This is a genomic window from Rhodospirillales bacterium, assembly GCA_016699855.1.
Classification (GTDB): Bacteria; Pseudomonadota; Alphaproteobacteria; order Reyranellales; family Reyranellaceae.
Genome location: CP064988.1, coordinates 511,838 through 737,671 on the forward strand (window position 1 = coordinate 511,838; position 225,834 = coordinate 737,671).

Genomic DNA, 225,834 nt, shown 5'->3' on the forward strand with positions numbered 1-225,834 from the left:
TCGGCGGCATCTTCAACACGGTCAACGACACGGTCTACCAGAACCGTCAGCACCCCAATCCGCGCAAGGCCGCCTACGCGCTGAAGGACATGGCCGACTGGGCGCGCTTCCATGGACTGCGCATCCGCATGCCGCCGACGGTCTTCCCCGTGAACAGCGTGAAGTGCATGCGCGGCGCCTTCCTGGCGATCGAGCGCGGCCGTCTGGTCGAATACGCCTACGCGGCGTTCGACGCCTACTGGGGCGACGACCGCGACATTTCTCGGGACGACGTCATGGCCGGCATCGCGAGCCGCGCCGGGCTCGACGCGGCGGAACTGGCCGAGCGGATCGCCCGGCCGGAATACAAGGAGCGACTGAAGACGACGACCGACGAGGCGATCGCCCGCGGCGCGTTCGGTTCACCGACCATCTTCGTGAACGGCGGGGACATGTACTTCGGCAACGATCGCCTGGTCCTGGTGCGCGAGGCCATCCTCCGGGCCGATCGACGCCCGCCAGCCGGCCCGCAGGGCGCCGACAGAAAATGAGCGCACGCTGCCGATAGTGGTTTCAACCCGTCGCGAAATTGCTATAACCCCCGTCTCGCGACACCTCCCCCTTCTCCCCCCCCCACCGTAAATTCAGAGGTTGATTCGATGACCGTGACGTTTCTCCGCGCCGCCGGCGCCACGGCCGCCGCCGTCGCCCTGCTGGCCGCCTGCCAGCCGACGACGCAGGCCCCCGCCGCCCCCTCGACCGCCTATGCCAAGGTCGCGCCGCCGGCCAGCGGCCCCGTCCGCGGCGCCTGCCTGACGCCCGAGGAGGTGCAGGCCGTGCGCATCGAGATCGCATGGCAGCAGTTCTACAACGCCGCCATCCAGTGCCGCTCCGCCATTCCGGCGTTCCAGCAGGACTACGGCGCTTTCCGCAGCAAGTTCTCGGCGGACAACAATCTGAACAGCGCGCCGCTGCAGCGCACCGTCGGCAAGCGCGGCCTCAACATCAACACGTTCAAGACCGACATCGCGAACCGCGACGGCGGACGCGCCGGCGGCAACCCCGGCTATTGCGCCAACGCGATGGAGGGCTACCGCTGGGCGCTGTCGCAGCAGGTGTCTAACATCACGCAGGTGCCGCCGATGTACGACTTCTCGAGCGACATGGGCCTGCGCGCCTGCGCCGCGGCAGCCGCCGCGCCGGGCGCGGCCCAGCCGAAGAAGAACTGATCGGGCGGCCACCGCCTCCGGACGGAAAAAGGCGCGGTCGTCGACCGCGCCTTTTTCTTGTCGCGCGCCGGGGCGGCGTCGGGTGAAAAAAGAACGGCCGGACTTGCGTCCGGCCGTCCACGTCGAGGTCGCGCAGAAACGTGCTTAATTCAGCACGATCTCGACGCGGCGGTTCTGCGGCTCCTTGACGCCGTCCTTGGTCTGAACGAGCAGCGCGGACTCGCCCTTGCCGCTGATCGCGATCGCGTTGGCGTTCACGCCCTCGCGGACCAGCTGATCCTTGACGGCGTTGGCGCGGCGCAACGACAACGCCATGTTGTAATTGGCGGCGCCCGCGGTATCGGTGTGGCCGGTGACGGCGACACGGGTGTTCTGGCCGGCCTTGGCGGCGGTCGCGGCCTGCGAGATCGTCGCGGCGGCGTTGGCGGTGATGTTCGACCGGTCGAAGTCGAAGAACACGATGAACTGCTTCACCGGCGGCGGCGGCGGCGGTGCGCTCGCGCAGGCGGCGACGAGGCCGAGCGCCAGGAACGCGCCGACGATCTTTTTCAACATGACTATTCCCCCAAAAAATAAGCGACAACGACGATGGACCGACCGTCCGAAGACGCGCGGCCCGACGGCGGAGCGTCGTCGCGGCGCATTCCTCCGTCCCTGCTGATCGACCGCGCCGGAGGCGTCGTCGTCAGCCCAGCCCTCTGTATCGCCACAGTGAGCGATTCATCAGCAGTTTTCCACTATGACGTTACCATGGACGGACCGGCGCCGGAACACGCCCGGGCCCCGTCGGGACGCGACAACGGGGGACAAAATGAAACGGCCGGGTTTCCCCGGCCGTTTCCCGAAACCTCCGTCGGAGGATCGCGCTTAATTCAGCACGATCTCGACGCGGCGGTTCTGCGGCTCGCGGACGCCGTCGGCGGTCTGGACGAGCGGCTGGCTCTCGCCACGGCCGACGACCGCGATATTGGCGGCCGGGATGCCCTCACGGACGAGCGCGTCCTTGACGGCGTTGGCGCGGCGCAGCGACAGGGCCATGTTGTAGGCGTCGTTGCCGGAACGGTCGGCGTGACCGGTGACGCCGATACGGGTCTTCTTACCCGCGGTCGCGGCGGCGGCGGCCTGCTTGATCGTCGTCATCGCCTGCGGCGTGATGTTCGCCCGGTCGAAGTCGAAGAACACGATGTAGCTCGGCGCGACCGGCGGCGGCGGCGGCGGCGGGGAGGCCGTCATCGGCTGGCCGAACTTGTAGCCCAAGGTCAGCATGACGGAGTGGTTCAGCGGATCCTTGCCGCTCACGAACGTGTCGTGCAGCTTGTAGTCGAGCGAGGTGAAGAGGCCGTCGCCGAGGCCGACCTTGACGCCCGCGATGAACTGCATGGCGAACTTGGTCGTCTTGCCGGCCGCCGGGATGCTCAGGTAGTTGACGCCGGCGCCGAGGCCGAGATGCGGCGAGATCACGCTGTCGGCCATGAAATCGTACAGCACGTTCAACATGCCGCCGTACTGGTTGACGCTGGCGCCGCTCACCTTGTTGTAGCGGTAGACGCCCTCGATCTCGACGCGCGGTCCGACGAAGTCGTAGCCGATCACGCCGCCGACCGCGAAGCCAAGCTTCTCGTTGAGGCCGTTGATACGGGTATCGAGAATGTTCAGCCCGCCCTGGGCGCCGATGTAGAAGCCCGGCAGGGCGGCCGACTGCGCCTGAACGGCGACCGGTGCCGCGAGGAGAGCCGCCGCGACGACGACTCCAATTTTCATCTTCATTTGGTATCCCCTCTCAAGAAAACAAAACCGACACGAGAAGTGGCGGGGTTGGGCACGGCACCGACTTCACCAGCGGAATATATACCAACATGCCACCGAAGCAACCGCCTAGGGCCGTTTCCTGCGACGTGTGATCTTCCTGCAACAGAGCGGGCGCCAGAACGCCAAAAAATGTCTTTTCCCAATAGCTTGACGGCGATTTATCAGATGGCGGCCGGGCTTAATCCGCCACTTCGGAAGGCGCCGCCGGGGGCTTTATCTTGTAGGTCAAACCGACCACACCCCCATTATCTCGAGCCGACACATAGGCCGACGGACGGCCGCTCGCGGCGATGCCCAACCGACCAGCGGTAGGCCTCGCCTCATCGTCGAGTCGAGGGACAGGCGCCGCAGCCGCGCCGATCGACAGCCGCAGGGGTCGTGGCGACGCCGACGATTGTCGTGGCGGCGTCACCGGCGCGGTCGCGAACACGCCCAAGGCGACTGCCGCCTCGGTGGCGTCGCCGCGATCCAGCAAGCCCGGTTCCGCGGTTCGCGAGAGATCGATACCCGACCCGACCCCGGCGATCGCACCGCGCCGTCGCCAGCGACGGCGCCGTACGGCATCGTCGCCCCCAACATCGCGATCAGCAGCGCCGGAAAGACGCGGGACATGGATTCAAGCTCCGCTCGTTCAATCCGGAACCGAGGGGAGACCGGAAAGTCGACAATAGTTCATGCATGAATTGCTGCAGCGCAGTGTACATCCCGCCTCGGCGCGGCTCAAGGGCCGTGGCATGGCCGCCCGGCGCGACTGACGCTTGACCCGGCGACGGAATCGGCCAGCATCTGCGCCGCGATATGAATGCGAAGGAGCGCGAGGATGGGCGAGTACAGCAAAGTCGAGAAAGACGGACGGCTCTTGATCGTCACGATCAACCGGCCGGAGGTCTACAACGCGTGCCATCCGATGGCGAACCAGGAGCTGGGCGACATTTTCGACGAGTTCGCGGCCGATCCGGAGCTCTGGGTCGCGATCATCACCGGCGCCGGCGACAAGGCGTTCAGCGCCGGCAACGATCTGAAGTACCACGCGGAGATCCAGGCGAAGACCGGAAAGCGGCCGCACTCGCCGCCGAAGGGTTTCGGCGGTCTCGCCAACCGTTTCGACCTCGACAAGCCCGTGATCGCCGCCGTCAACGGCGTGGCGATGGGCGGCGGCTTCGAGATCGCGCTGGCCTGCGACATCATCATCGCCTCGGAGAACGCGCGCTTCGCCCTCCCGGAGCCGCGCGTCGGCCTGGCGGCGGGCGCCGGCGGCATGCAGCGCCTGTCGCGCCAGATTCCGCTGAAGAAGGCGATGGGCATGATGCTGACGGGCCGCCACGTGCCGGCGCAGGAGGGCTACGAGCTCGGCTTCGTCACCAAGGTCGTGCCGCACGCCGAGCTGATGGCCGAGGCCAAGCGCTGGGCCGCGCAGATCCTCGAGTGCTCGCCGATGTCGATCCGGGCCACCAAGCAGGTGGTGATGCGCTCGCTCGACGTGCCGGGGACCGAGATCTCGATGCGCAACCTCAACTATCCCGCGTTCGTCGCCATGACGCGGAGCGAGGGACACCATCGAGGGGCCCAAGGCCTTCGCCGAGAAGCGCAAGCCGGATTGGAAGGGGCGGTAGCCGACGCGACCGCGGCGGCGGGGCGTCGCCGCCCCGCCACTCAGGCGCCGGTCGAATCCCAGTCCAATTCGAACGCGTCGCCCCGCGCGCGGATGCGCGCGGCGTGCGGCGGTCCGAAATGGGCCGGCATCAGCAGCGCACCGGTTTCCGCGCAATCCGCAAGAAGGTCGTGCCGCGTGCGCCGCGCCTGGTCGGGGTCGAGGCAGAACCGGCTGTTCCAGCGCCACAGCGGCACCTGCACGGGATTGTGCAGCGCGTCGCCCGAGAACACGGCGCGCCGGCCGTCCGACCGCAGGTCGATATGGATGTGGCCGGGCGTGTGGCCGGGCGACGCGCGCACGGTCACGTGGTCGCCGCACTGGTGCCCCGCGCCGACCATGACGGCGGCGCCTTTCTCGACCACCGGTAGCACAGAGTCGTTGTAGACGTTGCGCTCGTACTGGGGCGTGTCCGCGGCCGTGACGGCCGCCGACCAATGCGCGTGGTCGGCGGCGGACATCACGTACTTCGCGTTGGGAAAGGTCGGGACCCAGCGGCCGTCCTCAAGGCGCGTGTTCCAGCCGACGTGGTCGACGTGCAGGTGCGTGCACATCACGAAATCGACCTGCTCCGGCGCGACGCCGGCCGCCTTCAGTCGGTCGAGGTACGGCGTGTCGAGCATGTCGAAGCGCGGCATGCCCGGCCGCGGCTTGTGGTTGCCGTTGCAGGTGTCGATCAGGATCGTGTGCCGGCCGGTGCGCACGAGCCAGCTGTGGATGCTCGAGATCAGCTTGCCGCTGGCCGGATCGAAATAGCGCGGCGCAAGCCAGTGCTCGTGCGCCTTGAACGTCGCGGCGTCGAATTCGGGGAAGAACTGGTCGGCCGGGAATCCCGGACCCATCATCTCCTCGATGCGCGTGACCCGCACCGCGCCGATCATCCTGTCCTGCATGGCGTCCCCTCCCCGCGCGGCATCCCCGCGCCGCTTCGTTCAACCACTATCGGCGCACGCGGCCTCCCGCGCCAGCCAGCGCCGCCGCGAGCGCCGGCGACAGCCCGACGCTCTCCAGCGGCGGCGGCGGTCGGACGCCGGCGCCGCCCGCGGAGGCGCGTACCAGCCCCTCCGCGAAAGCCACGGCGCAGGCGACGCCGTCGAGCACGGGCACGTCGAGGCCGGGCTGTATCCGCACCGCCAGCCCCGCGAGGCCGGCGCCGCCGAGGATGACGACGTCGGCGCCGTCCTCGCGCGCGCAGGCCATGCAACCGTCGCGCAGCATCGCCAGCGAGCCGTCGGGGTCGCGCGCGATGTCCGCGCCGGTCGGCGCCACCGTGCGCACCGATGCGAGGCGGCGCTCCAGCCCGCGCCCGGCGACGAATTCGCGCAGCATCGGCCCCCAGCGCTCGCCGCCGGTGACGATCGAGAAGCGGGCGCCCACGGCGCTGGCGTGGAGGATGGAGGCCTCCGCCATGCCGACAACCGGCACCTCGCAGATCTCCTTGAGCGCGTCGAGGCCGGGATCGCCGAAGCATGCGAGCACGACGGCGTCGCGCGGGCCGGTGTCGGCGCTCAGCGCGTCCAGGGCGGCGTGGCCGGCGACGGCGTAGGCCGCGCGGCTGGCGATGTAGCGGCCGCCGAACGCGCCGGTGGCGGCGCGTAGACGCGTGCCGGGCGCGGCGACGGAGGCGGCGAAAGCCAGCACGAGATCCGTGATCCGCGCGGTGGTGTTCGGATTGATGAGGAGGATGTCCATGCCGCGAGTGTAGCGCGCGCGACGCCGATTCGCGCGCATGACGTGGCCCGGGCGGGCGGCGCGCTGGCATGCCGCTTGCGTTGCACGGCGGCGACGGCCGCGAATCACTGCGCGGCGGATGGGCGCAGCGACAAGGGGAATGGCATGAAATTGAACACGAAGAACTCCGGTCTGCTCGCGATCGCGGCGACGGTGTCCATTTTTTCGGCGGCCGCGGCGCACGCCCAGGGCACGCTGCGCATCGGCATGACCGCCGCCGATATCCCGAAGACCCACGGGCAGCCCGACCAAGGTTTCGAGGGCAACCGGTTCACCGGCATTCCGATGTACGACGGCCTGACCCGCTGGGATCTGTCGTCGGCCGACAAGCCCAGCGTGCTGCTGCCGGCGTTGGCGACGGAGTGGGCGGTCGACGCCGCCGACAAGACCAAGTGGGTGTTCAAGCTGCGCCCCGGCGTGAAGTTCCACGACGGGTCGGCGTTCAACGCCGACACGGTGGTGTGGAACGTCGAAAAGGTGCTTAAGCAGGACGCGATCCAGTTCGACGCCAGCCAAGTCGGCGTCACCGCCTCGCGCATGCCGACGCTTCGCTCGGCGCGCAAGATCGACGATCTGACCGTCGAGCTCACGACGTCTCAGCCCGATTCCTTCCTGCCGATCAATCTCACCAACCTCTTCATGGCGAGCCCGATCTACTGGAAGGCGAAGTTCGACGCGGTGCCGGCGGCCGTCGTCGATCCCAAGGAGCGAGCGAAGCAGGCCTGGGTAGCGTTCGCCGCGGACGCCTCGGGCACCGGACCTTTCAAGATGGACAAGTTCGTCGCCCGCGAACGGCTCGAGCTGGTCAAGAACCCGGCCTACTACGACGCCGCGCGCGCCGCGAAGCTCGACCGCGTCGTGCTCCTGCCGATGCCGGAGCCAAACGCCCGCACCGCCGCGCTGCTGTCGGGCCAGGTCGACTGGGTCGAGGCGCCGGCGCCCGACGCGGTGCCGCAGATCAAGCAGCGCGGCTTCGTCATCACCGCCAACGCCCAGCCGCACGTCTGGCCGTGGCAGTTCTCGTTCGCCGAGGGCTCGCCGTGGCTCGACAAGCGCGTGCGGCAGGCGGCGAACCTGTGCGTCGACCGCCCCGGCATGAAGGAGCTGCTGGGCGGTATGATGGAGCCGGCCGTCGGCACCGTGCCGCCGGGTCATCCGTGGTGGGGCAACCCCTCCTTCGCGATCAAGTACGACCCCGCGGCGCGCGCAAGCTGATGGAGGACGCGGGCTTCTCGAAGGCCAAGCCGCTGACCGTCAAGGTGCAGACCTCGGCGTCGGGCTCCGGCCAGATGCAGCCGCTGCCGATGAACGAGTTCATCCAGCAGAACCTCGCGGACTGCCACTTCAAGGTCGAGATCGACGTCATCGAGTGGAACACGCTGTTCACGAACTGGCGCAAGGGCGCCAAGGACGAATCGGCGCGCGGCGCGAACGCCATCAACGTGACCTACGCGGCGATGGATCCGTTCTTCGCGATGGCCCGGTTCCTCGACAGCAAGATGGCGCCGCCGACATCGAACAACTGGGGTTTCTTCAACAACCCCGAGTTCGACAAGCTGGTCGCCGAGGCGCGCGTGGCGTTCGACGGTCCGGCGCGCGACGCGGCGCTGGCCAAGCTGCACGCCCGCTCGGTCGAGGAAGCCGTGTTCCTGTGGGTGGCGCACGACGTCGGCCCGCGCGCGATGAGCGCCAAGGTCAAGGGCTACGTTCAGCCCAAGAGCTGGTTCATCGACCTCAGCACCGTCTCGATGCAGTAGGCCCATGGTCGGGAGCCGCCCGCCCCGGCGGGCGGCTCGATCCGCGTCCGCCCTCGTCCGATCGGAATTCCCATGTCCACGCTAGGCCGCCGCCAGCTCCTCGTCGCCGGCGCCACGCTTCCCGCGCTCGGCGCCCATCCATCGCTCGCGCAGAGCGGCGGCACCCTGCGGGTGGCGATGACCGCGGCCGACGTGCCGCTGCCCAACGGCCAGACCGACCAGGGCGCCGAGGGACTGCGCTTCATCGGCTACGCGTTGTTCGATTCGCTGGTGCTGTGGGACCTGTCGAGCGCCGACCGCGCGGCCGGCCTCGTTCCCGGCCTCGCGACGTCGTGGACCGTCGACACCGCCGACCCGACGAAGTGGACGTTCAAACTGCGCGAGGGCGTGAAGTTCCACGACGGCTCGGCCTTCGAGGCCGCCGCCGTGGTGTGGAACTTCGACAAGATCCTCAAGCAGGATTCACCGCAGTTCGACCCGCGGCAATCCGGCCAGGGCCGCTCGCGCATCCCCTCGGTCAAGGCCTACCGCGCCGTCGATCCTTCGACCATCGAGTTCACGACCGACGCACCCAACGCGCTGTTCCCGTACGAGATGTCGTGGATCGTGATGTCGAGCCCGGCGCAATGGGAGAAGGTCGGGCGCGACTGGACGAAATTCCTCGCCGCGCCGTCCGGCACCGGGCCGTGGCGGATGGACCGCTATGTGCCGCGCGAGCGCGCCGAGCTCGTGCCCAACAAGGAGTACTGGAACCCCGGCCGAAGGCCGAAGCTCGACCGGCTCGTGCTGATCCCGATGCCCGAGGCCAACACGCGCACGGCGGCGCTTCTCTCGGGGCAGGTCGACTGGGTCGAGGCGCCCTCGTCGGACGCCCTGCCGCAGCTCAAAAGCCGCGGCTTCCAGATCGTCACCAACGTCTATCCGCACAACTGGACCTGGCACTTCAGCCGGATCGACGGCAGCCCGTGGAACGACATCCGCGTGCGCAAGGCGGCCAACCTCGGAATCGACCGCGTGGCGATGGTCCAGCTCGTCGGCGGCCTCATGGTGCCCGGCAAAGGAATGGTGCCGCCCGACAGCCCGTGGTTCGGCAAACCGTCGTTCGACGTGAGGTACGACCCCGGCCAGGCCCGCAAGCTGCTGGCCGAGGCGGGGTTCACGCCGGCCAAGCCGGTCGTGGTCAAGGCGATCATCTCGCCCGGCGGCTCCGGCCAGATGCAGCCGCTGCCGATGAACGAGTTCATCCAGCAGAGCCTCGCGGAGGTCGGGATCAAGGTCGAGTTCGAGGTGATGGAGTGGAACGCGCTCACCTCGTCGTGGCGCGCCGGCGCCAAGGACCAGCTGTCGCGCGGCGCCCACTCCACCAACAGCTCGTATTTCAGCCAGGATCCGTTCACCTGCCTCATCCGGCATCTCGACTCGCGCCTTGTCGCGCCGAAGGGCACGAACTGGGGCTACTACAACGACCCCGCGCTCGACGCGTTGTTCGACCAGATCCGCTCGACCTTCGATCCGGCGAAGCAGCTCGCCGCGATCCAGAAGGCGCACGAGCGGTTCGTCGACGAGGCCCTGTTCCTGTTCGTGGCGCACGACGTCAATCCGAGGGCGCTGGCGCCCAAGGTCAAGGGGTTCGTCCAGGCGCGGAACTGGTACCAGGACCTCACGCCCGTGCGGATCGGCTAGGGCCGGGCGCCGCGACGTGCTCATCTACCTCCTCCGACGCCTGATCTTCGTCCTGCCGATCGCGCTGGCGGTCTGCGTCGTATGTTTCTCGCTGGTGCACATCGCGCCCGGCGACCCGCTGGTCTCGATCCTGCCGCCGGACGCGCCCCAGTCGCTGGTCGAGCAGATGCGCAAGAGCTACGGCTTCGACCGGCCGCTGCCGGTGCAGTTCGCCATATGGCTGGGCAAGGTCGTCACCGGCGACCTCGGCACCTCGATCGCCACATCGCGGCCGGTCGCCGGCGAGATCGCCAAGGCGGTCGGCAACACGCTGATGCTGGCGATGGCCGCCACCATGATCGGCTTCCTCTTCGGCTGCATGTTCGGCTTCGTCGCCGGCTACTTCCGCGACTCGATCGTCGACCGGATCGCGGTGACGATCTCGATCCTCGGCGTCTCGGTGCCGCACTACTGGCTGGGCATGGTGCTGGTGATCTGCTTCTCGGTGCTGCTGCCGTGGCTGCCTGCCACCGGCGCCGGACCCGGCAGCAGCGCCGACTGGGCCTGGAACTGGGACCACATGCGCCACCTCGTGCTGCCGGCGATCACCATGTCGGTGATCCCGATGGGCATCATCACGCGCACCGTGCGGGCGCTGGTCGGCGACATCCTCAGCCAGGAGTTCGTCGACGCGCTGCGCGCCAAGGGCCTGACCGACGGCGGCGTGTTCACCCACGTGGTGAAGAACGCCGCGCCCACGGCGCTGGCCGTCATGGGCCTGCAGCTCGGCTACCTGCTCGGCGGCTCGATCCTGATCGAGACGGTGTTCTCGTGGCCGGGGACGGGCTTCCTGCTCAACTCCGCCATCTTCCAGCGCGACCTGCCGCTGCTGCAGGGGACGATCCTCGTGCTGGCCATGTTCTTCGTCGCGGTCAACCTCGTGGTCGACGTCGTCCAGACGGCGCTCGATCCGCGCATCAAGCGGACCTGACCGATGACGGCGGCCGCCACCATCGACACCGCCACGCAATCGGCCGCGCTCGCCAGCAGCGCCGCGCGGTTACTGGTCGGGGTCGTCCGCAAGCTGGCGCGCGATCCCGTCGCCATGGTCTGCCTCGGCCTCATCCTGCTGCTGATCGCCGCCGCGCTGCTCGCGCCGTGGATCGGCCTCGCGGACCCCTACCGCGGCGCCATCGCCCGCCGGTTGCGCGGGATCTGCTGGCTCGACGGCGCGCTCGACTGCGCCGCGGTGTCGACACCGTGGGGACCGCACGTCTACTGGCTCGGCGGCGACGAGCAAGGCCGCGACATGTTCGCCCGCCTGATCCACGGCGGGCGGCTGTCGTTGTTCATCGGCCTGCTGCCGGTCTTCAACGCGTTCATCATCGGCGCGCTGCTCGGAATCATCGCCGGTTACCGCGGCGGCTGGGTCAATACGCTCATCATGCGCACGATCGACGTGTTCTACGCCTTCCCCTCGGTGCTGCTGGCGATCGCCATCTCCGGCGCGCTGGGTGCCGGCATACTCAACAGCATCGTGTCGCTCACCATCGTCTTCGTGCCGCCCATCGCGCGCGTCGCGGAGAGCGTCACCACGCAGGTGCGGTCGCTCGACTTCGTCGACGCCGCCCGCGCCTCCGGCGCCGGCGCATTCACGATCATCCGCGTGCACGTGCTGGGCAATGTGCTGGGGCCGATCTTCGTCTACGCCACCAGCCTGATCAGCGTGAGCATGATCCTGGCGTCGGGCCTGTCGTTCCTCGGCCTCGGCACCAAGCCGCCCGAACCGGAATGGGGGCTGATGCTCAACACGCTGCGCACGGCGATCTACCAGCAACCGCTGGTCGCGGCCCTGCCCGGCGCGATGATCTTCATGGTGTCGATCTGCTTCAATCTGCTGAGCGACGGCCTGCGGAGCGCGATGGATGTCCGCAACTGAGCCCCCGGCCGCGGCCGAATCCGCACCCGTTCCCGCGCTGCTCTCCGTACGCGGGCTGGTGAAGCACTTCCCGATCACCGGCGGCCTGCTCGGCCGCCGCGTCGGCACCGTCCAAGCGGTCGACGGCGTCGATTTCGACATCGCCGCCGGCGAGACGCTGGGCATCGTGGGCGAATCGGGCTGTGGCAAGTCGACGACGGCGCGGCTGGTCATGCACCTGATCGAGCCGGACGACGGCGACATCGTCTTCGCCGGACGCGTGGTCGGCCCGAGCATGACGCTGCGCGAGCTGCGCCGCGGCGTGCAGATGGTGTTCCAGGATTCGTTCGCCTCCCTCAATCCGCGCCTGACGATCCAGGACTCGATCGTGTTCGGACCGCGGGTCCACGGCCTGCCCGACCGCGACGCGCTGGCGCGCGCGCACGACCTGCTGTCGCGCGTCGGCCTCGATCCGACGTCGTTCGGGCGCCGCTATCCGCACGAGCTGTCCGGTGGCCAGCGCCAGCGCGTCAACATCGCGCGCGCGCTCGCCCTGCAGCCGCGCCTGCTGATCCTCGACGAGGCGGTGTCGGCGCTGGACAAATCGGTCGAGGCGCAGGTCCTCAACCTTCTGGCCGATCTCAAGCGGCAGTTCGACCTCACCTACATGTTCATCTCGCATGATCTCAACGTCGTGCAGTACATGAGCGACAGCGTGATGGTGATGTATCTCGGCCGCGTCGCCGAGATCGGACCGGTCGACCGCATCTACGGCGAGCCCCGGCACCCCTACACGCGCGCGCTGTTGTCGGCCATGCCGAGCATGGACCCCGAGAAGCGCACGACCGAGGCGCCGCTGGCGGGCGACCCGCCGAACCCGATCGACCCGCCGGCGGGCTGCCGATTCCACACCCGCTGCCCCTTCGCCGAGGCGGTATGCGGCGCGACCGTGCCGCCGCTCCGGAAGCTGCCGGACGGCGCCGGGCACGCCGTCGCCTGCCACATGGCCGACGCGGCTTCGGGCCATTCCCTCGCGGGATCGCCGCCATGACCGCGTTGGTACCGATCGTCGACATCCGCGACCTGCGGGTGAAGTTCTCCGGTCAGCGAACCGTGCACGCGCTGAACGGCGTCGACGTCGCGCTGGCCGCCGGCGAGACGCTCGGCATCCTGGGCGAATCCGGCTCGGGCAAGAGCGTGACGCTGAAGGCGCTGCTGCGGCTGCTTCCGCCCCGGCGGACGACGATCACCGGCGCGATCACGGTCGGCGGCGCCGACGTGCTGGCGATGGACGCGGCCGCGCTTGCGGCCTACCGCGGCAAGACCGTCTCCATGATCTTCCAGGAGCCGGCTCTGGCGCTCGATCCGGTCTACTCGGTCGGCCGGCAGATCGAGGAGACGGTGATCCGCCATGAGGGTTGCGACCGCGCGACCGCGCGCAAGCGCGCGCTGGACATGTTCGAGCGCGTGCGCATCCCGTCACCGGCGCGACGCCTCGACGCCTATCCGCACGAGATGTCCGGCGGCATGCGCCAGCGCGCCATGATCGCGCTCGCACTGGCCTGCCGTCCGAAGGTGCTGCTGGCCGACGAGCCGACCACCGCGCTCGACGCCACCGTCCAGATCCAGATCCTGCTGCTGCTGCGCGAACTGCAGCAGGAGATGGGCATGGCCGTGATCTTCGTGACCCACGACATGGGGGTGGCGGTGGAGGTGTCCGACCGCATCGCGGTGATGTATGGCGGACGCATCGTCGAGCAGGGTTCGGCCGCGCGGGTTGTCGGCTCGCCGGTCCATCCCTACACCGCCGGCCTGTTGTCCTCGACCGTGCGCGGCTCGATGCGCGGCACCCGCCTCGAAGCGATTCCCGGCGCGCCGCCGTCGCTGGCGGTTCCACCCGCGGGTTGCTCCTTCGCGCCGCGCTGCGCGCGGGCGTTAGCGGATTGCGCGGACTCCCACCCGCCGATGACGACGGTGGCGGCGGGGCATGTCGCGCGCTGCGTGCTGGCCGAACCGCTCAGAGCTTGAGCCGCTTGAACACCGCCTCCGGCAGGCTCTGGACGGCGCGCATCACCGGCCACCAGAACCACGGCAGGTAGACCACGTTCCGGCCGCGGTCGATGGCGGCGACGATACCGGCCGCGACCTTGTCGGGCCGCGCCCACAGCGGGCCCTTGTCCGGCACGTTCGCGCCCATCGGCGTGTCGACGGGACCGGGCTTGATCGTCAGGACGTGCACGCCCTTGGACGCCAGCCGGTTGCGCAGCCCCTGGAGGAAAGCGCTGATCAGCGCCTTGGACGAGCCGTAGACGTAGTTCTTCCGGCGGCCGCGGTCGCCGGCGACCGAGGAGATCACCGCCAGAGTTCCGCGCCCGCGCGCCTCCATGCGGTTCGCGAGATCGGTCGCCATCGCGACCACCGAGATCCCGTTCGTCGTCAGCGACGCCAGGGTGGCCGAGACGCTCGCCTCGCACGCCTTCTGGTCCGACAGCACGCCGTGCGCGATGAGCGCGATGTCGATGCCGTCAAGCCACGCCGCCGCGGCGTCGAGCGTGGCTGCGTGCCGGTCGAGGTGGTCGGCGTCGAGCACGGCGGTCGCCACCTCGGCGCCGCGCACGCGCAGGTCGGCCGCGACGGCGGCGAGCTTGCCGGCATCGCGCGCCACGAGGAAAAGCCGGGCGCCCCGGGCCGCCCACAGCCGCGCGCAATGCTCGGCGATGAGGCTGGTTGCGCCGATCACGAGGATGTTCGCCATCGTCACCCCGCCTGCGCCGGTCCGGCGAGCCGCCGCCACAGGTCCGACTCGAAACGTGGATCCACATGTGGGCGGAACCGCGCCATCGCGGCGTCGCCGGGGCTCAGACACGCCGCCGGCGCCGAGGCGTCCTTGGCCGCGTAGACGCGACCGCCGGCCTCGCGGCAGATGGCGTGCAGGTCAGCCAGCAACGCGTCGGTCTCCGGACCGGCGTGCGCGAAGTCCAGCGACAGCGTCGCGCCGGCCCTCGGAAACGACATGGGCCCCGGCGACGCCAGCGCGCCGAAGCGCTTGAGGACCGCCAGCGTCGAGGGCCGCCGCGCCCGGCAGGCCCGCCGCAGCAGCGCCGTCACGGCCTCGCGCTCCACCGCCGCGGGGAGGACGCCCTGAAACTGGACGAAGCCGCGCGGTCCGTAGAGCCGGTTCCAGCGTCCGATGCCGTCGAGGGGAAAGAGCCAGCGGCGCGCGTCGACCACCGATTCCCACGCCAGCCGCCGCCGCAGGCGCAGCGCGTTCATCGCGCGCACCGCCGGCGCCGGCACCAGCGACACCGGCGGTCGCAGCGGCACGTCGAGCGCGGCGCGGCGCGGCGGCGGCCGGCGGCGTCCGCCGGCGCGTGGTCGGCGACGCTCAGCACGCCGCGGCCGAAGCCGCCTCCGGTGCAGGCCGCGTCGATCCACGCCACGACGTGCTCGTGGTCGCCGGCCAGCCGTCCGGCGAGCTCGAAGTACGCGTCCAGCCCGTCGAAACGCAGGTCGGTGGCGACCAGCCAGGGTCCTGCGACCCGCGCCAGCCGCAGCTCGATCCACGTGACGAAGCCCGTGAGCCCCATGCCGCCGACGGTCGCCTCGAACAGCGGATCGCAGGGCTGGCATACACGCGCCGGGCCGTCGGACCGCAGCAGCTCGAACCGCGCCACGTGCCGGCCGAAGGTGCCGGAGCGGTGGTGGTTCTTGCCGTGCACGTCGTTGGCCAGCGCGCCGCCCAGCGTCACGTGCCGGGTGCCCGGCACCACCGGCGGGAACCAGCCGTGCGGCAGCGCGATGTCGATCACCTCGCCGAGGGTAACGCCCGACTCGGCGCGCAGAATTCCGGCGTCGCGGTCGAAGGCGATGAAGCGGTCGCGCGGCCGCGATTCGATCATCACGCCGCCGGCGTTGAGGCAGACGTCGCCGTAGCTGCGGCCGAGGCCGAACGGCAGGAACGTCGCGCCGGACGGCGCTGCGCGCAGGGCGGCGGCGATGTCGTCGCGGCCGGAGACGGCGCCGGCCGGCGACGACATCGGCCGGCCGGTCCAGTTCGCGAAACGACGCGCCAGCCGGCTCATCGCAGCAGCGCCCACGCGCAGGCCGCCGCCCACAACGCGCCCGCGGAGACCAGCCATGGATCGGTGAACAGCTCGGCGGCGGGGTTCTCGCCGCCGGCGCGGCGATGGACGAGGAACAGATATCGCAGCAGCCCGAACAGCACGATCGGCACCGTCGGCAGCAGCCAGCCGGCGCCGTGCGCCGCCGCGGAGACGGTGTAGAGCCCGTAGCACAGCAGCGAGCCGATGCCGGCGGCGCCGACGAGCAGGTCGAGCATGCCCGCGTCGTAGCGAGCGAGCACACGCCGCCCGCGCGCCGCGCCGGCGTCGTCGCGCCACTCCGCGCGCCGCTTGGCGAAGCCAAGGAAGGCGGCGATAAATCCACCTGTCAGCAAAAGCCAGCCCGACGGCGGGATTCCGATGCCCCACGTGCCGGCGAGGATGCGGAGCATGAAGCCCAGCGCGATGCACATCACGTCGAGCAGGACGACGTGCTTGAGGCGAAGGGAGTAGGCGACGTTCAGCAGTCCATAGGCCAGCAGGATCAGCGCGACCTTCGGCCCGGCGATCGCGGCGCAGAACGCGGCGGCGGCCATGCACGCGCCCGCGACCCAGACCGCGGCGGCGCCTCCGAGCCGACCGCTGGCCAGCGGCCGCGCACGTTTGACCGGATGGGCGCGGTCGGCGTCGCGGTCGAGCCAGTCGTTGAGCACGTAGACCGCCGAGGCCGCGAGGCAGAACGCCACGAACGCGGCGGCCGCGGCCAGCAAGGCGGCCGGATCGTCGAGCTTCCGGCCGAAGATGAGGCCGGTCAGCACGAAGCCGTTCTTGATCCACTGATCCGGCCGCAGCAGCCGCGCGAGGACCACCACCCGGTTTTCGACGACGGCGTCGGTCGACGACACGGATACCTCCCGGTTCGGCGCGGTCCGGGGCGCGGCGGACGTCAACGGCGCGCGTTCAGGCGCGCGAACTCGATGACGTCGGCGTCGCCGCAGCGTTCGCCGCGCAGCGGGATCTTCATGCGCGGATCGGTGCCCGCCCAGCCGCGTCCACCCGCTTCGCCGCCGCGGCAGACGAAGAGGTCGCCGGTCGCCGGATCGGCGACCAACGCGTAGCCGCCGGCCGGGCAGCCGTCGCGCCGGCACCACGCCCAGGTGACGAGCGTGCCGCGCCGCGCGACGACCTTCTCCGGCCCGCCGACCCGGAACACCTCGGCGGCGGCGGCGCGCCCGAGCGCCTCGGAGGCGGCCTGGCGCACGCCGCGGTGGTCCCACAGGCGCCCGATCTCCTCGACCTGGTCCGACGGCTTGTATCCAACCCACTGGGGCACGGTGGAGAGACGGGTCTCGCGCGGATTCTCCACCTGCGCCGAGGCCGGGCCGGCGCAGAGCGCGACCACCATCCCGAGCATCCATGGCGTCGTCCGCATCGGTCCGCTCCTCCCGGGCGCATGCCGCCTTTTCGCCGCGCAGTGTAGCCCACGGCCGGGCGCGTGTGTAAAGAGCGGCGCGGCGGCGGCGGCGCCGTGCTACGTCAGCCGCATCGCCACGACCACACGGCGCCGCCGCATCGCGCCGAGCAGGAGATCCAACCGCATGTCCGCTGCCGCCGCGCCGACGGGCGCACTCTCCGGCCTCAAGGTGATCGACCTCTCGCGCGTGCTCGGCGGACCCTACTGCGCGCAGATGCTCGCCGACCACGGCGCCGACGTCGTCAAGGTCGAGCCGCCGCTCGGTGACGAGACGCGCGGCTGGGGGCCTCCGTTCGACGCCGAGGGAATCTCCGCCTACTTCGCCGGCATCAACCGCAACAAGCGCAAGATCGCGCTGGATCTGACCAAGCCGGCCGGCCGCGACGTGCTGTTGCGGCTGCTGGCCGACGCCGACGTTCTGATCGAAAACTTCAAGACCGGCACTATGGAGAAATGGGGCATCGGCTTCGACGAGGTGCTGCAGACGCGTTTCCCGCGGCTGATCCACGCCCGCGTCACCGGCTTCGGCGCCGACGGGCCGATGGGCGGCTTCCCCGGCTACGACGCGATGGTGCAGGCCTGGGCCGGCCTTGTCTCGGTCAACGGCGCGCCCGACAGCGGCCCCGTGCGCATCGGCGTGCCGGTCGTCGACCTCGCCACGGGCATGAACGCCTGCATGGGCATCCTGATGGCGCTGTACGAACGGCAGCGATCGGGCAAGGGGCAGTTCGTCGACGCCACGCTCTACGACAGCGCCGTCGCCCTGCACCAGCCGCACGCGCCCAACTATTTCATGGGCGGATTGACGCCGAAGCTCTACGGCAACAGCCACGGCAACCTCGCGCCCTACGCCAACTTCCCGACCAAGGGCCGCAACATCGTCGTCGGCGCCGGCAACGACGCGCAGTTCCGCAAGCTGGTCCAGCTGCTGGGCAAGCCGGAGCTGGCCGACGATCCGCGCTTCCGCACCAACAAGGACCGCGTCGCCAACAAACCGGCGCTCGAGGCGGAGTTGCGCGACCTGACCAAGGACCGCGACGGCGAGAGCTTCGCCACGTCGCTGATGGAGAACGGCGTTCCTTCCGGCGCCGTCCTGCAGGTGCCCGACGTGATGGAGCATCCGCACACGAAGCACCGCGGCATGGTCTGGGAGAAGGACGGCTACCGCAACGTCGGCAACCCGATCAAGCTCTCGCGCACCACGCCCGTCGTGCGCAGCAAGCCGCGCAAGTTCGGCGCCGACACCCGCGCGGTGCTGGCCGAGGCCGGGTACAACGCCGCCGAGATCGATGCCATGCTCGCGGCCGGAACGGCGCTCGACACGGCGAAGAAAGGCTGAACGCGCCGTCGCGCGCGACCGGAGGACGATCATGACACCGACCGACATCGAGGCCGCCGCGGCTGCCCTGCTCGACGCGCGGCGCCGCGGCGCGCAGGTCGCCCCGCCCGGGCCGCCGCCGGCGAGCGACGACGACGCCTACGCCATCCAGGACCGGGTCGCGCGCGACCTGGGCCCGCCCGACGGATGGAAGACCGGCGCCAAGACGCCGGACGCCACGCCGAACTGCGCGCCGATCCTACGCGGCGACGTCGTGCCCGGGCCGGCGGTGTTCGATCCCGCGAAGATGCATATGATCGGCGTCGAGGCCGAGGTGGCGTTCCGCTTCGCACGCGATCTGCCGGCCTCGCCCGCCGCGCCGTCCCAGGACGAGGTGCTCGGCGCGATCGGATCGGCGCACGTCCTCATCGAGGTCGTCGACACCCGCTGGCGCGAGTACAAGTCGCTCGATCCGCTCTGGCCGCTGGCGGACAACGGCATGGACCGGGCGCTCGTGGTCGGGCCGGAGTTCGCCGACTGGCGCACGCGCGACTACGCCAACCAGCCCGTCAAGCTGCTGGTTGACGGCGCGCCGCTGGTCGACCGGATCGGCGGGCTGACCGGTGGATCGCCCCTGCGGCTGGTGACGTGGCTGGCGCGGCACGTCGTCACGCGGCGCGGCGGGCTGCGCGCCGGGCAGGTCGTCACGACCGGGTCCTGGGTCGGACTCCAGTTCACGCGGCCCGGCACGCGGGTCGAGGCGGTGTTTCCCGGCCTCGGCGCGACCAGCGTCTCGTTCCCCACCTGACCGCCCCTCCCATCAGAGGAGACGAAACCGAATGTTCCAGACCGACCTGCTGAAAGGCAAACGCATCCTCGTCACCGGCGGCGGCACCGGGTTGGGCCAGAGCATGGCGCGGCGCTACCTCGAGCTCGGCGCCGAAGTGGCGATCTGCGGCCGGCGCGTCGACGTGCTCGAGAAGACCGCGCAGGAGTTCCGCGACGCCATCCCCGGCGCGGCTGTCGAGACCTATGGCTGCGACGTGCGCGTGCCGTCGGCGGTCGAGGAGATGCTCGACCGGATCTGGGAGAAGCGGTCGCTCGACATCCTCGTCAACAACGCCGCCGGCCAGATCCTGGCGCAGACCCACCGCATGTCGCACCGCGCCGTCGACTCGGTGCTGAACATCGTGCTGCATGGCTCGGCGTACTGCACGTTCGGCGCCGGCCGGCGCTGGATCGAGGCCGGCGAGCGCAACAAGGTCGTGATGTCGATCCTGACGCTGTCGGCGCTCCAAGGGACCGCCTTCACCGTCCCCTCGGCCATGGCCAAGGCCGGCGTGCTGGCGATGACCAAGAGTCTAGCCGTCGAATGGGGACCGAAGGGGATCCGCACCTGCGCCATCGTCCCCGGTCCGTTCCCGACCGAGGGCGCGTGGTCGCGCCTGCGGCCGCAGGGCGCCGGACGCACTCCAGCCGAGGCCGCCATCCCGCTCGGCCGGGTCGGCGAGCACATCGAGTTGGCGAACCTCGCGGCATACCTCGTGTCGGACCAGGCCGGCTACATCAACGGCGAGCATGTCGTGATCGACGGTGGCCGCCAGTACATGAGCGGCGGCGGCTCGAACACCGGCGAGATGCTGCACTGGACCGACGCGCAGTGGGACGCGATCCGGCCGAAGAAATGACCCCCGAGCCAGGCGCGATCACGACGCGCGGCGCCTCATGTCGTACCACCACGTGAACAGGCCGCTGGCGACGATGACGGTCGCGCCGAGCAAGGTCCAACCATCCGGGATGTCGCCGAATACCAGCGCGCCCAGCACCGTCGCCCAGACCAGCAGCGTGTAGCTGTAGGGCTGGACCGACCCCGCCTCTGCGTAGTCCAGCGCCTTGATCAGCGCGAAATGCGCCAGCGCGCCGACCAGCGCGATGCCGGCGAGCAACGCCCAGCCCAGCGGATCGGGCCAGCGCCACTGCCACGGCCCGACCAGCGTCGTCGCGGCGAACGCCACGAAGGCGGACCACACCAGCGTCGTCTCCGGAGCGTCGTCGCGCGCGCTCAGCCGCACGAGGATCTGGTAGGCGCCCCACAGGACGGCGCCGAGCGACGGCAGCAGCAGCGGCCAGTCCAGCGTCTGGAACCCCGGCCGCACGATCAGCAAGACGCCGATGAACCCGGCGCCAACCGCGAGCCAGCGCGCCGCGCCGGCACGCTCACCCAGGAACAGCACGCCGAGCGCGATCACGATCAACGGCGATGTCGCGGCGACGGCGTGCGTGTCGGCCAGCGGCAGATAGGCGAAGGCGAGCACGAAGACCGCGCTCTCCACCACCGCCAGCAGCGCGCGCCCGGCCTGCAGCAACGGCCGCGTCGTCCGGGCCGCGGCACGCAAGCCGGTGCGGCGGACGACGAACCAGGCGAACAGGCAGAAGAACGCGTAGCGGATCCACAGCACCTGGCCGATCGCGTAGTCCGCGACCATCCACTTGCTCATCGCGTCCATGCTGGCGAAGCCGAACATCGACGCGACGGTGAACGCCGCGCCCAGCGCCGGACGCTGCCGGCGGAGCGGCGGCGCGCTCATCGCGGCGTCCCGGTCAAGCGCGCGTGCCGCCCATCCGGGCGACGACATCGTCCGGCACGCGTCGCGCCGCGAAAGCGCCGGGCCGGGCGGGATCGCCCACGACCCAGCACCGCGCCTCGTGGCCATGCGCGACGCGCGAGCCATCCGCGCGGTGGACGGCGTGGACGACGCGGAACGAGCTGTTGCCCCATCTCTCGACCTTGCTCTCGACCACCAGCCGGTCGCCCGGTTGCACGGTCGACTCGAAGGTTCCGGCCGCGTTCAGGATCGGGATGTCGACGCCGCCCAGCTCCTCCCGCATCGCGCGGCGGTCGATTCCCGCCGCCCAGAACAACCGCCACGTTCCCTGATCCCACCATCGGAAATAGGTCGGATAGAAGATGATCCCGGCGGGATCGCTGTCGCCCCACTCGACCGTGACGCGGTGGCGCACCGCCGGCGGCGCGCCGGCCGCCGCGGCGATCGCCTCATAGTCGGCCACATCGTTCATAGCGTCCTCCAGCGCGTCACGGCGCGCGCGTCTCGCGCCGCTCGACGAGCCACCGGGCGGCGCCGTCGAGGTCCGGCTCGACGCCGATACCCCGCGCGGGAGGAAGCGTGAAGGCGCCGTCGACAAGCTCGGGGAACGGCCGGATCAGCGCGGAGCGCAGCGGATTGTCGTTGGCGTCGACCTCCAGCGTCCCGCCGCCGCCCACCGCCAACAACGCGTGCGCGGAGTGCATCAATCCGACGCCACCGCTCAGCCAGTGCGGGCAGTAGCGCTTGCCGGCGGCGACGGCGGCGCGGCCGACCTCGACGCAGCCCGACACGCCGCCCCACTTACCGATGTCGGGCTGGATGACCCGCAGCCAGTCGCCGGCGACGGCGACGTCAAGATCGTCGCCCCGCAGGTTCTCGCCGCCGGCGAGCTCCGCGCCGCACAGCGCCGCGATATCGCGCCACACGTCGATCGGCGTGTCGGCGGCGACCGGTTCCTCGACCCAGTCCAGGTCGAACGGTGCCAACCCCGGCGCCATACGCCGGGCGTCGTCGACCGACCACCCTTGGTTCACGTCGACCATCAGGCGCTCGCCCGGGCGCATCGCCGCGCGCAACTTCCGGAGGTTGGCAAGATCGCCCGCCTCGGCAAACCCGATCTTCTGCTTGAACGCACGGTAGCCCGCCGCGCGCGCCCGCGCCGCCATCTCGGGTCCGTCACCGGGGTTGAGCCCGCTGGCGTAGACCGGCACAGGACGGAGATCGCCGCCCAGCATCCGGCACAGCGGCAGCCCGGCCCGGCGCGCGGCGAGATCCCATACCGCGCAATCGAGCCCGGCCAGAGCGCTCGCCACCGGTCCCGGTTCGCCGCTCTGGATCGCCCAGACATGGGTCTGCGCGGTCAGCCGCCGCCAGAAGGCCGTGGGATCGGTGATCGTGACCCCGACCGCGCGCGCCGCCACGGCGCGGTGCAGCGTCGTCGCGCGGTGCGTCGCGCCGAAAGACGGGAAATTGCTCCAGATCTCGCCCCAGCCGTGGGCGCCATCGCGGTCCTCGACGCGCACCAGCACCGCGACGCGTTCGGAGAACGTGCCGAACGCCGCGACCACGGGCGTGTCGATGGGCACGCGGAAGACAAACGTCTCGACGCGCGCGAGCGTGAACGGGCGGTCGAGCGGACTCATGGGAACACGCGGCGGGCGGTCCGTGGCGCTATTCGGCGGCGCGCGGCAGAGCCGCCCGCGTTCCGATCTCAGCCAGCGTCCGGGCGAGCGCGTCTCCCTCCGGATCGGCCAGCGCCGCGACCCGGGCGCTCGCCACGGCGTCCGCCGCGACGCGCGCCGGAATCGCGCCCGTCAGCGCCGGCGCGACCACCTCGCGCTCGATGCGCGCGTAGTTCTCCGTACCGCGCTTGTGGGTGTCGCCATAGCCCTTGATCAACCGCGCGCATTCCGAGATCTCGCGCGCCAGACCGATGTCCAGAACGGCGGCGCGTCTGACCTGCTCGAGCCAGCGGTCGATCTGCCCCTGCTCCTCGGCGTAGCGATGGGTGCGCGGCCGCCAGCGGCGCAGCTTCGACAGGAGCCATAGGCGAAGGAAACCGAGGATCGACGTGGTCTCCACGCGCATCGACCAGTAGGCGGTGCCAAGCCGACCAGTCCGCTCGCCCCAGCGGATGAAGGCGCGCGCCAGACCCGGCGGCAGGATGGCGGCGATCTCCTCGATCCCCGGCTTGAAATGCTCCGTCACCACAACCGGCTGGCCGTCGCCGGCGCGGACGTCGCGGCGGACACGCGCGAAGCGGTCGGCCGACACCTTGGCCTGCGCCACGCGGATCACGTCCTCGAAAGACATGCGCACGGCGAGGTGGCGCGCCGTCTCCCGTGTCAGCGCGCCGTCGCCACCGGCCGACGCCTCGGCGGCCCGCACGGTCTCGACGCGGTCGAGAAATAGGTCCGCATAGGCGACGCCCTGGTACTGGACCAGCCGGCGCACGCCCTCCTCGACGATCGCCAACGCCGCGTCGAACGGCGCCCGCGCCAGCAGCGCGCGGGCACGCGCCAGCGGCGCCCCGGCGCCGGCATCGGCCGCCGCGCGGCGGGTGGCCTCGCGCGCCAGCTCTTCGAGATCGCCGCGTGCGTGCGCGAGGCCGAACCGGAAACCGGCGAGATTGGCCGCGACCGCCTTGCCCCCCGCCTTCACCGCCGCTTCGAACGCCTCGACCGGAACCGGCGTCCGGCCGGTGCCGGCCAGCGCCCCGAGCAACACGGCGTTGAGCACGCCGCCGCTCTCCTCAGCCGCCTGCTCCATGTCGAACAGCACGCGGTCGTGGCTGAACTCCTTCACCGCGCGCAGGAGCTGGCCGGTGTCGAACCTGCCGTCGCCCATCGCCAGCCGCTCGGACATGGCGAAGACGCGGTGGGTCGAGGCGATCAGCGTGGTGCGGTCGGGCGACATCCAGCCGTTGGCGGCGGCGCGCGCCGCCTCCATCAGCTCGGTCGCCATCATCACGTCGACCTCGCCGAGCGCGGGATTGAGTGCCAGCACCGGCCGCGCGTTGCGGCGCCGGGCGGCGTCGGGCGGCACGATCTCGACATAGTAGGTCGTGGCGCCGGTGCGCTGCGCCACGCCCGGGATCGAGGTCGACTGCACGACGAATCCCGCGCCGGTCGCCGCCGCCACGATCCAGTCGGTGAGCACGCCGCCACCCTCGCCGCCCATCGCGGCGATGAGGATCGCGACCCGGTCCGCCGGCGCGGCGCTCATGCCGTCACTCCGCCGGAACCGTCGCCGGCGCCGCAGGCTTTCCCTGCAGCGCGCCGATCACGGCCGAGCGCAGGCGCCACTTGACCCGGTCCCACCAGGTCGGGTTCTGCACGACGTCGGCGCGGTAGAAACTCGGGCACAGCACGGCGGCGTCGGCGACCTCGCCGCACAGGCCGCAGCCGACACAGCCGTTGTTGACCGACGCGACCGGATCGGTGCGCAGCGGATCGGAGCTCGGCTTGATCGTGAGCGAAGGGCAGCCCGACAGGCGGATGCAGGAATGGTCACCGGTGCAGACCTCGTCGTCGATGCCGTAGCGCGTGCGCACGACGCGCTCGCCGCGCGCCAGCGCCGCGGCCTGCTGCGGCCTTATCCGGCGCTGGCGGGCCAGCTGGCACTCGCCGTCGGCGATGACGACCTTCAATCCCTTCTCGCGCGTCGTGAACGCCTCGGTGAGCGTCCGCATCATCGCGCCTACGCCGTAAGTGCGCTGCGTCCGCAACCATTTCACGCCCACGGCGCGAAGGGTCGCGGCGATGTCCGACGTCTGGGTCTCGTCGCGGCGGTTGCCTTGGCTCGACGGCAGCCACTGGGCGCCGGTCGCCGAGGTGTAGCCGTTCTGCATGATCACCAGCACGCCGTCGGCGCGGTTGAACAACGCCGAGGACACGCCGGACAGCAGCCCGTTGTGCCAGAACCCGCCGTCGCCCATCACCGTCAGCGTCCGCCGCCCCATGAAAGAGCCGACGCCGGCGGCGGCGGCCAGAGACATCCCGTAGCCGAGGATGGAGTTGCCGAGGCTGAACGGCGCGAACGTCGCGAAGGAGTGGCAGCCGATGTCGGTCGAGACGTGCAGCTTGCCGATCCGACGCTCGACCAGCTTGATCGCGGTGAACACCGGGCGTTCGGGGCAGCCCGTGCAGAACCCCGGCGGCCGCAGCGGCAGCGCGCCGACGGCGGCCAGCGCCCGAGCGCGCCGTTCCCGCCCGGCGGCGAACCGCGCCGCGTGCGCCGAGAGGTCGACGTCCGGCCGCGCCTCGGCCAGGAACCGCAGGAGCCCGTCGGTGAGCACCTCGGCGGTGTACTCGCCGGCCATCGGAAACGGATCCTTGCCGCGCACGCGCGTCTGGATGTCGGCCTTGCGCAGGATCGAGTCGATCGCGGTCTCGAGGAAATTGGGACTGCCCTCCTCCACGACGAGGACGTGTCGCTTGCCGGCGCAGAAGCCGGCGATCTGGTCGGGAACGAGCGGATGGACGACGTTGAGGACCAGCGTCGGCACCCGCGTGTCGCCGAACGCGTCCGCCAGGCCGAGTCGCTCCAACGCGCGCAGCGCGACGTTCGTCAAGCCGCCCTGCACGATCAGTCCGACGTCGTCGAGATCGCCCGGAAGGACTTCGTTGAGGCCCTCCTCGACGATGAACCGCCGCGCGGCCGGCATGCGGACCTCGAACTTCACGCGCTCCTGCGCGTAGGTCGACGGCGGATGCGAGAGCTTGGCGTAGTCGTGCGCCGCCGGCTCGGCGAGCAGGTGGTTGCGCGAGATCGCCGGCGCGACGTTACGCCGGGCCGTGAACTCCCCGGTCACGTGGCAGGCGCGGATGCGCAGATCGAGCATGACCGGCGTGCTGGACCGCTCCGACAGCTCGAAGCCCTTCTCCACCAGCTTGACGATGGTCGGCAGGTCGGGGCGGGGATCCATCAGCCAGACGGAGGATTTCAACGCGTAGGCCTGGGTCCGCTCCTGGATGACGGAAGCGCCCTCGCCGTAGTCCTCGCCCACGACGATCAGCGCGCCGCCGACGACGCCCGCCGAAGCGAGGTTCGACAGCGCGTCCGAGGCGACGTTGGTGCCGACGATCGATTTCCACGTGACGCAGCCGCGGATCGGGTAGTTGATCGACGCCGCCAGCAGCGCCGCGGCCGACGCCTCGTTGGCGCAGGTCTCCAGATGGACGCCGAGTTCGTCGAGCAGGTCCTGGGCGTCGACCAGAACGTCCACGAGGTGCGATACCGGCGCGCCCTGATAGCCGCCGACGTAACCCACGCCGGATTGCAGGATCGCCTTGGTGACCGCGAGGATGCCTTCGCCGCGGAACGTCTCGCCGTCGCCGAGCCGTAGCGACTTGACCTCTTCGCTGAACGACCGCTCGGCCATTCCCGTTCCCCGCTCCGCGGGCGCGCCCGTGGCGTTCCCGACATCGTTGGATCGACCTAAGGCGCGGCTCGGGCCGGTGTCAAACGCTTTCCCCGGGCGCCGCCGCGATCACGCGCCGCGCCGCCGCCGTCGTCGGTCCGGCGGTCTCGGCGCGAAGCCCGCGGCGCGGTACTTGCGCAGCAGCAGGCGGAACGGCGCCATCATCGCCTCGACAAGCTCCGGGCGACGTTCGAGCGCGGCCAGCGCCAGAGCGCCCGCCTCCAGCGTCGACACGCTCTCGCGCCGCGGTTCGCGCCGCAGCGCGCCATAGAGCGAGGGCGATTCAGGATTGACAATGAAGCGGCGGCACTTGAGCAGCCAGGCGTTGCGCCACCACAGCGCCTTCGCCTGCGACCAGTTGCCATCGAGCAGGACGATCCCGTCGATGCCTTCGAGCGCCGCCGACTGCTCCGCCATGGGCGCGCCTTCGCCGTCGACGGCGACCAGAGGGCCGAGTCCCCGCGGCGGCGCCTGCTTCGCCGTGCCGAGATAGAGCGCGCCCCAGCGACGGGGATCGGCATCGGCGCCGAGCGCGCGGGACAGGTTCGGCCACGACAGGCCGGTCCGCAGCGTCGCCCGCTCCAGCTGCCTCGTCAGGATGCCCGCGGTGCCCAGTAGCTTGTCCTGCTCCTGCGGGTGCCTCAGCACCAGCACGTGGACGCGGTTGGCGACCGGCGCCATCGCCGCGCAGACGCACAGCGCGGCCGGCTTGCCGCAGCCGGCGCAGTCGGAGTCGCCCGACGGCGGTGTCGGGGCGGTCTCGGGCGCGGTCATACGGGGCGGCATAGCGCCTTTCGACCGGAAGCGCGAGCGGCGCCGGCACGGCAGCCATGCGGCCCGGGCCCGCCGCGCGACGGCGCTTGAATTGACGGCCCGCGTGTTGGATTAATCGCCGCAGCGGGAGCTCCGGGAGGAATCATGGCCATCATCTCCGTCAAATCCGAGATCGCCGGCAAGGTTTGGAAGATCGAGAGCAAGCCGGGCGACCAGATCGAGGAGGAGGGCCAGATCATGATCCTCGAATCGATGAAAATGGAGATTCCCGTGCTGTCGCCGCGCGGTGGCAAGCTCAAGGAGATCCTGGTCGCCGAGGGCGAGGCCGTCGCCGAGGGCCAGCCGGTCGCCACGCTGGAAACCTGACGGTCGGATCGCAGCCGCGCCGGACGCCCGTGCCGCCCATGCGCGCCAGGCCGACCTGATGCCGACCGGATCGTCGACGCTGGCCGCCGCGTCGCGGCTCGCGCCCGGCCTGGCGCTCGCCGCGGTGGCCGGCGCGGCGGCGTTCGCGCTGACGACGATCGACATGGGCGCGCCCATGTCGCCTGTCCTCTACGCGTTCTTCATCGGCCTGGCGCTGCACACGCTCGGCATGCGGCCGACGTTCCGGCCCGGCGTCGAGATGGGCGCGCGCGGCGTGCTGCGGCTCGGCGTCGCGCTGCTCGGCATCCGGCTGACGATGGGACAGTTGTTCGACGTCGGCTGGCTGGCATTGGTCGTGGCCGTCGCGGCGGTCGCGCTGACGATCGTGTTCGGCGGCTGGTGCGCCAAGGCGATGGGCCTGCCGGTGGAATTCGGCGTCCTCACGGGCACCGGCGTCGGCGTGTGCGGCGTCGCCGCGTCGACGGCCGCCGCGGCGGTGCTGCCGAAGCACGCCAACAGCGACCGCGATCTGGCGTTCGCGGCGCTGGGCTGCAACGCCATCAGCACCGTGTGCATGCTGCTCTACGCGCCGCTGGCTGCGCCGCTCGGCCTCGACGACCGGTTGATGGGCATCTTCCTCGGCGGCTCGATCCACGACGTCGCCCAGGTGGTTGGCGCCGGCAAGGCCGCAGGCGAGCGCATCCTCGACATCGCCGTCGTCACCAAGCTGCTGCGGGTGGCCTTGCTGCTGCCGGCGGTGGTCCTGATCGCGTGGTGGGTGCGCCGCCGCGTCGGCGCCGCGTCGGACGCGCGGCCGATGCCGCCATGGTTCCTTTGGGTGTTCCTCGCGCTCGCGGCGCTGGTCAGCACCGGCGCGGTTCCCGTCGAAGCGCAGAGGCAGGTCGCGCTCGCGTCGTCGATCCTCATCACGGTCGCGATCGCCGCGCTGGGCATGAAGACGTCGATCCGGGGCCTGGCGTCCCTCGGCCCCGCCCCCGCCGTTCTCATGCTCGCACAGACGGTGTTCGTCGCGGCGCTCGTCCTCGCGATGGTGGTCGCGGCCCGCTGAGAGGTCAGGCGCGCGCCGACGGCCGCGCCGAGACGGCGGCGTACCAGCGCGAGAGGTTCGCCAGTTCGTCCGGGATCGCCAGTTTGAGCGCCCCGCGCGCCGTCAACAGCCCGACCTGCGCCGTGATGTCGGCGATGGTGTAGCGATCGCCGGCGACGAAGGCGCGGTCCTTGAGCTCGCCGTCCAGCCATTTCATCCGGTCGACGAGCTGGGCGCGACGCTCCTGGCCCCACGCCGCGATCTGTATCCGGCGGCCGACCCAGAAGGGATGCGTGTGCACGAAGGTGTCGATCGCCGGGTGGAGGATCTCCAGCTCCATCCGCCGGTTCCACATCTCCACGACGGCCGCGCCGCGCGGTCCCCTGCCCATCAGCGCCGGCTCCGGGATCATCTCCTCGAAGTACCTGCAGATCGCCACCGACTCCGCGATCACCGTCCCGTCCTCGAGTTCGAGCGCCGGCAACGTGCCGAGGGGGTTCAACGCCAGGAACGCGGGCAGCTTGTGGCCGCGCGTCTCCATGTCGAACTCCTCGAAGGCGAGGTCGGCGCCGAGCCGCAGCCCTTTCTCCGCGAGGAAGATGCGGACGCGGCGCGGATTGACGCCGTTCTTCAACAGATAGAGCTTCATCCCGTCCCCCCTCGTCAGCTTGCTCAGCCGCGCCATCAGTCCGGCTTCGCGCCGCTGATGCGCACGACCTCGGCCCACTTCTCGATCTCGGCCTTGATGAAGGCGCTGTACTCGGCGGGCGTCGTCGGATGCGGAATGCCGCCGAGCTCGATGATGCGCTTGTCGACCTCGGGCACGGCCATCTCGGCCCGCATGTCGGCGCTGATCTTCTCGACGATCTCGCGCGGCGTCTTCGCCGGCGCGAGGATTCCGGACCAGCCCGCCGCGTCGAAGCCCTTCACGGTGTCGCCGATGCTCGGCACGTCCGGCAGCAACGGCGCGCGCTTGGCCGTGGTCACGCCCAGCGGCTTGACGCGGCCCGCCCTGATGTGCGGCAGCGATGAGGTGACGCTGTCCATCATCAACGTGACGTGCCCCGCCAGCAGATCCTGCATCGCCGGACCGCTGCCCTTGTAGGGGACGTGCGCGATATCGGCGCCGGCGCGCGATTTGAACAGCTCCATGCTGAGGTGCTGGGACGAGCCGACGCCGGCCGAGGCGTAGCCCAGCTTCCCCGGCGCAGCCTTGGCGCGCGCGATCAGGTCGGCCACCGAGGTCGCGGGATGCGATGGATGCGCCACGATGATCAGCGGCACGAGGAAGATGTTGGAGCACGGCGCGAAATCGACCAGCGGGTCGTAGGTCATCAGCCCCTTCATGAACGAGGGGTTGATGCCGATGGTGCCGCTGGTGCCGACCGCCAAGGTGTAGCCGTCGGGCGCCGCCTTGGCGACCAGTTCCATCGCCGGGATGCCGGCGCCGCCGCCCTTGTTCTCGACCACGAACTGCTGCTTCCAACGCGCGCCGAGCCGTTCCGCCATCAGGCGGCCGAACGTGTCCGCGGCCTGCCCGGCGGGGAACGGCACGATCAGTCGGATCGGCTTGTCGGGATACGTCCCCTGCGCGCGCAGGATCGACGGCGCGGCGAGCGTCCCGGTCGCGCCGGCGAGCAGCGCGCGGCGGCGGATCATTATTGTCATGCGTTTCCTCCGTTGATTCGATCTCTAGGTCGTGCCGAGCAACCGGTGGGCGAGCCTGAGATGCGGCCGGTCCAGCATCTTGCCGTCGAGCGTGGTCACACCGGTCGCGCCCGCCGCGCCGAAGGCCGCGACCACCTTGCGCGCCCAGTCCAGCTCGGCGTCCGACGGGCTGAAGACGCGGTTGATGACCTCGACCTGCGAGGGATGGATCGCGATCTTGGCGAGGAAGCCCATCCGCTTGGCCGTGACGCACTCCGCCTCCAATCCGGCGGCGTCGCGGATGTCGGGGAACACGGTGTCCAGCGGCGTCACGCCGGCGGCGCTGGCCGCCAGCAGGCAGACCACGCGGGCGTAGCGGAACGTGTCGTCGAGCGCGCCGTCGGGTCCGGCCTTGGCGAGCGCGCCGATATCGGCGGACAGGTCCTCGCCGCCCCATGTCAGCGCCGACAGGCGCGGATGGGCGTATCGGCGCGACGACGCCTCCAGCACGCCGGCCGCGGTCTCCGTGACCAGCACGAGCATGCGCGTGCGACCCGCCTCCAGACCTTCGCGCGCCTCCATGACGTCGAGCATGTGGCCGAGGCGATCGAGCTCGTCCTGCCCCTCGCATTTCGGCAGCAGGATGGCGTCCGGCGCGCCGGCCATCACGGCGGCGACGTCGCCGGCGGTCATGCCGGTCGCGAAGGCGTTGACCCGCACGACCTTGAAGTGGCCGCCGGCGCCGCGCTGGCGCAGATGGTCGCGCACCATCGTCCGGGCCACCGGCTTGCGCGCGGCGGCGACCGCGTCCTCGAGATCGTAGATCAGCGCGTCGGCCGGCGACTCGAGCGATTTCGCGAATTTCCGCGGGTCGTCGCCGGGAACGAAGAGGTAGGAACGGATCATCCGGATATCCATCGGGGGCGCGTCACGCGGCGGAACCGACCATATCGCGCCGCCGGGCGCAACCGCCGTCAGCCCGCGCGGGCGAGGTGCCGGGCGATGTTCAACTGGTGGATCTGGGTCGTGCCCTCGTAGAGCCGGAACAGGCGCACGTCCCTGTAGAAGCGCTCGACAGGGTGGCCGGCGATGAAGCCGGCGCCGCCGAGGATCTGGACGGCGCGGTCGGCGACGCGACCGCACATCTCCGACGCGAACATCTTGCACATCGAGGCCTCCAGCGTGACGTCCTCGCCGCGGTCGCGCTTGCGCGCCGTCTCCAGCACCATGCAGCGCGCCGCGAAAATCTCCGTCGCGCTGTCGGCGATCATCGCCTGCACCAGCTGGAAGCCGCCGATCGGCTGGCCGAACTGGCGCCGCTCGGCGGCGTGCCGGCGCGCCTCGTCGAGCAGCCGGATCGCGGGCCCGGTGCATAGCGCGGCGAGATGGATCCGTTGCTTGTTCAGCACCCGCATCGCCACCCGGAAGCCCTCGCCCGGCTGCCCGAGCATGTTGCCGGCCGGCACGCGGACGCCGTTGAAATGGACCTCCGAGACCGGCGACCCCGCCTGGCCCATCTTGCGATAGGGGGCCCCGGTCGACAGGCCGGCGCTGGTCCGCTCGACAAGGAAGGCGGTCACGCCGCCCGCGCCCTTCACCGACGGATCCGTGCGGGCCATCACAGTGAACAGATCGGCGATCGGCGCGTTGGTGATGTAGCATTTCGCGCCGTCGATGACCCATTCATCGCCGTCGCGCACCGCCGTCGTCCGGAGGGCGGTCGCGTCCGAGCCGGCCTCCGGCTCCGTCAAGGCGAACGATCCGGTCCATTCGCCGCTGGCCAGCCGCGGCAGATACCGGGCGCGCTGCGCCGGAGTGCCGTCGACCACGATCCCCTCGGCGCCGATCCCGGTGTTGGTCCCGACCCGCGCCCGGAACGCCGGCGAGGCCTGCGACAGCTCCATCGCCGCCAGCACCAGCTCCTCGCACGTCATGCCGAGACCGCCGTATTCCTCAGGGATCGAGAACCCGAACAGCCCCAGCGCCCGCATCTCGTCCTCGAGCGCCGGCGGAATCCGGTCCTCGGCCTCGACCCGCGCCTCGTTCGGGACGCAGCGTTCGCGGACGAACCGGCGCAACGTGTCGAGCAACGCTTCGAACGATTCCGGGTCGCGGATCATGCTGGCTACCTTCCGGCGTGGTGGACTTTCACCGGTCGATCATACCGCGGCGGCGCGGGACGTCGCGCTCGCCCGGCGGCGGCCCGCGTGCCATGCTGGCGGACCACCAGCCGGAGCGGCAGATGACCGTGCGCGTCGCGCAGATATCGGACACCCATCTCAGCGAGACGCGGCCGTTCTTCCACGCCAATTTCGAGCGGGTCGCGGCGCATCTGCGGTCCGCCGCTCCCGATCTCGTCGTCAACAGCGGCGACCTCTCGCTCGACGGCGCCGACTCGGACGCCGACCTGCGACGCGCCAAGGAGATGCACGACGCCATCGGCCCGCCGTGGCTGGCGATCCCCGGCAACCACGACATCGGCGACAACCAGCGCGCCGTCGCCCGCCAACCGGTCAGCGACGAGCGGATCGCGCGCTATACCGCCGTGTTCGGCGCCGACCGGTGGACGCGCGACATCCCCGGCTGGCGACTGGTCGGCGTCAACGCACAGCTTCTGGGCGCCGACCTGCCGGCCGCCGCCGCGCAACGCGGCTTCGTGCGCGACGCCGTGGCCGGCGCCGAAGGACGGGCGATCGCCCTGTTCATCCATAAGCCGCTGTTCAACAGATCGGCGGCCGAGACGACCATCGGCGGGCGCTTCCTGCCGCCGGCGCCACGAGCGGAGCTGCTCGAGGCGATCGGCGGCGCCGACCTGCGGCTGGTCGCGTGCGGCCATGTCCACCAGCACCGCGTCACGCACGTCGACGGCGGCGAGCATGTCTGGGCGCCGTCGACGGCCTTCGTGCTGCCCGACTCGGTGCAGCCGGAATACGGCCGCAAGCTGATGGGCTACGTCGAGCACGATTTCCACGCCGACGGGCGGTTCGAGAGCCGCCTGGTCCAGCCCGAGGGGCTCGTGCGTCAAAATCTCGCCGACGTGCCCGCCGCCTACGGGAACATCAGGCCCCGGCAGCCGGCCGCCGGAAGCGCGCCGGCGATCACGCCATGATGCGGCGACGGGTACTTGTCGCCGGCGCCGCGGCGCTGGCGGCATCGCGGAACGCCGCGGTCAAAGCGCGGCCATCCGGCGTGACGATGATCTATGTGAGCGCGTGGGATTGTCCGCCCTGCCACGTCTGGCAACGGAACCATTGGCCCACGTTCCAGGCATCACCGGAGTTCGCGCGCATCGATTGGTACAAGATCGATGCGCCGGCGATCCGGACGGCCTACGAGGACCGCTACTGGCAGGCGCCGAAGGATCGCGACGGCGTCGCGGTCGAACGGGATCTGCGCCGCTTCCGTGACGAGGCCGGCCTGACCCGGGGCGTGCCGCGCTGGGTGATCGTCAAAGACGGCGCAGTCGTGTTGAATGGTAAGCCGGCGTCGGGAAGCGGATTCCTATCGTGGACCGACGACGTGCTTCCGGCGTTGCGCAAGCACCTCGCGGTCGTCTGACGCTCAGATGTGTTGCGCCCCGCGCGGCCGCGCGGCGTCCCGCGGACCGTCCACCAACCGCGACGTCGCCATCCGCAGCACCTCGAGATAGCCGCGCCTGAACTCCATCCTCGGGCCGAAACCACCGGCCAGCAGCGCGCGATGAGCCGCCGGCAGGCGCCAGCACGGCACGAACAGAAAGACGTGGTGTTCGAGGTGGTAATTCACCCAGTACGGCGCCAGCAGCAGACGCAGGACAGGGTTCGCCAGGGTCGTGCGGGTGTTGCGCAGCGGATCGTCGTCGTCCGGCACGACGGCGTGCTCGGCGATGTTCCGGATACGGCTGACGAGCTGGTACCAGGTCGCGAGCGGCAGCAGCCACAGCGCCGGATACAGCCACCAGTGGCCGGCGACGGCGAGCGCGGTCAGCAAGACCGCGTTCGTGACGAAGAAGCCGCGCTCGCGCCGCAACAGGTTAGCCAAGCGCGTGGTCGGCGGCAGGTCGGACGGGCCCATCGACCGGACGATCTGCTCGCCCCTGCGTTGGAACGCGGTGCGGCCGCTGAGATCGCGCAGAACCTTCCGCCACAGGCTGGCGCGCGAGATCGGGAACGGCGCCGACAGGCCCAGGTCGGGGTCTTCCGGCTGCTGCGTGTGGCGGTGGTGCGTCAGATGGTAGGGCCGGTACAGCGCCATGCTGGTGCCGACCGGCGCCGCGCACAGCCATTCGCCGACCCGGTCGTTGACGGCGCGGTTCGCGAACAGCAGACCGTGGGCGGCGTCGTGCATCAGGATCGCCAACCCGAGCTGGCGGGCGCCGATCACCATGGCGGCGGCCACGAAGGTCAACGGATTGGGCCACCAGACGAACAGCGCCATCGACCCCAGGATCAGGCCCCAGGCGTGCAGCACGAGCGCCGCCCCGACGAGATCGGATTTCCCGCGCAGGCGGGCGATCTGGTCGCTGGTCAGGTAGTCGTGCGGGCGAGGTAGCATGGCGCGGTGGTTCCGGGCGGAAATTGGGCGCGCCGCGCCACCCTGTCAACGCGGGCCGCCGGAGGCTATTCTTACGCGATGACCACGCCCCGACATGCCCGTACCGACGTCCTCGACGTCGCCTACGAGGAGCACGGCCCGCCCGACGGCGCTGTCGTGATCCTGCTGCACGGCTTCCCCTACGATCCACGCGCCTTCGACGAGGTGGCGCCGCCGCTCGCCGCCGCCGGGCACCGCGTGATCGTCCCCTACCTGCGCGGCTACGGGCCGACCCGGTTCCTGTCGCCGGCGACGCCGCGATCCGGCCAACAGGCGGCGCTGGGCCACGACCTGCTGCGCTTGATGGACGCGCTGGGCATCGTCAAGGCCACGCTCGGCGGCTACGACTGGGGCGGCCGCGCCGCGTGCATCGTGGCCGCCCTGTGGCCGGAACGCGCGCGCGGCCTGGTGACCTGCGGCGGCTACAACATCCAGGACATCGCCGCCTCGGTCGAACCCGCCCCGGCCGAGCAGGAGCACCGCTTCTGGTACCAGTACTACTTCCACACCGAACGCGGCCGCGCCGGATTGACCAAGGACCGCCGCGACGTCTGCCGGACGCTGTGGCGCCTGTGGTCGCCGGCGTGGCGCTTCGACGAGCCGACGTTCGAACGCAGCGCCGTCTCGTTCGACAACCCCGATTTCGTCGACGTCGTGATCCAGTCCTACCGCCACCGCTTCGCCTACGCGCCGGGCGACCCGGCGCTCGAGGCCATCGAGGCCGCCCTGGCGCGCAAACCCGCGATCGGCGTGCCGACCATCAACCTGCACGGTGGCCACGACGGCGTCGGCCCGGCGGCGCAGTCGGAGCGCCACGACAGGTATTTCACCGGCCGGTACGAGCGGCGCGTGCTGCCAGGCATCGGCCACAACGTGCCGCAGGAGGCGCCGGTGGATTTCGCCGCGGCGATCCGCGATCTCGTGAAGGAGTGAGTCATGGCCAACATCGCGCTGATCGGCGCCACCGGGAACATCGGCGCGCGCGTGCTCGACGAGGCGCTGGCCCGCGGACACCGCGTCACCGCCTTCTCGCGCGACCCGACCCGGATCGCCGCCCGCAAGGGCATGACCACGCGCAAGGGCAACATCGCCGAGGTCGCGACCCTGGCGGCCACGCTGGCCGGGCACGACGCGGTCGTCGTCTCGGTGAAATGGAACGACAACGATGTCGCGAACGCGATCGAAGCGGTGCGCCGTTCGGGCGTCCGCCGGGTCCTGTTCGTGGTCGGCGCCGGCAGCCTGATCCGGGCCGACGGCCGCACGCATTTCGAGCACATGGCCGAGAAGGGCATCCAGCCGCCGACCTCCAAGCCCGCGGCGCTGGCGCTCGAGGCGGTCCGCAAGGTCGCGGACCTTGATTGGACCGCGATCTCGCCGGCGGCCTCGATCCAGCCCGGCGACCGCACCGGCAAGTTCCGCCTCGGCCTCGACCACCTGATCGAGGATTCGGCGGGCGAGAGCCGCATCTCGCGCGAGGATTTCGCCATCGCCATCGTCGACGAGATCGAGACACCGCGCCATATCCGGCGGCGCTTCACGGCGGCGTACTGAGCCCCCGACGCGCCCGGGCCCGCTCAGGCCGGCGGCGCGGCCGCTTTCGGCGCGCCGTCCAACGCGGCGCCATTGAGCCGCGCGAACGCCTCGGCGTAGTCGCGCGACGCGAACTCGTAGATGATCGTCTCCGGCTTCGGTGTCGCGCCGACCGCCGGCGGGTGCGTGATCTCCCACACCACTGGCGCGACCAGCGCCGCGATCAGCACGATCGACGCGACGACGACGCCGGCGCCGAGCCACAGGGCCAGGGCGACCAGCGGCGCCCACAGGCCGTATTTGAGAAGCTTGACCCAGAAATGGTAGCGCCGCAGCCGCCGGGCGCAATCCTCGCTGGCCGGCACGACGATGTGGTCGAGCGTGTTGCCGCCGGCCATCGGACCAAGCAGCGCCATGTCGACCAGCGACGGCGCCCGCGAGTAGCCGACAAAGGACAGCTTGATCGCCTTCCCGGGACCCGCCTCTCCGCCGCATGGACAGCGGTCGGGAAACACCGGCCGGACCGATCGCGGCAGCGTGACGTCGTGGCTCGCGGGCATCGCTGCGAACCGCGGTCGGATCAGTCCAGCGTCTCGAACAACCGCGCCGCGAGGTAGGTGCGCGACATCAGCGACGAGTAGTAGATCTGCTCGAAGGCGGCGTGGGCGCCCTTGCCGTCTGCGCCAAGGCCGTCGAGCGTCGGGATGCCCAGCGCGGCGGTGAAATTGCCGTCGCTGCCGCCGCCGGTCAGCGGCACGTCGTTCAGCTCCTTGCCGATCTCGGCGTAGATCGCGCGCGCCTTCTGGAACAGCGCCTCGATGCCGGCGTCCTTCCGGTAGGGCGGCCGGTTCATGCCGCCCTCGACATGGACCTCGACGTCGGCGCCGATCGCCGTGAGCCCGAGCAGCCGCGCGGTCATCTCGTCCGCCGTCGCCGGGTCGGGCACGCGCAGGTCGATCTCGGCGATGGCCTCGGCCGGCACGACATTGACGCCGCTGCCGCCGTTGACGAGGCCGACGTTGGTGGTGATGCCGCGGGCGTAGTCGGTCATCGCCTCGACCCGCACGATCTGCCGCGCCAGCTCCAGGATGGCGCTGCGGCCGTCCTCGTGGCGGACGCCGGAGTGCGCGGCGCGGCCCTTGACCGTCATCACGAAGCGGCCGACGCCTTTGCGCGACGTCACGACGCGGTCGCCGTCGCGGCCCGGCTCCATCACGAGGCAGTATTTATGGCCGCGGGCGGCGCGCTCGATCTGCGCCCGCGAGGTCGGGCTGCCGACCTCCTCCTCGGGAATGAAGAGGAACGTCACCGGCAGCCGGCTGCGCTTGCCCTGCCGGATGAGGTGGCGCATCGCGTAGTAGGCGATATAGCCGCCGGACTTCATGTCGTAGATGCCCGGCCCGAACACCGCGTCGCCCTCGCGCCGCACCTTCAAATCGCGCTCGATCATGCCGATGGGATGCACGGTGTCGAGATGCGCCAGCACGAGGATGCCCGGCCCCTCGCCCCACGGCGTGCGACATTCGAGAATGTCGCCGAAGCCGTCGCGGCCGGGGGTGCGCTCGACGCGCATGCCCAGACCGGACATCTGGCCCTCGACCTTGTCGACGACGCGGTTGACCGCCGCGGCGTCGTGGCTCGGACTTTCGATCTCGACCCATTCGACGATGCCCGCGAGCACCTCGTCGGGGTCGATCCTGGGTTCGTTCTTCAGCGGCTCGGCGGCCATCTTCGGCGCTCCATGTCGGCCGCCTTCCCGCCTCGGCGGGATGGCGGCGTATTGGTGGTCAGACCGGATCCCAGGTGAAAAGCTCGGGCGAGCGCTTCATGTCGATGAAATGCGGTCGCATCGCCGGAACGGCCGTCTCGGCGATCTTCTCCAGCGTCCAGCCGTCCGACATGTGCACCGAACGGACCGGCCGGTTGGCGCTGAAGAGCATGATCTCGTTCATGCGCACGCCGAAGATCTGCGACGTGACGCCGTCGGCGGCGTCCGACAACAGGAACACAGCCATCGGCGCCACCTTGGCCGGCGTCATCCGCTTGGACCGCTCGAGACGGGCGACCTGCTGCGGCGTGTCGGCCGGGATCGTGCCGATCATGCGCGTGAAGGCGAACGGCGAGATGCAGTTCGAGCGCACGTTGAACGCCGCCATGTCCAACGCTATCGACCGCGACAACCCGATGATGCCCATCTTGGCGGCGGAGTAGTTGGCCTGCCCGAAATTGCCGATCAGGCCGGAGGTCGACGTGAAATGCACGTAGGCGCCGGATTTCTGCTCCTTGAAGTAGTTGGCCGCCGCCCGCGCGACGTTGAACGAGCCGTTCAGGTGCACGTCGATCACCTGCTTCCAGTCCAGGTGGCTCATGCGGTGGAAGATGCGGTCGCGCAGGATGCCGGCGTTGTTGATGACGCCGTCGATCCTCCCGAAAGTATCGACGGCCTGCTTGACCATCGCCTCGGCGGCGCCGGGATCGGACACGCTCCCGAAATTCGGCACCGCCTTGCCGCCGGCAGCCGCGATCTCGTCGCACACCTTCTGCGCCGGGGTCGCGCTGCCGGACCCTTCGCCGTCGACCGCGCCGCCGAGGTCGTTGACCACGACCTTCGCGCCCTCGGCCGCCGCCAGCAGCGCCATCTCGCGGCCGATGCCGCCGCCGGCGCCGGTCACCAGAACCACCTTGTCCTTCAGCATGTTCGCCATGGTCCCCTCCTCCGTGGAACGCCGCCGACCGTGGATCAGATCGGATCCCATGAGAACAGCTCGCCGGACCGCTTCATGTCGATGAAGTGCGGCTTCATCGCCGGGATCGCGGTCTCGGCGATCTTCTCCAGGGTCCAGCCCTCGGAGTTGTGGACGGAGCGCACCGGCCGGTTGGCGCTGAACAGCATGATCTCGTTCATGCGCACGCCGAAGATCTGCGAGGTGATCCCCTCGGCGGCGTCGGACAGCAGGAACACCGCCATCGGCGCGATCTTGTCGGGCGTCATGCGCTTGATCTTGTCGAGGCGGGCGACCTGCTCCGGCGTGTCGGCGGGAATGGTGCCGATCATGCGCGTCCAGGCGAAGGGCGAGATGCAGTTCGAGCGCACGTTGAAGGCGGCCATGTCGAGCGCGATCGACCGCGACAGGCCGACGATGCCCATCTTGGCGGCCGAGTAGTTCGCCTGGCCGAAATTGCCGATGAGGCCGGAGGTCGAGGTGTAGTGCACGTAGGCGCCGGACTTCTGCTCCTTGAAGTAGTTGGCGGCGGCGCGGCTGACGTTGAACGTGCCGTTGAGGTGCACGTCGATCACCTGCTTCCAGTCGAGATGGCTCATGCGGTGGAAGATGCGGTCGCGCAGGATCCCGGCGTTGTTGATGATGCCGTCGATGCGGCCGAAGGAGTCGACCGCCTGCTTGACCATCGCCTCCGCCGCGCCGGGGTCGGTGACGCTGCCGTAGTTGGCGACGGCCTTGCCGCCGGCGGCGATGATCTCGTCGCACACCTTCTGGGCCGGCGTCGCGCTGCCCGATCCCTCGCCGTCGACCGCGCCGCCGAGGTCGTTGACGACGACCTTGGCGCCCTCCTTGGCCGACAGCAGGGCCATCTCGCGGCCGATGCCGCCGCCGGCGCCGGTCACCAGAACCACCTTGTCCTTCAGCATGTTCGCCATGTTTTCCTCCGTTGGATCGATACCACCGGCCCGCGTTCTAGCGCGGGGCGCGGACGCGCGACAACGCGCTACACCTCGAGATCGCCGGAAAGCAGCCGCTGGGCGATGGTTCGGCGCAAAATCTCGTTGGTCCCGTCGGCGACGTTGACGACCCGGACGTCCTGCCAGGCGTGCACCAGGCCCAGCTCGTTGGTGAAGCCCATGCCGCCGTGGGTCTGGATCGCGCGGTCGATGGCGCGGGCGCCGACCTCGACCGCGTAGGCCTTGGTCATCGACAGCTCCTTGATCGCCCGCTCGCCGCGGTCGAGCAGCGACGTGACGTTGAGCCCCATCAGATGGGCGGCGTGCAGCTCCATCGCGACCTCGGCCAGCGGGAACGTGACGCCCTGGTACTCGGCGATCGGTTTGCCGAAGGCCTGGCGCTGCTGGGCGTAGCGCACGGCCATCTCCATCGCCCAGCGCCCGAGACCGACGGCGCGCGCCGTGTTGTAGACCCGCCCGATCGACACGCCGAGCAGGCCGATGCCGAAGCCGTTGTCGAGTTCGCCGACGAGTTGCCACGGCTCGACGCGCACGCCGTCGAGCACGAGCGCGCCCTCGTTGCCGCCGATATGGCCATGCAGCCGCACGACGCTCTCGAGGTGGAAGCCCGGCGTCGCGGTCGGCACGAGGAAGGCGCTGATCCCGCCGGCCTTGCGCGAGGCGCGGTCGGGATCGGTGATGGCGAAGACGATGCAGTAGTCGGCCTGCGGCGCGTTGGTGGTCCACAGCTTCCGGCCGGTGATCCGCCAGCCCGTCCCGTCCGGCTCGGCGCGCGTCTTTAGCATGCTGGCGTCCGAGCCCGCGCCGGGCTCCGACATGCCGAAGCACATCGACGTGCGGCCCTCCATCATGCCCTCGAGGATCTCGCTCCGGGCGCGGTCGGTGACCTTGAGGAGCACCGGGCTGGGACCGAACGCCCAGTGGCTCAGCGTGTACATGCCCAGCCAGTGGTGGCTGCCGCAGAGCCTGAAGATGCGCTCCCACACGACGAAATACGCCAGCATGCCGAGGCCGCCGCCGCCCAGCTCGCGCGGCGTCGACATGGTGTAGTAGCCGGCCTTCGCCGCCGCCATGCGCACGCCGCGCATGTGCGCCACGACCTCCGGGGCGTAGCGGCCGTCCTCGGCGTAGGTCCGCCGCGGGTCGCTCAGCAGCGCGTGGTCGCGCTCGTGGCGCGGAAACACCTCGGCCTTGAGGAAGCGCTCGACGCCGTCGGCCAGCGCCTCGATCTCCTCGGGCACCGGAAATGCGATCGCGCCCATGTCCGTTCCTCCCCGTTCGAGCCCGTCACGCGCCTGGCGCGACCGCCGGCCGCGTCAACCGCGCGCTCAACGCGCAGGCGACCGCGAACGGCATCAACGCAACCACCAGCGGCAGCGGCACCGCGCAGGCGGCCGATGCGCAGCCCAGCGCCGCGCCGAGGCCGGCGACGGTCGACAGCGCCGCCACGACCACCGTTCCCACCGCGCCGATCCCCATCTGCGCGAGGCCGACCAGCGACGACGCCGTCCCCGCCAGCCGCGGATACAGCCCGACCGCGCCGGCGTTGGCGTTCGGCACGATCACGCCCGTCCCGAACGAGCATATCGTGTACGGCAGCATGATCGACCACCACGTCAGGATACCGGCGTAGGCGAAAGCGGCGATTCCGGCCAGCCCGACGATGTGGCAGAGCGAGGCGCCGCGCACCAGCCGGCCCGGCGACAGACGGCCGAGCATGCGGGTGTTGAAGAAGCTGCCGGCCGTGAAGCCGGCCACCGACACGACGACGAGTAGCCCGAACTCGCGCGGCGGGATGCCGAGATTGTCCTGGAGGATGAACGGCGTGCCCGCGAGCATGCCGAACTGGATGCCGAAGGCGAAGCCCATCGGCAGCATGTGGCCGAGGAACCGGCGGTCGCGCAGCATCTGCCCGGCGCCGCGCAGCATCCCCGCCATGCCGGCCGAGGCGCCGCGGTGGCGGTTGGTCTCCGGCAGCCCGATTCCGACGATGAGCAGCATGCCGGCGGAGAACACGGTCAGCAGCCAGAAGGTGACGCGCCAGCCGAACAGGTCGCCGAGGACGCCGCCGACCAGCGGCGCGATGGCCGGCGAGATGTTCACCGCCAGCGAGATCCAGCTCATGATCCGCGGCATCTCCGCGTACTCGTAGGCGTCGCGGGTCAACGCCCGGCCGATCACCGCGCCGGCGGCGGCGCCGGCGCCCTGCAGGAAGCGGACGCCGATCAGCTGGCCGATGCCCGCCGCGAAGGCGCAGCCCGCCGACGTCAGCGTGAAGGCGACCAGACCCGCGAGCAGCACGGGTCGCCGGCCGAAGCGGTCGCTGAGCGGGCCGTAGAAGATCTGCCCGACCGCGAAGCCCAGCATGTATGTCGTCAACGTGAGCTTGACCTCGTCGGCGCTGGCGCCGAGCGAGCCCGCGACCGACGGCATGACCGGCGTGTAGATGCTCATCGACAACGGCCCGAACGACGCCAGCGCGATCAGCAGGACGAGATACGCCGTCGACCGCGGCGCGATCGTCACGGGCCGCCGCCCCGCGCCGTGCGCCAGACGGTCATCCGCGCGACGCCGCCTCGGCCGCAGCCTCCGCCGCGAAATCACCGCCCGCCGGCCGCGCGTCGGCGCTGTCGCCGTGCAGGCGCGGATAGTAGACGCGGAAGGCCGCGCGGATCAGATCGAACGGAATGTCTGCGTAGACCCCGCGGTAGGCGAGATACTCCATGTGCTTGCGCCCTTCGAGGTCGAAGGGGTGGTAGATCGAGTCCGTGCGCCCGTCCCAGTCCAGCGGCTTGAGATTGAACTTCTCGGTCAGTTCGCGGTTGAAGGCCGGCGTCGTCTTGATCCACCTGCCGTCGAGCCACAGGTCCGTGTAGCCGTGGAAATAGAACGTGTCCGTGCCCATCCGCTCCGACAGGCGCTTGGTCGTCATGTGGTTGCGCACGTCGGCGTAGCCCAGCCGCGCCGGGATCCCCTGTGCGCGGGCGACGGCGGCCATCAGACCGGCCTTGTTGACGCAGTAGCCGTGCCTCGCGGCGAGACAGCTGCTCGCGACGTAGGCCTCGCGCCGCATCGGCGTTCCATAGGGGTCGTAGCGGACGTCGTCGCGGATGGCGTAGTACAGGCGCATCGCCTTCTCGACCGGATCGGACGCGCCGCCCGCGATCTCGGCGGCGAACGCCACGACGGCGGGATGGTCGCTGTCGACCACGCTCGCGGGCCTGAGGTGGTCGTCGAACGCGGCGCCGTCCATGACGACGCCCGCCTCCTCGAAGGTGCGCAGATCGGGTTGGCTGGCCATGGATCCTCCGGGCGCAGGCGCGCCGCTACTTCTTCGCCGGGGTCACGAGGAAGTGCAGCTGCGCGGCCGCCACCGGCTTGGAGCGGTCCTCCTGCCACGCCTCGACGGCGACGCTGGCGACGCGGCGCCCGAGCTTCGTGAACGAGGCGCGCGCCAGCGTGTCGACCGGGCGACCGGACCGCAGGTAGTCCACCGTGATGTTGATGATCTTCGGCAGCTCCGCGTTGTCGGTGGTCCAGAGCAGATGGAAGATCGCCGCCGTCTCCAGGAGCGCGCCGATGGTGCCGCCGTGCAGCGCCGGCAGATGCGTGTTGCCGATCAAGTCCGGCGAATAGCGCATGCGCGTCAGTAGCTCGCCGGTCGTGTCCTCCGGCGCCATGCCCATCCAGCGGGCGTAGGGGATCGCCGACGCCAGGCCCGCGAGGTCGCCCGCGGCGCGCGCCGCGAGCAGGCGGTCGGAGATCGTCACGACCCGCCTCCCCGCGCCGCCTTGCCGCCGCCCGGCGCCGCCGCGTTGCCCTTGGTCGCCATCATGAACGTGCCGGCCGAGGCGGCGATGGGGTCCTTCGGATCGCCCTGGTGGGCCACGGCGCGCGTGAACGCGACGTTGCGCGTGATGCGGAAGCACTCCGCCTCGGCGAACACCGGCTGCCGGGGCGTCGCGGGGCGGACGTAGTCGATCCGCAGGTCCAAGGTCGCGAAGGGCTGCGGCCGCGTCAGCCGCGTCGCCACCGACATGCCGCTGCACGAATCGAGCAGCGCGGTGATGGCACCGCCGTGCAGCACCCCGGTCTCCGGGTTGCCGACCAGGTCCTCGCGCCAGTCCAGGCGCATGCGCGCGGCGCCCTGGCGCACGTCCGTGACGATCGTGCCGAGCGCCTTGTTGTGCGGGATCGTGTCCGAGAACCACTTCTGGAAGAATTCGATCCGGCCGCCGGACAGCGACTCGAAGAGGGGTTTGTCGTCCTTCGCCATGATGTCGACGCCTATAGCCCCATCTGGCGGGCCGCTAGATCCTTCATGATCTCGATCGAGCCGCCGCCGATCGACATCACCTTGGTCTCGCGGTAGATCCGCTCCACCTTGGAGCCGCGCAGGTACCCGGCGCCGCCGAGGATCTGCATCGCCTCGTTGGCGACGTACTCCAGCGTGGTGGTCGCGAGGTTCTTGAGCATGCAGATCTCGGCAACCGGCCGCTCGCCCTGACCGAGCCGCCACGCCAGCATCTCGAGGTTCGCCTTCACGGCGTTCACGCGCATCGCCATGTCGACGATCTTGTGGCGGATCACCTGGTTGGCGATCAACGGCTTGCCGAAGGTGTGCCGCTCGCGCGCATAGGCGATGGCCTCGTCGAGACACACCCGGGCGAAGCCGTGCGCGCCGGCCGCCAGGCCGATCCGCTCCTGGTTGAAGTTCAGCATGATGCCGATGAAGCCGCGGTTCTCCTTGCCGATCAGGTTCTCGACCGGCACGCGGACGTCGTCGAAGAACAGCTGGGCGGTGTCGGACGCCCACCAGCCCATCTTGCGCAGCTTGGTCCGCGAGAAGCCCGGACGGTCTCGCTCGATCAGCAGCAGCGACACGCCGCCGGCGCCGGGTCCGCCGGTGCGCACCGCGACCGTGAAGTAGTCGGCCCGCACGCCGGAGGTGATGAACATCTTCTGGCCGTTGACGACGTAGTCGCCGCCGTCGCGGCGCGCCGTGGTCCGGAGGTTGGCGACGTCCGACCCTCCGGACGGCTCGGTGATCGCCAGCGCGCTGATCTTCTCGCCCGAGAGGATCTCGGGAAGCAGCTTGCGCTTCATCCACTCCGGCCCCAATGCAGCGATCGGCGGCGTGCCGATGGAGTGGCTCATCAACGAGGCGTTGACGCCGCCGCTGCCGGCCTTCGACAGCTCCTCGCTGACCACGATGCGGAAGAACACGTCGGTCGGCAGGCCGCCGTACTCCTCCGGATAGCCGAGCTGCAGCAGGCCAATTGCGGCCGCCTTGCGGTACAGTTCGCGCGGGAACTCGCCGGCCTCGTCCCATTCATCGACATAGGGCGCGATCTCCTTGGCGACGAAGCGGCGCAGCTGGTCGCGGAACGCCTCGTGTTCCGCCGTGTAGAACGGGCTCGGCGGCGCCGCGGCCGGTATGTCGATCCTGGCGGCATCCGCCATCGCGCCCTCCCCTAGCGTTTCACCGGCACAATACCCCATCGCGGCCGCCGCGCGACGCGCGCCTCGTCGCGGCATGGCTGCCGTTCGCCGGCCGCGCTGGTGCGATCGACCACTTTGCGCCATCGTCCATGTGTGGTCCAATCCGGCCGCCCGCGACAAGACGCCGGACGACGGCGCGCAGCGGCGGTCGAGGCACGGGGGGAGACGCGACGGTGGACGTGGTCGATGCGGCGGCGGAGGGCGGCGGCGTGCCGCTGCTCGACGTGCGCGGCGTCAGCATCTTCTTCCGCGGCAACGACGGCGAGGCCCAGGCGACGAGCGACATCTCGTTCGCCGTGCGGCGCGGCGAACGGGTCGGCGTCGTCGGCGAGAGCGGCTGTGGCAAGACGGTGACCGGCCTGTCGATCCTCGGCCTGCTGCCGCCCGCCAGCGCCCGCGTCACCGGCGAGATCCTGTTCCACGGCGAGAACCTCCTGAAGGCGCGGCCGGCCCGTCTGCGGCGGGTGCGCGGGCGCCACATCGGAATGATCTTCCAGGAGCCGATGAGCGCGCTCGATCCCGTGTTCACGATCGGCCAGCAGATCGGCGAGACTCTGCGCGTCCATCGCGGCCTGTCGCGCCGCGGCGCGCGCGACGGCGCGATCGAGGCGCTGGCGCGGGTCGGCATCCCGCTGCCGGCGCGCCGCGTCGACGAGTATCCGCACCAGCTCTCGGGCGGCATGCGCCAGCGCGCGATGATCGCGATGGCGCTTGCGTGCGAGCCGGAGCTGCTGATCTGCGACGAGCCGACCACGGCGCTCGACGTCACGATCCAGGCGCAGATCCTCGATCTGCTGCTCGAGCTCGGCGAACGCACCGGCACGGCGCTGCTGTTCATCACCCACGACCTCGGCGTCGTCGCCGAGACCTGCACGCGCGTCGTGACGATGTACGCCGGAGAGGTCGTCGAGGACGCGCCGGTCGACGACGCGCTGACGACGCCGCGGCATCCCTACACGTCGGGCCTCCTGCGCGCGATCCCGCGGCTCAGCGAGCGCAAGAGCCACCTGCCGTCGATCCGCGGCCGCGTGCCGGCGCTCGCCGACATGCCGTCGGGCTGCCGCTTCCGGCCGCGCTGCGACCACGCCGGCATAGGCTGCGTCGATGTCCAGCCGCTGCGGGCCGCCGGCGCCGGCCGCCGGGCGCGCTGCGGACGGTTCGAGGCGCTGGCGCTGCCGGGAGCCGTCGCGTGAGCGGCCCGCGCCCGATCGTCGAGGCCGATGGTCTGAGCGTCCACTTCCCGACCTCGGGCGGGCGCGAGACGGTGAAGGCCGTCGACGGCGTGACCTTCGCGGTGCGGCGCGGCGAGACCTTCGGCGTCATCGGCGAGTCCGGCTCCGGCAAGACCACGCTCGGCCGGGCGATCGTCTGCCTGTTGAAGCCGACCGGTGGCGGACTGCGCCTCGACGCGCTCGACCCGCACGGCGCCGACGCGCGCGCGTTCCACGCGCGGCGCAGCGATTTCCAGATCGTGTTCCAGGATCCGAACGCAGCGCTCAATCCGCGCATGACCATCGGCGCCAGCGTGCGCGAGCCGCTGGACATCGCCGGCGCCGGCACGCGGCGCGACCGCGAGGCCAGGGCGCTGGCGGCGCTGGACCGGGTCGGGCTGCGCGCGGAGTTCGCCGACCGCTATCCGCACGAGTTGTCCGGCGGCCAGAAGCAGCGCGTCAACATCGCGCGCGTGCTCACGCTGCGGCCCAAGCTGATCGTCTGCGACGAGGTGGTCGCGGCGCTCGACGTCTCCATCCGCGGCGACATCCTCAACCTGTTCGCCGACCTCCAGCGCGAATTCGGCCTGACCTACGTTTTCATCACCCACGACCTCGGCGTCGTCTCGCACATCAGCGACCGCGTCGCGGTGATGTATCTCGGCCGCTTCGTCGAGCTCGGACCGGCCGAGGCGCTGGCCGCCGCGCCGCTGCACCCCTACTCCGAGGCGCTGCTGTCGGCCGAGCCCGTGCCGCTGCCGTCGAACCTGCGGACCAACCGGCGCATCATCCTGGAAGGCGAGATTCCGAGCCCGGTCGATCCGCCGTCGGGCTGCCGGTTCCGGACGCGTTGCCGGTTCGCGCGCGACATCTGCGCGGCGGCCGACCCCGAATGGCGGGAACACGAACCGGGACGCGTCGTCGCCTGCCATTTTGCCGGCTCGGCCACGGGCGGCAGGCCGCCGGCCAGAACATGCGATGAGGAGGACGCCATGACGAGAAACGACACCCCGACGACGAGGGCCGCGCTCGCGCGACGCCTGACGCTGCGGCGCCGCGAGTTCGCCGCGCTGGTCGCGGGCGCGACGGCCGCCGCCGGCCTGCCCGCCGGCGCGCAGACGCCGCGGCGCGGCGGAGTCCTGAAGGTGTCGGCGCCGACCAATCCATCGACCCTCGATCCCGCGACCGGCGGTTCCGGCCAGGACCACGCGTTCCTCTATCCGCTCTTCGACACTCTGGTCGAATGGGACTACGCGAGCCTGAAAGCCAGGCCGGGGCTGGCGGAATCCTGGTCCTATCCCGAACCGAAGACGCTGGTGATGAACCTGCGCAAGGGAGTCGTTTTCCACGACGGCGAGGCGTGCGACGCGGAGGCGGTGATGTTCAGCCTCGAGCGCAACCGCACCGACGCGCGGTCCAACATCAAGGGCGATCTCGCCAGCGTCGAGGCGGTCGAGGCGTCCGGCCCGCTGCAGGTGACCCTGCGCCTGAAATCGGCGGACACCGCGCTGCCGCTGATCCTCTCCGACCGCGCCGGCATGATGTGCTCGCCCAGGGCGGTCCGGGAGCTTGGAAAGGACCACGACCGCAAGCCGGTCGGCACCGGCCCGTGGAAGCTCGTGGCCTGGAACGACAACGAGAAGGTTAGCGTGACGCGGAACGAACGCTACTGGAAGCCGGGGCAGCCCCACCTCGACGGCATCGAGTTCGCGATCATAACCGAGATCAACACCGGGCTGCGCTCGGTGGTCGCCGGACAGAACGACTTCGTCTACTTCCTGTCGCCGCAGCAGAAGCAGATCATCGACCGCGCGAAGAACCTGACCGCCGTGTCGGGGCCGACGCTCTACTGCGTGCAGATGTACATCAACTTCGGGCGCGGCCCGATGGCCGACGTGCGTGTCAGGCGCGCGATCAACCACGCCATCGACCGCGAGGCGTTCAGCAAGGCGACCATGGGCGGAATCGCCGAGCCCGCCACGACGGCGCTGCCGTCGGCGCACTGGGCGTTCGACAAGTCGCTGGCCAACTACTACCCGCACGACCCCGACAAGGCGCGCAAGCTGCTCGCCGAGGCCGGTTTCAAGGACGGCCTCGACGTCGCCTGCATGGGATATTCCGACCAGCGCTCGCTGCAGCGCCAGGAGGTGCTGGTCGAGCAGATGCGCAAGGCCGGGCTCCGCGCGAAGTTCACCACCGGCTCGATCCCCGAGATGAGCGCGCAGTACTTCGGCAACGAGAAGAAGGGCGATCTCCTTCTGGCGGCGTGGACGGGCAGACCAGATCCCAGCCTGACGTTCTAGCTGATGTTAGCGCCGGGCTCGTACTACAACGCCGGCCGGACCGAGGCGTCGCCCGAGCTCTCCGCCGCGATCCAGGCGTCGCGGTCGAGCGAGGACATCGCCGTGCGGACAAAGTCCTTCGCCACGGTGCAGCGCCTCGCGCTCGAGCACGCCCTCGCGGTGCCGCTGGTCTTCCAGTACGAGCTCAACGCCCACACGGCGAAGGTCAAGGGCTACAAGCCGAACCTGCTGGGCAAGCCGAAATTCGAGGACGTCTGGCTGGAAAGCTGAGCCGGCCGCCCCGCGATGCGCCTCTCCAAGCGCCAGACCGCGCTGCTCGGCCGCCGGGCCGCGCAGATCGCGCCGGTCGTCGTGCTGGCCACGTTCGTGGTGTTCGGCCTGCTGCAGCTCGTGCCAGGCGACATCGCCGTGACGCTGGCCGGCGACAACGCCACGGACGCGCGGATCGCCGAGATCCGGCGACTCTACGGGCTGGACCGTCCGTTTCTCGTCCAGTACGGCTCCTGGCTGTGGAACGCGCTGCACGGCGATCTGTCGCGGTCGATCCTGTCGGGCGAGCCGGTGCTCGACTCGATCCTCCGCCGGTTTCCGAACACGCTGCTGATCGTCGCCTGCGCGCTGGCCCTCTCGCTTCTGGTCGGCGTGCCGCTGGGCATCGCCGCCGCGACACGGCCCGGCGGTCGCCTCGACGCCTTCGTCACCGGTTTCGCCTCGCTCGGCGTGGCCATCCCGAATTTCTGGTTGGCGATGATCCTCGTGGCCACGTTCGCCCTGACCTGGAACTGGTTCCCCGCGACCGGCGCGGCGCCGGTATCGCAGGACGCCGCGAAGGCGCTGCGCCACGCCGCGCTGCCGGCTTTGGCGCTCGCGGCCGGCGGCATCGCCGAGGTCGCGCGCCAGCTGCGCGGCTCGCTGGTCGAGGTGCTGTCCTCGCAATACGTGCGCACGCTCCACGCCAAGGGGCTGTCGCCGGCGTCGATCCTGTGGAAGCACGGACTCAAGAACGTCAGCGTCAACCTGCTCACCGTCATCGGGCTCCTCGTCAACCGTCTGCTCGGCGCCACCGTCGTGATCGAGGCCGTGTTCGCGATCCCCGGCGTCGGCGGCATGGTCGTCTACGCGGCCATCCACAAGGATTTCCCGGTGATCCAGGGCGTCGTGCTGGCGATGGTGCTGATCGTGATCTCGCTGAACCTGCTGATCGACGTCCTCTACACCGTGCTCGATCCGAGGGTGTCGCACTGATGGCCACGACGACACCGCTCGACGACGCCGACGCGCTGGCCGCGCGCCGCCCGGGGCGCGCGCGGCGCTTCGCGCGCTGGCTGCGGCGCGACATCCGCGGCGCCGCCAGCCTCGGAATCCTCGCCGGCCTGTTCGCGCTGTCGGCGCTGGCGCCTGTCATCGCGCCATTCTCGCCGACGCTGCAGGACGTCAACAACACGCTGTTGCCGCCGGACGCGCGCCACTGGCTCGGCACCGATGACCTCGGGCGCGACGTGCTCAGCCGCCTGATCCACGGCGCGCCGGCCACGCTCTACGCCAGCTTCCTCGCGGTCTCGGTCGCGATCTGCCTCGGCGTGCCGGTCGGCCTCGTCGCCGGCTTCCTCGGCGGCTGGATCGACGACGGCATCAGCCGCGTGATCGACACGCTGCTGTCGTTCCCCGCAATCGTCCTCGCGATCGCGGTGACCGGCGCGCTCGGGATCGGTCTGACCAACGGCATGATCGCCGTCGGCATCGTGTTCTCGCCGCAGCTCGCGCGGCTGGTCCGCGCCCAGACGCTGATCGTGAAGCAGGAGCTCTACGTCGACGCCGCCCGCGTGTTCGGCGCGCCGATGGGGCGGATACTGTGGAAGCACGTGGTGCCCAACGCGATCCAGCCGGTGATCGTGCAGGTGACTCTGCTGCTGGCGGTGGCGCTGTTGGCGGAGGCGAGCCTCAGCTTCCTCGGGCTCGGGGTGCAGCCGCCGACGCCGAGCTGGGGCGCGATGCTGGCGCGCGCCTACCACTACATGGAGATCGCGCCGGAACAGATGTACCCGCCGGGCATCGCGATCCTGCTCACGGCGCTGGCCTTCAACACGCTCGGCGAGTCGCTGCGCGTCGCGCTCGACCCGACGATGCGCCGCCGTTGAAATCCAGGGCGTCGGCGCGACGGATTCGGGTTGACAGCGCGCCGCCGCTCCGGCCTTTATGACTGATCGTTCATACGCGGCAATCGGACGTCAGATCCGGCCTAAGGAAACGGGTGAGGAAGCGGCAGAATGCTGGATTTCATTCAGCAGCTCGTCAGTGGCATCGCGCTGGGCTGCGTCTACGGGCTGATCGCGCTGGGGTTCGTCCTCATCTACAAGGCCACCGAAGTCGTCAATTTCGCGCAGGGCGAGTTGATGATGCTTGGCGGATTCTTCGTATACACGTTCATCGGCCTGCTCGGCATGAACTACTGGATTGGTTTCATGCTGGCCGTGGCCTGCATGGCGCTATTTGGGATGGTCGCGGAGCGCGTCGTGGTGCGCCCGATCCTCGGCTACCCGCAGTTCTCGATCGTGATGGCGACCATCGGCCTAGGCTACCTGCTGCGCTCGGTCGCCGGCATGATCTGGGGCACCGACGACCTCCGGATCGAGACTCCGTTCTCGCCCACCCCGACGTCGGAAGGCCGGCTGAAGCTGGGCGACCTCGTCATCGCCCATGACAAGCTGTCGGTGATCGTGGCAACCATCCTGCTCTGCGCGGTGCTGTACGTCTTTTTCAACAAGACGCGCATGGGCACGGCGATGCGGGCGACGTCCGAGAACATGCTGGCTGCCTACTATATGGGCATTCCGGTGAAGACCGTCGTGTCGCTGATCTGGGCGATCAGCGCCGCCGTGGCTGCCTGCGCCGGCGTGCTGCTGGCGCCGATCACCTTCATCCACTCCAACGTCGGTCTCGCGCTCGGCCTCAAGGCCTTCCCCGCGGCGGTGCTCGGCGGCTTCGGCAGCATCCCCGGCGCGCTGGTCGGCGGCGTCATCATCGGCGTGCTCGAGTCGATGGCCGGCTTCTACCTGCCGCAGGGCTGGAAGGACGTCGTGCCCTACATCGTCCTGCTGCTGGTGCTGCTGCTCAAGCCCGAGGGGCTGTTCGGCCTCAAGCTGCGCAAGACAGTCTGAGGCGGGAGCGCGTCGATGCGTTTCATCTTCAAGACGGACTACGACCAGGACATCCGCATCCTCAGGCACAGCGGGTACTGGTGGTCCTACGGCCTGCTGCTCGCCGGGCTGGTCGCCGCGCCCTACGTGCTCAGCACGTACATGCAGAGCCAGATCGTCTTCGTCTTCATCTACGCCATCGTCGGCGTGGCGCTGATGATCCTGACCGGCTTCACGGGGCAGGCCTCGATCGGCCACGCCGCCTTCCTGGCGATCGGCGCCTACACGGCGGCGTACCTCCAGAAGCTGGGGGTGCCGTTCGTCGTCTACTTCCCCGTCGCGGGAATCCTGACGGGGATCATCGGCGTCATGGTCGGATTCCCGGCGCTGCGGCTGCACGGCATCTACCTCGTCATCGCGACGATCGCCTTCGGGTTCATCGTCGAGGAGATCCTGGCGCGCTGGGAGTCGGTGACCCACGGCAACGAGGGCCTCAAAGTGCGGGCGCTGGACATGTTCGGCGGCGGCACGGTCACCTTTCCGCGCGACGAGCCGTCGTTCTTCTACCTCTGCCTCGGCGTGCTGGTGCTCGTCCTCGTGGCGGCGCTGAACCTGATGCGCTCGCCCACCGGCCGCGCGTTCATCGCGATCCGCGACAGCGAGACGGCGGCCAAGAGCATGGGCGTCGACCTGGCGGGCTACAAGGTCAAGTCGTTCGCCATCAGCGCCGCCATCACCGGCCTCGCGGGCTGTCTGTTCGCGCACAAGATGTCGTTCATAAGCCCGGAGATGTTCACGCTGCTGCTGTCGATCGAGTTCATCATGGTGATCATCATCGGCGGCGCCTTCGGACTGCATGGCGCCGTCCTCGGCGCCATCTTCATGGTGATGCTCGACCCGCTGCTGACCGAGATCAAGGACGCCGCCCAGGGCACGCCGCTGGCCGGCATCGCCGGCGCCGCCGGTCTCAAGGGCGCGATCTACGGCCTGATCATCATGCTGTTCATCCTGTTCGAGCCGCTCGGCCTCTACGGCCGGTGGCTCAAGGTGAAGCTCTTCTTCCAGCTGTTCCCGCTCTACAAGAAGGCGACCTTCAAGCGGCAGAAGACGTACGTGAAGTCGGAGCGCAACCGGTGAGCTACTTCAAGGTCGACGACGTCTCGCTCCAGTTCGGCGGCCTGAAGGCCGTCGACTCGGTCAGCTTCGAGGTCGCGAAGGGCGAGATCTTCACGATCATCGGCCCCAACGGCGCCGGCAAGACGTCGATCTTCAACCTGATCTCGCGCCTCTACAACCCGACCTCCGGCCGGCTGTTCTTCGAGGACAAGGAGATCACCACGCTGCCGCCGCACCGCATCGCGGCCCTGGGCATCGCGCGCACGTTCCAGAACATCGAGCTGTTCGACAACGCCAGCATGCTGGCGAACCTTCTGGTCGGCCGGCACTGCCACCGCACGACCGCGTTGTGGCAGGAGGCGCTGTTCCTGCCGTCTGTCCGCCGCGCCGAGAAGGCCCACCGCCACAAGGTCGAGGAGGTGATCGAGTTCCTCGACCTCCAGGCCTACCGCGACAAGATCATCGCCGGCCTGCCCTACGGAGTCCGCAAGGTCATCGAGCTGGCGCGCGCGCTGTGCTCCGAGCCCAAGCTGATCCTGCTCGACGAGCCGTCGTCCGGCCTGAACGTCGAGGAGACCGACGACATGTCGTTCTGGATCCGCGACATCAAGAACGACCTCGGCGTCACGGTGCTGATGGTCGAGCACGACATGACCCTGGTGAACCGCGTGTCCGACCGCGTGCTGGCGCTGAACTACGGTAAGGTCATCGCGACCGGGACGCCGTCGGAGGTGCAGAGCCATCCCGACGTGATCGCCGCCTACCTCGGCGCCTGAGGAGCCAGCGATGATCGACGCCGACGTCATCCTGAAGGTCAGCAACATCGAGAGCTACTACGGCCCGATCATGGCGATCCGGGGCGTGAGCATCGAGGTCAAACGCGGCCAGATCGTCACCGTGCTGGGGGCCAACGGCGCCGGCAAGACCACGATCCTCAAGACCATCTCGGGCGTGCTCGACCCGGCCAAGGGATCGGTCGAGTTCGAGGGCCGGCCGATCCAGCGCATGGACGCCGACAAGATCGTGCGCCTCGGCCTCGGCCACGTGCCCGAGGGACGCGAGGTCTTCCCGTTCCTGTCGGTCCACGAGAACCTGATGATGGGCGCGTTCCTGCGGCGCGACGCCGACGGCGTGCGCGACGACCTGGAGCGCGTTTACGGCTACTTCCCGCGCCTCAAGGAGCGCCTGCACCAGCCGGCCGGCTCGCTGTCGGGCGGCGAGCAGCAGATGCTGGCGATCAGCCGGGCGCTGATGAACCGTCCGAAGCTGCTGTTGCTGGACGAGCCGTCGCTCGGCCTGTCGCCGCTGCTGGTCAAGGAGATCTTCGCCATCGTGCGGCGCGTCAACGCCGAGCAGGGCGTGTCGATCCTGCTGGTGGAGCAGAACGCCAAGATGGCGCTCGAGACGGCGAACTACGGCTACGTGCTCGAGGTCGGCCGCGTCGTCATGGACGACACCTGCGAGCGGCCGATGGCGAGCAAGGAAATCCAGGAGTGCTACCTCGGCGCCAAGGAAGAGGGCGCCCGGGGCGAGCGGCGCTGGAAGAAGAAGAAGAACTGGCGCGGACCCGACGGGGCGCGACGAGGCGGAGGAGACGACGATGGCCACCGGCGCCACCCTGACCGTGGGCGACACCATCCCCGCGAGCTTCGTGCTCGCGGTGCGCGCGCGCGGAACGAAGACCGCGATCCGCGAGAAGCGCTACGGCGTCTGGAACGCGGTGACATGGGACCAGTGGCTGGAGCGCGCCAAGGAGGTCGCCTACGCGCTCGACGTGATCGGCTTCAAGCCGGGCGACGTGTCCTCGATCCTCAGCAACACCGTGCCGGAATGGCTCTACGCCGACATGGGCGTGCTGTGCGCCGGCGGCGTGTCGTCCGGAATCTACCCGACCGACTCGGCCAAGCAGTGCGAGTACCTGGTCAACGATTCGCGCACGTCGGTGATCTTCGTCGAGGACGACGAGCAGCTCGACAAGGCGCTCGAGATCCGCGGCCGCTGTCCGACGCTACGTAAGATCGTCGTCTTCGACATGGAAGGCCTGCGCGACTTCCAGGACGACATGGTCGTCTCGCTGGACGCCTTCATGGCGTCGGGCAGGGCGCGCATGGCGTCCCATCCGCGCCGCTGGGAGGAGATGGTCGCCAGCCGCGGGCCCGAGGACCTCGCCGTGCTGGTCTACACGTCCGGCACGACCGGACCGCCCAAGGGCGCGATGCACAGCCACAAGGGCATCAGCTTCCAGATGCGGCACGCCGACGGCCTGTTCCCCGTGTCCGACGACGACGAACGGCTGCTGTTCCTGCCCCTGTGCCACGTCGCCGAGCGCGTCGGCGGCTACTACTACTCGCTCGCCACCGGCTCGGTCATGAACTTCGCCGAGAGTCCGGAGACCGTGCCGGACAACATCCGCGAGGTCCAGCCGACGGCCTTCCTCGCCGTCCCGCGCGTGTGGGAGAAGTTCTACTCGGCGATCACCATCGCCCTGAAGGACGCCACCCCGCTCGAGCAATGGGCCTACCGGCAGGCGATCGCCGTCGGCTACAAGGTCGCCGACGCCCGCCTCGAGGGCCGCGCGCCGTCGCTCGGCCTCAAGCTGGCGTTCGAGGCGGCCTACTGGCTCGTCCTGCGCAATATACGCAAGATGCTCGGCATCGACCGGTGCCGCCTGCTGTTCACCGGCGCGGCGCCGATCTCCCCGGACCTGATCCGCTGGTACCTCGCGCTCGGCCTGAACATGTACGAGGTCTACGGCCAGACCGAGAATTGCGGCGTCGCCACCGTCATGCCGGCGGAGCGCATCAAGCTGGGCACCGTCGGCAAGTCGGTGCCGTGGGGCGAGGTCAAGATCGCGCCGACCGGCGAGATCCTGATCAAAGGCGGCTTCCTGTTCATGGGCTACCTGAACCAGCCCGAGAAGACCGCCGAGACCCTGGACAAGGACGGCTGGCTCCACACCGGCGACGTCGGCTCGATGGACAATGAGGGCTTCGTCAAGATCACCGACCGGATGAAGGACATCATCATCACCGCCGGCGGCAAGAACATCACCCCGTCGGAGATCGAGAACCAGCTCAAGTTCTCGCCCTACGTCAGCGACGCCGTCGTGGTCGGCGACAAGCGGGCCTACTTGACCTGCCTGATCATGATCGACCAGGAGAACGTCGAGAAGTTCGCCCAGGATCGGGACATCCCGTTCACGAACTACGCCAGCCTGTGCCGGGCCAAGGAGGTCCGCGACCTCATCTGGGCGGAGATCGAGAAGGTCAACGCGGGCTTCGCGCGGGTCGAGACGATCAAGAGGTTCCACCTGATCGACCGCCAGCTGACCCCGGAGGACGAGGAGCTGACGCCGACGATGAAGCTGAAACGGTCGTTCGTGAACCAGAAGTACGCCGCAGAGATCGACGCCATGTACCGGGCGGCCTGACGGCCGGCCGATCGGCACTTCCGCCGCCCGGCCGGATGCCTATAGTGGCGCCAGCCGGACCGGCCAAATGAACCGCGGGGAGCGTCCAAGGCGCCCGCACCCCGCCAACAAACGCAGGCGCACGACTACGGAGGAGACAGCGATGGGACTCACGGTATTGAAGGCGGCTCTGCTCGGCGCGGTGTTCGCCGTCGCGGCGGCGCCGGCCATGGCGCAGACGAAGGTCACCAACCAGGGCGTCGCGGCGACGGAGATCGTGCTCGGCACCCACCAGGACCTCAGCGGCCCGATCAAGGTGTGGGGCGTGCCCGTCTACAACGGCATGAAGCTGGCGGTCGAGGAGATCAACGGCAAGGGCGGCATCCACGGCCGCAAGCTCCGGCTGATCGCCGAGGACTCGCAGTACGACCCGAAGAAGGCGGTGCTTGCCTCGCAGAAGATGGTCGAGAAGGACAAGATCTTCGCGATGGTCGGCCCGATGGGCTCGCCCACCGTGCTCGCCGCGCAGGACGTCCTGTTCGACGCGGGCGTGCCGCAGCTGTTCCCGCTGACGGCGGCGGAATTCACCTTCAAGTTCGACCCGAAGAAGCCGCAGGAGCGCCTGAAGTTCAACAACCTGCTGCCCTATGTGGAGAGCACGCGGGCGGCGATGAAGTACATGATCGAGTGGAAGAAGCCCAAGGCCACCTGCATCATGTACCAGGACGACGAGTACGGTAAGAACGTGTTCGACGGCTTCACGCAGCAGCTCACGGCGATGGGCCTCAAGGCGGCGTCGGTCACGACCTACAAGCGCGGCGCCTCAGACTTCAGCGCCCAGGCGGCCAAAATGAAGTCCGACGGCTGCGACATGGTGCTGATGGGCACCGTGATCCGCGAGACGATCGGCCTGATGGCGGAATCCAAGAAGATCGGCTTCGCCCCGGTGTGGGTCGGCGCGACGCCGGTCAACGTCCTCGAGATCCCGGCGCTCGGTAAGGAGCTCGTCGAGGGCCTCTACGCCGCGGCCGGCTTCGTGATCCCCTACCGCGACACCGCCACGGGCGAGCTCAAGGCGTGGTGCGAGGCGTACTTCAAGATGTTCGGCGCGGAGCCGAACAGCCAGGCCGTCATCGGCTACAACACCATCAAGACCTTCGCCTTCTACGCCGAGCTCGCGGGCAAGGATCTGACCGGTCAGAAGTTCCTGGACGCGCCCGAGGGCGGCAAGGAGTACATCGACATCTTCGGCTCGCCGCCGACGAAGTTCTCCAAGACCAACCACCTCGCGACCACGATCACCCAGGTCCAGCAGGTCAAGAACGGCCGCTGGGTCCTCGTCAAGGACGGCCTGATGTTCTAGGCGGCCGTTCCGCCACCACCTCGAAGAGGCCCGGGCGGGCGACCGCCCGGGCTTTTTCACGTCCGCCGTCGGTCAGTACGGCCCCGTCGGTTTGGCGGGCGCCGCCGCGCCGCCCCGCATCTCGGCGACGGTCTGCTTCGCCGCGTTCATCAACAGCGCGTTGTCGGCGAGGATCGTCACGAACTGGTAGCCCCAGCCGATCGCCTGCAGGGCGTACGCGGTGGACGAGCAATGGATTCCCGCGCGGATGCCGTGCTTGCGCGCGGCCGCCAGCACCCCCTTGATCCTCTCGACCATGAACGGATCGGTGTGGTCGCCCTTGGGCTCCTTGCCCAGCGACAGGCCGAGATCGGCGGGTCCGACATAGACCCCGTCGAGGCCGGGCACCGACATGATCTCGTCGAGGTTGTCGAGCGCCTTCTTGGTCTCGATCATGGCCATCGTGGCGATCTGGCCGTTGGCCTCCTTCAGGTAGTCGGCGCCGCCCCACCACGCCGCGCGGGTCGGTCCGACGCTGCGGAAGCCGACGGGCGCGTAGCGGCAGGCGCCCACGAAGGCCTCGCATTCGGCGCGGCTGTTGATCATCGGGCAGATCACGCCCATCGCGCCCGCGTCGAGCATCTTCATGATGATGCCGGCCTCGTTCCACGGCACGCGGCACAGCGGCATCGTGGCGGTGGTGCACACCGCCTGCATCATGCCGACACCGGCCTGGTAGTCGACCAGCCCGTGCTGCAGGTCGACGGTGAGCGAGTCCCAGCCCGCCTGCGCCATGTTCTCCGCCGCGACGGAACTCGGGATGCCCAGCCAGCCGTTGACGACGGCGCCGCCCGACGCCCAGATCCTTTTGACGGTGTTCTCGCGCACGTCGCTCCTCCCTTGATGTGTCCGGCGGGCGATCCTCCCCCCCGCCGCGACGGCGAGTCAAACCGGCAGCGGGCACCGGGAGGCAACGCCGCCATGCGCGCGGTCCGGCGCGCGGGCGTTGCGGCGCGTCCGCCCGGCGCTGGTATAGTCGCGCCAACGCAGGGGAAGGAACGGACATGGCGGGACGGGTCGCGGGCAAGGTCGCTTTCGTCACGGGCGGCGCGTCGGGGCTGGGGCTGGCGACGGCGAAGCTGCTGGCACGCGAGGGCGCCAAGGTCGTCATCACCGACATCCAGAAGGACAAGGGGCCGGCTGCGGCGGCCGAGATCGGCGGCGACGCCCTGTTCATCGAGCACGACGTGTCGAGCGAATCGAGCTGGACCGTGGCCATCGACCGCGCGCTTGAGCGCTTCGGCAAGATCAGCGTCATGGTCAACTCGGCCGGCATCGCCTGGCCGGACGGCTCGATCGAGACGGTGTCGCTGAAGGATTTCAAGCGCATGATGGCAGTCAACGCCGAGGGCACCTTCCTCGGCTGCCAGAACGCCGTGCGCGTCATGAAGGGACTGGGCGAGCCCTGCTCGATCGTCAACATCTCGTCGGTCGCCGGCATCGTCAGCGGCTGGCAGATGGCGGCGTACAGCCCGTCCAAGGGCGCCGTGCGGCTGCTGACCAAGAGCGTCGCGCTGCATTGCGCGCGCGCCGGCTACGACATCCGCTGCAACTCCGTGCATCCCGCCTTCATCGACACGCCGATGGTCCAGCAGGGCATCGAGGCCGAGACCGACCGCGACAAGGCGCGCCGCCGCCTGACGCGCATGGTCCCGATGGGCAAGATCGGCGAGCCGGACGACATCGGGTACCTGATCCTCTACCTCGCGTCCGACGAGTCGAAGTTCACGACCGGGGCGGAGATGGTGGTCGACGGCGGCTGCACGGCGATGTGATCCGGCCGCGAGCGGCGGAACTCGGCGAGGTTGGCATGGCGGTGGTCGAGGAACTGATCGGACGGGTGGCGATCGTCACCGGCGGCGCGTCGGGGATCGGCGCCGCCTGCGTCCGGATGCTGGCGAGGGCCGGCGCGTCGGTCGTGGTCGCCGACATCCAGGAGGAGACCGGGCGGCGCCTGGCCGCCGGGATCGGCCCCCGCGCCTGGTTCCAGGCGCTTGATGTCGCGTCCGAGGCGGGCTGGCGCCGGGTCGTCGACGCGACCCTCGAGCGCTTCGAGCGCCTCGACATCCTCGTCAACAACGCCGGGATATCGGGCGGACAGGGAACGGTCGAGGACACCACCGTCGAGGCGTGGGAGCGCGTCCACGCCGTCAACCTGGACGGGGTGTTCCTGGGCTGCAAATTCGCGATCGAGGCGATGCGACGGACCGGCCCCGCCAAGCCGGACGGCGGCGGCGCCATCGTGAACATCTCCTCGATCGCCGGCCTGATCGGCGGCGCCGGGCCCTGCGCCTACACCGCCAGCAAGGGCGCCGTGCGGTTGCTCACCAAGAGCGTCGCCCTGCACTGCGCCGAGAAGCGCCATGGCATCAGGTGCAACTCGGTCCACCCCGGAGGCATCGACACGCCCATCTTCGAGCCGTTCTGGCAGCTCACCGGGCGCGAACAGGGCAAGGCGTTCATCGGCGCGGCCCATCCGATCGGCCACATGGGAGAGCCGGAAGATATCGCCGAGGCGGTCCTCTATCTCGCGTCCGACCGGGCGAAGTTCATCACCGGCGCCGAGCTCGTGGCCGACGGCGGCATCACGTCAGGCATCCAGAGGAGATCGCTCTTTGGCCCGCGTTGAGGGAAAGACGGTCATCGTCAGCGGCGGCGCGTCGGGAATCGGCGCCGCCTCGTGCCGACTCCTGGTCCGCGAGGGAGCGAAGGTCGTGGTGGCGGACCGGGATGCGGCCCGCGGCGACGCGCTGGCGGCCGAACTCGGCGACCGGGCGGCATTCATGGCGCTGGACGTGGTCGACGAGGCGTCGTGGATCAAGGTCGTCGGCGACACCGTCGTCCGCTTCGGTGGCCTGCACGGGCTGGTCAACGGCGCCGGCGTGGGCGTCGCCACCGATGTCGAGACGTCGAGCCTGGGGGATTTCCGCCACGTCTACCGGGTCAACGGACTGGGCGTGTTCCTCGGCTGCAAGCACGCCGTGCTGGCGATGAAGGGCAACGCGGCGCCCGGTTCGATCGTCAACATCTCCTCGGTTCTCGGTCTGCGCGGCATGGGTCGGTCGCCGGCCTACTCGGCCAGCAAGGGCGCCGTCCGCCTGCTGAGCAAGAACGTGGCGCTGCACTGCGGCCAGCGCGGCTACCCCATCCGCTGCAATTCGGTCCATCCCGGCTGGATCGATACGCCGATGATCGCGCCGCGCTTGGAGATGACGGTCGAGAACATGACCGGACGGCAATGGCTCGAGGGGCTCCACCCGATCGGCCGGCTCGGGACCGCCGAGGAGATCGCCAACCTGATCCTGTTCCTGATCTCCGACGAATCGTCGTTCTCGACCGGCGCCGAGTTCGTGGCGGACGGCGGCGTCACGGCCTGAGATCCTGCAAAAAAATGAGGCGGCCAACCCGGGCCGGGGAACCGGGGTTGGCCGCCTGCTCACGGCCTGCCGCGCGATGGCGGCCGACCGTAAGGGCTTTGGAAGCAAGTTTAGGAAGGTTCAAAGATACGACGAAGGACCGCCAAAAACGCTCGCTGCGAGGATCATGAGGCTTGGGGTGAAGCCGCCATCCCCTAGGCACCCGCCCTGGTCCGATCGGGCGGGAAACTCGACTAGACGCCGGTGATGATGCGGACGAACTGGGGGACGAGCATCCAGACGAAGGACACGACGACCCCGACTTCGACGAAGGAGACTTTCTCGGCGATCAGCTCTGTGTCGCCACGGCGCTGGAATCGAAACACGGAAAAATCTCCATGCACTATCACTTGCAAATATCAGCGAGGAAACGACCGTTACGGTCGGAGCAGAACGTCGGGCCCGAGTATGGGGGAAGGGAAATATGGGGTGGGCCCCCCGTCCGTCTCCGGATGCGATAGACACCTGAACCGGCGCGACCACTTCCTCGACAAGGCGGAAGGTAGCGCTGCTAAGAGATCATCTCAATTTCAATTGCTTACGAGTGCGCAAAAAATCCGACTTTTCGCAATGGGTTAATGCATCGAACTAAGAATCGACCATGTTTGACGATTCATTAACGCGGCCATTCTTCAGGTTTCACACGAGCGAATTCCGCCGTCATTTTATGGAATCTAACGTTATAGTTTAAATATATGCGTCAAAATATTGATTTCATTTAATGAATTTACTTCTAAATGATCCGAGGACAGATTATTTCAATTCGGCGCCCGCCAGCGTCAGCTTGAAATGGTCACCCCTGCGTCGGCGATGATGGTCTGGCCGGTGATGAAGGCGCCCGCCTTGGATGCCAGCATGACGGCGATGCCTCCGATGTCGTCCGGGAGCCCGATCCGACGCAGCGGCGCGCTCTGCAGACGCTTGTCGAGATAGGCCGGATCGTCCCACAGCGCCTTGGCGAAATCGGTCTTCACCAGCCCCGGCGCGATCGTGTTGACCCGGATGTTGTCGGGTCCGTATTCGATCGAGAGGTTGCGGGCCAGTTGCATGTCGGCCGCCTTGGAGATCCCGTAGGCCCCGAGAACGGGCGTGCCGCGGACGCCGCCGATCGACGACACGATGATGACGGCCCCGTCCTTTTTGGCGCGCATGTCCGGCAGGCAGTTCGTGATCAGCCAGATATTGGACAGGATGTTGTTCTGCATGATCTTGGTGAACGCCTCGTCGGGCATCTTCTCGGTCGGCCCGTAGTACGGGTTGGTCGCGGCGTTGCAGACGAGGATGTCGATCGGTCCCTGGCGCTTGCGGGTCTCCGCGACCAGGTTCTGGCACTGCGCCTTGTCGGAGATGTTGCAGGTGATGACGGTGGCGTCGCCGCCGGCGGCACGAATCTCATCCGCGGCCTCCTCGCACGCCGGCGCCTTGCGGCTTGAGACCACCACCTTGGCGCCCTGCAGCGCCAGATGCAGGGCGATCGATTTGCCGATGCCCTTGCTGGAGCCGGTGACGATGGCGACCTTGCCGGTGAGATCGAACAGCGGCGATGCCATGGTTTCCTCCGCGATGACGCCCGGCGGGTAAACTGGCGTGCGGGCCGGTGGCGCGCAAGCGCCGGCCCCGGGGCCGGTTCGACTGGCGAACACCGCCTTGTCCGGCCGCCGGCCGCGTGCTGCAGCGGCCGCGATGGCAACCGAGATCTCCGCCTCCCCGCCGCTGCGGCGCGCGCTGTCGTGGCCCTTCGCCCGCCGCTCGTTGGGTGTCGCCGCCGTCGTCGGCACGTTGCTCAACGCCATCAACCAGGGCGACGCCCTCTTTTCCGGCGGCGGGATCGACTGGCTCAAGCTCGGCCTGACGTACTGTGTACCCTTCCTAGTCGCGACGTACGGGGCGTACAGCGCGCTGCGCGCGCTCGACGCCACGCGTCGATAGGGCGCCGCTCAGGCGAACCAGGCGCTCCGCATCGCCACCGTCGTGTCGTCCAGCCGGCGCAGGAGAGCCGACAAATAGCCGGCGCGCGGAACCTCGTAGGCGAAGAAGTACCGGCACACCGCCAGCTTGCCGGCGCGGAAATCGCGCTCCTCCTCCGTGACCGCCGGCGGCAGCTCGCCCGCGCGGACCGCCTGCCACAGCAGCATCCAGCCCATCACCAGCAGGCCGAACAGGTCGAGGAAATGGGCGGCGTTGGCCAGCGCGACCGTGGCGTGGCCGCCGCCCATAGCGCCGAGCAGCGTCGCCCGGGTCTCCTCCACGGTGACGACAAGGGCGGCGAGTTCTTCGGCCGTCGGCCGCAGATCCTCGCGCGCGGACGCGGTGGCGACTATCCGGGCAACCTCCACCTTCACGGCGGTCCAGCCGGCCCCGCCCTTGAGCGCCATTTTGCGGCCCAGCAGGTCGATCGCCTGGATGCCGTCGGTGCCCTCGTGGATCGGGTTGAGACGCTGGTCTCGGTAGAGCTGCTCGACGGGATAGTCGCGGGTGTAGCCGTAGCCGCCCAGGATCTGGATGGCGTGCTCGTTCGACTTCAGGCAGACCTCCGACAGCCAGCCCTTCACCACCGGCGTCAGCGTGTCGAGCAGAAGCTCAAGCCGCGCCTTCGCGGCGTCGTCCGCCTCGAGCGCGATGCGGTCGACCAGCGCGCCGGCGTAGAGGCACAGATGCAGGCCGCCCTCGCTGACCCATTTCTGGTGCAGCAGCATGCGCTTGACGTCGGCATGCTCGATGATCGGCACCATCGGAGAAGCCGGGTCCTTGTTGTCGGGCGCCCTCCCCTGCGGCCGGCCGCGGGCGTAGTCGAGCGAGAACAGATAAGCCGCGTAGGCCAGCATCACCGCGCCCTGGCCGACGCCGATGCGCGCCTCGTTCATCATCTGGAACATGTAGTCCAGGCCGCGGTGGGGCTGGCCCAGCAGGTAGCCCGTGGCGCCGCCCTTCTCGCCGAAATTCAGCACGGTGTTGGTGGTGCCGCGGTAGCCCATCTTGTGGTTAAGGCCGGCGAGACGCACGTCGTTGCGCGCGCCGACGACGCCGTCGGGACCGACGACGCGCTTGGGCACGATGAAGAGCGAGATGCCCTTCACGCCCGGCGGACCGCCGGGAATCTTGGCCAGCACCATGTGGACGATGTTCTCGGACAACTCGTGGTCGCCGCCTGAAATCCACATCTTGTTGCCGATCACGCGGTAGCTGCCGTCCGCCTGCGGCTCCGCGCGGGTTCGGATGTCGGCGAGCGACGAGCCGGCCTGCGGCTCGCTCAGACACATCGTGCCGAAGAAGCGTCCGGCCAGCATCGGCGCCATGTAGAGCGCCTTCTGCTCCTGCGAGCCGAAGCTCTCGATCAGGTTGGCCGCGCCGACCGTGAGGAACGGATACCCGGCGCTCCCGACGTTGGCCGCCTGGAACATGGCGTTGCAGGCCTGGGCGACGGTCAGCGGCAGCTGCATGCCGCCGAGCTCGTAGTCCTTGGTCGCGGCGAAGAAGCCGGCCTCGCGGAACGCAGCCAGCGCGTCGGCGACCTCCGGGATCATGGCCACGGTCTCGCCGTCGAACGTCGGCTCGTTGCGATCCGCCTTGGCGTTGTGCGGCAGGAACTTCTCGAGCGCGATCCGGTGCGCCGTCTCGACCGCGGCGTCGAACGTCTCGCGGCTGTGGTCGGCGTACCGCGCATGCGCCGTCATGGCGGACACGTCGAGCAGGTCGTGGAGCACGAAATCGAGATCGCGGCGGTTGATCAGCGGCGAGGACATCGCGGCGCCTCCGGTGGTGGTGTGCGTCGTGGCGGATCGTCGGCGGCGACCGGCGCGCTACGCCCCCTTGAACCTGGGCTTGCGCTTCTCGACGAAGGCGCGCCGCGCCTCCTTGGCGTCGTCCGAGCCGTTGAGGATGCCGCCGGCGTTGGACGTCAGCACCATGGTGGTCTCGAGCGAGCTGTCGAGTGCCGCGCGCATGACGCGTTTGCCGATCCACTGCGCCAGCGGCGGCACCGCGATCATGCGCTCGCACAGCGCCCGCGTCGTCGCCTCCAGCTCCGCCTCGGCGACGAGGTGGTTGAGCATGCCCCATTCGTAGGCGCGCCGGGCGTCGAGCTCTCCGGTGTAGGCGAACTCCAGGGCGCGGCCGAGTCCGACCATCTTCGGCAGGTAGTAGCAGCCGCCGTTCTCGATGATCTGCCCCGCGTGCTGGTAGCCGACGAAGCGGGTGCGGTCGCAGCCGATGCGGATGTCGCAATGCAGCGCCATGTCCATGCCGGAGCCGACGGCCGGGCCGTTGATCATCGCGATCGTCGGTTTGCGGATCAGGGAGATGTCGCGGTGCAGCTTGGTGAAGCCGTGGAAGAAATGCTGACGCGACGCGTCGAGGCCCTCGTGCGAGCCGCGCGCGCCGGGGAGGTCCTCCCCCGCCACGTCGGGGCCGGGGCCACCCTTGAGGTCGAACCCGGCGCAGAAGGCGCGGCCGACCCCGGTCAGCACGATGACCCGCACGCCGGGATCGTCGTCGGCGGCGCGCATGTACTCGCCGACCTTGGCGACGGTGCCGTTCTCCTCGGAGGTCCCCACCAGCGCGTTAAGCCGGTCCGGCCGGTTGAACTTGATCCAGGCGATGCCGTTGTCCTCCGGCTCGTAGAGCAGATAGTCGACTTTCCTCGGTCCCATGGTCCGACTGCGCCTCCGTGTACCCCGTGCCGCCCGACGGCGGATCGGACGCAGCGTGGCAAGCGGCGGCGCGGCGCGAAAGGGGGGATCGCGCGGCCGGGGTCCGCGCGATTGACGCCCGCGGGGCGGCCCAGTATCAGCCAGCGCGACCGCGATAGCCGCCCCGGGGAGATCGTCCGATGTTGATGGGCCTGATGCAGGACCGCCCGCTGCTCGTATCGCAGCTCATCGAGTTCGCCGCCGAATACCATGGCGACACCGAGATCGTGTCCCGGCGGGTCGAGGGCGACATCCACCGCTACACCTACCGCGACGCCCGTCTGCGGGCGAAGAAGATGGCGGAGGCCCTGCGGGCTCTGGGCGTCGGGCCGGGCGACCGGGTCGGCACGCTGGCGTGGAACGGCTACCGGCATTTCGAGCTGTACTACGCGATCTCCGGCATCGGATCGGTGTGCCACACGATCAATCCCCGGCTGTTCCCCGAGCAGATCGTCTACATCGTGAACCACGCCGAGGACCGCCTGCTGTTCGTCGACATCAACCTGCTGCCGCTGGTCGAGAAACTGGCGCCGCAATTCCAGGGCGTGCGCCATATCGTGGCGATGTGCGACCGCGCGCATCTGCCCGCCGGGCTGAACATCCGCGGCCTGCTGGTCTACGAGGAGCTGATCGACGCCCAGCCGGGGACCCTGGAATGGCCGGAGTTCGACGAGCGGACCGCGTCGTCGCTCTGCTACACGTCGGGCACCACCGGCAACCCCAAGGGCGTTCTCTACCACCACCGCTCGACGCTGCTGCACGCCTACGCCAGCGCCCTGCCCGACAGCATCGGCCTGTCGGCGCGCGACGTCGTGCTGCCGGTCGTGCCGATGTTCCACGTCAACGCCTGGGGCCTGCCCTATTCCGGCTGCCTGTCCGGCGCCAAGCTAGTGTTCCCGGGCCCCGCGCTCGACGGCGCCAGCGTCTACGAGCTGTTCGAGAGCGAGAAGGTGACGGTCACCGCCGGCGTGCCGACGGTGTGGCTCCTGCTGCTCCAGCACCTCCAGTCGAAGAACCTCAAGCTGAGCACGCTGCGGAAATCGGTGATCGGGGGCTCGGCCTGCCCGCCGGCGATGATCGAGACGTTCAAGCGCGACTACGGCGTCGACGTGCTGCACGCCTGGGGCATGACGGAGATGAGCCCGCTCGGCACCGTGAACACCGCCAAGGCGCGGCACGCGGCGCTGTCCGAGGCCGACAAGCTCGCGGTCAAGTGCAAGCAGGGCCGGATCATCTTCGGCGTCGAGATGAAGATCGTGGACGATTCCGGCAAGGCGCTGCCGCACGACGGCAAGGCGTTCGGCGACGTGCTGGTGCGCGGACCGTGGGTCACGTCGGGATACTTCAAGGGCGAGGGCGGCTCGCCGCTCGGCGCCGATGGATGGTTCCCGACCGGCGACGTCGCCACGCTCGACCCGGACGGCTACATGCAGATCACCGACCGGTCGAAGGACGTCATCAAATCCGGCGGCGAGTGGATCAGCTCGATCGACCTCGAGAACGCCGCCATGGCGCACCCCTCGGTGGCCGAGGCCGCCGTGATCGGCGTCGCTCATCCCAAATGGGACGAGCGGCCGCTGATGATCGTCGTGCGCAAGCCCGGCGCCGAGATCGACAAGGACGAAGTGCTGGAGTTCCTCGAGGACAAGATCGCCAAATGGTGGATGCCCGACGATGTGGCCTTCGTCGACGCCCTGCCGCACACCGCCACCGGCAAGATCCTGAAGACCAAGCTGCGCGAGGATTTCCGCGGCTACAAGCTGCCGACCGCCTAGGCGCGGGGCGCCGTCAAAGCTTCGAGCCGCGCCAGTTCTCGTCCGGCGCCTCGGGATGCGACGCGAAGCCGGCGGCGTGGACGCCTGTGATCGCGGCGTACTCGTCGCGCTCCGAGGTGTCGCCGCTGATGCCGACGGCGCCGATGACGGCGCGGCCGGCGCCGAGCGCCAGCACGCCGCCTGGAACCGGCACGAAGCGGCCCTGCGACGCCGCCGCCAGCGCGCCCTGGAAGGCCGGGCGGTTGCCCAGCCGGTCGCGGATAGTCCGGCTTGAGATGCCCATGCCCAGCGCCCCCCACGCCTTGCCGAAGGCGATGTCGAAGCGCAGCAGGCCGCAGCCATCCTCGCGCTTGAACGCCACGAGGTGTCCGCCGGAATCGAGCACCGCAACAGCCAGCGGCAGGAACGCCGCGGCGCGCGCGGCGGCCAGCGCCCCGCGGATCATCTGCTCGGCGTGGGCCAAGGTCAGGCTGGATTGGACGTTCAGAACGTAGTGTTCGCTCATCGCCGCGTCGTCCTCCAATTCCGGTGGCCCGACGGTAGCGTGCGTCGCCTCGCCGTCGACATCACTTCGGAAGCAGCACGATCTGGGTCTGGATGGTCTGCGTCAGCATCTTGCCGGCGGCATCGTACAGCCGGGTCTGCCAGACGCTGGTGCGGCCACCGACATGCAGCGGCGTCGACTCCGCGCGCACCTTGCCCGCGGTGCAACCACGGAAGAAATTCGTCTTGGATTCGAGCGTCGTCGTGCCGGCGCCTGCCGGCAGGTTCAGAACCGCCGCCGTGGCGCCGATCTGATCGGCCACCGCCATCAAAGCGCCGCCATGCAGCGTGCCGCCGACCGTGCACAGATCGGCGCGCCAATCGAATTCCGCCACCACCTTGTCCTTGGCCGCCTCGATCACACGGATGCCCAGGGTGTCGCCGAACAGGCCCTTCATCCGCTCGTTCAGGCTAGCCGCCAACGCTTCGCTCATCCCCGCCTCCGCACGCTCGCTCTGGATCGCCGCGATCATGGCGTCCCCGCCACGCCGTGGCGATTACCCCCGACGTCATGGCCCCACGACGCGAAACGGGGCCCTTGAGGGGCCCCGTCCGCGTCGCCGGCACCGGGCGCCGACTGGTTCAGAACCCGCCGTTCTGCTGCGCGACCATGCAGAACAGCATCGGGATCGACAGCATCGTGTTGACGCGCGAGGTCAGCATAGCCAGCCGCGCCGCCTTCGGCTTCTGATCGGCCGGGCAGTCGACCAGGCCGAGCGCCTTCTGCTGGTTCGGCCAGATGATGAACCAGACGTTGAAGGCCATGATCAGGCCCAGCCACACGCCGATGCCGATGGCGTGCTGGCCCTTGGCCAGCAGCAGGGTGTTGACCAGCTGGTTCTGCATGATCAGCAGCAGCAGGCCCGTCACGACCGTCGCCAGCGCGCCGTAGCGGAACCAGAACAGGACGTTCGGCGCGATATGCTTGCCGATCGCCGGCTTCTGCTCGTCGGGGATCTTCGGCATCGTCGGGATCTGGACGAAGTTCAGATACCAGAGCAGACCGATCCACATCACGCCCGACAGGACGTGCAGCCAGCGCATGAAGAACGTCGACCAAGCGTGGTCGATCTTGACCATCTGGCCGGTGAGCGCGCCCGTCACGACGACGATGACGATGAGCAGCGCGACGCCCGCCGCCAGCGTCCGGCCGAGCGATTGAAGAATGGCACCCATTTGCGGGAACTCCCCTTATTCGTTACCAAAACCGCGACAAGTTACCACAGCTTGGGTCGCGTTCAACAGAACACGAGGCGCGCGCGACGCGTGGCGGCCGCGCATCCAAGGGGGTCACCGCCAGCGCAAAAGCGCGCGGTCGCTCCAGTTCGGCAGGATCGCCGCCTCCGAAGGACCATCGACGGCGCGCCGCGACAGGCGCTCGACGAGGAACAGTGTCGCGCGCGCCGCGGCGCGCAGACGCGGATCCGCCGCCCGCTCCGGCACCGCGCGCGCCGCCGCGAGGAGCTGGCGAACCCGGTCGCCGCCAACCTTGAGCGCGCGCCGGGCGGCGGGGCGTTCGCCCGCGTCGAGGAACGCGCGCGGATCGGCGCCGGCCTGCGAGAACCATTGCCTTGGCAGACCGCAATCGCCGCCGTCGCGCGCCTGGCGACCGGCGTCCTGCAGGCGGCCCGACAAGCCGATTGCGATACACATCGCCTCCATCGGGGCCACGACCACTTCGCGCTCGCCGTGCAGCTCGATCAGGAGCCTGCCGACCGGCGCGGCCGCGAAGCGCAGCCAGTTGTGCATCTCGCTCCAGTCGCGGAACGCCGGCCGGCCGGCGGCCCGGGTCGTCAGCTCCCGGCGGCAGGCCTGCAGCAGCGCCGGGGCGTGCGCCGCGATCCGGGCGTCGGCGAGCGGCGCGTGCAGACCATGCGGCAGCTCGACCAAGGGCCGCCCCGCCGCGGCGTCGGCGACCGCGTGGTCGAGATGGTCGAGGAACGCGATACGGTCGTCGAACGACAGCGTGTCCCGCGCAGCCAACCGGCGCAGGAACAGCGACACGGCGAAGAACCGGTCCACCACGGCGCCGTTCTCCGGCGCCAGACGGGCGCGAAAACAGGCCCAGCTGTGCGCGTCGGCGGGGTCGTCGGGGGCCGCCGCCGGCGAGCTGAACCGGTCGAGTGGCGGCGCGGGCGGGATATCGTTCAAGGCGGCGACGCGGTACGCGGGCGAGGCGGCGCGCCGGTCGCGCCGCCGTCATTCTATCGCACGGCCGCACGGCCGGAAAAACCCCGCCCCTGTGGGCATCGACGGGGCTTGCGCCGGTCTGCGCCCTCGCGTTGTGTTGCGCCGTGGCCGGAACCGTCTCCCCTCCTCCCGCCGCCGCCGTCGAGTCCGAGCTCGTCGCGGCGGTCCGCACCGGCGACCGGGATCGATGGCTCTGCGCGCTGTTCGCCCCGCCGGCGGCGCGCGCCGACCTTTGGACCCTTCTGGCCTTCAATCTCGAGATCGCCCGCGTCCGCGACGTGGTGAGCGAACCCGGCCTCGGCGAGATCCGCCTGCAATGGTGGCGCGACGCCATCGGCGAGGCCTATGCCGGCAAGCCGCGACGGCACCCCGTGGCGGAGGCGCTGGCCACGGCGATCGGCAGGTCGCGGCCGCCGCTGGAGCGGTTCGAGCGTCTGCTTCACGGCCGGACGCACGATCTCTACGACGACCCGATCCCCGACCTCGCCGCGCTCGAGGCCTACGCCGACGCGACCTCCGGCGAGCTGGCCGCCCTGTCGGTCGATGTGCTGGGCGTCCACGAGGACGGCGGCGCCGCGCACCGGGCCGCCCGCGCGATAGGCGTCGCCACGGGGCTGCTGGACGTCGTTCGCGACACGCCGCGTCTGGCGGCACGCCACCGCTGCATGCTGCCACGGGACCTGCTGGCCGCGCATGGCGTCCCGGAGCAGGCGTTGTTCGAGGGAACGCCGGGTCCGGGGCTGCGCGATGTGACCTCCGCGATTTCCGCCCGCGCGGCCGCGCTTCTCGCGCGGGCCAGGACGGAACGCGCCGCCATCCCGAGCGCGGCGCTTCCGGCGCTGCTGCCAGCGCGGCTGCTCGACCGGCGGATCGCGCGCCTCAAGGCCGCCGGGCACGATGTTTACGCGCGACCCGCCGACGCCGCACCTTGGCTGGCGCCGCTGACGCTGTGGTGGGCGCACGCGCGCCGTCGCTTCTAGGTTTGCATCGGACGCCGCCAGGAAGATAGCTTGCGCCCCGACATCGGAAAGGAACCAAGATGCCCGTCGCGCGCGCAAATGGAATCGACATCGCCTACGAGACGTCCGGCGATCCCGCCGATCCCACGATCCTTCTGGTCATGGGGTTGGGTGCGCAGCTCACGCTGTGGAACGAGGCGTTCGTCGAGGCGCTGGCCGGATCCGGCCTCCACGTCGTCCGCTACGACAACCGCGATACCGGTCTGTCGACGGATTTCGCCGCTTGGGGACAGGCCGACCTGCCGGCGGCCATCGGCGCGCTGCAGGCCGGCAGGCCTGTCGCGACGCCCTACACGCTGAACGACATGGCGGCCGACGGGCTGGCGCTGCTCGACCATCTCGGGATCGACCGCGCCCATATGCTCGGCCTGTCGATGGGCGGGATGATCGCGCCGCTGATGGTCGCCGCCCGCCCCGACCGCGCGCGGTCGATGACGGTGATGATGTCGACCAGTTCGCGCCGCGGACTGCCGCCGGGCAAGCCGGAGGCGATGAAGGCGCTGCTGACGCGGCCCGTGACGGAAGACCGCGAGGAGATCGTCCGGCATTCGATAGGGCTGCGCCGGATCATCGGCAGCCCGGGCTATCCAGAGCCGGACGACGCGCTGCGCGCCTTCGTCGAGCGCAATGTCGATCGGCGCTACAATCCCCAGGGCGTCGGCAGGCAGTATCTCGCGGTCATGGCCGGCGGCGACCGCGTCGAGCTGCTCAAGACGCTGCGCGCGCCGACGCTGGTGATCCACGGCGCCGACGATCCGCTGATCCATCCGGATTGCGGTCGCGACGTCGCTGGTCTGGTCCCCGGCGCGCGCTTCGAGCTCATTCCCGGCATGGGCCACGATCTGCCGACCGCGCTGTCGCCGTCGCTGGCCGCGCTCATAGCGACGCATTGCCGCGCCGCAGGATGAGGCGCGGCGCCCGGCCCTTTGACGCAAGTCAAAGCGCCGGGATCGAGGCCCGGCCACCATGCCCCCGATCTTCAGGGAGCGTGGCATGGCGTTCGAACTCACATCCGGCGAGCAGCTGTATCTGGCGATGGTGGTCTTCGCCGCGATCGCTTTCATGGCGGTGACGATTCTCTGCCGCCTCGACTACAGCCGGTGGCGCGATGCCCGCGCGCATGACTCCCGGCCATCCGGCCGTGCCACCGCGGCGCCGGCGGAATAGTCCGCGAGGCCACTCCCCGCGAGGCGTGGCGGCGGTCACCTGCCGGATCGTCGTCTATGTCTCCGACTCGCGCCGGCCCTCCCGCAGGGCCGGCGCGTTTTTGTCCGGTCGGCCGCGTCACGGCCGCATCGCCTCGTCGATCATCGACCGCGACGCCTCGTCGAGCAGCTCGTCGAGCGTCTCGCCACCCATCACCTGGACGCGGCCGATCTCGAGCAGCACCGGCACCGCCAGCGGCGAGATGCGGTCGAGCGCGCGGTGGTCGATCCGACCGCGCGCCCGGCGCAACAGCTCGCCGAGGCGTCGGATGTCCGCGAGCTGCCACGCCGCGTCCTGCCGCGTGGCGCGCAGCAGCACATGGTCCGGCTGGTGGTGCCGCAGCGTGTCGTAGATCAGGTCGGCGCTGAACGTCACCTGCCGCCGCGTCTTTTCCTCGCCGGGATGGCGCCGCTCGATCAGGCCGGCGACGACCGCGACATTGCGGAATGAGCGCCGCAGCATCGAGGACTCGTCCATCCACGCCTCGAGATCGTCGCCCAGCATGTCCTCGTCGAACAGCGCTACCACCTGCCGCGCCGTGGCCGCGCGCAGCCCCCACAGGCCCAGCACGTAGTCCGTCGCGACGAAACCCAGCGGTTTGAGCCCCATGCGCTCCATGCGGCGCGTCAGCAGCATGCCCAGCGTCTGGTGGGCGTTGCGACCCTCGAAGCAATAGGCGACGAGGAAGTGCTTGCCGCCACGCGGAAACCCTTCGACCAGCAGCCGGTCGGCGCGCGGCAGGGTCGACCGCAACGCCTGCATGCGCAGCCATTCGCGGACCTCCTCGGGGAGCTCGGCGTGCCGCCCCGGATCGGCGAGGATGTCGCGCACGCGCCCGGCGAGATGCGTGCTCAGCGGCAACCTGCCGCCGCCATAGGCGGGCACCTTCGGCTCGCCGCCGCCGCGCCCCCGGCTCACCTCGGCGTGCAGCAGCCGGACGCCCTCGAAGCACAGGAGCTGGCCGGCGAAGATGAACGTGTCGCCGGGCACCAGGCCCTGGATGAACGCCTCCTCGACCTCGCCCAGTACCGGCCCGCCGCGCAGCTTCACCTTCATCAACGGCAGCTCGACGATGGTGCCGACGTTGAGGCGGTACTGGCGCACGACGTCCGGCCGCGCGATCTCCCACCTGCCGTCGGACCGCGGGAACAGCCGCCGCCATTTCTCGTACGCCGACAGCGCGTAGCCGCCGTTGGCGACGAACTCGAACGAGTCCTCGTAGTCGCGACGCGGCAGGTCGCGGTACGGCGCCGCACGCCTGACCTCGTCGAAGAGCGCGTCGCGATCCAGCGCCCCGGCGCACGCCAGTCCGAGGATGTGCTGCGCCAGCGCGTCGAGGCAGGGTGGCCTCGGCGCGTCGCCGTCGAGTTCGCCGGCGGCGACCGACTCGCGCGCGGCGAGGCACTCCAGCACCTCGAAGCGGTTACCCGGAGCCAGCAGCGCGCGGCTGGGTTCGTCCATGCGGTGGTTGGCACGGCCCACGCGCTGCAGGAGGCGGCTGACACCTTTCGGCGCGCCGAGCTGGATCACGAGGTCGATGTCGCCCCAGTCGATGCCGAGATCGAGCGAGCTGGTGGCGACGACCGCGCGCAACCTGCCCGCCGCCATCGCCGCCTCGACCTTGCGGCGCTGCTCGACCTCGAGGCTGCCGTGGTGCAGGCCGATCGGCAGATTCTCCTCGTTCAGGCGCCACAGCCCGTCGAAGGTCAGTTCCGCCTGCGCGCGCGTGTTCACGAACACCAGGGTCATGCGGTGGTCGCGGATCGCGTCGTAGACGTCCGGCAGCGTGTGCCGCGCCATGTGGCCGCCCCAGGGCACGCGCGCCGCGGGGTTGAGGATGTCGATCCGGGGCGCGGCGCCGCCGGCGGCGTGGACGGTCTCGACGGGATCGTCGCGGAATCGCAACCAGTCCGCGCTCGCCTCCGGATCGGCGACCGTCGCCGAAAGGCCGACGAAGCGCGCCGCCGGCGCCAGCGCCGCGAGACGCGCGAGGCCGAGCGCCAGGAGATGGCCTCTTTTGGTCGTGGCGATGGCGTGGAGCTCGTCGATCACCACGGCGCGCACATCGGCGAAATAGGTCGCGGCGTCGGGATAGGACAGCAGCAGCGCCAGCGATTCCGGCGTCGTCAACAGCATGTCGGGCGGCGAGGCGCGCTGGCGCGCCCGGCGGTTCTGCGGCGTGTCGCCGGTACGCGACTCGACGCGGATGTCCAGCTTCATCTCGTCGATCGGCGAGCGGAGATTGCGCTGGATGTCCGTCGTCAGCGCCTTGAGCGGGGAGATGTAGAGCGTGTGCAGTCCGCGCCTTGGATCGCGGGCGGCGCCGGTCAGATCGACCAGGCTCGGCAGGAACCCCGCCAAGGTCTTGCCGCCACCGGTCGGGGCGATCAGCAGCGCCGACCTGCCCGCGCGCGCCAGCGCCAGCATCTCGAGCTGGTGCGGCCGCGGCGTCCATCCGCGCGACCCGAACCAGTCGTTGAAAACGGCGGGCAGGCGCGTCGCGACGGTCGTGGCGGCGGCAAACAGCGGCAGCGGAGCCGCCGCCGCCTCCCGCGCGGGCGCCCGGCCACGCCGGCGGCCGACGACCGGGCCCGACGTCGTCCCGCCAACGCGCGATACGCGCTTGCCTATCATGGTCGGACGATAGCACGGCGGCGGGTCGCGGCGACCGTACCGGCCTATACTGCGCGGCCATGGCCCCCGACCCGACCCCCACCGATCCTCGCTCGTGGCTCACGACGACGCCGCGCGGTCTGTATTGCGCGCCCGGCGGGTTCCATATCGACCCCGCCTGGCCGGTCGACCGCGCCGTGATCACCCACGGCCATGGCGACCACGCGCGGCCCGGTCACGGCGCGGCGCTGGCGACGCGCGAGACCATCGAGATCATGAAGGTCCGCTACGGCGCGGATCTCGGCGCCACGCAGGACGCGCCCTACGGCGCGACCACCCGGATCGGCGAGGTCGACGTGCGGCTGGTCCCGGCCGGCCACATCCTCGGCAGCGCGCAGATCGTCCTGGACTGGCGCGGCGCGCGCATCGTGGTGTCGGGCGATTTCAAGCGCCGGCGCGATCCGACGTGCCCGCCCTTCGAGCCGGTGCCGTGCGACGTCTTCGTCACCGAGGCGACCTTCGCGCTCCCGGTGTTCCGCCACCCACCCGATGTCGAGGAGATCGCGCGCCTGCTGCGGTCGGTCGAGACGTTCCCGGAGCGATGCCATGTCGTCGGCGTCTATGCGCTCGGCAAGTGCCAGCGCGTCATCGCGCTGCTGCGCGAGGCCGGCTACGACCGCCGGATCTGGTTGCATGGCGCGCTGGTGCCGTTGTGCGACCTCTACCGCCGGGAGGGCGTCGATCTCGGCGACATCGCGCCGGTCGGCGACGCGGGCCGGAATCCGGCCGACGACCTTTTCGGCCGCGAGACCTTCAAAGGCGGCATCGTGCTTTGCCCGCCGGCGACGCTGGTCGACCGCTGGTCGCGGCGGTTTCCCGACCCGCTCCCTGTCGCGGCGTCCGGCTGGATGCGCGTGCGCGCCCGCGCCCGCCAGCGCGGCGCCGAACTGCCGCTCGTGATCTCCGATCACGCCGACTGGGACGAGTTGGTGGCCACGGTCCGCGACGTCGGGGCGCCTGCGCTGTGGGTCACGCACGGACGCGAGGACGCGTTGGTCCACCAGGCGCGCGCCATGGGCGTGGCCGCCGAGGCGCTGCGCGTCGCCGGGCGCGAGGAAGAAGGCGCCTGAGGGATGCGCCGCTTCGCCGACCTGCTCGATTCGCTGGCGTTCCAGCCGGCGCGCGGCGCAAAACTGCGCCTGATCACCGCCTATCTGCGCGACACGCCCGATCCGGACCGCGGCTACGCGCTGGCGGCGTTGACCGGCGCGCTCGATATGGCCGCCGTGAAGCCGGCGCTGCTGCGCGAATTCGGCACCGCCCGGATGGGTGAAACGCTCTTCGCGCTGTCCTACGACTACGTCGGCGATCTGGCGGAGACCGTGGCGCTGGCATGGGACGCCATTCCGCGCGACCGCACGTCGACGGCGACCGGTCCGGCGCCCAGCCTGTCGACAATCGTCGAGACGCTGTCGCGGTCGTCGAAGCGCGAGGCCGCGCCGCTTCTGGAACGCTGGATGGACGCGCTCGACGCGACCGGCCGCTGGGCGCTGTTGAAGCTGGTGACCGGCGGCCTCCGCGTCGGCGTGTCGGCCCGCCTGGCGAAGCAGGCGGTGGCCGAGCTCGGCGGCGTGCCGATCGACGAGGTCGAGGAGGTCTGGCACGCGCTGGCACCGCCCTACGCCGGGCTGTTCGCATGGCTCGCCGGCGGACCGCGTCCCGATCCCGGCGCCGCGCCGACCTTCAGGCCGTCGATGCTGGCCACGCCACTGGAGGAGGCGGAGCTTCCCGCGCTCGATCCATCGGCCTACCGCGCGGAATGGAAATGGGACGGCGTCCGCGTCCAGCTGGTGGCGACGGCCGGATCGCGACGCCTCTTCACACGATCGGGGGACGACGCGTCGGCGGCCTTTCCCGACGTCCTCGAGGCGATGGCGTTCGACGCCGTTCTGGACGGCGAACTTCTTGTGGCCCGCGCCGGCGGCGAGGGATCGCTCGATGTCGCGCCTTTCTCCGACCTTCAACAGCGCCTGAACCGCAAACAGGCCGGCGCCAAGCTCCTGCGCGATCATCCCGCCCATGTCCGCCTCTACGATGCGCTGTTCCTCGATGGCGAGGACCTGAGGTCGTCGCCATTCGACGTGCGCCGCGCGCGGCTGGAGCGCTGGTACGCCGCGGTCCGGCCGGCGCGTCTCGATCTGTCGCCGCTGATCCCGTTCTCGACATGGGCCGAGCTCGCGGCGCTGCGCGACGGCGCGCGGGTGGCGGCGATCGAGGGGCTGATGCTGAAGCGCGGCGACAGCGCTTACGTCGCCGGCCGTCCCAAAGGACCGTGGTTCAAGTGGAAGCGCGCGGCGCTGACGGCGGATTGCGTTCTGATGTATGCCCAGCGCGGCCACGGCAAGCGGTCGTCGTTCTACTCCGACTACACGTTCGGCTGCTGGCGGACGCACGAGGACGCCGCGCCCGAGCTCGTCCCGGTCGGCAAGGCCTACTCAGGGTTCACCGACGCCGACCTGGCGCGGCTCGACAAGTGGGTCCGCGACCACGCCGTCCAGCGCTTCGGGCCGGTGCTGGAGGTGGCGCCGGGGCTGGTGCTGGAGATCGCCTTTGACGCTGTGCAACGGTCGACGCGCCACAAATCCGGCCTCGCGATGCGCTTTCCGCGGGTCCACCGTATCCGCTGGGACAAGCCGGCCGCCGAGGCCGACGGCGTCGACACGCTGGAACGGCTGATCGCGACGTAGCGGTCTATATCCCCAAACCTTCCCGAACACTGGCGGCGAGTCGGTCCCGCGCGCCCGGCGCGTAGCGCGCGGGCGATCCGAACCCCCAGACCGGCCCCGGCCAGTTCGGGTCGCCCTCCCGCCGGGCGACGACATGGATGTGCAGCTGCGACACGATGTTGCCCAGCATGCCGACATTGACCTTGGTCGTCCCCGGCAGCGCTGCCATCGCCTTCGAGGCCGCCGCGATCTCCTCCATGAGGGCCGCCCGGTCGGGCGCCGGGAGGTCGTGGAATTCACGCAACGCCGGCCGCCGGGGAACGAGGACGATCCAAGGCCAGGCGGCGTTGTCCATCAGCAACACCCGGCAGAGGGGCAGATCGCCCAGTGGCGCCGTGTCGGCCCCCAGCCGGTGATGCAATGCGAATTCGCCCCCATCCATGCCAAATCTCCCAATCAGGACAATCCCGCGCGCAGATTGGGGTCGAAACCACCCCGGTTCAGGCCTACATTACGGAGATGATCGACCCGTTCGGCCGCGCCGTCACCTACCTCCGCGTGTCGGTGACGGATCGTTGCGACTTCCGCTGCGTCTACTGCATGGCGGAGGACATGACCTTCCTGCCGAAGAAGGACGTGCTGTCGCTCGAGGAGCTCGAGCGGCTGTGCGGGGGCGTTCGTGCGTCTCGGGGTCCGAAAGCTGCGCCTGACCGGCGGCGAGCCGCTGGTGCGCAAGAACGTCATGTCGCTGGTACGTGGCCTGTCGCGCCACCTCGGAAACGGCCTCGACGAGCTGACCGTCACCACGAACGGAAGCCAGCTGGCGAAACACGCCGGCGAACTGGCGGCGTGCGGCGTGAAGCGCATCAACGTCTCGCTCGACACGCTCGACCGCGCGAAGTTCACCGAGCTGACGCGCTGGGGCGACCTCGACCAGGTCATGCGCGGCCTCGACGCCGCCCAGGCGGCCGGCCTGCACGTCAAGATCAACGCCGTGGCGCTCAAGGGCGTCAACGAGATGGAGTTCGACGACCTCATCCGCTGGTCTCACGGCCGCGGCATGGACCTGGTGTTCATCGAGGTCATGCCGATGGGCGAGATCGGCGGCGACGCCCGGCTCGACCAGTACCTGCCGCTCTCGCGCGTGCGGGCCGACCTGGCGCGGCGCTGGACGCTGACCGACCTCGACGTGACCACCGGCGGGCCGGCGCGCTACGCGCGGATCGGCGAGACCGGCGGCCGCATCGGCTTCATCACGCCATTGACCCACAATTTCTGCGAATCCTGCAACCGGGTCCGCCTGACCTGCACCGGCAAGCTCTACATGTGCCTCGGGCAGGAGGACGCCGCCGACCTGCGCGCGCCGCTGCGCGCCAGCGAGAGCGACGAATTGCTGATCGAGGCCGTCCACGCCGCGATCGCACGCAAACCCAAGGGCCACGACTTCGTCATCGACCGGCGGCGCGCCGGCCCCGCGGTGCCGCGCCACATGAGCGTCACCGGCGGCTGACCTTTGCGCCGCCGCCCGGCACAACTCCTGTTCCGGGCGTCCGGGCGCTGGAGCCGTAGGCATTCCAAGTCTAGGGTCCGCGCGTCGAAAACGCGGAAGGAACGGGAATGATCCTCGGACTGGGGTGGGGCGAGGTCGCGTTGCTGTTTGGCGCCGGGCTCGTCGGGGCCGCGATCAACGCCGTGGCCGGCGGCGGCACATTCTTCACGTTTCCGGCGTTCCTGTCGACCGGCGTCTCCGCCGTGCTCGCCAACTCCTCGAACGCCGTCGCGATCTGGCCGGGACGCCTGCTCGCCATCGCCGCCTACCGTCGCGAACTGGTGCGCCAGCGCGAGCGGGCGCTGTGGACCGGCGCGGTCTGCCTGGTCGGCGGCCTCGCCGGCGCCTGGCTGCTGCTGCGATCCGGCGACAAGACCTTCCTGCGCACCGTGCCCTGGCTGATCCTGGCCGCGACCCTGCTGTTCCTGTTCGACAAGCAGATTTCGGCGCGGTTCGGGGTACGCGACGGCGGCCAGCGGCCGACGCCGCTGGCCATGGCGGCGATGGCCGTCCCGCTGTTCATCTGCGCGGCGTACGGCGGGTACTTCGGGGGCGGGCTCGGGGTGATGCTGATGCCGGTGCTGTCGCTGACCGGCGTCAAGGACATGCAGGAGCTCAACGGGCTGAAGAACCTCCTGGTGACGGCGATCGCGGGCGTCGCCGTGGTGACCTTCATCGTCTCCGGGGCGGTGTCCTGGCCGGGCACCATCGTGATGATGGCCGGCGCGCTGATCGGCGGCTATGGGGGCGGCGTGCTTGCCCGCCACATACCGGCGCCGATCCTCAAGAAGGTCGTGATCGCCTTCGGATTCGCCCTCACCGCCTACTATTTCTGGGACATTTACGTGCGGCCCTGAGGCGGCGATTGCGCCCTCCTGCCCCCTTGGATATGAAACGGGCCGAGGGAGAATCGCAGGCATGACAGAGAACGTCCTGGACAAGCGCCCGGGCGGGCCGCTCGCCGGCCTCGTCGTCGTCGACATGACGCGCGTGCTCGCAGGCCCGTACTGCACGATGATGCTGAGCGACCTCGGCGCCCGGGTGATCAAGGTGGAGACGCCGGCCGTCGGTGACGATTCCCGCCACATCGGCCCCTTCATCAAGGGCAAGTCGGCCTATTTCTCGTCCCTCAACCGGGCCAAGGAGTCGATCGCGCTCGATCTCAAGAACGAGGCCGACCGCGCGATCTTCGAACGGCTGCTGGCGCGCGCCGACGTGCTGGTCGAAAACTACCGACCGGGCACCATGGAGAAGCTGGGCTACGGCTTCGAGACGCTGCACGCGAAGCACCCCCGCCTGATCTTCGCGCAAGCCTCCGGCTTCGGCGACAGCGGTCCCTACCGCACCCGCGCGGCCTACGACATGGTCGTCCAAGGGATGGGCGGCATCATGAGCGTCACGGGCCATCCCGGCGGTCCCCCGACGCGGGTCGGCAGCTCGGTCGGCGATATCACGGCCGGATTGTTCACCGCCGTCGGCGTCAACGCCGCGCTGTACCACCGCGAGCGCACCGGCGAGGGCATGAAGATCGACGTGTCGATGCTCGACTGCCAGATCGCCATCCTGGAGAACGCCATCGCCCGCTACTTCGCGACCGGCGAGGCGCCCGGCCCGATCGGCGCGCGGCATCCCTCGATCACCCCGTTCGAGGCGCTGGAATGCGCCGACGGGCACATCGTCGTGGCGGCCGGCAACGAGAACCTGTTCGCCAAGCTGGCGGAGGCGATCGACGCGCCGGCGCTGGCGGCCGACGAGCGGTTCCGCACCAACGACCTGCGCACCCGCAACCAGCCGGCGCTCAAGGACGAGCTCGAGCGGCGCCTGCGGACGAAACCCGGCCGGGCGTGGCTGGAGATCCTCGACGCCAAGGGCGTGCCCTGCGGGCCGCTCAACAATGTCGAACAGGCGTTGAACGACGTCCAGGTACGCCACCGCAACATGGTGGTCTCGGTGGACGACAAGGATGTCGGCCAATTCCACATGGCCGGCAACCCGATCAAGCTCTCGGCCTTCGTCGATCCCCCGACGCGCGGCCCGGTCCCGGACCTCGACGGCGACCGCGCGGCGATCCTGGCGTGGCTGGACCGCGCGTGATCCGGCGGCGGTCCCGGCGGCGCCACCCGTCGTGACGCGGCTCGCCCGCGCCGTCGCCCGCTTCGCCGCGAAGGCCGCGCTCGGCCTCGTGGTGTTTCTCGCCACGCTGGCGACCGGCCTCTACTTCCATCTCCGCACCTCGATCCCCGACTACGGTGCCCGCCTGACGCTGGCGGGCCCGTCGGCGCCGGTCGAGATCGTGCGCGACCGCAACGCCATCCCGCACATCTTCGCCAGCTCGCTCGAGGACGCGCTGTTCGGCCTCGGCTTCGCGCACGCGCAGGACAGGCTGTGGCAGATGGAGTCGATGCGCCGGGCCGGCGCCGGCCGCTTGTCGGAGATATTGCCGCCACGATTCGCCGGCGCCGCGATCCTCGACGTCGACCGCACGATGCGCGTCCTCGGCGTGCGGCGGCGCGCCCAGGAAAGCCTCGCCGCGCTGTCGCCGCGCGCCCGCGCGCTGCTCGATTCCTACACCGCCGGCGTCAACGCCCACCTCGCCACGCACAGGGGTTCGTTCGGTCCCGAGTTCACGCTGCTACGGCACGCGCCGGAGCCGTGGACGCCAGCCGACTCGCTGGTGTGGGGCAAGCTCATGGCGCTCTCCCTCGACGGCAACTGGCGCGCCGAGCTGCTGCGCGCCCGCGTCGCCCGCAAGGTCGGCGAGGAGCGCATGCGGGAGATGTTCCCCGCCACCGGCACCGATAAGGACTCGACCCTGGCGATCCTCGGCGACGCGCTGCTCGATCTGCGGCTCGATCGTCTGTTCGGGGCCACCGACGGGCTCCTGACTCGCAAGCGCGAGGCGTCGAACGAATGGGTGCTGGGCGGCGCGCACACGGCGACCGGCAAACCGCTGCTGGCCAACGATCCGCATCTCGGGCTGAGCGCGCCCGGCACTTGGTACCTCGCGCGCCTCGTCGGACCCGACTTCGACATCCGCGGCGCCTCCTCGCCCGGGTCGCCGGCGATCGTGCTGGGGCACAACGGGCGGATCGGCTGGGGCTTCACGACCACCAACCTCGACAGCCAGGACCTGTTCGTCGAGAAGCTGGATCCCACCGACCCCGGAAAGTACGTCACGCCGGACGGCAGCCGCCCGTTCGCCGTGCGCGAGGAAGTCATCAATGTCAGGTTCGGCGAGCCGCTCAAGCTGCAGGTGCGCGAGACCCGCCACGGACCGGTGATCTCCGATGTGCTCGTGGCCAAGGAAGGCGACGTGCCGCAGGCGCACGTGCTGGCGCTGGCCGCGACGGCGCTCGATCCGGCCGACACCTCGGCGGAGGGCTTCCTCGGCATCGGCCTGGCCCGCAACTGGGACGAGTTCCTGGCGGCGACGCGGAAAATCGTCTCGCCGATGCAGAACATGGTCTACGCCGACGTCGACGGGAACATCGGTCTTGTGGCGCCGGCGAAGGTGCCGTTGCGGCGCAAGGGGGATGGCTCGGTTCCGGCGCCGGGCTGGACCGGCGAGTTCGACTGGGCGGGGTTCGCGCCGTTCGAGGAGCTGCCGCGCGCCTTCAATCCGCCGGGCGGCATCATCGTCAACGCCAACGCCCGCCTCGTGCCGGCGACGTTCCGCCACTTCATCTCGCGCGACTGGGCCGAGCCGTACCGGCAGCGCCGCGCGGCGGCGATGCTGAGCGGCGCCGGCCAGCACCGCGTCGGCGACATGATCGCGATCCAGGCCGACAATTTCTCGCCGGACACCGCCGACATGCTGCCGCCGCTGCTGGCGCTGAAGCCGCGCGACGCGCGCCAACGCAAGGCGATAGACATGCTCGGCGCGTGGAACCGCCGGATGCTGGCGGAGCGGCCGGAGCCACTGATCTACGCGGCGTGGATCCGCGAGCTCCACCGCGCGCTCTACGCCGACGAGCTGGGCGACGATCTCTTCGCCGACATGGTCAATCCCTCCGTCACGTTCCTCGCCGCGGCGCTGCGCGACCATCCGAAATGGTGCGACGACACCCGCACGCCGGCCGTGGAGACGTGCGCAGACATCCTGTCGAGAGCGCTCGACGCCGCGCTCGACGCTCTGCAGGCGCGCGGCGGCACGGCTATGGACAACTGGCGCTGGGGCGACATGCATTTCGCCGCCCACCGCCACCAGCTGCTCGACGCCGTTCCGATGCTGCGCGATCTCGCCTCGATCCGCTTTCCGATGGATGGCGGCGTGCATACGCTGAACCGCGCCGGATACAGCGTGCGCGGATCGACGCCGTTCGCGGCGAACCACGGCGCGGGCCTACGGGCGGTGTACGATTTCGACGACCTCGAGAACAGCCGGTTCGCGATTCCGCTGGGGCAGTCCGGCAATTTCCTGTCCCCCTGGTACCGCAACTTCGTCGAACCGTGGCGCGCCTTCGACTACCTGCGCATCACCGGGTCGAAGTTCGGGCTGCGCGCCGAGGGAGTCGGCACGGTCACCGTGATGCCGGCGGCGAAGTGACCGGAGCGGCTTCCGCCTCCTCGACCGCCGCCAGCCAGCCGCGGTAGCGGACCAGCCGGCCGAGAATCGGCATCGTGATCGACACGTCGAAGCGGAAGCGGCCGCGATCGTCGACGCGCTCGTTGGCGACGATGCGCGGCCACAGGAACCGCGGCATCGGAAAGCCGGCCGCCCGGAAGCCGATCAGCGCGAGATCGATGCCCTCGCCCGAGCACTCCACGCGCATCGCGAACGCCGTCGGACCGAAGCGTTCGACCACCGCGCCCGCCGCGCCACCCGGCACGTCGCACTGCGTCGACTTGAAGGACCGCGCGCCGAACGTGCGGCGCCAGGTCTCCACGCCGTCGCGCGCCAGCAGTTCGACCGTCACGGGAACTTCGCGTCCTTCGCCCGGAAATCCGAACACGCGGGCGGCGAGGCGCGCGAGGGGACCGGCCGCCCCGTCGATGTCGGCCGTCCCGTTGAACACCGAACGCGACGCGACGTCGTGCAGCCGTCGGACCGGCGCCGGCAACCCCGCCCACGCCGCGCCGGAGATGCGACGGTAGAGCGGCCGGCGTTCGCGGCGCTCGGTGCGAATCCGCAGTCCGTCCGCCTCGGCCAAGATCTCCGCGAGCGTCACAAGCCCGAGGCAGGCGCGTGCGCCGGGCGCGATCGACACGCCGGCGGCCAGCTTGCGCGCAAGCGCCACCGGCGCCAGCGCCGGCGTCCATGGGCCATCACCGTTCTCGGCGACCAATCGCCATCGCACCTCGACCGCGGCGCCGTCGGCGTCGCGGCCGGCGACATCGACCGTCATGCAACCGCGGTCGGTGCCGGCGAAGGCCGTCATCCGCGCCAGCGCCGTGAGCCCGCCGGCTAGAGGCGCCAGCGTCCGCGCCACTCCCCACCGTACCGGCCAGGCCAGAGCCCAAAGGCCGAGATGCAGCGTGGAGAGCTCGAGCCCGGCGTGGAAGGCGACGCGCTCGCGCACGCCGTACCGCGCCGGGAAAAGCGTCAGATCCGGCACATCGCAAAGTGAAAGCCAACGCCGGCCGATGCCGTCGCCGAACGCGCGGCGGCGCAGATCGTGCCACGCGACGCGCCTTCGCCATCGGCCCTCCTCCCACACGGAGATCGCCTGCCCGGCGCGGCCGACGATCGCCGCGATGGTCGCGCGCCCGCGCGGCGCGCGGTTGCCCGGCGCGATCGCGATGTCGATGGCGTCGACGCGCGACAGGCCGGCGGCGAGGGCGTCGACCACGGCCCCCGAAAGCGCCGGCACCGAGCTTGCGCCGCTCGCGACCACGACGCCGGCCCGCACCGCGGCCATGTTGAGCGCGCCGATCCCGGCCACGAATTCACGCGCGTCGGCGAGATCGACGTAGTGGGCGCCCATCGCCACGCACGCCTCGGCGACGCCGTAGTCGCGCCCTTGGAATGGTCCCGCGACGTGGATGACGATGGACGGCGCGATCCGCGCGAGCGTCGCGCGCCACCCCGCCGCGTCGAGGTCGATCGCGCACCCGCGCGCGTCGCACCCCGGAACATCGCGGCCCAACGCGGAGACGAGACCGGCCAGTCGCGACGCGTCGCGCGCCATGACCGTCAACCGGACGCCAGGAATCGCCGCCGTCAGGCGGCTGACATGGGCGCCGAACGCGCCCGTCGCTCCCAGTACGACGATGGTCGCGGGAGGGAACACCGCCGCTAGTCGAGAAACCGCGCGGCGAGCGCGGGCGACGGCACGAGACAGGAATCCCGCCGGCCGAACAGCCGGTAGCGGTTGCCCGCGATGATGTCGTACGCGGCGTCGCGCAGCGGCCGCGGGCATACTCTCAGTGTCCCGGCCCACCGCCACGGCCATGTGAGACGCGAGGCGACGCGGATGAAGGCCTCGGATTTGAAGTGGGCGCGGCCATCCTCGATCAGGACATTGCTCTCGAAGTCGACCGTGGAAAGGCCGAGATCGACAAGCAGCGCCTGTCCGAGCGGCGACTGCGCGGCCACGAACCGGTAGGCGCAGGCGCGGTCGCGCGCCACGACGAAACGCACGAAGCCGGCGCACAGCACGCAGACACCGTCGAACAGGATCACCGGACCCGCGCCGGGGATCGGCACGGCGACCCGCGTTCCGTTCGGTGGCACCGGGCGTCGGCCGACCATGGGTATCTTCCCTTCCGCGCGACGAGTGGACCGCGCCGGCGGCGGATCGGCGAGCCGTCAAAGCGTCGCATGGACGCCGCCCGTGCCACAAACGGCGCGACGGGGCCTCCACCGTCGTCGCGGGACTGGCCGCCACGCCCCGGTTATGGGACAGTGTTCTGGCCCGCGCCGGCCTCCACCGGACGGCGCCGAACGAGGTCAGGGCACGGCCACATGTTCATCCGGCAGAGCCAGGCGACACTCCGGTTTTTCCGCACGACGCCGGCGTTGCGGTGCCCGTATCTGCCGGGACGGTTCGAGACCAAGCTGGTCACGGAGCTCGCCGGCCCCGACGCGCTGGACGCCCACGACCGGCTAACCGACGCCGGCTTCCGCCGCTCGCATCAATACGTCTACAAGCCCCTGTGCGAGGGCTGCGCCGCCTGCGTCCCCGTCCGTGTGCCGGTCAGGACGTTCGAGCCCAGCAAGTCGCAGCGCCGGAACTGGCGCGCCAACGCCGCCGTGACCGGTGCCGTCGTGCCGCCGATGGCCACCAGCGAGCAATTCGCCCTGTTTTCCCGCTACGTCGCGGCGCGCCACGGCGACGGCGACATGGCCGAGATGGAGTTCGACGACTACCGGGCGATGGTCGAGGAGACGCCGGTCGAGACCCATCTCATCGAATTCCGCGAAGGCGGCCCCGGCGGCCGCCTCGTCGGCGCCTGCCTCACGGACTGGCTCGGCAACGGAATATCGGCGGTCTACAGCTTTTTCGATCCGCGGCTGCGCGGCCGCGCGCTCGGGGTGTTCACGGTGCTCTGGCTGGTTGAGGAGGCGCGCCGCCGCAGCCTTCCCTACGTCTATCTCGGGTACTGGATCGATGGCTCGCGCAAGATGGCCTACAAGGCCGCCTACCGTCCGTTTGAGACGCTCGGTCCGGACGGCTGGAGCCAAGGCGGCCAATAGCGCCCGCGCGGTGAAGCCCGCCGCCCGACCGCTCGTCGCCAGAGCAAAATAGCGTGGCAGCTCTCGAAGTTCCCTCCGGGCTGGCCGAGAAGCTGACCGGTTTCCTCCGCGATCGGATCGGCGCCGGCGCGCGCCTCGAGGCGTTCGCGCCCATGCCCGACGGCCACGCCGGCCTGACGTTCGGCTTCCGGCTGGATGTCGGCGATGGGGCGACGCCGCGCGACTACGTGCTGCGCATGGCGCCGGCAGGGGTGACGCGCCGAGGCAACACCGACGTGTATCGCCAGGCGCCCCTGCTGCGCGCGTTGCGCACCGCGGGCCTGCCGGTACCCGTGGTGCCATGGGCCGAGGCGGATGAAGAGCCTCTCGGCGCGCCGTTCATCGTGATGGAACGGCTGCCCGGCCGGGTGTTCCTGATCTGGGAGCCAGACGCCGCGTTCGTGCGCGAACCGATGGCCATCGACACGCTGTGGCGCACGCGGCCGCGACGCTGGCGCGATTCCACCGGCTGGACTGGCGGCGCGTTCTCCCGGACTGGGAGGGGCCGACGCCGCTGTCGGTCGAGCTCCGCCGATGGGACAAGGTTCTGCGCCACGCCCAGGACGCCGGATGGCTCGAAATCGGATTGCGCGTTCAGGCGGCGCTGCTTGCCACCGAACCCGAGCCCCGCGCGATCGGTCTGGTGCATGGCGATTTCCAGCCGGGCAATCTGCTTTACGGCGACGCCGGCCAGCTCCACGGCGTCATCGATTGGGAATTGGCGTCGATCGGCGCGCAGGGCCTCGATCTCGGCTGGTTGATGATGATGGGCGACCGCGGGGCGTGGGCGCCGGAATGGGCGCCGGTCACCGCGCTGCCGCCGGCGACCCTGCTCGAAGCGTACAGGGCGGCCGGCGGTCCCGTCGCCGAGCATGTCGACTGGTTCCAGGCATTCGCCGCCTACCGCATGGCGTCGATCGCCTGCCTCAACGTGAAGCTGCACCGCACCGGCCGTCGACCAGATCCGCTCTGGGACCGGTTCGCGCCGGCGATCCCCCACCTGTTTCGATGGGCGGCCCGGAGGCTGGAAAACCTGCCCGCTTGACCGTGAGGGAGCTCGGAGTCAGCGCCCGCCGAGCGTCGCGAGCAACGCCAACGTCGCCACGCCGACGACGATTCGGTACCACGCGAACGGCCCGAAGCCGTAGCGGCTGACGAAGCCGATCAGCCATTTCACCACCGGCAGCGCGACGATGAACGAGACGACGAATCCGACCCCGATGGCGGTCCAAGCTTGTCCGTCTCCGGCGAGCGTCGACCAATTCTTGTACGTGTCGTAGGCGGCGGCGCCGATCAGCGTCGGTATCGCCAGAAAGAACGAGAATTCGGCCGCCGCCGCGCGGTCGGCGCCGAACAGGCGCGCGCCCATGATCGTCGCGCCGGAGCGCGACACACCCGGGATCATCGCGACGCACTGGCATAGGCCGATCTTGAGCGCGAGCTTCCAGTCGATGTCGTCGACGGTCTTGACCGACGGCCGCGGCGCCATCCGCTCGATGATCAGGATCGCGACGCCGCCGACGATCAACGACACGGCGACGACCCAAGGATTGAACAGCGCGCGCTTGATGAAGCCGTGGGCCGCGATGCCGATGACCGCGGCGGGCAGGAAGCCGATCGCCACGTTCAGGGCGAAGCGCGTCGCGATCGGATTGCGGAACAGGCCGACCACCGTGCGCCACAGCTTCACGCGGTAGAGCCAGCACACCGCGAGGATCGCGCCGGTCTGGATCACGATGTCGAACACGTTGCCCGGCGGGCCCTCGAACCCGAGCAGGCTCTCCATCAGAAGGATGTGGCCGGTCGACGAGACGGGAATGAACTCCGTCAGCCCCTCGACGATCCCGAGGATCGCGCTTTTGACGACGAGGGTTGCGTCCATGGGGGATTCCGGAGGTCTAAAACTTGTTGGCGCGCGGCGAACCCGGCGGCGGCAGGCGCCCGGCCTGCGCCCGCTCGCCGATCCATTCCCTGAGATCGGCGGCGGTGCGGGTGCGCCCCTGCCACTGCAGCCCGGTCGCGAGGACGAAGGCCTTGGCGTCGCCGAGGCCGCCATCCTTGTGCTTCTGCAGGATCACGCCGCGGCCGCGCGCCATCTCAGGCAGCTCGGCGATCGGGAACACCAGCAGCTTGCGGTTCTGGCCGATGACAGCGACGTGGTCGGCGCCGTCCGGCACCAGCGAGCAGCACACCGCCTCCTCGCCGTCGCCGACGTTGAGCACCTGCTTGCCGTTTTTGGTCTGCGCCACGACCTCGTCCTCGGGCACGATGAAGCCGCGCCCCTCGTGCGAGGCCACGAGGAAGCGCCGGCCGCCCTTGTGGACGGACATCGCGACGATATCCTGGTCGTTGGCGAGGTCGATCATCAGGCGCAGCGGCTCGCCGTGGCCGCGGGCGCCCGGCAGGCGGTCGACGCCGATCGTGTAGAAGCGGCCGTTGGTGCCGAACACCAGCAGCTTGTCGGTCGACAACGCATGCAGCGTGAATTTCTCCCGGTCGCCTTCCTTGTACTTCAGATCGGCGGCCTGCTGCGGATCGAGATGGCCCTTGGCGGCGCGGATCCAGCCCTTCTCGGAGCAGACCACCGTCACCGGCTCCTTCTCGATGAAGGCCTCGATCGGCACGTCGACCGGCGCCGGCGCGTCGGCGACCTCGGTCCGCCGGCGGCCCTTCTCCGTCCGCGCGCCGTAGCGCTTGCGCAGTTCCTGCGTCTCCGTCGCGACCGCTTGCCACTGCAGCGAGTCGTCGCCCAGCAGCGCCTTGAGGTCCTTCCGCTCCTGGCTGAGCGTCTTGTGCTCCTTGCGGATCTCGACTTCCTCGAGCCGGCGCAGGCTGCGCAGCCGCATGTTGAGGATCGATTCGGCTTGCAGGTCCGACAGCTTGAAGCGCTTCATCAGCGCGGGCTTCGGCTCGTCGTCGCGGCGGATGATCTCGATCACCTCGTCGAGGTTGAGATACGCGATCAGGAAGCCGTCGAGCATCTCCAGCCGGCGCTCGATCGCCGCCAGCCGGTGGCGCGAGCGGCGCTGCAGCACCACGCGGCGGTGGTCGAGGTAGGCCTGCAGCGCCTCGCGCAGATCCATCACGCGCGGCACGTTGCCGGCGTCCAGCACGTTGAGATTGAGCGGGAAGCGGGTCTCGAGGTCGGTGACCTTGAAGAGCTGCTCCATCAGCGCGTCGGCCGGCACGTTGCCGCTCTTCGGCTCGATGACGAGGCGGATGTCGTCGGCCGATTCGTCGCGCACATCCTCGACCATCGGCAGCTTCTTGGCGTTGACCAGCTCGGCGAGCTTCTCGATCAGGCGCGCTTTCTGGACCTGGTACGGTATCTCCGTGATCACGATGCGGTACTGGCCGCGCGGCAGACCCTCCTTGGTCCAGCGCGCGCGGATGCGGAACGACCCGCGTCCCGTCCGGTACGACTCGACCACGGACTCGCGCGGCTCGACCAGCAGGCCGCCGGTCGGGAAATCGGGGCCGGGCACGTGGTCGACCAGCGTCTCGATGCGGGCGTTCGGGGACTTGATCAGGTGCAGCAGCGCGTCGCACAGTTCGCCGACATTGTGCGGCGGAATCGACGTCGCCATGCCGACGGCGATGCCGGCGGCGCCATTGGCGAGAAGGTTCGGGAACGCCGCCGGCAGCACCACCGGCTCGGTCTCGGAGCCGTCGAAGTTCGGCCGGAAATCGACCGCGTCCTCGTCGATGCCGGCCAGCAGGTCCTGCGCGACGTCCGTCAGGCGCGCCTCGGTGTAGCGCATCGCCGCGGCGTTATCGCCGTCGATGTTGCCGAAATTGCCCTGCCCGTCGACCAGCGGGTAGCGGATCGCGAAATCCTGCGCCAACCGAACCAGGGCGTCGTAGATCGACTGGTCGCCGTGCGGATGCAGTTTGCCGATGACGTCGCCGACGACGCGTGCGCTCTTCTTGTAGGGCCCGTCGGGGTCGAGGCGGAGCTGCTGCATGGCGTAGAGCAGCCGCCGGTGGACGGGCTTCAGGCCGTCGCGCACGTCCGGCAGCGAACGCGCCATGATCGTGCTGAGCGCGTACGAAAGGTACCGCTGCGACAAGGCTTCGCCGAGCGCGACGGACTGGGTGGGCGCCGGTGGAGGGAGCGGCGCGGCCGCTTGCGTTTTCTTGGCCATGGGCGAGGGGGACGACGACCGGAGGCCGCCGCGACGTCTTGATTGATGATTGGACAGCGTCGATAGCCTCCGGGCGGGCCCCGCGCAAGGGCCATCACCGTCACGCGACACGCCGCGCGCCGTGTGGACACGGCGGCCTCCGCGCCAGGATACTCAACCTCGCTGGAGGCCCTCGCCATATGGATTTCGAACCTTCCGAGCGCGCGCGCGCGATCGTCGAACGCGTCGAGGCGTTCTTCGCCGACGAGATCCTGCCGCGGCATCGCGCCTGGACCGAGCACGTGGTGCGCCGCCGCGAGCCCGCGCCGTTCATGGCGGCGCTCAAGGCGAAGGCGCGCGGCCTCGGGCTATGGAACCTCGGCCTGCCCGATCTCGCCGCCGACGAGCCGGGCACGCGCCTGTCGAATCTCGACTACGCGCCGGTGGCCGAGATCCTCGGACGCCTGCCCTGGGCGGCCGAGGCCTTGAACTGCCACGCCCCCGACGTCCCCAACATGATCATGCTCCAGCACGCCGCGACGCCGGCGCAGAAGGCGCGCTGGCTCCTGCCGCTGTTGGAGGGTCGCGCCCGCTCGGCGTTCGGCATGACGGAGCCCGCCGTCGCGTCGTCGGACGCGACCAATATCGCCGCCACGTTGCGGCGCGATGGCGACGCCTACGTGATCGACGGGCGCAAATGGTACATCACCGGCGCCGCCCATCCCGACTGCGCCTTCGTGATCGTGATGGGCGCGACGTCGGCGGACGGCGCGCGGACCGGACGGCACTCCGCCGTCGTCGTGCCGATGGACTCGCCCGGCGTGCGTGTCGTGCGGACGCTGCGCTACATGGGCTGGGAGGACCACGTCGCCCCCATAGCCGAGCTCGAGTTCCGCGACGTGCGCGTGCCCGTCGCGAACCGGCTCGGCGACGAGGGCGGGGGCTTCCGCGCCGCCCAGGTCCGCCTCGGCCCGGCCCGCCTGCACCACTGCATGCGCAGCCTCGGACTGGCGGAGGTTCTCGCGACGCTGACGCTGGCGCGCGCGGCGGAGCGACGCGCGTTCGGCCGCGCCGTGATCGACTACGACACCACGCAGCGCTGGATCGCGGAATCGCGGATCGAGATCGAGCAGGCCCGCCTGCTGGTATGGCGCACGGCGTGGCGCCTCGACCGCGACGGCCACCAGGCGGCGTGGCGCGACGTATCGATGGTGAAAGTCGCCGTGCCCGCGATGCTCCAGCGCGTCGCCGACCGCGCGGCGCAGGTGTTCGGCGCGATGGGCGGCGGCGACGACGCCCCGATCCACCACGCTTTCGCGATGGCGCGCACGCTGCGCGTCGCCGACGGCCCCGACGAGGTCCATCTCCGGCAGATTTTCCGGATGGAGCCGCCAGCCGCGACCGCGATCGCCGACTCCCCGTACATCACCCCGGCGGAGGGCGATTGACGCCGCCGCCGCGGCGCAGGAGGTCGATGAAGCGCTCGCGCGGCGGCGGCAAGGGTTTGTCGCGCGGCCAGAACACATGGCGCTCCAGGAAGTAGCCCGTCAGATCGAGGCCGGCGACGACATCTTCGACCGGCGGCGGCGCGCGGTCGCCGGCGAGGAACGGCGGCAGCGGAAGGAGCTTCGCCTTGTGCGGTTCGGCGGCCGCCCGGCACACCGCGCGCCCGGACTTCGGGGAGACATAGGCGAGATCGTCGGTCGCGCCGGTGGCGGCGCAGCTGGCGAGGTCGAGCGCGAACCCCAGCTCCTGCAACAAGCCGACCTCGAGGCGTACCAGCAGCGACGGCCAGCCATCGTAGCCGAGCGCCGACAGCAACGCGTCGAACCCGGCGAACACCGCCGGATGCGGCTCGCGCTCCGGCAGCACGGCGTCGATCGTCGCGCAGGCCGCGGCGAGGCCCGACAGGCACAGGGCGTCGTCGAGGGCGCGCGCGCCGTAGGCGGCCCGGGTCTCGCCCTTGTAGGTGCCGAGCTGGTCGGCGAGCCGCCCCCGCCACTCCGCCCTGACCCTGTTGCCCAGTTGCCAGATCGGCCGCTGCCGGCTCGATCCGCCGCCGTGCACGAAGCCCGCGTGCCGGCCACGCTCGCGCGTCAGCAGCGTGACGATCAACGCCGCCTCGCCATGCTCCCGCGCGGCCAGCACAAGCCCGTCGTCGATCCAGTCCATGGCGCCACTTCGCTCGACCCCGCCGGACGCGTCAAGGCCGGACGGGCGCCGCGCGCCCAGGCGGTTGTGCGACCATGCGGGCACAGGTCATGATGCGAGAGCGAATCAACGCCCGGAGGCCGGTGGAGATGGCGACTACGACCCGATCCACGACGATCGTCCGGCCGCCCGGCCGGGGCCCCTCGACGGCGACGAACCTGGACCGGATGGCGCTGTTGCGGGCGACCGAGATATTCGGGGGCCTTGAGGACCGCGACCTCGCGACGCTCGCGGCCTACTCCCGCGTCCGTCGGATGCGCAAGGGCGAGGTGATCTACCGGAAGGGCGACCGGGACGCGAGCATGGTCGTCGTCCTCGCCGGCCTGGTGAAGATCAGCGTTCCCTCGGCGTTGGAGCGGGAGGTCGTCCTGAACGTGATCCATGACGGCGAGGTGTTCGGCGAGATCGCGCTGATCGACGGCCGTCCTCGGTCCGCGGATGCCACGGCGATGACCGGTGGCGACTTGCTGGTGCTCGACCGGCGCGTCGTCCTTCCGTTCCTCCGCGCCAACGCGGACGTCGCGATCGTCTGCTGGAGACGCTGTGCGGGCGGATCCGGCGCACAAGCGAGCAGGTCGAGGACATGCGTTTCCTCGACTCCACCGGCCGCTTGGCCAAGACGTTGATCTGGCTGGCGGACGGCGCCCGCAGCCTGGGCGCGAACGACATCTCGGTGACGCAGCGCGAACTCGGCCAGATGGTCGCCAGCTCGCGGGAGAGCGTCAACAAGCAGCTCCAGGAATGGCAGCGCTCGGGATGGATCGCGCTGCGCAAAGGCGGCGTGACGATCCGCGACGGCGGTCGGCTGCGGCGGTTGCTCGACGACCGCGGCGCGCCATCCTGACGTCCCGACCGCACAGAGACGAGAAAGCCCGCCGGTCGCGGGACCGGCGGGCTTTCGGGAGCCGGGCGGAGCCGGCGAGGACTAGCGCTCGAGGGCGGCGCGGAGGTCGTCGAACGCGTTGCGCAGATCGCCTTCGACCCGGGCCCGGCGCTGCTCCTCCTCGGCGACGGCGTCACGCGAGAAGATCAGCCAGCTCAGGGTGACGCACGAGATTCCGATCGCGAGATCGTAGGCGAGAATGAAGTTCCGGCGGGCGATGTCGGCGGCGGAGTGCTCCGCGCCCGCCCAGTGCGCCGCCTCGAACCCGCCCAACGTGCCGGCCGCGAAAGCGATCGGGAACGCCAGAAGGACCGTTCCGGCGGCGACCAGGCCGCGCGTAAGGGCGGTATCGAGCGTCGGCGCGCGCACGGTCACCCACGTGAGAAGGATGCCGATCAGCGCAAGAATGATCATCGTCGCGAACGACAGGCCACCGTTGCCGGCACCGACCGCCGCAAAGACCGGCGGCGCCGTCACGAGGACCATCAGGAAGGAAAGCGCAATGTGCGCACCAGTCGTGGAACTGCGAACAAGAGCGGCCTTGGCCATGTTAATCCCCGTTAAAAAATCACTAGGTCGAATGCGTTTAGAACGTCGACTTAATGTACTTCTTATATCACTCATTCTTGGTCTATGAATTCAATTAAATTGCGCAACCATAGGAAAAATATATCAAAAAATCGTCAAAAAATTTTGAATCACAACCAATGGTGTCTCTCAGTCGCCGTATGCACAAGATGGAAAATGCACGAACGGGCGCTTTTGAACGCTGATATATCGAAGGAATACCATTGACATAATGTCATCTATAAGAGAATTATCGGACATTAATGATTCAAAGCATATTTTTGGATTTCTCTAGATGACCGTCAGGCGGACATTCCGGCATAGGTCGCTTTGTTCGAATCCAACCATCGCCGGCTGCGGACGTTACCGAAAGCCGCGTGCGCTTCATCAGAACAATGCGATCCTCGGCCACTAGCGGCTTCGCCGCCGTCGCCACCTACCTCGTGCTCGCACTGCTGGCGACCCGGAGCGCCGGCGCGCCGCGCTCGATCGACGCGGCCTGGACGCGAATCGATCCGGCACAGGTCATTGCCAATCTTGCCCAGCCATTGGCGTGGACGACCGGGCTTTCGAAGTCGGCATGCATGCTTCTTGCGATTGCCTGTGTCGGGATCGCGCTGATCGCCGTCTTCAAGATCGTTCGCGCGGTCACCCGTTAGCCGTCCGCGGCGCTACGCTGCGGGCTGGAACCATTCGTGCGCCCATTTGAACAGCGGCAACCCTGTGGCCTCCGCCAGCGACGCGTCGGCGAAGCCGGTGCCGACCATAAACGCCTCCTTGCGCGGCACGCCATGGGCCCGTAGCAACGCCGCCAGCCCGTCGCCCCGACTTCCCGCCGACGGCATCGTTGACAGGCCGACGGCGGCCGGTTTGCCGTCCAGTTCCACCCGGAGGCCGTCGCGCAGCCCCTCCAACGCGGCGGCATCGAGCTGCCCAAGAATGCCCGGATCCGCCAACAGGAATACGGGTCCCGGGAAGCGGCCCACCAATGCGGCCATCTCCGGCCGTGGTTCGGTGCGCGATCTCCCCCCCGCGTCCCGCCGGACGCGCGCGACGAGGCCCAACGGGAGCACCACCGTCGAGAGGTACGAGCCCGTGTCGAGCAGCGTGGCCGTCAACTCCCGATAGGTGATTCCCAGCCGTTCCGCGCGGGCCAGCCGCATGAGCGCGACCTCGGGCTTCGGTGTCTTCCAAGCCTGCGCCGTGGCGCGGCGCCAGATCCATGCCTCCCACGACATATCGAACGACGGCCCGCCGTTGTGGCCGAGGCCGGGCCGGCGCATCACTAGATCGGAGTTCGGATGGTGCCCGCTGCGGAAGACGCGGTCGCCCATGACGGTTTTGCGCTTTCTGGTCGTCCCGACCTGGAAATTGAAGGACCCGGCGAGCAAGTCGCACGCCCACGATGATACGCGCCATAGCGGCCGGGGAAAAGCGTGCGCCGGCATCCCGGCTGGCGCGCCGGGGCCGCGCCGAAGTGTGGACACACCCCCGGCCGTCCGGCATACGTGCCCGAAAGCGACGAGGACGCGCGACGCGGGCGTCCGCGACAACGGAGGAAGCCATGCCCATCGATCGCCGACTGCTGCTCGCCTCGGGCTTGGCGACCCTCGCCGCGCCGCTCGTCCGGCCGGCGTTCGCGCAGGTGAAATGGCCGGAACGACCGGTGTCGTTCGTGGTCGGCTACGCCGCCGGCGGTGGCGCCGACATCGTCGCGCGCGAGCTGGCCTATCTGCTCTCGCCCCTTCTCGGCCAGCAGGTGGTCGTCGAGAACAAGGGGGGCGCGGCCGGCGGCATCGGGACGACCTACGTCGCCAACGCCAAGCCCGACGGACACACGGTGCTCTACGCCGTCGGCACGAACGTCGTGCTCAACCCGCACGTCCTGAAGGGTTACCGCACGGACACGCTCGCGGACCTCGTGCCCGTGATCCAGACGACCGACTACCAGTACGTCCTCGCCGTGAACCCGGACGTGCCAGCCAAGGACGTCGCCGAACTCGTGGCGTTGGCGAAGAAGCAGCCGGCCAAGCTGACCTATTCGTCGTCGGGCGCCGGGGGCAACAACCATCTCGCCGGCGCGTTGTTCGCGACCGCGACGGGGGTCGACATCACGCACGTGCCCTACAAGGGCACCGGCCCAGCCCTCATGGACGTCATCAGCGGCGTGATCACCATGAATTTCTCGTCGTTGCCGCCCGCCGTCGGCCAGATCAAGGCCGGCAAGCTGCGCGCGCTCGCGGTGACCGGCACGACACGCGTGAGCGCGCTGCCCGACGTGCCGACGCTCGAGGAGGCGGGCATCAAGGGCGCGACCTTGAAGGGATGGCACGGGCTGTTCGTGCCCAAGGGGACCCCGGAGCCGGTCATCGCGAAACTCGAGGCCGACACCGCCGCGGCGCTCAAGGACCCGAAGATGAAGGTCGCCCTGGACAAGGACGGGCTCGACTTTGCGCCGCCGCGCACGCGCGAGGAGTTCGCGCGGGCCGTCCGCGAGGAGCACGCCTTCTGGGGCAAGAAGCTCAAGGAGCTGAAAATCGTCTTCGAGTAGACGCCACGACGGCGCCGGGCCGCCGGTGATGGCGGCCCGCCCGCAGGTCAGAGGTTCTTGGCGTTGCCCGGCAGGATCTCGGCGCGGATGCCGGTGCCCTTGGAGTCCGTGAACGTCGCGGTCGAGCCGACGACCTCCATCGCGTAGCAGTCCTTGTCCTCGTCGGGATATTTGAAACAGATCTTCTCGCCCTCGAGCGTCCACTTGCCGCTGACGATCTGGCTGTCGATCATCGACTTGACGACGCCGTCCTTGGAATAGAAGTCGGCGAACTCCTTGCCGTCGAGCTTGCCAGCCACGGTGTTGCCGACCAGCGCGGCCCAGGCCGCGATGCCCGTGAGCTTGGCGGGCGACGACGGCGACGGCGGCGGCGGTGGTGGCGTCGGCGCGGCGGCGGCGGGAGCTTGCGGCGCGGGAACCGCGGCCGGCGCGGCTCCGGCGGCAGCCGGGGGGGCCGACGTCGCGGGGGTAGCGGCCGGCGGCGCCGGAGCGGCCGCAGGCGCGGGAGTCGGAGCGGCCGCGGGCGGCGTGATCTGCGCAGGTGTTGCCGGCACCGATGCCGGTGGTGACGCCTGAGCGATCAGACCGCCATCGGGCGACGCCGCGCCGGGAACGGCGAGCATCAAGGCGGTTACGCAGGACACGGCCGCGATCGAGCGCCTCATGAGGGACGACGTCGTTTCCATTGGCCACCCTTGTGGTCGTACGCCGGCGTCGAGGTCCGGGCGGCGCCCGGCCGTGCCAGCGGCAGCGTGCATCAATCGTCGCGCTTGGTGCGTTCCATGCGCTCGTGGCGCTCCTGAGCCTCGACCGACAGCGTCGCGATCGGACGCGCCTCAAGACGCTTCAACGAGATCGGCTCGCCGGTCTCTTCACAGTATCCGTACACGTCCTCGTCGATCCGGCGGAGCGCCGAATCGATCTTGGAGATCAGCTTGCGATAGCGGTCGCGGGTGCGCAATTCGAGGGCCCGGTCGGTCTCGGCGGTCGCGCGGTCGGCCAGATCGGGCTGCGCCAGGCTCTCCTCGGTCATATTCTGGAGCGTCTGGTTGGACTCCTGCAGAAGCTCTTCCTTCCATTTCAGGAGCTTTCGACGGAAATACTCCTGCTGCATCGGATTCATGAACGACTCTTTGTCGCTCGGCCGGTAATTCTGCGGCAACGCGCTCATCATTCCCCTCTCCTGCGACGTCCCCGACTAGAAATCGGTTTTTCTTGGCCGGCCCCCGTTCCGGCTGGACGCGGAGTATAGGAATCGGCCGCCCCGAAACAAGGATTTCCATCGCTGGTCGACTGGACTGGTAGTGCAGCGCAGCATAGAGATTTGCGCATGAAATAGGCAGGTTTTTTGCGCGCGGCCAGTGGTCGCTCGCCGCTTCGGCGGCTTGATGCTGCATCTGCGAAAATGAATCCAGGCGACGGCGCTTGCGCGCGCAGAGGCTGATCGGTCCCTACTCCCTATCCGCGCCCGAGGAGGAGGCGGTCGATCGAGATCGACCCGGGCCCGCGCAAAAGGATGAACGCGAGGATCGCGAACCAGAGCACGTGGTCGGGATAGCTGACGGGATAGACGAAGAGCTGGATCACAGCGACCAGCCCGATCAGGGGGAGCGTCGCGAGGCGGGTGAACAATCCGAAGAGGATGAGGGCCGGCGCGCCGAGCTCGACTGCGGTGCCGAGATAGGCCGCCAGCTCCGGGGGCAGCAGCGGCACATGGTATTCGTCGCGGAACAGCGCCACCGCCTGCTCCATGTTCGACGCCTTGCTCCATCCCGCGCGCCAGAACACCGGCACGATCGCGATACGCATCAGCAGGCACAGCCAAGCCTGCGGGAACGCGTCGAGACGGTCGACGAGACGGCGATGGAGCGCGAGCATTCCCTTGTCCTCCCCGGCGCGCGTTCCGCCGATCAAGGCGTGTCGACGCGAAGGACGCCCAGCGCCAGCGCGCGCGCGAGCGCCCCGCCGAGATCGAAGGCGGGGTCGACGGCGCACGCGCGTTCGTAGGCGGCCGCGAGCGCGCCAGCGCTCCGCAGCGCGTCGTGAAACGCCAGCTCGCCGGCGGAGAGCGGCGCGAACGCCGCGTCATCGTCGCGCTGGAACACCAGAAGCGCGGCTCCGCCCGCGCCGAGATCGACCGGATCCGTCGTGGAATCGTCGCCGAGCGTCCAGATACGGTCGATCGGATAGGGCGACTCGACGATCGACACCGAACCGACGTGCCGCAAGCGCAGCGCGCCGATCGCGTCCGCGGGCACGGCCGCGAGAGTGGCCGCGGTCAGCGCGGCTTCCGCCGGCGCGTTGTAGGCGCGGTTCAGCGCCCAATCGAGACGAGCCACGTCGGCGAGATAAGGAAGCGTCGCGCAGGCCGGATCGGCGGCGACGAACGCCGGAAAGGCCGCACCGTACTCCGCGAGCACCGGCGCGGCCGGCGGATGGGCCACGACATGGCGCCGCGCGAGCGCGCCGAAGAACCCGGAGCCGACGACCCGCTCGACGGTGGCGAACGTCGCGGCCAGCGCGGCGGCGAGGCTGGTGAGGACATGGTGGCGGTAGACCGCCAGCCGCGCGCCGCCGTCGATCCGGTCGGCGACGACGCGCGCGGCGAGGTCCGGGGCGTCGCCATCGAGGATATGGGTGCGGAACGCCCGCTGCACATCGAGCAACGTGGGTCGCGCGTGGTCATCGCCCCGGCGAACGGCGGCGGACGCGTTCACGACGCGGTCTCCGCTAACGGCGCGCGAAGCGCGTCGTCGGCCTCGCGCGCCGCGCGCCGCGCCTCGTCGAGCAGCGTGTCGAGCGGCGGCACGTCGGTGTCCCATTCGATCAACGTCGGCCTGGCGCCATAGCGGGCGACGGCGTCGCGGTAGAGCTCCCACACCGCCTCGTTCACACGCGAGCCATGGTCGTCGATCAGGATCTCCTCTCCGTCGGCGTCGTTGACCGCGTGGCCGGCGAGATGGAACTCGCCGATGGCGGCACCGTCGATCCCCGCCAGCCAAACGCGCGGATCCCATCCCAGATTGCGGCCGGAGACGTGGACGTTGTTGACGTCGCACAGCAGACGGCACCCAGTGCGCGCGACGAGCGCCATCAGGAACTCGGGCTCGGGGATCGTCGAATGGCGGAACGCGAGGTAGCTGGAAGGATTCTCGATCAACACGGGCCTACGTACAGCGTCTTGGAACCACCGGACGTTGGCGGCGACGATCGCGAGCGACTCCTCGGTGTAGGGCAGCGGCAGGAGATCGTTCAGGTAGGCGCCGCCGACGACGCTCCACGACAGGTGCTCGGAGACCAGGACGGGATCGAGGCGATCCACCAGCCCGGCGACGCGGCGGAGATGGGCCGGATCAAGTCCTTCGGCAGACCCGAGCGACAGACCGACGCCATGTACGGAGAGCGCGGTCCCCTCGCGCACACGTTCGAGGCGGCGCAGCGCCGGCCCGCCGGAAAGATAGTTCTCGGCGTGGATCTCGAAGAAACCGACCGGCGGCGGCGCTCCGTCCATCTCGCCGAAGTGCCGCGCCCGCAACCCGACGCCGAACGCCGGGTGCGGGGCGGCGGGACCAGACCGCGTCGCGCGCACGCCGACGTCGAAATCCGGACCGGCGGGCGTCATGGCCGCCGCGGCGTCACTTGCCGGCGGTCAGGGACGCGCCGACGATTTTCGCGCAGGTGCCCTTCGGCACCGAGATCCAGGCGTCCTTCTGGGCGTCCCGCTTGGACGTGCCCGCGCAGGAGCTGGTCGCCGTCTGGCAGTCGTTCTGCCCGGCCTTGACGACCCCGTAGCACTTCTCGGTCTCCGCCGCCTTCTGCGCAGACACCAGCGACGGCGTCGCGAGCGAGGCGGCGATGGCCGCGGCGATGGCGATGTGGCTCGATCTCACGATGGTTCTCCTTGGTTCAGGCGCGCCGGCCGGACTTGCCCGGACGCGCTCCATTGACGGCGCGTACGATATCGCCGTCCCCGTCCATAACCGAATCAAGGCATCTGACGAAGCTGTGAGACGCGCTCACGACCCCGGAGCGGCCCACGCCTCCGCCCGGCTCCAATCCGCCGGCGTGTTGAGATTGAGAAACGGATCGCGCGCCCGCCGCGCCAGTCGAACACGGCCGATTCGCGGCGCGCCGCGAAGGCGCGCACGCTGCGCTCGCCCTCGTCCACGACCGCGCGGCGCAGATCGGGCAGCAGCTCGACCGACCACACCGCGACGGTGTGGTGCACCCGGCCGCGGTAGCGCACGGCCAGCACCTCGGCTTCCGGCACGTGCATGTGGCCGGCGAGATAGGCCGTGAGATCGGGCGGCAGGAACGGCACATCGACCGGCACGGTCAGCACCCACGGACAGAACGGATGCGCGCGGCGCGCCCATTCGAGCGCCGCGAGGATTCCCGCCAGCGGACCCGGGCGGCGTCCGTCGGGATCGGCCACGACCGCGTCGGACAGCACCGGCGCGCGGAAGCGCGCGAAACGGCCGGCGTCGAGATGGCCGCAGATAGCCACGTCCGTCACCTGCGGCCGCAGACGTTCGAGCACGTGCGCGATCAACGGCCGGCCGTTGAAACGCCGGAACGCCTTCTCCGGTCCCGGCCCAAGGCGCCGCCCCTCGCCGCCCGCCAGCACGGCGCCGACCAGCGCGCCCACGCGGATCGGGCGGTCGAGCGGCGGATGGATGCGCGGCATGCCGCGACTATGGCCGACGGGCGCGCGCTTCGACAACAGGCGCTTGGCGCCCGCGCGTGCCTTGGGCACACTGCGGCCAACCATCGGAGGAACACGCATGCCCGCCACGCCCGCCCAGATCGCCAGCTACATGAGGAAGGTGCGACGCTCCGGCGCGACCGTGCCGTGGTGGCCGAAGGCGATGACGCCGAGGACGGAGGATGGCGCCTACGCGGCCCAGGACGCCTTCCTGCGCAGGGTCGTGGCCGAGGACGGGCCGGTGGTCGGGTACAAGATCGGCCTCACCTCGCCCGCGATCCTCAAGCAGACGGGTCTCAAGGAACCGGCATACGGCCCGATCCGCAAGAACCGCGTGTTCCAGAAGCGGGCATCCCTCAAGGCCGCCAACCACACGCGCCTCGGGCTGGAGCTCGAGATCATCCTCACGGTGAACGCCGACGTGCCGAAGCCGGCGCGCGGCAAGCGGTACGACAAGGAGACCATCGCGCCGTACATCGAATCGGCGCGCGCCGGCTTCGAGCTGATCGAGGACCGCGGCTCCGACTACAGCAGGCTGTCGGCCATGGCGCTGATCATCGATCTCGGCTGGAACTGGGGCTCGCTGCTGGCGCCGGTGAACCCGAAGTGGCGCGACCTCGATGTCGGCAACCTCAAGGGGACGGTGTCGTTCGACGGCGAGGTGGTGGCCAGCGGCAACTCCGGCGACGTGCTGGGACATTGCTACAATTCGCTGGCGTGGGTCGCGAACCGGCTGGCGGACCACGGCAAGACTCTCCGCAAGGGCATGATCGTCTCGACGGGCTCGATGGTCGCCTGCCAGTTCGTCCCGCCGGGCACGACCGCGGTCGGCCGGATCGAGGGCCTCGGCGAGGTCACCGTCAAATACGGCTTCTAGCCGCTCCAATCGGGATCGGCGCGCAGCGCGCTCGCGGGCAGGCGGTGCACGCCCGAGTCGCCCAGCACCATCGCGTCGTACGCGCCCGAGAACAGCCCTGCGATCGCGTCGTCGCGGGCGCTGAGGCCGCCGGTGTAGGCGCCGAACGACGGCAGCACGAGGCGTCGTCCGTCGGTGACGAAGCAGCGTCGCCGCAAGCCCCGCCCGCGCACGGTAAGCGGCGCGACGGGATGGTAGTGGCCCGAGATCTCGCCGGCATGGTCGACCAGCGGCAGGCGCGAGGCCTCGTGGCGAAACGCCAGCGGCGCGAGCGCGATCTCGTGCGCGACGCGGCCGCCCCAGCCGCGCGGCGGGTCGGGATCGTGGTTGCCGACGATCCATATCCAGTCGGCGACGCGTGCCGTCAACGCCGCCAGCGCCGCGGCGTCGGCCGGATCGATCCGCTCCGCCGCCGCGGCGTCGTGGAAGCTGTCGCCGAGGCAGACGACGCGGCGCGGCGCCGTCTCGTCGATCGCCCGCGCCAGGCGCGCGAGGGTCTCCCGCGTATCGTAGGGCGGCAGCATCTGTCCGGTGCGCGCGCCGTACCACGAGCCCTTCTCGAGATGCAGATCGGCGACCGCGAGAACGCCCTCCTCCGGCCACCACAACGCGCCGTCGACGCGCGCGCGCAGCGCCGCGCCCGCGAGGAGAAATGCCGCCGCCTTCATGCGCCCACCATGTCGCGTCGATCGACTCCTCTCAAGCGTCTCGACGCTGGCGCGCGCCTCGGCCATGGTGGCGGCGCATGAAGCGCGCCGCACGGAGTCCGACGATGCCCACTACCGCCCGCACTGCCGAACCGGGGCGCCTGAGCGCCGCCCAGGACGTCGTCCGCTCGATGGCGGCCAACGGCGTCGATATCTAGGACCGCGTACCGGGAGTGGCCGCGGTGGCGTTCGAGCGCTTCGCCGTCGCGCTGGGCGACGGCACGATGGCGGGCCTGCGCTTCGGCGCCGATGGACCGCCCGACCTCGTATTCCTGCACGCCACGGGCTTCAACGCCTTGACGTACCGCGAGCTGCTGGCGCCGCTGGGCGCGCGCTGGCGCGTCGTCGCGCTGGACCAGCGCGGGCACGGTCGGTCGACATTGACCGCCGATCCGCGGCGCATCCACGGCTGGGATTTCCACGCCGACGATCTGGCCGGTATCCTGCCGTCGCTCGTGGAGCGCGCGCCGGTGCTGGCGGGCCACTCGATGGGCGGGGCCGTGGCGGCCATGGCGGTGGCGCGCGACCGCCGCGTGGCCGACCGCCTCGTGCTGCTCGATCCAGTACTCCCGGGGCCGGAGTGGAACCGCATCGCGCGCACGCTCGATCAGGCGGCGCGGATCGCCCATCTACCGATCGCGCGCGGCGCCGCCCGCCGCCGGTCGCGCTTCGCGTCGCGCGACGAGGCGTTCACCAGCTACGTCGGCCGCGGCGCCTTCGCGACGTGGACGGGAAGCGCGCTCGCCGACTATGTCGCGGACGGGTTCGACGACGCGACGGACGGCGGCGTCGCGCTGACGTGCGCGCCGGCATGGGAGGCCGCGACCTTCGCCGGCTCGTTTCACGACGGCGACGCTCTGGCCGCCAAACTCGACGTGCCGACATTGATCCTGCGCGCCGAGACGGGTTCGGCTACCCGCGCGACGGCGGCGGTCCAGCCTTCGACGATCGTCGAGACGTTGCCGGGAACGACGCATTTCCTGCCGATGGAACGGCCGGACGTCGTGCGCGAGCGGCTCGCGGCGGCGCTGGAGGCGCGCGACGCCGCCCTGACGTAGGCGTCATGGCCTGGTGTCGGGACGCGGAATCCACGTCCGCGAGAACGTCGAACCGAACAGCGTGCCGGCGAACACGGTGATCCCGCAGGCGACGCAGGCGAACAGTGCCGCCGTCCCCAGCCCGAGCCCATCGAGCACGACGCCGCCGCCACCGAGCACGATGGCGATGCGCGCGATGTTGGCGCCGAGCGGCCAGACCATGCTGCCGGTGCCCTGAGACGCGAAATACAGCGCCATCGCCAGCCCGAACAGCCCGTACACCGGCCCGACGATGGCGAGGTACAGGCGCCCCTGCGCCAGCACGCCGGGATCGCGCGTGAACATGCCGAGCCAGAGGTCGGGGAACACCGCCACCACCAGGCCGATCAGCCCCGCCGCGGCGCCGGCCATCGCCGCGCCGGTCCACGCGATGCGCCGCGCGCGGCGGTAGCGGCCGGCGCCGAAATTGGTGCCGACCATCGCAGTCAAGGCCGCGCCGACGCCGAACGCGATCGGGATCAGCATGTACTCGAGCCGGCTGCCGATGCCGTACCCCGCCAGCGCCGCCGGCCCGCCGCGGCCGACGAGGCCGGTCACCGACATGATCGTGACGTTCGTCAGCACGACCACGAGGCTGGAGACGATGCCGACCTTCAGGATGTCGACCCAGACCGCCCCGCTCTGGCGCCAGGCGGCTCCGTCCAGAGTCGACGCCGCCGAGGCGCCGAACAGCCGCCGCGCCATGATGGCCGCCGCCAGCGCGAAGGACAGCACCGCCGCCGCCGCCGGCCCGGTCACGCCCAGCGCGGGGATCGGGCCGAGCCCAAGCGTCAGCGCGCCGCTCAGCGGGACCTGCGCCAGCGCGCCGATCAGCAACGCCCGCCCAGGCGTCGCGGTGTCGCCGCAGCCGCGCAGAATCGAGGCGAACATGTTGGCGGTCCATACGACGACCGCGCCGAGGAACAGCACGCGCGCGAACAGGACGGCCTGGCCGAGCGCCTCGCCGCTGCCCCCGATCAAACGGTAGACGGACGGACCGAAGCCGACGAATACGATCGCGAACAGCGCGGACATGCCGAGCCCGAGCAGGATGGCGTGCGTCGCGACGCTCGCGGCGCGGGCCCGGTCGCCGGCGCCCAGCGCGCGCGCCACGGCCGACGACACGCCGCCCCCCATCGCGCCGGCCGACATCATGCCGAGCATCATCTGGGTCGGGAACACCAGCGACAGGGCGGCCAGCGGCACGGTGCCGAGCTTGCCGACGAACCACGCGTCGGCGATCGCCACCGCGGTCTGGCCGGCCACGCCGGCGACGTTGGGCGCCGACAAGGCCAGGATCGTGCGCGCGACCGGACCGTCGAGCATCCGCCGCCGCCGGTCGGCGAGCGTCATCGGCGGCATCGGCCTGTCCCCTCCCGTGCCGGATCGTCGCGGGAACGCGCGGTCAACGAACGGCCATCAATCGAGCTTGATGTTGGCGCGCTGGATCACCGTGGTCCAGGTCTCCGCCTGCTTCACGAGGGCGTCGCGCAGCCCCTCGGGCGTCGAGTACACCGCCTGGCTACCCATCGCCGCGAACCGCTCCACCACGGCCGGATCCTTGAGCACCTTCTCCATCGCCGCGCCCAGGGCCGCGACCACCTCGGGCGGCGTCCGCGCCGGCGCGATCAGTCCGAACAGCGTGATCGCCTCGAAACCCTTCAGCCCGGCCTCGTCCATGGTCGGCACGTCCGGCAGCGACGGCGCGCGCGACAGCGACGTGACCGCCAGCGCCTTCACCTTGCCGGCGCGGATATGCGGCAGCGCGGCGGCGAGCTGGTCGAACTGGAGCTGCACCTGGCCTCCGAGGAGGTCGGCGGTGGCCGGCGCGCTGCCCTTGTAGTGCACCATCTCCCAGCGCGCGCCGGTGCTCTGGAGCACGAGTTCGCCGGCGAGGTGGTTGATCGAGCCGGCGCTCGCCGTGGCCATCGACAGTTTGCCGCCGTCCTTCTTCGCCAGCGCGATCAGCTCCTGGACGCTCGCCGCCGGCAGCGCGGGATGCGCGATCAGCGCCATTGGCTGCGTCAGGATCGTGCTGACGAACGCAAAATCCTTGCGCCAGTCGAACGGCGCTCGACCGAACAGGACCGGGCTGTTGACCAGCGAGTTCGATGTCAGCAGCAGCGTGTAGCCATCCGGCGCCGCCTTCGCGACGGCCTCGGCGCCGATCATGGCGCCGGCGCCGGGCTTGTTCTCGACGATGACGGGCTGGCCGAGGATCGGTTGGAGTTTCTCAGCGACCAGGCGCGCCGCGAGGTCCACGCCGCCGCCGGGCGCGAACGGCGCCACGATTTTGACAGGACGATCCGGATACTTCTGCGCCATGGCCGGCGCGCCGGCCGACGACAGCGCCGCCACCACCACGGCGGTGAATCGCGGGACCGAGCCGATGAACCGCCGGGCCGACCGATACATGCAATCCCTCCCGCCGCCGAACGCGGCGGAACCGTACAGGACCGCCGGCGCGCGACGACCCCACGCCGACGCACGGCGGGGTTGCGGTGGATCATTGCGGTGCCGCCTTGACGAAAAAGATGCGCGGGCGTTTACTCATTAACTAGGTCTCCGATACCCCAGACCCGGGAGGATGGCGATGACCATCACCATCGCGCCGCGCTCCGCCAAGATCCACGTCGGAACACGCCCCACGGTGAACACTCCCGCCCTCAACGGCTCCGTCATGTCGTTCACAGGCGGCCCGATCCGGGCGACCGGCGAAGTGACGCTCAACGGCGCAGCCGGAGACGACGCGAGCAACTGGACCGTCGGGTTCCTCCAGGCGCAGTGGATCGAGACCAACTGGGTATACTACGGCGGCCGGACCAACGCCGACGGCAGCCTGTTCCTGCAGCGCGGCCGGCCGCCAGCCCGCCCGGCGCAGGCGTGCCGCGACAGCGTGGGCGCCGCCAACACGATCTTCTACAACACGTCGGCGGCGTCCAACGGCACGGCGACGGGCACGGCGACATCGACGTTCCCGTTGAAGCTGACGGTGTCGTTCTTCGACCGGCCCTCCGACAGCGCCAATCTGGTCGAGCAGAACATCAAGACCGGGCAGCCCAACTACATCGCCGAGGCGCAGCTCGAGTTCCATTTCTGCACCGTGCTGACGGTGCGCGATCCCGCCGGCGCCTTCCACCACCAGGCGTCGTTCTACTGGAACCAGCACTGGCAGGGCGCCTTCACGCCGCGCAACTTCACCAACCCGCCGACCGCCTACTCGATCCGCCGCGTCGAGGCCGGAATGGGCGCCAATCTCAGCCATGTCATCATGGGCACGCCGAGCGACCGGCGGTTCACCGGCGTGCTGACCAGCGCGCAGACGCAGAACTGCAACCAGGTGTTCCAGGCCGCGACCGCGGCCGTCGCGCAAGTGGCCTCGCCGAACCGACACCAGGCCAGCGTCTGGCAGAACTTCGACGTCCGGCGGCCGTGACCGCCATGTCGCCCTCAACCATCCTGGCCGGGACGGCCGCGCTGATCTGGCGCCTCCTGCTGGTCGCCGTCGCCGCCGCGCCCTGCGCGCGCGCGGCCGACCAGGTCTCGATCCGCAACCTCGACCCGCCCGGCGCGTTCGCGGTGGTCAATTCGGGACCCGCGATCAGCCTCAAAACCCGGCTCTCGGTCGAGCGGCTCGACGGCGGAAATTGGGTTCCGGTGGAGGCCGTCGTCGACCTCGTGGCGGTCTGCAATATGCCGCCGATCCCCTCGTGCACGACGCTGGCGGCCGGCGCGACGCTCGCCCCGCCGCGCTGGAACGGCCTGCAGTGCGGCGGCCAATGCGCCGAGGGATGCCGCGCCAACGCCTACCACGGCCCCGGCCGGTTCCGCTTCATGGCGACCTCCTGCGACGGCGGCGCGACGTTCGCCGGACCGCCATTCGACCTGCCGGGCGCTGCGCCGAAGTGATCGTCGGCGCGGTTCAGCCCTTGTCCTTCACCTGGATGAGCTGATCGAGCTTCTGCGAGTCGATGTCCGTGCGGATCTGCATCCACAGCGGCAGGTGGTCCGACATCTGGTAGGTGAACGCCGCCTTGTCGATATCCGGGAACAGCGGCTTGTGGTTCCCGGCGTAGAAGTCGACGACCCCGCCGGCGCCGCTGAAATTCTCGTGAAACGTCGCGTAGTGCAGGATCTGGTCGTAGCGCTTGTCCTTCTCCAGATTCGAGCCGTGCGTCAGGCCGCGCAGCGCCCGCGGAATCTGCAGACCGTGCTTCGTGATCGCCTTGAAGTGCGGCCCGTTGGTGGTGGGGATGTTGAAGTCACCCATGACCAGAAGATCGCGGTCCTCGTTGGTCCTGTCGAGGCGCTTCGCCTCGATCCAGTTGGCAAGCAGCTCCAGCTCGCGCAGCCGGTCGCCCTCCTCGCTCCAGCGCACGTGCGTCGTCAGAAGCACGAAGTCGAAGTCCCCGGCGCGGAACGAGGCCAGGTACGGCGCGCGCCAGAACGATTCCTGCGGCAGGTACTCCGTGCCCTTCTTCGCGCGCGGAGTCTGCGCCTCGGCCGCCAGTCCCGTGAACACGGCCGCCCGCGTGTCGTAGACGTAGGCGACGCGCTCGCGGTTGCCGCCAGGGTCGGGCATCGCGTCGGAGTAGACCGCGCGCCAGTACGGCCCGAGGATCGGCAGCACCCGCGCGAGATCCGACAGGTCGTCGCGCAGCTCGACGATCCCGACCACGTCGAACTGGCCGATGATCTCCGCGATGTAGTGGATCGCCGCCTCGCTGCGCCGCTTCCGGCCGAACTCGCGTATGTTCCAGGTCGCGATGTTCAGCGTCTCGTCGAGTTTCGACGACGGGATATTCGCGGCCTCGATGCGCGACCCGAGGGTCTTGAGGCCCTTCGCGATCTCGAGCGACACGTTGCCGTGGAACATCGCCGCCTCCACCGGTTGCGCGCGGCGATGCTAACACCCGCCGGCTCGGCTGTCAGGGGTGGATGACGATCGCCGCGCCGTCGGGGACGAGCGACCAGATCTCCCGCATCTCGGCGTCGGTCACCGCGACGCATCCCGCCGTCCAGTCGCGACGCTGCCGCCACCACGCCAGCCAGCCCCGCCCGTTCGGCTGTCCGTGGATCATGATGTCGCCACCCGGATCGACTCCGGCTTCACGTGCCCGCTCGACATCGGCCGGATCGGGGTACGACACGTGAAGCGACAGGTGGAAAAGGCTGCGCCCATTGCGCCAGTCGATGACGTAGCGACCTTCCGGCGTGCGGCCGTCACCCTGGCGGCGCTTGGCGCCGACGGCGTCGATTCCGAGGGCGATCCGGTACTCTCGCAGCACGCGCCCGTCGCGGCTCAGCACCATGCGTCGGGCCGCCTTGTGGACCTCGATCAGATCGGCCTGTTCGGCCGCGGCGGTCGGTGGCGCTGAAGCCGGCACATGGCGCTCCATGGCGACGAGGAGGATCGCGCCGAGCGCGACGACGACGGCGGCGACGACACACGCGATCAATAGGCGGTCGATCGACATCGCCACAGGATCGCCCACAATCCAACCTAGGTCACGCCCGACGGCGCCCCACCGGGGGCGCCCGGCGCGGCGAGGGTATCGGCATGGGCTTTTCCGCGACGGGGCCGGTGGTCGTCCGACTGCTCGGCATGCTGATCGCCGCGATGGGCGCGCGGATGGCGGTGGCGGCCGACCTCGTCCCGCACGAGGCGACGTACATCGTCCGCTTCGGGACCGCGCCCGACGGTATGCGGATCGGCACCGCGCGCCAGCAGCTCACGCACGACTGCCGGACGTGGCGGATCGAGCGCGACGTGGCGACCGACATCGCGCTGGGACCGGCGTTGCGCCTGACCACCGAGTCGCGGTTGAAGGGCCAGGAACCACGCGGGGCCGCGCGCTTCGACTACAAGGTCGACCGCAGCCAGGGCGCGACGACGGAGCGTCACGCCGGTTGGGCGGTCTCCAGCCGTTCCGGCGCCCGCGCCGAGATCACCGTCGGCGGCCGCGCGCCGGTCGCGATCGATCTCCCCGGCGGAGTCTCGATGCCGGTCCAGGCGATCGCGCGCGTGATCGACGCCCTGAAGGGCGGACGCACGGTGTTCTCGTTCACGGTGTTCGATCCCGAACTCACGTCGGGCGCGCTGCTGGTCGACGGCGGATTGGCCTCCGCCGACATGCTTCGGCCAGCGCGGATAGACTCCCCGGTGCCCGACGCCCGCGCCTGGCCGGTGACCATCGCGTTCACCCGCGCGCGCGAAGGCGGCAGACCGTTGTTCACGCTGACGGGCCTGATCTACGAGAATGGCGCGCTCGACCGGCTGTCGATCGAAAGCGGCCTGATCGCGGCCGGCGCCGACCTCGTCGCGTTCCAGCCGTTGCCAGTCCCGACCTGCCCCAGCTCCTAGGCCGATCGCCGCGCGGCGATCCCGGATGGTGGGCCGATCCGTCGTGCCACCTCACGGAATATTCACTTAGGTTCATCGCGCGTTCGCGTTGTATGACCGCCAGCCCGCCGCGACGCGCGGGCCGGGGAGTCGACGGCGCGGAATGGCCAAGTGCACGATCGTCTGGTTTCGCCGCGACCTGCGGCTGGCGGACAACCCGGCCGTCGCCGCCGCCATCGCGCGCGGCGCGCCGGTGGTGCCCGTGTACATCCTCGACGAGTCGACCGGCGGCGACTGGCGCACGGGGGCGGCGCAACGCTGGTGGCTCCACCACAGCCTCGCCGCCCTCGACTCGGATCTGCGCGCGCGCGGATCGCGGCTCGTCCTGCGCCGCGGACCGGCGGATCAGGCGATCCGCGCGCTCCAGCGCGAGACCGGCGCCTCGAGCGTCCTATGGAACCGCCGCTACGACGCCCCCGGCCGGTCCTTGGACGGCGTCATCAAATCGGGACTCCGCGAGGACGGCGTCGCAGCCGAGAGCTTCAACGCCGCCCTCCTGTTCGAGCCGCTCACGGTGCGCACCAAGGCCGGCGGCCATTTCCGAGTCTACACGCCGTTCGTGAAGGCCTGCCGCGCCCTTCCCGAGCCCGCCGCCCCGCTGCCGGCGCCCCTGCGGATCCCGGCGCCCGCGTCATGGCCGGACTCCGATCCGCTGGACTCGTGGCGCTTGCTGCCGCGATCGCCGGACTGGGCCGGCGGTCTGCGCGAGACCTGGACGCCGGGTGAGGCCGGTGCGCGCACCCGTCTCGCGTCCTTCCTCGACGGTGGGCTCGCCCGCTACGCGGCGCGGCGCGACCGGCCAGATGTCGACGGCACCTCGCGGCTGTCGCCGCACCTCGCGCTCGGCGAGATCGGACCACGACAGATCTGGATGGGCGCGCGTGACGTAGAACGGTCGGAAGGCGGCGACGGCCCGGCGAAGTTCCTCGCCGAGCTGTTGTGGCGCGAGTTCTGTCACCATCAGTTGTTCCACGAGGAATCCCTGCCCGAGAATCCCGTGCGTCCGGAGTTCGCCGCGTTCCCCTGGCGGCCGTCCCCGGCGCTCCTCGCCGCCTGGCGGAAGGGCGCCACCGGGGTGCCGATCGTCGACGCCGGCATGCGTCAACTCTGGCGCACCGGCTGGATGCACAACCGCGTGCGCATGGTCGTCGGCTCGTTCCTGGTGAAGAACCTCCTCCAGCCATGGCGGGACGGCGAGGCTTGGTTCTGGGACACGCTGGTCGACGCCGACCTCGCCAACAACGCGGCCGGCTGGCAGTGGGTCGCGGGCTGCGGCGCCGACGCCGCGCCGTTCTTCAGGGTCTTCAATCCCGTGCTTCAAGGCGAGCGCTTCGATTCCGCCGGCGCCTACGTGCGTCGCTACATACCCGAGCTCGCGGCGTTGCCCGACGACTTCATCCACAAGCCGTGGACCGCCGGCGCGTCGGTCCTGCGGAAGGCCGGCGTGACGCTCGGCGCGACCTATCCCGAGCCGGTCGTCGACCTCGCGGCGTCGCGGGCGCGCGCGCTCGAGGCGTTCGCCTCGTTGCGGCGCGGCGCGACGTGAGCGCCGCGCCCGCCCGCCGGCCCGCCCGCATCGCGGTCGTCGGCTCCGGCGTCGCCGGTCTCGGCGCGGCGTGGCTGCTGTCGGCCGCCAACGAAGTCGTCGTCTACGAGAAGGAGGCCCGCCTCGGCGGCCACAGCAACACGGTCGACGTCCCGATCGATGGGCGGATCGTCCCGGTCGACACCGGCTTCATCGTGTTCAACGAGCCGAACTATCCGAATCTCGTCGCGCTTCTCGACCACATCGGGGTCGCTACGCATTGGAGCGACATGAGCTTCGCGGTCAGCCTCGACGGCGGCCGCTACGAATATGGCAGCGGCTGGCTGCCGTTCGTCGGCCAGCCCGCCAACGTCCTGCGGCCGCGGCATTGGCGGCTGCTCGGCGACATCCTGCGCTTCAACCGCGAGGCGCCGCGCCTGCTCACGGAGGCCGAGGACCTGTCGCTGACACTGGGCGGCTACCTCGCCGCGAACGGCTACCCCCTGTCGTTCGCGCAGCGCTATCTCGTGCCGATGGCGGGATGCATCTGGTCGGCGCCGATGCGCGACATGCTGGCGTATCCCGCGCAGACGCTGGTGCGCTTCTTCTCGAACCACGGTTTGCTGCGCGTCGCCGACCAGCTGCGCTGGCGCACCGTGGCCGGCGGCAGCCGCGCCTACGTCGAGAAGCTGGCGGTGCCGGCGCGCGCCGAGGTCCGGCTTTCGACTCCCGCGACGACGATCGTGCGCGACGGGCCTCGTGCCCGGATCCGCGACGGCGCCGGACAATGGGACTCGTTCGACGCCGTCGTGGTCGCCACGCACGGCGACCAGGCGCTGACGCTGCTCGACTCGCCCAGCGAGCGGGAGCGCTCGATCCTCGGTTCCTTCCGCTATGCCCGCAACCACGCCGTCCTGCACGCCGACGCGGCGGTCATGCCGACGCGGCGCGCGGTGTGGTCGAGCTGGAACTACGTGGCGCCGGAGGGCGACTGGGAGTCGCCCGCCAGCCTGACCTACTGGATGAACCGGCTGCAGGGCCTCGACCCCGCGCGCGATCTGTTCGTGTCGCTCAACCCCTCGCGGCCGCCGCGCGACGAGGCGGTGTTCGCCGCCTTCGACTATGAGCATCCGCTGTTCGACCGCGCCGCGCTGGAGGCGCAACGGCGGTTGCCCGAGATCCAGGGGACGGGCGGCATCGAATTCTGCGGCAGCTACTGCGGCTACGGCTTCCACGAGGACGCGCTCGCCGCCGGCCTCGACGCCGCCGAGCGCCTCGGCGCGCGTCGGCCCTGGCCGCGGCCGCCGTCGCGCGTCGACGGCCGATGAGCGTCGCGGCCGGCCGGCGGTCCAGCGCGGCGCACGCCGGCGTCCCGGCCCGGCGCGCCCCGGTCGCGGCCGGCCTGCTGACCGCGGAGGTTTCCCACGCCCGGCTACGGCCGCGTCCGCACGCGTTCCGCTACCGCGTCTCCTATCTGACGGTCGCCCTCGACGAGATCGACGCGCTCGACCGGCCAGGGTTCGGAGTCGACCGGGCGGCGCCGGTCTCGTTCCACCGGCGCGACCACGGCGCGCGCGACGGCGGCGATTTGGCGACGTGGATCCGAGCGGAGCTCTCAGCCTGGGGCCTGGACTCGATCTGCGATGGCCGCGTCGTCCTCCAGACCTCGCCGCGGCTGCTTGGCTACGTCTTCAACCCCGTCAGCTTCTGGTACTGCCACGACTCGGCGGGCGCCCTGCGCGCCGTGCTGTGCGCGGTGTCAAACACCTTCGGCGAGCGCCACAACTACCTGGTGTTCCACGAGGACCGCCGCCCGATCGCGCCCGACGACTGGCTGGAGGGCCGCAAGGCGTTCCACGTGTCGCCGTTCCTGGCGGTGGCCGGCATCTACCGCTTCCGGTTCCGGCTGGCCGCGGACCATGTCCGGGTCGACATCCAGCTGCGCGACGGCGACGGTCCGATCCTGACGACCTCCGTCGCCGGGCGCCGCGCGCCGCTGGACGACCGGGCGGTCCGCCGCTGGATCGTGCGCAATCCGCTGATGACAATCGGGGTGGTTTTCCGGATACACTGGCAGGCGTTGAGGCTATGGCGGAAACGGGCGCGGTTCTTCAGAAAGCCCGATCCGCCGAGGGAGACGACGACGAGATGACTGAGACGCCGCCCGCCGCGGGGCTCGCGTTGCGCGCCTTGCAACGCCTGAAAGCCGGCAGCCTCGACCTCGTCTTGCCGGACGGCTCGCGCCGACGCTTCGAAGGCGCGGAGCCCGGGCCGGCCGCGGAACTCCGGGTCAACGACTGGAAGCTGTTCACGCGGGTGCTCTCCGCCGGAGATATCGGCCTCGCGGAGGGTTATGCGGCCGGGGAGTGCGACACGCCCGACCTCGTGCGCCTGATCGAGCTGCTGGCGGTCAACGAGTCCGGCCTCGGCGGCATCGCCTATGGCCGCTGGTGGCGCAATCTGGTGCTGCGGCTGCGGCATCTCGTGCGCGACAACACCCGTGGCGGGGCGCGCCGCAACATCCATACCCACTACGATCTCGGCAACGAGTTCTACGCGCTGTGGCTCGACCCGACGATGACCTACTCCTCGGCGCTGTACGGCGACGACGCCTCGCGGCCGCTCGACGCCGCGCAACGCGCCAAGTACGAGCGCATCCTCGACCGCCTCGGCACGCGGCAGGGTGACACGCTGCTGGAGATCGGGTGCGGCTGGGGCGGCTTCGCCGAGACGGCCGCGCGGCGCGGCCTGCGCGTGACCGGGCTGACGATCTCGGAGCGTCAGATGTCGTTCGCGCGCGAACGTCTGGCACGCCAGGGGCTGGACGCCAACGCCAGGATCGAGTTCTGCGACTACCGCGACGCCACTGGCGCCTACGACCACATCGTCTCGATCGAGATGATCGAGGCGGTCGGCGAGCGCCACTGGCCGTCGTACTTCGCCACTCTAAAGCAGCGGTTGAACCCTGGCGGCAAGGCGATCGTGCAGGCTATCACCATCGCGGACTCGTTCTTCCACAGCTACCGGCGGCGGGCCGATTTCATCCAGACCTACGTGTTCCCCGGCGGCATGCTGCCGACCTCGTCCATCCTGGTCGAGCAGGCGCGGCGCGTCGGCCTGCGACTGGCCGGCGAGTTCGGCTTCGGACCCGACTACGCGCGCACCCTGCGTTCGTGGCTCGAGCGCTTCGACCAACGCGTTGGCGGCGTGAAGTCCCTGGGCTTCGACGACCGCTTCGTGCGGCTGTGGCGCTATTACCTCGCGTACTGCGCCGCCGGCTTCACGACCCGCCGCACCGACGTCGTCCAGGCGGAGTTCACCCACGCCGGGTGAACCGCGCCCCCCTTGCGGACACGGCCGGCGACCGCATATCTCCCCGAACAACAGCTCCTAAGACAGGCAGGCCTCCGTGCAGCATCCCGTCAGCGCCGCCGCCAACCCGGCGACGCATGTCAAGATTCCGATGGACCGCCTGGTGGCCTACTCGACGCTGCAGTTGCCGCTGGCGATGTGCGCGCTGCCCGTCGTCCTCAACGTGCCGAAATTCTACGGCGAGACGCTCGGACTGCCGCTGGCGGCGCTCGGCGTCTATCTGATCGTCACCCGCATCATCGACGCGCTCCAGGATCCGCTGATCGGGCTGATCAGCGACCGGATGACCAAGCGGCGGAACGGACGGCTGCTGCTGGCCGCCTTGATGGTGCCGGCGCTGATCGGCGGTTTCGTCGCCCTGTTCTATCCGCCGGCCGAGCTGCTCGGGCGCACCGGCCTGCAGATATGGCTGCTGGTGTCGCTCATCGTCGTCCATCTCGGCTACGCCGGCGTGTCGATCACCTACCACGCCCACGGCGCCGAGCTCAGCGACGACTACAACGAGCGCACCAAGGTCACGGTCGGCCGCGAGGTGTTCGGCCTGACCGGCATGACCCTGGCCGTGGTCCTGCCGGCGCTGCTCACCAGCCCGAATTTCTTCGCCGAGACCAAGGCGGCGGCCGCCGCTGCGACCGACGCGCTGGCCGCCGCCAAGGCCGCCGGCGACCAGATCGCGCTCGCCGCCGCCCAGGCGAAGCTCAAGGCGGCCCAGCACGAGGCCGAGATCCGCGGCTACGGCATGTTCGGGCTGCTGTTCGTGGCGATCGCTCTGATCACCGCGGTGCCGAGCCTGCTGCGCTCGCCGCCGAGCGTCCACGGCCCGGTCAAGGAACGCGCCATGCACGTGACGTTCGGGCAGTTCACCGACTTCCTCGCGACGACCCGGATGCGGTGGCTCGGCCGGACGCTGGTCGCCATGAACCCGCACGGCACCGGCCGGCGCGCCTGGACGGAGTTCTTCTTCGAGTTCCTCCGGCCGTTGAAAAACCGTCTGTTCCGCCGGCTGTTGCTGGTGTTCGTCGTCAACGGATCGGCGCTCGGGATCGCCGTCAGCGTGATGCTGTTCTACGTCGAGCACGTGCTGAAGGGCACCAAGACCGACACCGGCATCATCCTCCTCACCTACTTCGTGGCCGGCGCCGCCAGCGTGCCGCTGTGGATGTGGCTCTCCAAGCGCACGAGCAAGACGGCGGCGTGGTTCATCGGCATCGCGATGACGTCGGTGGCGATGACCGGCGCGGTGTTCTTCGGCCCCGGCCAGATCTGGATGTTCGTCGCCATCTCGGCGGTCACCGGCCTCGGGCTCGGCGCCGACTACGGCCTGCCGCCGTCGATCCTGGCGGACACCATCAACGCCGCGGACGGCAAGGACACGCGCGGCGAGACCGGCGCCTATTTCGGGTTGTGGGCGCTGGCGACCAAGGCGGCCACCGCGATCGGCGCGGCGTTCTCGCTGCCCATCGCCCAGTGGCTCGGCTTCAATCCCGGCGCCGGGAGCTTCGACACGCAGGCGCTGGTGATCGTCTACATCGTCCTGCCGGTGCTGGTGAAACTGCTAGCGCGGCGCTGCTCTGGTATATGCGGGTCGAGGCCGACCGGCCGGCGGCGCGCGACGTCCTCCTCAAGGGCCATTGAGGCGGACGGTACCACGAACGCCATGGCGACGATCTGGCGGGGCCGCCGAGTCTGGATCACCGGCGCGTCCAGCGGCATCGGGCGAGCGCTGGCCACGGCTCTGGCCATGCGCGGCGCGAGGATCGCCGGCACGGCGCGGACCGCCGATGCCCTGGCCGCCGCCGTCGCCGGGCTGCCCGGTGATGGCCATCTCGCCCTTCCAGCCGACGTGGCCGACGCCACCGCCATGCGCGAAGCCGTCGCGCGGATCCTCGACGCATGGGGCGGACTCGACGTCGCCGTGCTCAACGCCGGTACGCACACGCCGATGCGCGCCGACGCGATCGACCTCGAGGCCGCGCGCCGGTTGCTCGAGACCAACGTGCTCGGCGCCTTCAACGGCGTCGCCGCCATCGTTCCCGGCTTCCTCGCCGCGGGCTCCGGGCATATCGCCGTGGTGTCGAGCGTCGCGGGATACATCGGCCTGCCGACGGCGCTTGCCTACGGCCCGGGCAAGGCGGCGTTGATCAACTTCGCGGAGACGCTGCGTCTCGACCTCGCGCCGCGTGGCGTCAAGGTCCAGCTCGTGTGTCCGGGGTTCGTCGAGACGCCACTCACGGACCGCAACGACTTCCCGATGCCGGCGCGTCTGCGGGTCGACGACGCGGCGGCGCGGATCGTGCGCGGCCTCGAGTCGAGCCGCTTCGAGATCCATTTCCCGAAGCGCTTCACGCTGTTGCTGAAGCTGCTGCGCGTCCTGCCCTACGGCATCGCGCTTCCGGCCATCCGCCGGATGACCGGCATGTAGGCGGCCGCTCAGGCGAGGAACGGCACCATCGTCGGCGATCTCAGGCCGAAATCCTGGTTCAATCCCCACCACCGCCGCGCGACGGTGGCGAACACCGCGCGGAAATCGACGGTGTGCTTGAGATCGCCGTCCTGGAGATCGGTCAGCGAGGGATACGCGCCGATCAGGCCGCCCTTGACGGCGCCCCCCATGACGAACTGTGGCGCGGCGGTGCCGTGGTCGGTGCCGCCGATGGCGTTCTGCCGCACGCGGCGGCCGAACTCGGAGTATGTCATGACCAGCACATCGTTCCACAGACCGGCGGCGACCAGGTTGGCGCGCAGCGTCGCCAACCCGTCGCCGAGCAGCCCGAGAAGGCGCTCGTGCGGTTCCTGCTGGCGCGCATGGGTGTCGAAGCCGCCGAGCGCGATCTTGATGGCGACGACCGGCACGCGCGCCGTCAGGATGCGAGTCGCGAAGTCGAGCTGGCGGCCGAACGGCTCGGGCCCGAAGGCCTGCGCCGGCGGCGGCGCGGTCCGCATGCGCTCCGCAAGCCCCTGCGAGGCGGCGTGGATCTCCGCGCGGACCTTCCGGATATGGGCCAGCGCCGGATTGGCCGGCGGCTCCATGCCGCCGTCGCGCAGCCGGCGCGCCTGCTGGATGAAATTCTCGGCGTCCTGCATCACGATGGTGTGGAGGCCCGCGCCGGTCGCCGGCAGCGCGTTGGTATCGACCACGACGCAGTCGAGGTTGCGCCCCTTCGGTCGTGCCGCGCCGGCGAAGGCCTGCGCGATCCAGCCGTCGGTCAGCGTCTGGCTGCTCGCCGACGCCGAGTCCCAGATCTCGATCGACCGGAAATGCGAGCGGTTCGGATAGGGATACCCGACGCCCTGGAGGATCGCGAGGTCGCGCGCCTGCCACGACGCCGTCAGGCCCTTGAGCGCCGGGTTCAGGCCGACGCGCTGGTCGAGCTGGACGACCCGCTCGCGCGCCACGGCGATGCCCGGCCGGGCCGCGCGGTAGGCGGCGTCGTCGAACGGCACGAGGGTGTTGAGCCCGTCGTTGCCGCCCTTCAGCTCGACGAGGACGAGGATGCGGTCCCACCGTGCGGGGCCGCCCGCCGCCGCCGATTCCACGGCGCGGCCTGCCGCGCGGCCGGCCGGCGTGTCGCGCTGCGCGAACGCCGACGGCGCCGCGAGTGCGACCGACAGGCCGGCGGAGACCGAAAGAAAGTCGCGACGTCGCATGGCGGTCTCCGGTCGCGTCACTTCAGCTGATAGGCCGGATCGAGCAGCAGGCGGGCCACCGCCTCGCCCGGCGTCGATCCGGGATCGAGCGGCGATTCCGGCGCGATCGGCAACAACGCGCGTTGCAGCGCGGGCACGTCGGCGGTCGCCAACGCCGGGCCGAGGCGGACGCTGGCGCCCGCCGCCCGCAGGCTCCGTCCCTCGACCGGACCGCGCTCCTGCGGCTCCATCACCACCTCCTCGGCCTCGCCAACGCGTTTGACGCGCTCCATGCGGCGCCCAGGCTTGCCCTGCGGGCCGCCGGCCATCCGCATGGCGCCACCCATCGACGCGACGTTGGTCGCCTCCACGATACGGCGCAGGATCTGCTGCCGCATCAGCAGCGTGTTGGTCGTGATCCAAGCCTCGCCGCCGGGCCAGCCCTTGACGTTGGGCGGATCGAGCGGCACCTGCCCGATCGCCTGCATGGCGCGCACCAGGCGCGTCTTCTCCGGCACCGGCAGCCCGAGCAGCCGGATGGTGCCGACGACGAGTTCGACCGGCGACTTGATGAGCGCACCGCGGTTGGCCGCGTCGCGGAACGCCGGCGACGTCAACAGCGCCCGCAGCAACGGCCGTAGCTCGTAGCGCGCCTCGCGGAACACCATCGCCAGCCGCTTGACCTCGGCGGCGTCGGGTTTGAACGACACGAACTCGCGCCACAGCTTGCCGACGATCCACTCCGACACGCGGGGGTTCTGCAGAAGCATGCCGAGCACGTCGTCGCCGCCGTGGTTGCCGGTACGGCCGAAGATCGTCTTGGGGCCGCCGTCATGCAGCGCCGGATAGAACCGGAACAAGCCGGTGTCGCGGTCTATGCTCCAGCCCGTGAAGGCGCGCGCCGCGCCCTTGATGTCGGCCTCGGTGTAGTGGCCCTCGCCGAGCGTGAACAGCTCGAACAGCTCGCGGGCGAAATTCTCATTGGGTTGTCCGGCGCGGCTCTGCGCGCCGTCGAGATAGAGCAGCATCGCCGGATCACGCGCGACCTCGCCCAGCAACGTCGCGAAGTTGCCCAGCGCGTGGCGCCGGAACAGCGCGTTCTGGCGATAGATCGCCGGCGTGAAGCGGACCTTCTGCAGGCTGGACGTAAAATGGCCGTGCCAGAACAGCGTCATCCGCTCGACGAAGGGCTGGTCGGTCGCGAGCATCTCCTCGACCCACCAGTTGCGCAGTTCACGGGCGCGCTCCTGGACCGGATTGGCGTTCGCCAGCGGTTTCTGCGGCAGGCCGCCCGGTGGACGCGCCGGAGCGCCCGGCGGCGCGGCGGCCGGTGGCGAGATGCCCTCCGGACCGGGCTTGCGCCCCTCGGCGCGCTGCGCCTGGAACCGCTGGACCTGCTCCCGTACCTGCGGCGGGGTCATGCCGATCCACGATGGCGGCGGCGTCGACGCTTCCTGCCGCCAATTGCCGAGCACCCGCTCGACGGCCGCGGTGAAGTCGAGCCGGGCGTACTCCGCGATCTCCGCCGGCGTCGGTCCGAAGCCGGTCCGCGACAGCAGATGCCGCGCGTCGTCCGCGCCCATCGCCGCCGCGCGCGCCCGCGGGATCGCGCCCGTCATCAGGGCGACCGCGCCGACACCCGACAACATCGCGCGACGGCTCGGCCGGCCGCGTATCCGATCCAGGGCGTTCATCGATGCCTCCCTGCCTCGTGGACCTGGCCCGTTACGGACGGCGTTCCTCCGGCCCCTGCCGTCCGGCGGGACCGCGGCGCTCCATCGGGCGGGCGCCGCCCGGACCGCCCGGATTGAGCGTGCGGGCGATCACGAACTGCATGAACCGGTCGCGTTGCTCCGGCCGGAACGAGGCTGCCACCTTGTCGGAGGTCCGCAGCCCGTCCTTCTGAAGGTCGGACCGCAGGACCGCCGCGCGGTCCAGCATCGCGTCGACAGCGGCGAAATCCGGCTTCTCCTTGCGCATCTCCGTCAGGAGCCGCTCGCGCAGCTGCAACAGCTCGCGCGCCTTGCCCACGTTGCGCTCGCGCAGTTGCCGCATGGCGTCGCGGAAACCGCGGGCCTCGGTGGCGTTGAGGTTCAGCCGCTCCGGGACGTCGACCTGCTGCGGCCCGCGGCGCTCGCCCGGCTCGCGTGCGAACACCTGCGGCGGGCCGCCGAAATAGCGCGCCTGCACGAAACCGCCGATAAAGAACACATTCAACACGACGGAGAGGCCGAGCAGGATCCAGGCGAGGTGGCGGCGCATCACTGCTGCCCCCCCGGCTCGCCGAACGCGTCGGTGTCGCCGCTATCGAACAGCGACGCGAAGACCTGGTCGACCGCCCGGTCCTGCGCCACCGCCTCCTGCATGCCACCGCCGAGCGTGAAGCCACCGGCGGCGACCGCGAGGAACAGGGTGGCCACCGCCGCGAATTCGACCCGCCGCCGCCAGCCCATCAGCCAGCTGAGCGCGCGGCCCCCGCCGGCCGCGGCCAGCCGCTCGGTGTCGAAGCCGACCAGCGCCTTGGCCCGGGTCTCTAGACGCGCAGGAGCAGGCGAGACGGCGGCCTCGCGCAGCGCGCCGTGCATATCGAGCGACGCCGTCAGCAGTGCCGGATCGGCCGCCAGACGCGCCTCGACACGGGCGGCGAGCTCGGGCGAAGCCCGGCCGTCCAGCCACGCTGCCAGCTCCTCGTCGAACACGGGCGGCGGCGACGCCGGGCCGACCGCCCCCGCCGGCGGCCGCGCGTTCTTCGCCCGCGCCCACAAGGCGCGGTCCTTGTCCGTTCCCACGGGATCGGTCTCGTTGGGGGGAATGGTCAACCGCTCGACATGCCGGTCCTCGACCGCCGCGTAGCTCTCCGGGACGTCGTCCAGCGGCGCCATGGTCTGGCGCCGGCGGCGGAGATAGTCGATGGCGCTCGAGCGGGTGACGACCGCCAACCAGGTCCCCAGCGACGCCTTGGCGGGGTCGTAGGTGCGCAGCAGGCGCCGGTCGTCGGCGCACAGGCGCACGAACACGTCCTGCGCTGCGTCCAGCGCGTCGTCGGCGTTGCCGCCATGGGTCGAGATCACCCGCCGCGCCACGGCATGGATCACCGGCGCGGCCGCCGCCACGAAGCGGTCCCACTCCCGTTTGCCGCCCGCCGCCAAAGCGCGCAGGTCTATGTCGTCGAACGCGGACACCGCCGGTTGGAACCACCCTGTGCACTGGATACGCAGGATGCCGCCCGGGCATCCCCACCATTCGCCAACTTCATGATCCTACACGGGTTTCCGCTGGTCCGCCCGCCCGCCAGGGGTATCATCGCTGGAACCAGAGGGATGGAACCGACCGATGAGCGAAAACTTCAACCGCCGCCAAAGCGTCATCAAGCGGGCCGTGCGTGGCCGGGGCGCGGTCGTCGCCCAGAACACGCTGGCGGCCGAGCTGGGCGCCCGGACCCTGGCGGCCGGCGGCAACGCCATCGACGCCGCCGTCACGACGGCCATGGCGATCGGGTGCGTCGAGCCCTGGATGAGCGGGATCGGCGGCGTCGGCTACATGGTCGTATGGGTGGCGCGCGAGCGGAAGGCCTACGTCGTCGACTACGGCGCCGTCGCCGCGGGCAAGCTGGACCTCAAGAACTACGCCCTGTCCGGCGGCAAAGCGATGGGCGACCTGTTCGGCTGGGCGCCGGTGGTCGGCGACAACAACATCAAGGGCTATCACTCGATCGCGGTCCCCGGCCAGGTCGACGGCATGGCGACGGCGCTGAAGCGGTTCGGGACCTGGGATTGGGCGCGAGTCGTCGAGCCGGGCATCGAGCTGGCCGAGCGCGGCATGTCGGCCGACTGGTACGCCACCCTGATGATCGCCAGCGGCGCCGCGGCCCTGTCGGAGTTCGAGACCTCGCGCGCGACCTACCTCGCCAGCGGCTTCCCGCCGATCGTCGACTGGGAGGGCAACGCGCCGCGGGTGCGGCTGGGCAACCTCGCGACCACGCTCAAGCGGCTGCGCGACGCCGGCCCGCGCGACTACTACGAGGGCGCGGTCGCCCGCGACCTCGTCGCGGACCTCAACGCCGGCGGCTCGGCGATCTCGCTCGACGACCTCGCCGGCTACCGCGCCCGGATCGTCGAGCCGGTCGAGTTCCAGCGCAACGGCGCCACGATCCACACCGTTCCCTACCTGACCGCCGGCCCGACCATGAAGCGGGCCTTCGAGCTGATGGGCGACCGCACGCGCGGCGCGGGCGCGCCGGACGCCGAAGCGTTCGTGGCCGTCGCCGAGGGCCTGAACACCGCCTACGAGGAACGCCTGCGCGACATGGGCGACGCCCACACGCCGTCCTGCACCACGCACTTCAACGCCGTCGACGCCGAGGGCAACATGGTGGCGTTGACGCAGACCTTGCTGTCGCTGTTCGGCTCGCGCGTCATGCTGCCGCGCACCGGCGTCATGATGAACAACGGCCTGATGTGGTTCGACCCGACGCCCGGACGGCCCAACTCGCTGGCGCCGGGCAAGCGGCCGTTGTGCAACATCTGCGGCACGGTGGTGTCGAAGAACGGCGAGGGCTGGTTCGCGATCGGCGCCTCCGGCGGCCGGCGCATCGTGCCGGCGGTGACGCAACTCATCATGATGCAGGTCGACCGCGGCATGGACGTCGAGGACGCCTTCCACCAACCCCGCATCGACGTCTCCGGGACGGGTCCGGTCCGCGCCAACTGGGATCTTCCGGACGACATCAAGCGGGCGATCGCCGCACGGCACCCGCTGGTCGAGGTCGCCAACCCAGTCTACCCGCTGAACTTCGCCAACCCCAGCTGCATCCGGCGCGATCCGATGACGGGGATGGTCACGGGTATGAACGAGGTCATGTCGCCATGGGCCGGCGGCGCCACCGGCTGATGCGCTTGCCAGAGCGCCGGCGGCGACACATGTCTCGATTCGACGCCATCCGGGGATCCCGCCGATGATCGACATTCCGCGCCGCGCGACGCTCGCGCTCGCCGCCGGCGCCGCCCTGTCGCCGCTGGTGGCGCGGGCGCAGGCGGCGCCAGCGTTCCGCCTGCCGTTGCTGTTCCCGCTCACCGGCTTCGTCGCGCTCGAGGGCAAGAGCCAGCGCGACGGCGCCCTGCTCGCGATCCGCGACGTCGCGGCCGTCGTCCGCTTCGCGCCGGAGATCATCGACACCGCCACGAGCCCGGAGGCCGCCGCGACGGCGTGGCAGCGCGCCGCGCGCGATGGCGCCCGCGACGGCGTCCGCGCGCCCGTCGCCATGATGGGTCCGATCCTCGGCACGCAGATGCTGGCGCTGCTGCCGCAGGCCGCCGAGTCGAAGCTGCCTGTGCTCACCGTCTCCGGCACGGCGCGGTTGTCGGAGATGGGCAACCCGTGGTTCTTCCGCTTCTTCCCGGCCGACGGCGTCGTGAAGGTCGCGCACGCCCGCTACGTGCTGGAGACGCTGAGGGCCCGCAAGCCCGCGATCGTGTTCCAGACCACGGCCTACGGCCAGTCCGGGCGCGAGGCGCTCGCGAAGGCGTTCGCCGAGGCCGGCACGCCGGCGGTGCTCGAGGAGGGCGTCGCCACCACGGTCAACGATTTCGCGCCGGTGATCGCGCGCGAGCGCGGCCGGCGCCGACGCGTTGGTGCTGCACCTCCACTCGCAGTCCACCGCGCTGGCGATCCGCGCCGCCCGCGCGCAGGCGCCGGGTCTGCCGATCGTCGCCGGCTCGGCGATGGCGCAGCCCGCCACGGCGGCATTGTTCGAGCCGGCCGATCTCAAGGGCGTGTGCGCCGAGACCGCCGCGATGCCGGCGGCGGCGATGGATGATTCCCGCATGCGCGCCTTCGTCGAGGCCTATCGCAAGGAGTTCGGTGGCGATCCCGACGCCTTCGCGGTCGCCGAGTACGACGCGGTGTCGATGCTGGCGGCGGCCGTCGCGGAGATCGCGAGGGAGAGCGGCGTCGACAAGGTCACCGGCGACGCCGTGCGCGCGAAGCTGGGGGCCATGCGCTGGCGCGGCTTGGCGATGGAGTACAAGTCCGACGGCAAGGGCAACATGGCCCACGCCGCCATGGTCGTGTGCTATGGCGGCGCCAGCCGCGTGCCGGACATCGCCGCCCGTTACGTGCCCGCGTCCTGACGTCCGCGGCTCACAGGCCGTAGAGGTCGGCCTTGTTCAGGATGGTGTTGCGCAGGATGCGGATCGAGGCGACGTCGACCATCACGCCGTCGACGTTGATCGCGCCCAGCCCCTTCGCCTCGGCGTCGGCGTAGGCCGCCGCCAGCTTGCGCGCGCGCGCGATGTCCTCGGCCTTGGGCGAGTAGACGTCGAGCGCGATGTCGATCTGCGAGGGATGGATCGCCCATTTGCCGACGCACCCCAGGATCATCGAGCGCCGGCACTCCTCGCGGTAGGCGTCGGGATTGCGGAAGTCGCCGAACGGCCCGTCGACCGGATCGATGCCGGCGGCGCGGCAGGCCATCACCAGCCGGAAGCGCGCGTAGTGCCAGACGTCGCCGGGATAGGACGACTCGCCGCCGACCGACTTGTTGACCACGCCCATCGAGGCCGAGAAATCGCCCATCCCGAACACCAGGCATTCCAGACGCGGCGTGCAGCGGGCGATGGCGTCGACGTTCTGCATGCCCTCGACCTCCTCGATCAGGGCCTCGAGGCCGATGGTGCGCTTCAGCTTCAGCTTCTTCTCGAGCTGGGTCAGCAGCGTGTCGGCGAACAGCACGTCCGACGGCGTCAGCACCTTGGTCATCATGATGGTGTCGAGGTTGGCGCCGGCGCCCTCGACCACCTCGATGATGTCCTCGAAGGCGTATTCCGTCGTCAGATCGTTGATGCGCACGCAGCGCGTCTTGGTGCCCCAGTCCAGCGTGTTGAGCGCCTCCACGATCTTCTTGCGCGCGGGCCGCTTCTGGCTCGGCGCGACGGCGTCCTCCAGGTCGAGGAAGACGTGGTCGGCCTTCGAGGCGGCGGCCTTCTCCATCATCTTCTCGCTGGAGCCGGGCGTGGAGAGCTGCGAGCGGCGGGCGCGGCGCGGACGGACATGGGTCGACATGGTCTTCTTCCTCTCAGGCGATGATCTTGCTGTCGCGAAGGCGGACGATCTCGGCGGCGGACAGGCCGGCGCGGGCGAGCACGTCGTCGGTGTCCTCGCCCAGCAGCGGCGCGCGGCGGCGCACGCGGCCGGGCGTCTCCGTCATCTTGATCGGCACGCCGGCGATGGTCGCCGGCGCGGCGCTGCCGGGCTGCGGCACCGACACCACCATGTCGCGGGCGCGGAAATGCGGATCGGCGACGATGTCGCGGACGTCGTAGACCGGCCCGAACGGCACGACGCCGCCGAGGACGCCCAGGAGCTCGCGCTTGGTCCGCGCGCGCGTGAACGCCGAGATCGCGGCGATGATCTCGTCCTGGTGCGCGCGGCGGTCCTGCACCGACGCGAGCCTCGGATCGTCCGCCAGGCGGTCGAGACCGATGGCGCGGCACAGGATCGGCCAGTGGATGTCGGAATGCGCCGCGATCGTGACGGCGCCGTCCTTCGCGGGAAACATCCCGAACGGACACAGCATCGGATGGTGGTTGCCCTCCGGCGCCGGCACGGCGCCGACATAGCTGTGCTGGTAGAGCGTGCGCTCGCACAGGGCGAGGACCGCGTCGACCATGCCGACGTCGACGAACTGCCCCTGTCCCGTGCGGCTGGCCCGGTAGAGCGCGCTGACGATGCCGACGGCGCCCATGGTCGCGGGCATGATGTCGCCGATGCCCGGCCCGACCTTCATCGGCGTGTCCTTGTCGGGGCCTGTGATCGCCATGATCCCGCCCATCGCCTGCGCGACGACGTCGTAGGCCGGCCAGTCGACATAGGGGCTGGCGCCGGTGCGCGGATCGCCGAAGCCGCGGATCGCGGCGTAGACCAGTTTCGGATTGCGCGCGCGCAGCGTCTCGTAGGACAGGCCGAGCCGGTCCATCACCCCGGTCCGGTAGTTCTCCACGATCGCGTCGGCGCCGTCGGCCAGCCGCAGCACCAGCTCGCGGCCCTCCGGCCGCTTGAGGTCGACGGCGATCGAGCGCTTGTTGCGGTTGATCGACGCGAAATAGCCGCCATAGGCGCGGTCGGAATCGTCGGCGCGGTACGGCCCGACGATGCGCGTGTGGTCGCCGTCGAGCGGCTCGACCTTGACCACCTCCGCGCCCTGGTCGGCCAGCAGCTGCGTGCAGTACGGGCCCGCCAGCATCTGCGTCAGGTCGACGACGCGCACGCCCTCCAGCGCGCCCGGCGGTCCCGGCGCGAACGCCGCCGCCGTCACTTTTCCGCCCAGTGGCTGCGCCGCTTCATCAGCACGCGGCGCTCGCCCTCGAACACGACCTTGTCGTCGTCCTTCACGCCGTAATGCTTGAAGACCACGATGCCGGCGTCGGGACGGTCGGAATCCTCGACCTTCAGCACCTCGCTGTACGCGTAGAGCGTGTCGCCGTGGAACACCGGCGACATCAGCCGCATCTTGTCCAGCCCGAGCTCGGCCAGCACGTGCTCGGCGGTGTCCTGCGCCGCCAGTCCGATCACCAGCGAGATCGTCACGCCGCCGAACGACAGGCGCTTGCCCCACGGCGAGGATTTCATCTGGTGCTCGTCGAAATGGCCGGCGGCGGTGTTCATCACCATGTTGGTGATCAGCACCTGCTCGAGCGGCTCGACCGTCTTCCCGCGGGCGTGGCGCCACACGTCGCCGGGCTTGAAATCCTCGAACCAGTTGTCCTTTCCGGTCAGGGCGGCGGTGCGCATCGTCAGTTCCTCCCGCGACCGAGAAGCTGGTCGGAGATGATGCGCATCTGGATCTCGGAGGTGCCCTCGAAGATCTTGGTCAGCCGCGCGTCGCGCCAGTGGCGTTCGACGGCGTGCAGCTTGGTGTAGCCGGCGCCGCCGTGGATCTGCAGCGCCTCGCTGGTGACGCGCTCCGACATCTCGGAGGCGAACAGCTTCACCATCGAGGCCTCCTTGTCGCAGCGCTGGCCGGTGTCGATCTGGTCGCACACGAAGTACATGAGCTGCCGCGCGGCCTCGATCTGGGTCGCCATGTCGGCGAGCTTGAAGCGGATGGCCTGGAACTCCGCGATCGCCTGGCCGAACTGCACCCGCTCCTTGGCGTAGCGCAGCGCGTCCTCTAGCCCGCCGCGCGCCAGTCCGATCGAGCGCGCCGCTGTGTGGGCGCGCGCCTTCTCCAGCCCGCTGGTGGCGTAGTAGAAGGCCCGGCCCTCCTCGCCCACGAGGTTCTCGGCGCCGACGCGGCAATTGTCGAACGCCAGCTCGAAGGTCTTCCAGCCGAAATAGCCGATCTTCGGGATGGCGCTGCCCTTGCAGCCGGGCGGCAGCTCGCCGCGCTTCTTCTCGATGAAGAACATCGAGAGCCCGAGATGGCGGCGCTTCGGGTCGGGCGGCGAGGTGCGCGCGATGACGACGAGGAAGTCGGCGCCGTCGGCGAAGGTGCACCAGTACTTGTTGCCGTTGATGACCCAGGAATCGCCGTCCTTCACGGCGCGGCAGGAGATGTTGGCGACGTCGGAGCCGGCGTTGGGCTCCGACATGGAGAACGCGCCGAGCCACTCGCCCCGCGCCATCCTCGGCAGCCAGCGCTTCTTCTGCTCCTCGGTGAAGCCGGTCGCGGCGATCATGCCGTTGCCGCGGGCGATGATGCTGGCGACGCTCATCCAGCCGCGCGACAGTTCCTCGGCCACGAGGCAGTACTCGAAGCAACCCAGCCCCATGCCGCCGTATTCCTCGGGGATCATGATGCCGTAGTAACCCATGTCCGCGAGCTTCTGGCGCAGGTCCATGGGGATGTCGCCCTGGACCGGGTCGAGACGGTTGGCGACCGGCAGGACCTCGTTCATCGAGAATTCGCGCGCCGATTCCTGGATCATCCGGCGCTCTTCGGTCATGTACGACATGTCAGGAATCCCTCCGGCGCACGAGATTGGAGCGGTGGAAGTCGACCACCCGCGCCCCGTCCTGGTTGAAGCCCTCGGTGTGCCACGTGACGATCCCGAAGCCCCTGTGGCTGCCGGAGACCCGGGCGTCCTTGACCGTCGAGCGCGCCGTGATCGTGTCGCCGACGTAGACGGGCTTGTGGAACGTCAGCTCGTTGACGCCGAGGAACGGTCCGCCTCCCTCGCTGAGATCCTCGACCGACAGGCCAAAGGTAGTCATGAACACCAGGATCGGGTTGACGACGATGCCGGGATGGCCGTGCTCCCTGGCGTACGGCGCGTTGAAGTACAGCGGATTGTAGTGGAGCGTCAGCGTCGTGAAGAGCGTGGTGTCGCTCTCCGTGATGGTGCGACCCCAATGGTGCTCGAACACCCGGTCCGGCGTGAAATCCTCGAACCGGTTGCCCTTCGGCCAGGCCTTGGCCCGCGACCGGAAATCTTCCTTCACCTCGCCCATGCGCGGAAAGCCTCCCCTCGCCCGTACCCGGCGGCGGCCGCACTATGCCGTCTCGCGGCGGCGGCGCCGAGCGCCGACGGGCGGCGTGACGGGCATATCACATATACCCGGAGCCATCGACGCGGCGGCGGCGTTGACTTCCAGCGCCGGCGCGCCATGGTCGTCGCACCATGACAGCGCGCGCCCGGAAGCTCCACCATGGCCGACCTTGACGTCGCCGTGATCGGCGGCGGCCTCGTCGGCTCGGCCATCGCATGGGGTCTCGCCAAGGCCGGACAACGGGTCGCCGTTCTCGACGAGGGCGACATCGCTTTCCGCGCCTCGCGCGGGAACTTCGCGCTGGTGTGGGTGCAGAGCAAGGGTCTGGGCATGCCGGACTACGCGCGCTGGACGCGCGGGTCGTCCGACGCGTGGGCGGGCTTCGCGTCCGAACTGCGCGGCGAGACCGGCATCGACGTCGCGCACAGCCGGCCCGGCGGCTTCAGCCTGGCGCTATCGGAGGCGGAGCTGGAGCGCCGCGCCACGGTGTTGAGGCGCCTGCACAATCAGTCCGACCTGCCCTACGAGATCATGGACCGCGCCCGGCTGGCGAAGGAGCTGCCGGAGATCGGTCCGGAGGTGGCTGGCGGCGCCTACTGCCCGCTCGACGGCCACGTCAACTCGCCCCGTCTGCTGCGCGCGCTGCACACCGCGCTGACGCGGCGTGGCGTGGCGTATCTGCCGAACCGCACGGTCGACCGGATCGAACGCCGCGACGGCGGCTTCGTCGTCCATTCCGGCGCGAACCCGCTGGCGGCGGCGCGGATCGTGCTCGCCGCCGGCAACGGCAACCGCGCGCTCGGCGCCATGGTCGGCCTCGACGTACCCGTGCGCCCGCAACGCGGCCAGATCGTCGTCACCGAGAAGGCGGCGCTGTTCCTGCGCCATCCCGTGGTGACGATCCGGCAGACCGACGAGGGCGGCGTCATGATGGGCGACTCCCTCGAGGAAGCCGGCTTCGACGACACCGCCAGCACCGGCGTCACCGCCAACATCGCCGACCGCGCCGTGCGGATGTTCCCGTTGCTCGGCCGCTTGAACGTCGTGCGGACATGGGCGGCGCTGCGCGTCATGACGCCGGACGGCTTCCCGATCTACATGGAATCGGTCAGCCACCCCGGCGCGTTCGTGGCGACCTGCCACAGCGGCGTGACCCTGGCCGCCGCGCACGCCCTCCATCTGGCGCCGGCGTTGGCGCGGGGCGCGCTCCCCGACGGCTTCGACGCGTTCCACGGCCGGAGGTTCGATGTTCCGGCGGCTTCCTGATCTCGCGCCGCGCGCGATGGTCCGCGTGACGATCGACGGCGAATCCGTCGAGGCGCCGGCGACCGATTCCATCGCGGCGCTGCTGCTGACCACCGGTCGGGCGGCGTGCCGCACCAGCGCCGTCGGCGGCGAGCCGCGCGGTCCCTATTGCCTGATGGGCGTCTGCTTCGACTGCCTCGTCGAGATCGACGGCGTCGGCAACCGGCAGGCCTGCATGGTGCGTCCTCTCGACGGCATGGCCATCCGCACCATGGTCGGCAAGCGCGAGATCGGTCGATGAGTGACGGCATCGATCTGCGCGAGCGCTACGACCTGGTCGTCGTCGGTGCCGGTCCCGCCGGCATGGCGGCCGCGTCGTCGTCCGCCGGCCTCGGCTTGTCGACGATCATCCTCGACGAGCAACCGTCACCCGGCGGCCAGATCTACCGCGCCGTCACAGAGTCGCCCCTGCGCGGCGACCGGCGCGCCTCGGCGCTGGGCGCGTCGTATTGGCGGGGAAGCGACCTCGCGCGCGGTCTCACGGCGTCCGGTGCGACCCACGTCGCGAACGCCACGGTGTGGAGCGTGTCGCGCGACGCCGACGACGGCGTTCGGGAGATCGCCGTGTCCCTGAATGGCCGTTCGCGCATGCTGCGCGCGCCGGCGGTCATCCTGGCGACGGGCGCGCAGGAGCGGCCGGTGCCGATCCCCGGCTGGACACTGCCCGGCGTCATGACGGCGGGCGCCGCGCAGATCCTGCTGAAGACGTCGGCGCTGGTGCCGGCGGGACGCGCGGTGCTGGCCGGCTCCGGCCCGTTGCTCTGGCTGCTCGCGGCGCAGCTCTCGCGGATCGGCGCGGCGCCGGCGACGATCCTCGACACGACGCCCCCGGCCCGCGCGTCGCTGTGGCGCGACGCGTTGGCCTTCGCCGCCTCGCCCTACATCGGCGAAGGTCTCGCCCTGATGCGCGAGGTGCGCGCGCATATCCGCCCTATCCGCGCGACGGCATTGGCGGTGGAGGGCGACGCGAAGGTCGAGGCGGTCCGCTACCGCGACGCCTCCGGCGTCGAGCGCCGCGTCGAGGCCGACACCGTGCTGCTTCATCTGGGCGTCGTGCCGAACACCAATCTGGCGCGCTCGATCGGTTGCGCGCACGCGTGGAACGACGACAACGCATGCTTCGACGCCGAGGTCGACCCGTGGGGCGCGACGTCGCGGCCGGGAATCTGGGTCGCCGGCGACGGCGCCGGCATCGCCGGCGCCGTCGCCGCGGCGGAACGGGGCCGGCTGGCGACGCTGGACGTGGCGCACCGCCTCGGCCGGATCGACGCCGCCGCCCGTGACCGGCAAGCGGTCGCGCCGCGCGCGGCGCTGGAACGGGCGGTGCGCGGACGGCGGTTCCTCGACCGCTACTTCCGACCCGCCCCGGCGTTTCGCGCGCCCGACGGCGATGTCACCGTCTGCCGCTGCGAGGAGGTCCGCGCCCGCGACATCATCGAAGCGGTGGCCATCGGCGGCACCGGCCCGAACCAGCTCAAAGCCTATCTCCGGTGCGGCATGGGGCCCTGCCAAGGCCGGATGTGCGGGCTGACGGTCACCGAGCTGATCGGCCGGACACGTGGTGTTCCAACGGCGGAGGTCGGCTACTACCGCCTGCGAGCGCCCGTGAAGCCGATCACCGTGGCCGAGCTCGCCGCCATGCCGCGTAGCCACGCCGAAATGGAGGCTGTCGACCGGGGCTGAATCGGCGATCGGAGCGCGCGACCGACAATCGCGGGCAAAAGCCTGAAATCGCTCGCTGATTCGTCGAAATCTCGGATTTCACACGAGAATTGGTGCGGCAGCGCAGACGATTTCACGATGCCGGAGGCGCGTCGGCGCCTTGCTCCCATGCGCCGCGGGCGGTAGATACGCACCGCCGTTTGGGCAAAACGTTCGGGGGAGCGTCATGGCGGCGAAGAAAAAGAAGGTCTCCGCGAAGACTGCGCCGGCCAAAAAGCCGGCCAAGAAGATCGTGGCCAAACCGGCCGCGCGGGCGAAGGCGCCTGCGGCGAAGCCGGCCAAGAGCGCGCCCAAGGTCAGCGCCGCCGCGCAGGCCGCCGCCCGCGACGTGTCGCGCCTGCTCATCGAGATCAAGGCGGTCCACTGCCGCCCCGAGCAGCCGTATATCTTCACGTCCGGCCGCGCCAGCCCCGTCTACATCGACTGCCGCAAGATCATCTCGTTCCCCGAGGCGCGCGCCAAGATCATGGCGCACGCCCACAAGGTGATCGGCGACGCCATCGGCTGGTCCAAGATCGACGTCGTCGCCGGCGGGGAGACGGCCGGCATCCCTTTTTCGGCCTTCATCGCCCAGACCGCGAAGAAGCCGATGATCTACGTCCGCAAGCAGCCGAAGGGCTTCGGCCGGATGGCGCAGATCGAAGGCGAGCTGAAGCCCGGCCAGCGCGTGCTGCTGGTCGAGGATCTCGCCACCGACGGCGGTAGCAAGATCATGTTCATCGAGGCGCTGCGCAAGGCGGAGGCCAAGGTGACGGACTGCTTCGTGGTGTTCCACTACGGCATCTTCCCGCAGAGTGTCGACACGCTGAGCGTGATGGGCGTCAAGCTGCACCAGCTCGCGACGTGGTGGGACGTGCTGGCGGCGGCGGAGCGCGGCAAATACTTCGACGCCAAGGGCCTCGCGGAGACGCGCGGCTTCCTCGAAGCGCCCGACGCCTGGTCGGCGGCGCATGGCGGCGCGGGCCCCAAGCCGGGCCAGGTGCGCATGCCCAGCATCGCCGGCGGGGCGCGGTAGGCCGGCCGTCATCCGTCCCGGCGCGGTCGCCCTGGGAGCGCATCGCGTGACCGACCACCTCGAAATCGTCATGGATCCGCTGCCGCCCGACGGTCTGGCGCGGCTGATCAACGAGGGTGTCGACCTCCACAACGTCGCGATCACCGGCGTCGCGGAATGGTACGCCGCCAATTTCTTCCTCCGGAGCCGCGATGGCGAATGGATGGGCGGCCTTCTGGGTGGCATCTGGGGCGGCTGGCTGCACGTCCGGTCGCTCTGGGTCGCGTCGGCGGCGCGCGGCAAGGGACATGGCGGCCGGCTGCTCGACGCCGCCGAGGCGTTCGCGATCACCCGCGGCTGCGGCGCGAGCACGCTCGAAACGCACAACCCCTTGGCGTTGCGGTTCTACGAGCGGCGCGGCTATGTCGAGTTCGGGCGGTTGACCGACTATCCGCCGGGCCACGTGAAAGTATATCTGCGAAAGACGCTGCCGCCGGCGCCGCCCTCTTCCGTCGGGCGGTGAAATACGTCGAGGAAAATGCTATAGTTCGTTGATATCGAGGAATTACGCGGCCGGACTCCGCCGGCGACCAGGATCCGCATGACGACCGACCTGCCTCTCGTGACGGCGCTGATCAACACCTACAACTACGCCCGCTATCTGCCTTTCGCGATCAACAGCGTCCTCGCCCAGACGTATCCCAACATCGAGATCGTCGTCGTCGACGACGGCTCGACCGACCATACGTCGAGCGTCCTGGCGCAGTATGGCGAGCGGGTGCGCGCGATCCGCACGGTGAATGGCGGCCAGGGCCACGCCTTCAACCTCGGATTCACCGCCGCGCGCGGCGAGTTGATCATGATGCTCGACGCCGACGACATGTGGCTTCCGGAGAAGGTCGAGCGGATGGTCGAGTTCGCAAGCGAGAATCCCGAGGCGGCGCTGATGTACCACCGGCACCAGAACGTCGATGAGAAGGGCAACGAGATCGGCACGCCGCAGCCCCTGCCCCTGATCAACGGCGACTACCGGAATCGCTTCCTGCGTTCCGGCGGCACGTGGTGGAGTCCGGTCACGTCCGTGATCGCGCTGCGCGCCGACCATGTCCGCAAGATGCTGCCGCTGCCGACCTACGCGGTACGGGAGGGCGCCGACACCGTCGTCACCGACTGCTGCGTGCTGACGTCGAAGCTGGCGTCGATCCCCGACGCGCTCACCCTTCGTTTGCTGCACGGATCGAACCTCTATGCCGCCGGTCGCGACGACATGACCTACCGCACGAAGGCGATCCGCGAGGCCGACGTGCGGCGCATCGAATGGCGCGTGTTCTCGCTGGCGCAGATCATGGCCCGCTTCGGCCAGAAGCTCGAGCTCGACCTCGAGCGCAACGGCTGGCGGATGATCAACCTCTACTGGCTCGGCCGCGCTTCGTTCCTGAAGATGGCGCGCGCCTGCCTGCTGAGCCCGGAGCACTCCATCAGCTGGCGTTGGAGCCGGCTCAAATGGGTGATGGCGACCAAGAAGCTCTACGCCGGCGAGCGCTGAGCCGGCCCGCGCGCCTCGATTCGCGCGACAATGCCCGGCAGCGCGTCGGGCAGATCCGCCGACGCGAGCTGGCGGGCGTGGTGCTGGGCGGCGACCGACAAGGAGTGGTCCTTGAGGATCGACCGGAAGGTGCCGGCCATCTCGTCGATCGACACCGTCGGTTTCTTCTCCCACACGCAGCCCATCCAGCCGGTGCACTGCTGCAGCAGGATCTGCTCCGGCGTCCAGGGGATCATGAGTTGCGGCCGGCCGAGCACGAGGGCGCGCTGGGCGACGTTCTGCTCGCCGTGGTGGACCAGAACGGTCGCGGCAGCGGCGTCCTCAAGCAGGGCGGCCTGGTCCGACCACAAGCGGACATGGGGCTGGTGCTCGAGAAAACGGCGCATGCTCGCCGGCGCGCTGGCGATATGGACGTCGGCCGGCGTCCGGTCGAACCCGGCGACCGCGAGTGCGATCATCTCGACACCCGGGCAGTAGACGTCCAACGTCACCAGCAGACGCGCCTCGACCGGCGGCGCGGCCGGCCCGGTCGCACGGTCGCCGAGCAGTCCGGCCGAGACGGTGCGCCGTAGCTGCAGGTACGGATCGAAGGCCGGCAGCCCGTACTGGATCGCCTCGCAGCGCGCCAATATCTCCGACAACGCCGCGAGCGACGGCCGTCCGAGCCGCGACAGCGCCGCGTTGGCGTTCTCAAGGAGGAAATCGTCATCGGCCAGCGGCGTCGACTGGGGGCTGAGCCGCGGGTACGACCGATCGGCGAGCGGGGGCAATGCAAGTCCGTTGCCGAGCGCGAAAGTGGGCGCCTGGTCGGGGCCGACTAGCCACGCCATCGGCGTGTGGAATCCGACGATGACGTCGGGGCGCAGCGCCGCGAGCTGGCGGTCCCATACCGTCGCCAACGCGACCAGCGCGCGCTTGTCGTCGAAGCCCATTGCCGCCATGTGGTCGGCTAGTCCGTCGGGATTCGGGCGCTTCATCACCAGATGGGGGGCCGGCCTCAGCACGGGCGCTTGGTGCAGCTCCGTCGGCAGCCACCCGCCGCCGTGGTCGACCAACGACACCACGTCGCCGGCGATGAACAACGCCTCGTGCCCCCGCGCCATCAACGCCTTGCCCAGCGTCAGCGCGTCATGCACCAGATCCGACGGCGTGGACAACTCGCAACAAATCGCAACCCGCATGGACCGCCCTCGTCAAACGCCGCCGTTCCGACCCGACGCAGCCCGCGTCACAACCAGGCGTACAGGCGCTCGCGCGCCGGCCGCTGCGCCCGATCGCCCTGCGCCTACATCGTCTCGTCGGTCCATTCGAAGCCGTCCTCGGCGAGTAGCGCCACCATCTCGGCGTGCGTCTCGCGGAAGCTCTGGCCGCGCGTCGCGTCGAGATCGTTCGTGAACAGCATCAGCTCGCGCATGACCTTGCGGTCGAGCGGCGTCTCCATCGACTTCAGGTGGTTGGCCAGCGAGAGAACAGAGGGCTTGTTGCGCGGCCGGCAGTCCGCGTCGTGGTAGGCGAACAGCTTGGCCGCCGCCGCCGCGCGCACCTTCGGCGGCAGATGGCTGATCGCCAGCCTGTCCGGCAGGCACAGGATGTTCATGATGACTTCCATCTCGTGCTCGTCGCAGAAGCGGTAGAGGTCGACGAGCCCGAGCACGTTGTAGACCTGCACCACCGGCGGCACCTTGCAGATCAGTCCGTGCTCGTACTTCAGCCGCCGCACGTTGGCCTCGATGACGCTCCAGCGCGCGGGATAGCGGATGTACTCGTAGGTCGCGCCGACGGAGTCGAGGCTCAGCAGCATCTCGACCCGGTGGAACTTCTTGATCCGCTCGATGAAGCGCGGGTCGACGCTCGTGCAGTTGGTCGACAGCTCGAGGTGCACGTGCGCGGCATCGCCGGTGTCGACGAGGTGCTGGAGGATCTCCGCGACGCGGTCGTTGATGAGCGGCTCGCCGCCGGTGAAGTACAGCCGCTTGAGCGAGCCAGCGGACTTGAGCACGTCGTCGAAAACCTTGCGGTCGTCCACGTACCAGGGCCCCTCCGTCGCCAACCGCGGCGAGAGGTGCTGCGGCCGCGGCGGCTGGATCGCCTCGACCGGCGCCTCGCGGCTCAGGTCGATGTCGCGCAGCGCCACGCCGCGTTCGCGCTCGCCGGCGGCCTGGACTACGCGGTCGCTGACGATCTCGACGGTCAGTTCCTCGCCGGCGTCGAAGCCGCGCAGGTCGATCGAGACGCGCGACACGGTCTCGGCTGCCACGCCGCGGGCCATCGGCCGGCCGCATACGAAGATCCGCCAGTTCTGGCCGAGGGCGCCCGAACGGCAGAACGTGACGTCGAGCGACTTGAGGCGGGTCCCCCGGCGCACTGGCACGCTCAGCGTGGCGTGCCCGTCGGTCCACCGGCGGATGCCGCCGTCGTATGATTCGTGCGGCAGCAGGCCGGACACCCGGACACCGATGCGCGGCTCGGGGCCGAGCCGCGCGGTCTCGCCGCGCCACACCGCGTGCAGCGGCTCGATGCCGCCGCTCCAGCGGTTGTGCACCGGATCGCGTTCGATCTGCGAACTGGCGCCACCGTAGCACATTCGGCACTTCAAATTGCAGAGGTTGCTGATCTCCATCTTGATGAAGCCCGGCCGCTCATCGACGCGGTACCCGGCCGAGGCGCCGTACTTGGCCATCGACTCCGCCGACTCCACAGGGCCGTCCAGCGGCGCCAAGCCAGTCGTGGTGCGGTAGCTCTGGCCGCTGGCTTCCTCGCTGCCGTAGCAGACCTCGCAGGCGGAAATGCGCTCGCCCTTCAACATGCCGCGGCGGATGTCGCGCATGTAGGCGGAGTTCCAGATCTCGTCCATCGAGTTGACGTTCAGCGACATCGGCGCGCCGTGTTCCGACACGAGCTCGCCGGTCATGCAGCAGACGCGCGCCGTGCCTTCGGGGCCGACGCAGATATGCTGGAAGGGCATCGCGCAGAAGGTCTTCGACATCGCCACGGAACTCCACGGGTAACGGCGCCACGCAGTGCCTGATCCATCACCTCACGTCCCGACAACTATATCATGTCGAACGTGAAGATTCGCTCATAAATATCAACACACAAACGAAAAATATCGCTCGGATAACACTGGCACATCGCACGGCGACCGAGTCGGAGCCCCCCCGGAATCAGAACGCGCGGGCGCCCGGTTAGGGGCCCGCGCGTTGAACGTCCGGTCCGGCGTGCGGGTATCTAGTAGCCGCCGGCCGCCGCGCCGCTGCTCGGGCTGTCGCCGACCACGACGCCACGGATGCTGCCAGAAATCTGCGCGACCTGCACATATCCGGCGCCATCGGTCGTGCCGAAGTAGCGCTTGAGACCAGTGGTCGCGAAGGTGTCCAAGCCGTTGCGGACGCCGCCGTCGACGAACACCGACAGACCGGCGAGGACGCCGAACTCCGCGCTGACCGGCGCGGTCGAGGCGCTCGGCAGATGCCGCGCGGCGTCGACCTTGGCCGAGGCCGGCATCGCCATCGACGCGAACGCCATCGCGATGGCGCCGGGCGCGAGCCAGCGACCGACGGCGCCGACGATCCGGCGCGTGAATGACGCGGCCGCGGAGTCGACCGGCACGAGATCGCGCGCCGGCAGGCGCTCGATCGGCCGCACCGCGATCGGCGAACGCGCGGTTCCGCCCGCCGACCACGCGCGGTCGATGACGTCGCGGACGCGCGCCACGGCCGCCGGGCCCATGACGCTGTGATTGCGCCCGAGAACGAACAACTCGTAGCGGGCCGGATCGAAGTAGACGCCGACGACGCCTCCATCCGCATCGCGACAGGCCTTCGCCGCCAGCAGCAAGGCGCGCGCGCGCGTCACGATGCCGGTCGGATCGTACACCACCGTACCGAGCTGGAATTGGGCCAGCCAGCGCTCGATCGACTTTGGAAACGCGAGCGAGCGCATGCCGTGAGCGCGCACCGTCACCGGCGTCGCCGTCCCGGCCTGCTTCATCGCGTATTCCGCGTGGTCCTTGAGACCGTCCACGTCGCAGCCGGCGCGCACGTGCAGCGTCAGCCGCGATCCGCTCGCGTCGACATCCGCCAGAAACACGGGCTCGCGCAACTCGCCGACGATCGACGCGAACGTCGCCTGGATTGAATTCGTCATGTGGAACCCCCGGATAAGCGGCACAAACCCCGCGCCGCGCCTAACTCAAACTACGCGAACAACCATTTCTCGACCGTTCTTTATTGGACACTGCTCTGAGGGGCCTTGACTTATATCATAACCAATTATTTTTCAATAACGTTCGAATCGCTAACGCATCACACTGAATTCATTTGAAAAGACACCATCAGGTATTTTCTTAAGACTGTGATAACTTTCTGAAAGCGAGTAACGCTTGGAAGTCTCCGATGCATATTTATTTTCTACACGCATGATGCGATCAACTCCGACACGCCTCGTATATACATAGAAATAAAAGTGAATACTAAATTCACTGGATCCTCGGCGCAGGCGATCACGGCCCCAGAACCGATGCCCGGTTCCGCACAAGATATGCGTGAAAATTATGAAGTGGCAATTCGTCCGCGATCATGGAGCCGGGACGTGGTCGGCGCGCGAACGGCGCGCCGACGCCCATCACGTCCGAATCACGTCGGACATGCGCGCAGGCGCCAGGACGGCGGACCGTTTTCGGACCGCTCTATGGATTCTCGCGTGGCTGACGCCGCCCGGCGGGCGGTCAGTGGGTAACGCGCGTCTCGGACAACGCCACGCGTTCGGCCGGCTTGGTGCCGCGGTTGGCGCAGACGGTAGCGACGTCACCGGCGCTGGCGCCGATCTTCTCGGCGATGATGCCGCAACCGACGACCGACGCCGTGGCGATGCTCATGTTCGGCTGCAGGCGCGCGTCGTAGAGCGTCTCGAGCAGCACGCGGTCGAGCTCCGTGAGCGCGGCCTGCGACGTGTGGCTGTAGCTGAGGACGCTGACGACGCCACGCGGGTGGGCGCGGAATCCGAAGCTGTGCATCACTTCGTGGTTGATGCAGCGCGTGACTCTCGACGGCGTCTCCAGATCCACCATGACCTCGACCGAGACCATCTGTCCCGCGTCGTTCCAGTTGATGTGCGAGCGGCAGGTCGGCAAGCCGGAGTTGCCGCCGGTCGTCGCGCGCACGGCGATGTTGCGCCGCGGATCGTCCATCGACACGCGTTCGACGGGAACGCGCGCGATCGCCGCCATCGAGCGGACCGCGGCCTCGATCTCGCCGGCGTGCCCGGCCAACCCGCCGCGGTCGGCGATCGCCACGTAGATGGGACCGGTCCAGCGCGCGATCTCGGTCGCTGCCGAGGAGTTCACCCGCAGCGCGGTGTCGTCGAACGCCTTCGCCGCGTCGGCAAGCGACACGATGCCGCGACGGTCACTGGCGTGGCCGGTCGACGCAAATCCCGCTGCCGATAGCGCGGCGACGACAGCCCATCCGGCCAGACGTCGCCACGATGTGGCGAAATCGAATCTCATGGGAAATCCCTTTGGGGAAAATCACTTCGCAAATACGCCACTCAATATATGAAGACTTTAGCATGTATAATTTAAGTGATCAATTAGGCGCGAAATTTGTTATAACTAATTGAATTTATTCATTTTTAGTCAAATTTAACGGACTATTAATGATCTAATACTGAAGGCAATTCGGCGCAAATCGAGCGCCGATGATTGATCCGCGCGCATGGCCGGCAGCGCCACCATCGCGCATGGCGCCGTACGCCACTATGCTACCGATGGGTCGCGACTCGGAGGCATCATGCGTTTCGTCACGGCGGCGGTGTTCACCGCCATGCTCACCGCCGGCGCCCTGGAACGTCCAGCGGCGGCCAAGGACGAGCTGGTCGTCGGCATGACCCAGTACCCCTCCTCGTTCCATCCGAACATCGGCTCGATGCTGGCCAAGTCGCTGGTCGAGAACATGACGACGCGGCCGCTGACGGCGTGGGACCCGGACTGGAAGCTGGTGTGCCTGTTGTGCGTCGAGCTGCCCACGCTCGAGAACGGCGGCGCCCGGACCGAGGAATACGAGCCAGGCAAGACCGGCGTCGCGGTGACCTATACGCTGCGCGAGGGCGTGAAATGGGGCGACGGCACGCCGGTCACGACCAGGGACGTCGCCTTCGCGGTCGATGTCGGCCGCCATCCGATGTCGGGCGTCACCTCGGCCGAGGCCTACCGGCGCATACGCAAGCTCGACATCCGCGACGACCGCACCTTCACGCTGCACGTCGACCGGGTGACCTTCGACTACAACAGCGTCGGCGACCTGCGCCTGCTACCGGCCCACGTGGACCGCGTGGTGTTCGAGGCGGCGCCAACGGAATACCGCAACAAGTCGAAATACGAGACCGAGACGACCAACCCGGCGCTGTGGTTCGGGCCGTACCGGATCGCCAAGGTCGTGCCGGGCGCGTCGATCGAACTGGAGCGCAATCCCGTCTGGCCGGGCAAGGCGCCGCACTTCAAGCGCATCGTTTTCCGCATCATCGAGAACACGTCGGCGCTCGAGGCCAACCTGCTGTCGGGCTCGGTCGACTACATCCTGGGCGAGCTCGGCCTGTCGCTCGACCAGGGGCTGGCGTTCGAGAAGCGCCACAAGGACCGCTTCGACATCGTGTTCAAGCCGGCGTTGATCTACGAACATGCCGACGTGAATCTGGAGAACCCCCTGCTGGCCGACGTCCGCGTGCGCCGGGCGCTGCTGCTGGGCATCGACCGCGAGGCGATCTCGCAGCGTCTGTTCGAGGCGAAGCAGCCGGTCGCGCATGGCGGCGTGTCGCAGCTCGATCCGATGTTCAGTCCGGACGCGCGGCGCTACGCCTACGACCCCTCGGCCGCCGCGAAGCTGCTCGACGAGGCCGGATTCACGCAGATGCGCGGCGGCGTGCGCCACAACGCCAAGGGCGAGAAACTCTCGATCGAGCTCGCCACCACCGCCGGCAACCGCGTGCGCGAGCAGGTCCAGCAGGTGCTGCAGAGCCAGTGGAAGCGCATCGGGATCGAGGTCCGTCTCAAGGCCGATCCGCCCCGCGTGTTCTTCGCGCCCGAGAACCGCAAGAACTACACCGGGCTGTCGATGTACGCCTGGGTGTCGGCGCCCAACGGCGTGCCGCGCTCGACGCTGCATTCCGAGGAGATCCCCACCGCCGCCAATTCGTGGCGCGGCCAGAACTATCCGGGCTACCGCAACCCCGAGATGGACCGGACCCTCGACGCGATGGAGCGCGAGCTCGATCCGGTGAAGCGCAAGGCGCTGTCCGCCGAGATGCAGCGCATCCACGCCGAGGATCTGCCGGTGCTGCCGCTGTTCTTCCGCAGCGACGTCTACATCTTCCCGAAGGCGCTCAAGGGCGTGCGGCCGACCGGACATCTGAACTCCTCCACCCTCTGGGTCGAGGACTGGCGCTGGGAGCCGTAAGGCATCCGGGACAATCACGTGGTGCCGCGCCCCGGCGACGCCGGGTATGATGCCGCCATGCCGTTGGACAAGCCCACCCTCGAGGGCCGCTACGTGCGGCTCGAACCGCTCGGCGAGAAGCACCGCGAACTGGTGCGTCCGGCCGCCCAGGATCCGAAGATCTGGTCGCTGACCACGTCGGCCTTCGGCGCCCTGTTCGACCCCTATTTCGACGCCGCGCTGGCGCGCAGCGACGGCGAGCGCGAGATCGCCTTCGCCGTGCTGCTGCTGGGGCCGCGACGCCACGTCGGCATGACGCGCTTCCTCGCGATCGAGCCGGCGCACCGCCGGCTGGAGATCGGCTCGACCTGGTACAACCCGACGGTCTGGGCCGGCGACGTCAACCCGGAATGCAAGCTGCTGCTGATGCGCCACGCCTTCGAGACGCTGGGGTACCACCGCGTCGAGCTGAAGACCGACGCCCGCAACCAGCGCAGCCGCGACGCCATCTCGCGGCTCGGCGCGACGCAGGAGGGCGTGTTCCGCAAGCATATGGTGATGGCCGACGGCCACATCCGCGACTCGGTCTGGTTCAGCGTCATCGACACCGAATGGCCCGACGTGCGCGCCGGGCTGGAACGGCGGCTGCGGTACTAGCCGTGGACGCCGGCCGCCTGCGACGGGCGCCGCCGGGTCCGCTATAGTCGGGGGATGACCCGATTTCTCCTCGGACGCGTCGCCGAGATGCTGGCCGTCCTGCTGGCGATGAGCGCCGTGGTTTTCGCGCTGATCGGGCTGATGCCCGGTGATCCGGTCGATCTCCTGGCCGCCGGTGATCCCAAGATGACGAGCGAGGACGCCGCCCGGCTGCGCGCGCTCTACGGCCTCGACCGGCCGGTCTGGGCGCGCTACCTGAGCTGGCTCGGCGCCGCGCTGGGCGGCGATCTCGGCTTCTCGCGCTCCTTCGCGCGGCCGGTGCTCGACGTGCTGCTGCCGCGCCTGGCCGACACCGCGCTGCTGGTCGGCCTGGCGCTGGTCGTGTCGGCGGCGATCGCGCTGCCGCTGGGCGTCCACGCCGCCCGCCACCCCCGCTCCGCCGCCGACTACGGCGTCAACCTGCTGTGCTTCGCCGGAATCTCCGTGCCGCCGTTCTGGCTGGCGCTGATGCTGATCGTGCTGTTCTCCGTCGTGCTGCGGTGGCTGCCCGCCAGCGGCGTCGGCGAAGGACCGTGGCAGCACGCCCGCCATCTCGTCCTGCCGTTGACCGTGCTGGTCGTCACCCATGTCGGCCAGTACACGCGCTTCGTGCGCGCCGCCACCATCGAGGTCCTACGCCAGGACTACATCCGCACCGCCCGCGCAAAGGGGCTGTCGGAACGCGACGTCGTCCGCCGCCACGCCCTGCGCGGGGCGCTGGCGCCGGTGTTCACGATCATCGCGCTGTCGTTCGGCGGGCTGTTCTCGGGTGCGCTCATCACCGAGACGATGTTCGCGCGGCCGGGCATGGGCAAGGCGATCTACGACGCGATCCTCGGCAGCGACTACAACCTCGCGCTGGTCGGTCTGCTGCTGGCGACGGCGGCGACGCTGGTCGGCAGCCTGCTCGCGGACATCGGCTACGCGTGGCTCGATCCGCGCGTGCGGCTGGGCGGAACGTCGTGAGCGTCGCGGATCTCGTTCCGGGCCGCGACGCCGGCCCACGGACGCCGGCGCGGCGCGCGTGGCGGCGGTTCCGCGCCCATCGCATGGCGATGGTGTCGCTGTGCGTCCTCGCCGCCCTTCTGGGGCTCGCGCTGCTTGCGCCGGCGCTGGCGGCGTGGCGCGGTGTGGATCCGACCGCGACCGACCTGCTGGCGCGCTTCGAGCCGCCCTCGGCGCGGTACTGGCTGGGCACCGACGATCTCGGCCGCGACGTGTTCCAGCGCCTGCTCGACGGCGGCCGCGTGTCCCTGCTGGTGGCGGTCGCCGCCGCCGCGCTGTCGGCGGCGCTCGGCGCGGTGGTCGGCGTGGTCGCGGGCTTCGTCGGCGGCCGCGTCGACGCCCTGTTGATGCGGCTCACCGACGGCGTCATCGCCCTGCCGCTGCTGCCGCTGCTGATCGTGCTGGCGGCGGTCGACGTGCGGAAGCTCGGCTTCTCCGACGAACTGGCGCAATCCGACACGCTCTCGCTCTACCGCATCGTGCTGATCGTGGCGCTGACCGGCTGGACGACGGTGGCGCGGCTGGTGCGCGCCGAGACGCTGTCGTTGAAAGCGCGCGATTTCGTGCGGGCGGCCGGCGCGCTCGGCGCCACGCCGGTCCGCATCATGTTCCGCCACATCCTGCCCAACTCCGCCTCGCCGATCGTCGTCGCCACGACCCTGTCGGTCGGCGGCATCGTGCTGTTCGAATCCGTGCTGAGCTTCCTCGGCCTCGGCGTCCAGGCGCCGCACGCCTCGTGGGGCAACATGCTGACAGGCGCGCAGGAGCTGGTGTGGAGCGCGCCCGCCCTGGCGCTGTGGCCCGGCCTGTTGATCTTCATCACCGTCATCGCCTTCAACTTCGTCGGAGACGGCCTGCAGGATGCGCTCGATCCGCGCGCCAGCCGCGACTGAGCCGGTCAGGGCGCGTACAAACCGGCGATCAGGAACTCCTTGTTTCCGTCGGCGCCCTCGATCGGACTGTCGACGATCCCCAGCACCCGCCATCCCGGCAGCGCCGCCAGCCAGTCGCGGATCATGTCGCAGACCTCGTCGTGCCGGGCCGGATCGCGCACGATTCCACCCTTGCCGACGCGGCCGCGTCCGACCTCGAATTGCGGCTTGATCAGCGCCACGACATGCGCGCCCGGCGCCGCCAGCGCCAGCGCCGCCGGCAGCGCGGTGCGCAGGCCGATGAAACTCACGTCGCTGACGATCAGATCGACCGGATCGGCGATCGTCGCCGTCGACACGTCGCGGATGTTGGTTTTCTCCATCACCACGACGCGCGGATCCTGCCGCAGCTTCCACGCCAGCTGCCCCTGCCCCACGTCGACCGCGTAGACCTTGCGCGCGCCGCCGCGCAGCAGCACGTCCGTGAAGCCGCCGGTGGAGGCGCCGACATCGAGCCCGACACGGCCCTCGACCGGGATCGCGAACGCATCCAGCGCCCGCGCCAGCTTCAATCCGCCGCGCGAGACGTAGGGATGCGGCTGGCCGCGCACCTCCAGCGGCTGGTCGGGGCCGACCACCGCGCCGGCCTTGTCGATCCGCCGCTCGCCGGAGAACACGAGGCCCGCCATCAGCATGCGCTGCGCCGCGGCGCGCGTGTCGGCCAGGCCGCGCTCGACCAGCGCGACGTCGGCGCGCGTCTTGGCGGCGCGCGGCACGGGGCGGCGGACATCCTCGGACATGCCGTAACGTACCATCCTGGCCGCGACCTCGACGACAGGTGTCGTGGCGGTTACGGTCCCGGCCCACGCACACCACCACGGAGACATCCATGTCGACCCAGCTTCTCGCCGGCGACCGCGCGCTGGTAACCGGCGGCGGCCAGGGCATCGGCAAGGGCGTCGCCCTGGCGCTGGCGCGCGATGGCGCCAAGGTGCTGTTCGCCGACGTGAACGAGACCGGCGGCCGCGCGACCGAGGCGGAGGCGCGCACCGAGGGGCTCGACGCCACCTTCGTGCCGGCCGATCTCGCGACCTTGGAGGGTGCCCGGGCGCTGTGGCGCACCGCGCTGGAGCGCCTCGGCACGGTCACCGTCCTCGTCCACACCGCCAGTCCACGGCGGCTGGAGTCGGACACCGCGCTGGACGTCGCCGACGACACCTGGGACGCGATGATGAACGTGAACCTGCGCGCCGGCTTCGAGCTCGGCCGCGCGGCGGGGCGCCACATGCGCGACGCCGCGATCCGGGGCCGCATCCTCTACATGACCTCGTTGCACGCCTACGCGCCGCGAAACCTGCCGCACTACAGCGCCGCCAAGGCGGGTACGACGATGGTGATGAAGGAACTGGCGAAGCTGCTGGGGCCGCACGGCATCCGGGTCAACGCGATCGCGCCCGGCGCCATACCCGGCGGCGGATTCGGCGGCTTGCCGGGCCTGGTCGACCATATCCCGCTAGGCCGCGTCGGCACGCCCGACGACATCGCGCAGATGACGGTCGCCATCCTCAGCGAGCGGTTCGGCCGCTATGTCGCCGGCACGACCATCGCCGTCGACGGCGGCCTGGCCCTGACCAACTGGATTCCGGCGCCGCGTTGACGCCGCCGCGCGCTCACGCCGCGTCGACGGCCGGACCGAGGCCGATCGGAGCCGGCGTCCGGTTCACGATCAGCCGGAACAGGTCGGCGAAGTCGACACCGCCGCCGGCGGGCACGCCGCGCAGCGGATCCTCGTTCGCGCCGAACGCGAGGTCGATCTCCGACCAATCCGCGGCGGTCAGCGCCGCCTCGGCGCGCGGCAGGACGATATCCTCCTCGATCCGCATGTGCGCCCAGTGGAACGCCGAGTACGCCTCGACCTCGCCGGCGAAGTCGCCGGCCGGCGCCAGCCCCATCTCCCAGGCCGCGACCACACGCTTCAGCCGCGCGAGCCGCCCGACGCCGTCGCGGTGCTGCTCATGGAGCTCGTCGAGCGTCGCCGCGCAGTCGGGCGCGCGCAGGCGAAGCAACCGGTAGAGGTGGTCGTCCTCCTTGGGATGGTGGCAGACCTCAGGAAAGCGCTCGATGTAGGCGATCATCGCGTCGATCAAGCGGAAATCCGGCGCCTTGCCCGAGGCGACCGCGGCGCGCGCGACATGGCGCAGGGCGTGCAGCACCGCCGCCAGCGAGCGGTGCTCGTCGCGGATCACCATGGAACCCTTGTGCATCTCCGCCTCCCGATCCGCACGTCAGACGGCGCGCGAATGCCGGCCGCCCGACGCCGGCAGATGGTGGTCGAACGCGGCGCACACCAGCCGGACGCCATCGCGTGCGGCCTCGGCGACCCGCACGCGGGCGCCGTCGATCCGCACGATTCCGTCCTCGGCGTACGGCCGCAGCCGCGCGAGATCGTCCACGAAGGCCCCCGAAGGCATGCCGTGGCGGTCGGCGACCTCGTCGAGATCGACTTCGAAATCGCACATCAGGCGCTCTATGACGTCGCCGACGAGGCGATCCTCCGGCCGGACCGCGACGCCGCGCGCCGTCGCGTAGCGGCGCTCGCCGATCGCCGCCGCGTAGTCGGCGACCTTCGTGGCGTTCTGGGCGTAGCCGTCCGGCAGGAGGGAGATCGCCGTCGCGCCCAGCCCGATCATCGGGACCGCGGGCACGTCGGTGTAGCCTTGGAAGTTGCGCCGGACCGCCCCCACCTCGGCCGCGAGCGCCAACGGGTCGTCGGGCAGCGCGTAGTGGTCCAGCCCGATGCGGCGATAGCCCGCGCCCTCGAGCCGGGCGGCGACGAGGGCCGCCATGGCATGCCGGGCGGCCATGTCGGGCAGCGCCGCCTCGTCGATGGCGCGCTGGCGCTTGGACATCCACGGTACGTGGGCGTAGCCGAACACGGCGATGCGCGAGGGCCGCAGATCGATCGTCGTCGTCAACGTCCGCGCCAGCGTCTCGAGTGTCTGCCGCGGCAATCCGTAGACCAGATCGACGTTGACGCGGTCGATCCCCGCGCCGCGCAGCATCGCCACGCAAGCGCGCGTCGTCTCCTCTGGTTGTAGGCGGTTGATGGCGCGCTGCACGACCGGATCGAAATCCTGGACTCCGAGGCTCGCCCGCGTCACGCCGGCCGCCGCCAACGACGCCACCAGCGACCGCGACACGTAGCGCGGATCGGTCTCGACGGAGATTTCGGCGCCCGGCGCCAACCGGAACCGCGCCGTCGCCCGTGCGATGAGGCGCTTGAGGGCGGCGCCGCCGATCTCGGTCGGCGTGCCGCCACCGAACTGGATCGCCACCAGCGGCCGGCCCTCGCCGATGTCGGCGGCGATCATGTCGAGCTCTTGCGCCCCCAATCGCGCGTAGGCGGCGAGATCGTCGGCCCGGCGCGCGACCTGGGTGTGGCAAGCGCAGTACCAGCAGATCGACCGGCAGAACGGGATATGGGCGTAGAGCGAAATCGGCCGGCCTTCGGGAAGGGCGCGCAGCCATCCGCGGTACGTCGCCGCCCCCACGCCGGCGTGGAACTGCGCCGCCGTCGGATAGCTCGTGTAGCGGGGCACCGCGCGCTCGTGCCGCAGAAGCGTCGCAAGGTCCATATCCGGTCCGATTCCATCCGCGCGCCGAGATGCGCCTGCGAAGAATAGGCGCGACGGCCACCACGGCGTTTGACTCGGATCAAAGGATGCAGCGACGATCATCGCCGCCCGGCGGCGGATGCCTAGCCGGCTCTACGCGCCGCCTGGAAGCGGGCGTGTCGCTGGACAATTGCGATTCTCAACTCACGCCGGCGCGGCAAACGTCCGCGAGCCGCGCGTCATCATCCGACACAGGATGCCAACTCAATCAAGGACCAGAGCACGAACAGAGGCTTGAGGACGACACGCCACACGGCAGTCGCGCCTTCGCCAACAAGATAGGCATCGCGTTCGATGGCCGCTCGACCACCGTCCATCCGAAGCGACAGTAGCAGCGCGGCGAGAAAGACCAACCCAGCCACCGCGATCGCGATCTCGAGGCTAGCCGCTGCGATTTCCTCTGGCGTTGCGGTAGTCACCGAAACGTCCAGGGCCGGCAAGATCGCTGGGGTGACCAGTCGCAGTGTCACGGCGACAACGATTGCCATTCCGGACAGCGCAAACAGACCCCTGCCGCCTCCGCGACAACGATCACCGATGACGGCGACCGATGACGGCGACCGATGAAAGGGCCGCGCTAAATGCGCGCCCTTCCGGTGACCGCCACACCCAGCGCCGCGAGCGCGGTGGCGACGATCGCCGGCGCGTCCAGCCCCGCCTGAGCGTATTGCCGCGCCGGTGCGGCGTGGTCGATGAAGCGGTCGGGCAGAACCATCGGGCGCACCCGCAAGCCGCGGTCCAGCGCGCCGGAGGTGGCGAGATGGTGGAGCACCTGCGACGAGAATCCGCCGATCGACCCCTCCTCGATGGTGATCAGCACCTCGTGGTCGCGCGCCAACCGGTCGACGAGCGCGGTGTCCAGCGGTTTGGCGAAGCGCGCGTCCGCCACCGTGGTCGACAAGCCCTTGGCGCCGAGATCGTCGGCCGCCTTCACGCATTCCGCGAGGCGGGTACCGAAGCTCAGCAGCGCCACGCGCGTGCCTTCGCGCACGACGCGACCCTTGCCGATCTCCAGCGGCGCGCCACGGGCCGGCAGCTCGATGCCGACGCCATCGCCGCGCGGATAACGCACCGCCGACGGCCGGTCGTCGATCGCCGCGCAGGTCGCGACCATGTGGGTCAGCTCGAGCTCGTCGGCCGCCGCCATGACCACGAAATCCGGCAGACAGCAGAGATAGGCGACGTCGAAGCTACCGGCATGGGTGGCGCCGTCGGCGCCCACGAGGCCGGCGCGGTCGATAGCGAAGCGCACCGGCAGCTTCTGAACCGCGACGTCGTGCACCACCTGGTCGTAGGCGCGCTGGAGGAACGTCGAGTAGATCGTGGCGAACGGCTTGTAGCCCTCGCAGGCCAGCCCGGCCGCGAAGGTCACGGCGTGCTGCTCGGCGATGCCGACATCGAAGCAGCGGTCGGGGAAACGCTTGGCGAACTGGTCCAGTCCGGTGCCGCCCGGCATCGCCGCGGTGATGGCGACGATACGGCGGTCGGCCTCGGCCTCAGCGATCAGCGCGCGCGCGAAGACGTTGGTGTAGCTGGGCGCGTTGCTCGCGGGCTTGGCCTGCTTGCCGGACACGACGTCGAATTTGGCGACACCGTGGTACTTGTCGGCGCTGGCCTCGGCGGGCGGATAGCCCTTGCCCTTCCGGGTCACGACGTGGATCAGCAACGGCCGCTCGACCCGCGCGTCGCGGGCGTTGCGCAGCACCGGCAGAAGCTGGTCGAGGTCGTGCCCGTCGACAGGACCGACGTAGTGGAAGCCGAGCGTGTCGAAGATCGTGGCGCCGTGCACCAGCTCCTTGGCCATGTTCTCGGCGTGGCGCGCGGCGTCGGCGAAAGGTCCGGGCAACCGCTCGGCCAGCGCCTTGCCAAGCTCGCGCAGGCCGAGGAAGCGCCGCGACGTCAGCAACCGCGACAGATGGCCCGACAACGCGCCGGTCGGCGGAGCGATCGACATGTCGTTGTCGTTGAGGACGACGATCAGGCGGCTGCGCTGGTGGCCGGCGTTGTTCAGCGCCTCGTAGGCCATGCCGGCGCTCATCGCGCCGTCGCCGATCACCGCGACGACGTTGCGCTGTCCGCCATCGAGGTCGCGCGCCACGGCCATGCCCAGCGCGGCCGAGATCGAGGTCGAGGAATGCGCCGCGCCGAACGGGTCGTACTCGCTCTCCGCGCGCCGCGTGAAGCCGGACAGGCCGCCCTCCTGCCGCAGCGTGCGGATGCGCTCGCGGCGGCCGGTCAGGATCTTGTGCGGATAGGCCTGGTGGCCGACGTCCCACAGGATGCGGTCGCGCGGCGTGTCGAACACGTGGTGCAGCGCGACGGTCAGCTCGACGACGCCCAATCCAGCGCCGAGGTGGCCGCCGGTCTCCGACACGGCGGAGATCGTCTCCTGCCGCAGTTCGTCGGCGAGCTGCCGCAGCTTGTTCTCGGGCAGCCGCCGCAGATCGGCCGGCACCTCGACGGTGTCGAGCAGCGGGGTGGCGGGACGGGCGGTTTCGGCGGTCACGACGGGCTGTCCGGTCAATTCTGGCGGTCGACGACGTAGCGCGCCGCCTGTTTGAGGAGGTCGGCCCTGGCGCCGAACATGTCAAGGTGACGCCCGGCCTGGTCCGCCAGCAGCGACGCGTGGCCGCGGGCGTTTTCGAGGCCGAGCAGCGACACGAACGTCGCCTTCCCGGCGGCGGCGTCCTTGCCGGGCGTCTTGCCGAGGACCTCGGCCGTCGCCTCGACATCGAGCAGGTCGTCGGCGATCTGGAACGCCAGGCCGAGATCGTGGGCGTAGGCATGCAGCGCGTGGCGGGCGCCGTCCGACGCCTTGCCGAGGATCGCGCCGGCGACGCAGGCGAATTCGATCAACGCGCCGGTCTTGAGCCGCTGCAGCCGCGTGATCTCGCCGATCGCGAGATCGACGCGGCCCTCGGTCGCCATGTCGATCGCCGGCCGCCGACCATGCCGTGCGGGCCGATCGCCCGCGCCAACGCCAACGCGAGATGCGCGCGCACCGCCGGGTCGGCGTGGGTGTCGTCGTGCGACACGACCTCGAACGCCAGCGCCTGGAGGGCGTCCCCGGCGAGGATCGCGGTCGCCTCGTCGAACTTCCTGTGGCAGCTCGGCCGGCCGCGCCTGAAATCGTCGTCGTCCATCGCCGGCAGATCGTCGTGGATCAGCGAATAGGCGTGCGTGAACTCGATGGCGGCGGCGACCCGTCGCGCGGCGTCGGACGCCACGCCGAATAGGGTGGCGCCGGCCAGCGCGAAGAACGCGCGCAGCCGCTTACCGCCGCCGAGGCTGGAGTAGCGCATGGCCTCGAACAACCGCGCCTCGGGCCCCTCGCCCTTGGGCAGCAGATGGTCCATCGCCCGCTCCGTCTCGCGCGCCGCGATGTCGAGCGCCGAGCGGAAATCGGTCTGGTCACTCAGCGGCATCGGACCAGCCACGCGGCGCGCGTCCGGCCGGTCGGCGGAAAGAGCGGGACACCGGAGACGACGGAACCGGACGCGAGGCGACATCGGCGCAGGATGACGCGCCGCCGACGCGGCCGTATGGCGGCGATGTGCCGGACCGGCGGATGATTCGTGCGTTTTCCACGCAGGACACTGGAAAGGTCGCCGGCACGGCGGCGATCCACCGCCACGGATCAACCGAGGCCGGCGGGCTCGGTCGAGACGGCGCCGCCGGGGGCCAGCACGATCTTCTCGACCTTCGCCTTGGCCTCGGCGAGCTTGGCCTCGCAATGCGCCCGCAGGGCGGCACCCCGGCTGTAGGCCGAGATCGCGTCGTCCAGCTTCACCTTGCCGCCCTCGAGCTTGCCCACGATCTCCTCGAGCTCGCGCAGCGCGTCCTCGAACGACATCTTCGCGATATCAGCCGCGACGGCGTCCTTTCCGGCCATGGCCGACTCCTCCGACAAACGCGCCCGTCAAGCCCCCGGCGTCACCGGGGGGCGGGAATCCTTGGTGTCCGTATCACGCGGCCAGCAAGGCCGCCACATGGGCGGCGCTCGACCGCGCCAGCGCGCCGAGGTCGTAGCCGCCCTCCAGCGCCGAGACGAGGCGGCCCTTGGCGCAACCGGCGGCGATCGACAGGAGCTCCTCCGTGACCCAGCCGTAGTCGGCCTCGCCCAGCCGCATCTCGGCCAGCGGATCGTCGATGTGGGCGTCGAACCCGGCCGAGACGATGACGAGCTCCGGCCGGAAGGCGCGCAGCGCCGGCAGCACGTCGTGCGCCATGACGGCGCGGAACTCCTCCGAGCCCGACCGCGGCGGCAACGGCGCGTTGACGATGTTGGGATGGCGCCGGTCGTTGTGATTGCCGGTACCGGGATAGAGCGGCGATTGATGCGTCGAGGCGTAGAACAGGTCCGGATCGCTCCGCGCCTGCGTCTCCGTGCCGTTGCCGTGGTGGACGTCGAAATCGACCACGGCGATCCGACGCAGTCCGTGGTGCCGCCGCGCGTGGTACGCGCCGACCACGACGTTGTTGAAGAGGCAGAACCCCATCGCCTGCCCCGGCTCGGCGTGGTGGCCCGGCGGGCGCACGGCGCAGAAGGCGTTGTCGGCCTCGCCGCCGACGATGGCGTCGACCGCCGCCACGACGGCGCCGGCCGCGCGCAGCGCCGCCTCCCGGCTCCCGGGCGAGGCCACGGTGTCGCCATCCAGCATGATCCGGCCCTCGGCCGGAATCGCCGCCAGCACGGCCTCGATCTGGGATCGGGGGTGCGCCAGCGCCAGTTGCTCGATCGTCGCCTCCGGCGCCTCGCGCCGCCCCAGGCCGGCGAATTCCGGGCCGGACAGCCCCTTGAGCACCGCCGCCAACCGGGCCGGCCGCTCGGGATGGCCCGGTCCGGTGTCGTGCGCCAGGCAGGCGGGATGCGTGAACAGCAGCGTCGTCATGGGGCGGCGGGACCGTCGGGTTGGGCGTTTCCGGGCCCGGTCTGCGCTCCGGGTCGACCGACCGGACATAGCCACCGCGCGGCGCCGCTGCAAGGTACGTGACCGTGTCGAAGATGCGATCCGCTGGCCGGCCGGCGAGCGCGATGACAAGCTTGATGATGGCCGCCGACGCGGCGCGAGGGACGAGCGGAATGACCGAAGCGTTGGACTACGACACCGCCCCGATCGGGGAGACGATGGGGCCGTTCGCCTACGTCGTTCCCGTCGATTTCAACCGCCGGCGGCTGCCGCCGCTGAGCGTCGCCGATGCGTCGAGCCTACGCGACGCGGACGGACGCGAGATCGCCGAGCCGAGCCTGCTGTGCGGCCAGCACACGTGGGTCGGGCGGCAGCGCTACCACTGGGCCGGCAGCGTCCACGCCAAGTGCGAGGCGGAGTTCCTGGAGCCCGTCCATGTCGGGTCGCGCATCGAGGTGTCGCTGCGCATCGCCGGCAAGTACGAGCGCGCGGCGGCAGGTACGTCGTCTTCGAGCTGGAGACCCGGAACGAGGGCGGCGCGCTCGCGGCGCGCGTGCGCAACACCATGCTGCTGAACCGGGCGGAGGCGGTCGCCGCGCGCGCCGCCGCGGGGCGGACCGGCGGACGCGGGCCGGACACGGCGACGGCGCCGCCCGGCGTGTCGGTGGCCTTGACGCCCAAGCGCCTGGAGCGCGACGAGCTTATCGCCTTCTTCCAGGCCGAGGAGGCGGTCTACGGCCCGCACGCGAGCTTCCACAACGACCGGGACTTCGCGATGCGCTCGGGCCTGCCGGACATCATCGCGCCCGGCCGCTACGTGATCGGGCTGGTCAACGGCATGATGTTCCGGCTCCACGGCGCCGCGTGGCTGCGCGGCGCGCTATTCCGTGTCGATCCTCAACAACATCCTTCCGGGCCTGGATGCGACCGTCCGCATGGACCTGCTCGACACAGGCGCCTGCGCCTCGCGGACATTCGCGATCTCGTGCGGCGATGCGCTCTCGGGCAAGGCGCTGGTGTCGGGAACGCTGACGCTCGCCGGGGCGACGTCCGGCGCGTCGTGACGCGCGACGGTTCGTGGTATCCGTGCGACCGGCGACAAGGCAGGAGGAGACCACGATGAGCATCGATTTCGAGATTCCCGCTGAAGCGAAGGCCATCCGCGAGCGCGTGCGCCAATGGGTCCACGACGAGTGCATCCCCGCAGAGGCGCGTCTGCTCAAAGGCGAGGACTACAAGACCGTGCTGGCGGAGCTGCGCACGAAAGCGCGGGCGCAGGGGCTGTGGTGCCCCTTCATCCCCAAGGAGCACGGCGGCATGGGGCTCGGCCCGCTGGCCAACGCCCTGGTGCAGATGGAGTTGGGCGAGAGCCATCTCGGCGCGTTGTCGATGAACACGCAGGGACCCGACGACGCGACCATGCTGACCCTGCTCGAGCACGGCACGCCGCACCAGAAGGAGAAGTTCCTCAAGCCGCTGCTCAACGGCGACAAGCGCATCTGCTACTCGATGACCGAGAAAGCCGCCGGCGCCGACGCCACCGGCATGCGCACGCGCGCCGACAAGGTCGGCAACGAGAAGTACCTGCTGAACGGCGAGAAATGGTTCTCGTCCGCGGCCACCGCCGCCGACATCGCGGTGATCATGGCGCGGACCGATCCGGACGCGCCCCGGCACAGGCAGTTCTCGACCTTCATCGTCGAGCTGCCGAACCCCGGCTACCGCATCAAGCGCAACATCCCGACAATGGCGTCGGAGGGGCCGCTGAGCCACATCATGGGCGGCGGCCACGCCGAGATCGAAATCAAGGATCTCGAGGTGCCGGCCGAGAACCTGCTGGGCGGCGAGGGCAACGGCTTCGGTATGGGCCAGCACCGGCTGGCCTACGGCCGCCTGCGCCACGGCATGCACAACATCGCGATGGCCCAGCGCGCGCTCGACATGGCGACCAAGCACGTCACCAGCCGCAGCACCTTCGGCAAGCCGCTCGACGAGCGCCAGGCCGTGCAGTTCATGCTCGCGGAATGCGCCAGCGAGCTTTACATCGCGCGCCTGATGCTGCTGCACATCGCCTACAAGGCCGAGCACAAGATGGACCTGCGGCAGGAGAACGGGATCGCCAAGGTCTATCTGGCGCACATGGTCCACAAGGTCGTCGACACCGCGATCCAGCTGCACGGCGCGCTCGGCTACTCGCACGACACGCCGCTGGCCGCCTGGTACACGCGCATCCGCTCGCAGCGCCTGGTCGACGGCCCGGACGAGGTGCATCGCTGGACCACCGGCCGCAACGTGATCAAGGCGTTCAAGGCGACCGGCACGACGGCGGGCGCCTGCGGCGGCGATCTGCTGTAGCGGCGACGGCCCGGGCGGCGCGCTGGCGCCGCCCGACGGCCGTTTCATAGCGGCCTTGATTTCGACGGGGGCGAGCGACCGTTTTTGTGCTATCTTGTCTGCATTGTCGGAAATTGATTTTCGAGCCAGCCATGCTTTCCAAGCGCGTTTTCGCGGCGGTTTTCGCCGCGGCCCTCCTGTCCATTTCTTCCGCGTCGCACGCCGCCGATCCCGGTGACGGCCCCGCCGCTTTGACCGCTGAGACCCGTCCGGTCGCGGCCGCGCCGGGGCCTCCACCAGCGCGGGACTTCCGGCGCGTGCGGGCCGGCCGTGGCGAGACCTGTTCGCAATACGTCCGCTGGTGCGTCGACTGGTGCACGGCGAACATGACGGGATCGCCCGGCTGCCTCTCGGGTTGCAAGACGCGTGGCGACACCTGCCAGACCACGCGCGAATGGGTCGTCGAAAACGAGGCGAAGATCGTCACCCATCTGCCGCTGCGTTGATCCACCGCCGCGGCGCGGCCACTGGAAACTGGACCAATTCCAAGTCGCGGCGCCGCGTCGCGCGATCCGCGCATGGCATGAATGCGGCAGAAATGGCGCTTGGCGCCGGGCCGCCAGGACGACGCACGTCAGCGATCGACCGATCCCAAAGCGACTCAAGGCGTTAGCGGTCACCAGACGGTGCCTGACAGGGATGTCGGGGTGGCGGCGCCTATATTCCGATATGCGAAAATTCATTCCGGGCGCTTGAGAGGACGCTCGACGCGTGGCATGCCATCGCCCAACGAAACGGTATTCCGGAGGAACGAGGAAATATGCCCGCGACCACGTCGGCCCGCCACCGCATCGAGACCCCGACCGCCACGCCGGTCGCCCGCCCCGCCGTCGCGCGTCCCGTCACCGTCGCGACGCCGGCGCGGCCCCCCGCGAAACCGCCCGCGCCGGTCGCGCACACGCCAGCGGTCGAGGAGGACGGCAGCAAGGACCGGCAGTTCGTCACCGCGCTCGCCCGCGGGCTGGACATCCTGCGCGCCTTCCACGCCGGCGACGGGATGCTGGGCAACCAGGAGATCGCCGCACGCGCCGGCCTCCCGAAGCCGACGGTCGCGCGGCTGACGCATACGCTGACCGAGCTGGGCTACCTCAGCTACGCGCGGCGCTTCCGCAAATACGAGCTCGGACCGTCGGTCCTGGCGCTGGGCTACGCCGCCCTCTCCAACATGGACGTCCGCCACGTCGCCCGCGCGCCGATGCAGGCGCTGGCCCAACAGATCAACGCCTCGGTCTCGCTCGGCGGCCGCGACCGCCATTCGATGATCTGGCTGGAATGCCACCGCGGGCCGTCCGCCGTCGGCATCACCTACGACGTCGGCTCGCGCGTGCCGATCGCCAGCACGGCGATGGGCCGCGCCTATGTCGCGGCGCTGCCGGAGCCCGAGAAGTCGCGCCTCCTGGATTCGCTGCGCCGCCGCGGCCGCGACGACTGGGGGAAGATCAAGGCCGGCATCGAGCAGGCCGAGCGCGAGATCGCCGAGCGCGGGTTCTGCCTGTCATGGGGCGAGTGGCTCCCCGAGATCGCCGGCGTCGGGGCGCCGCTGCGCAGTCCGGACGGCGAGACCTTCTTCGCGTTCAACGCCTCGGCGCCGATCTACCAGGTGTCGCGCGAGCGGCTCGAGCAGGACTGGGGCCCGCGTCTGGTGCGCATGGCGCGCGAGGTGCGCAACGGGCTCGCCGGCCGCGCCGCCACCCCGCCGCTGTCGCGCGCGCGCGGCTGACGGCGCGCCCGCGAACCAGGTCCCGCGCCCATGCCGATCCAACGCCCGGCCGACGCCGAGCCGGTCGAGTACCGCTTCGTCGGGTTCAACGCCTATATCGGCCACCGCGTCGTCGCCTGGCGGCCGGGGTTCGTCGAGGTCGAGTTGAAGGTGCGGCCGGAGCTGTGCAACGCCGGCGGCATCCTGCATGGCGGCGTGCTGATGACACTGCTGGATTCGGCGTCGGGCGTCGCCTCGACGTTCGACGAGCGCACCGGCAAGCGGCACTGGACCGTGACCATGAGCTTCACGACCCAGTTCCTGAAATCGGCCAGGGACGGCGACACGCTCACCATCCTCGGCCTGCGCCGCGAGGGCGGCGGCCGCAGCACCTTCACCACGGAGGCCGAGATCCGCGACCAGCACGGCGACCTGGTCGCCTGCGGCACGGGCACGTTCCGCCAGACCAGCCGCGAACGCGACGACGGCAGCCTGAGGCGTTTGAAGCAGGCGGCGGAGTAGCGGCGGCCTTGTCGACCGGTGGACGGGCGCCTACGGTCGCGGCGCACGGGAGACCGACATGCCGCACGACACGTTCGACGCCCTGAGGGAATTCGAGGCCGACCTCGTCGCCATCCGGCGCGACATCCACCAGCACCCCGAGACCGCGTTCGAGGAGGTGCGGACCGCCGACATCGTCGCCGCCAAGCTGACCGAATGGGGCATCGCGGTCCACCGCGGCCTGGCCGTCACCGGCGTGGTCGGCACGCTGCGCGGCCGGCGCGCGGGACAGAAATCGATCGGCCTTCGGGCCGACATGGACGCGCTGCACCTGCACGAGAGGAACGACTTCGCGCACCGCTCCGTCAACGACGGCAAGATGCACGCCTGCGGCCATGACGGCCACACCACGATGCTGCTGGGCGCCGCGCGGCGTCTGGCGGCCGACCCCGATTTCGCCGGCACCGTGCATTTCATCTTCCAGCCGGCCGAGGAGGGCCTGGGCGGCGCCCGGGTGATGATCGAGGAAGGCCTGTTCGACCTGTTCCCGTGCGACGCGGTCTACGGCATGCACAACATGCCCGGCATCCCGGCCGGCAAGTTCGCCATCCGGCCGGGTCCGATGCTGGCCGCCAGCGACCGCTGGACCGCCGTGTTCAAGGGCACGGGCGGCCACGGCTCGGCGCCGGAGCGTGGCACCGATCCGACCATGCCGGCGGCGGCGTTCACGCTGGCGGTGCAGGGCATCGTCGGCCGCAACGTCTCGCCGTTCGACACCGCCGTGCTCAGCGTCGGCCACATCGCCGGCGGTTCGTTCAACGCGCCCAACGTGATCCCGTCGGAGGTCGTCGTGCGCGGCACGTCGCGCAGCTACCGCCCGGCGGTGCGCGACACGCTGGAGCGCCGGCTCGGCGAGGTGGCGCGGTCGACCGCCGGGAGCTGGGGCTGCGCCGTGGAGTACACCTACCAGCGCCGATACCCGCCCTTGGTCAACGCCGCCGAGCAGACCAAGGTCGCGATGGCGGCTGCGACCGCGACGGTCGGGGCCGAGAATGTCGATGGCGACACCCAGCCGCTGACCGGCGCGGAGGACTTCGCGTTCATGCTCCAGACCAAGCCGGGCGCCTACATCTTCATCGGCAACGGCGGCGACGAGGCCGGCGGCTGCCACTACGTGCATACGCCGCTCTACGACTTCAACGACTCCATCCTCGTCACCGGCGCGGCCTACTGGCTCAACGTCGTGCGGCAGGAACTGGGCGACGCCGCGCCGTAGGCGCCACCCGCCCCCGCGGGCGATCGACGCGGCGCAGGCGCGTTGTCCGTCCGTGTCGTGGTTGCTAATGTCGCCGCCGCCAACGAACACCGCACACGGGGAAACGCCATGCTCGGCCTCATGCAGGACCGTCCGCTGCTGATCTCGCAGATCATCGACTTCGCCGCCAACTACTACACCGACGTCGAGATCGTCACGCGCACGGTCGAAGGCCCGATCCACCGCTACGGCTATGGCGACGCCCACAGGCGCTCCAAGAAGCTGGCGGAGGCGCTGCAGGGGCTGGGCGTCAAGCTGGGCGACCGGGTCGCCACCATCGCCTGGAACACCTACCGCCACTTCGAATGCTACTTCGGCATCTCCGGCATCGGCGCGGTGCTGCACACGATAAATCCGCGTCTGGCGCCGGACCACGTCGCCTACATCGCCAACCACGCCGAGGACCAGATCATCCTCGTCGACCTCAATCTGCTGCCGATCGTCGAGGGCGTGATCGACCGCCTCGAGACGGTGCGGCACGTCGTGGTCATGACCGACCGGGCGCACATGCCGGCGTCGTCCAAGATCGCCAACCTGCTGTGCTACGAGGAGCTGATCGCCGACCGGCCGGGCACCCTGAGCTGGCCGGACTTCGACGAGCGGACGGCTTCGTCGCTTTGCTACACGTCGGGCACGACGGGCAATCCCAAGGGTGTGCTGTATTCGCACCGGTCGACGCTGATCCACACGATGATGTCGTCCAATGGCTCGGTGATCCCCATGGACCCCGACACCACGGTGCTGCCGGTGGTGCCGATGTTCCACGCCAACGCCTGGGGCCTCGTCTACGCCGCGCCGATCGCCGGCGCCAAGCTGGTGCTCCCCGGCGCCAAGCTCGACGGCGCCAGCGTCTACGAGCTGCTCGCCCAGGAACAGGTCACGCTCAGCGCCGGCGTCCCGACGGTGTGGCTCGCGCTGCTCGACCACTGCGCCCAGAACAAGCTCAGGATGTCGTCGGTCAAGCGCACCCTCATCGGCGGTTCGGCCGTGCCGATCTCGATGATCTCGCGCTTCTGGAAGGAGCATGGCGTCGAGGTCGTGCAGGGCTGGGGCATGACCGAGATGAGCCCGCTGGGCACCACGACTCGGTTCAACCGCGGCGAGCGCCAGCTGCCCGACGAGGAGCGTTTCGCCATCACCGCCAAGCAGGGACGTCCGGTGTTCGGCTGCGAGATGAAAATCGTCGACGACGCCGGCAACGACCTGCCGCAGGACGGCAGCGTCTCCGGCAACATGGTGGTGCGCGGTCCGTGGATCGTGAAAGGCTACATGAAGGGCGACGGCAAGAGCCAGTTCGGCAAGGACGACTGGTTCGCCACCGGCGACGTCTGCAAGATCGAGACGGACGGTTCGGTCGTCATCACCGATCGATCCAAGGACGTCATAAAATCCGGCGGCGAGTGGATCTCCTCGATCGATCTCGAGAACGCCGCCATGGGGTGCCCAGGCGTCGCCGAAGCGGCGGTGATCGGCGTCGCGCATCCGAAATGGGACGAGCGCCCGCTGCTGATCGTGCATCCGCGCCCGGATGCCGCGGTCACCAAGGAGCAGGTCCTCGACTTCCTCAAGGACAAGGTCGCGAAGTGGTGGCTGCCCGACGACGTCCAGTTCGTCGACGCGATCCCGCTCGGCGCGACCGGCAAGATCCTGAAGACCAAGCTGCGCGAGCAGTTCAAGGACTACAAGCTGCCGACGGCGTAGGCCGGCGAAGTTCGTTCGTACCGCGGCACGACCCGCGCCCGCGCGGTCGCGCCGCTCGCGGCGGCATGCTAAGCCCGAGCCGAAACGCGCCCATGCTTCCGCGGCGCGGAATAGACCCGCCCGGAGGAACCGCCCGCATGTCAGAGCCCGCCATCATCCGTTCGACCGACGGCGAGATCGGTATCCTCACCGTCAACAATCCGCCGGTGAACGCGCTCAGCGCCGCCGTGCGCACCGGTCTGGACGAGGGCGTCAAGGCGTTCGGCGCCGATCCGGCGATCAAGGCGATCGTGCTGATCGGCGGCGGCCGCACCTTCATCGCCGGCGCCGACATCCGCGAGTTCGGCAAGCCGCGCGGCGGCACCGACCTCAACGAGGTCATCCGCATCATGGAGAGCAGCCCGAAGCTGATCGTGGCGGCGCTGCACGGCACGCCGCTGGGCGGCGGACTGGAGACGGCGCTGGGCGCGCACTACCGCATTTCCCTGCCCTCCACCCGCGTCGGCCTGCCCGAGGTGCATCTCGGCATCCTGCCCGGGGCCGGCGGGACGCAGCGGCTGCCCCGCCTGACCGGCGCCGCCTACGCGCTCGACGCCATGGTGTCGGGCCGCCACATCCCGGCCAAGGAGGCCGCGTCGAAGGGGATCATCGACCGTGTCGTCGAGGGTGACCTGCTGCAGGGCGCCATCGCCTACGCGCGCGAGCTGGTGGCTCAGGGCGCGCCGCTGCGCCGGGTGCGCGACCTGTCGGTCAAGGTCGAGAGCGCGACCACCTTCGCCGATTTCGAGAAGTCGATCGCGCGCAAGTCGCGCGGCTTCAAGGCGCCGTGGAACATCATCAAGTGCGTCCAGGCGGCCGCCGAGCTGCCGTTCGACCAGGGTCTGGCGCGAGAGCGCGAGCTGTTCCAGGAGTTGCTGACATCGAGCGAGTCGGCAGCGCAGCGCTTCTACTTCTTCGCCGAGCGTGAGGCGGCGAAGGTCAAGGACGTGCCCGCCGACACGCCGCAGCGCGAGATCAAGTCCGGCGGCATCATCGGCGCCGGCACGATGGGCGGCGGCATCGCCATGAACTTCGCCAACGCAGGAGTCCCGGTCGCCGTGCTGGAGACCTCGCAGGAGGCGCTCGACCGCGGTTTGAAGACCATCCGCACCAACTACGAGAACACCGCCAAGCGCGGCGGCCTCACGATGGAGCAGGTCGAGCAGCGCATGGCGCTGATCAAGCCGACGCTGTCCTACGACGACCTCAAGGACGCCGACGTCATCATCGAGGCGGTGTTCGAGACGATGGAGGTCAAGGAGGCCGTCTTCAAGAAGCTCGACGAGGTCGCCAAGCCGGGCGCCATCCTGGCCACGAACACCTCGGGCCTGAACGTCGACCAGATCGCGTCCTACACGAAGCGGCCGGGCGACGTGATCGGCATGCACTTCTTCTCGCCGGCCAACGTCATGAAGCTGCTGGAGAATGTCCGCGGCAAGGCGACGTCGAAGGACGTCATCGCCACGGTCATGTCGCTGTCGAAGAAGATCGGCAAGATCCCGACCTTGGTCGGCGTGTGCGAGGGCTTCGTCGGCAACCGCATGCTGCGCCAGCGCGGCATCCAGTCGGCCTACATGCTCGAGGAAGGCGCCCTGCCGCAGCAGATCGACAAGGTGATCTTCGATTTCGGCTTCCCGATGGGGCCGTTCCAGATGAGCGATCTGGCCGGCAACGACGTGGGCTGGCGCATCCGCCAGGGCAAGAAGGAGAAGGAGCAGCGCAACGTCCGCTACACCGGCTACGTCGCCGACGCGATCTGCGAGCTGGGCCGCTTCGGCCAGAAGACCGGCGCCGGCTACTACAAGTACAACCTGCCGGACCGCACGCCGATCCCCGACCCCGAGGTCGAGCGCATCATCGAGGAGACGTCGAAGAGGCTCGGCGTCAGCCGCCGCTCCTTCACCGACCAGGAGATCCTGGAGCGCACGCTCTATCCGATGGTCAACGAGGGCGCCAAGATCCTCCAGGAGGGCATGGCGCAGCGCGCGCTGGACATCGACGTCATCTGGGTCAACGGCTACGGCTGGCCGGTCTACCGTGGTGGCCCGATGTGGTGGGCCGACAATGTGGTCGGCCTCAAGACGATCCACGACGCGCTGCTGCGCTACAAGGAGATGTCCGGCGACCCGTTCTGGGAGCCGGCGCCGCTGCTCAAGAAGCTGGTCGCCGAGGGCGGGAAATTCGCCGACCTCTGATCCGTCCGGCGGACCGGCTGACGCCGGCCCCCGTCATGCTACAGTCGACCGTCACCGACAGGAGGAAACCATCATGGATGCCGTCATCGTCTCCACCGCCCGCACGCCGATCGGCAAGGCTTTCCGCGGCGCGTTCAACGACACCCACGGCGCCGACATGGGCGCGCACGTCATCAAGGCCGCGGCCGACCGCGCCAAGATCGAGCTGGGCGAGATCGAGGACGTGATCCTCGGCTGCGCCGCTCCGGAGGGCACCACCGGCAGCAACGTCGCCCGCGTCTCGGCGATGCGCGCCGGCGCGCCGGTCAGCGTCTCCGGCACGACCGTCAACCGCTTCTGCTCCTCGGGCCTGCAGACCATCTCGATGGCCGCGCAGCGGGTGATCGTCGACAAAGTGCCGATCATGGTCGCGGGCGGACTCGAATCGGTGTCGCTGGTGCAGGGTAACGGCAACAAGCACCGCCTTGTGAATCCCTGGGTGCAGGAGCACGTGCCCGGCATCTACCACGCGATGATCACCACCGCCGACACCGTGGCGGCGCGCTACAAGATCAGCCGCGAGGCCCAGGACGAGTACTCGCTGCAGAGCCAGCTGCGCACGGCGGCGGGCCAGCAGGCCGGCAAGTTCGACGACGAGATCGTGCCGATGGAAACCGAGATGCTGGTGACCGACAAGAACACCGGCGAGACCTCGAAGAAGAAGGTCAAGCTGGCCAAGGACGAGGGCAACCGTCCCGACACCAACCTCGAGGGCCTCGCCAAGCTGCAACCCGTCGCCGGCCCGGACAAGTGGATCACCGCCGGCAACGCCAGCCAGCTCTCGGACGGCGCCTCGGCCTGCGTCGTGATGAGCGACGCCGAGGCGGCCAAGCGCGGCCTGAAGCCGCTGGGCATCTACAAGGGCCTGGTCGTGGCCGGCTGCGAGCCCGACGAGATGGGCATCGGCCCGGTCTACGCCATTCCCAAGCTGCTGACCCGCTTCGGCCTGAAGATGGACGACATCGACCTGTGGGAGCTGAACGAGGCGTTCGCCGTGCAGGTGCTCTACTGCCGCGACAAGCTCGGCATCCCCAACGACAAGCTCAACGTCAACGGCGGCTCGATCTCGATCGGCCACCCCTTCGGCATGACCGGCGCGCGCTGCACCGGCCATATCCTCATCGAAGGCCGCCGCCGCAAGGCCAAGAACGTCGTCGTCACGATGTGCATCGGCGGCGGCATGGGCGCGGCCGGCCTGTTCGAGGTCGTGCACTGATCCACGCGCCGGGACACGGCACGGATGGAGGGGAGGCCAATGGCCTCCCTTCTTCGTTCTGGGAAGCACCCTCCTCGTCCGGTTCGCGGTCACATCCCGCGATTGCCGGCGACGCCACGGCACGCCAAACTCCGCGCCAAATGGAACTTGCCCGCGTCACCCGCGGGCCAGGTGGGGAAACGACGATGACGAGACGTCTCGCGGTAATTTGCGCCGTTTTCACCGCCCTGTGGAGCGCGGCGGCGGCGGCGCAGACCTATCCGACGAAGCCCGTCACCATGGTCGTCGCCTACGCCGCCGGCGGACCGACCGACACGATCGCGCGGCTGCTGGCGGAACGGATGGGAAGATCGCTCGGCCAGACGGTGATCGTCGAGAACGTCAGCGGCGCGGCCGGCACGATCGGCACCGCCAAGGCGGCGCGCGCCGCGCCGGACGGCTACACCATCGCCATCGGCCACTGGGGCACGCACGTCGTCAACGGCGCGCTCTACGCCAACCTCACCTACCATCCGTTCGACGACTTCGCGCCCATCGCGATGGTGACGACAGGTCCGCAGATGATCGTCTCGCACCCCTCGGTGCCGGCGAAGGATCTCAAGGAGCTGGTCGCCTGGGTCAAGGCGAACGGCGACAAGGTCACGGCGGCGACGTCGGGCATCGGCGCCGGCTCGCATGTCAGCGGCGTCTATTTCAACAACATGGTCGGCGGCAAGATCCAGTTCGTGCCCTACCGCGGCGCGGCGCCGGCGATGCAGGATCTGCTGTCCGGGCAGGTGCAGCTGATGTTCGACCAGGCCGCCAACTCGCTGCCGCAGGTGCGCGCCGGCAAGGTCCGAGCCTACGCGATCACGGCGAGGACGCGCTCTCCCGCGATGCCCGACATCCCCACGGTCGACGAGGCCGGCCTGCCCGGCTACCATGTCGCGGTGTGGCACGCGCTGTGGCTGCCGAAGGGCGCGCCGGACGCGGTCGTCGAGCGTCTCAACACCGCCGTGCGCGAGGCGCTGGACGATCCGCAGGTCGCCGCCAAGCTGGCGACGCTGGGGCAGGACCTGCCGACCGCCGAGCAACGGACGCCGGCGGGGCTGCGCGCCCACCACAAGGCCGAGATCGAGTTGTGGTGGCCGCTGATCAAGGCCGCCGGCATCAAGATCGAATAGCGCCGACCGCGCCTCCGCCGCCCGATATCGTCACTGGGAGACCCCGCATGCTTCGCCGCACCCTCGCCGCGCTCGGCGCCGCCGTCGTCGCCATCGCACCGCTCGCCGCCTTCGCGCAGGCCTATCCCACGAAGCAGATCTCGCTGGTGGTGCCGTTCTCGGCCGGCGGCCCTACCGACACGCTGGCCCGCATCATGGCGGAGCGCATGAGCCGGACGCTGGGCCAGACCGTGTTCGTCGAGAACGTGACCGGCGCGGCCGGCACGGTCGGCGTCGGGAAGGTCGCCCGCGCGGCGCCGGACGGCTACACCATCGCCATCGGCCACTGGAGCACGCACGTCGTCAACGGCGCGGTGTACCAGCTGAACTACCACGTGCTCGACGATTTCGAGCCGTTGGCGTTCATCGCGACCAACCCGCAGCTCGTCGCGGCCCGGACCGGTCTGCCGGCCAAGGACCTGAAGGAGCTCGCCGCCTACGCGAAGGCCAATCCCGACAAGGTCACCGCCGGCACCGCCGGCGTCGGCGCCGCCTCTCACGTCGCCGGCGTGTATTTCGAGCAGAAGACCGGATCGAAGTTGCGCTTCGTGCCCTACCGCGGCGCCGGCCCGGCGATGCAGGACCTGATCGCCGGCCAGATCGACGTCATCTTCGACCAGGCCGCCAACTCGATCCCGCAGCTCAAGGCCGGCAAGATCAAGGCCTTCGCCGTGACCGCCAAGACGCGGCTGGCGGCGATGCCTGACATCCCCACCGTCGACGAGGCCGGCGTCCCCGGCCTCTACATCGCGATCTGGCACGGGCTGTGGGCGCCCAAGGGCACGCCTAGGGACGTCACCGCGCGCCTGACCGCCGCCGCGATGGAGGCGTTGACCGATCCGCAGGTGCGGGAGCGCTTCACGGCGCTGGGCCAGGAGATCCCGCAGCCCGCGCAGCAGACGCCGGACGCGCTGCGCGCCCACCACAAAGCCGAGATCGAGCTGTGGTGGCCGCTGATCAAGGCCGCGGGCATCAAGATCGAGTGATCTCGGCGGCCCGCCCGGAGGCCGCCGCGTGGCCGAGCTGATCCTCCATAACTACGACTTCTCCAACTACGCTGAGAAGGCTCGCATCGCGCTTGGATACAAGGCGCTGACGTGGCGCTCCGTCGTCATTCCACCGATCGCGCCGAAGCCCGATCTCACGCCGCTGACCGGCGGCTACCGCCGCACGCCGGTGCTGCAGATCGGCGCCGACGTGTATTGCGACACCCGCCTCATCCTGCGCGAACTCGACCGCCGGCATCCCGATCCGCCGCTGTTCCCGCCGGAACTCGAAGGCGTCGCCAACGCGATCACCTACTGGGTCGAGAACCAGTTCTTCCGCCCGGTCGCGCTGCATGTCTCCGGCGTGAACGCCGACCTGATGCCGGAGGGCCTGTTCGTCGACCGCTCGCGCATGCGCGGCCTGCCCGACCCGGACCTCGCCACGGTGCGGCGGGCCGCCGCCCGCAACGCGCCGCTGGTGCGCGCGCAACTGCCGCTGATCGAGAACATGCTGGCCGACGGCCGGCGCTGGGTGTGCGGCGACAGGTTCACGTCGGCCGACATCGCCGTCTACCACACGCTGTGGTTCTTCGGCGCCCGCAGCGAGCGCGTGGTTCCCTTGCTGGCGCCATACGCGGCGTTGCGGGCGTGGATGGAGCGGGTGGCGGCGTTCGGCCACGGCCAGCCGTCCCCGATGACCGCTGCCGAGGCGCTGCGTGCGGCGGCCGATGCCGCGCCCGCGCCCGCCGGGCGATCGGCGCCCGACCCCGACGATCCGCCGGTCGGCGCCCGCGTGCGCATCCGCGCCGACGACTACGCCCGCGATCCCGTCGACGGCACGCTGGATTTCATCGACGACCGCGAGATCGCGATCCGCCGCGAGGATCCGGTGGTCGGTGAAATCGTCGTCCACTTCCCGCGGCTGGGCTACGATCTGCGCGCGGCCTGAGCGCCGCCAATCCGGAGGAGCGCGCCATGAGCTTGAAGGGCAAGACGCTGTTCATCACCGGCGCCAGCCGGGGGATCGGCCTGGCGATCGCGCTGCGCGCCGCGCGCGACGGCGCCAACATCGTGGTCGCCGCCAAGACGGCGGTCGCCGATCCCCGCCTGCCCGGTACGATCTTCACCGCCGCCGAGGAGATCGAGAAGGCCGGCGGGCGGGCGCTGCCGATCGCCGTCGACATCCGCGACGAGCAGGGCGTCGAGGCGGCCGTGGCGAAGGCCGTCGAGACGTTCGGGGGCCTCGACATCCTGGTCAACAACGCCAGCGCCATCCATCTCGGCGGCACCCTGGCGACACCGATGAAGCGCTACGACCTGATGCACCAGATCAACGCCAGGGGCGTGTTCCTGGTGTCGCAGAAGTGCATCCCGCATCTGCGCAAGGCCGCCAACCCGCACGTGCTCAATCTGTCGCCACCGCTGGATTTCGACATCCGGTGGTTCGCGCCGCACGCCGCCTACACCTTGGCCAAGTACGGCATGAGCGTGTTCGCCTGGGCGATGGCCGAGGAGTTCAAGGACGACGGAATCGCCTTCAACTGCCTGTGGCCGCGCACGACCATCGCCACGTCGGCGATCAAGAACCTGCTGGGCGGCGACGAGTTGATGCGACGCAGCCGGACGCCGGAGATCATGGCCGACGCGGCCCACTGGGTGCTGACCCGGCCGAGCCGGGAGTGCACCGGCCGGTTCTTCATCGACGACGAGGCGCTGGCGCAGGCCGGCGTCACCGACCTGTCACGCTACGCCGTGTCGCCGGGGGCCGAGCTGGCGCCCGATTTCTTCGTGCCCGCGCCGGGCGCGCGCACGGTCGTCGGGCGCGGTTGACGAGGGCGGCGCGCGGCGCAAACCAGCCCCGGCGTTTGCCCCATGGACAGCGCTCCGCCCCTCCGTACGGTGTTCCAAGTCCGGCCGCGATGCTCCGGACCGCCCTGCCCTCGAGAACGGTCCTGTCCCGCATGGCGACATTCATCCTGATACACGGCGCGAGCCATGGCGGCTGGTGCTGGGAGAAGGTGGTCCCGCTGCTCGAGGCGCGCGGCCACCGAGCGCTGGCGCCCGACCTTCCCGGCAGCGGCGCCGACCACGACACCCCGGCGGCGTCCGTCACGCTGGCGAAGTACGTGGATTTCGTGTCGAAGCTTCTCGACCGCGAGAGCGAGCCGGTGATCCTCGTGGGCCATAGTCTCGGCGGCCTCACGATCACGCACGCCGCCGAGGCGCGCCGGCGCAAGGTGCGCGCCCTGGTCTACCTCGCCGCCCAGCTTCCGGTGCCCGGCGAGTGCGTGCGCGACATCACGTCGAGAGAGCCCGAGTCACTGATCCGCCGCTCGTTCGAGCACAACCCCGACGGCGTCACCTATTCCTTCAAGCGCGCGAACGTGCCATCGCTGTTCTACAACGACTGCGACGCGCAGGACGTCTACCGCGCGTTGGAGCGGTTGCGGCCGCAGGCCACGGTGATCGTCACGACGCCGGCGTCCTACACGCAGGAGCGCTGGGGCGGCGTGCCGCGGTGGTACGTCGTGTGCCTGCGAAACAACGCCGTCACCCTGTCGATGCAGCGCGGCATGCTCGCCGCCACGCCGTGCGCGACCTTGACGCTCGACACCGGCCATTCGCCGTTCTTCTCCGATCCCGAGGCGCTGGTCGAGCACCTCGAGACGGTGGCGCGCGAGACCGAGCCCGCCCGGAGCGCCGTCAGCGCCCTTTGAACTTCGCCGTCCGCTTCTCGAGGAACGCGTCGAGACCCTCCTTGTGGTCCCCGGTCGCGGCGCAGGCCGCGAGGTACTCGGCCTCGCGGTGCGAGTGCTCGTCCCACGAGTTGTCGAGCGAACCCCGGATCAGGGCCTTGGCCTTGCCCAGCGCGAAGGTCGGCCCGTCGGCCAGGCGGCGCGCCAGCTTCGCCGTCTCCGCCGCGAGCTGCTCGCGCGGCACGATCCAGTTGAGGATGCCCAGTTCCTTGGCGGTCGCCGCCGTGAAGCGGTCGCCCAGCAGCGCGATCTCCAGCGCCTTGCGCTCGCCCACCACGCGCGGCAGGAAATAGGTCGCGCCGCCGTCGGCCGACAGGCCGATGTGGCGGTAGGCGAGGGTGAAGAAGGAATCGTCGCTGGCGATCGCCAGGTCGGCCGCCAGGATCAGGCTCAGGCCGAAGCCCGCCGCCGCGCCCTGGACAGAGACGAGAACCGGTTTGGGCATGCGGCGCAGCTGGTAGATCAGCTGGTGCGCCTTCACGACGCGCATCTCGAAGTTCGCGAGATGCTTCTCGCGCTCCTCCGTAAGCGAGCGGTGGAAGCCCTTGATGTCGCCGCCGGCCATGAAGTGCGTGCCGGCGCCCTGGATCAGCACGCACCGCACCGCCGGATCCTTCTCCAGACGCGCGGTGTGCTCGATCAGCAGCTCGGTCATCTGCGCCGACAGCGCGTTGAGCACCGCCGGCCGGTTCAGGGTCAGCGTGCCGATTCCGTCCTGGACGTCGACGAGCACATGCGGGGCTTCCATGGCGTTCTCCTCGTTCCTCGATGCCGCGTGGATGGCCCAGTCCAGCACGCCCGCCCCGGCGGAGCCAGCGCCGCGCCCGATGGCCGCCCGCGCCGCGGAATCCCGGCGGCGCGCGCTGGCGGCCGTTGACGGATGACCGGCGCGCCCGCTACCGTCGCGGCGCGCAGTCGAGGCTGGTCACCACGCGCTGCCCGGGCCGGGCGCCGACGGAACCTCATCCGCAAGCACGCCGGGTCAACCGGACGGAAGCCGCCGCGACTCCCCAATTTCGCCAGAACCCATCCGCGCCAGCGCGCCATCGCACCGCGATACCGAACGCGCCGGCCGCCCGTCGCCGGAGACCACAGCCATGCTGCGTCGTTCCCTACTGTCCACCGCCGCCGCGCTGCCGCTTCTGCCAGCCGCCGCGGCCTTGTCGGCCACCCGTGCCGTCGCTGCGCCTGCCGCCGACGCCCGCAGGTGGCGGACGTTCGAACTGGTCGAGACCGTCGACATCCCCGTGGACGCCGGCCGCACCAAGTTGTGGCTGCCGCTCCCGCAGGACGCCGACTGGCAGCGTCTCGAGGGTGTGACCTGGTCCGGCAACGCGCCGACCATGGGCATCCACCGCGACACCGGCACCGGCGCCACCGCCTTCCACGCCGAGTGGCCGGAGGGCGGCGAGGGTCGCAAGGTCGCGTTGACGATGCGCGTCGGTGCGCTCGGACGCCACACCGACTTCACGAAGGCGACGGCCGCGAGCGCGCCACTCCCCGAGAGCATCGCCGGCTACCTCCGGCCGTCGTCGATGATCGTGACCGACGGCATCGTCAAGGAGACGGCCGAGAGGATCACTCGCGGCAAGACCGGCGCCGTCGAGAAGGCGCAGGCTGTGTTCGACTGGATCTGCGAGAACACGTTCCGCGACGCCAAGGTCAAGGGCTGCGGCATCGGCGACATCCGCGCGATGCTGACGACCGGCAACCTCAGCGGCAAATGCGCCGATCTCAACGCGCTGTTCGTCGGCCTGACGCGCGCCGCCGGCGTCCCGTCGCGCGGCGTCTACGGCGTGCGCGCCGCGCCATCCGCCCACTATCCCGCGATGGGCGCCAAGACCGCCGATATCAGCAAAGGCCAGCACTGCCGCGCCGAGTTCTGGGCCGCCGGGCTGGGCTGGGTGCCGGCCGATCCCGCCGACATCCGCAAGGTCGTGCTCGACGACAAGCTGGCGCTGACCGACCCCAAGATGGCCGATCTGCGCAAGTTCCTGTTCGGATCATGGGAGAACAACTGGATCGCCTACAACTCCGGCCGCGACGTGCGGCTACCGCTGTCCAAGGGCGAGCCGGTCAACTTCTTCATGTATCCGGAGGCCGAGACGGCCAAGGGCCCGCGCGACGGCGTCGATCCCGACACCTTCGTCTACAAGATCGCGTCGCGCGAGATCGCGGCGGCCTGACGGGCCACCGCGGATGCTCGCGGGTTTGCTGGGCTGGTGGCGCGGTCGATCGAATCCAACCGCGACGACGGTGTGGCTCGACCCGACGGAGGTCAGGTGGCTGGACGGCACGGGCGCGCGGCCGCTGATCGTCGATGTGCGCGGCGCGGACGAGTTCACCGGTCCGCTCGGGCATATCGACGGCGCGGTCAACCTGCCGCTGGACCGGCTTGAAGCCCGCGCCGACTCCCTCGACGCGCCGCGCGACCGCGACATCGTGCTCGTCTGCCGCACCGACAAGCGCTCCGCCCGCGCCGCCACGATCCTCGCGGAACGCGGCTTCGGGCGTGTCGTGGTGCTGCGCGCGGGCATGGAGGGCTGGAACGCCGCCGGGCTTCCGCTGTCGCGCGAGGCGTGACGCCGCCGTCGGCGTCTCAGAACAGCGCCGCCGCCGCGCGGTGGGCCTCGAGCAGTCCCGGCAGACGCGACGGCTCCGTGCGGCCCCAGCCGCACTCGCTTGAGACACCGAAATCCGGAACGTAGACGCGCGCCGCCGCGATCCGCGCGCGGTCGCCGGCGGCGTCGGCGTGGTGGATCAGCCCGAGATGCGGCCGTGTCTCAGGCCGCCGGCGCCAATCGCGCAGCGGTTTGAAATAGGCGTCGTCGCTGCGGTCCTTGGGCACGGGAATGTGCAGGAAATCAATCCGCCGGCGCACGGCGTCACCGATGCCGTTCATCATCTCCACCAAGATGGCGGCGTCCTTTGGCTGCACTAGATGCTCGTCGCGTGGCGAGCCATAGCAGAGGTGGTAGCCCAGTTCGACGGCCTCGGGCACCGCGTCGCCCAGCCGCCCCAGACCGTCGAAGACGCGGCGCTTGTAGTCGGCCGGACGGCCGGGGAAGTAACCCTCGAATACGAGGACCTCCTGGCACACGTCGTACTGGATCGAGAGGTCGGCGGGCGGGATCGACGCCACGATCCGGTCGATCGTGCGCTGCATGGCGCGCTCGTAGACGGCGAGGAACGAGTCGCGCGCCCCGGACTCGCGTACATCACGCCGATCGCCAGCGGCGTCGGCAGGCACACCTGGAACCGCACATGCGCCGGAATCGCGCCGTCGTCGCGCAGCCGCCGGAAAACAGCGTACGAATTGGCCGCCTCGCCGTCGTAGCCTGTCTCGAACTCGACGGTCGCCGGATCGACCCCGGCCCGGAAGCGCAGCAGCGGCCATTCGCGGATCAGCTTGCCGTCCCACTGCACGAAACGCAGCGGCGGCGCCGTCGGATCGGGCTCCATCGCGGGATGGCGCTCCAGCATGTCCTGCTGGTAGCGGATCCAGCGCGCGCGGTCACCCGTCTCGCCATCGGGAATCCGCGCCAGCAGCGGTCCCAGCGCGGCGGCGACCTGGCGGAACACCTGCTCGCTGTCGGACAGCGGCACGCTGCCGACGAGATGCGCCCGGTCGATCTTGTCCGCCATCTCGTCCCTCCCGCGCCTACGCTGGCGTCCGACGCCAGCGTAGGCGCGGCGCCGGAAAGCGTCGACGTGAAAACGGCGCCGGGATCGCCGGCGCCGTCGTCATCGCGGGAATGGCGCCCGCGGCGTCAGAACGCCTCGGCCTTGAGCGCCATCAGCGTTTCCGCGCCGGCCTTGATCTGGTGCGCCAGCGACGTCGTCTGCGGCAGGACGCGCTTCACGAAGAAGCGTCCGGTCGCCAGCTTGGTCTCGTAGAAATCGTTGTCGTTGCCCGCCGCCAAGCCGGCATGCGCCGCCTTGGCGATGCGCGCCCACATGAAGGCCATCGCACTCAGCCCCATGAGGCGCAGGAAGTCGGTGGCGGCGCCGCCGGCCTCGTCGGGATTCTTCATGCCGTTCTGCATCAGGAAGCCGACGCTCTCCATGACCCGGCCGACCGCCTTCTCCAGCGGCTCGACGAACTCCGCCAGCTTGGCGTCGCCCTTGTTTGCGGCGACGAAGCCGTTGATCTCGCCCAGCAGACGTTGCGCCGGCCGGCCGCCCTTCATCGGCAGCTTGCGGCCGACGAGGTCGAGCGCCTGGATGCCGTTGGTGCCCTCGTAGAGCTGCGAGATGCGCGCGTCGCGCACGAGCTGCTCGACGCCGTGCTCGCGGATGAAGCCGTGGCCGCCGTAGGTCTGGACGGCCAGATTGGCGCACTCGCTGCCCATGTCGGTGAAGTACGCCTTGATGATCGGCGTCAGCAGCTGCAGCAGGTCGTCGGCGGCGTCGCGCTTGTCCGCGTCGTCGCTGTGGCGCGCCACGTCGATCAGCGTGCCGACCCAGTAGGCGAGCGCGCGGGCGCCCTCGGCGAAGGATTTCTGCGTCAGCAGCATGCGGCGCACGTCGGGGTGCACGATGATCGGATCGGCTGGACCCTTGTCGTTCTTCGGGCCCGTCAGCGCGCGCCCCTGGATCCGGTCGCGGGCGCAGGCGACCGCGCTCTGGTACGCTGTCTCGGCGATGCCCAGCCCCTGCATGCCGACGCCGAGCCGGGCGGCGTTCATCATCACGAACATCGCGTTGAGGCCCTTGTTGGGTTCGCCGACCAGCCAGCCCTGGGCGGAGTCGAAGTTCATCACGCAGGTGGCCGACGCCTTGATGCCCATCTTGTGCTCGATGGCCCCGCAGCGCACGCCGTTGCGCTCGCCCGGCTTGCCGTCGGCCGTCGGCATGAACTTGGGCACGATGAACAGCGAGATGCCTTTGGTGCCGCCGGGCGCGTCCGGCAGGCGCGCGAGGCAGAGATGCACGATGTTCTCGGTCAGGTCGTGCTCGCCGGCCGAGATGAAGATCTTGGTGCCGGTGATGGCGTAGCTGCCGTCGCGCTGGGGCTCGGCGCGCGTGCGCAGCATGCCGAGATCCGTGCCGCAGTGAGGTTCGGTCAGGCACATCGTGCCCGACCACGTGCCGTCGCCGATCTTGGGCAGGAACTTCTGCTGCAGCTCCTGCGTCCCATGGGCGTGCAGCGCCTCGTAGGCGCCGTGCGACAGTCCGGGATACATGCCGAACGACATGTTGGCGGCGGTGATCATCTCCTGGACGACGAAGCCGACCGTCGCCGGCAGGCCCTGGCCGCCGAACTTCGGATCGGTCGTGATGTTGGTCCAGCCGCCCTCGGTGAACGCCTTGTAGGCCTCCTTGAAGCCCTTGGGCGTGCGCACCACGCCGTTCTCGTAGACGCAGCCCTCCTCGTCGCCGGAGCGGTTCAGCGGGAACAGCACGTTCTCGCACAGCTTGGCCGCCTCCTCGAGGATCGCGTCGACCAGATCCGGCGTCACCTCGCCGAACGGCGGCAGCGACGAGACGGTCTTCAGGTCGAGCACCTCGTTGAGCACGAAGCGCATGTCCTTCAGCGGTGCCTTGTAGACGGCCATCATCCCCTCCCTGATCTCATTCTCGCGCCGGCCGGCGCGGGCGGCGGGTCACGCCGCGTCCGGATCGACGCCCTTGTCGCGCAACAGCGACGCCGCGTGGTTCTCGACCTCGCGGAACTCGGCGATCTGCGCCTTCAGATCGCGCGCCTTCTTCTCCAGCTCGCCGATGTGCTGGCGGCTCTTGACCACGATTCCGCGCAGTTGCTGCACGCCCGAACGGTCGGCATGGTACAGATCGAGCAGTTCCTTGATCTCGCCCAGCGCGAAGCCCAGACGCTTGCCGCGCAGGATCCAGCTAAGACGGGCGCGGTCGCCGGAACTGAAAACCCGGTTCATGCCCTGCCGTGTCGGCGTCAGCAGACCTTCGTCCTCGTAGAACCGAATCGCCCTCGGCGTCACCCCGAACTCCTTGGCCAGTTCGGCGATGGTCCAAGTGCGGGCGGCCGGGCGGGACTCGTCGCGGAGCGTGTCGACTGCGGGCTGCGTCATGCCGAGTTGTCTAAATGACGTTTACGTAAACGTCAATAATGATTTACGTAAACGTCAAGAGCCGGATCCCCACCTCGACATCACGCCGGCTTCAGTCGATAGGAGCGCTTCTCGGGGATGAACTCGCGGCCGAGGATCTCGTCCGACGGCACACCGCGCAAGACTTGGCGCACATCCGCGACGACCTCCGGCCGGTTGCGGTAGTATTGGTGCCCGCGGTCGGAGAAGACGGTCTCCAGCACCTCGGCGCAGTCGACCAGCGACACCTTCATCGGCAGGTCCGACAGCGTGCGCGGCCCGGTCGCGCCGAGGCGGTCCTGCGCGTTCTTGGTGTCGCGGCTGATCTTGAGCGCACCGTCCTCGGCCGCGTAGTAGACGTGGATCGTGTCGGTGAGCGCCGCCAGAGGCGCAAATTTGTGGGCGTGCTCGAAGGCGTCGTTGTCCTCGTCGGCAGCCATCAGGAACACGTTCTTGAACAGCCGCGGCAGCCGGTTGGCGCCGTGCTCGCCGCAGATCGCCTGCACGGCGTGGCGCAGCGCGTAGTTGCCCATGCTGTGGGCGACGAGATGCAGGTTCTGCTTGCAGTGCGCCCGGTCGCCGATGGCGACGAGGTAGCGCATCAGGATCGTCAACGCCCGTTGGATCGCCGGCCCGGACGCGCGCGCATCGTCGCGGTCGCGGTTGTAGGACACGAGCGGGATCATGTCGCCGTCGGCCGGCCAGGAGAACACGAACACCTCGAGCGGCCGCTCGTCGAGCTGGTAGACGTCTTTGATCTGGGCGGCTCGCTCGAGGGATTCCTCGAACTTGCACGCGAAGCCGTGGATCAGCACCAAGGCGTCGCTCTTGTGCTCGATCATCGATTCACGGAGGTCGTCGAAGATCTCGCGGCTGCCGAACTTTTCCTTCGACTTCTCCTTCTTCGGCGCGTCTGGATCGTCGATGACGTGCTCCGGCGCGAGATAGACCGACGACACGCGGTAGCGGCCGCCGGCGCGCGCCGGCGCCTCGACCTCGGCCGAGCCGAAGCGCAGGTAGGTCAGGCCCTTCTCGCTGAAGTTCCGGCCGAACTCGGGCTTCTTCTCGGTGCCCTCGTTGTGGCGGTTGGTCGCGAAATACACGGTGATCGCCATGCCAGCCTCCCGCATGTCCAGTTGGAAATTCCCCGCGCCCGGCGGAATGCTACCACCGGGCCGCGTGCGTGTCGGGTGGAGTTTCCACCAGCGGACACCGGGCCACCGCCGCCCCGCCGGGGCGCGAGCGTGCTATGGTCCGGGAAAGGCCGGAGGAGGGAACATGCCGATTGGTCGACGCCGGACCACCAGCCTGATCGCCGCGGCGCTCGCGCCGTTCGCCGCCCGCGCCGTGCGCGCGCAGGACCGCGTCCTCAGGATCGTGGTGCCGTTCACACCGGGCACTGGAATGGACACGCTGGCCCGCATCCTCGGACCGCGGCTGCAAGCGCTCACGGGCCTGCCGGTGGTGGTCGACAACAAGCCCGGCGCAAGCGGCAACATCGGCACCGACGCCGCGGCGCGCGCGGCGCCGGACGGCAACACGCTGATGATGACGGCGAACACGTTCGTGACGAACGTAGGCCTGTTCAAATCCATACCCTACGATCCCGTCGCCAGCTTCGCGCCCGTCGCCATGGTCGCGACCGGCGATCTCGCGCTGGCCGTGCATCCCTCCTCTCCGGCGACGTCGTTGAAGACCTTCGTCGACCTCGCCAAGGCCAAGCCGGGCGATCTGAAGTACGCCTCGCCCGGTCCGGGCACGCCGCAGCATCTGGCGATGGAGTTGTTCCGGCTGGCCGTGAAGATCGACGTCGTGCACGTGCCCTACAAGGGGTCGGCAGGCGCGGTGCAGGACCTGGTCGCGGGCCATGTCGGCGCCATGGTCATCCCCGTGCACACGGCGTTGCCGCTGGCGCGCACGGACAAGATCCGCCTGCTGGCGGTGGCGGCGCCGAAGCGTTCGGTCTTCGCGCCCGACGTGCCGACCTTCGCCGAGGCCGGGATCGACGGCGCCGATGTCGACCTCTGGTACGGACTCTTCGCGCCGGCGGCGACACCGCCGTCCGTGGTCGCCGCGCTGAACGGACACGTCAACGCCGCGTTGGCGATGGCCGACGTCCAGGACGCGCTGAAGCAGGCCGGCCTGGCGCCGGTCGGCGGCCCGGCCGACAAGCTGGCCGCCTTCGTGAAGTCCGACCTCGCGCGCTGGACGCGTGTCATCCGCGAGGCCGGCATCGAGCCGGCGACCTGACGCTCATGGTCGACGACATCCTGATCGTCGGCGCGGGGATCGGCGGCCTCACGCTTGCGTTGATGCTGGAGCGCGCCGGCATCCCCTGCCGCGTGGTCGAGGCCGCGCCGGAGATCAGGCCGGTCGGCGTCGGCATAAACGTGCTGCCGCACGCGGCGGCCGAGCTGTGCGCGCTCGGTCTGGAGAACGCCCTGGCGGCGGTCGCCGTCACGACCCGCGAGAGCGCGTTCTTCAACCGCTTCGGCCAGCTCATCTACAGCGAACCGGCGGGTCGCGCCGCCGGCCATCCGGCGCCGCAATTTTCCATCCATCGCGGCGAGCTCCAGCGCGTCCTGGCCGACACGGTGATCACGCGGATCGGGCAGGGTCGATTGCACACGGGTTGGCGCTGTGTCGGCGCCGGCGCCGAGAACGGGCGCGCGGTCGTGGATCTCGTCGACTCCGACGACCGGCCGCTGCGGTCCTTGACGGGCCGCGCGGTCGTCGCCTGCGATGGAATCCACTCGATCATCCGCCGGGGTCTGCATCCCGACGAAGGCCCGCCGAAATACTCGGGCGTCAACATGTGGCGGGGCACCACGCGCTGGCCTCCGTTCCTCTCGGGCGCGACGATGGTGCGCGCGGGCTGGCTCGCGACCGGCAAGATGGTGATCTATCCGATCCGCGACGCGGTCGATGCCGAGGGCCGCCAGCTCGTCAACTGGGTCGCGGAGATCGAGACGCCCGACTACAAACGCCGCGATTGGAACCGGCCCGGCCGGCTCGAGGATTTCCTTCCGGCCTTCGCCGATTGGCGCTTCGACTGGCTCGACGTGCCGGCGTTCCTGCGCGCGTCCGACCTCGTGCTCGAGTTCCCGATGGTCGACCAGGATCCGCTGCCGTTCTGGCGCGGAGGCCTCGTCACTTTGCTTGGCGACGCGGCGCATCCGATGTACCCGCGCGGTTCGAACGGCGCCGGACAGGCGATCCTCGACGCCCGCGCGCTCACCGACGCGCTGCGGGCGCACGCCGACGCCGGCGCCGCCCTCGACGCCTACGAAGGCAAGCGGCGCCCGGCTACGGCGGCGGTGGTCCACGCAAACCGGACCAACCCGCCGGACGCCGTCCTGCGCGAGGTCTTTCTCCGCACCGGCGACCGCCCGTTCGCCGACATCGACTCGGTGATCCCGCGGAGCGAACTCGTGGCGTTGGTGGACGGCTACCGACAGGTGACGGCGGCGCGACCCTGAACGCGGCAGCGCTCGACAAGCGGCGGCGCTGGCGGCACTTTGACGGCGGGAGAGGCGCCGGCCGACGACACGCCGGCGCCGCTGGGACGGAGACGTGCGATGGCCGCGAACGAATACGACTACATTATCGTCGGCGCCGGCAGCGCGGGCTGCACGCTGGCCTACCGCCTCGGCGAGGATCCGGCCGTCCGCGTGCTGGTGCTGGAGGCCGGCAAGGCGGACAATAACATGTTCATCCACATGCCGGCCGGCGTCGTAAACCTGGCCGGCAAGGGCCTGTTCAACTGGGGCTACCAGACCGAGCCGCAGATCCACTGCGACGGGCGGCGCATGTACTGGCCGCGCGGCAAGACCTTGGGCGGCTCGTCGTCCATCAACGCGATGCTCTACATCCGCGGCCACGCCTGGGACTACGACCACTGGCGCCAGCTCGGCAACGCCGGCTGGAGCTACGCCGACGTCCTGCCCTACTTCAAGAGGGCGCAGAACAACGAGCGCGGCGCCGACGAATTCCACGGCGTCGGCGGGCCCCTCAACGTCGCCGACCAGGTGTCTCCGGCGAAGATCAACGCCGCCTTCCTCGCAGCCTGCGAGCAGGCCGGACATAGACGCACCCGTGACTTCAATGGCGCGTCGCAGGACGGGGTCGGCCAGTACCAGGTGACCCAGAAGGGCGGCAAGCGCTTCAGCGCCGCCGTCGCCTATCTGCGGCCGGCGATGGCGCGCGGCAACGCCACCGTGCTGACCGACGCGATCACCGCCCGGGCGGTGGTCGAGAAAGGCCGCGCCACCGGAGTCGCGTACCGCAAGGACGGAAAAGACGAGACCGCGCGCGCTTCGCGCGAGGTCATCCTGAGCGGCGGCGCCATCAACTCGCCGCAGACGCTGATGCTGTCGGGTGTCGGCCCCGCCGAGCACCTGCGCGCCATGGGCATTGACGTCGCCGCCGACGTGCCCGGCGTCGGCGGCAACCTGCAGGACCACCTCGACGCGGCAACGCTCTACCACTGCAAGACGCGCGACACCTACGACACCGCCAACGAGCTGGTGACGCTGGCCAAGCACCTGTTCGCCAAGACCGGCCCGGGCACCTCCTGCATCGCCGAGACCGGCGGCTTCTTCGATCGGCCGACGGATTGGCAGCGCCTGACATCCAGCTCCATTTCATCCCCGCCTTCGTCATCGACCACGGCAAGACGAAGATGAAGACCAACGGCATGACGTTGCACGTCTGCCTGCTGCGGCCCGGGAGCCGCGGCACGATCCGGCTCAAGAGCGCCGATCCCCTGGCGCACCCCGCCATCGACGCCAACTACCTTTCGGCGCCGGGCGACCTCGACGCGCTCGTGAAGGGTACGCGGATGGCACGGGAGATCTTCGCGCAGAAGGCGATGGACCCGTACCGCGGCGAGGAGATGGAGCCGGGCTCGGCCAAGGTCTCGGATGTCGACCTCGCGGCCTGGGTGCGCGCCCGCAGCGAGACCATCTACCATCCCGTCGGCACCTGCCGGATGGGGCCGGACTCCGACGCCTCCGCGGTCGTCGATCCGTCGCTGCGCGTGCGCGGCGTCGAGCGCCTGCGCGTGGTCGACGCCTCCGTCATGCCGACCCTGATCGGCGGCAACACCAACGCGCCGACCATCATGATCGCCGAGCGCGCCGCCGACCTCATCAAGGGCGCGGAGTCCATGGCGCGCGCTGCGTAGGCGCCAGGACCGCCGGCATGGCGTCCCACGAGGCGATGACGTCCGCGCGCTCCCGGACCGTGGCGGCGGCACTCGTCGCCGGCGGCGCGCTCGGCGGCGTCGGCGTCCCGGCGTTCCTGCTCTCGAGCGGGACGCGGACGGTCGAGCTCGCGCCGGGCGTCGACGCCCTCGTCGTCTGCGGGGCCGCGATCTTCATCGTCGACGCCGTGCTGGCCTGGTACTTCTGGCGGCGCGCGCGGGCGATCGCGGCGACAGAACCGCCGTCGGACGACGGGCCGGTCACGCGCGGATAGGCCGGCCGGCTTTCGCGTGCCATAGTCGCGGTCCACCGCGCATCGGGAGTGGATCATGCGGACGTATCTCGCGGCGGTGGCGGCCCTCGCCGCCACAGCCCTTGCCGGCTGCTACGACACCGGCCAGCGCGTGCTCGAACGCGGCCAGGACGTCGCGCTGCCGGCCGGCACCTACCACTGCGTCAACACCGACAAGGGCGAGACGTCGACCGCCGTGGTCTCCGCCCCCGTCAACGTCGGCGGCGAGGTGGTACAGGACGCGCGGCTCGACAAGAGCGCCTACCGGCTGCGGCTCGAATCGTCGAACGGAGGCCTGATCATCGTCGAGGCCGACGAGGCCGGCCGCATCTACCACATGTTCCTGAAGCGCGACCCCGAAGGGGCGTTCGGCATACTGGTGCCGGACGACCGCGCGCGCCTCGAGGCGCTGGCGCGGCGGACCGGCGTGACGCTGTCGCAGGCGCAGTTCGGTCCCGGCAAGCCCGGCGGCGCGCCCGACAACCTGCGCGCGTTCCTGCGGGCCCACACCGAGGCCGATCTCAAGCGCACCGCGACCTGCGTCAGGCGCGCTTGAATCGGGCGCGCTAGAGTTTCGCTAACGATATCCCGACAAATGCTCTTTTGACCCCATCCGGGGTCGCGACCATGTTCCGGCGGCGAGACAAGCCGGAGACCCGTCATGGACGCCCTGACCGTCCCTTCCCCGACCGCGAACGCCGCCCTCGACGGCGTCGTGGCGCCGATCAACTACCTCGTTCCGGGCGCCGACAAGCCGTTCAGCTACACCTACGAACCGCCGCCGGGCACGCCGTGGCGCAACACCGTGTACGCGCCGTTCCCTATGGCCGTGCGGGACGCCCGCGCGCTGGCCGCGGCGCCGACCCTGGACGACGCCGGCTTCACCTTGGTGGGCCACGACAGCGCCGTGCGGGACTTCCACGACGAGGCCGGGCGGCGCGCGGCCTACGATCCCGAGGTCGAGCGCCTGGTCGCGGCGCTGACCGGCGCGGCGAAGGTCGTGGTGTTCGACCACACCCTGCGCGACGGCCGCCTCCAGGCCCGCGCCGCCGACGGCGTGCGCGAGCCGGTCAAGCGGGCCCACAACGACTACACGCCGCGCTCCGCGCCGCAACGCGTGCGCGACATCCTGTCCGCGGAGGAGGCCGGGCGACGGCTGCGCGACCGCTACGCCATCGTCAACGTCTGGCGTCCGATCGGCGGCGTGGTCGAGGAATCGCCGCTCGCCATCGCCGACGCCCGCTCGGTCGCGTTCGATGATTTCGTCGCGTCGGACCTCATCTACCGCGACCGCCGCGGCGAGACGTACGGCGTGCGGCATAACCCGGCGCACCGATGGTACCACTATCCGTCGATGCGGCCCGACGAGGCGCTGGTGTTCAAGTGCTTCGACTCGGCCGAGGACGGGCGCGCGCGCTGGACCGCGCACGCCGCCTTCGACGATCCGACGACGTCGCCAAGCGCCGCGCCCCGCCGCAGCGTCGAGACGCGCACGCTCGCCTTCTGGGAACCCTGACCGCCGCGGCCGCGGTCAGAACTTGCCGGTGACGAGGTACATCGCGATCCACGGCTGCCAGACGACCAGCGCCAGGCACCCGAGCATGATCAGGATGAACGGAATCGCCGCTCGGCACAGCAGGCCGAACTTCTGCTTGAAGGCGCTCATCGCGACGATCAGGTTCAGACCGACCGGCGGCGTCAGGTAGCCGATCTCGAGGTTGAGGATCATGATCAGCCCGAACACGACCTTGTCGTAGCCGTAGGCGGCGGCGAGCGGCGCCAGCAGCGGCCCCAGCACGAGGATCGCCTCGCCGGTCGTCATCAGGCAGCCGACGATCAGCAGCAGGACGTTGACGATCAGCATGAAGGCGAGAGGGCTCGATATGTACTGCTGGACCAGCGCGACCATCGACTGCGGCACGTGGTGCTCGATCAGGATGATGTTGAGGCTGAGGGCGACGGCGAGCACCGGGAACAGCGATCCGCCAAGCTTCGATGCGTCCAGCACGACCTTGTAGAAGTCGCCGAGCTTGAGCTCCTTGTGGATGAAGATCTCGACGACCATCGCGTAGGCCAGCGCGACCGCCGCCGCCTCGGTCGCGGTGAACCAGCCGGAATAGATGCCGCCCAGCAGTATCACCGGCATCATGAACGCCCAGATGCCGCGGGCGCAGGCGGTCTTGAAGTCCTGGAAGTCGAAGCGCCGCGACGGCATCGCGCGGTTGTGCCAGACGGCGTAGATCGAGAGCGCGATCGTGAGCAGCAAGCCCGGTCCGAAGCCGGCGGCGAACAGGTCGGTGATCGAGGTCTCGGTCACCAGCCCGTAGATGATCATCGGGATCGACGGCGGGATGATGATGCCCAGCGTGCCGCCGGACATGATGGCGCCCATCGTGAACTTGATGTCGTAGCCGGCCTGGCGCATCGCGGGGTACATCACCGAACCGACCGCCAGCATGGTGACGATCGAGGAGCCGGAGATCGCCGCGAACACGGCGCACGACAGGATGCACGCGACGGCGAGGCCGCCGGGCAGCGGCCGCGTGACCGCCTCGAGGATCGCGATCAGGCGCTGCGCGATCGAGCCGCGCGTCATGACGTTGCCGCAGAGGATGAAGAGCGGGATCGACAGGATGACCTCCTTGTCGATGCCGACCCACATGTCCTCTACGATGTAGTCGAGTTGGCCGCGGCCCCACACCATGTGGATGTAGGCCGCGACGCACAGCAGGATCACCAGCAGCGGCTGGCGCAGCACCAGCAGCAGGACGATCAGCGCCAGCAGCAGGAACGTGGTCATTCCTGGAACTCCGGCGGCTTGGGCCGGACGCCCGGCCAGGCGGCGAACACGAGGTAGCGCAGCGCCGCCGACAGGAAGCCGAGCGGAATCGCCATCTGGATCGGCCAGACCACCCAGTCGAGCACGGGCGTGCGCAGGTTGGCCGCGTAGGTCGACTGGATGAAGACGAACCCGAACCAGACGAAACCCAGCAGAAATATCCCCGTCAGGAGGTCGGCGATCCGGTCCATCGCCGGTCCGAGGCGCGCCGGTATCCAGTTGAACGCGACCCTTGGCACGAGGTGGCTGCCGGTCGCGGTCGCGATGCCGACGCCCAGGAACGCGCCGATCACCAGCGCGAAGATCGCCAGCCGCTGGGCGGCGAAGATGCCCGTCGGACCGATATCGACGTTTATGAGCCGGAAGAACGGCCCGACGATCTCGCGCCCGAACACGTCGAGCACCATGATGATCGCGATGAACGAGAAAGCGGCGACGGCGATCCAGCATTCGAGCCTGTGCCAGCCGTCGATGATCCGGCGGATGCCTTCGGGCGCGTCCGCCGCGCCCGGCGCATCGCGCTCTGATGCCGGTGTGTTCATATCCCCCCGCCGCGCTCCGGACGCGCAGGCGCGCGCCCGGTCCCGTCAGTTCCCGATGATACCCCGCGCCGCCCCGATCAGGCGCCGCAGGCCTTCTTGCCGTCTTCCATCAGCTTGAAGAACTTGTCCGAGTCGCCGCCGACGGACTTCACGATCTGCGGCCATGCCGGCTCGACCGCCTTCTGCCACACCAGCCGCTCCGCCGGCGTCAGCGTCACGATCTGGCCGCCGGCCTTCAGGTGCATGCCGAGGATCGTCTCCTCGAAGCCGCGGATCTCGCCGCGGAGCTGCGATCCGGGGCGGCGGTCGACGGCGCGCTGCAGCGCGTTGCGCTGGTCGGCCGTCATCTTGTCGTAGACGCCCTTCGCGATCACCACCACGCCGCCGGCGTCGTAGTGGTTGGTCCGGGTGTAGACCGGGGCGATCTTGCCGAGCCCGGACGGCACGTAGAAGGTCACGGGCGCGTCCGACACGTCGACGAGGCCGGTCTGGTGCGCCGACGACCATTCGGTGATGCCGATCGGGTTGGGGTTGGCGCCGAGCGCCGTCCAGAACGCCGCCGCCGTCTTGGTCGGCGCCGAACGCGCCTTGAGCCCCTTGACCTCGGCGGGGGTCTTGAACGCCTTCTTGCCGACGATGCTGCCGGAGCCGACATGGGTCCAGCCGAGGAACACCACGCCCTTCTGGGCCAGGGCGTTCCGGGTGTAGTTCGTCAGGTGGTTGTCGTAGACGCAGTCCTGCTGCTTGGCGCTCGTGAAGTAGAACGGCAGCCCCGTCAGCGACAGCTCGGGCACCAAGAGCGCCGCGGCGGCGACCGAGAAGCCTCCCATGTCGATGCGGCCGCGCGCGACCTGCTGCATCGTGTCCTGCTCGTTGCCGAGCTGGGCGTTGATGAAGGGCACGATCTTCATCGCGCTCTTGCTCTCCTCGTCGAGATCCTTGGCGAAGCGGTCGAGCTGCATCACCCAGGGCGTGTTCGGCGGCGCGCCGGTCGTGTAGCGGAACTCGGCCGCCTTCTGCTGCGCCGAAGCGCCGCCGGTGGCGGCCGCCGCCACGACGGCCAGCGCCGCCAGCGTGATCGATCCTCTCATCGTCGTCTCCTCCCTTGAATTACCCTCTGCGGGGCGTTCCGAACTCCGGCCGGCGCCGAATCAGGCCGGCTTCGCGCAAGCCTTGCGCCCGGCTTCCATAAGCTTGAAGAACTTGTCGCCCTCCGGGCCCATCTCCTTGACCATCGCCGGCCACGCCGGCTCGAGCGCCTTGCGCCACAACTCGCGCTGCGCCGGCGTCACGGTGGCGATCGTGCCGCCCGCCTTCACGTGCATGCCGCGCAACGCCTCCTCGAAGCCGCGGATCTCCTTGCGGAGTAGCTCGGCCGGGCGCCGCGCGACGGCGCGGTCGAGCATCGCGCGCTGGTCGGACGGCAGCTTGTCGTACACCGCCTTGTTCATCAGCACGATGCCCGGCGCGTCCGACAACTCGACCCGGGTGAGCACCGGCGCCACCTTGGCGAGACCGGACGGCAGATAGAACGTGACCACCGTGGCGTTGACGTCCACGAGTCCGGTCTGGAAGGCCGACGCGATCTCGGTGATGCCGATCGGCGTGGGATTGGCGCCCAGCGTCGTCCACATCATGGCCGACACTTTGTTGCTCGCCGCCGCCGCCTTGAGCCCCTTGACGTCGGTCGGCGTCAGGAACGCCTTCTTGCCGACGATGTCGCCGGTGCCGACCTCGGTCCAACCGAGGAACTTCACGCCGCGCTTCGCCAGCGCCTCGGCGACCGGCCCGGCCATGTGCTTGTCGAGCACGCAGTCCTGCTCGGCGATGCTCTGGAAGTAGAACGGCATGCCGAGAAGCGCCAGCTCCGGCGCCACCAGCGCCACGGCGCCGTTGCTGAACCCGCCCATGTCGATGCGGCCGCGCGCGACCTGCTGCATCGTGTCCTGCTCGTTGCCGAGCTGGGCGGCGATGAACGGCATGATCTTGAGCGCGCCCTTGCTCTCCTCGGCGACGTCCTTCTCGAACCGCTCCAGCTGCGTGACCCACGGCGTCTTGGCCGGCGCGCCGGTGGTGTAGCGCAGCTCGACCGGCTTCCTCTCCTGGGCCGACGCGGGCGCCAACGACGCGGCCGCAAGCAACGCGGCGCCAAGAATCGCGATCCTCGAACCCATTCTTCCCTCCCGCAGCCGCGGCGCACTAGACGCCGGCCGTCGTTCATTGGGCACGAATGTGCCGCGCCGTCCGGGGGAAGGCGAGTGAAAAGTGAACGGCGCGTCGGAATTGGAAGGGCGCCGGTCGCCGCGCCTAGCCGCGCTTCTCGACCACCGCGAACCACGGGCGGCGGCCGACGTCGAGGAGGCGGCCGGAACCGTTCACGGGATAGACGGACATCGTCACGCCGTCGCGCACGTTGCCGCCGACGGCGCGCAACTGGCCGCCTCCGGCGTTGTCGATGACGACATCGCAATGCGCCACCTCCCGGTCCACGGCGGCCCGCAGCGCGCGCGCGTCGCGCCTGCCGTTGGCGCGGACGCCGGCGCAGACGAGATCGCCGGATTTGGGCGTGTAGTCGCGCCAGTCGTGGACACGGAACGCGCCGCCACGCCCTTGGATCTGGGCGTCGAGCAGCACCGCGAGGAAACCGGCATGGCGTCCGTTCGGCGGCAGGTCGCGCGGCGAGACGCCGCCCTCGCGCATCGTCCACGACACGAACGCGCCCGACCACGGTCGGTCGGTGTTGCGGCCGTTCCATTCCGGATGACCGGCGACGCGCCAGTAGTCACCGATCCGCGACGCCAGCGGCTCGTGCGTCTCGTGCACGCCGCCATCGCGGCTCGCGCCGCCGACATAGGAGATCACCGGCTGGCCGAACCGGCGCCATTCGCGCCATGCGGCGGCGGCCACGGGGTCGTTCGGGCCTCCAGCCTCGCGGCTGGAACCGCAGGCCGCCAACGCCGCGACCATCGCGCCGCCAACGATCAAGGCGCGGAGAATGACCGGAAGCAGCGGCCAATGTCTTGCGGGAACCATTCGATATTCTTCGGATCGAGAGGACGATTTTTGTTTATTATATCACAATTACAGCATTTTATGGGCGTTATCTAAAGTGAATTAACATTCATGCAGTTGACCGTCGCGCCGACCGATGCCTACCGTCGGTCCACGGGCCTGCCAGTTCGTTGGGACGGACCCGCCACGACAATGGGAGGAAGAAGAATGTTCCACGCGACAAGGCGCGCCCTCGCGATCGGCGCGGCGCTGTTCGGTCTGGCGGCTCCGGCCGCGGCGCAGGAACCTTGGAAGCTCGCCTCGGCGGCCCAACCAGGCTCCGTGCTGCTCAACATCCTCGAGGAGGTGATCGCCGTCATCAACGACAACGCAGGCGGCGCCGTGAAGGTCGAGCGCCAGTTCGTCGGCAACGAGCAGGAGATGTTCCAGCAGCTCATCCGCGGCCGGCTGCAGCTCGGCGGATCGTCGCCGAGCGGCGCGGCCGTCGCGGCGCCGGACGGCATCGTCGTGAGCCTGCCCTACCTTTGGTCGTCGGACGCCGAGCGCGTCTACGTCACCGACAAGTACGCGGTGCCGGTGATGCGCAGCATCTACGCCGAGAAGGGCATCCACCTGATCCTGATGGCAGACGTCGGCTGGAACGACGTCGTGTGCAAGACGCCGTGCCTGACGCCGGCCAGCGTCAAGGGCATGAAGGCGCGCGTGGCGCCGACGCCCGCCTCGAAGCTGTTCTGGCAGAGCCTAGGCGCCAACGGCGTGCAGATGCCGCTGACCGAGCTGTGGCCCGGCCTCGAGCAGAACCTTGTGTCGGCCGCCGACCTGCCGTTCCTGTTCTATATCACGACGCCGGGCGCGCAGTCTGCGCCCCACTACGTGCACACGCGCCACCTCCACCATCCCGCGATCATCGTCGCCAACAAGGCGCTGTGGGACAAGCTGCCGGCGGCGACGCGCGAGAAGATCGAGAAGGCGATGCCGTCGCCGGCCAAGTTCCGCAAGATGGTCGACGACGACGAGAAGGTGAAGATCGGCGAGTTCCGCAAGAAAGGCGGCCACGTCCACGAACTGACCGACGCCCAGCGCGCGGAGTGGCGCAAACTGGTCGAACCGGGCCTCCCGGACCTCGTGAAGAGCATGGGCGGGCGGGCGCAGGAGCTGTTCGACGCCATCCAAAAGGGCAGGAAGGAGTTCGCGGCGCTGCCGAAGTAGGGCCGGGCCGACGGATATCGGGAGGGCGCGTCCGTGGACGCGCCCTTCTCCGTCCGGCCTATCTGCCGACGAGGTACATCGTCAGCGGCGTCCACGCGCAGACGAGCAGCAGCCAGCTGAACATGATGGCGATGAACGGCAGCACCGCCTTGCAGATGAACAGGAAGTTCTCCTTGAAGGCGGCCATGGCCACGATCAGGTTCAGCCCGACCGGCGGCGTGAGGTAGCCGATCTCCAGGTTCGCGGTCATGATGATCCCGAAATGCACGGCGTCGTAGCCGGCGGATTTCGCCAGCGGCAGCAGCAGCGGCGAGAAGATCAGGATCGCCGAGCCGGCGTCCATCAGGCAGCCGACGATCAGCAGCAGGATGTTGATGCCGATCATCAGCATCACCGGGCTGTCGACCGCGCCCTGCACGTGGGTCACCCAGCTCTTCGCGATGCCCTCGTAGTCGAGGATCGTGTTGAGGCTCGACGCGATCGCCAGCAGCGGCAGCAGCGTGCCCAGCATCTTCACCGTGTCGAGCACGGTGTTCCAGTAGTCCGCCGGCCCCAGCTCGCGGTGGATGAGGAGCTCGACCAGCAGGGCGTAGACCAGCGACAGCGCCGCCGCCTCGGTCGGCGTGAACCAGCCGGTGTAGATGCCGCCTAGCAGGAACACCGGCAACAGCATCGCGAACACGCCCTCGCGGAGCGCGGTCGCGATCTTCGCGAGGCTCCAGCGGTCCGTCGGCCGCCCGCGGTTCGCGCCGTAGGAGTAGATCGAGAACAGCAGCGCGAGGAACAGGCCGGGTCCGATGCCGGCGACGAACAGCTGCGTGATCGACGTCTCGGTCATGATCCCGAACAGGATCATCGGGATCGACGGCGGGATCATGATCCCGAGCGTCCCGGCCGAGCACACGACGCCGATCGCGAAACTCCGGTCGTAGCCGCTGCGTATCAACGCCGGGTACATGATCGACCCGATGGCCAGCATGGTCACGATCGAGGAGCCGGAGATCGCGGCGAACACCGCGCAGGCCAGCACGGCGGCGATCCCCAGCCCGCCGGGGATCGGCGCGGTGAGCGCCACCATCACGTTGATCAGCCGCTGCGCGATCGACCCGCGCGACATCAGCGCGCCGGCGAGCATGAACATCGGGATCGCCAGCAGGACCTCGCGGTCGACGGTGAACCAGACGTCCTGGATCAGGAACTCGACCGAGCTGTTGCGCGCGAACCAGGCGTGGGTGAACGCGGTCGCCACCGCCAGCAGCAGGACCACGGGCTGGCGCAGGAACAGCAGCGCCAGGATCAGCACGAAGAAGATCGCGACCTTGTACGACAACAGACCCAGCGGGCCGAGCAGCGCCACGAACGCGAGCAAGCCCAGCGCCGACCAGGTCGAGCCGCGGATGGTGGAGGCGAGCAGCGTCGACATCACTCGCCGTCCTTCTCTTCGGGACGCAGCGCCGGAAAGGCCGCGTGGGCGGCGTAGCGAAGCGCGGACGCGAAGAACAGGTAGGGCAGCGCCGCCTGGATCGGCCACAGCTTGATCTTGAACACCATGTCCGTCTCGCCCAGGCGTGCCGAGCTGGCGACGAACTGCACGGCGTAGACGCCGAGGAAGAGGCAGATCCCGCACGACACGAGGTCGCCGATTCGGGTCATCGGTCCCTGCCAGGATTCCGGGAACAGCCGGTCCACCGCCGACACCCTGAGGTGGCCGCCGCTGTGGACGACGATGGTGAAGCCCAGCAGGCCAGCGATCGCCGTGGCGAACACCGCGAATTTCTGCGCGCCGAAGATACCGTTGCCCAGCGCCTCGCGCGAGAACACGTCGGCGAACAGCGAGGCGGCCACGAGCACGAACGCCACGCACGCCACGATCGTCTCGAGCCTGTACAGAAGGCCGAGCGACCGTCGGACGGCTTCCTGCATCCCCTATCCTCCAGGTCGTGTCCAGACGTGACTCGTCGTCACTTCGGCCGGGCGGCGAACTCCTTCTGGCCTTTCTGGATCGCCTCGTAGAGCTCCATCGCGCGCCCGCCGATGCCCTTGACGAGCTCGAGCTGCGCCGGCGCGACGAGCGCCCGCCACTCGGCGCGCTGCGCGTCGGTCAGCTCGACGAAGGTGCCGCCCTTGCGTTTGAAGTCGGCGACCTTAGCGCTCTGCTCGGCGTCGACCGCGCGGCGGGTCTCGGCGACCGGCACCGGCGCGCTTCGCAGGCCGTCCTGCACATCCTTCGGCAGCTTGTCGAACTGCGCCTTGTTGACCACGACCATCGCGGGATGGTGCAGGTGCTGCGTGTCGACGAAGTACGGCGCGCTCGTCGCCGCCGGGGTCGTGATGTAGTACGAGAACGGCAGATCGCAGGCGACGACCAGATTCTGCTCCAGCGCCGGGAAGAGCTCCGACAACGGCAGCTGCACGCCATTGCCGCCGAGCTGGTTCCAGAACATCTTCGAGCCGGCGGTCGGCGCGATGCGCGCCTTCAGGCCCTTGACGCTGGCGGGCGTCGGGCACGGCGACTTGCACACGACGCCATTGTACCCGACCTCGCTGTCGCCGACGATCACGAGGCCCTTCGCGTCGAAGATGCTGCGCAGCACCGGCATCGCGAACTTCTCGGTGACGTAGTCGCGCTCCGCCTTGCTCGCCCACAGGAACGGAACGTTCATCACGCCGCCCTCGGGCACGACGATGGACATGCCGGCGAACGAGACGCTGGCGATCTGCAGCCGGCCGCGCACGACCTGCTGGCCGATCTCCTGTTCGCTGCCGACGAACTGGCGCTCGACCACGAGCTTGCCGCCGGAACTCTTCGTCGCGTTGGCGGCGAAGGTGTCGACGAAGCCGATCAGCGCGGTGCCGGGCTGGGCCGCAGACGCGACCTTCCATTGCTCCTGCGCCAGCGCCGGCGAAGACACCAACGCGCCCGCGACCACGACCGCGAACGCGCGGCGCGCCAGTCCCACCATCTCGTTTCCTCCCCCTATGACTTTCGCGGAGGCTAGACGGCCCCCTCCGGCCTGTCGACCGCTAAATAAACCGCCGTTTACCTCGCCGCGCCCGGACCCTCGCTTGACCCTGCTCGGCGCCGCCTCCCATAGTGCCGCGAACGACGCGCGCGGCTGAACGCGCGCCGATCGGGAGGGGACGATGGCGGATTTTCCGTGGGTGAAGAGCTACCCGGCCGGCGTGGCGTGGGAGCTCGACGTGCCGAAAAAGGGCATCCACGAGGCGTTCGAGGAGGCCTGCGCGCAGTACGGCGACAAGCCGTTCACCGACTTCCTCGACAAGATCATGACCTTCCGGGACTACAAGGCCGCGACCGACCGCGCCGCCGCCGGGTTCCAGAAGCTGGGCGTCGGACCGGGCGTCCATGTCGGGCTCTACCTTCCCAACACGCCGCACTACATCATCGCTTTCTTCGGCGTGCTCAAGGCCGGCGGCCGCGTGGTCAACTATAGCCCGCTCGACGCCGCCCGCGAGCTCGAGCACAAGATCGCCGACAGCGAGACCGACATCCTCGTCACGCTCGACGTCAAGGCGCTGTACCCGAAGATGGCGGCCATGCGCGGCAAGTCGCGCCTCAAGAAGCTGATCGTCGGCAGCGTCGCGGACTTCCTGCCGTGGCCCAAGAACTGGCTGTATCCGATCGCCAAGAAGGCGGATTTCGACAAGTGGCCGCGCGACGACTGGCACATGTCGTTCAAGGACCTGCTGGCCAACGACGGCGTCTACAAGAAGCACGCCATCAAGGACGACATCTGGGACGAGGTCGCGCTGCTGCAGTACACCGGCGGCACCACCGGCCTGCCGAAGGCGGCGATGCTGACGCACGGCAGCATCATGGCGGCGATCGTGCTGCCGTTGTTCCACATCTACGCGCTGTCGGGAATCATGCTGGGCGCGGTGCGCAACGGCAACCAGCTGATCCTCTATCCGCGGCCCGACGTCGACATGATCGTCAAGGACCTCGGCACCAAGCGGCCGACCTTCCTGCCCGGCGTGCCGACGCTCTACACCGCGATCAACAAGCATCCACTGGCCAAGACGCTCGATCTGAAATCGCTCAAGATCTGCATGTCCGGCGGCGCGCCGCTGCCGGTCGAGGTCCAGAACGAGTTCGAGAAGCTGACCGGCGCGACGCTGATCGAGGGCTACGGCCTGACCGAGACGTCGCCCACGGGCTGCATCTGCCCGGTCGACAAGAGCGTGCGCCGCGTCGGCTCCTGCGGCGTGCCGATGCCCGGCACGATCGTCGAGATCCGCGGACTGGAGGACCACACCAAGGTGCTGCCGCCGGGCAAGGACAACGTCGGCGAGGTCTGCATCATCGGTCCGCAGGTGATGATGGGCTACTGGAAGAAGCAGGACGAGACCGACAAGGTCCTGTTCTCGCATCCCTCGACCAACTGGAAGGGCCTGCGCACCGGCGACATGGGCTACATGGACGCCGACGGCTGGGTGTTCCTCGTCGACCGCTCGAAGGACCTGATCATCTCCTCCGGCTACAACGTCTATCCGCGCGTGATCGAGGAGGCGACCTACGAGCACCCCGCGGTCGAGGAGTGCATCGTCATCGGCATCCCCGACGAGTATCGCGGCGAGGCGCCCAAGGTGTTCGTCAAGCTCAAGCCCGGCATGTCGCTTACGTTCGACGAGCTGAAGGCCCATCTCGACGGCAAGATCGGCAAGCACGAGTTCCCGGTCGCGTTCGAGATCCGCGCCGAGCTGCCCAAGACCCCCGTCGGCAAGCTCTCCAAGAAGGAGCTGAAGGCCGAGGAGAAGGAGAAGCTCGAGGCGAAGAAGGCCAACGCGACGGCCGGCTGACGCGGCGTCTCGCCTCAGCGCGGCCGGAGCGTGTCGAGGTGGTGTTTGGCGGCCTCGATGCTCATGCCGGCGCGCTGGCGCAGCCAGTCCATCGCCTCCGGCTCGCGGCCGGCCGAGATCAGCCCGGCGAGGCTGGCGCGCACCTTGGGATCGTCGAGCGGCGAGGGTCCGCGCGGCGCGAAGCGCAGCGCGTCGACATAGTCCTTGGCCTCCTTCAGGCCCATGCCTGTGCGTTCGCGCACCAGCTTCACCGCTTCCATCAAACGGCCCTCGGCGACCAGCGTCGTCGCCTCGGCGCGCGGATCGCCGGGAGGAGGCGGCGGCGGCGCGGTCGCGACGCGGCGGGCCATCGTGTTCAGCGACGGCACGTTCGGCATCGCGTCGACGTAGTCCTTGGCCTCCTTCAGGCCCAACCCGGTGATATCGCGCACCATCTTGATGGCCTCGATCTTCTCGCCGCGCGCCATTTTGGCGCGCAGGATCGAGTCGGCCGCCGCCATCGTCAGGCTGGCGACCGGCGTATCCTCGCCTGCCGGCGAGGGCGTGGCGAAAGCCTGCGCATCGAGCACCTTGGCCCGTCCGCGGCCACGCAGCAGCAGCGCGAGCGCGACGATGGCGACCACCACGCCGGCGCCGACCGCGGCCACGACCACCCAGCTCTGACCCATCCGCCGTCCCCCGCGACGCGACCTCCCGGACGCGACGTCCGTCAGCATAGTCCGGGACGGCGCCCGCGCCTATCGCCGGCCGCGCGATCCGCTTGCGCCGCCGCCGCCGGCCGCTAGTCTGCGCCACCGCTCCCGCCCCCAGGAACCGCCCGCCGTGAACACCGCGCCTTTCGCCTACGATTTCCCCTACACGACCCGCAAACTGCCGATCTTCGCCGACAACGTCGCCGCCTCCTCGCAGCAGCTGGCGTCGTCGGCGGGCCTGCGCATGCTGGCCAAGGGCGGCAGCGCGGTCGACTCCGCCATCGCCACGGCCATCGCGCTGACGATCGTCGAGCCGACCATGAACGGGATCGGCTCCGACGCCTTCTGCATCGTGTGGGACGGCACCAAGCTCGTCGGTATGAACGCGTCCGGCCACGCGCCGGCGCTGATGACGCCCGACCGCTACGCCGGCCGCGCCAAGATGCCGGACGTCGGATGGGACTCGGTGACCGTGCCGGGTTGCGTGTCGCTATGGGTCGAGTTGCACAAGCGCTACGGCAAGCTGCCCTTCGCCGACCTGTTCGAGCCGGCGATCCGCTACGCGCGCGACGGCTTCCGCGTGTCGTACATGGTCTCGCGCCAGTGGGAGCGCGCCATCCCGCGGCTGAAGGACCAGCCCAACTGGGCGCCGTCCTTCATCCCCGGCGGCCGCGCTCCGAAGCCGGGAGAGCTGTGGAAGTTCCCCGACCAGGCGCGCACTCTCCAGATCATCGCCGAGACCAAGGGCGAAGCCTACTACCGCGGCGAACTCGCCGAGAAGATGGAGAAATTCGCGATCGAGTGCGGCGGCACGCTGCGCCGGAGCGATCTCGAGGCGCACCGGCCGGACTGGGTCGATCCCATCGGCCTCGACTACCGCGGCACGACGCTGCACGAGATCCCGCCCAACGGCCAGGGCATCGCCGCCTGCATGGCGCTCGGCATCCTCGAGAATTTCGACATCGCCGGCATGGAACCCGACGGCGCCGAGCTGGCGCATCTGCGCATCGAGGCGATGAAGCTCGCCTTCGCCGACATCCACCGCTACGTCGCCGATCCGCGCTTCATGGAGGTAACGCCGGCCGAGATGCTCGACAAGGCCTACTTGAAATCCCGCGCCGGCCTGATCGACACGCGGAAGGCCGGCGCCTTTGGCCCGGGCGCCCCGAAGATGGGCGGCACGGTCTATCTCGGCGCGGCCGATTCCAGCGGCATGATGGTGTCGCTGATCCAATCCAACTACAGCGGCTTCGGATCGGGCGTCGTGGTGCCCGGCACCGGCATCGCGCTTCAGAACCGCGCCACCGGGTTCTCGCTGCAGCCCGGCCATCCCAATCTCGTGGCGCCGGGCAAGCGGCCGTTCCACACCATCATCCCGGCCTTCATCACCAAGGGCGGCCGGCCGGTGGCCACGTTCGGCCTGATGGGCGGCGGCATGCAGCCGCAGGGCCACATGCAGGTGTTCTCGCGCATCGTCGATTTCGGCCAGAACCCGCAGGCCGCCATCGACGCGCCGAGGTGGCGCATCCACGAGACCGACGGCACGGTGTGGACCGAGGCGCATACGCCGGCGGCGACGCTGCAGGGGCTGGAGGCGCTCGGCCACAAGCTCACGCGCACGCCCGAGCCGAGCTTCGACTTCGGCTCGGCCCAGATCATCTGGCGTTTCGACGACGGCGGCCCCTATCTCGGGGCGTCGGAGAGCCGCCGCGACGGGGCGGCCATCGGCTTCTAGGACCGGCCCCGCCGCCTACAAGAAGGGGAGGCGAGCATGCACGATATCGCGTTCGGATTCCAGGCGGCGCCGGCCAGCGACGTCCGCAAGCCCGACCACGTCCTCTACCGCGAGGTGATGGACGACTGCGCGCTCGGCCATAGGCTCGGCTACGACGCGGCATGGCTGCTGGAGCACCATTTCAGCGACTACTACCCGACGCCCAGCCCGCTGCTGTTCATGGCCCACATCGCCGCCGCCTTCCCCGACCTGTCGCTGGGCACCTCGGTGCTTGTGCTGCCGTGGTACCACCCGCTGCGGCTGGCGGAGGAGATCGCGATGCTCAACGCCATGACGCGGGGCACGCTGCATCTCGGCATCGGCCGCGGCACGGCGAAGATGGAGTACGACGCCTTCAACGTCGACATGAACGAGGCCCGCGCGCGCTTCGCGGAGTGCTACCGCATCGTCGAGAAGGGTCTGTCCGGCGCGCCGTTCACGCACGACGGCAGGTTCTGGAAGATCGAGCGGCCGCTGACCCTGCGGCCCGAGCCGGTCGGCAAGAAGGTGCGCTTCTACGGCGCCATCGGCAGCGCCGCGTCGGCCGAGATCATGGGCGATCTCGGCGTGCCGCCGATCTGCCTGTCGACCTTCCCTGACCGCCTGCTGACCCAGATCCTCGAGCGCTGGCGCGGCCGCGCCGGCGCCCGCGCCGAGGGCGCGATCCTGCCGATCTCGGTGAAGATGTTCATCGCCGACACCGACGAGGAGGCGCAGGCCCTGGGCCGCAAGTACTACCCGCCCTACTTCGCGCTGCAGGCCGACCACTACGAGGCCGACGACAACCCGTGGGACGGCATTCCGGAGTACCAGGAGTTCAACCGGATGTTCGCCAATCTGCGCAAGCTCACCGACCCCGCCCAGCTGGGCCCGTTCATGGCCTCGAACCTCGTCGGCTCGCCGGCCACGATCCGCAAGCGCATCGACGCGCTGGCGGCGCTGGGTTTCGACTATTTCATGGTGTCCTGCGCCACGCCCGGGACGCCGATCGAGCTGCGCCAGCGCATGATGACGCGCTTCGCCGAGGAGATCTGCCCCGGTTACTCCCCGTCGATGCGCCGCAAACGCGCGGCCTAGACTCGCCACGAGCGGGCGGCGCCGCGCGGCATGCTAGGCCGCGACCACACGCGCCGCCGTGAACTCGGTGTTCATCTGTCAAGTCGCGCCGTCGTCCGGCGACGTCTCGCTGCGCCAGACGATGCAGTCCGGCGCGATGTCGTTGTAGCTCCAGCGGATCTGAATGCCCGGGGGCAGCGTCCGTTCTGGACGATGCGATCACGTTCGCGGTGGCCGATCTGCGTGAAATGCAGGCCGGTCACCGGCTCCGTCCATTGGATACGCCACGTGTCCGATGCCGGATCGTCGGCGCGCAACGTCGTGCCGTAGCGGCCCGCGTGCGCGACGCCGGCGTGGCGGCCGGCGGCGCGCGACGGCACGATCCACACGTCCTGGATGGCGCGGCCCTCCTGCGCCTAGCTGGCGCGCGACGGCACGATCCACACGTCCTGGATGGCGCGGCCCTCCTGCGCCTAGCTGGCGCGCGACGGCACGATCCACACGTCCTGGATGGCGCGGCCCTCCTGCGCCTAGCTGGCGCGCGACGGCACGATCCACACGTCCTGGATGGCGCGGCCCTCCTGCGCCTAGCTGAAGTGCCACTCGCCGGGACAGCGCAATGTGGCGACGTCCTCGCCGAACTCCGTAACTTCGAGCGCCCACGGGCCGATCAGCGAGACGTGGCGGTCCGTCCTGGCGCCCCTGTCGGCGACCGGACCGGCCGCCGACAGCGCGTCGGCGAAAGCGTTCGACGAGGCGAGCGTCGCCGCCGACTACGCCGCGACGCCGCAATACGCCTCGACCCGGTAGCCGTCGGGATCGATGACGAAGGCCGCGTAGTACGTCGGGCTGTAGTCCTTGCGCAGACCCGGCTTGCCGTTGTCGCTGCCGCCGGTCTTCAGCCCCGCGGCGTGGAACGAATCGACCGCCTTGCGGGTGGGCGCGGTGAAGCAGAAATGCAGGCCGGAGCGCATGTCCGCCGGCACTGGCGCCTCGCTGGCGCCGATCCACAGCGCGACGCCGTCCCGGCCGTAGCCCAGCGATCCCTCGCTCTCGCTCAGACAGGTGTAGCCGAGCGGCTTCAGGGCGGCGTCGTAGAACTTCTTGGCGCGCGCGATGTCACGCACGCCGATGGACACATGGTCGAACATAGAGATCCCCATTTCGTTGAAATCAAAGGGAGAATGCTTACTAACTCTATAACTGGTTATATAGTTATATAAACGCAATTCCCTTGTCAACCGTCATGCCGGTTAGTATCTGGGGATGATGTCCACATCGCCCTCCGCGTCAGGTACACGGCTGGTCCCAGCCAGCCGGGCCGATCTGTGTCTGGAATTCGCCGACACGCGCTACTGGCGCGGCACGCAACCGTCGACGGAATCGCTGCACGGGATCGACGATGTGGTCGCCTGGTGCCGATCGATGGGGACGCTCGACGAGGCCGCCGACGTGGCGTTGCGCGCATGGTGGCGCGACCACCCCGAACGCGCCGGCGCGGCGTTCGACGAGGCCGTGGCGCTGCGCGAATCGATCTTCACCGTGTTCAGCGACGCGGCCGCCGCACGCGCGCCGGCGCCCGACGCTCTCGACCGCCTCAACCGCGCGCTGGCCGCCGCGCCGGCGCGCGCCAATCTGCGGATCGCCGATGGCGCCTATGTCTGGGAACTTCCCGCGCCGACACCCGACGCCGCCTCGCTGCTGGCGCCGGTGCTGTGGTCGGCCGGCGATCTGCTGACCGGCCCGCGGCTCGACCGCGTCCGGCGCTGCGCCAACGACAAATGCCTGTGGTTGTTCCTCGACGAGAGCAAGGGCGGCACGCGCCGCTGGTGCTCGATGAGCGCCTGCGGCAACCGCGCCAAAGCCCACCGCCACTACGCGAAGAAGAAGCGCGCGGCGCCGTAGCGGCGCCACCGCGCGCCTTGCATGGCTGGCGTACCCCGCGGTTATTCGTACTCGCGACGTGATCCGGTTCACACACTCAGGTCGTCCACGCCTCTACGCTGGGATTCGGCGCCACATCCGACGCAAGTGCGACGGCATGTAAGCGCGACCAACCCGGCGAGAGGAGGCTTCAAGATGACCAAGGCAGCAGCGAAGGCGAAGAAGGCCACATCCGTCGGCGCTAAGCGCGCTGGACTCACTGCGACTGCCGTCAGAGCGTCTGCGGCTCTTAAGGCGAACCTCACGCCCGAGCAGGTCGCGCAACTCGTATCCGTGGCGATCGTCGGCGCGATCGCCGCCCGTCACCCCGGCCTTCCATTCAGCTGGAGCCTCGTGCCGACCAAGCCGCGGAACGCGGGTGGTCTGGGCGTCGTGCCCCCCGGTCAGGCCTGGAGCGCCACGCTCGACGTTGTCGGCCAGCAACTCGCCACGGTCTCGGGTGGACAGATCATTTGGGACTCGAATCTCACCTTCGATCTGAGGACGCTATCGGCTCCCCTGTCGAAGACGCACGCGGAGATCCTCCACGACGTCGTGACGTCGTAGCGCGAGACACGCGATGACAAAGGCATTTGCCGGTTCGATCCACGCGATCGTCGCTGCCGCGGTGATCGCATTCCTCCCCGCCGCCGCAGCGTCGCAACCGGCGCCGGCCGCCGGCGAGACCATCCCGCAAAGCGCGATATGCGTCGCGCGTACGGGCACGACGCCTGAGCGCTATTGGATCGACAAGAGCAAGCTGCTCGGGTGGTTGCTCAAGAACCGCTCGCTCTCGTTCCGCGCGATCGACGTCAACGGCGATTGGTCGATGAGCGCCGAGGAGATCACGAAGGCCTACAGCTCGTTGAGCTACTGCTCAACCATCGCCAAGGGCCGTTGCTCCGGGGCCGACGATGACAACCAGACGAACGCCTGGCTGGCCCTCCAGGAGATACTGGCGTCGAACGGCGCCGCCAACGGCTACATCGTGCGCGCCACGCCGAACACGCCGGGCGGAACGATGACGATCACAGCGCTGATCGACCCCCGTGGACCGGCGCTGGACATCGAGTGCAGGAACTCCCGCTTGACGGATACATTCTCCCGTCAGCGCGCCGACGTCGCCAAGGCGGATGCGGCGAAGGCCGCGCAGGAGGCCGAAACCGCGCGGCGGATCGCCCAGCGGCAACTGTGGATTCCCGACGAACCCCGCGGCTTCCGCCTCGCCGGCAAGCGCGAGGACCTTTTCCGCGAGCGGACCGGAAAGCCGGGCGACCTGCTCGGAATCAAGATTGCCGGCGTAAACATGGAATCCGACCGCCGCAAGAACCTGACAACCTACAATGTCGAGGCGTTCGCCGGTTACTCATTCAAATGGCAGAAATGGAAGAAGCACGACGACGAAGGGAAGCTAGTCGACGACGGAAACCAGTTCTTCTGGGTGACACCGTACGTCCAGGTCGAGCGCTTCCTCACGAACGAGCGCCAGAAGCGCGTCGACAAGCTCGGCGGCGGTTTCATCGCGGACTACAAGTTCGTGGCTGGCTGGGGGGCGTTTGACCACGTCACTCTCTCGCCCGGATTCATCACCGACGGACGAGCCAAGACGCAGATCGGAACTGTGAAAGCGACGTGGTCGCCGGGTTTCCTGTTCTCACCGGACGCGATCGGCGGGCTCGCGAACTATGTCGGGCAGCCGGGGCCGATTTCCGCTCTCGGCCTGAACGCGATGCTCGTACCCATAGTGCTCGGACAGGCGGGGAAGGTATTCGACTCCAACCACAACGCGCAGCTCCGCGCCAACAGCACCTACGTCCGCCTCGGCGGCGAGATCGGGGTCGTCGTTCGGGCGGACCGGATCGAGGGTCGTCCCAGCTTCTTCGACCAGTTCGAGCTCGATGCAAGCTACCGGTATCTCGAGGGTGTCGCCGGCAAGCTCAACCACTACTCGCTGTTCCGCGTCGGCGCGACATATCTGTTCCCCGACAACGAGCATTTGGCGATCCGGCTCGAGTACAAAAACGGTCGCGTCGAGGACACCCTCCAGCGAGTCGAAACGGTAACGTTGTCGTTTGGCGCCCGCTTCTAGATCGGAGCAGCGTCCGAATCGCGAACACGGGAAAGGGGTCCCTCGCGGGACCCCTTGCGCGAGACGAGGACGGCGGTCCGCCGCCTCAGCGAAGGATGCTCTGCAGCTTCATGGCGACGCCCATGTCGCCCTCGATCTTGAGCTTGCCGGTCATGAACGCGGTCATGCCGTCGAGCTTGCCGCCGACCATGTCGACGAGATCCGAGAGCGACATCTTGATGGTGCAGTCGGCGGCGTTGTCGTCGTTGCTGACGGCTACCGGGGTGCTCTTGCCGTCGATGAAGATCGCGCCTTCCGGCGTGGCGAACTTCACCGTGTTGCCGAACGCGCTCTTGCTGCCGGCGCCGGCCTTCATCTTCTCGGTCAGTTCCGCGAGGGTCATGTCCGTCTCCCTGTTCGATTGGATGGCGCCCCGGCCCGCAGAATGACGGGCGGCGGCGTGGTTCACAACGGCGGCCGAACCATGATTGACCTTTACGTAAACGTCAATTATGAACCGGACGCGCGCGTGAACAGGCGTTTACGCTCGATGGCACGCGGCCTAGTGTCGAACGAACGAAGAGCACGAGGGGGAGATCGATGCCTTACCGGTCGGTGCTGCGTCCGGGCATCTTCGCCGGCCAGACCATGATGGTGACCGGTGGCGGCAGCGGTCTGGGCCGCTGCGCCGCGCACGAGATGGCGGCGCTGGGCGCGCATGTCGTGATCACCGGGCGCAAGACCGAGAAGCTCGAGGCGGTGAAGGCGGAGATCGAGGCCGATGGCGGCGCATGCTCGTTCCAGGCCTTCGACATCCGCGAGGAGCAGCCGGTCAAGGACGCAATCGCCGCCATCGTCGCCGAGCGCGGCCGCGTCCACGGACTGTTCAACAACGCCGGCGGCCAGTTCCCAGCCCCGGCCGAGGCGATCAGCCAGCGCGGCTTCGACGCCGTCGTGCGCAACAACCTCACCGGCGGTTTCCTGGTGGCGCGCGAGGTCTACCTCCAATCGATGCGCGACCACGGCGGATCGATCGTGTTCATGTCGGCGGACATGCGCAACGGCATGCCCGGCATGGTGCATTCCGGCGCCGCGCGCTCGGGCACCGAGAACCTCGCGATGACGCTGGCCTTCGAGTGGGGCCACGCGGGCGTGCGCGTGAACACGGTGTCGCCGGGCTGGATCGCGTCGTCCGGCATGGACACCTACGAGGGCGAGTTCAAGCGCGCCATCCCCCTGCTGAAGAACCACGTGCCGGTGCGCCGGCTCGGCACCGAGAGCGAGGTCTCGGCGGCGGTGTGCTTCCTGATGAGCGAGGCGGCGGGCTTCGTCACCGGCCTCAATTTCCGGATCGACGGCGGCGTGCCGTTGGGGACCCGCAACATTCCCCTGCCCGACGGCCGCGGCACCGAGGCGTACCACGGCTTCCACCGCACCATCATCCCCAAGGTGCTGGGGGGATGATGCTCGGAGCCGCGCACGTCTTCCCTTCTCCCCCTGAAGAGCGGGAGAAGGTGCCCGTCGGCCGGCTGAGCGGCTTCCACACCACGCCGTCCCGCACCAATCGCGCGCTTGCACCGCGAAGGCCGTCATCCGGCGCAACGCGCCACCTTCTCCCCTACTTCAGGGGGACAAGGAAGATCAGGACCTGATCCGAGAACCATGCCCGTCATCGAAACACAGATCGACACCCGCTCCGAGGAGTACCGGGGCAACCGCGAGGGGATGCTGGCGGCGATCGAGGCGTTCCGCGCCGCCGAGCGCGCCGTGCACGCCATCGCCGAAAAGGCGCGGCCGCGGTTCCGGCAGCGCAAGCAGCTGATGCCGCGCGAGCGCGTCTCCTTGCTGCTCGACCCCGGCGCGCCGTTCCTCGAACTGATGGGGCTGGCCGGCTACAAGATGCACGACGACCGCGACGGCTCGAGCGCCGGCGGCGGCAACATCGTCGGCATCGGCTACGTCGAGGGCGTGCGCTGCGTGGTGTCGGCGACCAACAGCGCCGTCAAGGGCGGCACGATCGCGCCCGCCGGCCAGCGCAAGGGCCAGCGCACGCAGCAGATCGTGATGGAAAACAAGCTGCCGGTGATCAACCTGGTGGAGTCCGGCGGCGCCAACCTGCTCTACCAGTCCGAGATCTTCGTGCCCGGCGGCCGCGGCTTCGCGAACCAGGCGCGCATGTCGGCGATGGGAATCCCCCAGGTGACGGTGGTGCACGGTTCCTCGACCGCCGGCGGCGCCTACCTGCCCGGACTCAGCGACTACGTCATCATGGTGCGCAACCAGGCCAAGGTGTTCCTCGCCGGCCCGCCGTTGCTCAAGGCCGCGACCGGCGAGATCGCCACCGACGAGGACCTCGGCGGCGCGGAGATGCACAGCGTCGTGTCGGGCGTGTCCGAATGGATGGCCGAGAACGACGCGGACGGCATCCGCCTGGCGCGCGAGGTCGTGCGCCAGTGGCACTGGAACGACCACATCCCGCCGCGCCGCGACAGGCCGTTCCGCGAGCCCCTGTACGATATCGACGAGCTCTGCGGCGTCGTGCCGCCGGACTACCGCCAGCCCTACGACGTGCGCGAGGTGGTCGCGCGGGTCGCCGACGGCTCGGAATTCCTCGAGTTCAAGGCGCTCTACGACCAGCAGACGATCTGCGGCTGGGGGCGATCGAAGGGGAGCCCGTCGCCTTCATCGGCAACAACGGCCCGATCACCGTGAAGGGCGCGACCAAGGCGGCGCAGTTCATCCAGCTCTGCTGCCAGTCCAGGACGCCGATCGTCTACCTTCAGAACACCACCGGCTACATGGTCGGCACGGAGTCGGAGAAGGGCGGCATCGTCAAGCACGGCTCCAAGATGATCCAGGCGGTCGCCAACGCCACGGTGCCGCAGATCACCATCGTGATCGGCGGCAGCTTCGGGGCCGGCAACTACGGCATGTGCGGCCGCGCCTACGACCCGCGCTTCATCTTCGCGTGGCCCAACAGCCGGACCGCCGTGATGGGCGGCGAGCAGGCCGCGACGGTGATGAAGATCGTCACCGAGCAGAAGCACCTGCGCGAGGGCACCGAGCCGCCGCGCGAGCAGATCGAGAAGATGTACAAGGGCATCGTCGAGCAGTTCGACCGCGAGTCGACGGCGCTCTACAGCACCGCCCACCTGTGGGACGACGGATTGATCGATCCGCGCGACACGCGGCGGGTGCTCGCATACACGCTGTCGATCGCGCGCGAATCGGCTGTGCGGACGCTTCGCGCCAGCACGTTCGGCGTGGCGCGGATGTGAGGCGGATGACCGCGAGCGGCGTGTCCTTTCCCTTCTCCCCTCGAAGGAGGGGAGAAGGTGGCGCGAAGCGCCGGATGAGGGGCTTCACGGTCACAGATCGAGCGAGGTGCGCATTGAAAGTCCAGCGAAGCCCCTCATCCGCCCCTACGGGGCACCTTCTCCCTCGCTGACGGGGGAGAAGGGAAGATATTCAACCGAGGAACGGCCGATGAAGTTCACTCCCGAGCACGAGGCGTTGCGCCGCACATGGCGCACCATCATCGACCGCGAGATCAATCCGCACATGGACGAGTGGGAGCGCGCCGGCGTGTTCCCCGCGCACGAGCTGTTCAAGAAGCTCGGCGACGCCGGCCTGCTGGGCGTCGACAAGCCGGTCGAGTTCGGCGGCGCCGGGCTGGACTTCTCCTACGCCATGATCTGCTCGGAGTCGCTCGGCTGGGTGAACGGCGGCTCGGTGCCGATGGCGGTGGGCGTGCAGATCTCGATGGCGACGCCGGCGCTGGCGCGCTTCGGCAGCGACGACCTGCGTCGCGAGTTCCTGGCGCCGTCGATCAGCGGCGATTTCGTCGCCTGCCTCGGCGTCTCCGAGGTCGGCGCCGGCTCGGACGTGGCCTCGATCAAGACCACCGCGCGGCGCGAGGGCGGCGACTGGGTCATCAACGGCGGCAAGATGTGGACCACCAACGGCACGCAAGCCGACTGGATATGCCTGCTGGCCAACACCGGCGACGGTCCCGTCCACCAGAACAAATCGCTGATCTGCGTGCCGATGAAGACCAAGGGCGTGCAGATCGCCAGGAAGCTGAACAAGCTGGGCATGCGGGCCTCGGACACCGCCCAGATCTTCTTCGACGACGTGCGGGTGCCCGTGCGCAACACCATCGGCCAGCCCGGCATGGGCTTCGTCTACCAGATGCGCCAGTTCCAGGAGGAGCGTCTGTGGGCCGGCGCCGGCACGCTGGCCGGCTGCGAGCGCATCATCAACGCGACCATCGAGTACACGCGCGAGCGCAAGGTGTTCGGCCGGCCGCTGCTCGACAACCAGGTCATCCACTTCCGGCTGGCCGAGCTGATGAGCGAGGTCGAGGCGCTGCGCTCCCTGGTCCACCGCGCTTGCGAGATCCATCTCGCCGGCGAGGACGCGACCCTGCTGGCGTCGATGGCGAAGCTCAAGGCCGGCCGCCTGCGGCGCGAGGTCTCCGACGCCTGCCTGCAGTACTGGGGCGGCGCCGGCTACATGTGGGACAACCCCGTGGCGCGGTCCTACCGCGACGGCCGGCTGGGTTCGATCGGCGGCGGCGCCGACGAGGTCATGTTGCAGATCATCGCCAAGACCATGGGCACGCTGCCCAAGCCCGCGAAGCATTGACGGAAGCGGCGAAGGAGCCGGCCATGCAGTTCACCACCGAGCACGACCAGATCCGCCGCACGCTGCGGACGATCATCGACCGCGACATCAATCCGCACGTCGACCAGTGGGAGGAGGACGGGATCTTCCCGGCGCACGAGGTGTTCAAGAAGCTGGGCGACGCCGGCCTGCTGGGCATCCACAAGCCGGTGGCGTTCGGCGGCATGGGGCTCGACTACTCCTACGCCATGGCGATGGCCGAGGAGCTGGGCCACATCAACTGCGGCTCGGTGCCGATGGCGATCGGGGTGCAGACCGACATGGCGACGCCGGCGCTGGCGCGGTTCGGCAGCGACGATCTGCGCCGCGAGTTCCTGGCGCCGTCGATCAGCGGCGACTTCGTCGCCTGCCTCGGCGTCTCCGAGGTCGGCGCCGGTTCGGATGTCGCGTCGCTCAAGACGATGGCGCGCCGCGTCGGCGGCGACTACGTCATCGACGGCGGCAAGATGTGGACCACCAACGGCACGCAGGCCGACTGGATATGCCTGCTCGCCAACACCGGCGACGGGCCGGCGCACAAGAACAAATCGATGATCTGCGTGCCCATGAAGACGAAGGGCGTTCAGGTCGTCCAGAAGCTCGACAAGCTCGGCATGCGCAGCTCCGACACCGCGCAGATCTTCTTCGACGGCGTGAAGGTCCCGGTGCGCAACCTCGTCGGCCAGGAGGGCATGGGCTTCACCTACCAGATGCAGCAGTTCCAGGAGGAGCGGCTGTGGGGCGCGATCAGCGCCGTGGTCGGCATGGAGCGCCTCATCGACCAGACCATCGAGTACACGCGCGGGCGCAAGGTCTTCGGCAAGCCGCTGCTCGACAACCAGGTGATCCATTTCCGGCTGGCCGAACTCAAGACCGAGATCGAGCTGGTGCGCTCGCTGTGCTACCGGGCCTGCGAGGAGTACGTCGACGGCGCCGACGTCACGCTGCTGGCGTCGATGGCCAAGCTCAAGGCTGGACGCATGATGCGCGTCGTCACCGATGGCTGCCTGCAGTACTGGGGCGGCGCCGGCTACCTCTGGGAGTCGCCGACCGCGCGCGCGTTCCGGGACTCGCGGCTGGCCTCGATCGGCGGCGGCGCCGACGAGGTCATGCTCCAGATCATCAGCAAGATGATGGGAACCCTGCCCCGGCTCGGCAACCGCTGACCGGCCGCCCCCGACGCGTGGAGAGACACCGATGGCCGAATTCCGCACCGCCTACGAGGCGCTCATCGTCCGGCGCGACCGTTCGCGCCTGCACGTCACGCTCAACCGCCCGCAGGTCAAGAACGCGCTCAACCCGACTCTGATCGGCGAGCTGACCGAGGTGTTCACCACGCTCAAGCAGCGGACCGACATCAAGACGGTGGTCCTGCGTGGCGCCGGCGGCGCGTTCTGCGCCGGCGCCGATCTGCGCAACATGGAATCGAGCCTCGGCGAGGCGCCGAAGCCGGGCGCGAAGGATCCCGTGGCGACCGGCAACCGCCAGTACGGCACCTTCCTCGAGATGGTGAACAACGCCCGACAGACCGTGGTCGCGGCCGTCGAGGGCTACGCCATCGCCGGCGGCTTCGGCATCGTCTGCGTCAGCGACATCGCCATCGTCACCGAGGATTGCGGCTTCGCCATGAGCGAGACCGCCATCGGCATCGTGCCGGCGCAGATCGCGCCGTTCGTGGCGGCCCGCATCGGCGTGCCCCAGACTCGGCACCTCGCGCTGACGGCGGCGCGCTTCAAGGGCGCCGAGGCCGTGCGCATCGGCATCGGCCACTACGTGGTCAAGGACACCGCCGCGCTCGACGCCAAGCTCGAGGAGGTCCTCAAGCAGATCGACCGCTGCGCACCGCTGGCCAACGCGCTGACCAAGGCCATCGTGATGCGGGTCGGCTCCGAGCCGCTGGCCACGACGCTGGACTTCGCCGCCGACTGCTTCGCGATGGCGCGGCGCAGCCCGGAGGCGGCCGAGGGCCTGCGCGCCTTCGCCGAGAAGCGCCCACCGAAATGGGCGGTCGAGTAGCGGCGTGACCACCACGCTCCACGCGGCCGGGGAACGCCTACGCGGGCAGCGGCGCGAACGGCAGCCGCTCGCGGCGCGCCAACCGCGGCACGCCCTCGCCCAGCACCAGCGCCTTGAAATGCGCGGTGTCCTGGTGCGCCGCGAAAGCCCGCTCGTCGACAAACAGCTCGTAGAGGAAGAAGACATGGTCGTTGTCGGGCGAACGGTGTGGGCGGAACAGCAGCGTGCCCGGCTCGGCGCGCACCGCCTCGGCCATGCGGCGCAGCACGTCGGCGACGGCGTCGGCCTCGCCCGGCCGCGCCTCCCAGGTGACCGCGAGGGCGACGGTGCCGGCGACCGGCGGATTTGCGTTGGCGGGCGTGGGCATCGGCGTCTCCATGTGGTTGGACGACGGCCTTCTAGAGGGCGGGCGACGTCGAACGCTTCGGCCGCGGCCGAAGCGCGCCCCGCATCCGCCATCAGCGGAACCGGAGCAGGATGATGGCCTTCACCAAGATCCTCATCGCCAACCGCGGCGAGATCGCGTGCCGTGTGGCGCGCACGGCGCGCGCGCTGGGCTACCGCACCGTCGCGGTCCATTCCGACGCCGACGCGGCCGCGCTGCACGTCGATTCCTGCGACGAGGCCGTGGCGCTCGGCGGCGACCTCGCCGCCGACACCTATCTCGACGCGGCCAAGCTGGTCGCCGCGGCGCGCGCCACCGGCGCCGACGCGGTCCATCCCGGCTACGGCTTCCTGTCGGAGAACGCCGGCTTCGCGCGCGCCTGCGCCGAGGCCGGCCTGGTCTTCATCGGGCCGCCGGCCGACGCGATCGACGCGATGGGCAACAAGGCCGCCGCCAAGCGCCTGATGATCGCCGCCGGCGTTCCTTGCGTGCCGGGGTACCAGGGCGCCGGCCAGGATGACGCGACGCTGCGCGCCGAGGCGATGCGTATCGGTTTGCCGGTCATGGTCAAGGCGGCGGCGGGCGGCGGCGGCCGCGGCATGCGGCTGGTGGCCGCAGAACCCGATCTGGCCGACGCGATCCGCATGGCCCGCGACGAGGCGGTCAACGCCTTCGGCTCAGGCGAGCTGATCCTCGAGAAGGCCGTGGTCGACGCCCGCCACGTCGAGATCCAGGTGTTCGCCGATTCGCACGGCGCGGTGATCCATCTCGGCGAGCGCGACTGTTCCGTGCAACGGCGGCACCAGAAGGTGGTCGAGGAGGCGCCGTCGCCGGCGGTCTCGGCCGACCTGCGCGCGCGCATGGGCGCGGCGGCGGTCGCGGCGGCGCGCGCCATCGGCTACCGCGGCGCGGGAACGGTCGAGTTCCTGCTGGCCGGCGACGGCGCCTTCTACTTCCTCGAGATGAACACCCGCCTCCAGGTCGAGCATCCCGTCACCGAGGCGATCACGGGGCAGGACCTCGTCGCGTGGCAGCTCCGCGTCGCCGCCGGCGGCCATCTGCCTCTGCGGCAGGACGAGGTACGCTTCGACGGCCACGCCATCGAGGTCCGGCTCTACGCCGAGGATCCCTACGCCGGCTTCCTGCCGCAGACCGGCACCGTCGCCGCGTGGCGGCCCGCCGCCGGGCCGGGACTGCGCGTCGATCACGGCATCCGCGACGGACAGGTGATCTCGCCCTTCTACGATCCGATGATCGCCAAGGTGATCGCGCATGGCGCCGACCGCGCCGAGGCGCGCCGCAAACTGGCCATGGCGCTGGAGGACACGGTCGTCCTCGGTCCGGTGACCAACAAGCATTTCCTCGTGCGTGTCCTGCGCGACGCGGTGTTCGCCGACGGCGGTGCCACGACGGCGTTCATCGGCGAGCGCTTCCCGACCGAGGCTCTGGCGCCGCCGGCGCCGGAAGACGCGCATTGGGCGCTCGTGGCGGCGGCGATCTGGCGCCGTGGCCGCGACCGCGCCGGCACCCTTTTGAGCGGGTGGCGCAATTCCAATCCGGAGCCGTCCATCCTGCGCCTGCGTCACGGCGAGACGGTGCGCGAGCTGCGCGTCGAGCCGCGCGCGGACGGTGGCCTCGACGTCCAGCTCGACGGACGCGCGATGCTGGTCAGGCTCGACGGCCGGGCCGACATCGCCGGCCATGTCCGGATCGACGGGGTCCGACGGCCGGCCCAGCTGCTGGCGCATGACGGCGGTTGGCTGGCCGAGATCGGCGGGCTCGCGGTCCGCTTCGCCGACGCCACGCACGAACCCGTCCGCGGCGCGGCCGGCGCAGGGGACGGCACGCTGCGCGCGCCGATGGACGGCCGCATCGTGGCGATCCGCGTCGCCTCGGGCGACGCCGTCGAAAAGGGCCAGACCATCCTGGTGCTCGAGGCGATGAAGATGCAGCACCAGATCCGCGCCGCCGCCGCCGGCACGGTCGCGACGCTGCCGGTCAAGGAAGGCGACCAGGTCTCCGCCCGCACCGTGCTCGCGACCATGGCGGCATCATAGGGGCCGGCGTACGCGATCGCGGCGAGCACGGAACGACGGCACCGTGCGTGGTCGTGCGCCTGCCACGTCGCGGCGAGCACTCGCCGCGTCGCCGTCCGAGCGGCTATCATCGGGAGATGAAACGCCTCCGCATCGCGCTGTCGCTCGCGCTCGCGCTGTCGGCCCCGGCCGCTGCGCGCGCCGTCGACCTGCCGACCGACGAGGCCGTGCGCGTGTTCGCGCTCGGCCCGGTGTGCCGTGCGCTCTACGAGCGCTATCGCGGCGCGCCGGACGACCGGGCATTCGCGGTCAACAGCAAAGGCAAATGCGGCTTCGCGCGCGGCGCCACGACTCCCGACGCCGTGCGCGCGCGGGCGCTGGAGTTCTGCGGCGGCGAGGCGGTGGAATGCCGCATCGTGGCGACGAACCTCGCGACCGAGCGCGACGGCACCGCGCCGCTCGTCGTCGACCGCGGCTTCACCATCCGCGGCGCGGCCACGGCGGCCGGCGTCGTGATCTGGAACCACGGCACGCTGTCGGAGAACGCCACGCGGCCACCGGCCGGCCCGCCGCCGTTGCTGCGGCCACTGGCGGCCGAGGGATGGGACGTCTACCGCGTCGACCGCCCCGGCCGCGGCACGTCGCGGCTCGAATCGCTGGGAATGATCTCGCAGGCCGTCCAGCGCGCCCGCGCCATGGGCTACAAGCGCATCATGCTCGCGGGGCAGTCTGCCGGAGGCTGGGCCGCGCTCGAGCTGGCGGGCAAGCTCGACGGCATCGACGCGGCGCTGGCGACCGCGCCGGCCCGCCACGGCAAGATCGGCACCGACGCCAATCTGCGGGCCCGCGCGCTGCGCGAGTTCGACACGCTGCTCGGCGCCCGTCCGCGCGGCGGCGCGCGGCTGGTGATCGCGCTGTTCGAGAACGACGAGTACGACGCCGACGCCGCCGAGCGCGCCCGCATCGCCCGCGGCAAGGCGCTGTCGCTCGACGTGCCGCTGCTGCTGATCGACCGTCCCGACATCGCGCGCGGCCACGGCGGCGGGCTGGGGCCGGCGATGGCCGGGCGCTACGGCCGCTGCGTGCGCGACTATCTCGCGCGCGCCGCGCCGCCGCCGGGGGTCGCGACCTGCGGCGAATGAGCCGGCAGGCTGAGGCCGCCGCGCTCCACCGGCGACCGCGTCGCCGCGACGCTTGGACGCGCCGCCATCGCCGCGCGCCACGCCTCCATCCGCGGATGTTCGGCCATCGACAACGCGCCCTCAGGGGCTAGCCGGAACAGCGCGATCATCGGATAGGCGTGAAGATCGGCCAACGTCAGGGCGTCGCCCGCGAGGAACGGCCGGTCCACCAAGAACTCCTCCAGCACGCCAAGGGCCGTCCGGGCGCGCGGCAACGCCGCGGCGATGAGGCCCTCGTCGGTGGCGCGGCCCTGCGCCGGCGCGCGTACGCGCTCGACGAACACGTCCCACACGAGCGTTCGATACACGTAGCTGTCGCAAACGCTGATCAGCTGGTCGACGCGGGCGCGGCCGCGCGCGTCCGCCGGCGTCAATGCCGGGCCCGGAAACGCTGCGTCGACGTAGCGGGCGATGGCGCCGCTCTCGTACAGGCGCAGATCGCCGTGCTCGAAGGCGGGGATGCGGCCGAAGGGATGGCGCGCGAGATAGGCCGCCGGCGCGCCGCCAGGCGCGAACACGTCGACCTCCTCGAGCCGGTAGTCCACGCCCTTCTCCGCCAGCGCCAACCGGGCGATGCGCGTGTAGACGCTGTAGGTCGCGCCGAACAACGTGGGTCGGTTCCCGTCCGTCATCCTCGACATGTACCCTGTCATCCCGGGCGGCGCGAGAGGTCCAGGGTCGGCGGCAGCGCTGGCCCCTCGCCGCGCCCGGGATGGCGGAGAGCGCCCAGTGGAGGCAAGCGGCCGCCCGCGTTGACCCCCGTGACAGCGGCCGGTACCGTCCGCGCCATCGGGCGACGACGCGCATCGTTGGGGGAAACGACATGAAAGCGACACTGGCCGCGCTGCTCGCGGCGGGCCTCGCGCTGGCGGCGGCCGGCGCCGCCTCGGCGCAGGACAAGATCACGATCGCGGCGCTTCGCTTCGTGTCGTCGGCGCCGGTCTTCATCGCCATGGAAAAGGGCTACTTCAAGGAGCAGGGCCTCGACGTCGAGTTCAAGTTCTTCGACGCCGCCCAGCCGATCGCCGTCGCCGTGGCGACGGGCGACGCCGATCTCGGCATCACCGGATTGACCGGCGGGTTCTACAACCTCGCCGGCAAGGGCGCGATCAAGATCATCGCGGCCCAGTCGCGCGAGGAACCCGGCTTCGATTTCGTGGCCTACGTCGCGACGAAAAAGGCGTTCGACGGCGGCTTCACCGACGCCTCGAAATTCCCCGGCAGGTCGATCGCCATCACCCAGACCGGCTCGACCTTCCACTACATGATCGGCATGCTGGCGGAGAAGCGCGGCTTCAAGCTGACCGACGTGACGCTGCGGCCGCTGCAATCCATCGCCAACGTCACCGCCGCCCTCAAGGGCGAGCAGGTCGACGGCGCGCTGCTGCCGGCCAACAACGCCTACGCCGCCGAGAAGGACGGCTTCGGCAGGATCGTCGGCTGGGTCCACCAGGAGACGCCGTGGCAGCTGGGCGCGCTGTTCGCCAACGGCAAGGTGCTCGACACCCGCCGTCCCGCCGTCGAGAAGTTCGTGGCCGCCTATCTGAAGGCGGTCAATGACTACGCCGAGGCGTTCCTGCAGCGCGACGCCGCCGGCAAGCGCGCGTTCGGCGAGAAGGCAGACGCGCTGATCCCGATGATCCAGAAATACGTCGAACCCAAGCCGTCGGCCGAGCAGGTCAAGGCCAGCGCGTCGTACATCGATCCCAAGGGTCGTCTGCTCGTCAAAAACATCCACGACCAGATCGCCTGGTACCAAGGGCAAGGGATGGTCGGAAAGGACGTCGACGCGACCCGCCTGCTCGACCTCACCTTCGTGAAGGACCACCTCGACGTCCCTAAGAAGTAGGTCCACCGCCCTCCGCCGCGCCGGGCGGCGTGGCGACTCCCCGCCCGAGGAACCACCCCATGGCCGCCGTCCCCGCCGAGACACCGACCAACTCGACCATCGCCGCCGACTACCGCGCCCGCACGCCGACCTCGGCGAAGCTGTTCGCGCGCGCCAACAAGATCCTGCCCAGCGGCATCACCCATGACGGCCGCCATCTCGACCCCTACCCGCTCTACGTGACGCGCGGCATGGGCGCGCGCAAATGGTGCGCCGACGGGCACGAATACGTCGACTATTTCGGCGGCCACGGCGCGCTGATCCTCGGCCATTCGCATCCCGCCGTGGTGGAGGCGGTCCAACGGCAGATGGCGCTGGGCACGCATCTCGGCGGCTCGCACGAGCTCGAGGTGCGCTGGGCCGAGCAGGTGCGCCGCATGATCCCCTGCGCCGAGAAGGTGCGCTTCACCTCGTCCGGCACCGAGGCGTCGCACATGGCGCTGCGGCTGGCGCGCGCCTTCACCGGCAAACCGCGCATCATGCGATTCACCGGCCATTTCCACGGCTGGCACGACCAGGTCGTGCCCGGCGGCACGTCGCATTTCGACGGCGGCACGCCGGTGGGCATCGACCCGGCGCTGGTCGGCCTGTCGGCGGTGATGCCGACCGACGATCCGGCGCCGGCGGTCAAGCTGCTCGAGGAAGCGGACGACATCGCGGCCGTGATGATCGAGCCATCCGGCGCGTCGTGGGGCCAGGTGCCGCTGCCGCCGGGCTTCCTCCATGCGCTGCGCGACGCCACGAGCCGCCGGGGCGTGCTGCTGATCTTCGACGAGGTCATCACCGGCTTCCGCTGGTCGACCGGCGGCGCCCAGAAGGCGTTCGGCATCACCCCCGACATGTGCATCCTCGCCAAGATCGTGGCCGGCGGGTTGCCCGGCGGCGCCGTCGCCGGCCGCGGCGACGTGCTCGATCTGCTGGATTTCGCGGCCACCAAGGCGGCCAAGCGCGAGAAGATCGCCCATCCCGGCACCTACAACGCCAACCCGCTGTCGGCCGCCGCCGCCGTCACGGCGCTGGAGATCGTCGAGCGCGAGGACGCGCCGGCCAAAGCGAACGCCACGACGGCGAAGCTGCGCGACGCGATGCGCCAAGTGCTGATCGAGGAAGGCGTGCCGTGGGGCGTCTACGGCCAGTCCTCGGCGTTCCAGATCTTCACCAACCCCAACGGCGTGCCGATCGATCCCGCCACATTCGATCCGCTCAAGCTCGGCTTCAAAGGCCTCAAGGGCGCGCGCGATCCCGCCTATATCGGCAAGGTGCGCATGGCGCTGCTGGCCCACGGCGTCGACGTCATGGGCGGCCCCGGCGGGCTGGTCTCGGCCGTCCACGGCGACGCCGACATCGACCGCACCGCGTCGGCCCTGCGCGCGTCGGTGCGGGCGCTCATGGTCGAACGCGAGATCCGGGGGATGTGACGGCGCGCAAAAAGCCCCGGCTCGACGAGCCGGGGCCGTTCGCCGCCGCTGATCGCGCGGCCTACCGCGCGATCAGCGTCACCTCGCCGATGCCGGCGGCGATATTGAGGCCGACGCTGCCCTCGACGCTGACGGGCTGCAGGCTGACCTGCTTGTCGCCGCCGCCCACCAGCACGTTGGCGCCGACGCCGACGCCGGCGGTGGCCGACACCGTCAAGCCGCCGTAGTCGCCCGCCAGCGCGCCCTTCTCGACCGTGCCCGGCGCGAACACCAGCCACAGGATGCGCGCCTCCTTGGTGAAGCCGATATCGACGCCGAAGCGCTTGATCGAGCCGCCGTAGAACTCCTCGCCACCGCCGGACCGCGTGAAAACGCACTCCAGCTCCTTGGACGAGCCGAACACGAAGCCGACTCCGCCGGCGACCTTGCAAGTCAGCGAGCCGACGTTGACGCCGGATTTGGGGTCGGACTGCGCCAGCGCCGCGCCGTTGGACAGCGTCAGCGCCGCCGCGATGGCGGCCGCGGCGGCGAGGCCGGGGCGCTCGGACAGATGCTTCATTGGTTGTTCCTTTCAAATGATCGGCAACCGGCCCTAATGGACACGGAGACCGGACGGCACGACGACGCCCGACGCGGCATGAGCGCCGAGTCCCGACGACCGACAACGCGGCAAGGATCGAGATGTTCCACCGCCATCCGGCGCGGTGCGATGAGCGGGCTGGCGGACGCCGACGGGGTCGACGACGCACATTCCTGTTTCGTCACTCGTCCAAGGCCGCAGATCCCGGCGGCCCCTGCCGCCGGGATCTGCGTCTCGCGCCCGGACGGAGGCGGTGCTAGTACCGCCACCATGGACCTGCGCATCGAGAACGTGTCGCACCGCTACGACGCCCTGCCGGCGCTGGAGCGGATCGACCTGACGGTGCGCGACGGCGAGACGGTGGCGATCATCGGCCCGTCGGGCTGCGGCAAATCCACCCTGCTGGGCATCGTCGGCGGGCTTCTCGCGCCGACCTCCGGCCGCGTCGTCGCCCTCGGCGCGCCGCCGGCGGGCTCGCTCAACCCGTTCACGTACGTCTTCCAGGATTTCGCGCTGCTGCCGTGGCGCGACGTGGCCGCCAACGTGTCGCTGGCGCTGGAGCACCATCGGCTGGGCCGCCGCGAGCGCGAGGAGCGCGTCGCGGCGGCGCTGGCGTTGACCGGCCTGTCCGACTTCGCGCGGACTCTTCCCAAGCGGCTGTCCGGCGGCATGCGCCAGCGCGTCGGAATCGCCCGTGCGCTGGTGGTGCGGCCGGCGGTGCTGCTGCTCGACGAGCCGCTGTCGGCGCTCGACGCGCAGACGCGCGAGCTGCTGATGGAAGACCTGCTGGCGATCTGGGCGCGCGAGCGCGGCACGCGGCTCTACGTGACGCACAACCTCGAGGAGGCGGCGCGGCTGGCCGACCGGATCGTGGTGCTGTCGCGCCGGCCCGGCCGCGTGCGCGAGATCGTCGAGGTCGGCGTGCCCGTGGCCGAGCGTTCGGCGCCATCCGCCGCCGGCGTGGTCGCCGCCCTGCGCGAGCGCCTCTGGTCGCTGATCCGCGACGAGGCCCGCGACGCCGAGCGGGAGATCGTCCATGCGTGACGCGGACAGGGCGGGTGAAGCGCTCCTCCCTTTTCCCTCTGAAGAGGGGGAGAAGGTGCCCGCAGGGCGGATGAGGGGCTTCGCTTCGTTCACGACCCGCCGTCAGCCCGACATCGCGAGGGAGCGGGTTCCAGACCGGATACCTCGACTAGTTGAAGCGAAGCCCCTCATCCGGCCGCCGCTTCGCGGCGTCCACCTTCTCCCCCTCGTCAGGGGGAGAAGGGCATGAGCGTGACACCTTCCCGCTCCCCGCCGCCCACCGGCGGCCGTGCCGTGCCGTTCCGCGGCGGGGGCTTCCAGGCGGCGCCGCGGCGGCTGGTGCCGTGGATCGTGCTGGTCGCGATCTTCGCGGCGTGGGAGCTCGCCTCCTCTCAGGGCTGGCTGCCGGGCCAGTTCATGCCAGCGCCATCGGCCATCGCCATGGCGCTGCGCGAGCTGTTCGACAACGGCACCTTGGGCCGGCACGTCGGCTGGTCGTTGAGCCGCATCGGGCTGGGCTGGCTGCTGGGCACCACGGCGGGCCTCGCCGTAGGGCTGGCGATGGGCATCTTTTCGGTCGCCCGCGCCGCCGGATTGCCGGTGGTGTCCGCCCTGTTCCCCATCCCCAAGATCGCGCTGCTGCCGCTGTTCATCCTGTGGTTCGGGATCGGCGAGCCGTCGAAGGTCGCGACCATCGCGTTCGGCGTGTTCTTCCCGACCGTGATCGCCGCCTACGCCGCCTGCGATTCGGTGCCGCGCGGACTGATCCGCATGGGCCAGAGCTTCGGCCTGCCGGCGCGCCACATCGTGTGGAAGATCCTGATCCCCGGCGCCATGCCGGGCATCCTCTCGGGCTTCCGCATCACCGCCTCGATCGCGCTGATCCTCGTGGTCGCGGCCGAGATGATCGGCGCGCAATACGGCATCGGCGCCTTCATCCTCAGCGCCGGCAATCTGATGCTGATGGACCAGCTGCTGGCCGGCGTGACCCTGCTGTCGGTGCTCGGTCTCGCCGTCGGCATCGTGCTCGGCTTCATCGAACGGAGCGTCCTGGAATGGCGTTGAACCTCGCCACCACGATCGTGCGTCGCGACGCGACGACCGCTCCCGCCACGCTCGAGGTCGACATCGCCGTGCTCGGCGCCGGCATCGCCGGGGTCTCCGCCGCCGTCGAAGCCGCCCGCCTGGGCCACCGCGTCGCGCTGATCGACGGCGCGCCGACCTTGGGCGGGCAATCCGTCGGCGCGGTCATCGGCACCTTCTGCGGGCTGTTCTCGAACGGGCCGAAGCCCTACCGCACGGTGTTCGGCTTCGCGACCGACGTTCTGGAGGGGCTGGCGGCGCGCGACGCCCTGAGCTTCATCCACGGCCGGCGACGGACGACCCTGGCGTTGTACTCCGAGGTCGCGCTGGCGCGGCTGATCGAAGAGACGGTGCGGACGACGCCGGCGATCACGCCGCTGCTCGGCGCCCTGCTGCGCGACGTCGCGCGCGACGGCGGGCGCCTGCGGGCCGCGACTTTCGCGACGCGGCATGGCGACGTGGCGGTGCGCGCGTCCGGCTGGATCGACGCCTCGGGCGACGCCGCGCTGACCTGGGCGGCCGGCTTCGACTGCCGCGTGCCCGAGACCCCCGTGTGGGGCACCAACATGATGGTGCTGGAGGGCGTCGACGCCGCGGCGCTGGCGGCCGTCGACCGCGCCGAGCTCAAGGCGCGGCTGGCGGCCGACGCCGCAGCGCTGGGGCTGCGCCGGCACGACGGCTTCGTGTTCGCCAATCCCGGCCCCGGCCTGTGCCTCGTGAACATGACGCACATCGCCACGCCGCTGGACCCGCTGGCGGCCTCGACCATGGTCCTCGACGGCCGCCACCAGGCCGACCTCCTGCTCGACTTCTTCCGAGAGCGCTATCCCGCCGCCTTCGCCGGCGCCCGCGTGCGCACCTACGGCCAGCCGGGCGTCCGCATGACTCGCTGGATCAAAGGTCGCCATCACCTGACCGCCGACGAGGTCCGTGGCGAAGTGCGCCACGACGACGCCGTCGCGCGCTGCTCGTGGCCGATCGAGCTGCACGACCGGCCCGACGACGTGCACTGGGAGGAATTCGGCGACGACCACATGCACTGGGTGCCCCTGCGCTCGCTGATCCCAGAGGGCGCCGACAACCTGCTGGCCGCCGGTCGTTGCATCGACGGCGATCCAGCCGCGCTGTCGTCGGTGCGGGTGATGGGGCCGTGCATCGCCACCGGCGCCGCCGCCGCCCACGCGCTCGACCTGGCCGGCGCCGGCTCGGTCGCCCAGGTCGACATCGCCGCTCTCCAGACCCGCCTGCGCGACAACCTCGACCGCCGGGACTAACGGCCGGGACGGCGCCCCCCGCCGGGCCGCTTGCCTGCGACGCGGCCGCCGCCTAGTTTCGCGGCAACGGAAATCCGAGGGGAAACGTCCATGACCCGTCCAGTCGACACCGGCCTCTCGCGCCGGCATCTCGCGGCCATCGCCGCCGCCGCCGCGATCGGCGCGCCGCTGCCGCTGCGCCACGCGCTGGCCCAGACCGGGCCGTTGAAGATCGCGCTGCTGCTGCCGACGTCGGGCGTGCAGGCGCTGATCGGCCAGATGTGCGCCCGCGCCACGGCGATCGCCGCCGACGTGCTCGCCGACTCGAAGGTGCCGGTGAAGGTGGAGATCACCAGCTACGACACCGAGTCGAGCCCCGACGTCTCGCGCACCCAGGCGGAGAAGGCCATCGCGGCCGGTGCCCATGTGCTGATCGGCGCGTTCGACTCCGGCCAGACCACCGTGATCGCGCAGGTCGCCGAGCAGAAGGGCGTGCCGTTCATCGTCAACATCGCCGCCGCGCCGCAGATCACCGAGTCCGGCTTCAAGTGGGTGGTTCGCAACTTCCCGACCGCGCCGATGCTGGTGACCGGCGCGCTGACGCTGCAGAAGGACCTGTTCGCCGCCACCGGCAAGACGCCGAAGACGGCCGTGCTGATGTCGGTCAACGACACCTTCGGCGAGGCGATGATGAAGGCGATCCCGGCGCTCGCGAAGCGGCTGGAGATGCCCTACGAGATCGTCGAGACGATCTCGTACGATCCGCGCGCGAAGGACCTCTCGGCCGAGGTCGCCAAGGCCAAGGCGACGAAGGCCGAGCTCGTGATGCCGGTGAGCCGCCTCAATGACGCCAAGCTCCTGATCCAGGAGATGGTCAAGCAGCAATACGAGCCGATGGGCATCGTCAACCCCGGCGCGCCCGGCCTGTACGAGCCGGACTTCCTGAAGACCATGGGCAAGTTCGCCAATTTCCACGTCTCGAACGTGCCGTGGGTCAACCCGAAGTCGGCGATGAGCGGGGCGCTGGAGAAGCGCTACGCCGAGAAGTTCAAGGATGGCCAGGTCGACATCAACGTCGGCTTCACGTTCGAGGCCATCCTGGTGGCCGCCGACGCCTACGCGCGCGCAAAGTCGACGGCCGCCGCGCCGATGATGGAGGCCATCAAGGCCACCAATATCGCCGAGCACGTCATGACCGGCGGCCCGATCAAGTTCGACGAGAAGGGCCAGAACACCGGCATCAAGGCCGCCGCCGTGCAGAACCTCAACAACAAGCCGACCGTGGTGCTGCCCGCCGAGTTCGCGGTCGCCAAGCCGGTGTTCCCGATGCCGGGCTGGCGCGCCAAGGAACGCGGCTGACACCTCTGCGGCGGCGGGCGGCCGCCCGGCCCCGCGCCGCCCGCGGATGGGACCAGACATGAGGAACAGCGCTTTCCAGATCGCGGTGCTGCCGGGTGACGGCATCGGCGTCGAGGTGATGGACGCCTGCCTCGCCGTGCTCGACGCCGCGCGTGTCGAGGTCGGCGGTTTCACCCTCGCGACCGAGCGGCTGCCCGGCGGCGCGCTGCACTACCGCGACGCCGGCGAGGCGCTGCCGCAGGCCACGTTCCGCCGCTGCGAATCGGCCGACGCGATCCTTTTCGGCGCCATGGGCTGGCCGGACATCCGCTACCCCGACGGCACCGAGATCGCGCCGCAGCTCGACCTTCGGCTCCGTCTCGGCCTCTACGCCGGCGTCCGGCCGATCCGCGCCCTGCCCGGCGGGCCGGCGGTGCTGGCCGATCCGCGCGCCGCGGGCATCGACCTCGTGATCCTGCGGGAGTCGACCGAGGGGCTGTTCGCGTCGCGCGGAAAGGGCGAGGTGATCGACGACCGCGAGGCGCGCGACACCCAGGTGATCACCCGCGCGACCAGCGAACGCCTGTTCGACTTCGCCTTCGCGCTGGCCGCGCGCCGCAAGGCCGAGGGCCGGCCGGGCCGCGTCACCTGCGTCGACAAGGCCAACGTGTTCCGCAGCTTCGCGTTCTTCCGCGGGATATTCGACGAGCGCGCCGCGCGGTTCCCGGACGTCGAAGCGCGCCACCACTACGTCGACGCCTGCGCCCTCGATCTCGTGCGCCGGCCGTGGGATTTCGACGTCCTCGTCACCGAGAACATGTTCGGCGACATCCTTTCGGATCTCGCCGCCGGATTGATCGGCGGGATGGGCTTCGCCCCGTCGGCGGATATCGGCGACGGCCACGGCCTGTTCCAGCCCAGCCATGGCACGGCGCCCGACATCGCCGGCAAGGGCATCGCCAACCCCGTCGCCATGATCCTGTCCGGCGCCCTCATGCTGCGCTGGCTGGGCGAGCGCCACGACGTCGCGGCGTGCGGCGAGGCCGCCCGGCGCATCGAGGCGGCCGTCGACGCGGCGCTCGGCCGCGACGGAGCGCGGCCGTACGACGCCGGCGGCCGGGATGGCACCGCCGCCATCGCCCGCGCCGTGATCGAGGCGCTGTGATGCCGCCGCGCCGCGCCGGGACCGCATGACCGCGTTCTTCCAGTCCATCGCCATGGGGTTGCTCACCGGCATGGTGTACGGCCTGATGGCGCTCGGCCTGTCGGTGATCTTCGGCGTGATGCGCGTGGTCAACTTCGCGCACGGCGAGATGATGGTCGTCGGCATGTACCTCGCGTGGCTGCTGTTCGACCGCGCCGGACTCGATCCGCTGCTGTCCGTGCCGGTGGTCGCGGGCGCCCTGTTCTGCGCCGGCTACGCGCTGCAGCGCGCGGTGATCAATCCTTTCATCGAGGTCGCCGAGCACATGCAGTTCATGCTGCTGCTGGCGGTCTCGATCCTGATCGTCAACGGCTGCCTGCTGGTCGCGGGACCGGACACCTACGGCGTGCAGGTCGACTACATGTTCGACTCGTTCAACCTCGGGCCGTTCGTGTTCGACGCCGTGCGCGTCTACGCCGCCGTCGCCGCGCTGGCGATCGCCGGCCTGCTGTTCCTGTTCTTCACGCGCACGCGCACCGGCAAGTCGATCCGCGCCGCCGCCGACAACCACACCGGCGCGCTGGTCGTCGGCCTCGACGTGAAGCGGCTCTACGCCGTGACCTTCGGCGTCGGCGCCGCCTGCGTCGGCGCGGCCGGCGCGCTGATGATCCTCGTGGTCCAGGTGCAGCCTTTCCTCGCGATCGACTACACGCTGCTGGCCTTCGTCATCGTCATCGTCGGCGGTCTGGGCAGCATGTCCGGCGCGCTGGCCGGTGGACTGCTGATCGGCGTCTCGGAGTCGCTGGCCGGGCTTCTGGTGCAACCGTCGCTGAAGAGCGTGTTCAGCTTCGGACTCCTGATCCTGGTGCTGCTGCTGCGGCCGCAGGGCCTGCTGTCGCGCAAGGCGTGAGCGGGATGCGCCTGGCCCGCCGCCTGTTCGAGGACCTGCCGCCGCGCGGCCGGGTCACGGTCGGCGTCCTGGCGTTGGCGCTGCTGGCGGCGCCCCTCGTCGTCGGCTCCTATCCGCTGTCGATCCTGATCCTCGTGCTCTATTTCGCGTTCATCGGCCAGGCGTGGAACGTGATGATGGGCTTCGCCGGCCAGCTCTCTCTGGGTCACGCGCTCTATCTCGGCCTCGGCGGCTACACCGCCGCGGCGCTGGCGTTCCATTTCGGGATCAGCCCGTGGATCGGCATGATCGCGGGCGTCGCGGTGGCGATGCTGGCCGGCGGCGTCGTCGGCTTCCTCGGCTTCCGCTTCTCGCTGGCCGGGGTCTACTTCGCGCTGTTGACCATCGCGTTCGCCGAGTTCACGCGCATCCTGTTCGACCACTTCCCCTGGGTCGGCGGCTCGGCCGGCCTGTTCCTGCGCGTCGACGGCGAGCCCAGCCTGTGGCATCTGCGCGGCGGCACGACGCTTTTCTACTACGTCATCCTCGGGTTGGCGGCGGCGGCGCTGGTGGTCTGCCGCCTGCTCCTCACCAGCCGGCTGGGATACTACTGGCTGGCGATCCGCGAGGATCCAGAGGCGGCGCGCGCCAGCGGCGTGGACGTGTTCCGCTGCAAGATGGCCGCCGTGCTGATCTCGTCGGGCATGGCGGCCGTCGGCGGCGCGTGGGCCGCCTTCTACTACAAGAACCTGTTCCCCGAGACCGCCTTCGCCATGGGGCGGTCGATCGAGACCATCCTCGCGCCGATCATCGGCGGGCTCGGCACGCTGTTCGGCCCGCTGGTCGGCGCCGCGATCCTGGTCGCGCTCGGCGATCTCTTCACCGTGGCCACCGAGAAGATCGGCCAGGCGTGGGGAATCAAGACCAACGGGCTGAAGCAGATCTTCTACGGCCTCGCGCTGCTGGCGATCGTGGCGTTCCGCCGCGAGGGCGTGTGGCCGTGGGTCGCCGACCGGCTCGGCCTCGGCCGCCGGCGGGACGGCGACCGGTGAGCGCCGCGACCGGCGGCGCCCGGCTGCGCGTCGAGGGCATCGGCAAGAGCTTCCGCGGCCTGCGCGCGGCGCACGACGTCTCGTTCGAGGTGCCGGCCGGCGCGATCCACGCGCTGATCGGTCCCAACGGCGCCGGCAAGACGACCTGCTTCAACATGATCGCCGGCGTGTTCGCGCCCGATTCGGGCGACGTCCGGCTCGACGACCGCTCGATCGCGGGGTTGCGCCCGGACAAGGTCTGCGCCGCCGGTGTCGGCCGCACCTTCCAGATCGTGCGTCCGTTCCCCGGCCTCAGCGTCGAGGACAACGTTCTGGTCGGCGCCCTGCGCCGCACCGCCGACGTGCCGGCGGCCCGCGCGGCGGCGCTCCAGGTGCTGCGCGATCTCGGCATGGACGACCGACGCGCCACGCCGGCGGCGAAGCTCACGCTGCCCGACCGCAAGCGGCTGGAGGTCGCGCGGGCGTTGGCGACCGGCCCGCGCCTGCTGCTGCTCGACGAGGTGATGGCCGGCCTGCGCCCGACCGAGACCGACCAGATGGTCGCCTTCCTGCGCGATCTCAACGCCCGCACCGGCGTCACCATCCTGCTGATCGAGCACGTCATGCGCGCCGTCATGGCCCTGAGCCAGCGCGTCGTCGTGCTGCACCACGGCGAGCGGATCGCCGAGGGCGCGCCGGCCGAGATCGCGCGCGATCCGGCCGTGCTCGAGGTCTATCTCGGTCAGGAGGCGCACTGACGATGCTCAGCGTCGAGGGCCTCGACCTGCACTACGGCGACGCCCAGGCGCTGGCCGGCGTCACGCTGCGCGCCGAGGCCGGCGAGATCGTGGTGATCGTCGGCTCCAACGGCGCCGGCAAATCGTCGCTGATCCGCACCATCCACGGCATGCAGCGGCCGTCGGCCGGCCGGATCGCGTTCGAGGACACCGACATCGGCGGCCGGCCCAGCCATGAGGTGGTCGAGCTCGGCATCGGCCAGGTGGCCGAGGGCCGGCAGGTGTTCCCCAACCTCTCCGTGCTGGAGAACCTCGAGATCGGCGCCAGTCCCCGGCGCGCCCGCGCCGCCGCCAAGACGACGCTCGAGCGCGTGCTCGCGATGTTCCCGCGGCTGGCGGAGCGCCGGAAGCAGGCCGCCGGCACGCTGTCGGGCGGTGAGCAGCAGATGCTGGCCATCGGGCGCTGCCTGATGGGCCAGCCCGAGATGATCATGTTCGACGAGCCGTCGCTGGGCCTGTCGCCGGCGATGACGCAGGAGGTGTTCCGTGTGGTGCGCCGGCTGCACGCCGACGGCATGACCATCCTG

The 225,834-nt window shown here is 70.0% G+C and carries 210 protein-coding genes and 11 pseudogenes (2 of these 221 only partly in view); 123 read left to right on the forward strand and 98 right to left on the reverse strand.

Translation table 11 applies throughout. The annotated features are described in order from the left end of the window. A protein-coding gene (locus IPK81_02435; GenBank protein QQS13143.1) for a 2-hydroxychromene-2-carboxylate isomerase crosses the window boundary here: on the forward strand, nt 1-530 show its 3' portion. Its footprint begins 121 nt before the window's first position; the window shows 530 of its 651 coding nt (coding positions 122-651); its start codon lies beyond the left edge, outside the window; it ends in the stop codon at nt 528-530. Between the two features lie 108 nt (nt 531-638). Continuing rightward, entirely contained in the window at nt 639-1,208 is a 570-nt protein-coding gene (locus IPK81_02440) for a hypothetical protein (protein QQS13144.1), read from the forward strand. Nucleotides 1,209-1,352: 144 nt separating this feature from the next. On the opposite strand, the gene IPK81_02445 is transcribed toward IPK81_02440, so the two are convergent. Beyond that, a complete protein-coding gene (locus IPK81_02445) occupies nt 1,353-1,763 on the reverse strand; it encodes an OmpA family protein (GenBank protein QQS13145.1) in 411 nt (136 codons plus the stop codon). 312 nt (nt 1,764-2,075) lie between these two features. Then, on the reverse strand, nt 2,076-2,975 hold the full coding sequence (locus tag IPK81_02450; protein ID QQS13146.1) for an OmpA family protein: 900 nt from the start codon (nt 2,973-2,975) through the stop codon (nt 2,076-2,078). A gap of 862 nt (nt 2,976-3,837) precedes the next feature. On the opposite strand from IPK81_02450, the pseudogene IPK81_02455 reads away from it, so the two are divergent. Beyond that, a pseudogene (locus IPK81_02455) lies at nt 3,838-4,630 on the forward strand (enoyl-CoA hydratase/isomerase family protein). Nucleotides 4,631-4,670: 40 nt separating this feature from the next. Here the strand turns inward: IPK81_02455 and IPK81_02460 are convergent. Next, the gene (locus IPK81_02460) at nt 4,671-5,561 is read right to left on the reverse strand and encodes an MBL fold metallo-hydrolase (protein ID QQS13147.1); all 891 of its coding nucleotides are present in this window, start codon (nt 5,559-5,561) and stop codon (nt 4,671-4,673) included. Between the two features lie 46 nt (nt 5,562-5,607). Further along, nucleotides 5,608-6,360: an aspartate/glutamate racemase family protein gene (locus IPK81_02465; protein ID QQS13148.1), complete on the reverse strand. Its 753-nt coding sequence runs from the start codon at nt 6,358-6,360 to the stop codon at nt 5,608-5,610. Nucleotides 6,361-6,504: 144 nt separating this feature from the next. Between IPK81_02465 and IPK81_02470 the strand changes: the two are divergent. From IPK81_02470 to IPK81_02495, 6 genes and pseudogenes are all read left to right on the forward strand, one after another. After that, nucleotides 6,505-8,156, forward strand: a pseudogene (locus IPK81_02470) (ABC transporter substrate-binding protein). Nucleotides 8,157-8,228: 72 nt separating this feature from the next. Then, nucleotides 8,229-9,839 carry an ABC transporter substrate-binding protein gene (locus IPK81_02475; GenBank protein ID QQS13149.1) on the forward strand — a complete coding sequence of 537 codons (1,611 nt, stop codon included), beginning with the start codon at nt 8,229-8,231 and terminating at the stop codon, nt 9,837-9,839. Nucleotides 9,840-9,855: 16 nt separating this feature from the next. Then, entirely contained in the window at nt 9,856-10,809 is a 954-nt protein-coding gene (locus IPK81_02480; GenBank protein QQS13150.1) for an ABC transporter permease, read from the forward strand. Between the two features lie 3 nt (nt 10,810-10,812). Further along, nucleotides 10,813-11,757: an ABC transporter permease gene (locus tag IPK81_02485; GenBank protein QQS13151.1), complete on the forward strand. Its 945-nt coding sequence runs from the start codon at nt 10,813-10,815 to the stop codon at nt 11,755-11,757. Beyond that, nucleotides 11,744-12,787: an ATP-binding cassette domain-containing protein gene (locus IPK81_02490; protein ID QQS13152.1), complete on the forward strand. Its 1,044-nt coding sequence runs from the start codon at nt 11,744-11,746 to the stop codon at nt 12,785-12,787. The genes IPK81_02485 and IPK81_02490 overlap by 14 nt, the downstream gene beginning before the upstream one ends. Nucleotides 12,788-12,792: 5 nt before the next feature. Then, nucleotides 12,793-13,764, forward strand: a complete 972-nt coding sequence (locus IPK81_02495) for an ABC transporter ATP-binding protein (protein QQS14927.1) — start codon at nt 12,793-12,795, stop codon at nt 13,762-13,764. On the opposite strand, the gene IPK81_02500 is transcribed toward IPK81_02495, so the two are convergent. From IPK81_02500 to IPK81_02515, 4 genes are read right to left on the reverse strand one after another with little or no spacing between them, the layout of a single operon-like run. Beyond that, nucleotides 13,754-14,491 (reverse strand): SDR family oxidoreductase, encoded by a 738-nt coding sequence (locus IPK81_02500; GenBank protein QQS13153.1) that lies wholly within the window; start codon nt 14,489-14,491, stop codon nt 13,754-13,756. The genes IPK81_02495 and IPK81_02500 overlap by 11 nt on opposite strands. A 2-nt stretch (nt 14,492-14,493) precedes the next feature. After that, nucleotides 14,494-15,060: a hypothetical protein gene (locus IPK81_02505; GenBank protein QQS13154.1), complete on the reverse strand. Its 567-nt coding sequence runs from the start codon at nt 15,058-15,060 to the stop codon at nt 14,494-14,496. Further along, on the reverse strand, nt 15,006-15,833 hold the full coding sequence (locus IPK81_02510; GenBank protein ID QQS13155.1) for an FAD-binding oxidoreductase: 828 nt from the start codon (nt 15,831-15,833) through the stop codon (nt 15,006-15,008). The genes IPK81_02505 and IPK81_02510 overlap by 55 nt, the downstream gene beginning before the upstream one ends. Continuing rightward, nucleotides 15,815-17,215, reverse strand: coding sequence for a decaprenyl-phosphate phosphoribosyltransferase (locus IPK81_02515; protein ID QQS13156.1), 1,401 nt, complete (start codon nt 17,213-17,215; stop codon nt 15,815-15,817). The genes IPK81_02510 and IPK81_02515 overlap by 19 nt, the downstream gene beginning before the upstream one ends. A 180-nt stretch (nt 17,216-17,395) precedes the next feature. Between IPK81_02515 and IPK81_02520 the strand changes: the two genes are divergently transcribed. The 3 genes from IPK81_02520 to IPK81_02530 are packed head-to-tail and all read left to right on the forward strand — an operon-like array spanning nt 17,396 to nt 20,277. Then, a complete protein-coding gene (locus IPK81_02520) occupies nt 17,396-18,610 on the forward strand; it encodes a CoA transferase (protein QQS13157.1) in 1,215 nt (404 codons plus the stop codon). A gap of 31 nt (nt 18,611-18,641) precedes the next feature. After that, nucleotides 18,642-19,397 carry a fumarylacetoacetate hydrolase family protein gene (locus IPK81_02525; protein ID QQS13158.1) on the forward strand — a complete coding sequence of 252 codons (756 nt, stop codon included), beginning with the start codon at nt 18,642-18,644 and terminating at the stop codon, nt 19,395-19,397. 31 nt (nt 19,398-19,428) lie between these two features. Next, nucleotides 19,429-20,277 (forward strand): SDR family oxidoreductase, encoded by an 849-nt coding sequence (locus IPK81_02530; GenBank protein ID QQS13159.1) that lies wholly within the window; start codon nt 19,429-19,431, stop codon nt 20,275-20,277. An 18-nt stretch (nt 20,278-20,295) separates the two neighbouring features. On the opposite strand, the gene IPK81_02535 is transcribed toward IPK81_02530, so the two are convergent. The 6 genes from IPK81_02535 to IPK81_02560 form a co-directional block, all read right to left on the reverse strand. Next, nucleotides 20,296-21,177, reverse strand: a complete 882-nt coding sequence (locus IPK81_02535; protein QQS13160.1) for a DMT family transporter — start codon at nt 21,175-21,177, stop codon at nt 20,296-20,298. Between the two features lie 13 nt (nt 21,178-21,190). Beyond that, nucleotides 21,191-21,667 carry an acyl-CoA thioesterase gene (locus tag IPK81_02540; GenBank protein ID QQS13161.1) on the reverse strand — a complete coding sequence of 159 codons (477 nt, stop codon included), beginning with the start codon at nt 21,665-21,667 and terminating at the stop codon, nt 21,191-21,193. A gap of 16 nt (nt 21,668-21,683) precedes the next feature. After that, nucleotides 21,684-22,838 carry a mandelate racemase/muconate lactonizing enzyme family protein gene (locus IPK81_02545; GenBank protein QQS13162.1) on the reverse strand — a complete coding sequence of 385 codons (1,155 nt, stop codon included), beginning with the start codon at nt 22,836-22,838 and terminating at the stop codon, nt 21,684-21,686. A 28-nt stretch (nt 22,839-22,866) separates the two neighbouring features. Then, on the reverse strand, nt 22,867-24,420 hold the full coding sequence (locus IPK81_02550) for an indolepyruvate oxidoreductase subunit beta family protein (protein ID QQS13163.1): 1,554 nt from the start codon (nt 24,418-24,420) through the stop codon (nt 22,867-22,869). A gap of 4 nt (nt 24,421-24,424) precedes the next feature. Further along, nucleotides 24,425-26,578 (reverse strand): indolepyruvate ferredoxin oxidoreductase subunit alpha, encoded by a 2,154-nt coding sequence (locus tag IPK81_02555; protein ID QQS13164.1) that lies wholly within the window; start codon nt 26,576-26,578, stop codon nt 24,425-24,427. Nucleotides 26,579-26,686: 108 nt separating this feature from the next. Then, entirely contained in the window at nt 26,687-27,391 is a 705-nt protein-coding gene (locus tag IPK81_02560) for a DTW domain-containing protein (GenBank protein QQS14928.1), read from the reverse strand. Between the two features lie 144 nt (nt 27,392-27,535). Between IPK81_02560 and IPK81_02565 the strand changes: the two genes are divergently transcribed. Continuing rightward, nucleotides 27,536-27,757: an acetyl-CoA carboxylase biotin carboxyl carrier protein subunit gene (locus tag IPK81_02565; GenBank protein ID QQS13165.1), complete on the forward strand. Its 222-nt coding sequence runs from the start codon at nt 27,536-27,538 to the stop codon at nt 27,755-27,757. A 58-nt stretch (nt 27,758-27,815) separates the two neighbouring features. Next, nucleotides 27,816-28,826 (forward strand): putative sulfate exporter family transporter, encoded by a 1,011-nt coding sequence (locus tag IPK81_02570; GenBank protein QQS13166.1) that lies wholly within the window; start codon nt 27,816-27,818, stop codon nt 28,824-28,826. 4 nt (nt 28,827-28,830) lie between these two features. Here IPK81_02570 and IPK81_02575 read toward each other — a convergent pair whose 3' ends face one another. From IPK81_02575 to IPK81_02590, 4 genes are all read right to left on the reverse strand, one after another. Continuing rightward, nucleotides 28,831-29,454 carry a glutathione S-transferase gene (locus tag IPK81_02575; protein QQS14929.1) on the reverse strand — a complete coding sequence of 208 codons (624 nt, stop codon included), beginning with the start codon at nt 29,452-29,454 and terminating at the stop codon, nt 28,831-28,833. Nucleotides 29,455-29,489: 35 nt separating this feature from the next. Beyond that, a complete protein-coding gene (locus IPK81_02580) occupies nt 29,490-30,473 on the reverse strand; it encodes a tripartite tricarboxylate transporter substrate binding protein (protein QQS13167.1) in 984 nt (327 codons plus the stop codon). 24 nt (nt 30,474-30,497) lie between these two features. Further along, on the reverse strand, nt 30,498-31,355 hold the full coding sequence (locus IPK81_02585) for a CoA ester lyase (protein ID QQS14930.1): 858 nt from the start codon (nt 31,353-31,355) through the stop codon (nt 30,498-30,500). Between the two features lie 71 nt (nt 31,356-31,426). After that, nucleotides 31,427-32,572 (reverse strand): acyl-CoA dehydrogenase family protein, encoded by a 1,146-nt coding sequence (locus IPK81_02590; GenBank protein QQS13168.1) that lies wholly within the window; start codon nt 32,570-32,572, stop codon nt 31,427-31,429. Nucleotides 32,573-32,694: 122 nt separating this feature from the next. Here IPK81_02590 and IPK81_02595 point away from each other — a divergent pair, with 122 nt between their 5' ends. Further along, entirely contained in the window at nt 32,695-33,561 is an 867-nt protein-coding gene (locus tag IPK81_02595; protein QQS13169.1) for a metallophosphoesterase, read from the forward strand. Then, entirely contained in the window at nt 33,558-34,010 is a 453-nt protein-coding gene (locus IPK81_02600; GenBank protein ID QQS13170.1) for a hypothetical protein, read from the forward strand. Before IPK81_02595 ends, IPK81_02600 begins: the two co-directional genes overlap by 4 nt. 3 nt (nt 34,011-34,013) lie before the next feature. On the opposite strand, the gene IPK81_02605 is transcribed toward IPK81_02600, so the two are convergent. Continuing rightward, nucleotides 34,014-34,985 carry a fatty acid desaturase family protein gene (locus tag IPK81_02605; protein QQS13171.1) on the reverse strand — a complete coding sequence of 324 codons (972 nt, stop codon included), beginning with the start codon at nt 34,983-34,985 and terminating at the stop codon, nt 34,014-34,016. A 78-nt stretch (nt 34,986-35,063) separates the two neighbouring features. Between IPK81_02605 and IPK81_02610 the strand changes: the two genes are divergently transcribed. Then, the gene (locus tag IPK81_02610; GenBank protein ID QQS13172.1) at nt 35,064-35,957 is read left to right on the forward strand and encodes an alpha/beta hydrolase; all 894 of its coding nucleotides are present in this window, start codon (nt 35,064-35,066) and stop codon (nt 35,955-35,957) included. A 3-nt stretch (nt 35,958-35,960) separates the two neighbouring features. Beyond that, entirely contained in the window at nt 35,961-36,575 is a 615-nt protein-coding gene (locus IPK81_02615; protein QQS13173.1) for an NAD(P)H-binding protein, read from the forward strand. Between the two features lie 23 nt (nt 36,576-36,598). Here IPK81_02615 and IPK81_02620 read toward each other — a convergent pair whose 3' ends face one another. From IPK81_02620 to IPK81_02665, 10 genes are all read right to left on the reverse strand, one after another. Further along, nucleotides 36,599-37,114, reverse strand: coding sequence for a hypothetical protein (locus IPK81_02620; protein ID QQS13174.1), 516 nt, complete (start codon nt 37,112-37,114; stop codon nt 36,599-36,601). Between the two features lie 20 nt (nt 37,115-37,134). Beyond that, nucleotides 37,135-38,283: a M20 family metallopeptidase gene (locus IPK81_02625; protein QQS13175.1), complete on the reverse strand. Its 1,149-nt coding sequence runs from the start codon at nt 38,281-38,283 to the stop codon at nt 37,135-37,137. A gap of 58 nt (nt 38,284-38,341) precedes the next feature. After that, on the reverse strand, nt 38,342-39,259 hold the full coding sequence (locus tag IPK81_02630) for an SDR family oxidoreductase (GenBank protein QQS13176.1): 918 nt from the start codon (nt 39,257-39,259) through the stop codon (nt 38,342-38,344). A 35-nt stretch (nt 39,260-39,294) separates the two neighbouring features. Then, nucleotides 39,295-40,212 carry an SDR family oxidoreductase gene (locus IPK81_02635; GenBank protein QQS13177.1) on the reverse strand — a complete coding sequence of 306 codons (918 nt, stop codon included), beginning with the start codon at nt 40,210-40,212 and terminating at the stop codon, nt 39,295-39,297. 68 nt (nt 40,213-40,280) lie between these two features. After that, nucleotides 40,281-41,516: an acyl-CoA/acyl-ACP dehydrogenase gene (locus IPK81_02640; protein ID QQS13178.1), complete on the reverse strand. Its 1,236-nt coding sequence runs from the start codon at nt 41,514-41,516 to the stop codon at nt 40,281-40,283. Between the two features lie 25 nt (nt 41,517-41,541). After that, on the reverse strand, nt 41,542-42,780 hold the full coding sequence (locus IPK81_02645) for a multidrug effflux MFS transporter (GenBank protein QQS13179.1): 1,239 nt from the start codon (nt 42,778-42,780) through the stop codon (nt 41,542-41,544). Between the two features lie 31 nt (nt 42,781-42,811). Next, the gene (locus IPK81_02650) at nt 42,812-43,507 is read right to left on the reverse strand and encodes a transglutaminase domain-containing protein (GenBank protein ID QQS14931.1); all 696 of its coding nucleotides are present in this window, start codon (nt 43,505-43,507) and stop codon (nt 42,812-42,814) included. Between the two features lie 73 nt (nt 43,508-43,580). After that, entirely contained in the window at nt 43,581-43,940 is a 360-nt protein-coding gene (locus IPK81_02655; GenBank protein ID QQS14932.1) for a PaaI family thioesterase, read from the reverse strand. Nucleotides 43,941-44,020: 80 nt separating this feature from the next. Next, a complete protein-coding gene (locus IPK81_02660; GenBank protein QQS13180.1) occupies nt 44,021-44,530 on the reverse strand; it encodes a PaaI family thioesterase in 510 nt (169 codons plus the stop codon). A gap of 11 nt (nt 44,531-44,541) precedes the next feature. Next, entirely contained in the window at nt 44,542-45,717 is a 1,176-nt protein-coding gene (locus IPK81_02665) for an acyl-CoA dehydrogenase family protein (GenBank protein QQS13181.1), read from the reverse strand. A 128-nt stretch (nt 45,718-45,845) separates the two neighbouring features. Here IPK81_02665 and IPK81_02670 point away from each other — a divergent pair, with 128 nt between their 5' ends. The 11 genes and pseudogenes from IPK81_02670 to IPK81_02720 all read left to right on the forward strand — a co-directional run bounded on the left by IPK81_02670 (nt 45,846) and on the right by IPK81_02720 (nt 58,295). Further along, nucleotides 45,846-46,949: an ABC transporter ATP-binding protein gene (locus IPK81_02670; GenBank protein ID QQS13182.1), complete on the forward strand. Its 1,104-nt coding sequence runs from the start codon at nt 45,846-45,848 to the stop codon at nt 46,947-46,949. Then, nucleotides 46,946-47,905, forward strand: a pseudogene (locus IPK81_02675) (ATP-binding cassette domain-containing protein). Before IPK81_02670 ends, IPK81_02675 begins: the two are co-directional and overlap by 4 nt. A gap of 54 nt (nt 47,906-47,959) precedes the next feature. Beyond that, nucleotides 47,960-49,540 (forward strand): annotated as a pseudogene (locus tag IPK81_02680) (peptide ABC transporter). 15 nt (nt 49,541-49,555) lie between these two features. Further along, entirely contained in the window at nt 49,556-50,515 is a 960-nt protein-coding gene (locus IPK81_02685) for an ABC transporter permease (protein ID QQS13183.1), read from the forward strand. Continuing rightward, nucleotides 50,515-51,408 carry an ABC transporter permease gene (locus IPK81_02690; protein QQS13184.1) on the forward strand — a complete coding sequence of 298 codons (894 nt, stop codon included), beginning with the start codon at nt 50,515-50,517 and terminating at the stop codon, nt 51,406-51,408. The genes IPK81_02685 and IPK81_02690 overlap by 1 nt, the downstream gene beginning before the upstream one ends. A 129-nt stretch (nt 51,409-51,537) precedes the next feature. After that, entirely contained in the window at nt 51,538-52,428 is an 891-nt protein-coding gene (locus IPK81_02695) for a branched-chain amino acid ABC transporter permease (protein ID QQS13185.1), read from the forward strand. Between the two features lie 15 nt (nt 52,429-52,443). Then, entirely contained in the window at nt 52,444-53,544 is a 1,101-nt protein-coding gene (locus IPK81_02700; GenBank protein QQS13186.1) for a branched-chain amino acid ABC transporter permease, read from the forward strand. Continuing rightward, nucleotides 53,541-54,299, forward strand: a complete 759-nt coding sequence (locus tag IPK81_02705) for an ABC transporter ATP-binding protein (protein ID QQS13187.1) — start codon at nt 53,541-53,543, stop codon at nt 54,297-54,299. The genes IPK81_02700 and IPK81_02705 overlap by 4 nt, the downstream gene beginning before the upstream one ends. A gap of 10 nt (nt 54,300-54,309) precedes the next feature. Then, nucleotides 54,310-55,086, forward strand: a pseudogene (locus tag IPK81_02710) (ABC transporter ATP-binding protein). Between the two features lie 37 nt (nt 55,087-55,123). Next, entirely contained in the window at nt 55,124-56,953 is a 1,830-nt protein-coding gene (locus tag IPK81_02715) for a long-chain fatty acid--CoA ligase (protein QQS13188.1), read from the forward strand. A gap of 142 nt (nt 56,954-57,095) precedes the next feature. Beyond that, nucleotides 57,096-58,295, forward strand: coding sequence for an ABC transporter substrate-binding protein (locus tag IPK81_02720; protein QQS13189.1), 1,200 nt, complete (start codon nt 57,096-57,098; stop codon nt 58,293-58,295). Nucleotides 58,296-58,367: 72 nt separating this feature from the next. Here the strand turns inward: IPK81_02720 and IPK81_02725 are convergent, their stop codons facing one another. Then, entirely contained in the window at nt 58,368-59,162 is a 795-nt protein-coding gene (locus tag IPK81_02725) for a 2,4-dihydroxyhept-2-ene-1,7-dioic acid aldolase (GenBank protein QQS13190.1), read from the reverse strand. Nucleotides 59,163-59,338: 176 nt separating this feature from the next. Here IPK81_02725 and IPK81_02730 point away from each other — a divergent pair, with 176 nt between their 5' ends. From IPK81_02730 to IPK81_02740, 3 genes are read left to right on the forward strand one after another with little or no spacing between them, the layout of a single operon-like run. Then, nucleotides 59,339-60,109: a glucose 1-dehydrogenase gene (locus IPK81_02730; GenBank protein ID QQS13191.1), complete on the forward strand. Its 771-nt coding sequence runs from the start codon at nt 59,339-59,341 to the stop codon at nt 60,107-60,109. Nucleotides 60,110-60,144: 35 nt separating this feature from the next. Next, nucleotides 60,145-60,963 (forward strand): glucose 1-dehydrogenase, encoded by an 819-nt coding sequence (locus IPK81_02735; GenBank protein ID QQS13192.1) that lies wholly within the window; start codon nt 60,145-60,147, stop codon nt 60,961-60,963. Continuing rightward, complete coding sequence (locus tag IPK81_02740; GenBank protein ID QQS13193.1) at nt 60,950-61,711, forward strand: SDR family oxidoreductase; 762 nt, start codon at nt 60,950-60,952, stop codon at nt 61,709-61,711. Before IPK81_02735 ends, IPK81_02740 begins: the two co-directional genes overlap by 14 nt. Before the next feature lie 818 nt (nt 61,712-62,529). Here IPK81_02740 and IPK81_02745 read toward each other — a convergent pair. After that, entirely contained in the window at nt 62,530-63,300 is a 771-nt protein-coding gene (locus IPK81_02745; protein ID QQS13194.1) for an SDR family oxidoreductase, read from the reverse strand. Nucleotides 63,301-63,433: 133 nt separating this feature from the next. On the opposite strand from IPK81_02745, the gene nrtS reads away from it, so the two are divergent. Beyond that, entirely contained in the window at nt 63,434-63,679 is a 246-nt protein-coding gene (nrtS, locus tag IPK81_02750) for a nitrate/nitrite transporter NrtS (protein ID QQS13195.1), read from the forward strand. An 8-nt stretch (nt 63,680-63,687) separates the two neighbouring features. Here nrtS and IPK81_02755 read toward each other — a convergent pair whose 3' ends face one another. Both IPK81_02755 and IPK81_02760 read right to left on the reverse strand, forming a co-directional pair. Further along, nucleotides 63,688-65,493 carry an acyl-CoA dehydrogenase gene (locus IPK81_02755; GenBank protein QQS13196.1) on the reverse strand — a complete coding sequence of 602 codons (1,806 nt, stop codon included), beginning with the start codon at nt 65,491-65,493 and terminating at the stop codon, nt 63,688-63,690. A 57-nt stretch (nt 65,494-65,550) separates the two neighbouring features. Further along, the gene (locus IPK81_02760) at nt 65,551-66,399 is read right to left on the reverse strand and encodes an enoyl-CoA hydratase/isomerase family protein (GenBank protein QQS13197.1); all 849 of its coding nucleotides are present in this window, start codon (nt 66,397-66,399) and stop codon (nt 65,551-65,553) included. Nucleotides 66,400-66,581: 182 nt separating this feature from the next. On the opposite strand from IPK81_02760, the gene IPK81_02765 reads away from it, so the two are divergent. Then, nucleotides 66,582-68,213 carry a fatty-acid--CoA ligase gene (locus tag IPK81_02765; GenBank protein ID QQS14933.1) on the forward strand — a complete coding sequence of 544 codons (1,632 nt, stop codon included), beginning with the start codon at nt 66,582-66,584 and terminating at the stop codon, nt 68,211-68,213. A 13-nt stretch (nt 68,214-68,226) separates the two neighbouring features. On the opposite strand, the gene IPK81_02770 is transcribed toward IPK81_02765, so the two are convergent. From IPK81_02770 to IPK81_02785, 4 genes are all read right to left on the reverse strand, one after another. Then, complete coding sequence (locus IPK81_02770) at nt 68,227-68,718, reverse strand: heme-binding protein (protein QQS13198.1); 492 nt, start codon at nt 68,716-68,718, stop codon at nt 68,227-68,229. Nucleotides 68,719-68,779: 61 nt separating this feature from the next. Further along, nucleotides 68,780-69,190, reverse strand: a complete 411-nt coding sequence (locus IPK81_02775) for a PaaI family thioesterase (GenBank protein QQS14934.1) — start codon at nt 69,188-69,190, stop codon at nt 68,780-68,782. 148 nt (nt 69,191-69,338) lie between these two features. Beyond that, entirely contained in the window at nt 69,339-69,932 is a 594-nt protein-coding gene (locus IPK81_02780; GenBank protein ID QQS13199.1) for a urate hydroxylase PuuD, read from the reverse strand. A 114-nt stretch (nt 69,933-70,046) separates the two neighbouring features. Continuing rightward, nucleotides 70,047-70,907 carry a squalene/phytoene synthase family protein gene (locus tag IPK81_02785; protein QQS13200.1) on the reverse strand — a complete coding sequence of 287 codons (861 nt, stop codon included), beginning with the start codon at nt 70,905-70,907 and terminating at the stop codon, nt 70,047-70,049. A 143-nt stretch (nt 70,908-71,050) separates the two neighbouring features. On the opposite strand from IPK81_02785, the gene IPK81_02790 reads away from it, so the two are divergent. The 3 genes from IPK81_02790 to IPK81_02800 all read left to right on the forward strand — a co-directional run bounded on the left by IPK81_02790 (nt 71,051) and on the right by IPK81_02800 (nt 73,132). After that, nucleotides 71,051-71,926, forward strand: coding sequence for a squalene/phytoene synthase family protein (locus IPK81_02790; GenBank protein QQS13201.1), 876 nt, complete (start codon nt 71,051-71,053; stop codon nt 71,924-71,926). Nucleotides 71,927-71,985: 59 nt separating this feature from the next. Then, nucleotides 71,986-72,873 carry an alpha/beta fold hydrolase gene (locus tag IPK81_02795; GenBank protein QQS13202.1) on the forward strand — a complete coding sequence of 296 codons (888 nt, stop codon included), beginning with the start codon at nt 71,986-71,988 and terminating at the stop codon, nt 72,871-72,873. An 85-nt stretch (nt 72,874-72,958) separates the two neighbouring features. Next, nucleotides 72,959-73,132, forward strand: coding sequence for a hypothetical protein (locus IPK81_02800; GenBank protein QQS13203.1), 174 nt, complete (start codon nt 72,959-72,961; stop codon nt 73,130-73,132). A 117-nt stretch (nt 73,133-73,249) separates the two neighbouring features. Here the strand turns inward: IPK81_02800 and IPK81_02805 are convergent, their stop codons facing one another. Next, nucleotides 73,250-75,805, reverse strand: a complete 2,556-nt coding sequence (locus IPK81_02805) for a ligase-associated DNA damage response DEXH box helicase (protein QQS13204.1) — start codon at nt 75,803-75,805, stop codon at nt 73,250-73,252. Between the two features lie 59 nt (nt 75,806-75,864). On the opposite strand from IPK81_02805, the gene IPK81_02810 reads away from it, so the two are divergent. Together IPK81_02810 and IPK81_02815 are read left to right on the forward strand one after the other, a co-directional pair. Then, nucleotides 75,865-76,914, forward strand: a complete 1,050-nt coding sequence (locus tag IPK81_02810) for a ligase-associated DNA damage response exonuclease (GenBank protein ID QQS13205.1) — start codon at nt 75,865-75,867, stop codon at nt 76,912-76,914. A gap of 3 nt (nt 76,915-76,917) precedes the next feature. Beyond that, nucleotides 76,918-78,531 carry a cisplatin damage response ATP-dependent DNA ligase gene (locus IPK81_02815; protein QQS13206.1) on the forward strand — a complete coding sequence of 538 codons (1,614 nt, stop codon included), beginning with the start codon at nt 76,918-76,920 and terminating at the stop codon, nt 78,529-78,531. A gap of 4 nt (nt 78,532-78,535) precedes the next feature. Here the strand turns inward: IPK81_02815 and IPK81_02820 are convergent, their stop codons facing one another. Continuing rightward, on the reverse strand, nt 78,536-78,952 hold the full coding sequence (locus IPK81_02820) for an HIT domain-containing protein (protein QQS13207.1): 417 nt from the start codon (nt 78,950-78,952) through the stop codon (nt 78,536-78,538). Nucleotides 78,953-79,029: 77 nt separating this feature from the next. Here IPK81_02820 and moaA point away from each other — a divergent pair. The 4 genes and pseudogenes from moaA (at nt 79,030) to IPK81_02840 (ending at nt 84,605) form a co-directional block, all read left to right on the forward strand. Beyond that, nucleotides 79,030-80,020: pseudogene (moaA, locus tag IPK81_02825) on the forward strand (GTP 3',8-cyclase MoaA). A 107-nt stretch (nt 80,021-80,127) separates the two neighbouring features. Next, nucleotides 80,128-80,916 carry a sulfite exporter TauE/SafE family protein gene (locus IPK81_02830; GenBank protein ID QQS13208.1) on the forward strand — a complete coding sequence of 263 codons (789 nt, stop codon included), beginning with the start codon at nt 80,128-80,130 and terminating at the stop codon, nt 80,914-80,916. Nucleotides 80,917-80,977: 61 nt separating this feature from the next. Then, the gene (locus tag IPK81_02835; protein QQS13209.1) at nt 80,978-82,153 is read left to right on the forward strand and encodes a CoA transferase; all 1,176 of its coding nucleotides are present in this window, start codon (nt 80,978-80,980) and stop codon (nt 82,151-82,153) included. 31 nt (nt 82,154-82,184) lie between these two features. Continuing rightward, nucleotides 82,185-84,605, forward strand: coding sequence for a penicillin acylase family protein (locus IPK81_02840; GenBank protein QQS13210.1), 2,421 nt, complete (start codon nt 82,185-82,187; stop codon nt 84,603-84,605). Here the strand turns inward: IPK81_02840 and IPK81_02845 are convergent. Together IPK81_02845 and IPK81_02850 are read right to left on the reverse strand one after the other, a co-directional pair. Then, a complete protein-coding gene (locus tag IPK81_02845; protein QQS13211.1) occupies nt 84,580-86,289 on the reverse strand; it encodes a DUF4166 domain-containing protein in 1,710 nt (569 codons plus the stop codon). The genes IPK81_02840 and IPK81_02845 overlap by 26 nt on opposite strands. A 5-nt stretch (nt 86,290-86,294) precedes the next feature. Next, nucleotides 86,295-86,750: a thiol-disulfide oxidoreductase DCC family protein gene (locus IPK81_02850; protein QQS13212.1), complete on the reverse strand. Its 456-nt coding sequence runs from the start codon at nt 86,748-86,750 to the stop codon at nt 86,295-86,297. A 213-nt stretch (nt 86,751-86,963) separates the two neighbouring features. On the opposite strand from IPK81_02850, the gene IPK81_02855 reads away from it, so the two are divergent. From IPK81_02855 to IPK81_02865, 3 genes and pseudogenes are all read left to right on the forward strand, one after another. Beyond that, a complete protein-coding gene (locus tag IPK81_02855; protein QQS13213.1) occupies nt 86,964-87,695 on the forward strand; it encodes an arginyltransferase in 732 nt (243 codons plus the stop codon). Nucleotides 87,696-87,847: 152 nt separating this feature from the next. Next, nucleotides 87,848-88,120: pseudogene (locus tag IPK81_02860) on the forward strand (phosphotransferase). Nucleotides 88,121-88,164: 44 nt separating this feature from the next. After that, on the forward strand, nt 88,165-88,779 hold the full coding sequence (locus IPK81_02865) for a phosphotransferase (GenBank protein ID QQS13214.1): 615 nt from the start codon (nt 88,165-88,167) through the stop codon (nt 88,777-88,779). A gap of 18 nt (nt 88,780-88,797) precedes the next feature. Here IPK81_02865 and IPK81_02870 read toward each other — a convergent pair whose 3' ends face one another. Then, nucleotides 88,798-89,616, reverse strand: a complete 819-nt coding sequence (locus tag IPK81_02870) for an undecaprenyl-diphosphate phosphatase (GenBank protein ID QQS13215.1) — start codon at nt 89,614-89,616, stop codon at nt 88,798-88,800. A gap of 16 nt (nt 89,617-89,632) precedes the next feature. After that, the gene (gene parC, locus IPK81_02875) at nt 89,633-91,879 is read right to left on the reverse strand and encodes a DNA topoisomerase IV subunit A (GenBank protein QQS13216.1); all 2,247 of its coding nucleotides are present in this window, start codon (nt 91,877-91,879) and stop codon (nt 89,633-89,635) included. Nucleotides 91,880-92,058: 179 nt separating this feature from the next. On the opposite strand from parC, the gene IPK81_02880 reads away from it, so the two are divergent. Continuing rightward, nucleotides 92,059-93,306 carry an acyl-CoA dehydrogenase family protein gene (locus IPK81_02880; protein ID QQS13217.1) on the forward strand — a complete coding sequence of 416 codons (1,248 nt, stop codon included), beginning with the start codon at nt 92,059-92,061 and terminating at the stop codon, nt 93,304-93,306. On the opposite strand, the gene recO is transcribed toward IPK81_02880, so the two are convergent. Beyond that, complete coding sequence (gene recO / locus IPK81_02885; protein ID QQS13218.1) at nt 93,284-94,030, reverse strand: DNA repair protein RecO; 747 nt, start codon at nt 94,028-94,030, stop codon at nt 93,284-93,286. The genes IPK81_02880 and recO overlap by 23 nt on opposite strands. Before the next feature lie 128 nt (nt 94,031-94,158). Here recO and IPK81_02890 point away from each other — a divergent pair, with 128 nt between their 5' ends. Both IPK81_02890 and IPK81_02895 read left to right on the forward strand, forming a co-directional pair. Next, a complete protein-coding gene (locus IPK81_02890; protein ID QQS13219.1) occupies nt 94,159-94,695 on the forward strand; it encodes a cyclic nucleotide-binding domain-containing protein in 537 nt (178 codons plus the stop codon). Next, the gene (locus IPK81_02895; protein QQS13220.1) at nt 94,653-94,913 is read left to right on the forward strand and encodes a winged helix-turn-helix domain-containing protein; all 261 of its coding nucleotides are present in this window, start codon (nt 94,653-94,655) and stop codon (nt 94,911-94,913) included. Before IPK81_02890 ends, IPK81_02895 begins: the two co-directional genes overlap by 43 nt. Before the next feature lie 81 nt (nt 94,914-94,994). On the opposite strand, the gene IPK81_02900 is transcribed toward IPK81_02895, so the two are convergent. Then, nucleotides 94,995-95,501 (reverse strand): hypothetical protein, encoded by a 507-nt coding sequence (locus IPK81_02900; protein ID QQS13221.1) that lies wholly within the window; start codon nt 95,499-95,501, stop codon nt 94,995-94,997. 395 nt (nt 95,502-95,896) lie between these two features. Between IPK81_02900 and IPK81_02905 the strand changes: the two genes are divergently transcribed. After that, on the forward strand, nt 95,897-96,178 hold the full coding sequence (locus IPK81_02905) for a hypothetical protein (protein QQS13222.1): 282 nt from the start codon (nt 95,897-95,899) through the stop codon (nt 96,176-96,178). Between the two features lie 12 nt (nt 96,179-96,190). Here IPK81_02905 and IPK81_02910 read toward each other — a convergent pair whose 3' ends face one another. Then, entirely contained in the window at nt 96,191-96,910 is a 720-nt protein-coding gene (locus IPK81_02910) for a hypothetical protein (GenBank protein ID QQS13223.1), read from the reverse strand. Nucleotides 96,911-97,083: 173 nt separating this feature from the next. Here IPK81_02910 and IPK81_02915 point away from each other — a divergent pair, with 173 nt between their 5' ends. Next, a complete protein-coding gene (locus IPK81_02915) occupies nt 97,084-98,070 on the forward strand; it encodes a tripartite tricarboxylate transporter substrate binding protein (protein ID QQS13224.1) in 987 nt (328 codons plus the stop codon). Between the two features lie 47 nt (nt 98,071-98,117). On the opposite strand, the gene IPK81_02920 is transcribed toward IPK81_02915, so the two are convergent. The 7 genes from IPK81_02920 to IPK81_02950 form a co-directional block, all read right to left on the reverse strand. Further along, entirely contained in the window at nt 98,118-98,369 is a 252-nt protein-coding gene (locus IPK81_02920; GenBank protein QQS13225.1) for a hypothetical protein, read from the reverse strand. A 458-nt stretch (nt 98,370-98,827) separates the two neighbouring features. Beyond that, nucleotides 98,828-99,244, reverse strand: a complete 417-nt coding sequence (gene dksA, locus IPK81_02925) for an RNA polymerase-binding protein DksA (protein QQS13226.1) — start codon at nt 99,242-99,244, stop codon at nt 98,828-98,830. A gap of 284 nt (nt 99,245-99,528) precedes the next feature. Continuing rightward, nucleotides 99,529-99,948, reverse strand: coding sequence for a DoxX family protein (locus IPK81_02930; protein QQS13227.1), 420 nt, complete (start codon nt 99,946-99,948; stop codon nt 99,529-99,531). Between the two features lie 32 nt (nt 99,949-99,980). Next, nucleotides 99,981-100,787 carry a putative DNA-binding domain-containing protein gene (locus tag IPK81_02935; protein ID QQS13228.1) on the reverse strand — a complete coding sequence of 269 codons (807 nt, stop codon included), beginning with the start codon at nt 100,785-100,787 and terminating at the stop codon, nt 99,981-99,983. Continuing rightward, complete coding sequence (locus tag IPK81_02940; protein QQS13229.1) at nt 100,784-101,692, reverse strand: DUF692 domain-containing protein; 909 nt, start codon at nt 101,690-101,692, stop codon at nt 100,784-100,786. The genes IPK81_02935 and IPK81_02940 overlap by 4 nt, the downstream gene beginning before the upstream one ends. Before the next feature lie 13 nt (nt 101,693-101,705). After that, nucleotides 101,706-102,014 carry a DUF2282 domain-containing protein gene (locus IPK81_02945; GenBank protein QQS13230.1) on the reverse strand — a complete coding sequence of 103 codons (309 nt, stop codon included), beginning with the start codon at nt 102,012-102,014 and terminating at the stop codon, nt 101,706-101,708. Nucleotides 102,015-102,055: 41 nt separating this feature from the next. Beyond that, nucleotides 102,056-102,826, reverse strand: coding sequence for a molybdenum cofactor guanylyltransferase (locus IPK81_02950; protein ID QQS13231.1), 771 nt, complete (start codon nt 102,824-102,826; stop codon nt 102,056-102,058). Nucleotides 102,827-102,854: 28 nt separating this feature from the next. Here IPK81_02950 and IPK81_02955 point away from each other — a divergent pair, with 28 nt between their 5' ends. Next, complete coding sequence (locus tag IPK81_02955) at nt 102,855-103,652, forward strand: hypothetical protein (GenBank protein ID QQS13232.1); 798 nt, start codon at nt 102,855-102,857, stop codon at nt 103,650-103,652. On the opposite strand, the gene pdeM is transcribed toward IPK81_02955, so the two are convergent. Further along, nucleotides 103,649-104,359 carry a ligase-associated DNA damage response endonuclease PdeM gene (gene pdeM, locus IPK81_02960; GenBank protein ID QQS13233.1) on the reverse strand — a complete coding sequence of 237 codons (711 nt, stop codon included), beginning with the start codon at nt 104,357-104,359 and terminating at the stop codon, nt 103,649-103,651. The genes IPK81_02955 and pdeM overlap by 4 nt on opposite strands. 263 nt (nt 104,360-104,622) lie before the next feature. Here pdeM and IPK81_02965 point away from each other — a divergent pair, with 263 nt between their 5' ends. Next, entirely contained in the window at nt 104,623-105,456 is an 834-nt protein-coding gene (locus IPK81_02965; protein ID QQS14935.1) for an alpha/beta hydrolase, read from the forward strand. A gap of 3 nt (nt 105,457-105,459) precedes the next feature. Here the strand turns inward: IPK81_02965 and IPK81_02970 are convergent, their stop codons facing one another. Both IPK81_02970 and IPK81_02975 read right to left on the reverse strand, forming a co-directional pair. After that, nucleotides 105,460-106,836 carry an MATE family efflux transporter gene (locus tag IPK81_02970; GenBank protein ID QQS13234.1) on the reverse strand — a complete coding sequence of 459 codons (1,377 nt, stop codon included), beginning with the start codon at nt 106,834-106,836 and terminating at the stop codon, nt 105,460-105,462. A 57-nt stretch (nt 106,837-106,893) separates the two neighbouring features. Next, the gene (locus IPK81_02975) at nt 106,894-107,889 is read right to left on the reverse strand and encodes a tripartite tricarboxylate transporter substrate binding protein (GenBank protein QQS13235.1); all 996 of its coding nucleotides are present in this window, start codon (nt 107,887-107,889) and stop codon (nt 106,894-106,896) included. Between the two features lie 178 nt (nt 107,890-108,067). On the opposite strand from IPK81_02975, the gene IPK81_02980 reads away from it, so the two are divergent. Further along, a complete protein-coding gene (locus tag IPK81_02980) occupies nt 108,068-108,910 on the forward strand; it encodes a hypothetical protein (protein ID QQS13236.1) in 843 nt (280 codons plus the stop codon). Between the two features lie 5 nt (nt 108,911-108,915). After that, the gene (locus IPK81_02985; GenBank protein QQS13237.1) at nt 108,916-109,383 is read left to right on the forward strand and encodes a hypothetical protein; all 468 of its coding nucleotides are present in this window, start codon (nt 108,916-108,918) and stop codon (nt 109,381-109,383) included. A 13-nt stretch (nt 109,384-109,396) separates the two neighbouring features. Here IPK81_02985 and IPK81_02990 read toward each other — a convergent pair whose 3' ends face one another. Both IPK81_02990 and IPK81_02995 read right to left on the reverse strand, forming a co-directional pair. Continuing rightward, the gene (locus tag IPK81_02990; GenBank protein ID QQS13238.1) at nt 109,397-110,350 is read right to left on the reverse strand and encodes an endonuclease/exonuclease/phosphatase family protein; all 954 of its coding nucleotides are present in this window, start codon (nt 110,348-110,350) and stop codon (nt 109,397-109,399) included. A 52-nt stretch (nt 110,351-110,402) separates the two neighbouring features. Continuing rightward, a complete protein-coding gene (locus IPK81_02995; GenBank protein QQS13239.1) occupies nt 110,403-110,951 on the reverse strand; it encodes a L,D-transpeptidase family protein in 549 nt (182 codons plus the stop codon). Nucleotides 110,952-111,034: 83 nt separating this feature from the next. Here IPK81_02995 and IPK81_03000 point away from each other — a divergent pair, with 83 nt between their 5' ends. The 6 genes from IPK81_03000 to IPK81_03025 all read left to right on the forward strand — a co-directional run bounded on the left by IPK81_03000 (nt 111,035) and on the right by IPK81_03025 (nt 119,196). Continuing rightward, nucleotides 111,035-111,838: a DUF1849 family protein gene (locus IPK81_03000; GenBank protein ID QQS13240.1), complete on the forward strand. Its 804-nt coding sequence runs from the start codon at nt 111,035-111,037 to the stop codon at nt 111,836-111,838. Nucleotides 111,839-111,980: 142 nt separating this feature from the next. Next, on the forward strand, nt 111,981-113,423 hold the full coding sequence (locus IPK81_03005; GenBank protein QQS13241.1) for a deoxyribodipyrimidine photo-lyase: 1,443 nt from the start codon (nt 111,981-111,983) through the stop codon (nt 113,421-113,423). Nucleotides 113,424-113,452: 29 nt separating this feature from the next. Beyond that, nucleotides 113,453-114,730, forward strand: a complete 1,278-nt coding sequence (locus IPK81_03010; GenBank protein QQS14936.1) for an FAD-dependent oxidoreductase — start codon at nt 113,453-113,455, stop codon at nt 114,728-114,730. After that, complete coding sequence (locus IPK81_03015) at nt 114,727-115,554, forward strand: DUF1365 domain-containing protein (GenBank protein QQS13242.1); 828 nt, start codon at nt 114,727-114,729, stop codon at nt 115,552-115,554. Before IPK81_03010 ends, IPK81_03015 begins: the two co-directional genes overlap by 4 nt. Continuing rightward, the gene (locus IPK81_03020) at nt 115,551-116,735 is read left to right on the forward strand and encodes a class I SAM-dependent methyltransferase (GenBank protein ID QQS13243.1); all 1,185 of its coding nucleotides are present in this window, start codon (nt 115,551-115,553) and stop codon (nt 116,733-116,735) included. The genes IPK81_03015 and IPK81_03020 overlap by 4 nt, the downstream gene beginning before the upstream one ends. A gap of 76 nt (nt 116,736-116,811) precedes the next feature. Continuing rightward, nucleotides 116,812-119,196: an SDR family NAD(P)-dependent oxidoreductase gene (locus tag IPK81_03025; GenBank protein ID QQS13244.1), complete on the forward strand. Its 2,385-nt coding sequence runs from the start codon at nt 116,812-116,814 to the stop codon at nt 119,194-119,196. Between the two features lie 8 nt (nt 119,197-119,204). Here the strand turns inward: IPK81_03025 and IPK81_03030 are convergent, their stop codons facing one another. The 4 genes and pseudogenes from IPK81_03030 to IPK81_03045 form a co-directional block, all read right to left on the reverse strand. Beyond that, nucleotides 119,205-120,422 carry a DUF1501 domain-containing protein gene (locus tag IPK81_03030; protein QQS13245.1) on the reverse strand — a complete coding sequence of 406 codons (1,218 nt, stop codon included), beginning with the start codon at nt 120,420-120,422 and terminating at the stop codon, nt 119,205-119,207. Nucleotides 120,423-120,439: 17 nt separating this feature from the next. Continuing rightward, nucleotides 120,440-122,020 (reverse strand): DUF1800 domain-containing protein, encoded by a 1,581-nt coding sequence (locus tag IPK81_03035; GenBank protein QQS14937.1) that lies wholly within the window; start codon nt 122,018-122,020, stop codon nt 120,440-120,442. Nucleotides 122,021-122,126: 106 nt separating this feature from the next. Beyond that, nucleotides 122,127-122,663: a periplasmic heavy metal sensor gene (locus IPK81_03040; protein QQS13246.1), complete on the reverse strand. Its 537-nt coding sequence runs from the start codon at nt 122,661-122,663 to the stop codon at nt 122,127-122,129. 629 nt (nt 122,664-123,292) lie between these two features. After that, a pseudogene (locus IPK81_03045) lies at nt 123,293-123,583 on the reverse strand (sigma-70 family RNA polymerase sigma factor). Between the two features lie 151 nt (nt 123,584-123,734). Here IPK81_03045 and IPK81_03050 point away from each other — a divergent pair. The 3 genes from IPK81_03050 to IPK81_03060 all read left to right on the forward strand — a co-directional run bounded on the left by IPK81_03050 (nt 123,735) and on the right by IPK81_03060 (nt 126,529). Further along, nucleotides 123,735-125,291 (forward strand): gamma-glutamyltransferase, encoded by a 1,557-nt coding sequence (locus tag IPK81_03050; GenBank protein QQS13247.1) that lies wholly within the window; start codon nt 123,735-123,737, stop codon nt 125,289-125,291. A gap of 64 nt (nt 125,292-125,355) precedes the next feature. Next, nucleotides 125,356-126,216 carry an ABC transporter substrate-binding protein gene (locus tag IPK81_03055; protein QQS13248.1) on the forward strand — a complete coding sequence of 287 codons (861 nt, stop codon included), beginning with the start codon at nt 125,356-125,358 and terminating at the stop codon, nt 126,214-126,216. After that, nucleotides 126,209-126,529, forward strand: a complete 321-nt coding sequence (locus IPK81_03060) for an ABC transporter substrate-binding protein (protein QQS13249.1) — start codon at nt 126,209-126,211, stop codon at nt 126,527-126,529. Before IPK81_03055 ends, IPK81_03060 begins: the two co-directional genes overlap by 8 nt. A gap of 10 nt (nt 126,530-126,539) precedes the next feature. On the opposite strand, the gene IPK81_03065 is transcribed toward IPK81_03060, so the two are convergent. The 5 genes from IPK81_03065 to IPK81_03085 all read right to left on the reverse strand — a co-directional run bounded on the left by IPK81_03065 (nt 126,540) and on the right by IPK81_03085 (nt 130,847). Further along, nucleotides 126,540-127,460 (reverse strand): CoA ester lyase, encoded by a 921-nt coding sequence (locus IPK81_03065; GenBank protein QQS13250.1) that lies wholly within the window; start codon nt 127,458-127,460, stop codon nt 126,540-126,542. 13 nt (nt 127,461-127,473) lie between these two features. Then, nucleotides 127,474-128,640 carry a CoA transferase gene (locus IPK81_03070; protein QQS14938.1) on the reverse strand — a complete coding sequence of 389 codons (1,167 nt, stop codon included), beginning with the start codon at nt 128,638-128,640 and terminating at the stop codon, nt 127,474-127,476. Nucleotides 128,641-128,708: 68 nt separating this feature from the next. Then, complete coding sequence (locus tag IPK81_03075; GenBank protein QQS13251.1) at nt 128,709-129,188, reverse strand: MaoC family dehydratase; 480 nt, start codon at nt 129,186-129,188, stop codon at nt 128,709-128,711. Nucleotides 129,189-129,190: 2 nt separating this feature from the next. Continuing rightward, the gene (locus IPK81_03080; protein ID QQS13252.1) at nt 129,191-130,351 is read right to left on the reverse strand and encodes an acyl-CoA dehydrogenase family protein; all 1,161 of its coding nucleotides are present in this window, start codon (nt 130,349-130,351) and stop codon (nt 129,191-129,193) included. 1 nt (nt 130,352) lies between these two features. Continuing rightward, complete coding sequence (locus IPK81_03085) at nt 130,353-130,847, reverse strand: MaoC family dehydratase (GenBank protein QQS13253.1); 495 nt, start codon at nt 130,845-130,847, stop codon at nt 130,353-130,355. Nucleotides 130,848-131,045: 198 nt separating this feature from the next. Between IPK81_03085 and IPK81_03090 the strand changes: the two genes are divergently transcribed. The 6 genes from IPK81_03090 to IPK81_03115 all read left to right on the forward strand — a co-directional run bounded on the left by IPK81_03090 (nt 131,046) and on the right by IPK81_03115 (nt 136,453). After that, nucleotides 131,046-132,152 carry an FAD-binding oxidoreductase gene (locus IPK81_03090; protein QQS13254.1) on the forward strand — a complete coding sequence of 369 codons (1,107 nt, stop codon included), beginning with the start codon at nt 131,046-131,048 and terminating at the stop codon, nt 132,150-132,152. Next, nucleotides 132,133-132,432, forward strand: a complete 300-nt coding sequence (locus tag IPK81_03095; protein ID QQS13255.1) for a (2Fe-2S)-binding protein — start codon at nt 132,133-132,135, stop codon at nt 132,430-132,432. Before IPK81_03090 ends, IPK81_03095 begins: the two co-directional genes overlap by 20 nt. After that, nucleotides 132,429-133,874: an FAD-dependent oxidoreductase gene (locus IPK81_03100; protein QQS13256.1), complete on the forward strand. Its 1,446-nt coding sequence runs from the start codon at nt 132,429-132,431 to the stop codon at nt 133,872-133,874. Before IPK81_03095 ends, IPK81_03100 begins: the two co-directional genes overlap by 4 nt. A 205-nt stretch (nt 133,875-134,079) precedes the next feature. Beyond that, entirely contained in the window at nt 134,080-134,928 is an 849-nt protein-coding gene (locus IPK81_03105) for an orotate phosphoribosyltransferase (protein ID QQS13257.1), read from the forward strand. 46 nt (nt 134,929-134,974) lie between these two features. Beyond that, nucleotides 134,975-135,430 (forward strand): GNAT family N-acetyltransferase, encoded by a 456-nt coding sequence (locus IPK81_03110; protein QQS13258.1) that lies wholly within the window; start codon nt 134,975-134,977, stop codon nt 135,428-135,430. 78 nt (nt 135,431-135,508) lie between these two features. Next, nucleotides 135,509-136,453 (forward strand): glycosyltransferase family 2 protein, encoded by a 945-nt coding sequence (locus IPK81_03115; GenBank protein ID QQS13259.1) that lies wholly within the window; start codon nt 135,509-135,511, stop codon nt 136,451-136,453. Here IPK81_03115 and IPK81_03120 read toward each other — a convergent pair. The 4 genes from IPK81_03120 to IPK81_03135 form a co-directional block, all read right to left on the reverse strand. Further along, nucleotides 136,435-137,610, reverse strand: a complete 1,176-nt coding sequence (locus IPK81_03120) for a hypothetical protein (protein ID QQS13260.1) — start codon at nt 137,608-137,610, stop codon at nt 136,435-136,437. The genes IPK81_03115 and IPK81_03120 overlap by 19 nt on opposite strands. A 128-nt stretch (nt 137,611-137,738) precedes the next feature. Beyond that, a complete protein-coding gene (locus IPK81_03125; GenBank protein ID QQS13261.1) occupies nt 137,739-139,439 on the reverse strand; it encodes a radical SAM protein in 1,701 nt (566 codons plus the stop codon). 242 nt (nt 139,440-139,681) lie between these two features. After that, complete coding sequence (locus IPK81_03130) at nt 139,682-140,599, reverse strand: hypothetical protein (protein ID QQS13262.1); 918 nt, start codon at nt 140,597-140,599, stop codon at nt 139,682-139,684. A 580-nt stretch (nt 140,600-141,179) separates the two neighbouring features. Continuing rightward, nucleotides 141,180-141,959 (reverse strand): DUF2927 domain-containing protein, encoded by a 780-nt coding sequence (locus IPK81_03135; protein ID QQS13263.1) that lies wholly within the window; start codon nt 141,957-141,959, stop codon nt 141,180-141,182. 283 nt (nt 141,960-142,242) lie between these two features. On the opposite strand from IPK81_03135, the gene IPK81_03140 reads away from it, so the two are divergent. The 4 genes from IPK81_03140 to IPK81_03155 all read left to right on the forward strand — a co-directional run bounded on the left by IPK81_03140 (nt 142,243) and on the right by IPK81_03155 (nt 146,477). Continuing rightward, nucleotides 142,243-143,904 carry a peptide ABC transporter substrate-binding protein gene (locus IPK81_03140; GenBank protein ID QQS13264.1) on the forward strand — a complete coding sequence of 554 codons (1,662 nt, stop codon included), beginning with the start codon at nt 142,243-142,245 and terminating at the stop codon, nt 143,902-143,904. Nucleotides 143,905-143,961: 57 nt separating this feature from the next. After that, on the forward strand, nt 143,962-144,540 hold the full coding sequence (locus tag IPK81_03145; protein QQS13265.1) for a GNAT family N-acetyltransferase: 579 nt from the start codon (nt 143,962-143,964) through the stop codon (nt 144,538-144,540). A gap of 54 nt (nt 144,541-144,594) precedes the next feature. After that, nucleotides 144,595-145,545: an ABC transporter permease gene (locus IPK81_03150; GenBank protein QQS13266.1), complete on the forward strand. Its 951-nt coding sequence runs from the start codon at nt 144,595-144,597 to the stop codon at nt 145,543-145,545. 83 nt (nt 145,546-145,628) lie between these two features. Continuing rightward, nucleotides 145,629-146,477 carry an ABC transporter permease gene (locus tag IPK81_03155; protein QQS14939.1) on the forward strand — a complete coding sequence of 283 codons (849 nt, stop codon included), beginning with the start codon at nt 145,629-145,631 and terminating at the stop codon, nt 146,475-146,477. 5 nt (nt 146,478-146,482) lie between these two features. On the opposite strand, the gene IPK81_03160 is transcribed toward IPK81_03155, so the two are convergent. Further along, nucleotides 146,483-147,256 (reverse strand): TlyA family RNA methyltransferase, encoded by a 774-nt coding sequence (locus IPK81_03160; protein QQS13267.1) that lies wholly within the window; start codon nt 147,254-147,256, stop codon nt 146,483-146,485. Between the two features lie 89 nt (nt 147,257-147,345). On the opposite strand from IPK81_03160, the gene IPK81_03165 reads away from it, so the two are divergent. Next, entirely contained in the window at nt 147,346-148,113 is a 768-nt protein-coding gene (locus tag IPK81_03165) for an SDR family oxidoreductase (GenBank protein QQS13268.1), read from the forward strand. Nucleotides 148,114-148,126: 13 nt separating this feature from the next. On the opposite strand, the gene IPK81_03170 is transcribed toward IPK81_03165, so the two are convergent. From IPK81_03170 to IPK81_03200, 7 genes and pseudogenes are all read right to left on the reverse strand, one after another. Continuing rightward, complete coding sequence (locus tag IPK81_03170; protein ID QQS13269.1) at nt 148,127-148,720, reverse strand: hemerythrin domain-containing protein; 594 nt, start codon at nt 148,718-148,720, stop codon at nt 148,127-148,129. Nucleotides 148,721-148,741: 21 nt separating this feature from the next. After that, the gene (gene hemN, locus IPK81_03175) at nt 148,742-150,091 is read right to left on the reverse strand and encodes an oxygen-independent coproporphyrinogen III oxidase (GenBank protein QQS13270.1); all 1,350 of its coding nucleotides are present in this window, start codon (nt 150,089-150,091) and stop codon (nt 148,742-148,744) included. 221 nt (nt 150,092-150,312) lie between these two features. Next, on the reverse strand, nt 150,313-150,618 hold the full coding sequence (locus IPK81_03180; GenBank protein QQS13271.1) for a hypothetical protein: 306 nt from the start codon (nt 150,616-150,618) through the stop codon (nt 150,313-150,315). A gap of 89 nt (nt 150,619-150,707) precedes the next feature. After that, complete coding sequence (gene dxs, locus IPK81_03185) at nt 150,708-152,636, reverse strand: 1-deoxy-D-xylulose-5-phosphate synthase (protein QQS13272.1); 1,929 nt, start codon at nt 152,634-152,636, stop codon at nt 150,708-150,710. A gap of 14 nt (nt 152,637-152,650) precedes the next feature. Beyond that, a pseudogene (locus IPK81_03190) lies at nt 152,651-153,555 on the reverse strand (polyprenyl synthetase family protein). A 212-nt stretch (nt 153,556-153,767) separates the two neighbouring features. Then, nucleotides 153,768-154,022 (reverse strand): exodeoxyribonuclease VII small subunit, encoded by a 255-nt coding sequence (locus IPK81_03195; protein QQS13273.1) that lies wholly within the window; start codon nt 154,020-154,022, stop codon nt 153,768-153,770. 73 nt (nt 154,023-154,095) lie between these two features. Continuing rightward, entirely contained in the window at nt 154,096-155,022 is a 927-nt protein-coding gene (locus IPK81_03200) for a histone deacetylase family protein (protein QQS13274.1), read from the reverse strand. A 191-nt stretch (nt 155,023-155,213) separates the two neighbouring features. Between IPK81_03200 and IPK81_03205 the strand changes: the two genes are divergently transcribed. The 15 genes from IPK81_03205 to IPK81_03275 all read left to right on the forward strand — a co-directional run bounded on the left by IPK81_03205 (nt 155,214) and on the right by IPK81_03275 (nt 171,044). Then, nucleotides 155,214-155,615 (forward strand): hypothetical protein, encoded by a 402-nt coding sequence (locus tag IPK81_03205; GenBank protein QQS13275.1) that lies wholly within the window; start codon nt 155,214-155,216, stop codon nt 155,613-155,615. Further along, nucleotides 155,594-156,163, forward strand: coding sequence for a hypothetical protein (locus IPK81_03210; GenBank protein ID QQS13276.1), 570 nt, complete (start codon nt 155,594-155,596; stop codon nt 156,161-156,163). The genes IPK81_03205 and IPK81_03210 overlap by 22 nt, the downstream gene beginning before the upstream one ends. Beyond that, a complete protein-coding gene (locus IPK81_03215; protein QQS13277.1) occupies nt 156,160-157,395 on the forward strand; it encodes an acyl-CoA dehydrogenase family protein in 1,236 nt (411 codons plus the stop codon). Before IPK81_03210 ends, IPK81_03215 begins: the two co-directional genes overlap by 4 nt. Before the next feature lie 131 nt (nt 157,396-157,526). Then, nucleotides 157,527-157,880, forward strand: coding sequence for a hypothetical protein (locus tag IPK81_03220; GenBank protein QQS13278.1), 354 nt, complete (start codon nt 157,527-157,529; stop codon nt 157,878-157,880). A 314-nt stretch (nt 157,881-158,194) separates the two neighbouring features. Next, nucleotides 158,195-159,154, forward strand: a complete 960-nt coding sequence (locus IPK81_03225) for an IclR family transcriptional regulator (GenBank protein QQS13279.1) — start codon at nt 158,195-158,197, stop codon at nt 159,152-159,154. A gap of 30 nt (nt 159,155-159,184) precedes the next feature. Continuing rightward, entirely contained in the window at nt 159,185-159,655 is a 471-nt protein-coding gene (locus IPK81_03230; protein QQS13280.1) for a PaaI family thioesterase, read from the forward strand. A gap of 58 nt (nt 159,656-159,713) precedes the next feature. Continuing rightward, on the forward strand, nt 159,714-160,910 hold the full coding sequence (locus IPK81_03235; GenBank protein ID QQS13281.1) for an amidohydrolase: 1,197 nt from the start codon (nt 159,714-159,716) through the stop codon (nt 160,908-160,910). A gap of 108 nt (nt 160,911-161,018) precedes the next feature. Beyond that, nucleotides 161,019-162,650: a long-chain-fatty-acid--CoA ligase gene (locus IPK81_03240; protein ID QQS13282.1), complete on the forward strand. Its 1,632-nt coding sequence runs from the start codon at nt 161,019-161,021 to the stop codon at nt 162,648-162,650. Between the two features lie 137 nt (nt 162,651-162,787). Next, nucleotides 162,788-164,884, forward strand: coding sequence for an enoyl-CoA hydratase/isomerase family protein (locus IPK81_03245; protein ID QQS13283.1), 2,097 nt, complete (start codon nt 162,788-162,790; stop codon nt 164,882-164,884). A 70-nt stretch (nt 164,885-164,954) separates the two neighbouring features. Continuing rightward, on the forward strand, nt 164,955-166,139 hold the full coding sequence (locus tag IPK81_03250) for an acetyl-CoA C-acyltransferase (GenBank protein ID QQS14940.1): 1,185 nt from the start codon (nt 164,955-164,957) through the stop codon (nt 166,137-166,139). Between the two features lie 185 nt (nt 166,140-166,324). Beyond that, on the forward strand, nt 166,325-167,302 hold the full coding sequence (locus IPK81_03255; GenBank protein ID QQS13284.1) for a tripartite tricarboxylate transporter substrate binding protein BugD: 978 nt from the start codon (nt 166,325-166,327) through the stop codon (nt 167,300-167,302). A 47-nt stretch (nt 167,303-167,349) separates the two neighbouring features. Then, nucleotides 167,350-168,327, forward strand: a complete 978-nt coding sequence (locus tag IPK81_03260; protein ID QQS13285.1) for a tripartite tricarboxylate transporter substrate binding protein BugD — start codon at nt 167,350-167,352, stop codon at nt 168,325-168,327. A 28-nt stretch (nt 168,328-168,355) separates the two neighbouring features. Further along, nucleotides 168,356-169,276: a glutathione S-transferase family protein gene (locus IPK81_03265; GenBank protein ID QQS13286.1), complete on the forward strand. Its 921-nt coding sequence runs from the start codon at nt 168,356-168,358 to the stop codon at nt 169,274-169,276. A gap of 26 nt (nt 169,277-169,302) precedes the next feature. Next, on the forward strand, nt 169,303-170,157 hold the full coding sequence (locus IPK81_03270) for an NAD(P)-dependent oxidoreductase (protein ID QQS13287.1): 855 nt from the start codon (nt 169,303-169,305) through the stop codon (nt 170,155-170,157). A gap of 131 nt (nt 170,158-170,288) precedes the next feature. Then, nucleotides 170,289-171,044, forward strand: a complete 756-nt coding sequence (locus IPK81_03275; GenBank protein ID QQS13288.1) for an alpha/beta fold hydrolase — start codon at nt 170,289-170,291, stop codon at nt 171,042-171,044. On the opposite strand, the gene IPK81_03280 is transcribed toward IPK81_03275, so the two are convergent. Beyond that, nucleotides 171,031-171,831, reverse strand: coding sequence for an enoyl-CoA hydratase (locus tag IPK81_03280; GenBank protein QQS13289.1), 801 nt, complete (start codon nt 171,829-171,831; stop codon nt 171,031-171,033). The genes IPK81_03275 and IPK81_03280 overlap by 14 nt on opposite strands. Before the next feature lie 349 nt (nt 171,832-172,180). On the opposite strand from IPK81_03280, the gene IPK81_03285 reads away from it, so the two are divergent. Then, nucleotides 172,181-173,269 carry a transglutaminase domain-containing protein gene (locus IPK81_03285; protein QQS13290.1) on the forward strand — a complete coding sequence of 363 codons (1,089 nt, stop codon included), beginning with the start codon at nt 172,181-172,183 and terminating at the stop codon, nt 173,267-173,269. Between the two features lie 13 nt (nt 173,270-173,282). Then, on the forward strand, nt 173,283-173,666 hold the full coding sequence (locus IPK81_03290) for a hypothetical protein (GenBank protein QQS13291.1): 384 nt from the start codon (nt 173,283-173,285) through the stop codon (nt 173,664-173,666). Between the two features lie 16 nt (nt 173,667-173,682). On the opposite strand, the gene IPK81_03295 is transcribed toward IPK81_03290, so the two are convergent. From IPK81_03295 to IPK81_03310, 4 genes are all read right to left on the reverse strand, one after another. Further along, complete coding sequence (locus tag IPK81_03295; GenBank protein ID QQS13292.1) at nt 173,683-174,249, reverse strand: hypothetical protein; 567 nt, start codon at nt 174,247-174,249, stop codon at nt 173,683-173,685. Nucleotides 174,250-174,853: 604 nt separating this feature from the next. Further along, on the reverse strand, nt 174,854-176,641 hold the full coding sequence (locus IPK81_03300; GenBank protein QQS13293.1) for an acyl-CoA dehydrogenase C-terminal domain-containing protein: 1,788 nt from the start codon (nt 176,639-176,641) through the stop codon (nt 174,854-174,856). A 48-nt stretch (nt 176,642-176,689) separates the two neighbouring features. After that, a complete protein-coding gene (locus IPK81_03305; protein QQS13294.1) occupies nt 176,690-177,130 on the reverse strand; it encodes a MerR family DNA-binding transcriptional regulator in 441 nt (146 codons plus the stop codon). Between the two features lie 80 nt (nt 177,131-177,210). After that, nucleotides 177,211-178,263, reverse strand: coding sequence for an alpha/beta hydrolase (locus IPK81_03310; protein ID QQS13295.1), 1,053 nt, complete (start codon nt 178,261-178,263; stop codon nt 177,211-177,213). 163 nt (nt 178,264-178,426) lie between these two features. Between IPK81_03310 and IPK81_03315 the strand changes: the two genes are divergently transcribed. The 6 genes and pseudogenes from IPK81_03315 (at nt 178,427) to IPK81_03340 (ending at nt 184,160) form a co-directional block, all read left to right on the forward strand. Continuing rightward, entirely contained in the window at nt 178,427-179,398 is a 972-nt protein-coding gene (locus tag IPK81_03315; protein ID QQS13296.1) for a tripartite tricarboxylate transporter substrate binding protein, read from the forward strand. 5 nt (nt 179,399-179,403) lie between these two features. Further along, complete coding sequence (locus IPK81_03320; protein ID QQS13297.1) at nt 179,404-180,627, forward strand: flavin-dependent oxidoreductase; 1,224 nt, start codon at nt 179,404-179,406, stop codon at nt 180,625-180,627. A gap of 99 nt (nt 180,628-180,726) precedes the next feature. Further along, nucleotides 180,727-182,333 (forward strand): annotated as a pseudogene (locus IPK81_03325) (choline dehydrogenase). A 17-nt stretch (nt 182,334-182,350) separates the two neighbouring features. Continuing rightward, a complete protein-coding gene (locus IPK81_03330; protein QQS13298.1) occupies nt 182,351-182,626 on the forward strand; it encodes a hypothetical protein in 276 nt (91 codons plus the stop codon). A gap of 55 nt (nt 182,627-182,681) precedes the next feature. Continuing rightward, nucleotides 182,682-183,200, forward strand: a complete 519-nt coding sequence (locus tag IPK81_03335; protein QQS13299.1) for a hypothetical protein — start codon at nt 182,682-182,684, stop codon at nt 183,198-183,200. A gap of 105 nt (nt 183,201-183,305) precedes the next feature. Then, nucleotides 183,306-184,160, forward strand: coding sequence for a methyltransferase (locus IPK81_03340; GenBank protein QQS13300.1), 855 nt, complete (start codon nt 183,306-183,308; stop codon nt 184,158-184,160). Between the two features lie 15 nt (nt 184,161-184,175). On the opposite strand, the gene IPK81_03345 is transcribed toward IPK81_03340, so the two are convergent. The 5 genes from IPK81_03345 to IPK81_03365 all read right to left on the reverse strand — a co-directional run bounded on the left by IPK81_03345 (nt 184,176) and on the right by IPK81_03365 (nt 188,932). Next, nucleotides 184,176-185,444, reverse strand: coding sequence for a TRAP transporter large permease (locus tag IPK81_03345; GenBank protein ID QQS13301.1), 1,269 nt, complete (start codon nt 185,442-185,444; stop codon nt 184,176-184,178). Next, nucleotides 185,441-186,025, reverse strand: coding sequence for a TRAP transporter small permease (locus IPK81_03350; GenBank protein ID QQS13302.1), 585 nt, complete (start codon nt 186,023-186,025; stop codon nt 185,441-185,443). The genes IPK81_03345 and IPK81_03350 overlap by 4 nt, the downstream gene beginning before the upstream one ends. 77 nt (nt 186,026-186,102) lie before the next feature. After that, nucleotides 186,103-187,116 (reverse strand): TRAP transporter substrate-binding protein, encoded by a 1,014-nt coding sequence (locus tag IPK81_03355; protein QQS13303.1) that lies wholly within the window; start codon nt 187,114-187,116, stop codon nt 186,103-186,105. A 60-nt stretch (nt 187,117-187,176) separates the two neighbouring features. Further along, complete coding sequence (locus IPK81_03360) at nt 187,177-188,199, reverse strand: TRAP transporter substrate-binding protein (GenBank protein QQS13304.1); 1,023 nt, start codon at nt 188,197-188,199, stop codon at nt 187,177-187,179. A gap of 133 nt (nt 188,200-188,332) precedes the next feature. Then, nucleotides 188,333-188,932 (reverse strand): DUF2272 domain-containing protein, encoded by a 600-nt coding sequence (locus tag IPK81_03365; protein ID QQS13305.1) that lies wholly within the window; start codon nt 188,930-188,932, stop codon nt 188,333-188,335. A 312-nt stretch (nt 188,933-189,244) separates the two neighbouring features. On the opposite strand from IPK81_03365, the gene dctP reads away from it, so the two are divergent. Beyond that, nucleotides 189,245-190,246, forward strand: a complete 1,002-nt coding sequence (gene dctP / locus IPK81_03370) for a TRAP transporter substrate-binding protein DctP (GenBank protein QQS13306.1) — start codon at nt 189,245-189,247, stop codon at nt 190,244-190,246. A gap of 58 nt (nt 190,247-190,304) precedes the next feature. Here the strand turns inward: dctP and IPK81_03375 are convergent, their stop codons facing one another. The 3 genes from IPK81_03375 to IPK81_03385 are packed head-to-tail and all read right to left on the reverse strand — an operon-like array spanning nt 190,305 to nt 193,209. Continuing rightward, nucleotides 190,305-191,669: a TRAP transporter large permease gene (locus IPK81_03375; GenBank protein ID QQS13307.1), complete on the reverse strand. Its 1,365-nt coding sequence runs from the start codon at nt 191,667-191,669 to the stop codon at nt 190,305-190,307. Beyond that, entirely contained in the window at nt 191,669-192,169 is a 501-nt protein-coding gene (locus IPK81_03380; GenBank protein QQS13308.1) for a TRAP transporter small permease, read from the reverse strand. The genes IPK81_03375 and IPK81_03380 overlap by 1 nt, the downstream gene beginning before the upstream one ends. Before the next feature lie 38 nt (nt 192,170-192,207). Continuing rightward, nucleotides 192,208-193,209 carry a TRAP transporter substrate-binding protein gene (locus tag IPK81_03385; protein ID QQS13309.1) on the reverse strand — a complete coding sequence of 334 codons (1,002 nt, stop codon included), beginning with the start codon at nt 193,207-193,209 and terminating at the stop codon, nt 192,208-192,210. Between the two features lie 181 nt (nt 193,210-193,390). On the opposite strand from IPK81_03385, the gene IPK81_03390 reads away from it, so the two are divergent. Beyond that, the gene (locus tag IPK81_03390; protein ID QQS13310.1) at nt 193,391-195,067 is read left to right on the forward strand and encodes an AMP-binding protein; all 1,677 of its coding nucleotides are present in this window, start codon (nt 193,391-193,393) and stop codon (nt 195,065-195,067) included. 14 nt (nt 195,068-195,081) lie between these two features. On the opposite strand, the gene IPK81_03395 is transcribed toward IPK81_03390, so the two are convergent. Next, a complete protein-coding gene (locus tag IPK81_03395) occupies nt 195,082-195,735 on the reverse strand; it encodes a ribosomal protein L7/L12 (protein QQS13311.1) in 654 nt (217 codons plus the stop codon). Between the two features lie 202 nt (nt 195,736-195,937). Between IPK81_03395 and IPK81_03400 the strand changes: the two genes are divergently transcribed. Both IPK81_03400 and IPK81_03405 read left to right on the forward strand, forming a co-directional pair. Continuing rightward, nucleotides 195,938-197,494 carry a gamma-glutamyltransferase family protein gene (locus IPK81_03400; GenBank protein QQS14941.1) on the forward strand — a complete coding sequence of 519 codons (1,557 nt, stop codon included), beginning with the start codon at nt 195,938-195,940 and terminating at the stop codon, nt 197,492-197,494. A 36-nt stretch (nt 197,495-197,530) separates the two neighbouring features. Then, complete coding sequence (locus IPK81_03405; protein QQS13312.1) at nt 197,531-198,610, forward strand: LLM class flavin-dependent oxidoreductase; 1,080 nt, start codon at nt 197,531-197,533, stop codon at nt 198,608-198,610. Between the two features lie 752 nt (nt 198,611-199,362). On the opposite strand, the gene IPK81_03410 is transcribed toward IPK81_03405, so the two are convergent. Beyond that, complete coding sequence (locus tag IPK81_03410) at nt 199,363-199,740, reverse strand: VOC family protein (GenBank protein QQS13313.1); 378 nt, start codon at nt 199,738-199,740, stop codon at nt 199,363-199,365. 115 nt (nt 199,741-199,855) lie between these two features. Here IPK81_03410 and IPK81_03415 point away from each other — a divergent pair, with 115 nt between their 5' ends. The 3 genes from IPK81_03415 to IPK81_03425 all read left to right on the forward strand — a co-directional run bounded on the left by IPK81_03415 (nt 199,856) and on the right by IPK81_03425 (nt 202,601). Then, entirely contained in the window at nt 199,856-200,494 is a 639-nt protein-coding gene (locus tag IPK81_03415) for a CGNR zinc finger domain-containing protein (protein QQS13314.1), read from the forward strand. A gap of 174 nt (nt 200,495-200,668) precedes the next feature. Then, nucleotides 200,669-201,079 carry a hypothetical protein gene (locus IPK81_03420; protein QQS13315.1) on the forward strand — a complete coding sequence of 137 codons (411 nt, stop codon included), beginning with the start codon at nt 200,669-200,671 and terminating at the stop codon, nt 201,077-201,079. 13 nt (nt 201,080-201,092) lie between these two features. Then, entirely contained in the window at nt 201,093-202,601 is a 1,509-nt protein-coding gene (locus IPK81_03425; protein QQS13316.1) for a hypothetical protein, read from the forward strand. 85 nt (nt 202,602-202,686) lie between these two features. Here IPK81_03425 and IPK81_03430 read toward each other — a convergent pair whose 3' ends face one another. Further along, nucleotides 202,687-202,983, reverse strand: a complete 297-nt coding sequence (locus IPK81_03430; GenBank protein QQS13317.1) for an SCP2 sterol-binding domain-containing protein — start codon at nt 202,981-202,983, stop codon at nt 202,687-202,689. Nucleotides 202,984-203,180: 197 nt separating this feature from the next. Between IPK81_03430 and IPK81_03435 the strand changes: the two genes are divergently transcribed. From IPK81_03435 to IPK81_03455, 5 genes and pseudogenes are all read left to right on the forward strand, one after another. Further along, nucleotides 203,181-204,044 carry an SDR family oxidoreductase gene (locus IPK81_03435; GenBank protein ID QQS13318.1) on the forward strand — a complete coding sequence of 288 codons (864 nt, stop codon included), beginning with the start codon at nt 203,181-203,183 and terminating at the stop codon, nt 204,042-204,044. Between the two features lie 198 nt (nt 204,045-204,242). Beyond that, a pseudogene (locus IPK81_03440) lies at nt 204,243-205,858 on the forward strand (acyl-CoA carboxylase subunit beta). 208 nt (nt 205,859-206,066) lie between these two features. Beyond that, on the forward strand, nt 206,067-207,227 hold the full coding sequence (locus IPK81_03445; GenBank protein QQS13319.1) for an acyl-CoA dehydrogenase family protein: 1,161 nt from the start codon (nt 206,067-206,069) through the stop codon (nt 207,225-207,227). Between the two features lie 23 nt (nt 207,228-207,250). Continuing rightward, nucleotides 207,251-208,411, forward strand: a complete 1,161-nt coding sequence (locus IPK81_03450) for an acyl-CoA dehydrogenase family protein (GenBank protein QQS13320.1) — start codon at nt 207,251-207,253, stop codon at nt 208,409-208,411. Between the two features lie 31 nt (nt 208,412-208,442). Continuing rightward, nucleotides 208,443-209,261, forward strand: a complete 819-nt coding sequence (locus IPK81_03455) for an enoyl-CoA hydratase/isomerase family protein (GenBank protein ID QQS13321.1) — start codon at nt 208,443-208,445, stop codon at nt 209,259-209,261. 37 nt (nt 209,262-209,298) lie between these two features. Here the strand turns inward: IPK81_03455 and IPK81_03460 are convergent, their stop codons facing one another. After that, nucleotides 209,299-209,628: an antibiotic biosynthesis monooxygenase gene (locus IPK81_03460; protein QQS13322.1), complete on the reverse strand. Its 330-nt coding sequence runs from the start codon at nt 209,626-209,628 to the stop codon at nt 209,299-209,301. A 110-nt stretch (nt 209,629-209,738) separates the two neighbouring features. Between IPK81_03460 and IPK81_03465 the strand changes: the two genes are divergently transcribed. Beyond that, nucleotides 209,739-211,703 (forward strand): biotin/lipoyl-binding protein, encoded by a 1,965-nt coding sequence (locus tag IPK81_03465; protein QQS13323.1) that lies wholly within the window; start codon nt 209,739-209,741, stop codon nt 211,701-211,703. Nucleotides 211,704-211,819: 116 nt separating this feature from the next. Further along, nucleotides 211,820-212,824: an alpha/beta hydrolase gene (locus tag IPK81_03470; GenBank protein QQS13324.1), complete on the forward strand. Its 1,005-nt coding sequence runs from the start codon at nt 211,820-211,822 to the stop codon at nt 212,822-212,824. Here the strand turns inward: IPK81_03470 and IPK81_03475 are convergent. Then, on the reverse strand, nt 212,773-213,495 hold the full coding sequence (locus tag IPK81_03475) for a glutathione S-transferase family protein (GenBank protein QQS14942.1): 723 nt from the start codon (nt 213,493-213,495) through the stop codon (nt 212,773-212,775). The genes IPK81_03470 and IPK81_03475 overlap by 52 nt on opposite strands. Before the next feature lie 191 nt (nt 213,496-213,686). On the opposite strand from IPK81_03475, the gene IPK81_03480 reads away from it, so the two are divergent. Both IPK81_03480 and IPK81_03485 read left to right on the forward strand, forming a co-directional pair. After that, entirely contained in the window at nt 213,687-214,712 is a 1,026-nt protein-coding gene (locus IPK81_03480; GenBank protein QQS13325.1) for an ABC transporter substrate-binding protein, read from the forward strand. A 59-nt stretch (nt 214,713-214,771) separates the two neighbouring features. Further along, entirely contained in the window at nt 214,772-216,169 is a 1,398-nt protein-coding gene (locus IPK81_03485; GenBank protein QQS13326.1) for an aminotransferase class III-fold pyridoxal phosphate-dependent enzyme, read from the forward strand. Nucleotides 216,170-216,230: 61 nt separating this feature from the next. On the opposite strand, the gene IPK81_03490 is transcribed toward IPK81_03485, so the two are convergent. After that, nucleotides 216,231-216,728 (reverse strand): DUF992 domain-containing protein, encoded by a 498-nt coding sequence (locus tag IPK81_03490; protein ID QQS13327.1) that lies wholly within the window; start codon nt 216,726-216,728, stop codon nt 216,231-216,233. A 291-nt stretch (nt 216,729-217,019) separates the two neighbouring features. Here IPK81_03490 and IPK81_03495 point away from each other — a divergent pair, with 291 nt between their 5' ends. The 9 genes from IPK81_03495 to IPK81_03535 all read left to right on the forward strand — a co-directional run. Then, on the forward strand, nt 217,020-217,793 hold the full coding sequence (locus tag IPK81_03495; protein QQS13328.1) for an ABC transporter ATP-binding protein: 774 nt from the start codon (nt 217,020-217,022) through the stop codon (nt 217,791-217,793). A 225-nt stretch (nt 217,794-218,018) separates the two neighbouring features. After that, nucleotides 218,019-218,837 carry an ABC transporter permease gene (locus IPK81_03500; protein QQS13329.1) on the forward strand — a complete coding sequence of 273 codons (819 nt, stop codon included), beginning with the start codon at nt 218,019-218,021 and terminating at the stop codon, nt 218,835-218,837. After that, entirely contained in the window at nt 218,828-220,129 is a 1,302-nt protein-coding gene (locus IPK81_03505; GenBank protein QQS13330.1) for an FAD-dependent oxidoreductase, read from the forward strand. Before IPK81_03500 ends, IPK81_03505 begins: the two co-directional genes overlap by 10 nt. A gap of 174 nt (nt 220,130-220,303) precedes the next feature. Further along, on the forward strand, nt 220,304-221,467 hold the full coding sequence (locus tag IPK81_03510) for an ABC transporter substrate-binding protein (protein QQS14943.1): 1,164 nt from the start codon (nt 220,304-220,306) through the stop codon (nt 221,465-221,467). 46 nt (nt 221,468-221,513) lie between these two features. Beyond that, entirely contained in the window at nt 221,514-222,611 is a 1,098-nt protein-coding gene (locus IPK81_03515) for an isocitrate/isopropylmalate dehydrogenase family protein (GenBank protein QQS13331.1), read from the forward strand. 25 nt (nt 222,612-222,636) lie between these two features. After that, entirely contained in the window at nt 222,637-223,500 is an 864-nt protein-coding gene (locus IPK81_03520) for a branched-chain amino acid ABC transporter permease (GenBank protein ID QQS13332.1), read from the forward strand. Nucleotides 223,501-223,505: 5 nt separating this feature from the next. Further along, complete coding sequence (locus IPK81_03525; GenBank protein ID QQS14944.1) at nt 223,506-224,531, forward strand: branched-chain amino acid ABC transporter permease; 1,026 nt, start codon at nt 223,506-223,508, stop codon at nt 224,529-224,531. Beyond that, nucleotides 224,528-225,268 (forward strand): ABC transporter ATP-binding protein, encoded by a 741-nt coding sequence (locus IPK81_03530; protein QQS13333.1) that lies wholly within the window; start codon nt 224,528-224,530, stop codon nt 225,266-225,268. The genes IPK81_03525 and IPK81_03530 overlap by 4 nt, the downstream gene beginning before the upstream one ends. A gap of 2 nt (nt 225,269-225,270) precedes the next feature. Further along, on the forward strand, nt 225,271-225,834 hold the 5' portion of the coding sequence (locus tag IPK81_03535) for an ABC transporter ATP-binding protein (GenBank protein ID QQS13334.1). 141 nt of this gene lie beyond the right edge of the window; 564 of the gene's 705 nt are visible here — the first part of the coding sequence; it begins with the start codon at nt 225,271-225,273; its stop codon lies beyond the right edge, outside the window.

What these genes read in the sequence shown, in the direction of transcription:
- IPK81_02440 (QQS13144.1), top strand. Translation starts at nt 639, where the DNA reads ATGACCGTGACGTTTCTCCGCGCCGCCGGCGCCACGGCCGCCGCCGTC.
- IPK81_02445 (QQS13145.1), bottom strand. Translation starts at nt 1,763, where the DNA reads ATGTTGAAAAAGATCGTCGGCGCGTTCCTGGCGCTCGGCCTCGTCGCC.
- IPK81_02450 (QQS13146.1), bottom strand. Translation starts at nt 2,975, where the DNA reads ATGAAGATGAAAATTGGAGTCGTCGTCGCGGCGGCTCTCCTCGCGGCA.
- IPK81_02460 (QQS13147.1), bottom strand. Translation starts at nt 5,561, where the DNA reads ATGCAGGACAGGATGATCGGCGCGGTGCGGGTCACGCGCATCGAGGAG.
- IPK81_02465 (QQS13148.1), bottom strand. Translation starts at nt 6,360, where the DNA reads ATGGACATCCTCCTCATCAATCCGAACACCACCGCGCGGATCACGGAT.
- IPK81_02475 (QQS13149.1), top strand. Translation starts at nt 8,229, where the DNA reads ATGTCCACGCTAGGCCGCCGCCAGCTCCTCGTCGCCGGCGCCACGCTT.
- IPK81_02485 (QQS13151.1), top strand. Translation starts at nt 10,813, where the DNA reads ATGACGGCGGCCGCCACCATCGACACCGCCACGCAATCGGCCGCGCTC.
- IPK81_02490 (QQS13152.1), top strand. Translation starts at nt 11,744, where the DNA reads ATGTCCGCAACTGAGCCCCCGGCCGCGGCCGAATCCGCACCCGTTCCC.
- IPK81_02500 (QQS13153.1), bottom strand. Translation starts at nt 14,491, where the DNA reads ATGGCGAACATCCTCGTGATCGGCGCAACCAGCCTCATCGCCGAGCAT.
- IPK81_02515 (QQS13156.1), bottom strand. Translation starts at nt 17,215, where the DNA reads ATGGATGCTCGGGATGGTGGTCGCGCTCTGCGCCGGCCCGGCCTCGGC.
- IPK81_02520 (QQS13157.1), top strand. Translation starts at nt 17,396, where the DNA reads ATGTCCGCTGCCGCCGCGCCGACGGGCGCACTCTCCGGCCTCAAGGTG.
- IPK81_02525 (QQS13158.1), top strand. Translation starts at nt 18,642, where the DNA reads ATGACACCGACCGACATCGAGGCCGCCGCGGCTGCCCTGCTCGACGCG.
- IPK81_02530 (QQS13159.1), top strand. Translation starts at nt 19,429, where the DNA reads ATGTTCCAGACCGACCTGCTGAAAGGCAAACGCATCCTCGTCACCGGC.
- IPK81_02535 (QQS13160.1), bottom strand. Translation starts at nt 21,177, where the DNA reads ATGAGCGCGCCGCCGCTCCGCCGGCAGCGTCCGGCGCTGGGCGCGGCG.
- IPK81_02540 (QQS13161.1), bottom strand. Translation starts at nt 21,667, where the DNA reads ATGAACGATGTGGCCGACTATGAGGCGATCGCCGCGGCGGCCGGCGCG.
- IPK81_02545 (QQS13162.1), bottom strand. Translation starts at nt 22,838, where the DNA reads ATGAGTCCGCTCGACCGCCCGTTCACGCTCGCGCGCGTCGAGACGTTT.
- IPK81_02550 (QQS13163.1), bottom strand. Translation starts at nt 24,420, where the DNA reads ATGAGCGCCGCGCCGGCGGACCGGGTCGCGATCCTCATCGCCGCGATG.
- IPK81_02555 (QQS13164.1), bottom strand. Translation starts at nt 26,578, where the DNA reads ATGGCCGAGCGGTCGTTCAGCGAAGAGGTCAAGTCGCTACGGCTCGGC.
- IPK81_02560 (QQS14928.1), bottom strand. Translation starts at nt 27,391, where the DNA reads ATGACCGCGCCCGAGACCGCCCCGACACCGCCGTCGGGCGACTCCGAC.
- IPK81_02565 (QQS13165.1), top strand. Translation starts at nt 27,536, where the DNA reads ATGGCCATCATCTCCGTCAAATCCGAGATCGCCGGCAAGGTTTGGAAG.
- IPK81_02570 (QQS13166.1), top strand. Translation starts at nt 27,816, where the DNA reads ATGCCGACCGGATCGTCGACGCTGGCCGCCGCGTCGCGGCTCGCGCCC.
- IPK81_02575 (QQS14929.1), bottom strand. Translation starts at nt 29,454, where the DNA reads ATGAAGCTCTATCTGTTGAAGAACGGCGTCAATCCGCGCCGCGTCCGC.
- IPK81_02580 (QQS13167.1), bottom strand. Translation starts at nt 30,473, where the DNA reads ATGACAATAATGATCCGCCGCCGCGCGCTGCTCGCCGGCGCGACCGGG.
- IPK81_02590 (QQS13168.1), bottom strand. Translation starts at nt 32,572, where the DNA reads ATGATCCGCGACCCGGAATCGTTCGAAGCGTTGCTCGACACGTTGCGC.
- IPK81_02595 (QQS13169.1), top strand. Translation starts at nt 32,695, where the DNA reads ATGACCGTGCGCGTCGCGCAGATATCGGACACCCATCTCAGCGAGACG.
- IPK81_02600 (QQS13170.1), top strand. Translation starts at nt 33,558, where the DNA reads ATGATGCGGCGACGGGTACTTGTCGCCGGCGCCGCGGCGCTGGCGGCA.
- IPK81_02605 (QQS13171.1), bottom strand. Translation starts at nt 34,985, where the DNA reads ATGCTACCTCGCCCGCACGACTACCTGACCAGCGACCAGATCGCCCGC.
- IPK81_02610 (QQS13172.1), top strand. Translation starts at nt 35,064, where the DNA reads ATGACCACGCCCCGACATGCCCGTACCGACGTCCTCGACGTCGCCTAC.
- IPK81_02615 (QQS13173.1), top strand. Translation starts at nt 35,961, where the DNA reads ATGGCCAACATCGCGCTGATCGGCGCCACCGGGAACATCGGCGCGCGC.
- IPK81_02620 (QQS13174.1), bottom strand. Translation starts at nt 37,114, where the DNA reads ATGCCCGCGAGCCACGACGTCACGCTGCCGCGATCGGTCCGGCCGGTG.
- IPK81_02625 (QQS13175.1), bottom strand. Translation starts at nt 38,283, where the DNA reads ATGGCCGCCGAGCCGCTGAAGAACGAACCCAGGATCGACCCCGACGAG.
- IPK81_02630 (QQS13176.1), bottom strand. Translation starts at nt 39,259, where the DNA reads ATGGCGAACATGCTGAAGGACAAGGTGGTTCTGGTGACCGGCGCCGGC.
- IPK81_02635 (QQS13177.1), bottom strand. Translation starts at nt 40,212, where the DNA reads ATGGCGAACATGCTGAAGGACAAGGTGGTTCTGGTGACCGGCGCCGGC.
- IPK81_02640 (QQS13178.1), bottom strand. Translation starts at nt 41,516, where the DNA reads ATGGGCGCGATCGCATTTCCGGTGCCCGAGGAGATCGAGGCGCTGGCC.
- IPK81_02650 (QQS14931.1), bottom strand. Translation starts at nt 43,507, where the DNA reads ATGGACGGCGCCGCGTTCGACGACCACCTCAGGCCCGCGAGCGTGGTC.
- IPK81_02655 (QQS14932.1), bottom strand. Translation starts at nt 43,940, where the DNA reads ATGGGCATGGCGCCGGAGGACACGACCGGCGAGCTACTGACGCGCATG.
- IPK81_02660 (QQS13180.1), bottom strand. Translation starts at nt 44,530, where the DNA reads ATGGCGAAGGACGACAAACCCCTCTTCGAGTCGCTGTCCGGCGGCCGG.
- IPK81_02665 (QQS13181.1), bottom strand. Translation starts at nt 45,717, where the DNA reads ATGGCGGATGCCGCCAGGATCGACATACCGGCCGCGGCGCCGCCGAGC.
- IPK81_02670 (QQS13182.1), top strand. Translation starts at nt 45,846, where the DNA reads ATGTGTGGTCCAATCCGGCCGCCCGCGACAAGACGCCGGACGACGGCG.
- IPK81_02685 (QQS13183.1), top strand. Translation starts at nt 49,556, where the DNA reads ATGCGCCTCTCCAAGCGCCAGACCGCGCTGCTCGGCCGCCGGGCCGCG.
- IPK81_02690 (QQS13184.1), top strand. Translation starts at nt 50,515, where the DNA reads ATGGCCACGACGACACCGCTCGACGACGCCGACGCGCTGGCCGCGCGC.
- IPK81_02695 (QQS13185.1), top strand. Translation starts at nt 51,538, where the DNA reads ATGCTGGATTTCATTCAGCAGCTCGTCAGTGGCATCGCGCTGGGCTGC.
- IPK81_02700 (QQS13186.1), top strand. Translation starts at nt 52,444, where the DNA reads ATGCGTTTCATCTTCAAGACGGACTACGACCAGGACATCCGCATCCTC.
- IPK81_02715 (QQS13188.1), top strand. Translation starts at nt 55,124, where the DNA reads ATGGCCACCGGCGCCACCCTGACCGTGGGCGACACCATCCCCGCGAGC.
- IPK81_02720 (QQS13189.1), top strand. Translation starts at nt 57,096, where the DNA reads ATGGGACTCACGGTATTGAAGGCGGCTCTGCTCGGCGCGGTGTTCGCC.
- IPK81_02730 (QQS13191.1), top strand. Translation starts at nt 59,339, where the DNA reads ATGGCGGGACGGGTCGCGGGCAAGGTCGCTTTCGTCACGGGCGGCGCG.
- IPK81_02735 (QQS13192.1), top strand. Translation starts at nt 60,145, where the DNA reads ATGGCGGTGGTCGAGGAACTGATCGGACGGGTGGCGATCGTCACCGGC.
- IPK81_02745 (QQS13194.1), bottom strand. Translation starts at nt 63,300, where the DNA reads ATGGCATCGCCGCTGTTCGATCTCACCGGCAAGGTCGCCATCGTCACC.
- nrtS (QQS13195.1), top strand. Translation starts at nt 63,434, where the DNA reads ATGGCAACCGAGATCTCCGCCTCCCCGCCGCTGCGGCGCGCGCTGTCG.
- IPK81_02755 (QQS13196.1), bottom strand. Translation starts at nt 65,493, where the DNA reads ATGTCCTCGCCGCTGATCAACCGCCGCGATCTCGATTTCGTGCTCCAC.
- IPK81_02760 (QQS13197.1), bottom strand. Translation starts at nt 66,399, where the DNA reads ATGGGACCGAGGAAAGTCGACTATCTGCTCTACGAGCCGGAGGACAAC.
- IPK81_02770 (QQS13198.1), bottom strand. Translation starts at nt 68,718, where the DNA reads ATGAGCGAACACTACGTTCTGAACGTCCAATCCAGCCTGACCTTGGCC.
- IPK81_02775 (QQS14934.1), bottom strand. Translation starts at nt 69,190, where the DNA reads ATGAGCGAAGCGTTGGCGGCTAGCCTGAACGAGCGGATGAAGGGCCTG.
- IPK81_02780 (QQS13199.1), bottom strand. Translation starts at nt 69,932, where the DNA reads ATGGGTGCCATTCTTCAATCGCTCGGCCGGACGCTGGCGGCGGGCGTC.
- IPK81_02795 (QQS13202.1), top strand. Translation starts at nt 71,986, where the DNA reads ATGCCCGTCGCGCGCGCAAATGGAATCGACATCGCCTACGAGACGTCC.
- IPK81_02800 (QQS13203.1), top strand. Translation starts at nt 72,959, where the DNA reads ATGGCGTTCGAACTCACATCCGGCGAGCAGCTGTATCTGGCGATGGTG.
- IPK81_02805 (QQS13204.1), bottom strand. Translation starts at nt 75,805, where the DNA reads ATGATAGGCAAGCGCGTATCGCGCGTTGGCGGGACGACGTCGGGCCCG.
- IPK81_02810 (QQS13205.1), top strand. Translation starts at nt 75,865, where the DNA reads ATGGCCCCCGACCCGACCCCCACCGATCCTCGCTCGTGGCTCACGACG.
- IPK81_02815 (QQS13206.1), top strand. Translation starts at nt 76,918, where the DNA reads ATGCGCCGCTTCGCCGACCTGCTCGATTCGCTGGCGTTCCAGCCGGCG.
- IPK81_02820 (QQS13207.1), bottom strand. Translation starts at nt 78,952, where the DNA reads ATGGATGGGGGCGAATTCGCATTGCATCACCGGCTGGGGGCCGACACG.
- IPK81_02830 (QQS13208.1), top strand. Translation starts at nt 80,128, where the DNA reads ATGATCCTCGGACTGGGGTGGGGCGAGGTCGCGTTGCTGTTTGGCGCC.
- IPK81_02835 (QQS13209.1), top strand. Translation starts at nt 80,978, where the DNA reads ATGACAGAGAACGTCCTGGACAAGCGCCCGGGCGGGCCGCTCGCCGGC.
- IPK81_02850 (QQS13212.1), bottom strand. Translation starts at nt 86,750, where the DNA reads ATGGTCGGCCGACGCCCGGTGCCACCGAACGGAACGCGGGTCGCCGTG.
- IPK81_02855 (QQS13213.1), top strand. Translation starts at nt 86,964, where the DNA reads ATGTTCATCCGGCAGAGCCAGGCGACACTCCGGTTTTTCCGCACGACG.
- IPK81_02870 (QQS13215.1), bottom strand. Translation starts at nt 89,616, where the DNA reads ATGGACGCAACCCTCGTCGTCAAAAGCGCGATCCTCGGGATCGTCGAG.
- parC (QQS13216.1), bottom strand. Translation starts at nt 91,879, where the DNA reads ATGGCCAAGAAAACGCAAGCGGCCGCGCCGCTCCCTCCACCGGCGCCC.
- IPK81_02880 (QQS13217.1), top strand. Translation starts at nt 92,059, where the DNA reads ATGGATTTCGAACCTTCCGAGCGCGCGCGCGCGATCGTCGAACGCGTC.
- recO (QQS13218.1), bottom strand. Translation starts at nt 94,030, where the DNA reads ATGGACTGGATCGACGACGGGCTTGTGCTGGCCGCGCGGGAGCATGGC.
- IPK81_02890 (QQS13219.1), top strand. Translation starts at nt 94,159, where the DNA reads ATGGCGACTACGACCCGATCCACGACGATCGTCCGGCCGCCCGGCCGG.
- IPK81_02895 (QQS13220.1), top strand. Translation starts at nt 94,653, where the DNA reads ATGCGTTTCCTCGACTCCACCGGCCGCTTGGCCAAGACGTTGATCTGG.
- IPK81_02900 (QQS13221.1), bottom strand. Translation starts at nt 95,501, where the DNA reads ATGGCCAAGGCCGCTCTTGTTCGCAGTTCCACGACTGGTGCGCACATT.
- IPK81_02915 (QQS13224.1), top strand. Translation starts at nt 97,084, where the DNA reads ATGCCCATCGATCGCCGACTGCTGCTCGCCTCGGGCTTGGCGACCCTC.
- dksA (QQS13226.1), bottom strand. Translation starts at nt 99,244, where the DNA reads ATGATGAGCGCGTTGCCGCAGAATTACCGGCCGAGCGACAAAGAGTCG.
- IPK81_02930 (QQS13227.1), bottom strand. Translation starts at nt 99,948, where the DNA reads ATGCTCGCGCTCCATCGCCGTCTCGTCGACCGTCTCGACGCGTTCCCG.
- IPK81_02940 (QQS13229.1), bottom strand. Translation starts at nt 101,692, where the DNA reads ATGACGCCCGCCGGTCCGGATTTCGACGTCGGCGTGCGCGCGACGCGG.
- IPK81_02945 (QQS13230.1), bottom strand. Translation starts at nt 102,014, where the DNA reads ATGGAGCGCGTCCGGGCAAGTCCGGCCGGCGCGCCTGAACCAAGGAGA.
- IPK81_02955 (QQS13232.1), top strand. Translation starts at nt 102,855, where the DNA reads ATGCCCGCCACGCCCGCCCAGATCGCCAGCTACATGAGGAAGGTGCGA.
- pdeM (QQS13233.1), bottom strand. Translation starts at nt 104,359, where the DNA reads ATGAAGGCGGCGGCATTTCTCCTCGCGGGCGCGGCGCTGCGCGCGCGC.
- IPK81_02965 (QQS14935.1), top strand. Translation starts at nt 104,623, where the DNA reads ATGGCGGGCCTGCGCTTCGGCGCCGATGGACCGCCCGACCTCGTATTC.
- IPK81_02970 (QQS13234.1), bottom strand. Translation starts at nt 106,836, where the DNA reads ATGCCGCCGATGACGCTCGCCGACCGGCGGCGGCGGATGCTCGACGGT.
- IPK81_02975 (QQS13235.1), bottom strand. Translation starts at nt 107,889, where the DNA reads ATGTATCGGTCGGCCCGGCGGTTCATCGGCTCGGTCCCGCGATTCACC.
- IPK81_02980 (QQS13236.1), top strand. Translation starts at nt 108,068, where the DNA reads ATGACCATCACCATCGCGCCGCGCTCCGCCAAGATCCACGTCGGAACA.
- IPK81_02985 (QQS13237.1), top strand. Translation starts at nt 108,916, where the DNA reads ATGTCGCCCTCAACCATCCTGGCCGGGACGGCCGCGCTGATCTGGCGC.
- IPK81_02990 (QQS13238.1), bottom strand. Translation starts at nt 110,350, where the DNA reads ATGTTCCACGGCAACGTGTCGCTCGAGATCGCGAAGGGCCTCAAGACC.
- IPK81_02995 (QQS13239.1), bottom strand. Translation starts at nt 110,951, where the DNA reads ATGTCGATCGACCGCCTATTGATCGCGTGTGTCGTCGCCGCCGTCGTC.
- IPK81_03000 (QQS13240.1), top strand. Translation starts at nt 111,035, where the DNA reads ATGGGCTTTTCCGCGACGGGGCCGGTGGTCGTCCGACTGCTCGGCATG.
- IPK81_03005 (QQS13241.1), top strand. Translation starts at nt 111,981, where the DNA reads ATGGCCAAGTGCACGATCGTCTGGTTTCGCCGCGACCTGCGGCTGGCG.
- IPK81_03015 (QQS13242.1), top strand. Translation starts at nt 114,727, where the DNA reads ATGAGCGTCGCGGCCGGCCGGCGGTCCAGCGCGGCGCACGCCGGCGTC.
- IPK81_03020 (QQS13243.1), top strand. Translation starts at nt 115,551, where the DNA reads ATGACTGAGACGCCGCCCGCCGCGGGGCTCGCGTTGCGCGCCTTGCAA.
- IPK81_03030 (QQS13245.1), bottom strand. Translation starts at nt 120,422, where the DNA reads ATGCGACGTCGCGACTTTCTTTCGGTCTCCGCCGGCCTGTCGGTCGCA.
- IPK81_03035 (QQS14937.1), bottom strand. Translation starts at nt 122,020, where the DNA reads ATGACGGGCGCGATCCCGCGGGCGCGCGCGGCGGCGATGGGCGCGGAC.
- IPK81_03040 (QQS13246.1), bottom strand. Translation starts at nt 122,663, where the DNA reads ATGCGCCGCCACCTCGCCTGGATCCTGCTCGGCCTCTCCGTCGTGTTG.
- IPK81_03050 (QQS13247.1), top strand. Translation starts at nt 123,735, where the DNA reads ATGAGCGAAAACTTCAACCGCCGCCAAAGCGTCATCAAGCGGGCCGTG.
- IPK81_03055 (QQS13248.1), top strand. Translation starts at nt 125,356, where the DNA reads ATGATCGACATTCCGCGCCGCGCGACGCTCGCGCTCGCCGCCGGCGCC.
- IPK81_03060 (QQS13249.1), top strand. Translation starts at nt 126,209, where the DNA reads ATGGATGATTCCCGCATGCGCGCCTTCGTCGAGGCCTATCGCAAGGAG.
- IPK81_03065 (QQS13250.1), bottom strand. Translation starts at nt 127,460, where the DNA reads ATGTCGACCCATGTCCGTCCGCGCCGCGCCCGCCGCTCGCAGCTCTCC.
- IPK81_03070 (QQS14938.1), bottom strand. Translation starts at nt 128,640, where the DNA reads ATGCTGGCGGGCCCGTACTGCACGCAGCTGCTGGCCGACCAGGGCGCG.
- IPK81_03075 (QQS13251.1), bottom strand. Translation starts at nt 129,188, where the DNA reads ATGCGCACCGCCGCCCTGACCGGAAAGGACAACTGGTTCGAGGATTTC.
- IPK81_03080 (QQS13252.1), bottom strand. Translation starts at nt 130,351, where the DNA reads ATGTCGTACATGACCGAAGAGCGCCGGATGATCCAGGAATCGGCGCGC.
- IPK81_03085 (QQS13253.1), bottom strand. Translation starts at nt 130,847, where the DNA reads ATGGGCGAGGTGAAGGAAGATTTCCGGTCGCGGGCCAAGGCCTGGCCG.
- IPK81_03090 (QQS13254.1), top strand. Translation starts at nt 131,046, where the DNA reads ATGGCCGACCTTGACGTCGCCGTGATCGGCGGCGGCCTCGTCGGCTCG.
- IPK81_03095 (QQS13255.1), top strand. Translation starts at nt 132,133, where the DNA reads ATGTTCCGGCGGCTTCCTGATCTCGCGCCGCGCGCGATGGTCCGCGTG.
- IPK81_03100 (QQS13256.1), top strand. Translation starts at nt 132,429, where the DNA reads ATGAGTGACGGCATCGATCTGCGCGAGCGCTACGACCTGGTCGTCGTC.
- IPK81_03105 (QQS13257.1), top strand. Translation starts at nt 134,080, where the DNA reads ATGGCGGCGAAGAAAAAGAAGGTCTCCGCGAAGACTGCGCCGGCCAAA.
- IPK81_03115 (QQS13259.1), top strand. Translation starts at nt 135,509, where the DNA reads ATGACGACCGACCTGCCTCTCGTGACGGCGCTGATCAACACCTACAAC.
- IPK81_03125 (QQS13261.1), bottom strand. Translation starts at nt 139,439, where the DNA reads ATGTCGAAGACCTTCTGCGCGATGCCCTTCCAGCATATCTGCGTCGGC.
- IPK81_03130 (QQS13262.1), bottom strand. Translation starts at nt 140,599, where the DNA reads ATGACGAATTCAATCCAGGCGACGTTCGCGTCGATCGTCGGCGAGTTG.
- IPK81_03135 (QQS13263.1), bottom strand. Translation starts at nt 141,959, where the DNA reads ATGAGATTCGATTTCGCCACATCGTGGCGACGTCTGGCCGGATGGGCT.
- IPK81_03140 (QQS13264.1), top strand. Translation starts at nt 142,243, where the DNA reads ATGCGTTTCGTCACGGCGGCGGTGTTCACCGCCATGCTCACCGCCGGC.
- IPK81_03145 (QQS13265.1), top strand. Translation starts at nt 143,962, where the DNA reads ATGCCGTTGGACAAGCCCACCCTCGAGGGCCGCTACGTGCGGCTCGAA.
- IPK81_03150 (QQS13266.1), top strand. Translation starts at nt 144,595, where the DNA reads ATGACCCGATTTCTCCTCGGACGCGTCGCCGAGATGCTGGCCGTCCTG.
- IPK81_03155 (QQS14939.1), top strand. Translation starts at nt 145,629, where the DNA reads ATGGCGATGGTGTCGCTGTGCGTCCTCGCCGCCCTTCTGGGGCTCGCG.
- IPK81_03160 (QQS13267.1), bottom strand. Translation starts at nt 147,256, where the DNA reads ATGTCCGAGGATGTCCGCCGCCCCGTGCCGCGCGCCGCCAAGACGCGC.
- IPK81_03165 (QQS13268.1), top strand. Translation starts at nt 147,346, where the DNA reads ATGTCGACCCAGCTTCTCGCCGGCGACCGCGCGCTGGTAACCGGCGGC.
- IPK81_03170 (QQS13269.1), bottom strand. Translation starts at nt 148,720, where the DNA reads ATGCACAAGGGTTCCATGGTGATCCGCGACGAGCACCGCTCGCTGGCG.
- hemN (QQS13270.1), bottom strand. Translation starts at nt 150,091, where the DNA reads ATGGACCTTGCGACGCTTCTGCGGCACGAGCGCGCGGTGCCCCGCTAC.
- IPK81_03180 (QQS13271.1), bottom strand. Translation starts at nt 150,618, where the DNA reads ATGGCAATCGTTGTCGCCGTGACACTGCGACTGGTCACCCCAGCGATC.
- IPK81_03195 (QQS13273.1), bottom strand. Translation starts at nt 154,022, where the DNA reads ATGGCCGGAAAGGACGCCGTCGCGGCTGATATCGCGAAGATGTCGTTC.
- IPK81_03200 (QQS13274.1), bottom strand. Translation starts at nt 155,022, where the DNA reads ATGACGACGCTGCTGTTCACGCATCCCGCCTGCCTGGCGCACGACACC.
- IPK81_03205 (QQS13275.1), top strand. Translation starts at nt 155,214, where the DNA reads ATGACCGAAGCGTTGGACTACGACACCGCCCCGATCGGGGAGACGATG.
- IPK81_03215 (QQS13277.1), top strand. Translation starts at nt 156,160, where the DNA reads ATGAGCATCGATTTCGAGATTCCCGCTGAAGCGAAGGCCATCCGCGAG.
- IPK81_03220 (QQS13278.1), top strand. Translation starts at nt 157,527, where the DNA reads ATGCTTTCCAAGCGCGTTTTCGCGGCGGTTTTCGCCGCGGCCCTCCTG.
- IPK81_03225 (QQS13279.1), top strand. Translation starts at nt 158,195, where the DNA reads ATGCCCGCGACCACGTCGGCCCGCCACCGCATCGAGACCCCGACCGCC.
- IPK81_03230 (QQS13280.1), top strand. Translation starts at nt 159,185, where the DNA reads ATGCCGATCCAACGCCCGGCCGACGCCGAGCCGGTCGAGTACCGCTTC.
- IPK81_03235 (QQS13281.1), top strand. Translation starts at nt 159,714, where the DNA reads ATGCCGCACGACACGTTCGACGCCCTGAGGGAATTCGAGGCCGACCTC.
- IPK81_03240 (QQS13282.1), top strand. Translation starts at nt 161,019, where the DNA reads ATGCTCGGCCTCATGCAGGACCGTCCGCTGCTGATCTCGCAGATCATC.
- IPK81_03245 (QQS13283.1), top strand. Translation starts at nt 162,788, where the DNA reads ATGTCAGAGCCCGCCATCATCCGTTCGACCGACGGCGAGATCGGTATC.
- IPK81_03255 (QQS13284.1), top strand. Translation starts at nt 166,325, where the DNA reads ATGACGAGACGTCTCGCGGTAATTTGCGCCGTTTTCACCGCCCTGTGG.
- IPK81_03260 (QQS13285.1), top strand. Translation starts at nt 167,350, where the DNA reads ATGCTTCGCCGCACCCTCGCCGCGCTCGGCGCCGCCGTCGTCGCCATC.
- IPK81_03270 (QQS13287.1), top strand. Translation starts at nt 169,303, where the DNA reads ATGAGCTTGAAGGGCAAGACGCTGTTCATCACCGGCGCCAGCCGGGGG.
- IPK81_03275 (QQS13288.1), top strand. Translation starts at nt 170,289, where the DNA reads ATGGCGACATTCATCCTGATACACGGCGCGAGCCATGGCGGCTGGTGC.
- IPK81_03280 (QQS13289.1), bottom strand. Translation starts at nt 171,831, where the DNA reads ATGGAAGCCCCGCATGTGCTCGTCGACGTCCAGGACGGAATCGGCACG.
- IPK81_03285 (QQS13290.1), top strand. Translation starts at nt 172,181, where the DNA reads ATGCTGCGTCGTTCCCTACTGTCCACCGCCGCCGCGCTGCCGCTTCTG.
- IPK81_03290 (QQS13291.1), top strand. Translation starts at nt 173,283, where the DNA reads ATGCTCGCGGGTTTGCTGGGCTGGTGGCGCGGTCGATCGAATCCAACC.
- IPK81_03295 (QQS13292.1), bottom strand. Translation starts at nt 174,249, where the DNA reads ATGCAGCGCACGATCGACCGGATCGTGGCGTCGATCCCGCCCGCCGAC.
- IPK81_03300 (QQS13293.1), bottom strand. Translation starts at nt 176,641, where the DNA reads ATGGCCGTCTACAAGGCACCGCTGAAGGACATGCGCTTCGTGCTCAAC.
- IPK81_03305 (QQS13294.1), bottom strand. Translation starts at nt 177,130, where the DNA reads ATGACGCAGCCCGCAGTCGACACGCTCCGCGACGAGTCCCGCCCGGCC.
- IPK81_03310 (QQS13295.1), bottom strand. Translation starts at nt 178,263, where the DNA reads ATGGCGATCACCGTGTATTTCGCGACCAACCGCCACAACGAGGGCACC.
- IPK81_03315 (QQS13296.1), top strand. Translation starts at nt 178,427, where the DNA reads ATGCCGATTGGTCGACGCCGGACCACCAGCCTGATCGCCGCGGCGCTC.
- IPK81_03320 (QQS13297.1), top strand. Translation starts at nt 179,404, where the DNA reads ATGGTCGACGACATCCTGATCGTCGGCGCGGGGATCGGCGGCCTCACG.
- IPK81_03330 (QQS13298.1), top strand. Translation starts at nt 182,351, where the DNA reads ATGGCGTCCCACGAGGCGATGACGTCCGCGCGCTCCCGGACCGTGGCG.
- IPK81_03335 (QQS13299.1), top strand. Translation starts at nt 182,682, where the DNA reads ATGCGGACGTATCTCGCGGCGGTGGCGGCCCTCGCCGCCACAGCCCTT.
- IPK81_03340 (QQS13300.1), top strand. Translation starts at nt 183,306, where the DNA reads ATGGACGCCCTGACCGTCCCTTCCCCGACCGCGAACGCCGCCCTCGAC.
- IPK81_03345 (QQS13301.1), bottom strand. Translation starts at nt 185,444, where the DNA reads ATGACCACGTTCCTGCTGCTGGCGCTGATCGTCCTGCTGCTGGTGCTG.
- IPK81_03350 (QQS13302.1), bottom strand. Translation starts at nt 186,025, where the DNA reads ATGAACACACCGGCATCAGAGCGCGATGCGCCGGGCGCGGCGGACGCG.
- IPK81_03355 (QQS13303.1), bottom strand. Translation starts at nt 187,116, where the DNA reads ATGAGAGGATCGATCACGCTGGCGGCGCTGGCCGTCGTGGCGGCGGCC.
- IPK81_03360 (QQS13304.1), bottom strand. Translation starts at nt 188,199, where the DNA reads ATGGGTTCGAGGATCGCGATTCTTGGCGCCGCGTTGCTTGCGGCCGCG.
- dctP (QQS13306.1), top strand. Translation starts at nt 189,245, where the DNA reads ATGTTCCACGCGACAAGGCGCGCCCTCGCGATCGGCGCGGCGCTGTTC.
- IPK81_03375 (QQS13307.1), bottom strand. Translation starts at nt 191,669, where the DNA reads ATGTCGACGCTGCTCGCCTCCACCATCCGCGGCTCGACCTGGTCGGCG.
- IPK81_03380 (QQS13308.1), bottom strand. Translation starts at nt 192,169, where the DNA reads ATGCAGGAAGCCGTCCGACGGTCGCTCGGCCTTCTGTACAGGCTCGAG.
- IPK81_03385 (QQS13309.1), bottom strand. Translation starts at nt 193,209, where the DNA reads ATGGTGGGACTGGCGCGCCGCGCGTTCGCGGTCGTGGTCGCGGGCGCG.
- IPK81_03390 (QQS13310.1), top strand. Translation starts at nt 193,391, where the DNA reads ATGGCGGATTTTCCGTGGGTGAAGAGCTACCCGGCCGGCGTGGCGTGG.
- IPK81_03395 (QQS13311.1), bottom strand. Translation starts at nt 195,735, where the DNA reads ATGGGTCAGAGCTGGGTGGTCGTGGCCGCGGTCGGCGCCGGCGTGGTG.
- IPK81_03405 (QQS13312.1), top strand. Translation starts at nt 197,531, where the DNA reads ATGCACGATATCGCGTTCGGATTCCAGGCGGCGCCGGCCAGCGACGTC.
- IPK81_03410 (QQS13313.1), bottom strand. Translation starts at nt 199,740, where the DNA reads ATGTTCGACCATGTGTCCATCGGCGTGCGTGACATCGCGCGCGCCAAG.
- IPK81_03415 (QQS13314.1), top strand. Translation starts at nt 199,856, where the DNA reads ATGATGTCCACATCGCCCTCCGCGTCAGGTACACGGCTGGTCCCAGCC.
- IPK81_03420 (QQS13315.1), top strand. Translation starts at nt 200,669, where the DNA reads ATGACCAAGGCAGCAGCGAAGGCGAAGAAGGCCACATCCGTCGGCGCT.
- IPK81_03425 (QQS13316.1), top strand. Translation starts at nt 201,093, where the DNA reads ATGACAAAGGCATTTGCCGGTTCGATCCACGCGATCGTCGCTGCCGCG.
- IPK81_03430 (QQS13317.1), bottom strand. Translation starts at nt 202,983, where the DNA reads ATGACCCTCGCGGAACTGACCGAGAAGATGAAGGCCGGCGCCGGCAGC.
- IPK81_03435 (QQS13318.1), top strand. Translation starts at nt 203,181, where the DNA reads ATGCCTTACCGGTCGGTGCTGCGTCCGGGCATCTTCGCCGGCCAGACC.
- IPK81_03445 (QQS13319.1), top strand. Translation starts at nt 206,067, where the DNA reads ATGAAGTTCACTCCCGAGCACGAGGCGTTGCGCCGCACATGGCGCACC.
- IPK81_03450 (QQS13320.1), top strand. Translation starts at nt 207,251, where the DNA reads ATGCAGTTCACCACCGAGCACGACCAGATCCGCCGCACGCTGCGGACG.
- IPK81_03455 (QQS13321.1), top strand. Translation starts at nt 208,443, where the DNA reads ATGGCCGAATTCCGCACCGCCTACGAGGCGCTCATCGTCCGGCGCGAC.
- IPK81_03460 (QQS13322.1), bottom strand. Translation starts at nt 209,628, where the DNA reads ATGCCCACGCCCGCCAACGCAAATCCGCCGGTCGCCGGCACCGTCGCC.
- IPK81_03465 (QQS13323.1), top strand. Translation starts at nt 209,739, where the DNA reads ATGATGGCCTTCACCAAGATCCTCATCGCCAACCGCGGCGAGATCGCG.
- IPK81_03470 (QQS13324.1), top strand. Translation starts at nt 211,820, where the DNA reads ATGAAACGCCTCCGCATCGCGCTGTCGCTCGCGCTCGCGCTGTCGGCC.
- IPK81_03475 (QQS14942.1), bottom strand. Translation starts at nt 213,495, where the DNA reads ATGACGGACGGGAACCGACCCACGTTGTTCGGCGCGACCTACAGCGTC.
- IPK81_03480 (QQS13325.1), top strand. Translation starts at nt 213,687, where the DNA reads ATGAAAGCGACACTGGCCGCGCTGCTCGCGGCGGGCCTCGCGCTGGCG.
- IPK81_03485 (QQS13326.1), top strand. Translation starts at nt 214,772, where the DNA reads ATGGCCGCCGTCCCCGCCGAGACACCGACCAACTCGACCATCGCCGCC.
- IPK81_03490 (QQS13327.1), bottom strand. Translation starts at nt 216,728, where the DNA reads ATGAAGCATCTGTCCGAGCGCCCCGGCCTCGCCGCCGCGGCCGCCATC.
- IPK81_03495 (QQS13328.1), top strand. Translation starts at nt 217,020, where the DNA reads ATGGACCTGCGCATCGAGAACGTGTCGCACCGCTACGACGCCCTGCCG.
- IPK81_03500 (QQS13329.1), top strand. Translation starts at nt 218,019, where the DNA reads ATGAGCGTGACACCTTCCCGCTCCCCGCCGCCCACCGGCGGCCGTGCC.
- IPK81_03505 (QQS13330.1), top strand. Translation starts at nt 218,828, where the DNA reads ATGGCGTTGAACCTCGCCACCACGATCGTGCGTCGCGACGCGACGACC.
- IPK81_03515 (QQS13331.1), top strand. Translation starts at nt 221,514, where the DNA reads ATGGGACCAGACATGAGGAACAGCGCTTTCCAGATCGCGGTGCTGCCG.
- IPK81_03520 (QQS13332.1), top strand. Translation starts at nt 222,637, where the DNA reads ATGACCGCGTTCTTCCAGTCCATCGCCATGGGGTTGCTCACCGGCATG.
- IPK81_03525 (QQS14944.1), top strand. Translation starts at nt 223,506, where the DNA reads ATGCGCCTGGCCCGCCGCCTGTTCGAGGACCTGCCGCCGCGCGGCCGG.